The organism is Tepidisphaeraceae bacterium (assembly GCA_035998445.1).
Classification (GTDB): domain Bacteria; phylum Planctomycetota; class Phycisphaerae; order Tepidisphaerales; family Tepidisphaeraceae; genus DASYHQ01.
The window spans coordinates 1-230,686 of the sequence record DASYHQ010000026.1 but is presented as its reverse complement, the minus strand read 5'-3'; the positions used below and the strand labels follow the sequence as shown (position 1 = coordinate 230,686).

Below are 230,686 nucleotides of genomic sequence, written 5' to 3'. Positions count from 1 at the left end.
TCCCCGGCCTGCTGAACGGCACGTCGGTGTTGGGTGGCGTCGGCGGTGTGGGTGGGACGCAGCTGCTCGGTACGCCTGGCGCGGCCAACCCGATCACGGGCATCAGCGAGGCCGGCATCGACATCGTCGATCCGGGCGGCATCCTGGGTGGCCCGGCGACCGTGATCCTCTTCGACAACGAGGGCGTCGACAATATCAACTTCCAGGCGCTGGCCAGCACGCCCGCAGGACTGATGTACGGCATCAACGTCTTCGAGCAGTCCCTCGGTGGCGCCACCGTGCAGCGCGCAGCGCTGGTGCGCTTCGACAACCTGCCCGGCGATACGCGCCCGGGCCCCGAGAGCGTCGTCGGCACGGTTATCGCCGACCTGACGCCCTCGATCCTCTCGCCTGGTGGTGCCGCGACGTTCTTCAATGGCGGCACCATCAACGGTGTCACTGCTGCGTCGTTCGACCCGATCAGCGGCAACCTGTTCTTCGTGGTCCACGGTGATACGATCGTGACCTTCCCCGACGGTGAGACGGGCACCACGGCCCGTCCGCAGCTGTACTCGGTCAACGTTGCGCCGGCCGGCAACGCCGCGATCACCAACCCGGGCGCCGCGGCCACCGCCGCCGCCGCCATCAACGCAAGCGTCACCGCGTACAACCTCGACTTCGGCTTCATCCAGTTCGTGAACCAGACGCAGGACGGCAGCTACGAGTTGCAGACGAACGAGGCCATCGTCAACTCGATCACGTTCGACCAGCTTACGCCCACGACGGCGCGGCTGCTGGCATCCACGAACCTCACGCAGGTGGTCAGCGGTGGTCAGACGTCGGTCGTGCAGACGATCAACCGCCTGACGTCCATCAACATCGGCGCCGGCACGCAGCAGAACCTGGGGCGCATCACGTATCAGGGTGATAACCTTCTGGTGGTCACCGGCATTGAGGTCGGTGTCGATGATCCGAACGCCGCTGCGGAAACGTTGTTCCTGACCACTTCGGAAACCGCTACGGCTGAAGGTGTGGGTGGTGACGGTGGTGGCGGTGGGGGTGGCGATGGGGCAGACATTGATCCTTCGCTGCTTGAAATCGACCTGACTCAACCGGTGGGTGGTACCCTGCCGGGATTGGTTATCGGCTCGCTGCCCGATCCCAGCGATGCCAACGATCCGGTGCGCGGCTCGGACATCCAGGGCTTCTCGTACAACCCGACCGTGGTCGACCCGATCACCGGCGCCACCGGGGCGTTCGTCGGTGTCGATGCGACCAGCGACGAGTTGGTCATCATCAGCTCGGTCCGCCGGTTCGCCAACGCCGACGTTTTCCGCATCCACATCGTCTCGGCCGACCGGGACGCGACCTACAGCATGGTCGTCTCATCGATCAAGGGCGCCCGTCGCGTCTTCGACACGTTCACGGACACGTCGACGGTTCCGCTGCAGACGGCCGTTCAGGTCGCTCCGATTCCGTTCCCGGCTGACATCGGGCGGGTCTACATCGGTGGGCGGGTGCTCGCGGCCGAGCCGACTCGTTGGATTCCGTTCACCGAGGCCGAGTACGCGCCCGACGAGACCTACGGTCAACTGCCGCGCGAGCCAGTCATTACCTCAGGCCTCACCTCGGCGGTGGGCGTGAACATGGGGAAGGTGCTCATCGCGGGCACCATGACCGGTGCCGTAAATCTGGGCGGCTCGATCGACACCTACTACAACGGCCTGCTGTTGACCGGTGCCATCAACGGAGCGAACCTCGGCACCACGAGCCGCCAGGGGAACTTCTCGGTCAACGGCGACATCAACAGCCTGATCGTCAAGTCGCACATCGGCACCATCTCGGGGGTAACGCCCGGCGATGTTGAGCAGTACGCTTCTGGCTTCGACGGGATCATTCAAGGCGAGGTCGGTCACTTCCAGGCACACGCCTCGATCCTTGGGTCGCTCGTGGCCGAGAACATCGCCCCCGGCTACGACGCCGAGGACCAGCGCGAGTACGAGCACCACGCCAATACCACAACCAACGACGTACTTGACGTGTCGGGCCTCAACCTGCTCGAAGGGTTGTTGGGATCGAACGCGCCAGATTCCGCGTTCCTATGGAACGACACGCTGGAGAACCCGCAGTACCTGAACGCGATCGGCACCGACGACATCAACGGGTTCATCCGCATCAACGGAACGCGGGATAGCATCGCCGACGCGACGGACACGTATGCCGTCAGTCTGTTGGCGGGGCAGACGATCATCGTGCAGAACGTCGCTGGGCGGGTCGATGTCTACGACCCCGATGGCCGGCGCATCAGCAGCGACAGCGCTCACCTGAACGCGAACGCAGGCAAGGCGTTCCGCGTGACGGCCGATCGGCCAGGCATCTACAAGTTCGTCTGTTCCACGTCCTTGATTGGCGGGACATATCAGTTGAATGTTCGCCGGGTTGGCAACGTCGCGATGGGCGGCGTGTCGGCCGGGGCCGACATCTGGAACCTGCGCGAGGCCGAATCGTTCCGCGTCGGCTTTGGCGACCTTGGCTCCATGTTCGCCGGCGCCAGCGTCAGCTTCGGCGCTGCGGACGGCGCCATCTTCTCCTACGACCCGATCAACAACCTGGCCGAGGGACAGTTTGACTTCACGGGCCGCGACGACATCCGCACTCAGGCGGGCCACATCCGCGCGGTGGATGCGGCTGCGATCGGTCAGACCACGGAATTGCTGTTCGGCCACTTCAACATCCAGACCGACGCGGGCAACATCGGGCTGCTGCGCGCCCGGTCGAGTTTCCTCACCGTCAGCAGCGCGCACATCAACGGCAGCCTCCAGCTGTTCGACGCGTTCGCGACCGGCAGCATGTATCTCGCGGCCGTGCGCGGCATGGGCGCGTTCCGCGCTGGTGACACCGCCAGCCCCACGCCCAGCTTCTTCCGAGTGAACATCGACGAGCAGGGTGCCGACGGCATCATCGGCCTGATCGACGTCGCTGGTGACTTCGGCACCAACCCGTTTGACGTTTCACAGGGCCAGACGCCGGACAACTTCAACACCAACGGTGGCGATCCGGAACTCCCGGCAACCGGTGGTGCTGCGATCTATACGGGCCAGGGTGGCAACGTCCGCTACATGCACGTGGGTGGCGCCGTTTATCAAGACGAGTTCTTCGGCATTGGTGAGCCGGTCGGCGAACGCGGCAGCAACACGACCTTCGACGTCGGCGTCGCACGCGAGTTCACCGACGACGGCGGTGGCACGATCCGCGTGACGCCCGTCGGCACGACCACACCCAACCCGCTCTTTGACGGTACCGATCCGACGATTGATCCCCTGATCGGCCCATCGCTGACCATTATCACGTACGGTGTGCGCACCGGCGGTGTGGTGCTCGTGGACGCATCGGTCAGCGGACCGAACGTCCAAGGCGTCCTCATTGAGGGCGGCGCCGTCGGTGGCCAGGGTGTCGCCGTCGAGGTGGGCAACATCGCGATCCACGAAGTGACCGGAGCGGGCACTCCGATGACGCTGAACGCAGACGGTCTGCCCATCCTGCCTGGTGGTACGGTTCGTCGCAGGGAACGTGGACCGCTGGTGATCGACCCGATCACTGGGCTAGCCGTGCGAAACAATAGTGCGATCGGTACGCCGACCGTGCCGCTGACGGTCGATATCACCGGCTCGTCCCGTGTGGATGTGTTCTCGATCGAGGGACGCACGACGCCGCTCTTCTCGGGGCCCGATCTTACGACCAATCCCGGCGCGTCCGGCGGGGCCGTTACCACAGTTCAGCAGACGGTCACGATCGGTGGCAACTTCACCCGCATCCGCAATAACACCGGTGGTGAGCTCGTCACGATCAAGGTCGGCGACCTGGCCGAACTCGATTCGCGCGGTTCGATCGGCGTCGGCCAGATGTACGAGGGCGTGGCCCTCAACCCGTTGGCGGTCCTGGACAATTCCTACCCGTACGTACAGCAGCGCACCGGCGTCGTCGCCGACAACATCGGGTTCGTCACCAGCTCGCGCGGCATTGGCAACCTGATCGTGAGCGGGGCGATCAACACGGTGGGCGCCAATCACGACGGCACGGACGAAAGCGCCTACTTCGAAGGCGTGTTCGGCCCAATTGTCGCTACCGGTGGCAACATCGGCTACGTGCAGGTCGGCGAGGGCTTGTCCCCGTCGGGCAGCGGTAGCGTTGGCTTCTCAGGAATCTACGCGACGGGAATCATTCAGACCGTAACGAACCAAGGATTGGGTTCGGACATCCGCGGTGACATCATTTCGAATACCGAGATCCGGACGATCAGCCTGTCGAACGGCTCGATCATCAACTCCGACATCGAGGTCGCCGCGACGTTCGAGAACGGCATCGACTTCGGCTCGGCCGGTGGCACGTTCCCCGGTGGTCCCGGGACCACGCTGACGCGGCCGAACTACGTGATCGACAACATCAGCGTCCGTGGTCGGGGCGGCATCATCGGCAGCCAGATCATCGCGTCGAACATCGACACGATCAACGTGGAAGACGGATTCGGCATCTTCGCAACCGAGATCATCGGCATTGCCGGTGCCACCGTAAATCGCGTGACGACTGACGGATACGGGCTGCGGTACAACCTGATCCAGTCGGGCGCAAACCTGAACCTGCTCTCGGCACGTGGCAACGGGCAGTTGCTATCCACCGAGCGCTATAGCCCGACCGTCCGCTACAGCGAGACGCAACCGGTCGACGAGTACTTCTCGACGAACTTTGACCCGTTCTTCGAGTTCCCGCCCAACCTGTTGACCGACATCCACGCGGTCCTGGGCACGTCCGCATCTGTGCCGGTCATTCCCGGTGTGACGGACGCAGGCATCATCGAGAACACCGACTCCCGCGGTTTCCGCAACCTCGGCACCGCAAGCGCGTATCAGATTCGCACTCGGGACATCAACGCGCTGCCGGTTACCGGCATCGAGTTCCCAACCCAATTCAACTTCTCCAGGCAAATCGGGACGATCGTCACCCGCGATCGGATCGATGGCCTGCTCGTCACCACCGGCCGTATCGGGCGTTTCCTGCCCGCCAGCGACGTGTTCCGCATGGACATGAACGTCACCGGCAACATCCGGTCGATTCGCATCAACGGGTCGCTGGGTGATAACTCCGAGATCGTTGCCAGCGGTCCGTCGGGCACCTTGAGTTCGGTGTACATTGCCGGCGACCTCGATGGCGACATTCGTGCCAGCTCGCGCATCGGCAAGGTCTACGTCGGCGGGGTGACGACGGGCAACGTCCGGGTCGACAACCTGACCGGCGTTAACAACATCAACTCGCTGACCTCGGTCGGTGGCATTGGCGCCGAGAACCTCACGATCAACGGATCGATCGGCCGGATCACCATCGGTCGCGGTTCGTCGCTGCTGACGCCTGGCGGCACGTTGACCATCAACGGTAACCTTGCCGGCATCTCGGTGCGCGGCGGCGTGCTGGACACGAACGTCGTGGTGAACGGCAACATCGGTACGATCGACGTGCGCGGCACGCTCGCCGGTGACATCACCGCCACGGGTGACGTGAAGCGCATCTCGGTCGCCAACGCCGAGGGTGCCAACACCAATTCGGTGCGAGGCGACATCGACATCGCTGGCAACCTCGGGTCGTTCACGGTCCGCGGTGGCAACGTGATCAGCAACGTGAACATCGGTGGCGACCTGGGGTCGTTCTCGCAGACGAACGGCAGCGTGCTGCCGTTGCCCGGTGGCGTCACGCCCAACACCTTCGCGGTGGGGCAGCTGCTGCGGCGGTTCTCGACCACGGGCAACGTGGTGGCGAACCTGTCGGCCGGCACGTTCGGCAACGTGACGATCCGTGGCGACCTGGGCGACGGCGTGACGCCGATCACCTCGACCGCCAACGAGTGGAGCGTGTTGAGCGTGTTCGGTTCGATCCTCACGGGCTCGTCGACCAACGTCGCCGGCACGCTCGGGTCGCTGGTGGTCCGCGGCAACGTGGAGGCCGGCGCGATCGTGGCCGCCGGGGCCATCGGCCGCAAGAACATCGGTGGCGCCGTCACAGGCACCGTGACACCGTAACGCCACCGGACTGGCCGCTTCAGCGGCCGGTGCTTCTAAGGTGCGAGCGTTTCAACCGGCTCGCACCTTTGACAACGTCAATCCACAGCGGGCGATCCGGCAACGGGTCGCCCGCTGGCGTTTTGCCCGCTACACTTCCCGCATCACCTATGATGGACGCGATCACCCTCCTGAAGTCGGCGGCCGGTCGGATCGAAGCGGCGTTGCGCGCGCTGCCGGCGCGCTATCCCGCTGCGCCACCGCGCCTGATCGAGGCGATCACCTACAGCTTGACCGCCGGCGGCAAGCGCCTGCGCCCCGCGCTCGTGCTGGAGACCGCCCGCGCCTGCGGTGGCGACGCCGCCGCCGACGGCGCATCGGCGACGGCAGGGGCGCTGGCGATCGAGCTGGTGCACACGTTCTCGCTCGTCCACGACGACCTGCCCGCGATGGACGACGACGACCTGCGCCGTGGCCGGCCGACCAATCACAAGGTGTTCGGCGAGGCGATGGCGATCCTCGCCGGTGACGCGATGCTCGCGATGGCGTTCGAGGTGATCGCGACCGACGCCGCCCCCGCGGTCGCCGCGTCAATGGCGCGCGACCTGGCGACGGCGACCGGGCCGCTGGGCATGATCGGTGGCCAGGTCCTCGACATGGCCGGCGAGAACGAGTCACTGTCATTCGAGGCATTGAAGCAGATCCACGCGCTGAAGACCGGCGCGCTGCTGACGGCCGCCTGCCGCATGGGCGCGATCGCCGCCGGCGCCGACGCCGCCACCCTGACGGCCGTCACCACGTTTGGCCGGCACGTCGGCTTGGCGTTCCAGATCATCGACGACGTGCTCGACGTCACCGCCACGCCCGCCCAGCTCGGCAAGGCCACCGGCAAGGACAGCGACCGCGGTAAGAACACCTACCCCCAACTGCTTGGCTTGGACGCCAGCCGTTCCGAAGCCACCGAGCAACTTCGCCTCGGCCTGGCTGCGATCAAACCGCTCGGCGATCGTGCCGACGGCCTGCGCACCATCGCGCGATTCGTCGTCGAGCGATCCAACTGACCCAACGACTCCATCCGCCTTCCTCTGTAGGACAGGCATTCCTGCCCGTCTCTCAGGGCGTCTACCTCTCCCCCCGTATTCCATTAAGACCCGTTCGACGCGAAGCTCACCAAGGCGTCGTGAAGGTGCGAAAAAGAGGTTGAACCACAGAGGGCACCGAGCACACAGAGGCGGACACAGAGCAGGAAGTCCCGGTGGCCAAGACTTAATGCTTGGCCATTTGTTTGGCATTGGGATTCGGGATTGAGATTCCTTGGTCCCCTCCACCTTCATCCGCTAAAGTCTCCGCATGACCCAGCCCTTCGATCGCCTGGCGCCCAAGGCCACCCACACGTCGAAATTCTGGCAGAACGCGAACTTCTATTTCGACCGCGTCTATCAGACGATGCCGCTCGATCCCATGTGGCGGGCGGCGCTGTCGTCGCCGAAGCGGGTGCTCACGGTCTCGTGTCCCGTCAAGATGGACGATGGCCGCATTCAAGTCTTCACTGGATATCGCGCGCAGCACAACAACGCCCGCGGCCCGTTCAAGGGCGGGCTGCGGTTTGACACGTCGGTGAACATCGATGAGGTGATGGCGCTGGCCATGCTGCAGACGTGGAAGAACGCGCTGGTCGATTTGCCCTACGGCGGCGCCAAGGGCGGCATCGTCTGCGATCCGAAGAAGCTTTCGATGGGCGAGAAGGAACGGCTCACGCGGCGATACGTGACGGAAGTCTTGCCGATCATCGGCCCGCAGCACGACATCCCCGCGCCCGACGTCGGCACCGATGCGCAGATCATGGCGTGGTTCCTAGACACCTACAGCGCCATGGTCGGCTATCAGGCGCTCGGCGTCGTCACCGGCAAGCCCGTCGCCGTCGGCGGCAGCGTGGGACGCGAGGAGGCGACCGGGCGCGGACTGATGAACGTGCTGCGCAAATTCCTGGCGACGCGCAACAAGACGCTCGAGGGCATGCGCATCGCAGTGCAGGGCTTCGGCAACGTCGGCTACAACGCGGCTCGCCTGCTGGCGCAGCGCGGCGCGATCATCGTGGCGGTCAGCGACCGCGTGGGGGGCATCTGGGACGACGACGGCATCGACATCGAGGCCGCTGGCGCGTACTACCGCGAGAACGGCACGCTCGACGACTACCCGGACTCGGAGGTGCTGACGAACGAGGAACTGCTGACGTGCGAGTGCGACGTGCTGATCCCCGCCGCCATGGAGAACACGATCGACGCGAACGTGGCGCCTCACATCGTCGCCCAGACGATCGTGGAAGGCGCCAACGGCCCGACCACCCCCGAGGCCGACGAGATTTTGCGCGACAACGGCGTCACCGTCCTGCCCGACATCCTCGCCAACGCCGGTGGCGTAACCGTCAGTTACTTCGAATGGGTGCAGGGTTTGGACAACTACTTCTGGGATGCAAAACGAGTGCAGGACGAACTGCAGAAGATCATGGAGCGTGCCTTCGACGCCGTGAACGCGAAGGCCGACGAGGCCGACTGCGACTACCGGACTGCCGCGTATTCCATCGCGATCAGCCGTGTCGCGGAGGCAAGCCGGTTGAAGGGGCTGTTCCCGTAATCGTGCGGGAGCTCATGCAAACGCTGATTCGTCCACTACGGTACACCTTGGATTCGGCTGCCCACTGCAAGGCGCCCCACCTGGAGCAACGGGGACGCTTGACGTTGGTAATGACCGTGTGGCGCAGATGCCGCATTCGACGGCCGCTGCCGTGCTAGTTCCAAAGTCGGTGTGACGTTCGGAAGCGAGGAGATTTCATGGCGACGAGTGGATGGCTGATGGCGATGACGGCGGCGCTGGTATTGGGTCTGATGCTGGCGACGGCGGCGCCGGCGGAAGCGCAGGCCTCGACCCCGGTGCGGATCCTGCCCTTGGGCGACTCGATCACGCAAGGCGGACGCAACGACCGCGAGGAGTACACCTACCGCCAGCCGCTGTTCCGAATGCTCAAGGACGCGGGCGCCGACTTCGACTTCATCGGCTCGACCCGGACCGGGCTGCACGGTGATGCCAAGTGGCCGGACCACAACGGCGAACCGATGGACCTCGATCACGAGGGTCACTACGGATGGAAGACGGCGGCCGTGCGAGACAAGCTCGCGGAGTGGATGAAGCAGTACCCGGCCGCCCCGGACATCGTGCTGATCCACCTGGGCACGAACGATCAGGATGCCAAGGACCATCAGAAGGCGATCGTCGAACCGCTCACTGACATGATCCGAATGCTGCGGGAGGCGAACCCGAAGGTCGTCGTGCTGGTGGGCCATCTCAACTTCAATGGCGGCGCCGCGGCACAGATCCGGCCGTTGGTGGAAGCGATGGCGAAGGATCGGAACACGGAGGCGTCGCCGGTGCGGACGGTGCATCATTACCAGGGGTGGAACGAGGACCCGAACCACGCGCAGACCGATACGTTTGACTGGGCACACCCAAACCCGAGCGGGCAGGAGAAGATGGCCCGGAAGTGGTTCGAGGCGATGCAGCCGTTCCTGCAGTTGAAGCAGTAGGGCGCGGCGCTCGTGAAAGCCCTCACAAGCCGGAAAGCGAGCAAGGCCCTCGTCTGCACGAGGGCCTTGCGGTCAATGCTATAGAACTAGCAGGTCGGATGATCGATCGGCTTAGTAGCGATCTCGGCCACCGCCACCGCTACGTCCACCACCACCGCCACCGAAGCCACCACGGCCACCACCACCGCCGCCTCCACCACCAAATCCGCCGCGGCCACCACCGCCGCCACCACCACCGAAGCCGCCACGGCCACCGCCGCCGCCACCACCGAAGCCACCACCACGCTCTTCACGGGGACGGGCTTCGTTGACGGTCAGGGCGCGACCGTTGTGCTGCTGCCCGTTGAGGGCGGCAATCGCGGCCTGGGCTTCATCGTCGTTGCTCATCTCGACGAACCCGAAGCCCTTGCTGCGACCGGTGTCACGGTCGTTGATGATCTGGGCCGAGGTCACGGTCCCGTGCGCGCCGAAGATCTGCTCAAGCTCTGAGCTGTCAACGCCATAGGCCAAATTACCGACATACAACTTCTTACCCATAGGGATCTCCTAAAGCATGGGTAGACTGAGAGCCCGAGTGACTATTGGTTCTTTCCGGGCACGATCGAAAGAGGTTGACATGCCAACCGACGCGGGAGGGAGGGGACAAGAAGAAAGGGTTAACAAGAGACACTTTCCCGAGGCCGAGCGACTAACCCGCCACCTAAGCGATTTTATTTATACCTTTGGCTTTTCGTCCGTCAAAGTGAATTCCGGCAATTTTCATTGGCCCGTATCACCCCGTCACATTGACTCGATCGATCGCGCAGAACACAGCGCAGTCGCCTCCGGCATTGTCACTTCAGCGGCAACGTTTGCGTCGCATGATCGACGTTCGTCCATCTGTGCTCCTTGTCGATCTCCCGTCGCGCCGCGATGGCGTCGACCGGTTTCTGGTACCCTGTCGTCCGCTATGCTCACGCGATTCGTTCCACGCCTAGTGCTGCTCCTCACAACGCTGGCGACGGCGGCATCGGCGCTGGCGCAGGATCGCCTGACCGTGTCGGCGGCCATCAGCTTGAAGCCGGCGCTGGAGGCAATGCGCGGCGACTACGAGCGCGCGACGGGCGACCCCGTGTCGTTCAACTTCGCGGCGTCGGGGGCGCTACTGGCGCAGATCAAGGCGGGCGCGCCGGTCGACGTCTTCATCTCCGCGGCCGACCGGCAGGTGGACGAGATGCTGCGCGACGGCTTGGGCGATCCGGCGACGCGCGTCGTGGTGGCGCGCAACCAACTCGTGCTGATCGTGCCGGTCGACGGTGGGCCGGCGATTACGTCATTGGCTGATCTGGCGACCGATCGCGTTCGTCGGCTGGCAGCGGGACAACCGAAGACCGTGCCCGCAGGTGACTACGCGGCCCAGGCGTTGGCGGCGAGTGGCTTGACTGCCGCCGTGCGGGACAAGTTGGTCTACGGCAACAACGTGCGGCAAGTGCTCGACTACGTCGCGCGCGGTGAAGTGGACGCGGGTCTGGTCTACGCAATGGACGCCAACGATGCGCGTGAGCGGGTGCGTTCGATCGCGGCGGTTGACCCGTCGCTGCACGAGCCGATCGTATACCCCGCAGCCATCGTCACCGCCACACCTCGGCGTGCAGCGGCCGAGCGGTTCCTGGCTTACCTGACGGCCGAGCCCGGTCGGCGTGCGCTGCGCGATAAGGGCTTCGAGGTGCCCCCTGCGCCCGCCTCGCCGACCACGGCGAGCACCACGTCGCCGGCTCCCACAACGGTGCCCGCGCGATGAATACCCTCTGGGGCACGCTGCTGTACTCACTGTCGATCGCCATCCCGGCAACGTTGCTGGCGGCGCTGCTGGCGGTGCCGTTGGCGTACGCCGCCAGCCGTCGGCGGTTCACCGGGCGCAGCGTGGTGGATGCGCTGATCCTCATGCCCCTCGTGCTTCCACCAACTGTCGTGGGTTACCTGCTCATCGTACTGTTCGGCCGGCGTGGGTGGATCGGCCAGTGGCTGGCCGACGCGACGGACGGCTATTCACTGCTGTTCCGCGCGGAAGGGGGCATGGTTGCCGCCGCCGTCGTTGCGGCGCCGTTGCTCTACCTGCCGGCCAAGGCCGCGTTCGGTTCGATCGAGCGGGAGATGTTCGACATCGCGCGCGTCAACGGCGCCTCTCGCTGGCAGACCTTCTGGCAGGTGGCGGTGCCGATTGCATGGCGCGGGCTGGCAAGCGGGCTCGTCCTTGGATTTGCGCGGGCTCTCGGGGAGTTCGGCGCGACGGTGATGGTGATGGGCAACCTGCCCGGCCGACCGATGACGCTGCCGGTGCTCGTTTACAACCTGTGGGAGCAAGGCGAACCCCACGCCGCGGTGGGGCCGGTACTGCTGTTGTCGGCAATCGCGCTGGTGCTCGTGGTGCTCTTCAATCGCATCCCTAAAGCGTGAGATGGGCGCGGCCCAACCGCTCTCTCAAGCGACGCGCGAACCTTGCCGCTTCAGCGAAAACGCCCGTGGTGGTGATAGCAGGAGGCGCCACAGTCACGCCTGATAACAATGTGTTTTTAGTTCATTTTTACCGGACTCTTCTGTTTCCACGTCAGTTTTTATTGGCGTTCTGATGTGCGCGTATTTTCGCGCAATTCTTGCGGATGGGGGTTGTTGCGAGCCGATGAACGATTGGTATGAAAGTGGACTTTGCCACCGAACTTCACAAAGTTTACGTCGTTGTATTGTAAGATTATCGCACCGGATGTGCGATGGCCTGCGAAGGAGCAGAGAGAGGCGACGATGATCAAGATCAAGCATTTCCTTGAACCGATCGAAGACGACGACGGCCAGCGCATCTGGGTTGAGCCGCACGGGATGACGAAAGACCTGCGCGAGTGGTGCGCCGTCGATCACGTCCTGCCGCACCTCGGGCCCTCGCCGAAGCTGTGGGACTGGTTCGAAAAACACCCTGACGCCTACGATTACTTCGCTGAGAAGTATCATCAGGCGTTGGACAAGAGCGCCTATCGCGGTGCCCTGCGCGACCTCGCCCAGGCGGCGGCAGAGGAGAACTTCACCCTGCTGCACGAGGGTGACGATCCCGCCCACAACACCGCGACGGCGATGTACGAGTATCTCACGGAACTCCAGTTCAGCCCGCCCGAACCGTAAGGAACGGCCGCAGGGTTGAACTGACAGGCTTCCAAGACGAACGCCTAGCCACTGATGTGGCTGGGCGTTTTTGTTTGAATGCATTCCGCTCGGCGCTCGGCTTACCGCACCTCGTTCAACTTCTGCCAGCGATCGCTGCCATCACCCAGCGTCGAGAAGTCGGGCTCGCGATCGCTGTTCGATGTGGATGTGGCACCGGCGCTTGCGGTGAGGGCTCGCGTCATGGCGCGCACCTGCTTGGATAGCATGACGGCCGCCACTGCGCATGCGATCGCGAACAGCACGTAGCCGATCGGCTTCCATTCCCATCCCGCGCGACGCACGTGCTGATAGGTCATCCACACCAATTGGCCGGCCGCCACGGCGGAACCACCGAGCGCGACGATCACGTACGACCGCTGGCGGTACGCCGCCCGTCGTTCGGCGGCGAACTGGCGAATGCGGAGGCCGTCCAACTCCTCATCGGTCCGTCGCTCCAGCTCGGTCCGCTCGGCCTCACCGTCGTCGGTGGTGCCATCGTCGTCTCCACTACCGAGCGAGAAGGAGACGTTGCAATAGGGGCAGCGGAAGCTATCGCCGGCCGACCGGTCGATCTCGATCTCCTCGTCACAGCCGGGGCACGGGATCGTCTCGGTCGTGGCCGGCGCGTCGGTGGGTTCGTCCGCCTGCATGTTCTAACGGTAGCACCACCGATCGGTCGCGGCTACCGGGATTGGGGCGAGTGGGCAGTAAGAAAGAGCGGGACCGATGGGCCTAATGAATTTCGTCATCCTGAGGTACTCCGAAGGATCTCTTCCTTCCCGAAGCGAATACGGGGGGAGATCCTTCGGGGTACCTCAGGATGACGATTCGTGTGGGGCGCACCATTCCGATTGGGATTTGGTGACTGGTCGTTTGTCTGACATTGGGACTTAGGGTTTCTGATTTCATCCTGCCCCACAGTAGCCGTCACCCGATCGCCTTAGATCGTCTCGTAAACCATCCGTTGCGCCTGCCCCGTCTCAACGGCGCGCACGATGGCCTCGTACAGCATCAGGCTCTTGTAGCTCTCGTAGATGTTCGAGCGCGTCGTGCGCTTCTCGCCGATCGCCTTCACGAAGTCGACGATCTCGGCCAAATGGCCGGTGTCGTTGCCGCTGTCGCCGGCGCTGATGAAGGTGGGGGGCTCGCGCCACTCGGCGCCCTTGCCCTTTTCGGAGATGCGGTAGACCGACGAGTTGTGGATCGTCATGAAGTTGCCATCGGTCAGCGTGATCTCGACCTCCTCGGTGGGCAGGTTATAGGTGCGGAAGTCGTTGATCGTCAGCGTGCCCACGGCGCCGCTGGCGAAGCGGATCGCGATCGCGTAAGCGTCAAGGCCCTTGCTGAACGCGAAGACCTGCTCGATGTCGCCACCCAGGTAGGTGATGAGGTCCATCGAGTGAACGCCGAAGTCGAACAGGAAGCTCCCGCGCAGCGAGCCGTCGTTCTTGAACTTGGCCGAGCAGTTGTCGATCGAGATCGACGACAGATCGGTTGGGGGGAAGCCGGCCATCCACTGTTTGGCGCGATTGTAGGCGACGTTGTAGCGTTTCTTGAATGCGTTGGTGCAGAGCACGCCGGTCTGCTTCGACAGGCGCGCCAGCTCCAGCGCTTCGGCCGCGGTGGGGGCGGGGGGCTTTTCGGTGTAGACGGGCACGCCCATGTTCATCGCGACGCGCGACAGCGCCGCGTGCGCCTCGGGGCCGACGCAGATGATCACGCCATCGGGCTTAGTGGCCGTCAGCATCTTCGCCATGTCGCTGAAGACCTCGCCACCCCAGCGACGGGCGTTGCGCTGCGCCTTTTCGGCATCGAAGTCACACACGCCCACGAGCTGCGCGCCGGCGGTGCCGATGTAGGGGTAGATGCGGTTGGTCGACAGGTTGCCGGCGCCAACGATGCAAAGTCGGGGATCGCTCATGGGATGCTCACTCCACAGGTGTCTCGGAAGTAGTTGATGGAATCGGTCAGGTAACGCAGCGTGTTTTCCGGGTCGGGCCGCTTGTCCATCTCGATCACGATGCGCCCGCCGTAGTGCACGGCACGCAGGTGCTTAAGCAGGCCGGGCAAATCGACCTCACCGGTGCCGAACGGCACAGGCTGCGCGCCGACCATGTCCTTGATGTGTACGAGCGCGATGCTGTCACCCAGCAGGTCGTACCCCTGCTTCCACGAAGTGCCCACCGCGTGGAACATGCCCACCTCCAGCAGCGACTTCATGCGCGAATCGTTGATGCCCTTGATGACGGCGGCGTAGTCGTCGAGCGTGGTGATCGGCGTGCCGACGTGGTTCTGCAGCACGGGCGTCACGCCGAGGCTTTCGGTGGCGTCCAGGAATGGCTTGGCGCCGCGGATCATCAGGTCGCGGCTGTTACCCTTGTAGATCGCGACCTCGCAGCCAAGGGCCTTGGCGAACTTCATCGCGCTGATCGCGCGCTCGAGCGATGCATCAAAGTCGTCGGCGATCGCCGGCAGGTGGAACGACGTGAACCGCATGCCGTACTTTGCTGCCAGCTGCAGGTATTCGGCCGGGTCGCGGTTGATGTCGACCGCGCTCTTGGCCCAGGTGGTGAAGACCTCAAAGTTTTTGAAGCCGATCTTCGCGTACTCGGCCAGCACGGGTTCCAGCTCCATGTTCTGGTTGCAGCAGGGACTGATCGTGAGGTCGTGGATGGTGAAGCCACCACCGCTCTCGTGGACGGCGCTCGCCTTGTCTTCCAGCACGAACGACCGCCGACCGGTGGAGTAGGCGACGATCATGTCGGCGTCCTCGTCACCAATGCTGTACGCGTTGTGAAAGACGCCATCGGGAATCGCGACGGTGTCGCCGGGGTTCAGCATGACGGACTGATCGCCAATCGTGTGGCGGAGCTGTCCGCTGAGCAGGTACAGGACCTCTTCGGCGCCAGGGTGCGCGTGCCGTGGGTTGGACTTGCCCTTCTTGATGACGACCCGTCCGAGCGTCAGCCCCTGCACGTTGCCGACCGACCCGTTGGCCAGCCAGCGCAGGCTGCCCCAGTCCTCGACGACCTGCTTCGCTTCGACGTCCTGCCGGGCATACACTGGATTGGTCATCTGCCGATTTCCTTGGGGTGAAGTGAGACTCGATTGCTTACAAGGTCTACCAGCGTACCGGGAAACTGTTGCGTCTTCGAGCGGGCGGAAGCAATTGTGAAAAGGAATCGGCAATCGGAGCAACGCGCAGAATCGATGAGGAACAGGCTAGCAGAATGAAATCAACCCCTTACAGGCCCACCCGCGCCGACCTTGTTGCCGCCAACGGCAAGTCCATCGCGGACCTGATCGCGCCGAACCTGAAAATCCTGTTCTGCGGGATCAACCCCGGCCTGTACTCCGGCGCAACGGGGCATCACTTTGCAAAACCGGGCAACCGGTTCTGGCCAGCGCTGTACGCCGGTGGGTTTACCGAACGGTTGCTGTTGCCCGCGGAGAAGGCGGAGTTGCTGAAGATGGGGTACGGCATTACCAACGTCGTCATGCGCACCACCGCGACCGCGGATGAACTGTCGAAGGATGAGCTGATCGCCGGCGGGAAGGCGCTGGCGCGGAAGGTGAAGAAGTACAAGCCGCGCGTCGTGGCGTTCCTGGGCATCGGGGCCTATCGGTCTGCGTTCGATCGTCCGAAGGCGACGCTGGGCCGACAGGAGGAGCGCATCGGCGATGCTCTGATCTGGGTGTTGCCGAACCCCAGCGGGCTGAACGCACACTACACGCCGGCGAGCCTCGCGGTGGTCTTTCGCGAGCTAAGGGAAGCCGTGGTGGCCACGGCGTGACTCACTCCGGAACGACTGCTAAGGTTGAGGGGCCGCGCAATGCCTCGAAGGTGCCCTTGCCAAAGGACGGATTGACCAAGCATCTGGAAACCAGACTTGAGGAGATCGTCAACACCATCACGCATGGCATCGGCACGCTGCTGGCCATCGCGGGGCTGGTGGTGCTGGTGATGCTCGCCAAAGCCACCGGGGACACCGTGCGCGTGGTGACGCTGAGCGTGTTCGGCGGGTGTCTCGTGCTGACGTATCTGGCCAGCACGCTCTACCATGCGCTGCCGATCGGGCGGTGGAAGTATCGGGCGCTCATCTTGGACCACGCGTCGATTTACCTGCTCATCGCGGGCACGTACACGCCGGTGCTGTTGATCACGTTGTATGGCAGCTGGGGCTGGACGCTCTTTGCGATCATCTGGATCACTGCGGCCATCGGTGTGGTGCTGAAGCTGTTCTTCGTCGAACGGTTCCGCCTGCTGTCGACCATGATGTACCTGGCGATGGGCTGGATGCTCGTGGTGGCGGTGAAGCCGATGCTCGCGGTCATGCCGGCCGGTGGTTGGGCGTGGTTGCTGGCGGGGGGCTTGGCCTACAGTGGTGGGGTGATCTTCTTCCTGTGGGAGAGGTTACCGTTCAACCACGCGATCTGGCATCTGTTCGTGATCGCCGGCAGCGTCTGCCATTTTCTGATGATCCTGTGGTACGTGTTGCCACAGGCGGCGTAGGGATTGCTTTTGGGAACCCGGTCATGTCGTCGCTTACAGGCAAGCTGCTGATCGCCTCACCCCAGTTGCTGGACCCGAACTTCGCGCGGGCGGTGATCCTGATGGTGTCGCACGACGAGAACGGCGCCTTAGGGCTGATCGTCAACCGGCCACTGGAGGTTTCGCTGCAGCAGGTCGTGCGGCAGGCGATGGACGACGAGTCGATCGAGGTCACCGGCACGCTGCACGGCGGTGGGCCGTGCGAGGGACCGTTAGTGGTCGTCCACGACGACCCGAACCGCTCGCAGATCGAGATCGCCCCCGGCGTCCACTTCACCGCAGACCGGGACGATGTGGAGGCCCTGCTGCGCGACGAGGACCGGTCCGCCAGACGCTTCTTCGCCGGCTATGCGGGCTGGAGCTCGGAACAGCTCGAAGGGGAGATTGAGATCGGCTCTTGGCTGCAAGCGCCCGTGACGCCGAAGCAGGTGTTCGACCCGGGGCCGCGCCAGTGGCAGAAGTGGGTGACGATCCTGACGGCCGAACTGAAGGCCACACCGGAAGACCTGCCGGACGATCCGTCGTTGAATTGACGAGTCCTGCCGTTCTTCATCCTAAGGATGCGTTTAGAGTCGCGAGCACGCTCCTGCCCCTCTCCCGGTACTCCGGGGGAGGTTGGGAGGGGGCCCGTTCCCACTGCGAACACCTTTCGGCCACTCCAAACGCGTTCAGAACTGCCCGTCCATCGCCCTTAATATATTGCCTTTATAGAGACCGAGTCACAATTGCATGCCCGCTGAGACACAATCTCGTAAACCCATGTAAATCAAGTAGTTGAATCTGATTCTCATCCGGCTTTTTTCTTGCAGTGGTGGCCCATGAGTTGCGATAGTGGGGATACGAGAGTGGTTCAACAAAAGGAGATTATCATGCTCGCAATTCACGATGGTCAATGCGGTCTTTGCACTCACTTTGGCGAAGGTCATAACAACGAGCCCAATCTCGTGCAGATCCGCACGAAGCACCAGGCTCCGCCGGACATGGTTGAGGAGTGCGGTCATCCGCAGCACGTGTCGCTTCACCTGATGGTGACGCCCGTCAGCGGTTGCACCGGCTTCGAGCCCGCGAAGATGAACTAGTCGCTCGCATGGAGTCTTACAAGGGGCTTGCCACTTCAGTGGCACGCTCTGGCGCCCACGCTAGAGACCGAGAATAAGCGACGCCCGTGGAACTAAAGTTCCAGGGGCGTCGTTTGCGTTTGTGAGAAGGACAGGGGAGCGTGCCACTGAAGTGGCAAGCCCCTTAGGGTCTACATCGAGTCCCCTCAACAAGACTTACCACGCGTACGGCTTCGGCGCTTCTCCACCTGGACCTGGGAAGATCTTATCCAACGATGCCATCGTCTCTGGCGACAATTTGATCTCGGTCGCCCGTAGCGAACCCGTCAATTGTTCCATGGTTCGAGGTCCGATGATCGGAGCGGTCACGACAGGATTGCTGAGCAACCACGCCAAAGCGACGTCGGCTGGTGATTCACCGATTTCCTGACACAGCCCTTCGAACGCTTCCAGCTGCGTCCGCTTCGATTCGACGCGCTTCTCAAACCCTTCACCACTACGGCGACCGCTCTGCTGCTTCTTCAGCGCGCCGCCCAGCAAGCCACCCGCCAGCGGGCTCCACGGGATGATGCCCAAACCGTAGTGTCGGCAGGCGGGGACGACTTCCAGTTCCACCGTGCGGTTGTCCAGGTTGTAGACGCTTTGCTCAGCGACCAGCCCGATGAAGTTCTTCTCCTTCGCGCTCCACTGGGCAGTGGCGATGTCCCAGCCGGCGAAGTTGCTGCTGCCGACGTAGACGACCTTGCCCTGCTTCACCAGCACCTCGAAGGCCTGCCAGATTTCCTCGAATGGGGTCTGCCGATCGACGTGGTGCATCTGGTAGAGGTCGATCCAGTCCGTCTGCATGCGCTTCAGGCTGCGCTCGCACGCCATGATGATCTTGCGGGCACTCAGGCCGCGCGCGAAGTTGGGGTCGGGCGTGCCGGGCAGGTCCATGTCGCCGAACACCTTCGTCGCCAGCACCACGCGATCGCGCCGGCCCTCACCTTGGGCAAACCATCGGCCGAGGATGCTCTCGGTGACGCCTTCCCCTTTCTTCCAGCCGTACACGTCGGCGGTGTCGAAGAAGTTGATGCCGATCTCGAGCGACTTATCCATAATCGCGAAGCTGTCGGGCTCGCTGGTCTGCGGGCCGAAGTTCATGGTGCCAAGGCAAAGCGGGCTAACCTTCAGACCGCTGCGACCGAGTTGACGATAGTTGATGGACATGATCCTGCTCCTGTGGTTGAGGTGGAGCGGGGATGATAATGCGAAGGTTGACAGAGGGGAGCGGGCGAAGTGGGGGAATGTGAAGCAGTTTCCGACTGTCAGGTCCACCACGACTTCCAGGACTGGCATCCCAAGCGGAGCCTAAAGGTTAGCGCACAAAACCCTGTCGCCTCGCGCGCAGTTGTCATCCCGATGGGAGCCCTGGCGACCTGAGGGATCTCGAGCTACGGACGGTTCTCGGCCTTGGGAGATCCCTCAGGTCGGCAAGCCTCCCATCGGGATGACAGCTGGCGCGACTCGAGGAGTTTGGTGAATCAACCGTCCCTCAGCGCGCCTATACCTTCACCAGGATCTTCGCCGCCGCGCCGGTGCCGAGCGTGACGGCGGCCGTGCCTTTGGGCTTGACCACGATCGAATCCGACACGGCCTCCTTCCGCTCAACCACCACCGCGACGCCGGGCGTTAGGCCGCAACGGTGGACGAACTGCAGAAACGCGGGATCCTGATCAATGACCCGCGCGATGCGCAGCGGTTTGCCCACCGCGGCGTCGGCGAGGCTGGCGAGGGTGGGGGAGGCGACCTCACCACTGGCGGTGGGGATCGGGTCGCCGTGCGGGTCGGTCTGCGGGTGGCCGAGCAGGGCGTCGATGCGTTCCAGCACCCGGTCGCTGATCGCGTGTTCCAGCTCTTCCGCCTCGGCGTGGACGTGGCTCCAATCGAGCCCGAGCACCTTTACGAGGAAGAGTTCGACCAGCCGGTGCCGCCTTAGGACGTGCAGCGCCAACTGCTCGCCTGGATGGGTCAGCCGCACACCCTCGCGCGGCTCGTACTGCACCAGCCCGGAATCGGCCAGCGCCTTCACCATCGTGGTGGCGGTCCCCGGCACCACGCCCATCGCGGCCGCCAGCTTACCCATCGGCACGAGCGCACCTGCAACTGCGTGCTGCTGCTGCACGTAGAGGTGTTTCAGGTAATTTTCGACGGTAACACTGGCCATTTTTCCAATTTTCGCCTGTTTTCTCGCGGGGCTTCACCGTTGACTTAACCCACCCCGCGATTTCGCCACAGTTGACCTGCCATTGTAGTTCGCCTAGTATGAGCACGCTATTTTGATTAGTCAAAATTAAGAGGTTGAATTATGAAAATGTGGTCTCTGGTGTTTCTGGCTTTGCTGGTGGGCTGCGGGGCCGCGTCGACGTCTGACCGAACCGAGGCCCCCAAGGTGGTTGCGACGACCACGATGATCGGCGACCTCGTGCGCGCGATTGGGGGCGACGCCGTGCAACTGAAGGTGATGATCGGCCCTGGCCTTGATCCGCACACGTTCAAGCCTTCGCCGGTCGACGTGGCCGACCTGAAGCGGGCGGACCTCGTCTTCTACAACGGCCTGCACCTCGAAGGCACGATGGTCGAGATGCTCGAGCGTGGTGGTGAGCGGGCGGTCGCGGTGACGAAGGACATGCCGCACGAGCGGTTGATCGGCGACGCCGGCTCGCACGACCCGCACGTCTGGTTCGACCCGCAACTGTGGGAGCACGCCGCCCGCACCGTCGCCGCGTCGTTGGCGAGCAACTATCCCGACAAGGCCGCCGACTTCGCGGCGCGGGGCGATGCGGTGGTCGAATCGCTGCGCAAGCTGCACGCCGACAACCTCGCCACGTTCGCACCGTTGCCAAAAGAGCAGCGGGTACTGGTGACGAGCCACGATGCCTACAACTACTTCGGCCGCGCCTACGATGTGCAGGTCTTCGGCCTGCAGGGCATCAGCACCGAAACCGAGGCGGGCCTGGCGAACATCAACAACGCCGTCGACTTCATCATGAAGAAGAAGGTGCCGTCGATCTTCGTCGAGAGCAGCGTCAGCCCGAAGACGATCGAACGCGTGCGCGACGACTGCCGTGCGAAAGGTTGGAACGTCACGATTGGTGGAGAGCTGTATAGCGACGCCTTGGGCAGCCCGGGGCAACACGCGGGACATGCGGTGGATACGTACGAAGGCATGATGCGGTACAACGTTGAGACGATCGTGAAGGCGCTGACGCGGTGATTGCCGATTTGCATTTTGCGATTTGCGATTGAACAGAGAGATTCCAACATGGCTGACACTTTGCACACTGCGGCCCCGGCAATCGCAAATCGCAAATCGCAAATCGCAAATTCTGACACCCCTGCCCTTGAGGTACACGACCTCACGGTCAGCTATCACCGCCGGCCCGTGCTGTGGAACGTCGACCTGGCGGTGCCGCAGGGAAACCTGGTGGGCATCATCGGGCCCAACGGGGCGGGCAAGAGCACGTTGATCAAGGCGATCATGGGGCTGCTGCCGACGAGCAGCGGGTGGGTGCAGGTGATGGGCCAGCCGATCGGCGCGATGCGCCATCGCGTCGCGTACGTGCCGCAGCGGGAGAGCGTCGACTGGACGTTCCCGGTGACCGTGCTCGACGTGGTATTGATGGGCCGGTACGGCACGGTGCCCTGGTTCAGGCGCATCGGCAAGACCGACAAGGACCGCGCACGGCAGGCGCTGGACAAGGTCGGGATGCTGCCGTTCGCGACGCGGCAGATCAGCAACCTGTCCGGCGGGCAACAGCAGCGCGTCTTCCTCGCCCGCGCGCTCGTGCAGGACAGCGACATCTATTTGATGGACGAACCGTTCGCCGGCGTTGACGCCGCGACGGAGTCGGCGATCGTCAAACTGCTGCAGGACCTGCGCGCCGCGGGCAAGACCGTGTTGGTGGTTAACCACGATCTGCAGACCGCCCAGCAGTACTTCGACATGCTGATCTTGCTGAACATGCGCCTGGTCGCCTTCGGCCCGATCGCCGACGTCTTCACGCCCGAACTGCTGCAAAAAACCTTCGGCGGGCGCCTGACGATCCTCGCCGACGTCGCCGAGGCCGTCGCCAGAGCCGAGCGCGGCATCGGCCCACCGCGCCGGCCGCATAAAGAAGTGGAAGTGGGAGACGGGCCGACGGGGAAGTAGAACTCTGATTCCCTCTCCCGGTACTCCGGGAGAGGGTTAGGGTGAGGGTGATTTTGTTCTAACGAGAGTCGTCAGCGGTTCGAATCACCCTCACCCAGCCTCTCCCGGCGTACCGGGAGAGGGGTAAGACGCGAACGTACGGTTATGACCATCCTCGCCGCCCAATTCTCGACCGATTCGACTGCTCTGCGTCAGCTCGCGACGTTCTTCGCGGAACTCGTCGACAACCGCATCACCGGCACCGATTGCGTCGTCTGGGGCGCGCTGCTGCTCGGCGTCACCTGTGGCGTGCTGGGTACGTTCATCGTGCTGCGCCGCCAAAGTTTGCTCGGCGATGCAATCGGGCACGCGGTGTTGCCGGGCGTGCTGGTGGGGTTCTGGTTCTCGTGGATGGTCACCGGTCACGGCCGCAGCACGCCGGCGATGTTGCTTGGGGCGATGGTGGCGGGATTGCTGGCGGCGGCGTTGATCGGGTGGCTGCGGCAGACGACGGTGCTGAAGATCGCTGAGTGCATGGGCGTCGTCTTCACCGGGTTTTACGGCATCGGCATCGTGCTGATGAAGATGCTTCAAACGACGCCGGCGGGCGGACAGGCGGGCTTGGAGAAGTTCCTGTTCGGCCAGATCGCCGGCATCAGCCTCGCCGACGTGCAACTGATGGCGATCGTGGCGGCAATCGCGCTCGGGTGCGTCGTCGTCTTCTGGCGCAAGCTGGCCCTCAGCAGCTTCGACGAACAGTTCGCGCAAAGCGTCGGGGTGCGCGTGCGCCTCATCGAACACCTGCTGACGGCGCTGCTGACCGTCGCGATCGTCATCAGCATTCAAGCCGTCGGCGTGGTGCTGGTGAGCGCGATGCTGATCACGCCCGCGGCCACCGCGTACCTGCTGACCGATCGCCTGTACAAGATGGCGATCCTCGCCGGCCTGTTCGGCGCGGTTGCGGGGTTCGCCGGCGCCATCCTGAGTCTGCTCGGGCCGACGCTGCCGACGGGGTCGTTCATGGTGCTGGGCGCGTCGACATTGTTCGCCGGTGCGTTCCTGCTATCCCCCCGGCACGGCCTGCTGCCGCGCCTGCGGCGCGTGTGGCAGCAGCGGCGGCGCACCGGGGCCGAGAACCTGCTGCGCGCGATGTACCTGATCCTGGAACGCCGCCAGAACCAGGCCGACCTGCGCTTCGGCATCGACGACATCGTCGCGATTCGCCACGAGTCGCCGGCGCACGTCCGCCGAATGGCGAAGCTGGCGGCGAGCTTCGGTTGGATCGCCAAGAATAGTCCCGATCCGCTCGTGTTGACCGAATCCGGCCTGGCCACCGCACGGCAGGTCGTGCGGAACCATCGGTTGTGGGAACTGTTCTTGACGCAGGAGGCGAAACTGGCGGTCGATCATGTGCATGCCGACGCGGAATACATTGAACACGTGCTGCCGCGAGACGTGCTGGCGAAATTGGAAGAAATGCTCGACAACCCAGCGAAGGACCCGCATGGGAGTGTGATTCCGTAGTAGTGAACAGGAGCTTGGTCTGGTCCCTCTCCCGGTACTCCGGGAGAGGCTAGGTGAGGGTGATTCGTTCGTACGAGAGCCGTCAGCAGTTCGAAATCACCCTCACCCTAACCCTCTCCCGGGGTACCGGGAGAGGGAACCGGAGAACGATCTCCTCCGATTGAAAGTCACGATGTTCTCCATCCTTCACAGCCTCATCGACCCCTGGACCGCGACCGAACTGCGGATCTACTGGCCGATCATCGTGCAGGGCGCGATGGTGTCGGTGACGCTCGGCCTGATTGGGTGCTTTCTGGTCGTGCGCGGGATGTCGTTGCTCGGCGATGCGTTATCGCACGCGGTGTTGCCCGGCGTGGTGATCGGGTTTCTGCTGGGCGGGTCGTTGCACTCGCCGTGGATTTTGATCGGCGCCAGCGCCGTCGGCATGGTGGCGGCGGTGTTGGTGCAGGCGGTGCAGGAGCACAGCCGGGTGAAGGAGGACGCGTCGCTTGGCATCGTCTTCACCACGCTGTTTGCGATCGGTGTGGTGATGGTCAACCTGTACGGCGGCAGCGGTGACCTCGACGTCGGCTGCGTGCTGTACGGCAACCTCGAACACTTCATTTACCCGGACAACCCGCTCTCCATGATGCTGCCGATGATCGGACTGACGATCGCGGTGGTGGTGGGGCTGATCGTCTTCTTCCGCAGGCTGGTGCTCTGCACGTTCGACCCTGGGCTGGCAGTCAGCCTTGGCATCAACGCGGCGCTCGTGCACTACGCGCTCATGGGCGTGCTATCGGTCACGGTCGTCGCGAGCTTCGAATCGGTCGGCGCGATCCTGGCCGTTGCGCTGCTGGTGATGCCCGGCGCAACGGCGCGGTTATGGACCGACCGCATGTCGATCATGCTGCTGCTGGCCGCGGGGCAGGCGCTGCTGGCGACGGTGCTGGGATACTGGATCAGCAGCCCGCTGGGCCCGTTGCGCGCGTTCCAGGGTACGAGCGCCGCCGGCGCGATCTGCGCGATGGGGTTCGCAATCTTTATCCTCAGCTGGCTGCTGGGCCCGCGCGGCTTAGCCCAACGCGTGATCGCCCGTGTGCGGCTTCAGCGGACGATCGCGGTGGAGAACGTGCTGAAGACGATCGACGAGCTCGGCGCCCGCGCCGGCCTGTCGGGCGCGGTGCCGGTGCCACCGGAAACGGTCGCTGCGGAACTGCGGGTGTCGCCGCGCGCGTTCCAGCGGGCGCTGAAGCGGGGCATCGAGCGCGGCTGGGTGGCGATGAGCATGCGCAACGTCTTCCTGACCGACGCCGGCGCCGCCCGCAGCAGTCGGTTGCGCCGGGCGCACGATTTGTGGGAACAGTACCTGAAGGACCAGGTCGGCCTGCCCGCCGACCACGTCCACGATGCGGCGGAGTGGATCGAACACCACCTGCACGATGAGGACATCGACACGATCGATCGGACGCTGGCGACGCCGCGCCCGTGAATTTGGGGCCAAGGTCGCGAAGAAGGCGTGACGGAAGCGCGAAGGGGAACTCCTTCTGGTTCCCTCACCCTCCGGGAGAGGGTTAGGCACTTTCGGGGTCAGTACCGCAGGCGTGACGACGCTGGGTGCCACGGTTTGGTACTCCAAGCCGTGCCGGTACACGCAGACACGGCTTGGCGTACCAAACCGTGGCACCAAGCCAGTTTCTGAGCTGGAAAGTGCATAACACGCTCTAAGGCGACCTGAGGGATCTCGAATGACGAGCGATTCACGCCATCGGGAGATGGGTCGGGTCGCTACCGCTAGGGTCGGGATGACAATCTTCTCGCCCACGCGCGATCCGTCAGACAGTGCCTAGGGTGAGGGTACGTCATACGAGCGACTTGCGAATCGGCCACCCGTTCTCATCTCTCGCTTGCGGTTTCGCAGCCCGGAACGCGTCCGATTGTGAAATCGCCAGCCGCAAATTGCGTCGCAAGCCTAGGGGAAGCGTTACGCATCTTCGGGCCCTCACCCCTGCCCTCTCCCGGAGGGAGAGGGGGAGCATCGTCCGTTGATCAATACGTTCCGGACGAATACGGGGGAGATCCTTCGGAGTACCTCAGGATGACGAACTGCGCGGCCCTTTCGTGAAGTGCACAGGCCCCATGCGGTCTGTTCTTTCTCGCAGCCCTTCGCGTTTCCTTCGTTTCTTCGCGCCTTCGCGTACCTTCATCCGCTCCCTATCATGAGCGATATGCTCAACCTTGGCATCATCGGTTTCGGACGGATCGGCGCCGAACACGCGGGCTGGATCGGCGCGAGCAAGACCACCCGCGTTGCCGGCGTGGCCGACGCGACGCCGGCCCGGCGGGAACTGGCTGAATCGCGCGGCCTGCGCACGACCGCGGACGTGGACGAACTGTTGAACGACAGCACGGTACAAGCCGTGCTGATCGCGGTGCCGACTGCGATGCACTTCGATCTGGCGATGCGGGCGATCGCTGCGGGCAAGCACGTGATGATCGAGAAGCCGATGGCGGTCGATTTCGCGCAAAGCGAGCATCTGGCCGTCGAGGCGGACCGCCGGGGGCTGATGCTAAGCGTCTTCCACAATCGGCGGTGGGACATCGACTACCTGACGGTGAAGGATGCGATCAGCTCCGGCGTGCTGGGCAAGCTGATCAACATTGAAAGCCGCCTCGGTCAGTTCGCCTCGTGCGTGGGGCCGGCGGCGAAGGAGTATCGGCCCAACTGGCGAAACGAGGCGGCGTTCGGCGGTGGGGGGCTGTACGACTGGGGCTCGCACTTCGTCGACCAGCTCTGGCAACTGCTGCTGCCGGCCAGACCGGTGCGCGTGTTCGCGCAGCTGCGCGCCAACGTCTGGAGCCGTGACTGCGACGACTTCGCGCGCGTCGCGATCGACTTCGACAACGACGTGGCAGCTCTGGTCGAGATCAACACCACCACGGCTCGCCCACTGCCCCGCTGGCACCTCGACGGCGCGCTCGGCAGCGCCTCGGCGCCGCACAGTCCTGCGTTCGATACGAACGTCTGGGCGCAGCTGCAGTTCACGCCCGCGGAGGGCGGGCAAAGCCGCGCGCTGCCGACGGCGCGACCCGGGCTAACCGAGACGATGATCTGGGACCAGTTCGCCGCCGCCGTTGCGGGCGGTGGTCAACCGGCGGTGCTGGCGCAAAGCGTGCTGACGACCATGCAGTTGCTGGACGCCGCCCGCGCCAGCGCGCGGCTCGGGCAGGCGGTTGCCCTGTGATGTGCGTGGCGTGGAACGCGACGGAGTCAGCGGACTTTCCCTACGAAGACTTTCATTCATTGGCCTTGCTCCATAGGTGGCGTATAGTCCCATCGTCAGCCGATCGGGCTGGATAAAGAAAAAAGTGGATGACGATGGCTGTCATCCTGCAGAATGAGAGCGAAAGATCCCCGTCGCAGTCCCCCCCTCTGCGACCCCTTTCGCTCTCTTTTTTGCGCGCGCATTCAACCGGGTTTGCCGGCGATGCGTCTACGGTTGCGCCGGTGCGGTGGTGGGTTGCGTCGGCTCGGCGTCTGGCGAGGCGAACCAGTGAATGGGGATGATCGAGTCCGCGTGCCGTACCAGTTCGAACATCCCCCACGACATCACCAGCACACTCAGGATGAGCAGCATCGGGATGAAGCATCCGCGGTTGAACTTCGGCTCGCCCACCAGCGAACCACCACAGCGAGAGCAGTAACGCACGTTCGAGGGGTTCTTCTGGCTGCAATGGGGGCAGGTCATCGTTCGCGTCGCTCCGTGTTGTTCGTCTGACAGGTGATGGGGGAGGGTAGCATCGCTGGACGGCAGCGTCGATAGGGGGCCGCTCGCCGGCTTGGCGCATCAATATCGGACGAAATACTCCGCGCACGCTCCCGTTTGCCGACGGCCAACAGCACGAAAGAGGGCCAACGTGACCGCGACCGAGCAGGTTTAATCCCCACTTAGCGCCCAAAGCACCTGTTCGATATGACCGATACAGACGATAAGACTGTTCGTGGCGTGTGGGCCGCCGTATAATCTTGCCACTCGCGGTTGGGGCGGCACTCAGATCGTGTGTCACGTTGGGTTTACGGAGCGCGGATGCTGCCTTTGCTCGCACAATTCAGCCAGTTCTCCGCCGACACGGTGCTGTCGCCGTACATTTACGTTTTTTACATCTCGTTCCTCGTCGCGTTCCTATTCACGCCGATCATGCGCGTGGTCGCGGTGCATTACGACATCGTCGACCGCCCGGACCGTTTGCGCAAGATGCACAGCGAGCCGGTGGCGTACCTGGGCGGCGTAGCGGTGTTTCTCGGGTGGCTGGGTGGGCTGGCGATCAGCCAGTTCCTCACGCTGCACGCGGTGCCGACCGGCTGGCCGACGTCGCACCTGATCATCAAGTTCAGCATCGTCATCGGCGCCTGCCTGATCCTCATGCTGGGCCTGTGGGACGACATTCATGGTCTGCGACCGGTGGTGAAGATCGGTGGCCAATTGCTGGCGGCGCTGTTCCTCTGGGCCGAGCGCGTCGGGCACGAGGCGGCCAAGCCGATCATCGCGATGCTGCTGCCGTTCCTGAACAAGGTCATCCCCAGCATACCGGCCGGCATTGCGCACGACGGAAGCAACTTCGTGCTGGATTGGATCGTCTGGCTCACCAGTGGCATCTTCGTGATCGTGGTGGTCGTCGGTTGCTGTAACGCCACGAATCTCATGGACGGCCTCGACGGCCTCTGCGGTGGCGTGACGGCGATCATCGCGGCAGGCTTCCTGTTCGTCGCGGTTCACCTGGCGATGAACGGCGGGGGCATCAACACCAACTCCGACGCGCTGCGCATCGTGCTTGGCCTGGCGCTGCTGGGGGCGGTGCTGGGGTTCGTGCCGTACAACTTCAACCCTGCCAGCATCTTCATGGGCGATACCGGCAGCATGTTTCTGGGCTTCAGCTGCGCGGTGATGATCATCCTGATGGCCCAGGAACGGCCCAAGTGGTTCCTGGCAACCCTCGTGATGTTCGCATTGCCCGTGCTGGATACCGCGCTCGCCTTCATCCGCCGATGGGTGAACGGCCGACCGCTGTTCAGCGCCGACAAGCAGCACTTCCACCACCAACTCGTCAGCCGTGGCTTCAGCGTGAAGCAGACCGTGCTGATCGCGTACGGCCTGGCGATCATGTTCGCGCTGCTGGGCGGCGTGATGGTCTACGTTCGCACACGCTACGCGGTGGCGGTGTACCTGGTGGTGTTCGGGTCGATCATCGTGGCCGCGTACAAGGCGGGCATGGTGCACGAGAAGGTGCGCGTCGTCACCCGCACGCCGTTGGGCGACGGCGAGGCAATCGCGCCCACCGACATGCCCGCGATCGACGCCGGTACCGTGCTGGAAGTGAAGGACGACGATCCGCGCACGCAGCCCGTGCAGCGAACCATGCCGGGGTCGTGGAACGATCAGAACTAAGTGGCGGCCGGCGCTGTTCCCCCAAAGTTTCGTCATCCTGAGGTACGCCGAAGGATCTCATTCTTCTCGAAGCGAATACCGGGGGAGTTCCTTCGGAGTACCTCAGAGGGTCTTAAAGAACAGTGCCGCGTCCGCTCCGACCGTGGCATGGGCGTCTCGCCCATGCGTGTGGTGAGGCCGCAAGACAGCGTTGGTTGCAGCGGCTTGGTCGGCGCAGCGGCCAATAAATGAAGCTTCTCATTCCAGACCACAGGCATGGGCGAGACGCCCATGCCACGGCAAGGCAGCCGCGACCGTGTTCTCTAACACATTCTCAGGATGACGAGGTTTCCTCAAGTGCAAAGCCCTGTCCTGATCCGTTCGGCCCGTAGCATGGGCGTCTCGCCCATGTCTGTAATAAGGCCGGAAGGTTTCTCAATGGCTTGCCGCTTCGTCGGCGCTATTCGCCACTAATCGCGACGCTCGTCGTAGCCACAGTTATTGGCGGCACGCCCATGCTACGTGTAGAGCAAATCGCGGCCGCAGCGCCAGGGCTCGCGAAACGAATCGGCGACGGCGCGGTTTTCGCGCCGTCGCCGAACCCGCCCCGTTTACTTGCCCGTCATCGGTGCGCTGTCGACATCGGAGGCCAGGTCTGCCCGTTGCCAGACGCGTATGTAATCGACGACGAAGTCGGCCGGCAGTTGTGCGTCATCCAGACGGTTGTTGTCCCAGCCGCCGCTGACCATGTACAGGATGGGGTACGACTCCACGCTGCCGACGCGCTCGTCCTCCCACTTGCCGATGATCTGACCGTTGGCGTAGTAGGTCGTCGACCCGGGCAGCCACAGCACGGCCGCGTTCACGAAGCCGTCCTTGTCGGGCTGGAAGTAGGCCCACGAGGTGCCGTTGGACTTGTGCTTATCGCCGTACCCGTCCCAGTGATGGGCGACGTTGTAGCGATAGGGGCCCCAGCGGGTCAGGTGTTCCATGATGTCCAGTTCCATGCCACCCTTTTCGGTGCTGGCGCGCACCCATTGCGGGCCCTTGTCGGCACCGCGGTCGGGCATGGTCCAGAAGGCCGGCCACAGGCCCGGGGCGGTCGGCAGCTTCACGCGCGCCTCGAAGTAGCCGTAGCGCTGGGCCCACTTGCCGTAGGCGTCCAGGAAGCCGCAGACGTAGTCGCGCGTGTCACCGGTGCCGCTGTCGTTTTTGTGCACGGTGCGCTTCTCGTAACGCAGGTGCACCTGGCCGTCCTTCACGATCACGTTGTCACGGCTGAAGTAGGTGCGCTTGTCCCAGAAGTTCTCGGTGTGCAGGTTCCACTTGTTCGTGTCGATCTGCGTGCCGTCGAAGGTGTCCTCAAACGTCAGCTTCCAGTCGCCCTCGGTCGGCGGGCGATTGTTCACCCACGACGGCAGTTCCGGGGCGGGCGGCAGCACGGCCGACACCGACTTCACGACGAGCGATTGCGCGCCACCGTCCACCTGCGGCGCGAACGCGACGCCGCTGGTGGCGTCGCTGGCAAACTTGTTGCCGCTCTCCTTGCCGATGTTGCCGTCCCACACCTTGCCACCAAACGGCACGGCGACCTGCGCCGTGGCGCCGGGCGCGATCGGGTCAAGCTTCAACCAATCCGTCGCGCCGTTATTGCTTTCCAGCCGCACGCGCGGCGATACCGCCGATTGCCCGGCGTTCTGCAGTTCAACGTTTACCTGCAGGTAATCGGTCAGATCCCACCGGCCCACCACGGGTTTCACGCTTGCAACGGCGTCCTTCTTGCCCGCGGGGAACGTCACCCGAACCGCCGACCCATCAACGGCTTCGGCCGCGGCGCCACCTTTGACGGCCAACTGCTTAGACGCGTCGAGCGTAGCCCCGTTGCCCAGGATGTGACCGTCGGTCGGCTTCGTGCGCGTCGCGCTGGGGTCCTGGCCCTTCTCCGGCGGCTTCTCACCGGCGGGGCCGGTGGCCACGAGCGAGTCGATGCGGTACTCGATCGGTTCCTTCACCTTGCCCGTGAACAGCTGCACGCTGACGACCTTCGCCGCGTTGAGCTTGTGCGCCGGCTTGTACCCCCACGAGTGGCCGAAGATCACCTTCACGGTGCCCGATTCGCCTGGCTTCACGCTGACGTTCTCACCGTTCCACGGGTTCGTCTTCCAGTCGCCGTCGTCGTCAACGCGCAGCGTCACGTTGACCGTCTTGGTGCCGACGTTGGTGATCTTGGCTTCGACGCGCCCGAACTGCGACAAATCCCACGTCTTCCCCTCGGCCGGCGCCGCCTTCACGCCCGGGTAGCCTTCGTCGCCCGGGGCCACCGTCACCGCCACGCCACCGTCACGCTTCACCAGCGTCACCTGCGGCGTGGTCGTGAACCGCTCGACGGCGCCCAGGTCGGTCACCTCAACCAACGGCAGGACCTCGTCGGCCTGCACGGGAACGACATTCATCAGGCAGATCGACAATACGGCCAACGCCGTTCGGGCAAACAAGTTACGCATCAGGATTAACTCCGTCTCGCCAGGAAGGGCAGCCGCGACATAGCGCGGCCAATGACACACCCTTTGATATACCTGACAAACACAGACCCGTTACTCGCAGAATGCGATAAAATTCTGCCGGTTGCGACTTTTGGTGGCGTTGCTGTACGTAGGTCTGGAGAGAGGCGGACTTGGCGAGAGACCGGCAGCAATGCCTGCCCTGCAGAAGAGTGACGCCGGAAAGCAGAAGCGCAGGCAGCGGCGTTAATCGGGGGTGACGGTGGACATTTGCAGCTCGTGGTCGCCGACGGTGCGCTTGATCGCGTTCGGCGAGGTGTAGGTTGCGATCTGCAGCTGTTGGTTCCACAGCTTCGACTGCTGCGCCTCGATCTTGTCGTGCAGCGCGTTCGACTGGTAAGCGATCTCCCGGCGTTCCTGCCGCAACTGCAGCATGACGACGGCGATCGCAAACGTGGTGAAGGTGCAGATCAGAAGTTTGAGCATGGCTGGTAGGGGGAAGGTGGAACGGGGACGGCTGAAAAGCGGAAGGCTGAAGGCTTCTTCATCCTTCAGTCTTCCGCATTCATCCGTACTTTTAGTCTCGGATCGACGCCGTCGCGTTGTTCACGGGCTTGGCGGGGAGGCGGAGCCGCATGTTGGTGTGCAGCGTCTCGCCACCCTTGAGGATGTCCTTGTTCAGTTCCTTGATGGCCGTCCACGCGTTGCCGTTGCCCAGCTGGTCGGCGGCGATCTTCCAGAGGTTGTCGTTTTCCTTCACGTTGTACCAGTAGGTGCCACCGTCAGTGGTGGCCTTAGTCTTCTTCGTCACCTTCGTGGCAGTGGGCTCGATCGCGGTGGCGACGGTGGCAGTGGCTGTGGCGCCCGTCGGGATGAGGTAGACGCGGCCAACGATAATGCGGTCGGGGTCGCCCTTCATCGACGGGTTGGCGGCCATGATCGCGTCCTGATTGGCCTTCTTGCTGCTGCCCATCAACCGGCTGGCGATGCGGCCGAGGCTGTCGCCTTCCTTGACCGTGTATTCGATCACACCGGGCGTCGGTGCGGGGGGCACAACGACCGTCAGGGTCTGCGGAGCGACGGACTCGGTCACCAGCGCCGCGGGGGGCGTCACCAGTTCCAGGTCGCCCGGCAGCTTTTGGGCCAGCTGCGTCAGCACGTCGGTCTGTGCGGGTGGCGTGGCGCCGCCGTTGACGTTGATCGTGACGGCTCGCGAGTTGCCGGGGGCCACCGGGTTGGGGGCCAGGCGGATGACCGAGTCCATGGTCTCCGGGGCCTTCATCTCCTCGACGGTCACCACGCGGTTGCGCGGTTCGACGGCCGGTGGGGGCTCGATGGTCACGGGCACGCTCGGACGCCCGATGATCGTCAGACCTTCACGCCCGTTGGGGCCCACGAGGCTCAGCTGTGCCGAGGCGGGCTCGGTCGTGCTGGTGAGGTGGTCGGACAACAGGATGCCAATGACGATGATGAACGCCAGCCCAACCAACAGGCCGATCTTCGTTTCGCGGGTCATGTGAGCCTCGATCCTTCCGGTTCTGCGCGTCTGCCATGACGGAGATACGATTGAATCGCCTGAGGGGCCAATCGTGGGAGGAAGTAGTGGACGGTGTGCAGTGGTTATCGGGCGGCGAAGGAGAACGTGGCGTCTCGCTTCACTGCCCGATCATCACTGCCTACTGCCCACGCCTTCCGTTCACCGCGATCGGCGTCCGGGGCGGATCGTGTCGTTTCCATCACGGCACAGCGGTCAAACCTTGGCCGCTATGCGTAACTTCGCGGATCGGCTTCGAGGGTTGGCGGTCAGTTCGTCGTCGGATGGGGTGACGGGCTTCTTCGTGATGACCGAAAGCTCGCCGCGCTCGTCCGCCGACCGGAACGCCGTCTTCACAAATCGATCTTCGGTCGATTGGAAGCTGATGATCGCCAGTCGCCCGCGGGGCTTCAGGTGCTTCGGTGCGGTCGTCAGCAGGGTCTGCAGATTGTGCAGCTCGGCGTTGACGTGCATGCGAAGCGCCAGAAACGTGCGGGTGGCCGGGTCGATCCGTTCCGGAGGTCCACCTCGTTTGGGTATCGCGGACCGCACGAGGTCCGCTAACCGATCCGTAGTAGTGATCGGCGAAACCCGGCGGGCCTCCACAATCTTTCGGGCAATTCGGCGGGAATAGCGTTCGTCGGCCAAATTATATAGGACGTTGGCCAGATCGTCGGCCTTCATCGTGTTCACCACGTCGGCGGCGCTGGGGCGGGTGCGCGGGTCGATGCGCATGTCGAGCGGCATGGCCGCGGCGAACGACAAACCGTACTGCTCGTCGAAGAGCTGATTCGTGCTGATGCCCAAATCGGCGAGGATGCCGTCGACCAGCGGTACCTCGGCGGCAGTCAGCACGTCCGATAGCTCGGCAAAGTTGGCGTGGAACAGCCGTACATTGGCGGCGATGCCGGCGGCGTTCAGGCGGGATTGGGCAAACTCTAAGTTCCGTGGGTCGGCGTCGAGCGCGATCAGCGTGCCGGTGGGGCCAAGCGCCTTGGCGATCGCCAACGAGTGCCCGCCTCGCCCGAGCGTGCAGTCGACGATCGTCTTGCCTTCACCGACGGCTAGCCCTTCCAGGCATTCGCGCAGCAGGACCGGATCGTGACCAATGGCTTGCTCGTCGGACATGCACGTCAGCGTACGGGTGCAGTCGACGACAGGCAATCGCGGGGACGGCCATGCTACGGGAAGAGGCTGCAGGCTGACGGTGGGAGGGTCTGGTGTAACGCGGACCTTGGGTCGGGCAGGCAAAAACAGGCGCATTACGCGAGGGAGCCCCAGTGAAGCGGCTCTAAGCTAGCGGTCAGAAACTCTGCATTAATCCGGGAGATGTCACCCCGATGGGAGGCTTGCCGACCTGACCCATCTCCCAAGGCCGAGAAACGTCCGTCGTTCGAGATCCCTCAGGTCGCCTAAGGCTCCCATCGGGATGACAACGGGGCGCAGGGCAACAGGGCTGCGTCCGCCAGCCTTAAGGCAATTTTCCTTTGAACTGACTGAAAACCCTAAGCGGATTCAGCTTGCAATCGGATCCTGTTTTGTGAATAATCCTACAGTTCGGGCGATGTTCGCTGTAACGACAGCAGGGGCGTATCGTCTCTAGAAGCAGGGGTGGGATGCGACAGGAAGACCTGAGCCTTCGCAGTGGGTTTCGTCGATAGCAGTGATCGTGAGAACGCATCCGACGCGCAGCTGCGAGTCGGACCAGCCAGAACGATGGTGGCGCGAGCCGCGATCGTCATGCCTGTGGCGAGGCATCAACAAGTTAGAAAATTCCCGGTACGATACGGCAGAGTCGGGCGTCCAATCCCCCCCTTTAGCAAGAGGCAGGGGGCCCCATCCGTGAGACGACTCCACGTGTATCGCGACAGCACTGACTCACCGGCCGCCTCTATCCATGAGGTGATCGGCGATCTTTGATGCGATCCGACTCTGCCGTCGTTCCGGGAACCGTTCAAGCATCATCCTGACGCAAGAACGGTGCACGGCTCGTGCGGTAGATTCGGATGAAAGCGACCCGACAGGGCGACCGATACCACGCGCAGTCTTCGACACGGGGTACCGGGCGTCCAGATCAGGCTTTTGCGTAGCAGAGGGCACCACCCGCCGACCGCCCGAGTCCTTGGGGCGTAGCGGTCCGTCGCGACACCGATGATCCGTTTGGACGATCGGCGGGCGATGCCGTAATGCAGCGGGGCGGGTACACACCTGAACCCGACCCGGTCCACTACCACTTGCGCCTGTCACGGCCGCGAACCAGATTGCCACATCCTGTGGCGCGCGGGTTCGGATCGATCACTTCGTGCCCGGAAGCGTCCTTGCGGGGGCAAAGCGAAGTCGTGTTGATGCGCACCATCCCTGGCGCCACCGACACCTATCGGTCGTGACGGAAACAAGCGTCTGACAAACAAAACTCAACAGAGGGGGTCCCACTCTTCCCTGAGTAAGAACCACACCAGCACGTTCCGGCCCTTGCCCGGGCCGAGGACATGATTGAGATCCACCTACATCGCGTCCGTCGCCGCTTTTCCCCGGCTTCGGGACGATGCCCCCGTCGAGATCCTCGTGTTCCGGCACCTGATGCAGGCTAGCGAGCCTGAGGCGCCGGCGGGTTCAACCGACGGGATAAACTTTCCTTCGCCGTGATTTCAGCACGGCGTTGTTCCAGTGACGTACGGTACGCTTCCCATTCGTCGCGGTTCCACAATTCCAAGTGGTCGCGAACGCCGCACATCGTCAACTCTTTCCCGAGCCCGAGGCGCTTCAGCGTCTTCTCCGGGATCAGGATTCTGCCTTGCTTGTCGATCTCGAGCCGACTCGCCAAGGCGTAGTACATCTGCTCAAACGCGTTCTGATCTTCACCCGGTAGCAAATCACCGGGATCGCGGGAGGCCAGGTACTCGTAGTACCGTTCCGTGTACAGCCACGGCTTCCCGTTGATCGTGCCGCTGGTCAGGTAGAACGCCTCACCGTCGCGTTCCGTATCCAACCGCTTTCGGAACTCGGCCGGCACCAAGAGGCGACTCTTGTCGTCGACGGCCAGTTCATGAGAATCGACAAATAACGGGTGTCGCAAGGGGTTTCTCTCTTTGCTCCACTCGTGTTCGTCGATGCACCAAATCTATCCACTTTCGCCCACTTTGCAAACGAAAACGTGAAAGCTATAGAAATTACTCAAGTTTCCCGTCTTAACGTACGAAAACGGGCTCGTCGCGTGAAAATGGGGGTTCTGGTTGTGGATAACTTGTGTAGAACTTGTCGCAAGTTGCTTAATGATTACGCAGTCTAAACACGAGGCCTGCGAGGACGACTACAGTGGGGAGGAGGACGTTACCGGCGTTACCGGTGCCGTTCATCAGGTCGAGAATGTCGTAGATCGGCCCAATTTCGAAGGTTTTTCCGCTGCCGAACTCCTGTGAGAGGTAGTTCAACCCGGGCACGCCCAGCACGATCATCGCCAGCAAAGCGGGCACTGTGGTGGAAAGTGGAGCGGGTACGTGCCTCAGCAGCCCCAGGCTAAGCACCCAGACGGAAATGTAGGTCGCCGCCAAGGCGGTCCAGAAGAAGGGGGTGGCCGATAAGTACGCCGCCCCAATTGCGAAGGGCCAGACGGTGAACGCACACGCGATTGTCGCGATCGGATCCCGGCAGATGTACCGCGACAACAGCGCGGCCGCCGACACCTGCACGATCAGCATCAACCGCAACGATTCAAGATCACCCGGATCGGTGTAGTTGGCCGACCACCGCCATCCCATCGCCCCGGCCACCAAGGCGGCGAGCTGCACCGCGAGCCACAGCAGTAGGGGGAAGATGATCGGGCGATTTCGGTGAGGCTGCTTGGCGTGGTTGACGCCGGCCGGCGCGCTGCGCGGTGGTGGCTCAACGGATTGGGTGGGGTGAGGCGCCGTCACGGTGTCACGTTCGCCGAGGCGCCCGCCGGTGGCGTGGGTGCGGGCGTCGACACCGGGTGCGTGATCTTGTCGAACCGCACGTCGATCCACGGCTTGCCCGCGTCCACGCGCTTGTACTGGGCGTAAACGTCCTGAAGGCCCTGCAGTTTGCGGGCGACCGGCGCTTCAATGATGAAGTCCTTCGCGTTCACCGGGCGGCCCCAGCGCACCTGCGTGTCCCACTTGGTCACCAACACGACCTGGGCCTCGCGCCCATCCACCCGGCCGGCAATATTGGTGACGTCGACCTTCACGATGTCGTCGGCGAACGGTCGGCCGTACAACAGCTTGATCATGTCCAGCGCCGCGTGCAGATCGTCGCCGTGCCACGGGTTGCCGGTTTCGGGTGGGGGCAGCTTGACGCCTTCGATGATGCGGATCGCGGGGCGCTTGTTCTGGTCCAGCACGATTTTGGGCACCAGGTCGGCGGTGTACTGTTCGGGGAGCTTCACGCCGTTGCCATCGACCAGCCAGTAGTAGATGCCCCATTTCACCAGCGCGATCGGCGCGCGGAAGTCGCAGTCGATCTCGATCGTATCGCCCGGCTGCTCGCCATACACCCGGCGGACCTGGTGGACCTGGTGGACCCACGGGTTGCGCTGCAACGCGGCGTACGTGTCTTCCAGCACCTGCTTGTCGGCCGCCGAGTGCCCACCGGTGGGGCGGACCGACCGCACGATCTGCGTGGCCAGGTAATCGCCCATCCAGACGGGCCGATTCTTCAGTACGACCCGTGGTGGATCGATGACGTAGGTCAGATCACGGCTCACGTGCCGCTTCAACACGTACAACCCGCTACCGGCCGCCACGATGACGATGAACGCCGCCAGCGCATGAATCACGCGCCGCCGGGCCGCGGGTGAGAGCATCGGCTCCCGTGGCGGCTTAGGCGGGTTCTTGGTGGAGGTTGTCGTCTTGCTCTTGGCCATTTATTTCTAGTTCCCTCTCGCCCGGTGCGTCGGGAGAGGGTCATCGCGCACAAGTTGTCATCCCGAAGGGAGCCTAAGGCGACCTGAGGGATCTCGAGCCACGGGCGGTCGTCCGACTTGGGAGATCCCTCAGGTCGGCAAGCCTCCTATCGGGATGACAGGCCTATGTGTCCGTCGGCTCCTATTTCGATCCACGCTCCTTCGCCCGCTTCACCAGCCGGTCCACCAGCGGCCCAAACGCGGTCCCACCGTGTGCAGCGGCTTCCGGTAATAGGCTCTTCGGCGTAAAGCCCGGTAATGTGTTAATTTCTAAGATCCAGGGCTGGTATCCCTCGTCCACAATCACGTCCACCCGCGACAAATCGCGGCAACCGATCGTCTCGTGCGCCCGCTTGGCAATCTCCTGCACCTTGGCGATCACGTCGCCCGGCAAACCAAGGTCGAAGTGGTGCTGGGCGTCGTTCCCCTTGTACTTGGCGGTGAAGTCGAAGAACTCGTGGCTGGTCGTGATGCGAATCGGCGCCAGCGGCTTTTCTTCCAGGATGCCGACAGTCAGCTCGGTGCCTTTCACGAACTTTTCGACCATCGCCCGGCCATGCTTGGCCAGCAGTTCACCGAGCGCGGCCTTGGCGTGAGAGCTGGTCTTGCAGACGTAGACGTCGATGCTGCTGCCACTGTCGAGCGCCTTCACGACGCAGGGGGCCTCGATCGACAGCTCCGCGACCGCCTCCGGCCCACCATTAATCACCTGCCACGCCGCCGTCGGCAGGCCGGCGGCCTTCCAGCGGTCCTTCGACGCGGCCTTGTTCATGCCGGTGCGCGATGCCGCGCTGCCACTGCCCACGAAGGGCAGGCCGCGGCTTTCCAGGATCTCCTGCAGCTCGCCACTTTCACCGAACTGCCCATGCAGCACGGGGAAGACGACGTCCGCAGGATGATCGAGCCCCGCGAGGTCCGTCGGCGACACGTCGCTGGCGAACACCTCGTGGCCCATCGACTTCAGGCCTTCGATGACGGCTTTGCCGCTGATGAGCGAGATCTCGCGTTCCGCGCTGGGGCCGCCGTAGAGAACTGTGACTTTCATGGGTGTCTCGGTGTTCGTTGCAAAGGAGGCCGCTCTGGCCCCTCTCCCGGTACTCCGGGAGAGGCTGGGTGAGGGTGATTTCCAACTGCTGACGGTTCTCGTCACTCGAAATCACCCTCACCCTAACCCTCTCCCGGAGTACCGGGAGAGGGGATCGGCGTTCCGCTTTCCATCTATCCCCACACCTTCACTTCGCTCTCCAACTCAATCTCGTTCTTCTCCGCGACGCGTTCCTTGATGATCTTGACGATCTTCAGCACGTCGTCGGCCTTACAGCCGGGGTGGGCGATGATGAAGTTGGCGTGGACGGTGCTGACCTCGGCGCCGCCCACGCGGAAGCCCTTCAGACCGGCCTTGTCGATCAAGGCGCCGGCCGACAGGCCGCGGGGGTTCTTGAACATGCAGCCGGCGCTCTTGGTGTTCAGCGGTTGGCTGTTGCGCTTGAACATCCAGATTTCCTTCGTCCGCCGCATGAGTTCGTCGGGGTCTTCCTGCTCTAACTCGAGCGTTGCGCCCAAGATGAACGGCGCAACGATGTTCGTCCTGCGGTACTCGAAGATCAAATCATCCTTCAGGCGGTCGAAGACGGTACCGTCCTGGCTCATCACGGTGACCTTGGTCACGCGCGAGCCGATGTCGCCGTACTTGCCACCGGCGTTCATACGAATGCCACCCCCGATGGTGCCGGGGATGCCCGCGAGCGTCTCGATGCCTGCCAGGCCACTGCGCACGGTGCGGAGGATGAGCTTCTGAATGTCGACGCCCGCGCCGACCTCGAGCGTGGTCTTGTCGATCTTCGCCCGCCGCCAGTACTCGGCGTCCAGCTTGATCACGCAACCGTCCACGCCGGCATCGCCCACGAGCAGGTTGGCGCCCAAGCCAAGCACGAACGTCTTGATGTCCGCCTCGTTGCAGCGCCCCACGACGGTCTGCAACTCGTCCAGCGACCGCGGCCGCACGAGCCAGCGGGCCGGCCCACCAATGCGATACCACGTGAGCGGCGCCAGCGGCGCGTTCTCGGTCACGATCTCTTCCAGGTCGGCGAACGGATTGGCGGTGTGAAGTTTCATCAGCAAAAGGAGTCTAGGACATAAAACGAATGGATGACGCGCCCCTGTTTTACCGTGCCCCGGGCCGCTCGCCCATGCGTTTGCACCGGCAATTTCGATTCGTCATATTTTCAGGTCGCGGAGAAGAGATTGAACCGCCAAGAGCACCAAGGAATTTGAGGCCGGGCGCTCCGGTCCCTCTCCCGGTACGCCGGGAGAGGCTAGGTGAGGGTGATTCCGTTCTTGTGAGAGTCGCCAGCAGTTCAAAATCACCCTCACCCTAACCCTCTCCCGGAGTACCGGGAGAGGGGATAAGACCGGACTGCTCTCTTCCTTGGCGTCTTTTGACGGTTTAAACTCTCTTCTACCCCACCAGATCCCGCCCGATTTCCCACACGTTGCCGGCGCCCATCGTTACGACGAGGTCGCCATCACCGATCTTCGCCTTCAGGTGGTTAACGATGTCGCTGAAGATCGGCAGGTGAATGGCGGCCTGACCGTTGCCGGTGACGCGGGCGACGAGGTCGTTGCTGCTGACCATGGCACGTTCAGCCTCGCTGTCGCGCACGAAGTAGATATCGGGCACGATCGTCTCGTCGGCGGCAGTGAAGGCGGTGGCGAAGTCGTCCAGCAGGAACCGCGTGCGGCTGTGCTGGTGCGGCTGGAAGACGCAGAACAACCGTTTCGGCTGGTACCGCTCGCGAATGGCCGCGAGCGTGGCACGTATTTCGGTGGGGTGGTGGCCGTAGTCGTCGATGATCGTGGCGCCGTTGCAGTGGCCCATCTCGGTCATCCGGCGGTCGACCCCCTTAAAGCCCCCGATCGCGACCGCCGCCCGGGCGGGGTCGACGCCGCAGGTCGCGCAGGCCGCGATCGCCATGGTCGCGTTGATCAGGTTGTGTTCCCCCGCGACCGACAGCTGGATCGTGCCGACCCGCACCCCGTTGTGGTACAGCTCGCCGGTGTGGCAGCCGTTGACGATGCCGATCGGGCGGGTGCTCCAGGTGTAGTTCGGGGCACGAAGAACATGATCGATAAGCGCCACCGTCTCGATCGTTGCCCGCGTGCCGGCGATCGAGCGGGCGACGTTAACGTCCTTACCGTTCACGATCAGCGTGCCGTCGTCGGGGACCATGCCGATGAACGTGCGGAAGCTGTCGATGATGTCGTTCAAATCCTTGTAGCAGTCGAGGTGGTCTTCCTCGACGTTGGTCAGCACGACGACCGACGGGCGCAGGTTGTGGAACGAGCGGTCGAACTCGCAGGCCTCGGCGACGAACGCCGCCGCTGCGCCACTGCGGCTGCCACCACCGAGTTGCGGCACGGTGCCACCGACGACGAAGCTGGCGTCGACGTCGCACTGCAGCAGCGTGTACGCCGTCATGGCGGTGGTGGTGCTCTTACCGTGCGTGCCGGCGATCGCGATGCCGTGCCGCTCGGCCATCACTTCGCCCAGCAGCTTGGCGTACTTCACCACCGGAATGCCGTAGGCCTTGGCGGCCAGATATTCAGGATTGCCGTCCTTCACCGCCGCCGAGCGCACGACGAGGCCGACGCCGCGGTCGAGGTGTTCACCAAGCTGGTCGCGGGAGATCTTCACGCCGCTCATGCCCAGGGCGAACGTGACGTCGGACGGCTTGGGTTCGGAACCCGTGACGATCGCGCCACTGTCGAGCAGCATGCGGGCCAAGCCGCTCATGCCGCTACCGCCGATGCCGATGAAGTGGACGCGCTTGCCGGTAAACCGGCTCGCGGGGCGCGTGAGGGTTGATGAGGCCTGCGAATCCATTCGCGTCTGCTGTGCCAAGCGACTCCCTTGTGGTGTGCGGCGATGGTACTTGTTTGTATCTACGCGTTCAAATGGCGTTGGGTTTGCTCCGTTGTCATCGGCCGCCCAATTCCCACTTCTGTAGGACGGGCATTCCTGCCTGTCTCTCAGGGCGTCCGCCTCTCCCCCCGTATTCAGAAAAGATCTAGACGCGAAGGCCGCGAAGGCGTCGCGAAGGTGGCGCGAAGAAGAAGAGGTTGAACCACAGCGGACACAGAGAGCACAGAGGCAGACACGGAGAGGAGGAGCAAGCCTCTGATTGGGATTTGGTGCTTGGTCATTTGTTTGGCATTGGCGCTTGGGATTTTGATTTCGAGAATACGGGGGGAGAGACAGGCAGGAATGCCTGTCCTAAAGAAGAGGGTTCCGCTACCCGATCATCGCCAGCATCGCCGCGGCGACTTCATCCGACGCGTTGGGCTTGCCGATGCGTCTCGCGGCGTCGGACATGGCCTTGCGCTTGTTTCCGTCGAACAGGAGCGACTCCAACGCCGGCCGGAGCTTGTCGGCGTTCTTGCGGCGGTCCTTGTCGTCGTCGATCAAAATCGCGGCGCCGGCGTCGGCCAACACTTTGGCGTTGGCGCGCTGGTGCATGTCTTTGTGGTACGGGTAGGGCAGCAGGATGCTCGGCACGCCGCAGGCGGTCAATTCGGCGCAACTGCTGGCGCCGCTACGGCTGATGGCGATGTCCGCCACCGCCCACACGTCCGCCATCGCGGGGGTGAAGTCGAGGATGCGGGCCGGCTGTTCCAATTCGCGGTACCCCGCCCGCACGCTGTCGACGTGTTCGCGGCCACTCAGGTGCAAGATCTGCCAGCCGCGCAGCGTAACGTCCTTCAGCATCGTCAGGATGGCTTCGTTAACCGTCTTGGCACCCAGCGAGGCGCCGGTGACGACCAGCGTGCTCAGCCGGCGTTCGAGCCCCAGGCGGGCGATCGCCTCGTCGCGCGAGGGCATGGCAAGGATTTCGGTGCGAATCGGGCAACCGGTGACGCGGAGCTTGCCGTGATGCTTCGGTTCGACATGCTCGGCGGTTTCGGCGAACTGGCAGCAAACCGTGTCGACGTACTGCAGCAAATACTGGTTGGCCTTGCCGGGAATGACGTCCGGATTGATGACGGCCGCCTTTAGCCCGCGCTGGGCGCCTTCCTTCACTGCGACGCCCGCAGCGTACCCACCCAGCCCCAACACGGCGGCGGGGCGGCGGTCGTTGATCGTCTTGCGGACGATGTCCTTCGTGTCCCGCCAGCTCTTCCAGAATTTTAATAGCCCGCCCACCGTTTTCACCGGCGGTACGATCGGCTGGGGGATGAATTCAAAACCGGTCGGCTCGAGGATGACCTTGTCGATCTCCTTGTTCGTCGTCAAAAACAACGGTCTGATGTTCGGGTTCACCTTCAGCAACGCCTGCGCGACCGAGATGCCCGGATACAGGTGCCCCCCGGTGCCGCCGCCTGCGAAGAGAATGGTTGGACTGTCTGGCATGGTTCTTTGGAGAGCAAGAGACGCGAAGGCGCGAAGGAGGACGCGAAGGATCGCGAAGTTCAATTTAATGGATCAGTTCATCATTCGTCAGTGTAACGTCGGATAGGGGGCAAAACTTTCCACCCTGTTTTACCTTCGCGTTTCTTCGCGTCCTCCTTCGCGCCTTCGCGTCTCTTCCATTCTTCTACGCCGCCCGCTTCGATTCTTGCGGTTGTTCCATCTTGTACCCATCGTCCGCGAGTCGGGTGCGCTCCGGCGATTCGTCGGGGCTGGTGCGGGTGACGCTGTAGAGCAATCCGAGGGCCGCGCAGGTGATGACCAATCCGCTGCCACCGGCGCTGATGAGCGGCAGCGACAGCCCCTTCGTCGGCACGCTGACCGTGGCGACGGCGATGTTGATGACCGCCTGCAGCGTCAGCATCGTCGAAATCCCGAACGCCAGCATCCGGCCGAGGTCATCCCGCTTCTGCTTCACCGTCTGCCAGGCGACGTACACGATGCCCAGGTACAGTACGACCGTCAGCAGCGCGCCGAACAGGCCCAATTCTTCACATATCACGGCGAAGATGAAATCGGTGGTGTCCTCCGGCAGATAGCCGAGCTTTTGGATGCCGTTGCCAAGCCCCTTGCCGAGGATGCCGCCGGTGCTGAAGCTCAGCAGCGACTGGATCATGTGGTAGCCCTCGCCCTGCGGGCTGGCGTAGGGGTCGAGGAACGAGGTCATGCGCTTCCAGCGATATTCCTTGTGATACACGAACCAGAACGCCGCCCCCAGCACCGGTGGCATAACGATCGCCAAATGCCACCACTTCACCCGCCCGGCCAGCAGCATCGTGAGCGAACAGACCGCGATCAACGCCGCGGTGCCGAAGTCCTGAATGACGACCAGTAGGCACAGCGCCCCGATGGGCAGTAATGTGCAGAGGAAGCCGAAGAATCGTTCCGTGTTCACCGGCCGGTGTGTGAGCCAGTACGACAGCAGCAGCACCGTGGCCCACTTGGCCATTTCCGACGGTTGCACCTGCACCGGCCCCAGCGCCAGCCAGCGGCGGGCGCCGTTGACCTCTTTGCCGATCCCCGGCACCAGCACGAGCACGCACGCGATCGCCGCCAGCGCCGCCAGCCAGAGCACGGGGGCGCGGAAGACGCTGTCGCGCCTTCGCAACAAGCTGGCGTAATCCATGTGCCCGATGATGAAGAACGTCGCGATCGCGACGACGGCGTAAATGAGGTGCCGCGTGCCGCGCTGCGTCCACTCCCATCCCAGGTCCCCGGTGATGTTCGTGGCCGCCGACTGCACCATGATCACGCCGAACAACAGCAATGCGATCACGCAGATGGCGAGGATGTCGCGGAGGCGCAGGCGGTAGATGCAGGCATCCATACAAAAGCGTTATCGGACGATTACCCTCATCTTCTGTAGGACAGGCATTCCTGCCTGTCTCTCCCTCCGCTCTCCCCCGTCTTCCGTCCTGCGGAAGGAGGAAGTTTTTTGACGCGAAGGTCGCGAAGGTGAGGACGCGAAGAGGCGCGAAGGGCGTTGCGCCCCATCCACGTCAAACGCGCAGCGCGAGCGTAGAGTTGGACAGCATGCTCTTTGAGAACCGAGTAGGCGACTCGCGGGACCAGACCTGGCTCTTCCCCGCTCACCCAATGGTGCAGAATGGTGCAGAATGGTGCATGTTTTCGGGTTTCGGCTTACCCAGACCGCCGCGACGGGCCCGGTTGCCCTTCGCGTCCTGCTTCGCGATCTTCGCGCCTTCGTGTCTCTTCGATGACTCGTTGCGCAGCGAAGACGGGGGGAGAGACAGGCAGGAATGCCTGTCCTACAGAAGCGAGTAGCATCGGCGGTTTAGCGCAGCTTCACCGTCGCCAGCGACAGCATGGCCAGCATGGCGCCCACCAGCCAGAAGCGGGTGACAACCTGGGTTTCCGTCCAACCCTTGCGCTGGAAGTGGTGGTGCAGCGGGGACATCAGGAAGATGCGCCGGCCTTCACCGAAGCGCTTGCGGGTGTACTTGAAGTAGCTCACCTGCATCATCACCGACACCGCCTCGGCGACGAAGATGCCGCCGACGAGGAACAGGACCAATTCGTGGCGGACGACGATCGCGATGTAGCCCAGCAGGCCGCCCAGCGCCAGCGAGCCGGTGTCGCCCATGAAGACGCGGGCGGGGTTGCAGTTGAACCAGAGGAAGCCCAGGCACGCGCCGGCCATCGACCCCGCCAGCACCGCCATCTGGCCGGCGGGCATGATGTGGGGCATCTTCAGGAACGGCGCGAGGTAGTAGTCGCCGACGATCAGCGCCAGGACGAGGAACGTGAAGCTCGCGATCGCCACGCAGCCCGCGGCCAGGCCGTCGAGACCGTCGGTCAGGTTCACGGCGTTGCTTGTGCCGGTCATCACCAGCGTGCCCACGAGCACGAACATCGGCAGTGACATCTGCAGGATCGGGTCTTTGATGAACGGGATGTACAGCTTGCTGGTGTCGGGAAGTTGGTGGCCGTAGTAATAGGTGAAAACGGATAGAAGCACGCCCAAACCGACCTGAAACAGCAGTTTTTCCAAGCTGGTGAGCCCCACGCGGCTACCGGCGCGCCGGCCGGCGGTCAGCTTCAGCCAATCGTCGGCGGCGCCGACACCGCCGAGCCAGATCAGGCAGACGAGCGCCATACCAACGTAGAAGTTCGTCAAGTCGGCCAGCAGCAATGTGGTGCCGGCGATTGCCGTGACAATCAACAGGCCACCCATCGTGGGCGTGCCTTTCTTGCTCGCCATGAGCGCGTCGATCTCGGCCTGGTCGAACGTGGCGAGGTCGCCGATCTTCTGCCGACGCAGCCAACTGATGACGGTAGGGCCGGCGAAAATAACGATCAGAAAGCTCGTGATGACCGCGACGACGGATTGGAACGTGGGGAAGGTAAAGACGCGAAAGAACCCGAGGCCGTGGGCTTCCAGCCATAGTTCAAACCGTTCGGCGAGCCAGTAGAGCATGGGGGGAGAACCTAACAATTACGAAGAGCATCGTCGAACAGTTAACATGTGGCCGGCGCAATCCGGCCCCTCTCCCGGTACTCCGGGAGAGGCTGGGTGAGGGTGATGTCGAATGACAAGCGTCGCGGAGAGGAATGACCAATTCCCAAACCCGAATGACCAATGAAATCCCAATGACCAATGCCCAAAGACGCATCTTCATTGGGCATTAGTGCTTGGACATTCATTGGTCATTCGGGTTTGGGAATTGGTCATTGTCAATTCGCTTGCAAATCGAAATCACCCTCACCCTAACCCACTCCCGGAGTACCGGGAGAGGGAACCGGATTCCAACCTCATCCTGCCGCCATCCGCGTGCCGCGTTCTTCACCGTGCAGCAGGACCTTGGCGACCTCCTCCAACCGCACGCTGCGGGAGGCTTTCAGAAGTACGAGGTCGTTCTTGCGGATGTGCTGCGCCACGTCGCCGGCCAGTTGCTTGGCGTCGCCGTAGTGGTGGATCGATTGTTCCGGCATGCCGGCGGTGCGGGCGGCGTCGGCGTAGAGCTTGGCGTCGGCGCCGACGCACAGCAGCAGGTCGAACTTACACTCGGCCACGAATGCGCCAAGCTCGCGATGGTACCGCTCGGCGGCGTCGCCCAGCTCGCGCATGTCGCCAAGAATCGCCACCCGCCGCCCGCTGGCGGGCAGGCCGGCGACGGTTTCCAACGCGGCGCGCATGCTGTTGGGGTTGGCGTTGTAGGCGTCGTTGATGAGCGTCAGCGTGCCCAGCTCGTGCCGCTGCATGCGCATGTCCGGGCCGGAAGAGTGCGCCAGGTCCGCGATCGCCTCTTCCTCGCTCACGCCCACGCGCCGCGCGACGGCCAACGCTGCCAGCGCGTTGGCGGCGCTGTGACGGCCGATCATCGGCACCGTCACCGTGCGGCGGCTACCGTTCAGGTTGAAGCGCGTGCCGGCGTGGTCCCATTCGACGTCGGTCGCGAACAGGTCGTTGTGCTCGCCAAAGCCAAAGGTAACGATCGTCCCCTCGTAGTGCTGCACAGCGGCGACCAGTTCACGGTCGTCGCCGTTGACGATCAAACAGCCGCGCGGGTTTAAGCCCGACACGATGTTGGCGTTCTCTCGCCGCACGCCCATCAGATCGTCGAGGCCTTCCAGATGTTCGGCCCCCACGTTGGTGATGACGGCGATGTCGGGCAGGGCCATGTCCGACAGCACCTTGATCTCACCGTGATGGTTCGTGCCCATCTCCAGCACGAGGTAGTCCTGCGTCGGGTTGGCCGGCAATATCGTCAGTGGCACGCCGATGTCGTTGTTGTAGCTCTTGGGCGAGATCGACCCGTCCAACTTGCCCGACAGCGCCGCGTGAATCAGGTGCTTGGTCGACGTCTTCCCGTTGCTGCCGGCGACGGCGATCACCTTGCTCTTCAGGCCCTTGCGGACGTAGGTCGCCAGCTTACCGAGCGCCGTGCGCGTGTTGTCGACCTTGATCAAATGCACGTTCGGCAGCGAGACGTCGGGGATCTCCTCCACCAGCGCCGCGATCGCGCCACCGGCGGCCGCCTGGGGGATGAAGTTGTTGGCGTTGTAGTTGTCGCCGCGCAGCGCGATGAAGAGCGACGATGGCTCCATGCGGCGCGTGTCGGTGCAGACGGCGGTGATGGGAGGCGACTGCTTGGGCAGCGTCGACAAGGCACGGCCACCGACGGCCTGCCTGATCTGCTGTAATGTTAACGCCTTCACATCGCTCCCCGGCTGGCTTCCATGCCAGCCTTAGATTCTCTCTTCTGTGGCACAGACATTCTTGTCTGTGTCTCCCCCGGTCTCTCTGAAAACCAAAATCCCAAGCCCCAATGCCAAACAAAGCACCAATGACCAAATCCCAATCAGAGGCGTCTTCTCCGTGTCTGCCTCTGTGTGCTCTGTGTCCTCTGCGGTTCAACCGCTTCTTCTCCACCGAATACGGGGGGAGAGGAGGACGCCCTGAGAGACAGGCAGGAATGCCTGTCCTACAGAAGCGGGGCCTTACGCCGCCACCTTTCCCTTCAGGGCCCGCAGGGCTTCCTCGACATCATCGAAGTGGTGTTTTTCGGTTCCGACGATCTGGTAGTTCTCGTGCCCCTTGCCCGCCAGCAGGACCACGTCGCCGGCTTGCGCATCCGCCAGGATGCGCTCGATGGCCGCGCGGCGGTCGATCTCGACGATGGCCTTGGCCCGGTCGGTCAGCCCGCAGCAGATCTGATCCAGAATGCCCTGCGGTTGCTCGGTGCGCGGGTTGTCGCTGGTGATATAGACGGCGTCGGCCAACCGCTCGGCGGTGCGGGCCATGCGGGGGCGCTTGGTGGTGTCGCGGTCGCCGCCGCAGCCGAACAGGACGCGGAGTTTGCCGCGCGTTAAGGGGCGAAGGGCGGACAGGACGTTGTCGAGCGCGTCGTCCGTGTGGGCGTAGTCGACCAGCACCGCGAACGGTTGGCCCGTGCGGACGACCTGCAACCGGCCCGGCGCGCCGGCGGCGGTCTTCAAACCGTTGGCGAGCTGCTGGACGCTCAGGCCGTACACCTCGCCGCACAAGGCAGCGGCCAGCAGGACGTTTTCAATGTTGTGCTTGCCGATCAGGCCCATCGACACGTTGGCCTTGCCATCCGGCGTGCAGAGCGTGAAGTTGCTGCCGGTCGCGGTGATCTCGACGTCCTTGGCGCGGTAGTCGGCGTTCTTGCCGAAGCCGAAGCGGAAGATGCGGGCCGGGCAGTCCTGGATCATGCGGTCCGACCACTTGTCGTCCCCATTGATGACCGCGACGGCGTCGGGCTCCAGAGCCGCGAACAGCGTCGCCTTGGCGGCGGCGTAGTTCTCCATCGTGCCGTGGTAGTCGAGGTGGTCGCCGGTGAGATTGGTGAACCCCGCCCCGGCGTATCGGATGGCGGCGCCGCGACCCTGCACGAGGGCGTGACTGCTGGTCTCGATGGCCGCCGCCCGGCAACCCTTGTCGCGCATGGAGGCGAACAGGCCCGCCAGTTCGACCGCGCCGGGCGTGGTCATGGTGGCCTCGCGGCGGGCGCGGCCGTCGTCGATCTCGACGGTGCCGACCATCCCACACCGCGTCCGCACCGAGCTTAAAAGGTGGCGGATGATATACGTGGTCGTCGTCTTGCCGTTCGTCCCCGTCACGCCCACCACGCGCACGGCGTCGGTCGGGTGCTCGTAAAACGCGTGCGCCAGGTGCGACACCGCGGCGGCAGGGTCCTTCACGACGATCTGCGGCAGCGGGCAGTTGTCGATCTTTGCCGCCACCACGCAGGCCACGGCTCCCTTGGTCTGCGCGTCGCGCACGAAGGCGGCCCCGTCGGCCTTCACGCCGGTTCGCGCGACGAAGAGGTTGCCCGACGCAACCAGGCGGCTGTCGTCGGCAATGCCGGTGATGATCAGGTTGGGAACGCCCGCCACGGATGGGCGGGGGCGAAGCTGCGACAGCAGCGTGTGCAGGTGCATCGGGACGTCCTTTCCCAATGGACTACGAAAAGCGTTCGGGTCGGACATCCTTGTCCAGCCGGTTCGAAGCTATCACAGCACATCGGTCAGATCAAACGCGACAAGTTAGAAAATGTAGACGTTCGATAGGCCAGATGGGTTCGCGGGAAGGGGAAAACATGGAAGAAGTTAAACCGCCAAGGACGCCAAGGACGCCAAGTTGAAGCGGGGAAGGTGCTCCAACCGTGGCATGGCGCCAGAGCCCCTGCGTGTGGACTGGAAGGAGGAATCTCATTTGTTGGCTGCTGCGCCGACCAAGCCGCTGCAACCAATGCTGTCTTCCGGCCCCACCACGAGCATGGGCTCTGGCGCCATGCCACGGTCGGAGCGGACACGTCGCGTTGATTCGCCTCTTCTTCCCTTGGCGTCCTTGGCGTCCTTGGCGGTTTAATCCGCTGCCGTCCCTCCGTTCGTCGCCCCGCGCGTGCGCCGGGCGATGCCCATCGGGCCGTCGCGGAGGCCCTCGATGATCAACCGGCGGTCGGCGGGGTGGAGCGTCCAGACCAACTGCACCGCCACCGCGCCAAAGAACGGCAGGTGGACGATCCGGCAGCACTGCAGAGGGGCATTGCAGCCCTGCAGAGGGGCGTTGCAGCGCTGCAGAGGCGCGTTGCAGCGCTGCAGTGCGGCATTGCAGCACTGCAGAGGGGCGTTGCAGCGCTGCAGAGCGGCATTGCAGCACTGCAGAGGGACGCTGCAGCGCTGCACAGAGGCTCTGCAGCGCTGCAGGAAGCTGCTGGAGGAGGCCGGCGGCTTCCAGATCGACGAGGGCGCGATTCCGGTTTGCACAAGCGGGATAACGGAGCGATCGCGTAAGCCGCCGAAGCAGAGCGCAATCTCGGCGCAGTCCGGCATGGGAGCGATCGGCGACGGCGGCGGTGGTCGAGGCGCCTCCGTCGCGGCAAACGAGGGCGACGGCCGTTACGCCACCGCGGCGACGGGCTTGCCGTTGGATTGGATCCAGCGGCGGATGTTGCCGGTGGCGCCTTCCCAGCCGGTGTTGCAGCGGAGCTTGAGAAACGTCTCGTACAGCCCGTCGATCCCCTTGGCGAGGTCGCGGATCATGCCGATACGCTCCTCGAACACGCCGCGCTCGTCCTCGGCTTCCTCTACGTCCGGCAGCTTGGCACTACCGACGGCCAATCCCTCGGCCCCCAAGGTCAGGCTGTACGTGTGACCGGCGGCGTCCATCACCAAGCCGGCCTTGCGCGGGATCTTGCCACTGCGCAGGCCGTCGCGGGCCTCGGGCATGCGGGCGGGGCCGTCGCCGCGGAGGCCGTCGCGACCCGTCTGGCCGTAGGCGCAGTCGAGGTCGAGCGATTTGTCGATCATCACCGCCACCGGACCGGCCGGCGTCTGCAGCGTGCCGCTCTTCACGTCCAGCTCGTGCATCAGCCAGAGCATGAACTCGTTGCCCAGGAAATCCTTCGGCTCCGGCCCCTTGGCGGTCCAGGGGTACTCGGGGTGCTGGCTTTCCCCTTCGGGCCCGTAAACGAAGCGGGTGGGGCGGCTGTCCTCATAATCGCGCCGGCGGCCCTGCGGTTCCATCATCTTCAGCGCCAGCGATCCGCTGCTGAGCGGTTGCAGGGAGAGGCCGAACGTGCGCTCGAAGATCTCCAGCAGCATCTCCTGCGTCTTGCCCCCGACCGACGCGTAGAGCGTCTGGTTGGGCAAATCCCACAGCAGCGACACGATCTTGCTGCGCCGGAATCGCCCGCTGCGCAAATCTTCATCCAACCGCCGGCTGACCACGTCCTTCACGTCGCGCTTCTGATCCTTGCGGATAAAGCCCGACGGGTTGGTGCTGGCGACGGCCTCTTCCTCCATGATCGTGTAGGCCTTCTTGAGCGAGCCGGGCACCTTGCTGGTGTCGACGCGCAGCGCGAAGTGCAGGCAGTCGGCGAAGACGTTGCGCTCGAAGGTGAAGTTGGCATCCAGAATGTGCCGCCCACCCGACCAGCCGTATTCGACCTCTTCGGGGATGCCGATGTCGCCGGGACGAAGGGCCAGGGCGTCGAGCTTGTCGAGCAGATCCTGTTCGACCCGCGTGGGGCTGTCGCCCATGACGGCGAAACGGCGGAAACTGACGGAACCGGAAGAAAAGCCCATGGAGACAACCTTTTGCGTAAGTAAGCGAAAGAACTCGTTCTCATCATCCAGCAAGGCCGGGTGATGGCGGTGCGTCGGCGGCCTTTACCGTGGCATGGGCGTCTCGCCCATGCGTGTGATGAGGTCGGGCGACTCCATTTGTTGCCACTGTGCGGCCGGCGCAACGGCCAGCAATCACCCTTCTCATGCCAGTCCACCCGCATGGGCGAGACGCCCATGCCACGGTCGGACCGGACGAATGCCGATGTACGCCCGTGCGGACGGTGACGAGCAGCACACGTCACCATCGTGTTCCTCCGCTATCGGCAACCTTCGTCCGAGAACGCCTGACAGTTCGTTGCGGATATCCCAGGCGCGGGGCGGGATGGTAGCGGTGACGGCCCGATTCGCAAACGTTCCGTTGCGACGGCGACACCTATCGCGCATGTTATCCACATTGGCCTGTTGATTGTGGAGAATTGGGACGCTAAGGGCGCCAAGGCCGCCAAGGAAATACAGATGGGCCTCCTGTCCCTCTCCCGGTACTCCGGGAGAGGCTAGGTGAGGGTGATTTCGAACTGCTGGCGATTCTCGGCGATCGAGATCACCCTCGCCCCCTCTCCCGGCGTACCGGGAGAGGGGGCGAGAACCGTCGCCGCTTTACCTGCTTGGCGTCCTTGGCGTTCTTGGCGGTTCAATCCTCTTCAATGACTCGACCGCGCGACGATAAGGAGACAATGGCTGCTTCACGCTTTTCCCACCGCTTGGTTCTTTCCCCGATCCTCATTGCCGCCGTGACCGGTTGCGTGACGCCAGAGCTGCAGCGATCGCATCTGGATGCGCGAACGGAGAACTTTCAACAGGACCCGTTCCCCGCGGCCACCCCGTCGGCGGTCGTCGCGGTGACGGAGCGCATCTTCCCGGCGGTCGTGCGGCTCGACGTGGCGCAGGAGCGGTACAAGGAAGGCAAGCGGTCGCTGGAGCGCAGCATCGGGTCGGGCGTGATCATCGATGATGAGGGTCGCATCCTGACCAACTTCCACGTCGCCGGACGGGCGGCGGAGATCTTCGTGACGCTGTTCAACAAGGAACGCGTGCCCGCCAAAGTGGTGGGGGACGACCACTGGTCCGATCTGGCCGTCGTGCAGATGGACATGGAGACGGTGCGCAAGAAGGGCATCAAGTTCCGGTCGGCCGAGATGGGCGACAGCAGTGGCCTGTTGACCGGGCAGGACGTGATGGCGATCGGCACGCCGTTCGGCCTGGCGCGCACGACGACGCTGGGCATCGTCAGCAACACCGACCGCACGTTCTACCCCGGCCGGCAGATGATCGACGAGTACGAGACCGGCGACTTCTTCAACTGGGTGCAGATGGACACCCCCATCGCCCAGGGCAACAGCGGCGGCCCGCTGGTCGACATGAACGGGCGCGTCGTGGGCATCAACACGCGCGGCATCCCCGGGCAAAGCCTGAACTTCGCCATCCCCATCAACGTCGCCCGCGACGTCGCCAGGGCCATCATGGCCGACGCGGCGACCGACGACACCGGTAAGATGAAGGGACAGGTGCATCGCAGCGACCTTGGGCTGGTCTTCAAGCCGTTGAACGAGCTCGAATCGTTCTACGACATCGACATCAACCAGGGCGTGCTGATCAACAGCGTCGAACGCGGCAGCGCCGCGGCCAAGGCGGGCGTGCGCACGCAGGACATCTTGATGAAGCTGGACGGCCAGCCGATCAACGTCCGCTTCCCCGAAGAACTCGCCGCTGCGCGCAAGCGCATCGCCGATCTGCCCATCGGCAGCGACGTTACGCTGACTCTCAAACGCGGTAAGGAAACGCTCGACGTGAAGGTGCAGACGCAGGCATTGGAAGGGGCCGTCGGCGAAGAGCGCGAGCTGAAGGTCTGGGGCCTGAGCGTGCGCGATGTGACGCGCAGCTACGCCAACGACAATCAGCTGAACGACGACGAGGGGGCCGTCGTCACCACCACCACGCCCGGCTACCCCGCCGCCCGCGCCGAACTGCAGGAGGGCGACGTGATCCGCAGCATCAACGGCCAGCCGGTGACGGACCTGAACGCGTTGGGCGCGCTGTACGCAACGTCGGTTGAGAAGAAGGAGAACCGCGTGCTGATCGAGGTCACCCGCAACCGCGGCGCCCGCAGTGTGGTGCTAAGGGTGACGTATTAGTTTGCCTGGACAGAGAGCAAAAATCGAATGATCGAGGACGCCAGTCAAACGATGACGTCCGCTCCGACCGTGGCATGGGCGTCTCGCCCATGCGTGTGGACTGAAATACGAAATGCGATTGGTGGCTGTTGCTTCGGCCGGGCAACGATACCGAACCGGAACTTCTGGCCTTACCACACGCATGGGCGAGACGCCCATGCCACGGTAAAGGCAACGTTCCGCTTCGCCTGGCGTCCCCGGCGGCCATCGCGGCTATCATCCTTCCAGCGAACCACATTTAGGAAACCTATGAAACACTGGCTCATCCGCGCATCCCTATCGCTCGCCATCGCGAGCGTCAGCATCGGCCTTACGTCTCCCGCCACCGCCCAGGTTGCCCCCGATGTGGCGGCGAAGGTGTACGAGGAGGCATCGCCGTCGTTGGTGGTCGTGCAGTTCACGTGGACGTCGGAGATTCGCAAGCTCGAACTGTCGGCCGCGGGCGTGGTGGTGACGGAGGACGGTGTGGTGATGGCGTCGCTGGCGGCGTTCAACCCGCAGTTTCCGGACGAGCAGCTCGTCGACTTCAAGATCATCATCCCGCAGCAGGGCAAGGACAACGAGGAAGTGGAGGCCGAGTTCCTCGGTCGAGACGAACGCTACGGCGTGGCCTACGTGAAGGCCAAAACCAAGCGTGACTGGAAGCCCATGAAGTTCGAGGCGGCCGAGGTGGGCATTGGTGAACCGGTGGTATCCGTCGGCATGCTGCCCAAGGCCGGCGGGTACAAGTCGTACCTGACGACCGCGGTCGTGGGCGCTAAGATTCCCGAGGCCGTGCCGCAGGTGCTGGCGATGGGGTCGCTGGGGCCGATCCAGTCGCCGGTGTTCAACGGCAAGGGGGCCGCGGTGGGGCTGGTCAGCGCATCGCCCGGGCAGACGCCGTACCTGAGCACCGGGCAGCGCGAGCTGGATGAGCGCAGCCAGCTGCTCGCCCTGACCAACCCACCGCGTTTTTACGTGCCCGCCAGCGACTTCATCGCCGGCCTGTCGGACCTGCCGAAGGCCGGTGAGCCGTTGAAGCTGTCCTACCTGGGCGTGCGCGAGATGAAGGGCCTGGCGAAGGATGTGGCCGAGTATTACGGGCTCGTCGATCAACCCGCGATCCAGCTCGGCGACATCGTCCCCGGCACGCCCGCGGCCGAGGCGGGACTGAAGCGCGGCGCGATCATTACGCAGCTGAACGGCAAGCCGCTGGAACGCGGCAGCGACCCGGACGATCTGCCGGCCATCTTCGGTCGCACGCTGCTCCGCATGAAGGTGGGCGAAGAGGTCACGCTGTCGGTCCTGCCCGCCAAGGACCAGCCCACGCAGGACGTGAAGGTGACGCTCGGCGAGCGCCCGATGCGCGCCAACCTCGCCAAGCGTTACTACGCGGAAGACCTTGGCTTCGGCGTGCGCGAATTGGTCTTCGACGACATCTACGAACGCCGCCTGGCCGAGGGTGAGAAGGGCGTGGCGATGACGATCGTCCGCCCCCAAAGCGCCGCCGAGTCAGCACGGCTTCAGGGCAACGAGATGATCACGCAGTTGAACGGCAAGCCCGTGACCGATTTGCAGCAGTTCACGACCGACTACGAAACGTTCCGGAAAGCGTCGCCGAAGGAGGCCGTGGTGCTGGTCGTGAAGCGCGAGGGCCGCGAGGACACGGTGCGGATCGAACCACCGCAGTAATAGCAATGCCCGCTGGTGATGCGACAGGGCGGTCTTCGGTAGGACAGGCATTCCTGCCTGTCTCTTCCTGTGGCACAGACAAGAATGTCTGTGCCACAGGAGACAAAGACAGAAGACAGGGGGAGAGGAATACGGAGGGAGAGACAGGCAGGAATGCCTGTCCTACATTCTACAGACCAGCCCTTATTCCACCGTCACGCTCTTGGCCAGGTTGCGCGGCTTGTCGACGTTGCAGCCGCGCAGCACGGCGGCGTGGTAGGCCATCAACTGCAGCGGCACGACGCTCAGCAGCGGTTGCAGGCACTCCAGCGCGTCGGGGACGTAGACGACGTGGTCGCTGTGGCGGCTGATGTTCGTGTCCCCCTCGGTGGCAACGGCGATGATGTGACCGCCACGGGCGCGCACCTCCTCGATGTTGCTGATCACCTTGTCGTACTGCACGCCCTTGGTCGCGATGAACACGACCGGCATGCCCTCGGTGATCAGCGCGATCGGCCCGTGCTTCATCTCGGCGGCGGGCATGCCCTCGGCGTGGATGTAGCTGATCTCCTTCAGCTTCAACGCCCCCTCCATCGCCACCGGATAGTGATAGCCGCGGCCCAGGAACAGCCAGTTCTCGCGGTCGATGAACTTGGAGATCATGTCGCGAATCGCGTCGCTCTGGTCCAGCACGCGCTGCATCTTGTCCGGGATCGCCACCAGCCCCTCGATCGTCTCCTGGCACTGGCTCTGGCTCATGAACCGGCGGCGGCCGATGAACAGCGCCAGCATGGTCAGCGTGGCGCACATGCAGGTGAAGGCCTTGGTGCTGGCGACGCCGATCTCCGGGCCGGCGTGCAGGTAGACGCCGCCGTCGGTCTCGCGGGCGATCGTGCTGCCGACGACGTTCACCACGCCCAGGCCCAGCGCGCCCTTCTCCTTGCCCTCGCGCAGTGCCGCCAGCGTGTCGGCGGTCTCGCCGCTTTGGCTGATCGCGACGACGACCGTGCCTTCTTCCACCAGGGGGTTGCGGTAGCGGAACTCGCTGGCGAACGTGCATTCGGTGACGACCTTCGCCAGGTCTTCAAACAGGTAATCGCCCACGAGCCCCGCGTGGAACGCCGTGCCCTGACCCACCAGGATGTACCGGCGGGCCTTCACCAAGTCGCGCGCATGGTCGCCGATGCCACCCAGCACGATGCGCCCTTCCCGCGGCTCCGCGCGACCGCGGAGGCAGTTGCGGATGGCGCCGGGCTGCTCGAAGATTTCCTTCAGCATGTAGTGCGGGTAGCCGCCCAACTCGTACTCTTCGAGCTTGTGTTCCAACTGGCTGACGACCGGCGACACGTGCTGGTCGTCGATCGTCATCGTGCGGAAGCTGTCGGGCCGCAGGATGGCCATCTCGTTGTCGTTCAGGTAGATGACCTGCGTCGTGTGCTCGACGATCGCGCTGGCATCGGACGCCACCACGTACTCGTTGTCGCCAACGCCCACGATGAGCGGCGAACCCTTGCGGGCGACGATCAGCGTGTCCGGTTCATCGCGGCAGACGACGGCGATGCCGTACGTGCCTTCAACTTGGTCCAACGCCGCCTGCACCGCCAACTGCAGCACGCTGGTGCCCTTGGCGATGTGGTTCTTCAGCTTGATATCGGTGTACAAATCGCCCACGAGCACGGCCAGCACCTCGGTGTCGGTCTGGCTCTGGAACGTGTGACCCTTCTCAACCAGGAACTGCTTCAGGGCGGCGTAGTTCTCGATGATGCCGTTGTGGACGAGCGCGATCTTGCCGGCGTTGTCGCTGTGCGGGTGGGCGTTCACCTCAGTGGGGGCGCCGTGGGTCGCCCAGCGGGTGTGGGCCATGCCGATGAACGCATCGGGCAGCGGCGTCGCGTTGTTGATCGCGTTCTCCAGCACGCTGATCCGGCCCACCGCCCGGCGGACGTGCAGATCGCCCTTGCCGTCGATGACGGCGATGCCGGCGGAGTCGTAGCCGCGATACTCGAGGCGCTTCAGGCCCTCGATGAGCAGCGGCTGACACATCTTCCGACCGACATAGGCGACGATTCCGCACATGGGCAAGGCTCCTTCAAGTTTCGTTTCGGTAGGGCGATAGACCACGGGCTGCGCGCTGTGGATCCATCCTCAGGCGCACCGTTCATCGGCAAGCCGCGCAAGTCTATCCCGTATCAGAAGCACGTCCAAACGACTTCGGACGTGTTTTGGGTATTAACCCGTAATGCTCAGGCCGGTTCTACCAACAATTCCAAGAATTCTGGCTGAGATAGCGCAGCTTCAGCTCACGGGGCGGTCGCCATTCCACGTGGCCGTCGATCCACGCCAGGTTCGCCCCCGTTAACCGGCCGCGATGCAAGTGATGGCTGAGGTCGATCTGAAAATCGGACTGCGGCGCGGTCGCCAAATTATAGGACGTCGGATCCACGACGCGTTCCTTAATGACGAGTACGGAGTCGCTCAGGACGGGGTTCGTTTTCGCCAGTCGATCACCGAGCCGAACCGGACCTTGAATGGGATCGGAGCCGTTTACAAGGTAGGCGCCGACCGTTTCGGCTGGAGGGTACATCAGGTCGGCGTCGCGGCGGGGCACCCAGTGACTGTAACCGGCGATGATGTAGCTGAAGAGGTTGTACTTCCTCGACTTCAATTCGTCGGTCGCATCTGGACAAAACAGCAGGTCGTGCGGCTGCTTGTATCGCGTGAGCATCGCGTCGTACCACGCGTTGGCCAGATCGATCGAGTTGGCACCCGTGTCGGTCGACGTCGCCGCAGGGGGTAAAAGGAACGGATCGTACCGCGGCAGGAAGCCGCGGTGCTCGTTGGCGTAGACGTGCATCGTCATCACCTGCTGTCGCAGGTTCGAGGCGCACTGCACGCGAACGGCACTTCGGCGGGAACCGGCGATCGTCGGGAGCAGAATGCCCAACAACACCGCAATGATGCCGATGACGACCAGCAGTTCGACCAGCGTGAAGGCGCGGTGCCGCATGAGGTCAGCCGAGTATACCCTGCGGGGTCGCCATGCGGAAACCGAATCGCTCGACACGCGCCGGCGTCTCTCCTATCCTCCGAACGGTATGTCAACGCAGCCTACGCCTGAAAAATCGTTCCTCGTCCAGAAGTTCGCCAAGCTGAAGTTCGGGCAGTACCACGTCGTGGGCTACTCGGTGGCCGGCGAGGAGACGGTCGTCCAGATCCCCGAACAGAACGTCTGCTTCGACATCGGCCGCTGCCCCTACTTCGCGCTCACCAGCGACTATGTCTGCTTGAGCCACGCCCACATGGACCACCTGGCCGGCCTGGCGTACTACCTGAGCCAGCGGTACTTCCAGGGCATGAAGCCGGGCACGGTCCTCGTTCCGCGCGAACTGGAACGGCCAATCGAAGCCATGCTGCGCAGCTGGCGCGACGTCGAACGGCAGGGCACGCCGTTCAAGCTCATCCCCATGAGCCCCGGCCAAATGTACGAGGTGCGGCGCGATTTCGGCATTCGCTGCTTCGCCACGCACCACGGTGGCGCCAGCTTGGGCTACTCGCTCGTCAGCATTCGCGAGAAGCTGAAGCCGGAATACATGGAAAAGAGCGGCCCGGAATTGGCGGAGATGAAGAAGAGCGGTGTCGAGATCCAGTACCGCCTGGAGGTGCCGACCGTCGCGTTCCTTGGCGACACGACCGCCGGCCCCGTGTTCGATGAACCCGACGTGCAGAACGCCGAGACGCTGATCACCGAGTGCACGTTCTTCGATGTCGACCACAAGACCAAGGCCAAGGCCGGCCGTCACTTGCACGTGGATGAGTTCGCCAAGCTGCTGCCGAAGCTGAAGAACCAACAAATCGTGCTCGGCCACGTCAGCCGTCGCACCGGCGTCGGCCGGGCTCGCCGCATCCTGCGCAAGCTGGTGGGCGATGAGCAGATGGCCCGCATCCACTTCCTGATGGACTTCGAGGGTGCCACCGACGCCGGCGACGTCGAATCGGCGGGACCGAATCCGGTGGAGAGCCTTTAGGATTGCACGCAAAGAGGATAAACCGCCAAGGACGCCAAGAGTAAGAGAAGGATGGGTGCTCCGGTCCCTCTCCCGGTACGCCGGGAGAGGCTAGGTGAGGGTGCCTTTGGTTCTTTCCGAAGTCCTCAACAGTTCAAAATCACCCTCACCCTAACCCTCTCCCGGCGTACCGGGAGAGGGGATCAGAAGCATTCTCCTTCACCATCCTACAATCTCGCATATGCCGATCCACACGAAACGATGGAACGACCCGCGCGAGCCGGACGACGGCCATCGATTGCTAGTGACGCGTTACCGCCCGCGCGGCGTTGCCAAGGCCGACGAGACGTGGGACGCGTGGGACCCCAGCCTCGGCCCGACGAAGGACCTGCACGCGGCCGTCTACACGAGCAGCGCGTCGCCGGTGCCGTGGCCGATTTACCGGAAACAGTACATCGCCCAGCAGAAGGAGAACGCGGACAAGATTGCTGCGCTTGCCAAGCGTTCTCAGGCAGGCGAGACAATCACGCTGCTCTGTTCCAGCGCGTGCGAGCGCGAGTCGCGATGTCACCGGTCGATCCTGAAGGAACTCATCGACGCAACAGGGTAGTGCAGCCTCGCCGGGCTGGTCGGTTAGGCGATCGGGCCGGCTTGCTTGTCATTCCGGTTCGTCTCACATCACACACTTAACCGACCTTCCCATGAACTGGCACCTCGGCACGATGGGCTTCGGCTACGACGACTGGGCCGGCGTCTTTTATCCCCCGCGCACGCCATCCACCCAGTACCTGTCGTTCTTCGCGACGCAGTTCAACGCGGTCGAGCTGGACACGACGTTCTATGCGATTCCCCCGGTCGAGCGCGTGCAGAAGTGGCGCGACGCCACGCCGGCCGGCTTCACGTTCTGCGCCAAGGTTCCGAAGCGGGCCACGCACGAGATGCCGCCGGCGCAGGCTGTGGAGGAACTGAAGGTGTTCGTCGATTCCATGCGTGCGTTTGAGGACAAGCTCGGCGTGTTGCTGCTGCAATTCCCGCCGAGCTTTGCAATCGGGCAAGTTGCCAAGCTGGAGGCACTGCTGGCCACCGTGCCGACGGACGTGCGGTTCGCTGTCGAGCTGCGCGACCGTTCGTGGGGCACGCAGCAGACGCTCGATTTGCTGTCGCATCACGGCGTAGCGCTGGCGCACGCCGAGTACCGCCATCCGCCTCGCCTGCTGCCGCAGACGGCCAGTTTCCGCTACGTCCGCTGGATCGGCGAGCACGAGCGGTTTTCGACCTACACTCGCGAACAGATCGACCTCGGCGACCGACTAGCGTGGTGGAAGGAAAAGTTGCTGGAACCGACCCCCGAGCCGATCACCGATATCTTCGGCTTCTTCAACAACGACTACGCCGGGTATGCGATCGAGACGTGCGAGCGCTTCAAGCGAACGATCGGCCAACCGGTAGGCCACCGCCCGACGCCAGAGCCTGAGCGTGGTTTATTCGATTAGTGAGACCATCGCTTCACTTAGTAGTGGTGACGACTGCATCGCGCTGCGGCGCAGCCGCAAATTCGTACCATGGGCGGCTCGCCCATGTCTTCAGCTGGACGTAAGACACGGGCGGGCCGCCCGTGGTACGGGTCCATATCGATGCTGCGCATCGACCGCGACGCAGGCATCGCCACTACAGCATGCCGGAAACATCGCTTTTCAAATGACACCGCCGCGACCGAAGAGATCCTTCGGAGTACCTCAGGATGACGAGGATGCGCTTGAACCTGGATTCATTGCTTCCACCTTCCGACTTCCCACTTCCCCCCGCCCCCCGTATCTTTCCCGCGATGAATGCGAAGCATCGGGCGGCAGAGGCGGCGCTAACTTACGTGACGTCGGACAGCGTGATCGGCATCGGCACGGGGTCGACGGCCGACTACTTCATCCGCGCGCTCGGCGATGCGCTGCAGGCGGAGCGGCTGCGCAACGTGCGCGGCGTGCCGACGTCGTTGTCGTCGGAACGGCTCGCACGTCATCTGGGCATCGGCATCGTCTCGCTGAGCGAATACCCACAACTGGACATCGCGGTCGACGGGGCCGACGAGATCGACCCGCACCTGGACATGATCAAGGGCCTCGGCGGGGCGCTGCTGCGCGAGAAGATCGTCGCCCAAAGCGCCGCCCGCATGATTGTGATCGCCGACGAAGGCAAGCTCGTGCCGACGCTCGGCACGAAGTCGCCGTTACCGGTTGAGGTGGCGGCCTTCTCGCACGAGATCCACGTCGGGCACCTGCGCCAACTGGGCGGCGAACCCACGCTCCGCCGATCGGATGACGGGACGATCTTCACGACCGACAACGGCAACTACATCTACGACTGCAAGTTCCCCCGCATCGACCGGCCACGCGAGTTGGAACTGGCCATCCGCGCCCGCGCCGGCGTCATCGACACCGGCCTGTTCCTCGGAATCGCCACCGTCGCCATCATCGGCAGCGAGACTGGTGTGCGGCAGATCCAGCGGACGTGAGCTAGAAGATTGTTCGACGAAACGTTCGTAAAGCAGAGCACGTCATCATCCCGATCGGGAGCGGAAGCGACCTGAGGGATCGGTACTGGGGACGATCTCCGACCGTTCGAGATCCCTCAGGTCGCTACCGCTCCCGATCGGGATGACAAACTCGTTCACAGACGCTCGATTCGTCAGACCGTGCCTAACCGGCAACGTGCCGCGCAATTCGCAGCCGGTCCGGTTCTACCTTTCCCACAATATCGAACACGTCCAACCGGGCCGCGAATTCGATGTCGTCCTGCAAGCCATTGCGGATGATGTTCGTGCCGCCGCGGGTGCGGACTAGGGCAGCAGGGAGGTCAGGGCGGGCGTGATGGAACAAATCACCCGCGGCCAGCGCGACATCGCTGGCGAGCACGACGGGTTTTAGCGCCGATAGCGCCTTCAGTACGGCACCGGCGCCGATCAAGTCTTCGAGCGACACCAAGCCGTCGCTACCGGAGCAAAGCAGCGTGACGTCATTACCCACTGCGGCCACCGCCTGCGCGACGGCGGTAGCGTTCACGAGCGCGCCGACGAACAGGTGCTTGGCCCCGCGCGCCGCGACAATCGCCTTGGTGCCGTTCGTGGTCGCCATGAACGCGGTTCGTCCCACCATCGCTGGCGTAAAGCCTGCGGGGCTGTTGCCGAGCGTGAAGCCCGCCGGCGGCAGACAGTCGCGCTCGCCACAAGTGATGGCGTCCGGCCCAAACTGCTCGGCCGCGGTCAGGACGCTCGCGATGTCGGGTTGCACGAAGATCTCCCGCACGCCCGCGGCCAGGGCGGCGGTCATGGTCGTGGTGGCGCGTAACACGTCGAAGACGACGACGGTACGACCGTCCACGTGCGCGGCCGAGAGGTCCCGCGGAAGCTGTACGACGTCGATCAGCATCGGTATAGAGCGCTCGCCAGGCGCAACCTACTTCGCCGCGACCGCGGTCTCGACGGCGGCCACGAGCTTTTCGTCATCGGGCGAGGTCTTGCTGTCGAAGCGGGCCATGATCTGACCGTTGCGGTCGACCAGGAACTTCGTGAAGTTCCAGCCGATCTCACCGGCAAACTCGCCGGCGGTGGCCTGCTCGGTCAGGAACTGATAAAGGGGGTGCTTGTCGTCCCCCTTCACGCTGATCTTGCTCAGCATGGGGAACGTGACGTCGTACTTCGTCGAGCAGAACGTCTTGATCTCTTCGTCGCTGCCCGGCTCCTGGCCGCCAAAGTTGTTGGCGGGGGCGCCAACGATCACGAAGCCCTGATCCTTGTACTTGCGATAGAGCTCTTCGAGGCCTTTGTACTGCTTGGTCAGCCCGCACTTGCTGGCGACGTTGACGATCAGCACGGGCTGTCCCTTCAGCGTGGCCAGGTCCAGGTCGTTGCCGTTGATGTCCTTCATGACGAACGACAGTGGCCCCGCCGGCTGCGTTGCCGACGCGGCGGCCGAGGGTTCCTTCACTACGTCCTTCGCAGTGGCGCGCTTCACGCGAACGGCAAAGAACGTAACGGCAACGACGATAGCGATGATGGCAAGAAGACGAATCATAGTGCCCCTAGTGTAGAGCGGCCGTTTGCGACAGGCAAAAGCGGGCCCGAGTATTTCCTTCGCCTAAAGGTTGGCGGAGGAAATTCCAGCGTGGATCAGGGACGTTGTCATGCCGATGGAAGCCTCAGGCGACCTGAGGGATCTCGGACCACGGACGGTTCTCGGCCTTGGGAGATCCCTCAGGTCGCTACCGCTCCCTTCGGGATGACAAGTGCGCACAAGGCGACGAATTTATGTCCGCCAGCATTTAGGCTCCGCGACGCTCGCGTTGCACATCTTCCATACGGTGCGGGTACCATCCGTGCCGAATGGCTGAGTACGTCATCTTGGTTCTCATTCTGCTGCTTGCCGGCGCGTTTGCGTTCGTCGGAACGGCCGCGCTCATGGCGCGCCTGCTGCTGTGGCCACCCCGCATGACCGATGGCAAGGCGCTCTACCTGCTGAAGCGCTTGTCGCCGACCGATATTGGCATCGCGTACGAATCGATCACCTTCACCGTTCGCGACGACCGCAGCGGGCGGGATATGAAATTTGCCAGTTGGTGGATGCCGGCCAGCCAGCCGTCGACCACCACCGTGGTGCTGCTGCACGGCTACGCCGACGCGAAGGTCGGTGGTATCGCATGGGCGCCGACGCTGCTCGGCATGGGCCTCAACGTACTTGCGGTCGACCTTCGCGCCCACGGCGACAGCGACGGCACGCAGGTGACGGCCGGCTATTTCGAACGGCACGATCTGGACGCGATCGTCAGCCAGTTGAAGGGGATGCACGCGGCCGCGTCGCAGTCGATCGTGTTGTTCGGCGTCAGCCTCGGTAGCGCGGTCGCCATCGCGACGGCGGACCTGCGAGACGACGTGTCGGCCGTGGTGATGGACAGCCCGTTCGCCGATTATCGCGCTGCGATCGATGTTCACGCCCGCTTACTTGGCGCGCCGGGCGGCATTGTGGCGCGACTGGCGGCGACGATCGCCGAGTGGATGAGCGGGGCGAACTACGACAAGGTTCGGCCGGTGGATTTGGTCGCGCGGTCGAAGTGTCCGGTGCTGATCATCCAAGGCGCGCTCGACCCCTTCTGCGACGCCGAGTGCCGTGCGGCGCTCGCACAAGCATGTGCATCGGCCGCTGCGGGATCGACGCAGGTCGTGTTAGACGATGTCGGACACCTGGCGGGGCTGCGCGATGCGAGCGAGGCCTATGAGCGTGCGATCAGGACGTTCCTCAAGTCTTCAACGTGATTGAGAGGCGCGGTCATGGGCAGGACGCCCATGCTACGGCCGGAGCAGAGCCGATCACGTCACTTGTGCGCGTCGATCAGCATGCTCATGCGGACGAGGTCGGCGATGTTCATCGCGCGGGTCTTCTCCATCAGGTGCGTGCGATGGTTCTCGACGGTCTTGATCGAGATGCCGAGCGTGCTGGCGATCTGCTTGCTCGAAAGCCCGTCGACCAGCAGCTTCAACAGCTCTCGCTCGCGCGACGTGACGGCGGTGAACCGGTCGCGCAACTCTCGCAGTTCAGCATCGGCGGCGCGGTTCTGGGCGTCCAGTTCAAGCCCAGAGCGCACCTTGGCCAGCAGCGTCTGCGGGTCGACGGGCTTCTCGAGGAAGTCCAGCACGCCCAGCTTCATGCCCTGCACCGCCATGTGAATGGTGCCGGTGCCACTGACGATCAGGATCGGCAACGCGATGCCGCGCGTGCGCAGCTGTTCGACGAGATCGATGCCGCACATACCCGGCAGTTGCAGGTCGAGGATGAGGCAACCCGGGCACGTGGGCCGGCAGGCAGCCAGGAACTGCGCTGCCGACGCGTACGTGGCGCACGCTAAACCGGCCGACTGCAGCAGCAGGGCGGTCGACTGGCGCATGCCGGGGTCGTCGTCGACGACGTGGACGATCGGTTGTTCGTCGCTCATACAGCCTCCTGCTGAACGTCGGTCACCGGGCGCGTGGGTCGCAGGGTGAACGAGAAGGTCATGCCACGGTCGGGGTTGCGCTCGGCGGCGATCTCACCACCGTGCTCTTCGATGATGGTTCGGCACAGGGCCAGCCCGATGCCCATACCGTTGGACTTGGTCGTGTAAAACGCGTCGAAGATGCGTGGCAGTTGGTCGGCCGGCACCCCGCTGCCGTTGTCCGATATAGACACGCGCACCTTCCCTTGGCCGTTGCACGCCGTCCGGACGATCAGCCGTCGTTCCGGCGTCTCGTTGTCGCGCATCGCGTCGATCGCGTTGCGCATCAGGTTGATCAACACCTGCTCGATCTGCACGTGGTCGGCCAACACCGGACCGAGCGTGCAATCCAACTGCCACTGCGGTTGCACGCCTGCGGTACGCAGGTCGTAGGACATGATGCTGGCCGAATCGCGAACGGTCGCGTTGATGTCCACCGGTTGGCCGTGCGGCCGTTGCTTCTTCACGAAGCTGCGCAACCGGCGGATGATCTCGCCTGCCCGCGCGGTTTCCGACACCACGGCCGCCAGCGCGTCGGCCAGTTGTGGTGCACTGAGGTTGCCACGCTCAAGCAGTACGCGGCAGGCCTCGGTGTAGTTCGCAATTGCGCCCAGCGGCTGGTTCAGCTCGTGCGCGAGGCCCGACGCCATCTGGCCGACCGTGCGTACGCGTTCCAGATGGGCCAGCTGCGCCTGCTGCTCGTGCCATCGCTCTTCCGACTGTTTGTGAGCCGAGATGTCGCGCGAGATGCCGATCAACCCCACGACGCGCCCGCCGGCGTCGCGGTGGGGGGATTTCGTCTCCAGGAAGTGGAAGGTCCGGCCGTTCGTCGTGACCGTCTCCTCGTACGTCTGCGTGCCCTCCGACGCCAGCACGCGCCGGTCGCTGTTGCGCACGATCCCACCGACCTCCGGGCCGAGCAGCGTGATGTCGTCGTTGCCGACGATCTCCTCTGGCGTGCGGTTCATCGCGCTGGCCAGGGCGGCGTTCACCAGCAGGTACCGGCCGTCCACATCCTTGATGTAGACGGGATCGATAATGCCCTCGATCAGCGTGCGCAGCAGTGTCGAGCCGTTACGAATGGCATCGCCCGCGAGCTTCAGTTCGTGAATGTCGGTGCTGGTGCCGATCCAGCGGACGATGTTGCGCTCGTCGTCCGTCACTGGCACCGCACGGCCCAACCACCAGCGGAACTCACCGCTGCGAGCGTCCTGCAGGCGGTACTCGTGCTCGAACGCATTGCCCGTGCGCATCGACTCGCTCCAGATCGCATGCGTTGGCGCGACGTCGTCCGGGTGAAACAACGCGTCCCAGCGGCTACTGCTGGCGTTCGGCTCACCGATCAACTCGAGCCCGCGGCGGTTGTAGTAGTCGATCTGACCATCGCCGCCGGCCGTCCAGACGATCTGGGGCATCGCGTCGGCCAACTGCCGAAAGCGCTCCTCGCTCTCGCGAAGCGCCTTGGCGGCGCGGCGCGCCTCGGTGGTGTCCTGCAGCGTCAGCACGAGCAACTCGATCTCGCCCAATGGGCTGCGCACGATGGCGCCGGTGTAGTTGATGAACCATTCCTGTTGGGTGTCGGTGCGCCGCACCAGCAACTCGACGTTATCGACGTGCTCGCCTCGAATCATGCGAGGGATTGGCCATTCGGGGACGCTGAGGACCCGACCGCCCGGCTCGGCCAACACGAACGTGTCGACGAAGTGGGCCACGTGATGCCGCACCTCGTCGATCGACGCGTAGCCGTGCAACCGCAGCGCCGCGGGGTTCCAGTCGATCAGGTTCCCCTTGCTGTCGGCGACCACGACCCCGTTGGCGATGCCCGACATGGCGGCGCGCAGCCGTTCCAGCTCCCGGCCGGCGATCGATTCCGCCGGCGCCGGGGCCGAGGGTACGGTGGCCGATGGCGGCGTAACCGTCGCGCTGCGCCGGTGAGAACGTTCCTGCGCAACCCACCGGTCCCACCATCGAACCACCCCAAGGCATACGAGCACCGTGGCCAGCAGGACCGTCAGTTCAGACGGGCCCATCGAGAGCGCCAGTGGTGCGGTCAGCAGGCTGAGCATAGCGTTCACAACGTCGTCCATGAGAGAGGTGACGTCATTATACACGTAGATAGGCAGGCGCAGCTTCTCGCCAGGCAGTGTTGCGGGGAAATCCCCAAGGTTTCTACGCTGCCGTCGACAGCACGTCGGCGGCGGGGCGCAGGCCGACCTCGATCAGGAAGCGGCCGTTGGGGCAATCGAACGGAATGGCGATGAACGGCAGCGCCTGGGGGTAGACGACGTCGCCGGTGTTCAGCAGCGTGGGGACCGTCATGCTCAGCGGGCCACCGGCGCCGGTCGACAGCTTCTGCTTGGCGCTGCCGGCGATCATGTTGGCGATCTCGGCGATCGCATCGAGCGTGTCGGCATCGATCGCGGTCTGGGGGGTGCCACTGATGCCCGTCGCCAGTGCCAGCGCCACCGGCGCCGACAGGTTCAGCACGAACAACCCGCGGATCTTGCCCGACAGTTCGATGATTGCCGACACCTTGTACAGTTTATGCAGCCGGTCGTCGTCGCGGCGCAGGCGGGGCGTGCCCAGCGTGATCGGCACGTGCACCATCGTCTTGATGACGTGGCCGGTCGCCTCGATGAAGATGTTGATGTGTTCGGCCTTCAAGCGATCCCTTGACCCCTTCTGGCGTACCCTTGATCCCAACCCACGCGCTACGCGGCCTGCGGCGTCTGCACCACCGTGGCCTGATGCACGGCGTCCAACGCGTCGTTGACGACCGGCTGCGCTTCAAGCACCTGCACGATCTCTCCACCGGCGTCGAGCATCACCACCTGTTCCAGCCCATCGATCCGACGGGTCTCGATTCGAATCGGCCCCGGCCGCTCGCGCAGCACGCGGCACGAGACGCGCGGGAACAGCAGCGTCAACCGCCCATGCACCCGCTGGGTGACCTCGATCGCGTGTGCGGCCGAGTTCGTCATGCGTTCGTACGCGACGCGAAGCCATTCCATGCCTTCGGCGCTGCGGACGTCCAATTTCGCAGCTTGGTGCAGCAGGTCGGACATTTGCGTCTGCAGCGTGGGCGTCAGGTGCTTGCGAAACCGCAGCAACGGCTCGGCCGAGCGGCGCAATTCGGCCGCCTTGAAGCGTTGCTGTTGAATCTCACGGATCGTCTGCTGCGCCTGGGCCGCCAGTCGGTGGTCGTTGCCCACCTCGATCACCGTGTGCCCATCGGCCGGCGCGCCCAGCACGGAACATCGCAGTCCCCCCACCGCGGTCACGCGGCTGGAGACGACCGACCCGCGATTCACGATCAGTCGGCCGTCGCAGTCGACCTGGCTGCCCGACACCGTGCCGTCGACCGTCACGTCGCCACCGGCGCGCACGTTGCCGTGGCTGATGTGCTTGGCCGAGATGTTGCCACCGGCGCTGCAGCAGGCCTTGTTGTTGCCCGAGATGCCGTCGGCCACGCAGATGTCGCGCGCAACGTCCAGGTGCGCCGCCTCGATGCAGCCGGTTACCCAGAGCGTGCCACCGCAGCGAAGGTGCGCGTTGTCGCGCACGTCGCCGCGCACCAGCACGTCACCCTCGAAATCGACAGGGCCACTGGACGGCGTGACGTGACCGTCGACCTCGAGCATGGGCACGACGCTCAACCTGCCGTGCTGATCGACGCTTAACCGACCTGCACGCGACGCGCGCAGCGACAGGCCGTCATCGAACACCGTGACCCCCGATCCCGCCAGTGCCAGCATGTTGGCCGGGGATGCCGTTGCGCCGTCCAGTCGCACGCGCGCAACGTTCTGGTCGAGCGTCACGGGCACGACCTGTGCGTGGGCACCCACGCTCACGGGCGCCGGCAGCAGTTCCACCATCCGCGCCAGCCCTTGCAGGGCCGGGCAGGTGAAGATGGCGCCCGCCGATGGGTCGGTCGGACCGTGGTTGGGGTGCGTTGGGTACATCGTCATGCCTGCCTTGTGCCCACCGGTCGATGGGCGATCGTCGCACGCCGGTACATGGCCACCGGCAAGCCAGCGGCTATGTGGGGACGCACGCGCGAGACGTTCCCGCAGGCGCGTCGTTCGCCGCTTAGGCGGCGGCGGCGGCGGCGACGGCGAGCTTGCTGAGCGTCTGCTTGACCTTGTCCATCAGCGCGTCGGGCGTAAAGGGCTTGATCACGTAGTTGTTCACGCCGGCCTTGATCGCGTCGATCACGCGCTGCTTCTCGCTCTCGGTGGTCACCATGATGAGCGGGGTGGCCTTGTCGGTCTCGCGGATCTTTTTCACGAGCGTGTGACCGTCCATGTTCGGCATGTTCCAGTCGACCAGGATGAGGTCGAACTTTCCGGCCGCCGCGATGGCGGTCAGGGCTTCAAGGCCGTCGCCGGCCTCACCGAACTCGACGCCGCCAAGGGTGTCCAGGACCTTCTTCTGAATGTTGCGCATCGTGCGCGAGTCGTCGACCAGTAGGATCTTCATTGGGGTTCTCTCCGAAAAGGCTCACAGGCGCGCCGGCATCCGTCGCGACCACGGGTGTAAAGGTTAAGCAGGCTTGACCGTCTGCTTCACGTTGACCTCGACGGCGAAGTCGCCGACCGGGGTGGTGCAGGGGATGACGATGCACGGCACGTCGCTCAGGCGCGCCACCGTGTGGCCGGCGCCGATGATCACGTTGGGCACGCTGATGCTGGCGGCGGCGCCGAGGTCCTTCTTGGCGCTGCCGGCGATCATGTTGGCCAGCTCACCGATCGCGTCGGCAAAGTCGGGGCTGTCGACGGCGATCTCCATGCCGGCAAAGGCGGCGACGAGTTTGACGGCGGCCGACTTCTCGAAGCTGACGACCACCGAGCCGACCACGTCGCCCGAGAAGCCGATGATGCCCGACACGTCGTACGACGGGCCGGCGCTGCCCTTGAGGTGCGGGGGCTTCACGGTCGTGGGGACCGACACCATCGTGCTGAAGACCTGACGCACCGAGTTGACGAACGGGATGATCAACTTCGGGTTGAGGACCGGCGCCGCCGGCGTTGCAGTTGACATAGTTACTTCTCGCGTTTCGCGTGTTGCTATCGAATCGTCGCGCTAGCGACGTGTGCCCGCCTCATCGAAAAACCATTCGATCCGCGGGGCACGGGGGATCGAACGGCACGTTGTTCTAGTTGTCGTTCACCAGGCGAATCATCGTCCTTGCAATCTCGCCCAGCGGCAGCACCCGCTCGGGCGCGCCCAGCTTCACGGCCTCGCCGGGCATGCCGAAGACGACGCACGTCGCCTGGTCCTGCGCGATCGTTCGCGCCCCGGCGTTGCGCATGTTCAGCAGGCCCTGCGCACCGTCGGCACCCATGCCGGTCAGAATTGCTCCGATCGCGTTCGCGCCGGCCACCTTGGCGACCGAGTTGAACAGGATCTCGACGCTGGGCCGCTGGTGGTGCACGTCGGGCCCGTCCTTCACTTCCACGTAGTAGCGTGCGCCGGAGCGCCGCAGCAGCATGTGCAGCCCACCGGGCGCCAGCAGCACGCGGCCGGGCATCACGGTGTCACCGTCGGCGGCTTCCTTCACCTCGACGTTGCAGATGTCATTCAGGCGCTGCGCGAACGACGCGGTGAACTTGGCCGGCATGTGCTGCACGATCACCGTGCCCGGCGCCGATGGTGGAAACGCGGTCAGCACTTCCGTTAACGCCTGCACGCCACCGGTGGATGCGCCGATCGCGAACACCTTATCGGTCGTGCACGTCATGCTCGACGCGCCATGGGCCGCGCTTCGTGGCGGTGGGGCGACGACCTGTCGCACCTTCGCGACCGACGCGTGCTTGATCTTCTCGATCAGTATCGGCCCAAGATCGCCCACGGTGAATGAGCCGCCCGGTTTCCCGACGATATCAACCGCGCCGGCGGCCAAGGCCTCGATTGCGGTCTGGGTGCCTTGCTGCGTCAGCGAGCTAAGCACGATGACCGGCATCGGCCGCGATCGCATTAGCTTGCCGAGGAACGTGATGCCGTCCATACGCGGCATCTCGACGTCGAGCGTGAGCACGTCCGGGTTCAGCTCCACGATCTTATCGCGAGCGATGTAGGGGTCGGGCGCGGTGCCGACCACCTCGATGGACTTTTCGCGCGCCAGCTCGCGCGACAGCATCTGCCGCACGACGGCCGAGTCGTCGACGATCAGCACGCGGATCGGTCGCGCCGCGGTGGCGATGGGCGAGGTTGTGCGTGCGTCGGCGATCATGCTTACCATCCAAGTCCGGCGACCGCGATCCAAAACAGGTGCCCGTCACCGTCCAACACGTACGCGCCGGGCGGGGGGGCAACATCGGCATCGGGCGCATCGGCCGGCACATCGGTGCATTGCGGCAGGCGCATCTCGATGCCGGCCAAGCTGGCCGGGGGCAGACTCGCCAGCAGGCGGCCGCACATGACGTTCATCATCTCGGCGGCGCAGTCGGTGGCGCGCTCGGCGGCGTCGGGGGCATCGGGGTCGCAGCCAAGCAGGTTGGCAGCGAACACCTTCGCCAGCGCCAGTGGCAGCACCATCGTCACGCCACCCTCAGCATCGGAGCCACCAAAGCCGATCGTGCAGCGCATCAGCGGTTGCTCGCCGGCCGAGAAGGTGGGGACGCCGTCGGCCGGGAAGGGGGAGACGAACGTCATCGACTCCATCGCCTCCACGATCATTTCCAGTGCGCTGTCGGCGCTAATCGATTGCGTATCAAGCATGGTTCGTCGCTCCCTGAAGCACGTCGCGCACGGCGACGGCGATCTGTTCGGGCGTGAAGGGCTTGCGGACGTACCCGCGAATGCCCGCCTCGCTGGTCAGTCGTTCCAACCGTTCCACGTTCGGCTCGGCCGAGACGACGATCACCGGGATGCCGGTGGTCTCCGGGTTGGCGTGGATGGCGCTGGCCATCTCCACGCCGGTCATCTGCGGCATGTGCAGGTCGGCCAGCACGAGGTCGACCCGCACGCACGACAGCACCTCGAGCGCCGCCTTACCGTTGGGGGCCTCGTAGATCTGCTGAAGGGGCACCTCGGCCATCTGCAGCGTTCGCTTGATGACCGCCCGCGTGGTGGCCGAGTCATCGACGATGAGGATGTTGTGTCCGTTGCTGTTCATGAAAGGCACTCTCGCTCTCTCTCGTTCAATCGCTTTCGATCGTTCGTCGCTGCCCGCGTCCCGCTGACCCGTCCTACATCACCTTCGTCTCACCACCGCTCTTGATCGTCAGCGCGCCGTCGGCCACGGCCAGATAAACGGTGCGTGGGGCCTTGCCACCGATGTCCTCACCCTCGATCAGCATGCCGTGCTGCCAGAGGATCTTGCGGATTGCGGTGTGGTTGCGCTTGCCGATGTTGAAGACGCCCTTGTCGTCGAACATCTGCGCCGCGCCGGCCAGCTTCACCTTCATGCGCTTCTTGTTTGCGCCGTGTCGCTCCATCTCGCGCAACAGCACGGCAAAGCCGGTGTCGGCGAACATGGTGGGGCACTGTTTGGCCCGGTCGGCGTCCAGCGTCGAGGTGGGCAGCTGGTAGTGCAGCATGCCACCGACGCCCGCGACCGGGTCGTGCATCGAGACGCCGATGCACGAGCCTAACGAGTAGGTGACGATCGTCGCGCTCGCGTCGTTCGATGCCTTGGCATCCGAAATGTTGACGACAATGTTCACGTTGGTTCCCGTCTCTAACGCGTTCGGTCGTTTGGTAAAGACCTGCCCGCTGAAGTGGGCAGGGCATAACGGTCCTGGTTCGATCGATGCGTTTTACACTTTGCCGTAAATGGTCGGCTCGACGTACTTGAACTTGTGGTTGATGCCCGTCAGCGATTCCGAGTGCCCGGTAAACAGCAGGCCGCCGCTCTCCAGGCAGCCCCAATACCGGCCGACGAGCTTTTCCTGCGTCGGCTTGTCGAAGTAGATCATCACGTTGCGGCAGAAGATGAAGTCGAACGTGGCGTCGAACGGCCAGGGTTCCTGCATCAGGTTCAAGTGCCTGAAGCGCACGCTGGCACGCAGCGCGTCGGCCACGCGGAAGACGGCTTCACCGTCCTGCCGTTCCGGGCGGAAGTACTTGTTCTTGATTGCCGGTGGAACCGACTCGACGCGCGCCTTCTCGTAGACGCCCTCGCGGGCGATGCCCAGCACGCGGGTCGAGATGTCCGTCGCCAGCACCTTCACGTCCCACTCGGCCGGTGATTGCCCGGCGGCCTCGATGGCCTCCATCAGCGTGATGGCCAGCGTGTACGGTTCCTCGCCGCTCGAGCAACCCGCGCTCCAGCAGCGCAACCGGCGGTCGCCGCTCTTTCGCCGGCGCTCCAGCAGGCCGGGCAGCAGCACCTTTGACAAATGCTGGAAGTGCTTGTTCTCGCGAAAGAAGCTGGTGAGGTTCGTGCTGATCGCGTCGATCAGGGTCGTGAACTCGGCGCCGCTCTTGTCGGCCTCCACAAAGTCCAGGTACGCGCTGACACTATTCAGGTCCGTCGCCCGCAGCCGCTTGGCGATCCGCGCCTGAACGAGCGACATCTTGCCGTCGTGCAGGTTGATCTTGCAGTGCTGGTAGACCATGTCGCTGAGTCGGCGGAACTCGCGTTCGGTCAGGTTGCATTCGGCTTGTGCGAGCATGGTTCGTCATCTCCTGTCGTTCACCCGAGCACCGCCCGCCGCACAACGCCGTGTTCACGGCCAACGCGAGGCGGGAGAATTGTGCAGCACCGTCCTTCGATGCGGTGATGCCCTTTGGTTCGACTGGATAAGGCCGTGGGTTTATCTGGAATAACGCGGAATAGCGCGGATTCGGACAATTTTGCCTTCGATTGCAGTTATTGGAACCTGCGAACGCACCGGGAAGCACTACCGCCCTTATCGGACGGGGCTTTGAAAAACGGGGTGGGACATTTCGCTAAACGGTAGGGGTTACATGGCCGAAGTTGCATCGGTACAGCCGTCGTAAAGCGTACGAACTGCGCAACGGCATCAGCGTGATGCCGACCACAGTAGACGCCAGACGCCGAAAACGGATTCACGGGGCACATAGCCATGGATAAGCAGGACAACGTAACCTTGCCGTCGAACCAACAGGATGCCGGCGAACTGACGGCGCTCGTCGAGCGCATCGCCTCTGCCGTGGTGATGGCCGACGCCGAAGACGTCGTCGCGCTGGCGGCGCTGCACGGCGACCTGCAGAGCGCCGTGGCCAGTGGCAAGTCGAGCGCGGTCGTCGACCGTGCAACGACGGCCGAGAAGATCGTGGAAAGCCTGATCCTGCGCGAAGCCCAGGACACCGCTGCGGCGCTGAAGCAGTTGAGCGATACGGTGACCGACATGGTGCGCGCCATCTCGAGCATCGACAGCTCGCCGAGCCAGCGGCCCACGCCCGACGCCGCCGTTGCCAGCATCCCCGCGACCGCCGCAACGCCAACCGCCGCTGCCGTCCAACACACCGACTACGCCGCCGACGAGCGCCCGATCGCCGCCGACGACCTGCCGCTGGTGCAGGAGTTCGTCGCCGAGGCTCTGGGCCACCTGGAGGCCGCCGAGGCCGAGTTGCTGAAGCTCGAGGCGCATGCGGATGACGTCGAATGCCTGAACGCGATCTTCCGCGCGTTCCACACGATCAAGGGCGTCTCCGGCTTCCTTAACCTGCGCCAGATCGGCGCCCTCGCCCACTCGGCCGAGAATTTGCTGGACTTGGCGCGCAAGGGTGAGGTGCGGCTGGAGCATGGGTCGATCGACCTCGTGCTGGAATCGGTGGACGTCGCCAAGGCGCTGGTGCTGGCGACCGACGCCGCCGCCAAGGCCGGCGTCGCCACGCCACCGAACGATCGGTTGCTATCGCTGATCGATCGCCTGAAGGCCTGCGTGGATGCCAAGGGCGCCACTGCGCCCGTCGCCGCTGCCGCCGTCCCAGTGGCCGCCGTTGCGACCGACGCGAAGCCTTCATCCACAATCGCAAGCGCGCCGGTTGCCGCCGCTCCTCAAACTGAAACACCGCGTCCCGCGGCGCCGCAACCGCGAGCCGAAGCGCCGGCCGCAAACGCAGCCCCTGCCGGCAACAACTCCAACGCCACTGCTGGCGATGGCACCGTGAAGGTGGCGACCGATCGGCTCGATTCCCTCATCAACATGGTTGGCGAGCTCGTCATCGCCCAGTCGATGGTGGCCCAGGACGCCAAGTCCATCCTCGGCGCCACCGCCGGGCAGCGCATGACGCGCAACATCGGTCACCTCGGCAAGCTCACGCGTGAACTGCAGGACCTGTCGATGTCGATGCGCATGGTGCCGATCCACGGCGTCTTCCAGAAGATGGCCCGCCTCGTCCGCGATTTGACCCGAAAGAGTGGCAAGGAGATCGAACTGAACGTGATCGGTGGCGAGACCGAACTCGACCGCAACGTTGTGGAAGCGATCAGCGATCCGCTGATCCACATGGTGCGCAACGCCGCCGACCATGGTGTGGAGATGCCGGACGTGCGCTTTGCCGCCGGCAAGCCGCGCGTCGGGCGGATCGAACTGCGTGCCTATCAGCAGGCGGGCAAGATCTTCGTCGAGATCGCCGACAACGGCCGCGGGCTGAACAAGCAGCGCATCCTGAAGAAGGCGATCGCCGCCGGCATCGTCGCCGAGGGGGACGAACTGACGGATCAGCAGATCTTCCAGCTCATCTTCCACGCCGGCCTGTCCACCGCCGAGCAGATCACCGACGTGTCGGGCCGCGGCGTCGGCATGGATGTGGTGAAGCGCAATGTCGAGTCGCTGCGCGGCCGGATCGACATCACGTCGGTCGAAGGCAAGGGCGCCACGTTCACCATCCAACTGCCGCTCACGCTGGCCGTCATCGACGGGCTGATCGTGCGCGTCGGGTCTGAACAGTACATCGTGCCGATCACCAGCATCGAAAAGAGCCTGCGCCCCACGCCCGAGCAGCTGTCGAGCATTCAGGGTCGCGGCGAGATGTGCATGGTGCGCGACCGCTTGCTGCCGCTGTTCCGGCTATACAGCATGTTCAACGTCAACGGCGCCAAGGAAGACCCGACCGATGCGCTCGTCGTCGTCGTGCAGGACAACGACCGCTGCTGCTGTCTGCTGGTCGACGAACTGCTTGGCCAGCAGCAGGTGGTGATCAAGTCGCTGGGGGAGGGCGTCGGCACGGTGCCGGGCATCTCCGGTGGCGCGATCCTGGGCGACGGCAGCGTCAGCATGATCCTCGACGTGCCCGGCCTGATCGACCTGGCCGCCGCGGCTTAAGTTCCCATTCAATCAAGCACCACCCGCCACGGCGGAGACGTGTGTACGTATGTTCTAGTCTACACAGGTGACGATGATGAAGATGACGATCGGCAAACGAATTGCACTCGGTTTCACCGCGACCATTCTGCTCAGCGCCGGGCTCGGCGGGTTCAGCCTGATGAACCTGACCTCGGTTCAGCGGGACAGCAGGGCCGTTACGCAGGTCAGCCTGCCCGCGGTACAGCGGACGTTGCAGATGCAGAACTGCATCGCGACGAACAACGGTCGGATGTTCAAGCAGCTGTTCGCGCGAGATCCGAAGGACAAAGCCAGCGTGGACGCCGAGATGAAGACCACGACCGCGGCGCTCACCGCGCTGTACGCCGAGTACGAGAGCGCCATCACCGACCCCGCCGACCGCGCGCTGTTCGACGCGGTGGGGGCCGCCCGCAAGGAGTACATCGCGCAGCGCAACGTCGCGCTGAAGGCGACCACGCCCGAAGAGGTCTACGCCCAGCTGGAAGCGAAGGTTGTGCCGGCGTACGACAAGTACCAGGGAGCCATCGGACAGCTGACCGACTTCAACCGCAACAGTGCCGAAGCCGCGTCGACCCAGATCGATGCGACCGTGGCGCGGTCGGTGCGCCTGATCACCGCGGGCGTACTGCTGGCGGTGCTGGGTGGGGCGGCCATCGCGCTGCTGATCTCGCGCAGCACGGGTCGGCTGTTGAACCGCTTGGCCAACACGCTCGCTGAGGGCGCAAGCCAGGTGGCCGATGCCGCCGGGCAGGTGGCATCGTCCAGCCAAAGCCTCGCGCAGGGCGCCAGCGAACAGGCCGGCGCTCTGGAGGAAAGCACGAGCGCGCTGGTCGAGATGGCCGCGATGAGCCGCACCAGCGCCGAAAGCGCCGGCCGGGCCACGTCCATCTCCGCCGACGCACAACGCGCCGCCGCCAAGGGCAACGAGGTGATGTCCCGCATGGGCACCGCGATGGTGGACATCCAGCAGAGCGCCGCCAAGACGTCACAGATTCTCAAGTCGATCGACGAGATCGCGTTCCAGACCAACCTGCTCGCGTTGAACGCCGCCGTGGAGGCCGCCCGCGCCGGTGAGGCCGGCAAGGGCTTTGCGGTGGTTGCCGAGGAAGTGCGCAACCTCGCGATGCGCAGTGCAGAGGCGGCCCGCAACACGGCCGCGCTGATCGAGGCGTCGGTCCAATCCTCGCGCACTGGCGCCACCCTGGCCGACGAGGCCGCGGCCACGCTGGGCGAGATCAACGCGTCGGCGACGCAGTTGAACGGGCTGATCCTGGAGATCGCGGCAGCGGTGAAGGAACAGGCGAGCGGCACCGCACAGGTGAACGGGTCGATTGCGCAGATCGACAGCGTCACCCAGCAAACCGCCGCCGGCGCCGAGGAAGGCGCCGCCGCCGCCGAACAGCTGAGCAGCCAGGCCGAGCAGCTTCAGTGCGTGGTCCGCGAGCTGCTGGCGATGGTCGGTGGCCGCATGCCGAGCGTCACAGGATCAGGCCCGCGATTCGCCACTACCGCTGCGAACGCCTCAACCACTGAACGCTCCGCCCATACGTATCGCGCCGCGGCGTAAGCGTTCTGATTAGAAACCAAGAGTAGGGGCAGGCCTCCGTGCCTGCCCTTTTCTGTTCGCACCTATGCAACTGAAAAAGTAGCCCAATCGCCAAGCCGTCATCCTGAGGTACTCCGAAGGATCTCCCCCCGTATTCACTTTGGGGATGCAAAGATCTTTCGCGTCATTTCAGAGATGACGACCATTCATGCAGCGGCACGCGCGGAGGCCTGCTCCTGCATCTACCCTCCCTTTCATTGACGCCCCACAAATCATCACGACGATAACGCAACGGTTGCACGACGCGATCGCGTGTTCCGAGCGGCACGATCACGCTCGCATATCAGCGGTGAAAGCGACATCGTCATGGCACAGAAACCCGTCCTGCGTCTTGGGGCCGCGTGGTATCCGGAACAGTGGGGGCGCGACGTGCTCGAGCAGGACGTCCGCCTGATGGTGCAGCTCGGCATCAACGCCGTGCGTGTCGGCGAATTCGCGTGGGCGCGTTTCGAGCCAGCCGAGGGGCGGTTCGAAACGCAGTGGATGCGCGACGCGATGGACCTGGCGCATGCGCACGACATCGGCGTCGTCCTCTGCACGCCCACTGCTACGCCGCCGGCGTGGTTGCTGCACACGCGCCCCGAACTGGGTTACGTCGACCAGAGCGGCCGTCAGTATGGCCATGGTGGTCGGCAGCAGGCTGACTACAACAACCCGCTGTTCCGCGATTATTGTCGATGCGTGAACGAGGCGGTGGCACAGGGGCTCGGCGATCACCCGGCGCTCATCGCATGGCAGACGGACAACGAGCTGCGCGGCCACCAGAAGCTGTCGCTGTCAGAACCGGCCATCGCGGGTTGGCACGAGTGGTTGCGCGCGCGGTACGACGGTGACATCGAAGCATTGAACGCCTCGTGGGGCACCGAAGTCTGGAGCCAACGGTACGGCGCGTTCGAGCAGGTGCCCGCGCCGTGGCCACTTCCGACCTACTCGCACAGCATGTCGCTGTTGACGAACTATCGGCGGTACATGAACGACTCCGTAGTCGCGTTTCAGCGCGAGCAGATAGAGGTGATTCGAAAGTACAGCTATGCGCCGATCACGCACAACAGTGAGGACAGCGTCGACGAGTGGGACCTCACGCGCGAACTCGACTTCGCCGCGACCGACACCTATGTGGACGGCCACCATCCTGAGCACGTCCTGTACCGATTTGACTGCTTTCGCTGCCTGAAAGCGGGCACGCCGTTCTGGACGATGGAGACCGGCTCGGAGGGGTACCTGTATGGTGAGCTGGCGCCGGCAGGGTGGTTGCCATGCTTTGCGATGATGAACTTCGCCAGTGGGTCGCACGGGCTTAGCTACTGGCCCTGGCGGCAACAGAGGGCGGGCGCTGAGATCGACCACAACGCGATCGTCAGCGTGGCCGGTCGCCCGTCGAGCGGGTGGCACGAGATCGAGAAGATCAGCAAGTTACGGCAGCAACTGGAGCCACTGTTGCGCGAGTTTCGACCCGCACGCGCACCGGCTGCGTTCGTGAGATCGGAGACGAACGGACATTTCTTTTTCGTCGACCGGGTGGCCGGGCTAGAACCGAACTTCAACTTTCGCGCCCGTCTGGAAGAGGAGTACCAGACGCTGCGCCGACTTGGCCTGTGGCGCGACGTGATCTACGACCAGGCGCCGGTGACGGGGTATCGCATCGTCTTCTCGCCCTACCTGCCGCACGCGTCGAGCGACTTCCTGCAGCGCATGCGCGAGCATCTTGAGAATGGCGGCGCGTGGGTCGCGGGGCCGTACTGCGGGTACCGCGATCGCGATCACACCGTGCCGACCGAGGGTGAACTGGGCGCGGTCGAGGCGATGCTTGGATTCCGCACGAAGTTCACGCTGTCGCTCGGCAAAGGTACTGGCAACGGCATCACGCTCGCCAATGGCACGAGGGCGCACGCCAGCATGCGGTCGATCGTGTTCGACGCGTCGGTCGATGACGAGGTGCTGGGCACGTACGACCACCCACGGCTCGGTAAGGCGGCGTGGGGCATCAGCCGACCGTTTGGCAAGGGCCGCATCTACGTGCTGGGCAGCCGGATCGAGCCGGCCGAGCGGGCGGTGGTTTACGGCGACATCCTTCGGCGCGAAGGGATTGATCTCGTGCCGACACCGGAGCGCGTTTCCCTTTTCCCACACACCGCGGTTGATGGCCGCAAGGCCTGGGCGATCGTGAACTGGGATGCGGTGCCGCACGTGATCAACCTGCCGGCAACGGGGCGGGACATGCTGGACGATGGCCGCCGGGTAGGGACGGCGATCACCGTTGCGCCGTTCACGTCGGCTTTCGTCATCTTCGATGGCGCGTGATAACCGCGCGCGTGCGCCGGCAGCGCCACGAGCGCGCAACGCGCACGTATGAAGCGAGGAGCCTCCTCCCTGTGGGGAGGCGGTCGGACCAATCGAGATTGTCAGACCGAATTATCAGGATTGGGCAGGACCCGCGCGGGTGTTATGATGCCGCACAAGGAAACGGGCGCGGCGGTCTCGGTGATCGGGGACATTCCGGTCGTGCCGCTCGCCTTTAATCATCTCTGGAGCGGAAAATCCTATGCAGGTAGCAACCCTTTCCAGGCGGGCCGTACCGCTTGTCGTTGTTGCGTCGTCGCTGCTCGTTCCGTCCATCGCAGCTGCCAGTGAGGCAGACCTTCACATCCCAGCCGAATTAAGCGATGCCAACGCCGTGGATTTCTTCGGCCTTAGCGGTCACACACTGCTCCTGGCGGGCATGTTCATCCCGCTGCTTGGGCTGCTGTTTGGCTTGATGATCTGCGCGCAGCTGAAGCGCATGCCCGCGCACCGCACGATGCTGGAGGTGTCGGAGCTAATCTACGAGACGTGCAAAACGTACCTGTTCACCCAGGGCCGGTTCCTGATGGGGCTGTGGGCGCTGATGACGATCGCGGTGGTCGCTTACTTCGGTTTTCTCGCCGAGTACCCGACTGGCGTGATCCTGGATGGTGTGGCGCAGATGACCGCGGGCTACCCAATGGGCAGCGTGGCGATGATCGTCGCGTTCAGCCTGATCGGCATGGCCGGTTCGACCGCGGTCGCGTGGTTCGGCATTCGCGTTAATACGTTCGCCAACAGCCGCACCGCGCATGCGTCGCTCCGCGGGTACGGGTATCCGTGCTACGCGATCCCGCTGAAGGCCGGCATGTCGATCGGCATGGTGCTGATCAGCGTCGAGCTGTTCCTGATGCTCTGCATCCTGCTGTTCGTGCCACCGAACCTTGCCGGCGCCTGCTTCATCGGCTTTGCGATCGGTGAATCGCTCGGCGCCGCGGCGCTGCGCGTGGCCGGCGGCATCTTTACGAAGATCGCCGACATCGGCGCCGACCTGATGAAGATCGTCTTCAAGATCAAGGAGGACGACGCCCGCAACCCCGGCGTGATCGCCGACTGCGTGGGCGACAACGCGGGCGACTCGGTCGGCCCATCGGCCGACGGGTTCGAAACGTACGGTGTGACCGGCGTGGCGCTGATCGCATTCATCCTGCTGGCGATCGCCAGCCCGGTGGTTCAGGTGCAGTTGCTCGTCTGGATCTTCGCGATGCGCCTGCTGATGGTCATCACGTCGGGGCTGGCCTACTTCGTCAACGAGGCCATCGCCAAGTCGCGCTTCGCCAACGTGCGCAGTTTCAACTACGAGGTGCCGCTGACGACGCTGGTGTGGATCGCCTCGATCCTGTCGATCGCGGCGACGTACATCGCTTCGTACTTTTTGATCCACGAGATCACGATGCGCGATGGCACCGTCAATACCGACCTGTGGTGGCTGCTGGCGACGATCATCACCTGCGGCACGCTGGCCGGGGCGATTATCCCTGAGGTGACGAAGGTCTTCACGTCCGTCCACTCGCGGCACGTGCGGGAAGTGGTGACGGCATCGCGGGAGGGTGGGGCGTCGCTCAACATTCTGTCGGGGCTGTCATCGGGCAACTTCAGCGCGTTCTGGGTGGGGGGCATCACGATTGGCGGGTTGATGGCGATCGCGTACGGCATCAGCCAGATCGGTGGCAGAGACACAGGGTTGGCGTCGATCATGCCGGCCGAGGCGATCTTTGCGTTTGGCCTGGTGGCGTTTGGCTTCCTGGGCATGGGGCCGGTCACGATCGCGGTCGACAGTTACGGCCCGGTGACCGACAACGCCCAAAGCGTCTACGAACTTTCGCTGATTGAGGAACAGCCGAACATCCGGACCGACCTGCAGCAGAACTTCGGCATCGCCGATGCCGACTTCGTCGCCGCCAAGACGCTGCTGGAAGAGAACGACGGTGCCGGCAACACGTTCAAGGCCACCGCAAAACCCGTGCTCATCGGCACCGCCGTCGTGGGCGCCACGACGATGATCTTCTCGCTCATCATGATCCTGACCGACGGCCTGACGGTCACCGAGAACATCGCCAAGCTGTCGATCCTGCACGCGCCGTTCCTGCTGGGCATCATCATGGGGGCCGCGGTCGTGATGTGGTTCAGCGGCGCCAGCTGTCAGGCGGTCATCACCGGCGCGTACCGCGCCGTCGAGTACATCAAGCGCACGATGAAACTCGATGGCGAGACGAAGGCCAGCACCGAAGACTCCAAGAAGGTCGTTGAAATCTGTACTATTTATGCCCAAAAAGGGATGATTAACATCTTCGTTACCATATTTTTCATGACGCTGGCGACCGCGTTCATCGAGGAATACTTCTTCATCGGCTTCCTGATCGGACTGGCGATCGTCGGCCTGTTTCAGGCGATCTTCATGGCCAACGCCGGTGGCGCGTGGGACAACGCCAAGAAGATCGTCGAGACCGAACTGCGGGCCAAGGGCACGCCGTTGCATGATGCCTCGATCGTCGGCGACACGGTCGGCGACCCGTTCAAGGACACCAGCTCGGTCGCGCTCAACCCAATCATCAAGTTCAGCACGCTCTTCGGTTTGCTCGCGGTGGAACTGGCGCTGCAGCTCAGCAAAGATGGGCACGCTGACCTGCGGCACATCCTCGCGGTTGCGTTCTTCGCTGTGGCGTTGATCTTCGTCTACCGCTCGTTCTACGGGATGCGAATCCAGAGCGTCGCCGACGAGGTTGGCTGATTCATCAGGCGGCCGTGGCGATGCGCGATTGCCTGAGGTAGGCGGTCGCCTCGTCGGCCGACAGGGGCTTGGCGAAGAGGAAGCCCTGCCCCAGATCGCACCCGACCGCCTGCAGGAACGCGACCTGCTCGGCCTTCTCGATGCCCTCGGCGACCACGGTCATGCTGAGGTTGTGCGCCAGGTCCATCACCGCGTGCAGCACGGCGGCGTCGCGCCGGCGGTCGAGGTTGGCGATGAACGCGCGGTCGACCTTCAGCAGGTCGACCGGAAACTTATGCAGGCAGCTCAGGCTGGAATAGCCAGTGCCAAAGTCGTCCACCGCCACGCGCACGCCGATGGCGCGCAGCTGGTCGAGCATGTCCCGGGCGTTGATGCGGTCGTCCATGATCACGCTCTCGGTGATCTCCAGCATCAGGTCCGCCGGGTCCAGCGCATGGGTTTGCAGTTGCGCACGCACGTGCGCGACGAGCCCCGGGTCCTGCAGTTGCCGGCGCGACACGTTCACCGCGACGCGCAACGGGACCGAACTGGGCAGCTGCGCCCGCCAGACCGCCGCCTGGCGCACGGCCTCGCTGATCACCCAGCGTCCGATCGGCACGATCAGACCCGTATCCTCGGCGATCGGGATGAAGTCCAGCGGTTTGATCAGGGCGCCGTCCTTGGACCAGCGCAGCAACGCCTCGAAGCCGGCCAGTGCGCCGGTGCTCAGCGCGACGACGGGCTGATAGTGAAGCTGCATCTCGTTGCGCGACACCGCGTGGCGCAACTCGCTCTCGGCCCTTAGCCGCTGCATGGCCTGCGCGTGCATCGTCTCGTCGAAGATCGCGTAGCGGTTCTTCCCCTCGGCCTTGGCCTTATACATCGCGGCATCGGCGTCGCGCAGGAGGTCGCGCGGGTGCGGGTTCGCGCGGTCGGCCAGCACGATGCCAATGCTGGCGGTCGTCGTCATCTCCTGCCCCTGGTAGTCCACCGGATGCGCGACCGCGGCCAGCAATTGCTCGGCGATGCGGGCCGCGTCGCTCGCGCTGCGCAGGCCGGCCAGCAGCACCGTGAACTCGTCGCCGCCCAGCCGCGCGACCTCGAACGAGGCGTGCGGCTGGCTTTGGGTCGCTGCCTGCAGCACGCGTCGCAACCGCTCGGAGATCGTCACCAGCAACCGGTCGCCGGCGGCGTGTCCGAGGCTGTCGTTGATGACCTTGAACCGGTCCAGATCCAAGAAGAGCACGGCGAATCCCACGCCCGCGTCACCAGTGGCCTTGGCGGCCTCCTGCGCAATGCGCTCGTTGAACATCGCGCGGTTGGGCAGGCCGGTCAACGCGTCATGCAGCGAATCGTGGCGTAGTCGTTCCTCGGCGGTGCGGCGGTCGGTGACGTTGTCGTGCGCCACCACCACGCGAACCGGCCCATCGCCCGCGAAGCGCGAGGCGCGCATCGCGAACCACCGCCGTTCGTTCGGCGCGTGGCACGGGTACTCGATCGTGAACGTGCTCTGCTCGCCACTGATGATGGCGCGCAGGCCGCGGGCGACGCTGGCGGGAGTATCGTCTTCGCTTCGGCTGGATCGATCGCACGTGTCAAGGTAATTGGCACCCACGCCGGTCCTGCCATTGCCGCCGTCGCCTGCATCTTCGCCGAACTTCCGCCAGGCACTGTTCACCGCGATGATCGTGCCATGCTGGTCCAGAATCGCGATGTGCGACGTCAGCGCGTCCAACGCCGATCGCGCGAACCGTTCCGATTCGGCCAGCGCACGCTCGGCCTGCTTTTGCTCGCTCACGTCGCGGAAGTACCAGATGCGCCCGTAGCTCGTCCCGTCGCCATCGCAGAGCGGCGCGGTGTACCGGTCGAACGTGCGACCATCGCGCAGCTGGATCTCGTCGCGCCCGCGCTCGTCAAGGTTGCGCATGAGGTGCGCAACGCGCGCCGCGAACGCCGCGGGGTCCACCAGCTGGCCGCTTACGGCGCGAAGGGCGTCGTCGTCGGAGCGGCTGGCCAGCACTTCGCTTGATAGGTTCCACAGCTCGGCGAACCGTCGGTTGTACGAGACGATCGACCCGCCCGGCGAGGTGACGAGAATGCCCTCGATCGATACCTCGCTCTGCGCTTCGAGCAGCGCTTTCTGGAATCGCAGCGTGTCACCGGCGCGCCGCTGCGTCGAAACGTCGCGCGCGATCTTCGAGATGCCGGTGATGTTGCCGGCCGCATCGCGAATGGGCGAGATGGACACCGAGACGCAGATGCGCTCGTTGCCCTTCTTCAACCGGTCGATCTCATGATGCGCAACCCGCCGACCCTGTCGCACCAGCTCCAGCAGGCGGTCTGCGCCGGCCTTCAACTCGGGCGGGCAGATGATGTCCAGCGGGCGACCGACCGCCTCCTTAGCCGCGTAACCGAAGATCTGTTCGGCGCCGGCGTTCCAACTGTTAATCGTGCCGTCGAGCGTCGCGCTGATGATCGCATCGTCCGAGCTTTCGATGATCGCCGCCAAGCGCGCCCGCACGGCTTCCTCGGCCCGACGTTCGGTCACATCGCGGCCGACGCCGATCACTCCGGTGATGCGCCCCTGTTCGCGCGATGGCGCGATGCTGACCTGAAACGTGCGGTACGAGCCATCCTTGCAGAGGATGCCCGTCTCGAACGCTGGTGGCGACTCGCCGCCCATCGTGATGGCGAAGCGGCTGGCGACGAAGGGCAGGTCGGTCGGGTGAATCAGGTTGGCGAACGGTTGCCCGACCCATTCGCTGCACGTCCAGCCCGTGCTGGTCGCGAACGCATCGCTGAGCGAGGTGAAGCGGCCCTGGGCGTCGATGACGTAGATCACGTCCTGCACGGTCGCCAGCACGCGTTCGAATCGTTCGATGCTTTCAGTTAGCGCCTGCTGCGCGACCTTGTGTTCGGTGATGTCTGCGAACGTCACGGCAATGCCATCGCCGAACCGGGTGGCGGAAATGTCGGCGACGAAGTCCAGCCCGTCATGAGCGTACCGCCGTTGTACGCGGTAGGGCGTTCCGGTGTCGGCCACGTTGACGTATTTGTCGAACAGGCCCGAGTCCTTCAGGCCCGGGATGACCTCCAGCACGCAGCGACCGATAATGTGCTGGCCCGGCAGCCCCATGAGGCGCAGCGCCGCGTCGTTGGCCAATAGCCAGCGGAAGTCGATGATCGTCCCACCCGCATCGCGAATCGCCTCGGCGGCGCAGATGCCGGCGGTGGAGCGCGCGATGACGGAATCCAGCAGGCCCTGCAGATCGCTGACCATGCCGAGCTGGCCCGCACCTTGGGCGCTGGTCGCAATCGCTCCCCCGCCAACCTGGCCAGCCGTGGTCATTCCTACTTCTCCGCGGCGCGTTTCAAGAAGTGCCTTTGATATGCCGCAGCGTTACAAAACTGCTGTACGGCACTTTATTCATCGGGCAGATGCGCCGCCGGCTGAAGCGATCAGCGGATTGGTTCAGCGTCGCACTCGCGCATGAAAACGGGCGATGGTTGCGAGCCAATCGGCCTGCTTCCACCGCCCGTGTCACGTTGTCGTGCGGATCGCGTCGTCGATCAGCGATTACCGCTTCAGCCAAAGGTAGGTCGGCGATTCCGTCAATTTCAGCTGAACCGAACGATCGGCCGCCTGTTCGACCGCGGGGGTGGCGGCGGGTTGATCGGTCGTGGGCATCTGCTCGACCTTCACGAGCTGGCCGGGCAACGTCAGCGATTTATCGGTCGTCCGGTCACTTCCCGTGGCCGACCACGCGACCCACACGAGCTAATCCGGATCCTGCCCGTGGGCGTACTCGAACACGTACACATCGTCGTCCACCTTCTCGACAGCCTTTGCGAAGCGGTAGTCGCCGAGGCTTTGGTACAGGTGCCGCATGGCGTGGTAGCTGGGCTTGGGTTCCATGTTGCGCGTGACGCCCGACGCCGCGTGGAAGCTGGGGGCGTCGCTGTCGTTGAACCAGTAAAGGTAGGCGCGGTCGAGGTTCATTTCCGAGAACATCAGGAACGACCGCACGATCCACTGCGCCTGCTGCAGGTCGGTCGAGTCCTTCCACTTGCTGTTGTCGGCCGCCGGTTCCTTGGTGGACGCGTCGTAGCCGAACTCGGTGACCCACACTTCCTTGCCCGGCGCGTTCGCATCGCGCCAGTCGATCGACTTCTGCAGCTGCCCCCGATAGTTCACCGTCGCGTTCTCAGGATAGGTGCGCTCGAAGCTCGGCCAGCCTTCCATGAGCGCGTACTTGTGCAGGTTGATGACGTCGTACAGGTTGGACGAATCCTTGAACAGGTCCAGCGGCATCGACCAGCCGTCGGGCTCGCCCGCCTCAACGGTGCAGGTGAGGATCTGCAGCTTCGGGTCCCCGTCGCGCACGCCGCGCGCCATGTTTTCGAAGATGACCTTGTACTGCTCTGGGCTGAACCGCTTCTGCCCCGCCGGCTCGTTGCCGATCTCGACCGACGTCACCAGCTTGTTCGCCCCCGACGGTCCAAAGTACTCCGCGAACGCCTTCCCGTACCGATACGCGTCGGCTGGCATGTCCTTCCACTTGTCCGGCGTAAAGCCGTCGAACTGAATGCACGCATCGATCTCAAACCCCTGCTTCTGCCACGACGCGTACAACTCGTGCCAGTTCACCGGCGCATGCCAACTGCGGAACTTGCCGGAGGTGTCCTTCCAATCAATATGCTGCGCCACCGGGAAGCCCCGTAAATCAGCGCTGTTGCCGTCGCGCACGTCCCAGTCGAACGGGTGGTAATCGCGGACCAGCTTGCACAGCGGGGCGTAAAGCTCGGGATCGAACTGGACCGTGTGGGCGTTGATGCCGATGAAGTCGCGCAGTAGCGGTTTGGGATTGACCTGCGCCGAACTTGCTGTTGTGGAAAGCAGAACTGCAGCGGATAGAAGGTGCAGATGTTTCGATAAGGTCATAGCGTATCCTGATGGAGTACCCGCGTATTCGGGTGCTAAGATCGTCGGGACGATATCTGATGCGACGATCAGTCGTGTGGATATCTAAAGGGCTAATGTGAGCCTTATCGTGAAACAACTGCCTGTGGCGATCCAGAACTGCCCTCCGGGCATTTCACCTGCATGATCTGATTTATAGCCGGCAAGTTCGAACCTGAAGTCCAATCCTTCTCACCCGGCCGTTTTAGTTGCCGGCCTTCAGTCTGCGCGCGTGGCAGGGCGGCCGCAAATGCAGGTGGGGAACTGCCGTCGGCGGTAGTGGCATCGAAGTTGCGCGAAGCCACTACAACCTCCCGTGCTTGCGGCGTATAGCGTTCTAAATAGCCCACGAACTCAGTGCCACCGCAATCAAAAACATGCGCAAGGACTGCAGGCTTGCCTTCGTGATCGAATGGCGGAACGTTCTTAGCGTCGGCTGGAAACCAAGTTTTGCCATCGTCAACGCTGAAGAACATGTTTCCTTCGAACGCATCACTGGTCGTGCTGCCCCCTCTCAACTGATAGAGTGACGCACCTAGACCCAAGACGATCAAAAGAGAAGCCCCGATAACAGTGGCGTTACGATTCTTATCTAGAAATTCTCGGACGGCCATTGTTGCTCTCCTTGGCTCAAGTAGTGGGTGATGAACAACCCGGAATGTGAGCGTGGCAGGCTCCACACTCGGGAGACTGCCACGCCTATGGACACTGATGTATTCGCTTCGGCGTTTCGCACTAGCGCCACGGGAAGCAGAAATCCTTCACCTTCAGTTCGCCTACCTTACGGCCTTCGACGTGCCCATCTAGAAAGAGGACATTCGCGGTCGTGCCAGGTTTCCCACTTCCACGAATGTGTCGGAAGTCGGGGTGACCACGGTAGTACCCATATCCGGACGTTGAGAGCGGGTACCGCAGCTGCGGAATTACGCGGTTGTAATCGGGGTAATAGCTTGACGGAGATGAATCGAACAACCGAGTGCCGTACTTAATTGCACCGCCTCCGGTCGGCTGATCCCAAATGCCTTCGGAGGTGTTCATGTCGGCAACATAATCCCAGCCCGAGAAGCCCAACGCGTCCCACGCCGCTGCAACTTCCTGCGAGTTCCTTACGCGAGACATCGGTCGAGCACGAAACTTGGGCTTTGGGGTTGGACCGGGCAACCACGTATCTTCCATTTCCGTGTTGACGAAGAGTCCTTCATTGAAGCTGTAGTCGACTCGACCTTTCGGCCACCACGATGTCGGGACGTCAACATCTAGGTCTTTCATCACCGGACTAAAGTTATTGAAACCGGAATTCTTAGTGCCCAACTGATCGCTGATTTTCACCGCTGCCGAACCTGCTACGAATGAATCCGAATGTGCATTGGTCGGAGGTAGGTAACCCTTATGCTGCGAGGCATACAGGTGAATGGCCTGGCCCATCTGACGTAGACGCGCAGAGCAGTCGACAAGATTCGCCTGCTGCCTTGCCTTGTTCAGCGAGGGCAACAGGATGCTGATCAGCAGCGCGATGATGCCGATGACGACCAGCAGTTCCACGAGCGTAAAGGCCGAACGACGGCCACGATACTTGTTCGGCGAGCGAGCCTCGACCGACAGGGTTTGAGCGTGCGACATACGTGCTCCTATAGAGAGAGATGGCCTGAAATGGTTGACGGAAAACTCGGGACGATCGGGGCCCTCGCTGCATCGGCGGCGGGGCTTGTTTGTTCGGGCGTTGCGGACGGTAACGTAATGACCGATTCGCGTTCGATGATCTGATTGCGAAGGATGAGCCGCGACGGGGTGCGGTCGCCTTCTTCGATCTGCCGCAGCAGCAGGTCCAGCGACGCTTTCGCCAACTGATCCAGCGGCTGGGCGAGGGTCGTCATTGGGGGAGACAGGAACTGCGAGACCTGGCTAGATTCCATTCCTAGCAGTGAAACCCGATCGGGCACACGCACACCAAGGACGTCTCTTAAGATATACGAAGCCTCGAGGCCCAGGTTCTCGTTCGCAATGAAAATTGCGGTCGGTTCGCTGGCTAAAACGCGCTGCAGCAGGCCGTACATCGGCTGGTGCTCGGTAAACGCGATCAGGCTGCTGTCGAGATCGATTTCAGATCGCTGGGCCTGCTCGCGGAAGCCCTCGACACGCTCCAGCGAACCCCAGTTGTGCTGCTCTTCACAGATCAGCGCGATCCGGCGATGCCCGCGACCCACGAGGTATTCGACGGCCATCTGACCATCCATGCGGTGGTCGGTCGCGACGGCTGAAAACTCAGGGACGTCCACGCGGTTCAGCAGGACGACCGGCACATCACCTAGCTGATGCAAACGTTGTACCGTCACGTCGTCCCACGCCATGGCCAGCACACCGTCGATCAATCGATCATTCAGCCGACAGAGATTGTGTTCCGTGCAAAGTTCCACGGCCACGTCGTGGTGCGACAGTGCCTGGATGACGTGGCTGAGCAGGTTTGGCACAAACGCGCTGGCGGTTGCGTACTGGTGACGGTCGACGACGACGCCAATCGTTATCGGCCGAGACTTGCCACGCGGGCGCAGGCCTGCGTCACGGGCCTGGTCCAGCACCCGCCTGCGGGTGGCGAGCGCGATGCCGTTGTGGTTGTTCAACACCCGGCTGACCGTGCTGGCTGACACACCCGTTTTGGTGGCCAATTCGTAGATCGATTGGGTCCGTTTGTTTTGCATACAAAAGCTGCGCGTCCGGGCCAGAGAAGTGGTGGTGGCCCAACATGACGCAACTGTTGCAGATAATACCCCACGTTTTCCAATCAGGCCAATCGGCGGCCAAATTTTTTCTGCAACGGCTTAGCCGACGCGTGGTATGCACGGTACAAGCAGCTTCCTGTTTAGAATGTGACGAAACTGTTGCACTGCATCAGGGACTTCCCTTAGGATCGGCTGCAAACGTGTCCCCGGTACGTGGTAATGGGTGACGCTTTTATAGCCATCCGCGAGGCCGCGGGTTGCGGTCCACTTCGTGGGACAATTCGAGGTTTCTGCCAGCCGTTCACGGGCATGATCGGCACGGCTAACGTCGCTTGTCAGCAACGCGCTGCCCTACACTTCAATGAAAGGTCAACTTATGTCGAAACCGTACCTGCGTCTCCTGGCGGTCCTGGTCGTGGTCTCCACCGGTGGTGTCAGCCGCGCGCAACAGGCCGACGCCTCACGCGAGATGTTCGGCGAACTTCGTCTCATCGATGAGGTGGTCGTCGGGCAGGAACAGGACACGCACGCGTTCACCGAATCGAAGCAGGGCGTCAGCGAGGTGCGCGACGTGCTGGGCAAGCCCACGCGCGTCATCCCCAACACCAACGACGTCGGCGTCTACGTGACCTACCGCCTTGGCAAGGGCATGGGGCTGAAGGCCAACGGCGCGTACGTGCTGCAGGTCGAGTATCCGGAGGACGCGCCGCGCACGATGTTCGTCCACAACCGCGCCTCGGAGACCTCGCGCGGCCTGTACACCGGTTCCACCGTCGGCGACGTGTTGCGCGGGCGGTACGTGCACTCGAACCCCGAATCGCTCCAGTACCCGCTGTCGGGCAAGCACGAGCAGTTTCAAATGTTGTTCTACCTGCAGGACAAATCGTTCAGCCTGAAGGTCCCGCGCGACCAACCGATCAAGCGCGACGTGACGCCGGCCGACGGTGTGCCGGTGATCATCTCGCAATGGAAGGCAAAGAACGCGCCGATGTCGGAAGGGGCGGCGTTCTCGCGCATCGCGCTGTACGAGGTCGTCGACCCGAGCAAGCTGAAGCTGTCGATCAACTACCCGCCCGGCGATCTGCCCCGGCGGCACCTGTTCTGGCGGGAGGAGATGAGCGACGGCATCGTGAACGGTGACGATCCGGGCTTCAAGAACGACGTCGACTGGTACGCCGCCAAGGCCAACCTCATGCAGTTCCTCGGCATGAACACCTATACGATCGACATGCTCGAATTCGGGCACAACCAGGGCTGGGACACCACGCCCGGCGGGCCAAACTGGATGAACGCCAGCAAGACGCCCAAGCGCTGGGAGAACGTGCTGAAGATGCTGAAGGACGGCGGCTACGACTTCACCGTCCTGCCGTACTACGAGTACGCCGGCAGCGTCGGGGGCAACAGCCCGGGCACCAGGAAGTTCGCCCGCCCGCTGAGCGACGAGGAGGCCTACACGCACATCACCTGGAGCGAGAAGGCCTACGCCGACGTGACCGAGCCGGAAATTCTGGAAGATGCCAAGAAGGTGCTCGACCTCACGATCAACCGCTGGAAGGACGTCATGCCCTTCACCGGCGCGTGGATCCGCCCGCGGCCCAGCCACATGCCGGTCAGCTTCTCCGATTCGGCACTGAAGAAGTTCTCGACTGACGTGATGAACGGCAAGTCGGTGTCGCGCGAGCAACTGCGGCAGCGCGGCGAGATGTACGAGCAGTACATCGGCTGGTGGAACGACCAGCGGCAGAAGTTCCTCGTCGCGCTGCGCGACCATCTGCGCCAAGCTGGCAACGAGGATGCGATGATCCTGTTCACCGCTGACGCCAGCGAGCCCGGCGTTGGCATCGGTGGCAACACCGTCGTCACCGACGACGTGGCCGCGTGGCAACAGCTGGCCAGCGCGAAGAGCCTGGAGATCAACCCGGTCGCGTTCAACACGGTGCTGGAGGAGAACCGCTACCTGAAGGCGCTGCTGGCGCCGCACGGCACGTGGGGCAAGTGGGAGTGGGAACACTCGGTCCCCAGCGCCGATCCGGCCAACTACAAGGAGACCGAAGGCGTCGTCCTCAGCTACCCGTTCAACCGCATGTACACCGTGAGCTCGCCGGAGACGCTTGACGCGTACCGCTCGAAGGCGGGGCTGGGCATGGTGCGGCACTTCTGCCTGAACGAGAACGAGATGGAGGAATCGATCGGGTACTTCGTGATGGACGTCGAGCGCACCGGCGCCCACATGATGCACGCCGAGGTGACGGCCGTCGCCAACGGCGATCCGATTTACATCGGATACCTGGCTGGCCACCAGTTCAACCGTGGCTTCCCGCACTACGCCCGGCGGTTCAACCAGGCGTACCTCTCGCTGCCGGCACTGCCGAGCGAGGTGCTGAACGACGCGACGAGCGACGACGAGGTCGTCGTCCGTTCGATTCGCACGGAAGGGCAGGGCACTTGGCTGGCGATCGCTAACACGGGCATGGCCCCGAAGGCCGAGGTCGTGGTGAAGCTGCCCGCCGGTGGCAACGGTCAGGTGACCGATGCCGCGACGGGCAAGGCGTTGCAGGCCGAAGGCGGTCAACTGAAGCTGTCGATGGACGCCGCTGAACTGCGGTCGATCCACATTCGGTAACACCGGCTTTTCGGCCAACATCACCGATAGAAAAGACCTTGCCGCTTCAGCGGCAAGGTCTTTTCACATACGATCTTCTCGAAACCCACTAATCACCATCAACCGAGCCCACACGATGCAGAGAATGACGCTAATCGAAAATCGCGTAACGCGTGTGCTGATCCTGCTGATCGTTGCATTGCTCGGCATGCAACCGGTCGTCCGTGGCGCGACGACGCGCGTCGCCGAATTGATTGAGCACGAGGGCTCGCGCGGTTTCTGGATCAACGCTGAATCTACAGAAGCCTTCGTTGCCATTGAGCCGGAGTTTCGCGTCCTGTCATTCCGGAAGACCGGCGAGACATCCCTGATGGCCGACGCCAGCGTCGCGCAGAAGGGGGTGCGACTGGCGTTCATGGAGCCGGACCAGGTTCCGACATCGTTCGATGTCGGCATGCAGCCGGCCGAGGTGCTGAAGCGATCCGCCAGCGGTGCCACGGTTCGCCTCGCGCCCGCAGCCGGCCTGCGATACGAGGTGGCGGTTGAACTGGCGGGGGGCGAGCGGCCACAGCTGACGTTGGGTTACGCCTTGCAGAACGTCGGTGACGAGCCGCGCGTCGTGGCGCCCTGGAGCGTGGTCGCGTTTGCGCGTAATGGCACGATGGTCGTCCCCTTTGGAACAAAGCCGCGCGCCCGTCGGCGGCTCGTCTATTCGTGGTGGACGAAGCTGCCGCAACCCGGCCTGCAGTACGGTCGCGACGCTGTGACCGCCGACGCGGCCGCGCCGCTGGCGGGCACGGCGATGAAGGTGGGGGTGATCAACGACACGGGGTGGATCGCCTTCGCGCGTGGCGATCGGGCGCTTGTTAGCAAGGTCGACTTCGACGCCAACGCGGCCTATCCCGAAGACGGCGCCAACGTCACGTTCTTTCAATCGGGCGACGCCAAGGCGCCATGGGCCGAGACCGAGCAAATGGGCGCGCTGAAAAGCGTGCGGCCGGGCGAGTCGACGCAAATGCGTGAGACGCTCACGCTGCTGCAGTTGGGGCCCGCACCCGATGCACCGGCCGATCCCGACGCGTGGCGCAGCCGGATCGAGTCAGCCATGGGTGTTGCGCCGCCGATCAAGTGAAGATCGTCTGCAGCAGGTTCTGTTCCAAGTCTGCCCGCTTCACCTCGGCAGGGTTCACTGGCAGCAGCACTTCAAAGCCCGGCCCAAGCGGGGCGCTGCGGTGGACGAGGATATCGCCGCCATGTTGCTGGGCGATCGAGAAGGTGCTGAGCAGGCCAAGGCCGAGCTCCGAGGGGTCGTTCTTCGGGAACGCGAACGGCGTGAAGAACGTCGCCACATCCTGATCCGTCCAGGCCGGCCCGTCGCCGGTAATGCGAATCTGAACCGCCTGTGCGCCACGGTGGGGCGCCGCGGCGCTCAGCGTCACGTTGATCTTGCCCGCGGCGTTGCCGTGCTGCGCGACGTAGGTCACCAGGATCTTGAGCAGATCGGTGATGCGCGCCGCGTCGCCTTTCAGGGTCCCAAGTCCGGCCTCGGCCTTCACGACCAGGCGGTCGGGCGCGACGTTGGGTTGCGTGGAGGCAAGTGTTTCGGTCAGCAGCTTGTCGGGCTGCAGTTCATCGTTGAACGCGCAGGTGGGGTCGATCACGGCACGCTGGAACTGCTCGAGCATCTGAATCAACCGATCGCGCTCGTCGACGGCCAGCGCCCAGAGCTGTCGGGCACACTCGGCGCTCTCGGGTGTCGACATCGGCGCCGGACCCGTGTTGGCCGGGTCGAACTCTTCCAGGAAGCAGCCCATGGCCGTCACGGAATTGCGCAGGTGATGCGTGAGGCCGAACGTGAGGTTGTTCAGGCTGCGCACGCGGTCCTCGACGACCATACGGCGCAGGCTGCTCATCTTGATCTGCAGCAGCTGGTCGCGCTCGCCGCGCTCCAGGAAGACGTCGAGCGCGCTCTTGAGCACCTCGCGCATCTTCGCGAACTCGACCGGCTTGGTGAGGTACTTGTAGATCGCGCCACCGTTCACGGCCTCGATCGCGCTGTCGAGCTCGGAGTATGCGGTGACGAGGATGCGCATGATGTGCGGCCAGCGCGTGCAGACCTCCTTCAGCAGTTCGGTGCCGCACTGCCGGGGCATGCGCTGGTCGCTCAGCACGACGGCGATCTTGTGGTGGTCGCGCTCGAGGATCGCCAGCGCGGCTTCGACGCTGTTGGCGGTCAGCGCCTGGAAGTCGCGGCCGATGCCCTTCTGGAAGTACTTCAGGGCCTGCTCTTCGTCGTCGACGTAGAGCACGGCGAACTTGGCGTATTTGGATGTCTCGGTCATGCCGCTTCCTTCCGTGCAGCGGCCAGGCCGAGGTCGAACGTGACCTCGGTCCACTGGCCCACTTCGCTGGCGACGGATATCGATCCGCCGTGGTTCTCGATGATCGTCTGGCAGATGCTCAACCCGAGGCCGGTGCCCTCGCCGGGCTGCTTCGTCGTGAAGAACGGCTCGAACACGCGGGGCATGTCAGCCTTGGACACGCCCGTGCCGTTGTCGCGCACCGACACCGCCAGCCGCCCGTTGCGCGCAGTGGCGGTGATGGTGATCTGCGGGTTGTTCAGCGGGCCCTTGGCGCGAATAGCGTGGGCGGCGTTGATCAGCAGGTTCATGAAGACGTGCATGACCTGCGTCTTGGCGCCCAGCGCGTTTACGCCGACGACCGCCGAGCCGTCGATCGGGATGTCCTTTAGTTCCTGCGCGGTCAGCCGGCCGGCGGTCGTCAACGCCTCTTCCAGGCTGAACTCGTGCTCGTCGGTCAGCTTCGATGGGTAGGCGAACGCGCGCAGGTCGGCGATCACGCTGCGAATGCGGCCCATGCCCTGGCCGATGTCCGTCAGCGTCTCCTTCAGACTCTCGTTGTCGCCGACCTCTTGCTCGGCGCATTCCAAGGCCATGAAGGTGAAGTTCAGCGGGTTGTTGATCTCGTGCAGCAGGCCGGCCGACAGCTTGCCGAGCGCGTTCATCTTTTCGGACTGCACCAGCTGGACCTCGGTCTCCTTCAGCTTGCGCACGGTGGTCGCCAGTTCGACGTTGTTCTGGTCCAACTCGTAGCGCAGCCGGAACTCTTGGAACCGCCGGCGGGCGTTGAAGTGGTTGGAGGTCATCGCGATCATTGCCGTCATCACCAGGAAGTAGAAGTTGTTGACGACGATGCTGACGTTCAACGGCGGCGCCTCGACGCCCGCCGTCATCGGCACCACGTGGTGCAGCGTGCACGCGGCCACGTACGAGCTGACGACGAACCCGCAGATGCCCAATGCTTCGGCCAACGTGTACGGCACGAGCAGGATGGCCGCGGCCATCACGATGTTCAGGCCGGCGTAGTAGGGCGAGTGCGCGCCCTCGGTGGCGTAGATCATCCACGAGATCGAGAACGCCGACAGGATCAGCGGCATGCTGTCGATCCACCGGACGTTCCGCTGCCCCCAACTCTTGAACAACGAGATCAGGAACGGCAGCATCGCCAGCGAACAGAGCAGCCGCACCTTGAAGAACGGCCACGCCAGGTCCGGGTAGACGAAGTAGTCCAGCCCCACGCACGCCGGCACGAGAAACACCGCCAGCGGGAAGCAGATCTTCGCCTGCCGGATGCGCAGACCGACGTAGAACTCCTTGTACGCTTGGACGAGCGCGGTCGGCAGCGGTTGGCTCGGGGATGAATCGCTCATGCGTCCCGGATCGTTCCACGTTGACAGAAAATCTCCCCCTGTTGCGCGCACGCCGTCTCACAAACGCACCGCGACCGTTGCCGCGCATGCGTTGGCTACATCACCTATCGGCTAGTTCGGTCGGGATGTTTGGGAGGGGATTGCGCCCAAAAAGTGGCCGCGTGAACGACGACGGCCGCAGGCGCGCGTCAGCAATGCGAGCGGCCATCCTGCGCGTTACGAACGCCAACAACGAGGCGGAAGGTCCTGAGTTATCCGGACCTTCCGCCTGTCATCGACTGAATTGTGGCGCGTGTTGAGGCTACGCCTTGCAGATGTCCAGGAAGACGATGTTCTCGTTCTCTTCGATGTACGCCTTGCGGGCGAGCGTTTCCGCTTGGGGAATCGTCGCAGCCAGGGCCATCATCTGGTCGGCGTTGCGGTAGATCAGCTTCCAGTCGAGCAGGGCGTCCATGTAGGCGGCGCAGGTCGTTTCCGGCGCGAAGTTGGCCACGACGAGGCGGCCGCCGGGGTTCAGCATCTCGAACATGCGCTGGGTCAGCTTGCCGGCGATGCGGTCGTCGAGGTAGTCGTAGAGGCCGGTGCTGTAGATCAGGTCGAACTTCTCGCTGGCCAGCGGGCCACGGAACATGGCGCGGATGGAACTGCAGACCGTCGTGACACCGAGCCGGCCGACCTCGCGATCGACCAACTGCAGGCTTAGCTCGTCCTGGTCTAGCGCGACGAAGCGGCCGGTCTTGCCTGCCAGCACGGCGCTGGAGAGCGACGCCTCGCGCAGGTGACCGCAGGCCACCGACAGCACGTGCGGGCTGGCGGTGGTGGCACACAGGTCGTTCAGGATGGTCGCCATCAGATCGCGGCGCCGGCGAACGGCATGACCGGCGGAGATGTCGCGGGTGTACTCGAAGATGCGCTCGCCCAGGGGCGACACGTCGTCCGCCTCGGACATCCGGCAGCTGCGCGTGTACAGGAAATCGATAAGGACCGCGTCACCGGCATAACCGCGCGGCTTGTTAAAGCAGCGGGCGGCGAAGGGGTCCTGATGAATCAGCTGCCGCACGGGGTGGTCCAGGCACTGCTGGCAAATGCGTGCCCAGACGTCCGCATCGCTGGCGGATTTGACCGACCAGAGAACGGATAGTAAGTCTTGCATGGCGGGGCCGACCTCGTCGATCGAGCCCTGTAAACGAGCGTGCACGCGATCGAGCATGGTCGCGGTGACGACGCTGGCGACGTTCCACTGTGCGGGGCGCTCGATCAGCGCGCTCCACTCGGCCGTCCGTGCCTGACCCAGGCCGAGCGCCAGGGGCTCGCGCAGGAGCGTCGCCGCCGAAATCGCGTTGTAATCGTCTTTGGCCATGATAAGTACCTTCCCAATACAAATGGACGGCGACGGCGCCGCAGCCTCTGGGTGCGCATCGCAAGCGTTGCCCGCGACGCGCGAGTCGGACGGGGCCGCGGCCCATCCCGGTGGCGACGTCCGTTGCGCGCATCGCAGATCTAGACCACGTGGGGTCGAACATCGACCATAATGTGGCGCCTGCACGACTGGTTGTTTCAAACTTGCCCGTTGTCGGTCGAGGGACAATTTACGCTGCAAATGAAAGGTTTAGCACGGTCCGAGTAAACCCGCTTGCAACTGGTTTTATCCCTGCTCAGTACGCATCCTAATTGCTTCGCCACGCTCAAAAAAGAAAATTTTCTGCGCGCGGTCATGTTTTGTCCACGAACACATAAAACCGCAATCGTGTGACCGTTTCCGTCGACATTATCGGATCTGTCGGTACTTCCCACCTGTTGATAACTCTGTGCATAGCCGCGTCCGCGCGCGTACGTTGTGCGCTGTTCCCTCCATCCCGTTCACGTCCGGCAAGTGGAAATATCAGCGCAATCGGAAATGTCGTCCCGCTCAACTGCCGATGAAGCCGAGGTCGGCGGTTCCGAACACCCTGAAGGCAGGGCATCGTCCGCGGGCGAATGAAAAGCAATGGAGTGTGTGCGATGCGAGTTGATCGACGATTCATTCTCGGTGCGATTGGTTTCTCCCTGGTCGTGGTCCAAGCATCGCACGGCGGTGGCATCGAGGTGCCGATGCAAGGCGCCCGGGCCGCGGGCCAGGCGGATGCGTTCACCGCGCAGGCGGACGACGCGTCGGCGATCTACTACAACCCGGCGGGCCTCACGCAGTTGAAGGGCACGCAGATCGAGGCGGGCGCCTACCTGCTGAACGCCGAGTTCACGCTGACGCGCGATACGGGCCCCGAAGAGCAGATGCAGAAGAACACCGTCCTGCCGCACCTGTACATCGCCAGCGACTTCGGCACCGAGAAGTGGCGCTTCGGCCTTGGCGTGAACAACGTTTTCGGTCTCAACGAAGACTGGGACGACGACGGCTCGCTGCGCCTGATCGTCAACGAGGCGCAGCTGGCGCTGATCAACATTGCGCCCACCGTCGCCTACCAGTTCACCCCTCAGTTCTCCGCCGGCGTGGCGCTGAACATCTACTACGGTCGGTTGAACCTAACGCGCAACGCGATCGTCGCGGCGCCACCGGTGCCGGAAGGCCAGTTCGACTACGACGGTGAGGCGTTCGCGTTCGGCGTGACGCCGGGCATGCTGTGGAAGATCAACAAGCGCCACGCGATCGGCGCCTACTACCGCTCGCCGTTCAACATGGAATTCGAAGGCGACGCCTCGGTCGAAGTCGCGGGCAACGCCGTCGCGGGCCCGAGCGAAACGAAGGCGAAGCTGGACTTTCCGCAGAGCATCGGCGTTGGTTACGCCTTCCGGCCGGTCGAGCGGTTGAAGCTTGAGCTGGACGTGGTCTGGACGGATTGGGACACGGTCGACCAGCTGTCCTTCTCGTCGTCGAACGCGGCGTTCGACAACCAGGCGATGCCGGCCGACTGGGACAGTGGCTTCACGTACCGCTTTGGCACCGAATATCAGGTGAACACCAACTGGACGCTGCGCGCCGGCTACGCCTACAGCGAAAACGCCGTGCCGGACGCGACGTTCTCCCCGATCATCCCGGACTCGAACTATCACCTGTTCAGCCTTGGCGTCGGTTACGGCACGGAGCGCTGGGGCATCAACCTGGCCGGACAGTACATCCACCGCGAGAGCCACGAGGTCTCGGGCAGCGTGTACTCGCCACTGGTCGACGGGCGCTGGGAGAACGAGATGTTCGGCCTGATGGCGACGTTCTCGCTGAAGCTGTAGTTCGCTGACGGAGCAGGACGTACATGAAGACCACCAGCACCCCCGTGCCCTCAATCGATCGGACTTCCGCCAACGCTCCCGCTCGGCCGGTAACCAACCCCGGCGCTGTGCCGGCGGCGGCGGTCAGCGATCGACGCGCCGAGGCGCGTGCCGCGCGGAGGGCAGTGGTGGTGATGCCGTTCGGTCCTGGCCTGTATGACGGGTTCGAGCACGCCACCATGACCGACTGTTCGCTTCATGGCGTCGGGCTGTGGATGGATCATCCGTTGGCGCCGGGAACGCATTTCTTCCTGAAGCTGAAGCTCGCGACCGTCGCGCTGGCGGTGTACGCGGTGAAACACTGCGAGCCGTGCGACGGTGGCCATCACATTGGCGCCGCCTTCAGCCATGTGGTCGGCAACGAGGACCGCGACGGCGCGGCCGACCGGATCTACGAGGCACTTTTGGCTCTGCCGACGATCGAAGCGCTGCCCGAGTAAACTTTTAAACACGCGATCCGCTCGCCTTACCGCACGCCGCAAAATTATCGGTGCAGTTCATCCGCCAGTCATCGTCGGCGGTACTGGATTTGCACACCGTACCTGTAGCCCCGTGGCGCGATGTCGCGGTGGAACCAGGAGACGCATTATGGCAAAAGCAAAAGGAATGCACGGCGACAAGGATCGTAAACAGCGCGGCCGTAGTCAGATCTCGGATATCCCAGCCGCTTCGCCCACCAGTCCTATGGTCCCGCAAGTGGCCAGAACGGAAGCGAGCCGTCCCGGACCCGGTAAGACCATGACCAAGCACCGTGGCGATCGCCGCGACACGAACCCCACCTACACCACAAACGTGAAGCACTCGGCTCGTGGCAACACCCCGCGGCGCGACGTTTCCACGCGCGCCAGGTAGGCCGAACGGCCGATTCGGGTAACTGTGACAAGTACAACGTCGCCGTCGGGACGAACGTCCTGTCGGCGACGTTTTTTTGCGACCAACCTAAAACTCGTCCCGCGAAAACGTTCCGATCGCCGACACGTCGCCTTTGGTTTCTACGACGGTGGTGGCTGGTGGGCTGGTTTGCAGGTCGACCATCTCGCGGTAACGCCCGCTGGCCTGCATCAGCTCCTCGTGACGTCCCTGCTCGATGATCCGGCCGTTCTCCAGCACCAGGATGCGGTTCGCGTGCGCCACCGTGCTCAGCCGGTGTGCGATGACGAAGCTGGTCCGTCCCGCCATCAGGGCCTGCAGGCTGCCTTGGATCAATCGCTCCGATTCGGTGTCGAGGTTGCTCGTGGCCTCATCGAGGATGAGGATGCGCGGGTCGGCCAAGATGGCACGGGCGATGGTCAACCGCTGACGCTGGCCACCCGATAGTTTCACGCCGCGCTCACCGATGAGCGACTCGTACCCATCGGGCAGCTTCTCGATGAACTCGTGTGCGTTGGCCAGTCTCGCGGCCCGCTGGATCTCTTCGATCGTCGCCCCGCGCCGGCCGTAGGCGATGTTGGCGGCAATCGTGCCGTCGAACAGGAAGGTGTCCTGTTCCACGATGCCCAGCAGGCGCCGGTAGCTGTCGGCGCTGATGTCGCGCAAATCCACGCCGTCCAGCATTACTGAACCGCTCGTGGGGTCGTAGAAGCGGGCGACGAGGTTGCAGAGCGTGGTCTTGCCAGCGCCACTGGGACCGACCAGCGCGATCATCTCGCCCGGCCGCACGTCGAGATTGATGTCCTGCAGCACCGGCGCCTCGACGCCGGCGTACTTGAACGAGACGTTGCGCATCGCAAGGTGACCGGTCACCGTGTCGTGACTGACGACGCGCGCGCCGGGTTTGTCGGGCATCTCTAAAGGTTCACCGAGCAGGTCGAGCACGCGATCGAGGCCCGACAGGTTGTTCTGCAGCGCCGTCGCGCTGCCCGCCAGCGCAGCAATGGGCCCGAGCAGGGCGCCCAGGTAGGCCAGGAACATCACGAGGTCGCCGACGGTAAGCGCCTGTTGCGCGGTGATGGCGCCGGTGCGCAACTTCTCCATGTCGCCCAGCACCCGATTGCCACCCCAGAACAGCAGCAGCGCCGACGCGAACGGGATGAGGACCGACCAGGCGACGTCGACGCCGCGCATCCACCACCACGCGAAGATCTCCTGCCGCGCCATCAGGTGACCGTTGCGCGTGAAGGTCGCGGCCTCGGCCTGTTGGCGCGAGAAGGAGCGCACGACGCGCATGCCACCGAACGCCTCGGTGGCGTGGGAATCGATGCGCTGGCGCGTCGAGCGGATATCGCGGAAGATTGGTCGGATGCGCCCGATCCAAGTGCGGTGCGTCAGCCAGACGGTGGGCAATAGCAGCAGCGACCCCAGCAGCAACCGCCAATCGACGAACGCCAGGATCACGAGGCTGCCGATCAGTTGGATGATCGCCCGCCAGGGGTTGTAGAGCATCGAGAAGATCAGGTCGGCCACGCCGCCGGCGTCCTCGCGCAGGATCGAGGCGACGCCACCCGACTTCAGGTCGTACACGCGATGCAACGGCAGGCGCACCGCGTGGTCGAACACGCGCTTGCGCACCGACACCTGCACGCGCTTGGTCATGCGCGTGGTCTGCCAGCGGCTCCAGACGCCGCACAGCTCGGCCAACGCCGCGATCGTGACCATGCCCACCGCTACCACCGTCAGCAGCTGCCGGGGGTTGGTGGGCAGCGGCACCCAACTGGGCAGGCCGGTGGGCAGGGGGTCTTCGCGCAGCACGCTGTCGAAGACGATCTTCGTGCCGTACAGCGGCAGCAGCCCGAGCAGCGTCGAGATGGCGAGCAGTCCCAGCGCGAAGAACAGCGTGCCGTGGAACCCGTCCAGCAATCCCCAGAACTCGCGAAACAGCTTCACGAACGTGCGGGTGCGCGGCCCGCGGTATTTGGGGTCGACCTGCGGCCGCCCCAAGCCGTTGCCGTCGGTGCGCTGTCCGGTAGAACCGGGAGCCTCCTTACGGCGTTCCTTCAGCGTGGTGCGATACTCTCGGTAGCGTTGGCGGCTGGAACGGGAGGACAAATTCATAGGGCGTTACCATCTCGGCCGTAATGTGACGTACGACGTGCAGCGGGTGAATCTTAGGCACGCACGCCACGCGATGCACGAGGTGGGCCAAAGTTTGCTGTGTGCGTACGTTGCGCGACCTCGCCGCCGCCGCCAATCTTCATCCTGAGGTACTTCGAAGGATCTCCCCGTATCCCGGCAGGAAGAGATCCTTCGGAGTGCCTCAGAGGATGTTAAAGCGCAACGCCGCGTCCGCTCCGACCGTGGCATGGGCGTCCCGCCCATGCTTGTAGTGAGGCCGGAAGACAGGATTGGTTGCAGCGGCTCGGTCGGCGCAGCAGCCAACAAATGAAGCTTCTCATTCCAGTCCACAAGCATGGGCGAGACGCCCATGCCACGGCCAATGCAACCGCAGCCGTGTTTTTAACACCCTCTCACGATGATGGATCTGCATGAAGTACCTGTCTGGCGGTTATGATGCCGCGTCATGTCACCCACGCGCCGCCGACTTCTGCAGCAGGGACTGGGGCTCGCCACGCTCGCCTTGGCCGGTTCACCGGCGTACGCGGGGGTGGATGATCGGCGTCGGAAACTGCTCTTGAACCATGTCGGTTTCACACCCATCGGCGCAAAACACGTGCTGATGACCGGCGGTGCCGCGGTGCCGTTTACCGTGCGCCGTTCCGAGTTGCGCGACGTGGTACACAATGGCGAGATGATCCCGTTCAAGGGCGATCATGGCGATTACGTTGTCGGTGATTTCAGCGCAATCGCGCAACAGGGGACTTACGAGATCGAGGCCGGTGGTGTGACGTCGGGCGCGTTCGACGTTCGGCCGGACGTGTACCAGGATGCGATCAACAAGAGCATCGCCTACTTCGCCGTGCAGCGTTGTGGCGACAGTCGATCGGGCTACAACCAGCCATGCCATCTGGACGACGGGCGCCGCAGCGACAACGGCAAGCGGCAGGACGTCTCCGGTGGCTGGCACGACGCCTGCGACGTGCGCAAGTGGGTGACGGCGACGATCTACGGCATGACCGGCCTGTCGCGCGTGTTGGACACCCTCGGCCCCAAAGTTGTCGACCGAGCCGCCATCGTCGACGAGCTGCTCTGGGGCAACCAGTACTTCCGCAAGATGCAGGAGCCGGGGGGCTACGTGATGAACTACTGCGGTGGGGATGATGGCAACAACTTCACCGACAACCTTCAAGGCTCGGCCGACGACCGGGTTATTCACGTCGAACCGTGCGAGGTGCCGGCGCAGTTTCACTTCATCGCGGCGCAGGCGGCGATGGTGCGCCACCTGCGCGAGGCCGACATCGCCTACGCGCGTGCCGCAGAGGCCTCGGCCATGCGCTGCCTGGACTGGTGCGTCGAACGCCGCACGCCGCGCACTGCGGTATCGCTGGCGGCGGGGGTGATCGCCTGCGTCGAACTTCATCGCGCCATCAACATCGGCGGTGGCGACCGCAGTGCCCGCGCGCGACTGAAGACGCTGGCGGCGGGTTATACCCGGCAACTACTGGCGCTTCAGGTGAATGACGCCGCTGCGCCGGTGCGTGGGTTCTTCCGGCATCATCCGGACGAACCGGAGCCATCGCGCGAGATCATGCACGGCAACCTGCCGTTGCTGGCGATCTGTGAAGCGATCGGTGAATTTGCCGACCACCGCGACGCCGCGCTGTGGCGCGGCGCGCTCGAGCGGCACATCGAATACTTGCAAACGATGAGCGGCCGGTCGGCGTTTGGCACGATCCCGTTCGGGCTGTACAGCGGTAGCGATCCCGGTGGCGACCGGCGATTGGGCGCGTACTGGTACCGCTGGTTCATGCAGGACCACGATGAGCGCAACCCGGCGTCCGACTGGTGGGTGGGCATCAACGCGCATCTGGCTTCCAACGGCGTGGGCCTGTGCCGTGCCGGTCGGCTGATGCGAGAGCCGCGATTGATCGCGCTGGCGCAGCGGCAGCTCGACTGGATTATCGGAACCAACCCGTTCGGCGCCAGCACGATCAGCGGTGTGGGCAGGAGCCAGCCCGAACTGTTCGTCACCAGCGAGTTCAAACCGGTAACGCCGAACATCCCCGGTGGCGTGATGAACGGGCTGGCCGGCTCGAAACGGGACGAGGTCGTGCTGGAGTCGGGCAGCTACAACACGAGCGAGTACTGGACGCCGATGGTCGCCTACACGATGTGGCTGATGGCCGAGTTAGCGACTGCAAAGTCGTAGGCGGAGCGAACTGATCTACAGGCATATGCTCGCCAGCTTCGACCCGATAATAAGCCGCCTGCCGATGTTAAGATCGCGGACTTTTGCCGTCTGTGACCCCTAGGTCATTTGTTGTATACGCCATCCGCCTGGTTTGGTGCCGAATCGGCTTGCGCACGGCCAAATCTTGTTGACGATGCTGCCGTTACCTCACAGTATGAAGCTGTGGGCTAGGGGCCGGACGGGCATCGCCATCTTCACCGGTTGACGTCTTACGTTCTGGAGCCGAACGGCTTCGTGCGTGGGAGGTGCGCTTATAGGTGATGGCGGTTTCCGGGCACAGGGTGAGCGTCTACTTCAGGGGTGGGACGACCAACCGAGCACTACCCGCACGAGGATGGCCGCGCCATTTGGCGCGACCGGGCTTTAGGAGCGCAACGAAGATGCTTCAATCCATTCGCAGCGAGAACACGGATCTGGCCCGCGGCACCGCCGGTGGTGGCGGTGCAGCCGCGGACGCGGCCGCGACGTCGTCACCGTTGATCGACGTGCTGTGGCGCCGCCGCTGGGTGCTGGTGGTGACGACGGCGGCCTGCCTGGCGTTCGCGGCGATCTACCTGCTGATCGCCACGCCGGTCTACGTCGCCACGGCCCGCGTGCAGGTCGAGGAGAACGCGCCCCGCGTGCTCAACGAGAGCCGCGACCCGGCGTTGCGGTCGGAGAACTACCTGCAGACGCAGGTGAACGTGTTCCAGTCCATCCAGGTGCTGGCGCGGGCGCTGGAGAAGGTGCAGTATGCCGAGCTGAAGACCTTCGCGCACGTCACGGGCGACCCGGTCGATTGGCTGCGCTCGTCGGGCGCGATGTCGGTCGAGGTGGCGCGCAAGGCGGACGTGATCGCCGTCACCATGGAATCGGCCCACCCCGATGAGGCGGCGGCCATCGTCAACAGCATCGTCGAGACCTACATCGTCGAACAGGCCCTGCAGCGCCGCTCGACCGGAACCGAGATGGTGGGCGTGCTGCAGCGCGAGCGAGAGGACCTTCACCAGAAGCGCGACGCGATCCTGCAGCAGATGTTGACCAGCACCCGGCGCAACGGCGTGGTGTCGTTCCAGGCCGACCGGGGCAACACCGTCGTCGACCGCATCACGTCGCTCGCCCGCTCGCTGACCGAAGCCGAACTGGCCGCGATCGAGCTGCGCACGCAGCGCGAATCGATCGAGGCGATGATGGCGAGCCCGGCGTCGCTGTCGGGGCACGTGCAGGCGCAACAGTCAAAGGGCAACGACTCCGGCGACCGCGAGTACAACGAGCTGCGCTCGCAGCTGGTGCAGTACTCGCTGGCCCTGTCGAACGCGATGGCGCTGCAGGGGGAGAACAACAAGCGCGTGCAGGCGCTGCAGGTGACGGTCGACTCGCTGAAGCAGCTGGTGGCCGCCAAGGAGGTCTCGATTGCCAACGGTCACCTGGCGGTCGTCACCGCGCAGCTCGCGGCGGCCGAGCAGAAGGAACGCCAGATCCGCGCGGCGCTGAAGGCGCAGCAGGACCTGGCAATGGACCAGAGCCCCGAGGCGACCGAGCATCGTAACTTGGAGGCTACGGCCGACCGCATTCAGCGTCAGCTGGACCTACTGGACAGCCGCATCGCCGAGATCCGCGTGAATAACGTTGAGGTGGGCCCGCTGAGCGTGCAGGTGATCGAGCCTGCCCGCGCCGCGGCACGTCCGATCAAGCCGAAGAAGACGATGACGCTGATCGCCGCGCTACTGGCCGGCTGGGTGATCGGCATCGGCATCGCGCTGCTGCGTGAGTGGCAGGACGCCCGGTTGCGTACGCCCGAGGAAATCCGGGCCGTGCTCGGCACGCCGGTGATCGCGATGATCCCGCGCATCAACCCGCAGTTCTCGCCGGTCACGCGTGGCCAGCTCGTGCGGCTGGACATGCGGTCCCCCGCGGCCGAGGCGTACCGCGGCGTGCGGACGCTGCTGCAGCTGGGCAGCTCCAGCGGCGCCAAGACGATCCTGATGGCCTCGCCGGCGTCCGGTGACGGCAAGTCGACCACCGCCAGCAACCTCGCGATCGCGCTGGCGCAGGCCGGCGACCGCACGCTGATCGTCGACTGCGATTTGCGCCAGCCCGTGCAGCACATGATCTTCGAGATCAGCGGCGAGGTCGGCGTGTCGAGCGTGCTGGCGGGTGAGGCGAAGCTGCGCGACGCGATCAGCCCGACCGAGATCCCAGGGCTGTACGTGCTGCCCTGCGGCCCGGTGCCGGAGAACCCGTCGGAACTGCTGACGGGCAAGAAGTTTGCCCGGCTGATGCAGTCGCTGACGAAGTCGTTCGACCGCATCATCATCGATTCGCCCCCGCTGATGAACGTGACCGACGCCCGCATCCTGGCGGCGTCGGCCGACGCGACGATCGTCGTGCTGCGCATGAACCGTTCGATGCGCCGCTTGGGCGTGCTGGCGCTGGACGGCCTGGACAAGGTCGGCGCCAACGTGCTGGGCGCGATCGCCAACGACGTGCCGAGCGACCGCGACTCGCGCCAGTACTACGGCAGCGTGCTGCAGTACGAGCGCGACACGAAGCGCATGCTGACGCTGGCACAGGCCGGCGGCGGCGACCCGAACCGCCGGATGTCGCCGAACGTGACGCCACCGAACTTCGCGGTGCAGGCGCTGACGATCAACGAGCCCGACTGGTCGCGCGATTCGCAGCAGCAGTGACCCGCGCCCACGTGAATCGCCGGATGGCCGTGACCGATGTTGCCTTGAGACCCCGAGCCGAACATGACCACCGCATACGAAACCGCCAGCGAGCTTGAGCTCGACTTCGACGACCTGCTGGATGACGGCATCCTCGACAAGGACGACGTCGCACGCGCCCGCGAGAGCTCGGACGCGTCGCGCAACCCAACGGGCATCGCGCTGCAGAGCGAGGCCTGGAGCAGCACCGACGCGCAGGCGCTGCGGGTGACGTTCCGCCGGTGCCTTCGCACCACCGGGCCGTTCATCGGCGCCGACGCGCTGGCGCTGGCGACGTGCGGGTCGATCGCGCAGGCCATGATGTCATGGCTTGCGCCCGAGGCGGCAGCGTACGTGGGGCTGGCGGCGCCGCTGGCGCTGTTGCCGATGCTGGTGTCGTACTGGATCAGCGGGCTGTACTCGGAGATCTGGGTGCACCCGGTGATCGAGCTGCGTCAGCTGTCGTACGTGACCACGATGACCATGTTCGCCGGCGCAGCCGTCGGCCTGCTGATCTGGCCGTTCCCGCTATGGTGCGCCGTGGCTTGGGTCGCCGCGCTGGTGTTGGTGCCGCTGTTCCGCGTACTCGTCCGCCGGCTGCTGGGCAACGCGGGGTGGTGGGGCTTCCCGACGCTCATCATCGCCACGGGCGACAGCGTCGCCGCGATCACGAGCGCGCTGCTGCGGGCGAAGTATTCGGGCCTGCGTCCGGTGCTGTTGACCGACCCGAAGGGCAAGTGCCGCACGTCGATCATGCCCGTCGTGAACGACCCGGCCACGCTCGAGTCGATGCTTCGCGCCCAGGGCATTCGCCATGCGGTGGTGTCGCTGCCGGAGTTCTCTAACTCGCGCATGAGCAAGATGATCGACCGCTACGGCGACCAGATTCCGCACATGCTCGTGTGGTCCGACGCGTCCACGCTGCCCGCGCTCTGGGGCGCGTCGCGCAACAGTGGCCGGTTGAGCGGCCTGGAAGTGCGCAACTCGCTGCTGCTGGCGACGCTGCAGGGCGCCAAGCGCGTGCTGGACGTCGTGATCGCCTGGACCGCGCTGGTGATGGCGCTGCCGATCATGGTCTTCATCGCTATCGTCATGAAGTCGACCGACGCAGGCCCGCTGTTCTTCGGCCACACGCGCATCGGGCGCCACGGCAAGCCGTTCAAGGCCTGGAAGTTCCGCACGATGCAGGTCAACGGCGACCAGATCCTGCGCGACCACCTGGCGCGCAACCCGGCGGCCAAGGCGGAGTGGGAGCGCGATCACAAGCTCGTGAACGACCCCCGCGTTACCCGCATTGGCCGGTTCCTGCGCATCAGCAGCTTGGATGAACTCCCTCAGATCTGGAACGTGCTGAAGGGCGACATGAGCTTGGTCGGCCCGCGCCCGATCGTGACCGCCGAGGTGCATCGGTACGGCGACCTGTTCCGGCTTTACACGGCCGTGAAGCCGGGCATCACCGGTCTGTGGCAAGTGTCGGGCCGCACGGGCATTGGGTACGAGGACCGGGTGCGGCTGGACGAGTTCTACATCCGCCATTGGTCGCCCTGGCTGGACGTCTACATCATCGCCAAGACGTTTGTGGCGCTGGCCAAGCGTGATGGAGCTTGTTGATCGCAAGAGGTGGGGGGCGGGCAACCGGTCGTTAGCGCAATCGGTCCGGCGAATCGTTTGGACGAGTTCGGTTGGTCAACACTCCCATGCAGCAGCACAGTCGACATTTCCTCTCGCATACGGGCATCTACCTCATTGCACGCGGGCTGCCGGGCATCGTGGCGTTCGTCGCGATTCCCCTGTTCTCCCGCCTGCTCGAGCCCGCCGACTACGGGCGCTACGCGCTGGTCGTGGCGACGGTGGGGCTGCTGAACGCATTGTTGTTCCAGTGGCTGCGCCTGTCCCTCATGCGCTACATGCCGGCGTACAAGGGCGACCCGCATCGATTGAAGTCGACGCTGCTCTCGGTGGCGCTGCTGATGATCGCGGCGCTCGGTGTGCTTGCGGCCGGCATTTGCCTGCTGCCGATCGGCAGCGAATGGCGATCGCTGATCCTGCCGTGCTGGGTGGTGCTGGCGGTGCAGGCGATGTTCGAGCTGTTCAGCGAGTACTCGCGCGCCGTCATCCAGCCGTGGCGCAACATGGTGTTCCAGCTGATGCGGGTCGGTGCCTTTGTTCTCGTCGGCGCGGCGTTCGTGTGGGGCGGTTGGACCTGGTGGGGGCCATTGGCAGGCGCAACGGTCGGCATGCTGCTGGCGATCGTCTACGGCTTCAGGCAGGACTGGCGGGGCGTGCGGCTTTCCATCGACCCCGTCATGCTCAAACGGCTGGCGGTCTACGGCGTGCCCTTGTCGCTAACCGTCGCTCTGGCGGTGGTCATCAGCGTTTCCGACCGCTTCCTCATCAGCTGGTACCTCGGCGAGTCGGCCGCCGGGCTGTACGCGGTCGCGAACGATTTCACGGAGCAGTCGCTCACGATGCTCATGATGGTGGTGAACCTTGCGATGTATCCCCTGGCCGTGCGTGCCTGGGAAGAGCAGGGGCGCGACGCCGCGCAGGACCAGATGCGCAGCAACGCCTCGCTGCTGATGGCAGTGGGGCTGCCGGCCGTGGTGGGCATCGGCGTGCTGACGCCGGGCATTGCCACGTGCTTTTTCGGTGAACGCTTCCGCGAGTCGGCGGTTGGCGTTATGCCGCTGATCGCGATTGCGGCGTTCCTGGGCGGCCTGAAGGCGTACCACTTCGACGCTGCGTTTCAGTTCGCCCACCGCACGATCTATCAGGTATGGATCGTCCTTTTCGTTGCGATCGTCAACATCGTCTTAAACGTCATCGCGATCCCCACGTGGGGCATCAAAGGTGCCGCCGGCGCAACGCTGCTGGCCTACGTCGTGTCGATCGGGCTGACGGCGTACTTCGGCCGGCGGCATTTCGCATTGCCGTTCCCGCTGAAGGCGTGTGCGCAGGTCGTGCTGGCGTGCGGGGTTATGGCAATGGTGCTGTGGCCGTTCCGCGATGCGATCACCCCGGCCATGGTGGCCACCCAGATCGCGGTGGGCATTGGGGTGTACGGAGTGGTCTTGATCGGCAGCAACTTCCTCGGGCTTCGCGACGCGATCGCGCAAAAGTACCTGGGCGTTGAGGTCGATCTGAAGTCGAGCGGTCATTGCGATGGTGACGTTGCGGTGCATCTGGTCGAGACGAGGCAGGCGTAAGCGTTATGAAACAGTCGACCGAACCGCAAACGATCTGCATGTTTACCCCGTCGGCCAGCGGTGGGCACCCGTTGTACACCGCTGAGCTGATGACGGCGCTGGCTGCCCAGTCGCACGGTGGCTACCGCTACGAACTGCTGAGCAGCGTCGACCTGCAACCGCAGTTTCGCGACAAGCCCTACCCGGTCCACCCGATCTTGCCGGCGTTGCATCACAAGCGGTCGTACGCGAACCGGCTGGCCTGGGTGCTGAGCCGGGTGACGCACTACCCGCGCCGCGAGCGCGCGTTCCTGACGTGGCTGAAGACGCGCCCTGACATTGCAGGCGTCCACCTGCAGGAGTGGAAGTACTGGCTGGCGATGCCGCTTATCCGCGGCCTTCAGCGTCAGGGCAAGCGCGTCTACCACACCGTTCACAACGTCTACCCGCACCGGTATCCGACGTACCTGCCAAAGGCATTCGTCGATCGGCTGTGCCGTCGCGCGTTTATGCAGTGCGACGGCCTGTTCGTGCTGACCGATCGCTTGGCTGAAGAACTGAAGGCGTTCCTGGGCCCGGCGCACCCGCCGATCCACGTTACGCCGCACGGCGTGTGGACCGTGCCCGATGCGGAACCGTCCGCCAGCATCGATGAGCGCATGACCTGGAAGCGGCTGCTGTTCTTCGGCGCGATCCGCATGAACAAGGGCCTGCACCTGCTGCTGAAGGCCGCCGAATCGTTGCCGGGCTACAGCATCACCATTGCCGGCGACGTGTGGGACCGCGATTACTTCGCCGCGCAGATCGTGCCGCAGATCAAACGCCTGCGAGAGATGGGCGTTGAGGTGACGCTGGTCGACCGCTTCATCAAGGATGAGGAGGTCGGGCCGCTGTTTAAATCGCACAGCGCGATCGTGCTGCCGTACACGAAGCAGTTCGTCGCCCAGAGCGGCGTGGTCTACATGGCGCTGGCGTACGGCCTGCCCGTGGTGGCCAGCGAAGAGGGTGGGCTGCGCGATCTGCTGCGCGAGGCGCAGATCGGCGCGACGTTCAACGAGCCCACGCCCGAGGCGCTGGCGACGGCCGTTCGGTCTTTGGAATCGGCCGAGGCGCGGCAGGGGCTGCTGCAGGCGATGCAGGCGGCCAAGCAACGCTACTCGTGGAAGGCCGCCGCCCGCGCCACCGCGACGGCGTACGTCGCCATCTCCACCGAGGGACGAAGGGAGGAGGATGTTTGCACCATCCGCACATCTCCCGCGCACTGAACTGCCGCTCGAGTACCGCACGATCCCGTCATCGCTCGATGACAGTGGTCGCTTTGCGCTGCTGGTCGGCTCGCTCGGTTTCTTCAGCCTGATTCCCTACATGGGGATTCCGGTCGGCGATCAGACCGCGCTCCAGGTCGGCCACTTCCTGGCTGCGCTCATTTGCGCCGGGCTGCTGTTCGTCTCGTGGCGCAACCGGCCGTTCTGGATCTACCCGCTGATGATCGCGCCGCTGTGCCTGTCGGTGCTGCGCGTGTCGGTCGAGGGCAACGGCGACGCGTCGTTGGGGCTGAAATCCCTGCTGGTCTGGATGACGTCGCTCGTGCCGCTGCTGGCGGTGCAGCTGTGCGCGCCACGGTACCTGCTGGCGTTCCTGACTGGCGCTGCCTGCGCAACGCTATTGCACTTTGCGGTGGGGCTGTGGCAGCTGATGGTCTTCGCATCCGGCGAGTTCCCGCTGCTGTGGCTGTACTACAACCCGTCGTTCCTGAGCGTGCAGGACAACGCCGTCACCATCGCCCGCTACCAGCGCCGACCGTTCGGCATCTTCCCCGAGCCGTCGGCCATGTCGAGCTCCCTGGCACCTTGGGTGCTGCTGTGGATGGCGAACCTGCTGGGCCTCGTGCGATTCCGGCTAACACCGGAGCGCTGGCAGCGCATTCTGTTCGCGTGCGCCGCTGCGGGCGGGCTGTCGCTGATCATCTTCTCGCAATCGGGCCACGCCGCCATCACGCTGCTGGCCGCTGCGGTGTTCATCGCCACGTGGTTCGTGCGGTCCAAGGCCACCTCCGGCACGTACGCCACCATCCTGTTGATGTTCGGCGTGATCACGCCGTTCATGCTGTGGATGGCCATAACGTCACTGGCGAACCGCGTCGGCGGGTCGGAGATGGGCAACAGTTCGTGGGAGGACCGATCCCAGTCGCTATTGATCGGGTTGAACCTGTGGCTGGACACCGGAGTCGCCAACGCGATCTGTGGCTTCGGGCTGGGGCTGACATCGCCGGTCTTGAGCCGCGAGTATCAGCTGGAAGCCGTGTGGAGCGTGCTGTTGACGTACGTTTATGAGACAGGATTGATCGGCGTAGTCGCGGTGGGCTGCGTCGCGATGCACCTGGTGCGCTGCTGGAGGAAATCGGGCTACAGCGCCGCGTTCGCGGCCATCACCATGGTGTGGCTGGTTGGCGTCACCATCACTACCAGCTACCTGCAACTGCTATCGCTCTGGATGACGCTGGGCTGGCTGAGCATCTGGCCCGAGGTCTGCCGGGCCCCCGGCAGCCTGCCGGTGGCGGTCGCCGAGCGGGTAGTTGCGCATCAACCACGCGTGCGCCGTTCGGCGTGGCGCGCAGATGACGCGGCTCGACCCGCGCCAGCAACAACTGCAAACAGCGGCAACGCGCGACGCAGATGGTCGGAGGGCGAATGATCCACCAACCTTCCGACAACTTCGCACACTCGGTGACGGCCGGCGTCCTGCAGATGGGCGAGATGGGCGCCGCGATCGCGGCGGTCCTGAAGGCCCGCGGTTGCCGCGTCGTCACCACATCGGGTGGGCGTAGCCGTGAGACGACCGACCGCGCCAACGCCGCTGGCGTAGAGGTGCTCGACTCGCTCGCGGCGGTTGCCCACGAGGCGGACGTCGTCTTCTCGCTCGTCGTCCCCGCGGTGGCCGAACAGGCGGCGACCGACTACTGCGATGCCGCACGCGGCGTGCGCAGCCCCGCGCTCTACGTCGACCTCAACTCCGTCTCGCCCGAACTGGCCATTGCGATCGGCGATCGGTTGAAGCGGCAGCGCATTCAGTACGTCGACGGCGCGATCAACGGCTTGGCGAAGAACCTGACCAGCAGCGCGACGATGTTCCTCAGTGGGCTACACGCGCAGCGCGTTGCGGGGCTATTTGGTGACGCCGTGAAGACGCGCGTGCTCGGCCGCGAGGTCGGCGCGGCATCGTCGATGAAGATGCTGCTGAGCGGGCTGTCGAAAGGCGTGTGCGCACTTTACGCCGAGCTCGCCATGCTCGCCGATCAGCGTGGCATGCTCGACGCGATGTTGAGCGAGACGGCAACGATCTACCCGGGCATTCACGCGTTGGTCGAGCGCATGCTCCCAACGTATGCCACGCACGCGGCTCGTCGCACGACGGAAGTTGCCGAACTCGAATCGACCGCCGTAGCCGCAGGGCTTGAGCCCTGCGTCATCACGGCCGTCCGACAGATGCATCAGGACATCGCAAACGTGTCGTTCGATACGGCGCACGCCAAAGGCTGGACGGTCGAATCGTTCGTCCGACAGCTGAGTAGCGCCGCGCGTGACAACGCCACCGCAACCGCTGGCGGTCCGACCGTGACCGCGGGAGACAATTATGGCCAATAAACCACGATCGGCTCACCTGCACCCGGGCCCCGGCTTCCGCGTGAAGATGAACTTCGAGCGGCTGTCGGCCGACCTCATGCGCCAGTTCCGCGCGTTTGCCACGCCCGACATTTCCGACCTGCTGAACCGCCTGTACGCGGTGAACCCTGAGATCCGCTGCCTGACCAGCCCCAGCCACCAGATCTGCGGGCCCGCATGCACGGTTAAGGTGTTCCCCGGCGACAACCTCATGGTGCATAAGGCCCTCGACGTGCTGGAACCCGGCGACATCGTCATGGTGGATGCAGGCGGCTCGCGCATGAACGCCGTGCTCGGCGACCTGATCTCCACGAAGGCCAAGCACCGCGGCGCTGCGGGCTTCGTCATCGACGGGCTCGTGCGCGATCTGCCGAGCATTCAGGAACTGGACTTTCCGGTCTTCGCGCGTGGCACGACGCCGATTGGCCCGCTGCACCGCGGGCCGGGCGAGATCAACTACCCGATTACCTGTGGCGGCATCGTGGTGAACCCCGGCGACCTGATCGTCGGCGACGCCGCCGGAGTGGTGGTGGTGCCGCAGGGCATCGCCGAGGAGCTTCTGTTCCGCCTTCAGTCGCACGCCGCCACCAATGCGACGTACCTGGAATCGGTGAAGCAGGGCAACTTCTCCAATGCCTGGGTCGATCAACTCCTGACGACCATGGATTGCCCGGTCGAGCGCGGCGGGCCGGTCAGCGGGCAACCCCAACCCGTGTTGGAGAACGTGGCCCACTAGCCGCGCAGCGATCGCTACCGACGCGAGACGAACATGATTGACGTCTGGACACAACCCCTCACGCTCCGCGGCCTGTACGCGCTGGCCATGGGCCGCGCGTTCCTGCGATTTCGCGACCCGCGCCGCAGGACGTCGGGCCGATCTCACACGGCGTTCTACCAGCGCACCTGGCGCGAGGCGGCTAGCGAGATTGGCGCGACGTACACGGCGCTGGGATCGGGCATCGGCGAGATCGACCTCGACGGCCAACGCACGTACGTCACGGACAACGTGACGGCGATCGACGATCCGGTCACGCTGGCGGTGCTACACGACAAGGTGCTCACGCATCGCCTTCTGCGCGAGGAAGGGCTGAGCGTACCGCGCCACGCCGCGTTCTCGATCGGCGAGCTTGGGCCGGCCAAGGCGTTCATAAGCACGTGCCTTGGCGACTGCGTCGTGAAACCGGCCGGTGGCACCGGTGGGGGGCGCGGGGTGACGACCGGCATCCGCAGACCATCGCATCTGGCTCGCGCCGCGGCGTGGGCGGCGGTGTACAACGACGAGCTGATGATCGAAGAGCAGATCCATGGCGACAACTACCGCCTGCTGTACCTCGACGGCGTGCTGATCGACTCGTTCGTCCGCCGGCTGCCTTCGGTGGTGGGCGATGGGCGGACGAACGTCGCCGGCCTGGTTCGCCGGGCGAACGATGAACGACTGCGGAACGGTTCGGACATCTCGCAGGTGCTGTTGTCGGTCGACCTCGACATGCGCCGCACGCTGGCCAAGCAGGGCCTCTCGCTGCGATCGGTTCCGGCGGCGGGCACGCAGGTGACGCTGAAGACGGTCGTGAACGAGAACAGCGGCGCCGACAACACGACGGCGACGCCGTTGCTGTGCCAGTCGATCATCAACGACGGTGCGCGGGCCGCGCGATCGCTGCGCGTCCGCTTCGCCGGCATCGACATCGTTACCGCCGACCCGACCGTGCCGTTGGCGGATTCGGGCGGCGTGATTTTGGAGGTGAACGGCACGCCGAACCTCTACTACCACTACAAGAAGCGCGACGGATGCTTCCCGGTGGCGACGCATCTGCTTCGTCGAATGTTGTTCGAACGGTCGGCGTCGATGGCGAACGAGATGGCCGCTGCCGCGCAGGATGCATAAGGGCACACATGAAGATCGAGATTGTTCACAACTTCGACGCGCACCGGCTGATGGCCGACGAGGCGTTCCGCGGCGCCTGGGCCCAGCTGTGGGACCAGTGTCCGTGGGCCACCACGTGCCAGGCGCACGGCTTCGCCGACGCGTGGTACGGCGCATATCGCGAGCATTACGAGCCGCTGTTGGTGCTGGGCCGAAGCGATACTGGCGCGCTGCTCGCCGTGTTGCCCTTGGGCAAGGCCATTCGCGGTGGACGAGTGGTGGTGGCTGGCGCGCATCAGGCGGAGTATCAATCCTGCGTCTCCGCTCCCGAGCATGGCGACACGTTCATGAGGTTGGCGATGGTGGCGCTGCAGCCACTGCTGGCATCCAGCGGCCTTGCGCTGCGATACATGCAGCCGTCGTCGCCCACCGCTTGGCTTGATGATGCGTCGCTTCAATCTCGTGTCACCACCAAGTGGCACCGCCGGCCCCTGATGCGCTTCGACGACGGCAAGGAGGTCGAGGCCTCGCTGAAGAAGTCGGGCAACAAGAGTCGCATTCGGCGGATGAAGAAGTTCGGCAACGTTGCCCTCGTGCACATCACGGATCCGGCCGAGTTTGAACGGCTGCTCGGTACGATCATCGAATCGTACGACCTGCGCCGCCTGGCGATCGATGGCGTGGCGCCGTTTCAGCACGATCCGTGCAAGCGCCCGTTTCACCTGAGCCTGATGCGCACGCCCGGCCTGCTGCACGTCACCGTGTTGAAGGTCGGCGATCAGGTCGCGTCGGCCCATCTGAACGCGATGGGCAAGCGCGACGGCATCGTCAGCTTGATCTGTCACAACGCCGCCCTTGGGTCGCATTCGCCAGGCAAGATTCACGTGCTGATGCTGGCGCAACTGCTGATGAAGCAGGGTTACGGGCAGCTCGACCTTACGCCCGGCGGCGATGCGTACAAAGAGCGGTTCGCAACGGCCTGGGACGAGGTGCGCGAGGTTTCGATCTTCCCCACCTCCGCCGCTCGGCAACGCGCTGCCTTCATGCTGCGTGCGGACGGCGCGATTCGATCCGGTTTGACGAAGGTCGGCATTCAGCCTGCCAAGGCCAAGGCCGCCTCGCGCGAGGTGCGCTCGATGGGCCCGCTGAAGGCTGCCCAGGCCGTGACGCGCTGGGCCACCGACTGGAGCGCGTCGCGCCAGGTCACCAACGTATACCGGTGGTCACCGGCATCCCTGGCGAATCCGAATGAGTACCCCTTGGCCCGCCGCGATACGCTGAAGCAGTTGCTGGACTGCGACCTGAGCGAGTTGGGCATCTCGCAGCGGCAGTTCGTGTCGAGCGCGCTGCGGCGTATCGAGTCTGGCAACCATCTGTACAGCGTGATCGACGGCCAACGCCTGCTGCACTGCGGGTGGCTGGCGCACGGGCCCGATCCCGAGGGGCTCGCGGAAGTGATGCCAGGCCTAACGGTTCCTTCCACCAGCGTCGTCCTGTTCGACCTCTACAGCACCGCGACGTCGCCGCGCCGTGGACCGGCGAGCTTTATCGAACATATGTTGCGGCACGCGGTCACCATCGCCAACGGGGCGCCGGTGATCGTGGTTTCGCCAAGCCGCGGCCGTATTGCCGAGGCGGTCTGTCGTGTGCCCGGCATGATCCTCGAGCGGTCGATCACGCAAACGTGTCACACGGGCCGGCGGAGCATTATGTTGGCGCAGCACGCGGACAACTGTTTATCGACCCCGATCCCATCCAGCGTGCCGGCTGTGGAGCCGAGCGATGCACAAGAAGAACCGGCACCGGCGACACCGTCGCTCGCAACGTCGGTGGTACGACAACAAGGCAAGCGCCGGACGGCAACGGCCGCCGAGGTTGTTCACGGAGCGTAGATATGACTGCGACAACAGAGGCGACCGGCGAGCGCGTGGCTCGCAAGCGGCCGCCCGTCATCCTGCTGGGGGGCGAGGCCAACGCGCTATCGGTGGCGCGCGATCTCGGCCGCGCCGGCGTGAAGGTGTACGCGATCTGCGGCGCCGAATCGGTCGTGCGCCACTCGCGGTACTGCCGCTGGATCGACGTGCGTGTGAAAGGGCCGATCGAGGACGCGTGGGGCCAGTTCCTGCTGTCGCCGAAGGCCGATCATCTGCGCGGCGCGGTCCTGCTAACGTGCAGCGACACCGGCATTCAGGTGCTGATGCGCTATCGCCAGGAACTGTCGCTGCGCTTCAAGCTTGACCTGTGCAACCCGGCGGCGCAGGCGGACATGCTGGACAAGTTCACCACCTACCGCCACGCCAAGGCCGCCGGCGTGCCGACGCCGCGCTTCTGGGAAAGCGCCACGCGCGAGCAGATCCTGGAGCTGCGCGAGTCGCTCGCGTTTCCCGTGCTGGTCAAGCCTCGCCTGTCGCACCTGTTCGAGGCGCACTTCGGGCGCAAGCACGTGATCGTCGCAAATTTCGACGAGCTCATGGAGACGTTCGACAAGTCCACGGCGGCAAAGCTGGACGTGCTGATCATGGAATGGGTGCCGGGCCCCGATAGCCAGCTGTGCAGCTACTACACGTACCTGGACGAGGACGGCAAGCCACTGTTCGACTTCACGAAGCGCATCATCCGCCGGTACCCCAGCGGCATGGGCACCGCGTGCTATCACATTACCGACTGGGTGCCGGAGATCATCGATCACTCCAACCGCCTCTTCAAGCAGGCTGGCCTGCGCGGATTGGCCAACATCGAGTTCAAACGCGACCCACGTGATGGCGAATACAAGGTGATCGAGTGCAACGCGCGCTTCACCGCGTCTAACTGTCTGGTGTCGGCCAGCGGCTGCGGCATCGCGCTGTTCGTCTACAACCGCATCGTCGGTGAGCCGCTACCGACGATGGACTCGTACGCCCGCGGCATGCGCCTCTGGGACCCGTACCGCGACTTCGCGGCGTTCGGTGAACTGTGGGAACTGGGCCAGATCACGCTTGGCGCGTGGCTGCTCAGCATCATGTACCGCCAGACGTTCGCGTTCTTCAGCTGGTCGGACCCGATGCCGGCGGTCGTCCGCTCGATGAAGCCGGTCAAGAAGTTGTTCCTGTCGCTCGGCCGGTCGTTGCGGCGCGTCGAGATCAATGGGCCGCACGTGGCCGTTCTGGAGAAAAGCGTATGAACGGCCGCGAGCACAACGCGACAAAGATCCGGATCGTGCACGTCATCAACAGCTTCCAGTTTGGCGGCGCTGAAGCGATGCTGTGCAACCTGGTGCTGCGCACCGACCGCGACCGATTCGAACCGTCGGTCGTCGCGCTGATCGACGACATGACGGTCGCCGGCCCGCTCATCAAGGCGGGCATCCCGATCACCGTCATCGGCATGAAGCCCGGCCTGCCCGACCCGCGCGGCGTATGGCGGCTGGCCCGGCACCTGCGGGCCGCGCGGCCGGCGGTCGTGCAGACGTGGATGGACCACTCGAACCTTATCGGTGGCATCGCGTCGCGCATGGGGTGCGACGCCCACGTGGTGTGGGGCGTGCACCATTCCGAACACGTGCGCGGCGTGGCGAAGCGGTCGACGCTGCTCACGGTGTCCGCCTGCGCAAAGCTATCGCGACGCGTGCCATCGCAGATCGTGCTTTGTTCCAACTATTCCCGCACCCACTACGCCGAGCGCGGCTTCGCGGCCGAGAAATTGACCGTCATCCCCAACGGGTTCGACACGTCGCTGTTCCGGCCCGACGCCGATGCGCGGCGCAACGTTCGGCAGGAACTGGGCCTGCGTGACGACGAAGTCGTGTTCGGTCTGGCAGCGCGGTACGACCCAATGAAGGACCCCGGAAACTTCCTTCAGGCCGCGGCCCTGTTGGCGAAGCGGCATGCCAGCGCGCGGTTTGTCGTCTACGGCGCGAACATGAATCGGGATAACGCGGAACTGATGGAACAGATCGACGCGCTCGGCCTCGTGGACCGAATCGTGCTGCTTGGGCCGCGCCGCGACGTGGCGCGAGTTCATGCGGCGATGGACGTGGCGGTGCTGTCGTCGATCAGCGAGGCTTTCCCGCTGGTGCTCGGCGAGGCGATGTCGTGCGGCGTGCCGTGCGTGTCGACCGACGTCGGTGACGCGTCGCTGATCGTGGGTGACTTCGGCCGGATCGTGCCGCGCCGCGACCCCCAGGCGATGGCCGATGCCTGGGGCGACATGATCGCGATGGGCGCCACCGGCCGAGCACAACTCGGTCAGCAGGGCCGCCAGCGGGTGCGCGAACTGTTCGACTTGGACGCCGTCACCCGCCGCTACGAGGACCTTTATCTGAAGTTGGCCACCGGCGGCTCATCACCGAAGCCCGCAAGTGTCTCGGAATGGCGAACGACCGCAGCCGGTGGCGCCCCCGCGCCATTGACGGGCAATGCTTGAGCGGAAGTGGACGAGGAATAGGAACAGACACATGCCCATCGATCGTCTTACGAGTGAAACGTCGGCCGCGAGCATTGAAGTTGCGACGCCCGCGCCGCTGCGCGTGTTGCTGATCGTCGAATCGAGCGGCGGCGGCACCGGGCGGCACGTGTGCGACCTGGCCGACGGCCTGACCGCGCGTGGCTGCGAGGTGCATATGGTCTACTCGCCCACCCGCGCCGATCGCATGTTCATGCAGCGGCTCGGCGAGTTGCCCGACCTGCGTGCGGTGGCGATGCCGATGCGCACCGGCATTCACCCTAGTGATCTTCATGCCGTGCGCGCGATACGCCGGTACATGCGCCAGAACGGGCCATTCGACGTCGTGCATGGTCACAGTTCCAAGGGTGGCGCGCTGGCACGGCTGGCTGGCTTCTGCACCGGCGCGAAGGTCGTCTACACGCTGCACGGCCTCATCATGATGGACCCGGGCTTGGCGTGGTGGAAGCGCACGTTCTACCAGGCGATCGAGCGCGTCCTCAGCTGGGGCACATCGCTCATCGTCGCGGTATCGCCGGAGGAGGCCCGGGCGGCCATTCGCATTGGCCTGGGCCAGTCGCGCGTCATCACCGTGCCCAACGGCATCGGCCCGATGAAGCTAACCGATCGCACAGCGGCCAGGCAGGCGCTGGGCGTGGCGTCCGACGCGGTCGTGATCGGCTTCGTCGGTCGGCTGGTCGAACAGAAGGCGCCGGACGTGCTGCTGAAGGCGTTCGCTGCCACCGTGCGACAGGTGCCGCAATCGCGGCTGGCGATGGTGGGGGCCGGGCCGTTGGATGCATCACTGCGCGAACTGGCGGCCAAGTTGGGTGTAACCGACAAGGTCATCTGGCTCGGTGAGCGCGATGCGCGCGAGCTGCTGGCGGCGTTCGACATCTTTGCCCTGTCCAGCCGCAAGGAGGGCCTGCCCTACGTGATCATCGAAGCGATGGCGGCGGGCCACCCCATCGTCGCGACGCGCTCGGCAGGGGTTGAGATCCTCATTGAGCCCGGCCGTAACGGCGCCATGGTCGAAGCGGGCGATGTCGACGGCTTCGCCGCAGCGTTAACCGAACTGGCCGCCAATCCGGCTTCGCTGGCGCGCAGCGGGCGAGAGTCGCGCCGTATGGCGGCGCGGTTCACGACCGACGCGATGGTCAACGACACGCTCGGCGCGTTCCACGACGTGGTGGGAGACGCTCGCCGCAGCGCTGCGCGTGTGCAACAACCCAAGGCGCCCGTGCCGGTGGCGGCGGCGGCGCCGGAGATGAAGATCGACGTGCCACGACGAAAGCAGACCGCATGATCAACGTCGCTCAAACGCTCATCCGCAACACCGACTCGGTCTTCGCGCGTGCCTACCTCGGCGTTCGCCCGGAGCGGCCGGCGCTCATGTCGTTCCTGTTCCACTCGCTGTTCCGCGACGAACGCGAGATCGCGATGAACCATGTCGACCCGCTGCAGCGCACCACCGTTGCGCAGTTCCGGCAGTTCATCGAGTACTACCTGGAACACGGCTACACGTTCATCGACCCGCAGGACGTGCTGAACGGCCTGAAGGCCGACCGGAAGTACGCGCTGATCACGTTCGATGACGGTTACTTCAACAACGCACTGGCGCTGCCGATCCTGAACGAGTTCCGCGTGCCGGCGACGTTCTTCATCTCGGCCAACCACGTGCGCGACAACAAGTGCTTCTGGTGGGACGTGCTGCACCGCGAGCGCTGCCAGCGTGGCGCGTCGCCGCAGCAGATCTACCGCGAGGGCGCGGCGATGAAGTCGATGACGACCGAGGCGATGGAGGTCCAACTGACTCGTCACTTCGGCACCGACGCCTTCCGCCCGCGCAGCGATATAGATCGGCCGTTCACACCGAGCGAACTGCGCGACTTCGCGAGCAACCCGTACGTGCACATCGGCAACCACACCGCCAACCACGGCATTCTAACGAACTACCCGCCCGACCAGGTGCGCGAGCAGGTTGCCGGCGCACAGGCGATGCTGACCGAGATGACGGGAAAAACGCCGATCTCCATCGCTTATCCAAACGGTGGACATTCGCTGGAGGTAGTGCGGATTTGCAGGGAAGCGGGGCTGAAGGTCGGCTTCACGGTGCGCCCCGAGAAGAGCGCCTTGCCGCTTGGCGAGCCCGATTCCGACCTGCTGCGCTTGGGCCGATTCTGCCCGCACGGCGAGTCGTCGATCATCGGCCAATGCAGGACGTACCGGTCCGACGTGCTCGTCTACGGCCTGTTCCGCGACACGTACCTGCGGCTGGTTCGCGGCAAGGTGGCCCAGTAAATCGGTGGGGTGCCGTGGAGAGTGATTTCTGACGCAGCCCAGATCAGCGCATAAAAAAATCGGGAGTGCGAAAGGAGGGGGGGAACCTTCCGCGGGGGTCTCCCGACGCCGAAACTCTAACCTGTTCAGGTGAGGCAGGCAAGCCATTCCTTGTCTGAAAATGGCGGCTGTTCAAATTCTCGATGTGTTCCGTGGTTGCGACCTCGGCCGTGCGGCTAAGATGAAGTGCAGCCCGCGCATTGGAAAGGTGCCGACCGATATGCTTTATGTCGCCAGTCTTCTGCTGACCGGGCTGTACGTAGTGCTGCCCATCCTTGCCTTGGCCTGGCGATGTTTCGAGACGTGGCTTACCGGTAGTCGAAAGCCGCTCTGGTCGATGGGGGGCGTGGTGCTGTGGGGGCTGTTGATCGGCATCGGTTTGACGCTCGCCTTCGCGCACGCGGCGACCGCCCGTGCGCCGATCTCGCAGATGCTGCTGACCGCCTACTTCGCCATGGGCGCGCTGCTGATCCTGCGCGGCTTCAACGGCGTGCTGTCGCGGCTTTCGCGAAGCGTTCGCCCGCGATCGATGGTGAGCGCCTACCTGTTAGCCGTCGTGTTCTCGATGGGGCGCGTGTTGCTGCTGGCGGCGATCGGGTTGCCGTACGTCATGTCGACTTTGATGGTCTACCGCCCGAAGGTGACGCCGCTCGACAGCCCCACAGTTCAGATGGGCGTCGAGTACCGCCGGGTGATGTTCGAGGCGACGGACGGCACGCCGATCGTGGGGTGGTGGATCCCATCAACGGCCGACAACGATCGCGCGGCATCCACAGTGCTTGTCGCCCACGGATTGGGCGCCAACAAGTCCAACCACCTGTTGCTGGCGCGCGGCCCAATCGCAGCGGGTTACAACGTGCTGGCGATCGATTTGCGCGCCCACGGTGAGAGCGGTGGGCAGATGTCGACCTTCGGCGACCGCGAACGCCACGATGTGCTGGGCGCGGTGCAGTGGCTGATGGCGGCCCAGCCAGAGCGGTCGATGCAGATCTTCGGCCTTGGTGCCAGCATGGGCGCCGCCGCCATTGTCGCCGCGGCGGCCGACGATTCGGTCGAGGGGCAGCACATCGACGCCGTCGCGGTTTACGGCACGTTCGACGACCTCGGCAAGCTCGCCGACAGCGTGATGTACGACACGTTCCCCACGCCGCTAAACTGGCTGTTGCGCAACATCGGCGTGCCGATCGCATCGCTGCATACCGGCCGCGACCTCACCGACTTCGCGCCGGCCGAGCTTGCGCAGCAACTGTGGCCCAGGCCACTGCTGGTCATCCACGGCACCGACGACGAGATCATCCGCTTCGAGCACGGCCAAAGCCTCTACCTGCAAGCCCTGCAGCCCAAGCAGTTCCACTGGATCCAACGCGGCTCCCACAACAGCATCGCCGACGACGCCGGCGCAGCCCAGGCCGTGATCGATTTCTTCGATAACGCGAGGCGGATTCTATAAGGGCTGTCGCCACGACAAGTACGCTCGAGGCTTTGACGGCCACGGCTAAAAGTAATTCTTGAACTTCTCAAACCGCGCCTCAAGCCGTTGCTTGAGCATCGCGTGATCCGGCGAGAACGTGTGCCCGTTCCGGGCGATCGCAATGAACAGCTTGACCATGCTGTCCCAGTCATTCACATCAATGAACTCGGCCGCGATCTTGCCCTTGGCCTTATCCATGTTGTGGTAGTTGCCCAGCGGCACGCAGATCGAGCCGGCGGTGTAGCCGTAGACGTCGTAGACGGTGGCCTCGCAGGTGCCGCCGGGCATCAGGGCGCGCTGGTGCTTGAAGGTTCTGTCGGCCTTCGCGAGCGCTTCGGCCTGTTGGGTAATGAAGTAGCTGATGGCCGAGTTGAAGACGCTCGTGCGGTCGCCGATGCGCACGATGCAGCCACCGCCGATCGGCGCGTATGGCTGGGCGGCGGAGCACTCGATGGCGATCAGGCGGTCGGTCTTGCGCAGCAGTTTGGAATCGGTGGAGGCTGCGATGGCGCCGATGAAGCCTTCTTCCTCCGCCCGCGTCAGCAGGACCGCCACCGGCGACTTAGGCCGCTTACGGCTCAGCTGATCCAGCATGGCCAGCGCCGCCGCGGCGCCGGCCAGATCATCGCAAACGCGGCTGTGGAATCGCTTGCCACGGATGCGGCCCTCGCCCACGTCGAACATGCCTACGGAGCCCGCCATTACCGCTTGGGCAACGCGTACGGTCGCGGTGGCGGGGTAGCCACGGTCGCCGTCAACGACGTCGGTCACGGTGCCGCGAATCTCATCGCTGCCACTGAAAAACCGCACCCGCGAGCCGCGCACGTACGTGCTCAGCACGCCACCATGAAAGCGAGCATGCAGCGAGCGGTTGTCGATCATTCGCTCAGCGACGAACCCCGGGTGATCCATGTGGGCCGTAAACACCCACCGCGGCCCGCGCGAGCGGCCGGGCAACGAGATCAGCAGGTTGCCGAAGCGATCGCGCTGCAGCGACATCGACCGATGCGCCTTCACGAACCGTTCGACGAACGCTACGACCTGCGACTCGACGAAGGGCGCGGTGGGTAGGGAGCAGACTTGGGTGAGGAGGTCGTGGGACATGCGAGTCGTAATTACGGGTGATTGTTCCGGCTCCTCTCCCATGTACTCATGGGAGAGGCTGGGTGAGGGTGATTTGTTCTTTCGGGAACCGTCAGCAGTTCGAAATTACCCTCACCCAGCCTTTTCCGGAGTACCGAGAGCGGGGCCGGAGGGCAGGAGAAGCGCCTTAACTCCGATCCACCAAATCCCCCGCCTCATGGGTGACCGCATGTTCGCGCAGACGCGGTAGCAGGTCGCGGAGTTTGTCGGCCTGCGGCGAACCGGGGAAGCGCGCGATCAGCTCTTCCGACAGTTCGACGGCATCGGTAAAGCGCTTGCTGCGGATCAGCTCCTGGATGCGGGCCTCCAGTTCCTGGCGTTCCTGGATCTCCGCGTTGTCCTGAATGGTGCGCAGCGTGCTGCGCACCTTTTCGGCGCGCGGCAGGTCGCCAAACCTTTCCAGCAGCTTTTGCGTGCCGGCCAGGGCCTTGCGCCAGTCGCGGTGGTCGATGTCGGTGCGAATTTCGTCGAACAGTCGTTGGCAGGCGGCGTTGCGGAACAAGTCGCGCTCGCGGGCGATGCGGTCGCGCAGCGCCTGGGCTTCGTGGTTCGTGGGATAGTCGTTGATGAGCCCGTCGGCGATCGCGATCGCCTCGTCGAAGCGGGACAACGCCATCAGGTCTTCCGCCTTGTGCTGCGCGTTGTCGATCGCGGTGGTGGCCGCGGCGTCGCGGGCGTCGTTCAGCTGCTGGCGGACGAACTCGACGTCGTCGTCGCTCGAGTAGGCCGCGATGCATTGTTCGATCAGGCGCTCGGCCTCGCCGAACTGACCGGCGCCAAGGTGGTTGCGCGCCTGCCGTAGCATGAGGGACTTCTGGCGCTTCGCGTGGTTCAGGAAGCGCGACCGCTTCTGGGCCTCGCTCATCATCGACAGCTCGCGAATGTCGTCGAGCAGTTCGATCATTCGGGCGGATTGATCGGCGGACCCGATGGGGCGTGGCGGTACGGGTGGCACCGGCGCAGCGGGCGATGCGGTGGGTTCGACGGGTCGCTCGGCGATCCGGCGGTTCAGCGCGTCCACAGCTTCGATCAACTGTTCGAAGACCGGGTTGATCTGCGACCATGGATCGGCGGCGACCTCGTTCGGGTCGGCTGCGGGCGCCGCGGGTGGGGCAATGACGGTGGGGGTGGATGGTCGCTTTACCATCAGCACGGCCAGCGCGATGCCGGCCATCAGGTACATCAGGCCGGGCACCGCGGCTTCCATCTTCGCCTGCGTGCTGTCTGCAAGCTGGGCCACTTTCCCATAATGCACCGCGCCCGCCACGCCACAGGCGAGCACGAGCAGTGCGGAACAGACGATCCAGATGGGGGTAGATGTTCGCTGCGCCATGTGGGGGAGATCATAGCGTGCGGGAGAGGTTTGATGTAGGGATGGCTTCGCTATCGACGGGCGCTTCGACGCTTCACCCGCAAAGAAGAACTGGCCGCTGAAGCGGCCAGTCCGGCAGATGAATGACGCGAGTTGGTGTTGGGCGCTTGCTTAGAACGGGTCGGCCGCCGCCGACAGGTTCTCGAAGCGCGTCGTTTTGTTGATGAACGTCAGCTTCACGGTGCCCGTCGGGCCGTTACGCTGCTTGGCGATGATGACCTCGGCGATGTTGTCCGGCTGAAAGTCCGGCTCGGCCATGCGGTAGTAGTCCTCGCGGTGCAGCAGCGCGATCACGTCGGCGTCCTGTTCGATGCTGCCCGACTCGCGCAAGTCGCTCATGCGTGGGCGGTGACCGTCGCGGCCTTCGCTGCCGCGGTTCAGCTGCGACAGGCAGATGACGGGGACGGACAGCTCGCGGGCGACCGCCTTAATGCCGCGGCTGATCTCGCTGACCTGCTGCTGACGGCTTTCGACACCGGGGTTATCCATCAGCTGCATGTAGTCGATCATGATGCACTTGATGTCGTGCTGCATCTTCAGCCGACGGGCCTTGGCGCGCAGGTCCAGAATGGTCAGGCCCGGCGTGTCGTCGACCCAAATCGGCGCCTTTGCCAGTTCGCCGACCACGTTGGCCAGGTGAGCGTACTCGTGCGACTGAAGCATGCCCTTGCGCAGCTTGTGGGCGTCGATCTGCCCACGGCTGCAGAGCATGCGCTGGGCGAGCTGCTGCTTGCTCATTTCCAAGCTGAAGACGGCGGTCGGCAGGCGGTTGGTGGCGCTGATGTGCTCGATCATGTTCATCGCGAACGCCGTCTTACCCATCGACGGTCTGGCGGCGATGATGATCATCTCGCCCGGCTGCAGGCCGTTCATCATTTCGTCCAGCTCGAGGAAGCCCGTTTCGACGCCGCGCTGGCCGCGGGTCTCGATCATCTCGAAGACCTCGTGCAGCACTTCCTCCATCGCCACCATCTGCTTGCCGACCTTGTTCTGCGCGATTTCGAAGATGCGCTTCTCGGCCTTGTCCAAGACGATGTTGGCTTCCTCGTGCGGGGCGTAGGCGTCGCGCAGGATGTCGGTGCTGGCGCTGATGAGCTGGCGCAGCAGCGCCTTCTCGCGCACGATGCCGGCGTAGTGTGCGCCGTGGGCGGCCGAGGGCACACTGTTGAGGATGGCGGCCAGATACGCGATGCCGCCGACTTCGTCGAGCAACTGTCGCTTGATCAGCTCTTCGCGGACGATGACGGCGTCGATCGGGCGGTTCTGCTCGTACAGCTTCACCAGCACGTCGTAGATGATCTGGTGGTCGGCCTGATAGAAGGCCTCGCGGTCGACGATCTGCACGACCTCGCCGACCATCTCCTTGTCCAGCATCATCGACGCCAGCAGGCACATCTCCGACTCGATCGAGTGAGGCGGCAACCGATCGAACTGGCGTGCGATCGACGGGTCGACTAACTGGCTGGCTTGGCTCATCGGTACATCTCTCGCGTGTTGCACTAGCTTGCTAACGAAACCCGAACATACTCATCCATTCATCGGGCCGCAAGACAAATCGGCTTGAGGGATCTTGTAGGGTCAGAGCGGGGTTCCGCCTAACGCGCGGGGAGGTGGCGACGGGTTGTACACGGGCTACCCACAGGGGGTGTTGAATTCGCTCGGCGACAGGCGATGTGAGGGTGAATTCGAGCTGCCCCACGCGCCGTGAGCAAAGAGTTGCCCACGAATGGGCTCGAATCAATACGAATAAGAGCTGCGCCGTGTTGCGCCTTTTTTATTCGTGTTGATCCGTCCCCCATTCGTAGGCTGTCTGCAGTTCGAATTCACCCTCACCTAGCCTCTCCCGGCGTACCGGGAGAGGGACCAGAGAGAAATCGTTCCATTTTGACGAGGGACGGTTTTGCTTACTTTGCCAGCGCGGCTTTCACGTCCCTTTCCAGTTGCGCTTTGGTATCCGCGCCGACACCGATATGAACGGACTGGACGATGCCGTTCTTATCGATGATGAGCGTCTGCGGAATGGCCTCGGCGGCGTAGTCCATGCTGACCTTGCCGTTGGCGTCGAGGGCGACCTTCATGTCGAAGTTCTGCTTGGCCATAAAGGGCTTAATCTCTTCGGGGGTCTCGCCGACGTTCACCGCGTAGAAGACGACGTTCTGGTCGGCGTACTGGTCGGCGACCTGATCGACCAACGGCATGCCGACGATGCACGGGCCGCACCAGGTGGCCCAGAAGTCGAGGATGACGACGTCCTTGCCCTTGTGGTCGGCCAGGTTCAACGTGCCGCCATCGAGTAACGGGACATTGATGGCCGGGGCGGGCTTGCCTAGCAGAACGTGCGGCGCCTCGCCGTGCCCATTGCCGCCCGACCCGGATTGATCAGAGCAAGCGAGCGATGCGAACAGCGGCAGCACCAACATGCTGGTAAGTGCAAACGGGCGCCAGAAAGTCGAGCGTGTCATGTCGGTCCTTCGTCGGGAACTGCTGCAATGGCTGAGTTTGAGTAAGACGCGCCCGATCGTAGGTTTGTTGCAGTAGGGTTGTCGATTTGCAAATGAAACCGGGCTTATGACGTCACGACGCAACCGTCATCGTGAGTGCCTCTGAGTATGTTAAAAAACGCGGTCGCGGCTGCCTTTCCGTGGCATGGGCGTCTCGCCCATGCGTGTGGAGTGGAATGAGAGATTGATTTGATGGCTGCTGCGCCGACCGAGCCGCTGCAACCAATTCTGTCTTCCGACCCTCACACACGCATGGGCGAGACGCCCATGCCACGGTCGGAGCGGACGCGGCGTTGTTCTTTACACCGTCTCAAAATAACGGCTCGGCAACGGACTTCCTTTTCAGGTGCATATACTCCAATGAAACAGCCCGCACGGAGAACCGTGCGGGCCGTGTCAGTTTTCGATGATGCCAGAAGAACCAGCCACTGAAGTGGCGAAGTCCAAAGAAGCCTTATCCGTTGCGTTCAAAGTTGCTCGCGGGGGCCGGCTCGGCGGCGGCGGCCTTGCGGGCGGCTTCGATGGACTCGCGGCTGTCGGCGTCGGGGGCGACCCACACCTTCAGCTCGGTCTCGATGCCCTCGGCGAAGCGCACCGTGACCATGTAGGTCTCGATGCGGTCGAGCTTGCCCGGCAGGTAGACGTCGTCCGGCTCGACGTTGTAGCCCATGCCCTGCAGCGCACGGCTGATGTCGGTCGCGCTGACGGCGCCGTACAGGTTGCCCTGCTCGTTGGCGCGACGCTCGAGCGTCACCTCGACGCCGGCGAGCTTCTTGATCAGCGTCTGCTGCTGCTCGCGCTGCTCGCGCTCCTGCTTTTCGATCTCCTGCCGACGAACCTCGATCTTCTTGAGGTTATTCGGCGTCGGCTCGACGGCCAGGCGCTGGGGCAGCAGGTAGTTACGGGCATAGCCCGGCGACACCTCGACCACGTCGCCAACCTTGCCGACGTGCTTGACGCTTTCCTGAAGGAGAAGTTTTACGTTTGCCATTTGAATACCTCTGTGATTGATGAGTGGTGATTGACTGTTGCGCGAGTGATGTTGGCCCGTACGGGTCAGGCACCACTCATCACGGATCAGAACGGAATATCGTCGTCCTTAAATTGCTGTTCGTCGCCGTACGGTTGCTCGGCGGGCGCTGCCTGCCGTGGCGCGGGGCGCTGCGGCGGGCGATTGGGGGCCGGGCGCGATTGCGAGCGTTGCGGCGGGGCGCTGTCTTCAAAGTCGCCGGGACCGGCGCCTTGATCGTAGCTGCCACCACCACCACCACCACCGCCTCCACCGTCACGGCCACCCACGAATTGAAAGCCATCGAGGGTAACGGTGAGCTTGTGACGCTTACCGCCACCTTGCTTGTCGTCCCAGGTTTCATACTTCAAGCGGCCTTCGATGAAGATCGGCTTGCCCTTGGTGAAGTACTGGTTGATCAGCTCGGCCTGTTTGCCCCAGGCGGTGATATCGATGAACGCGACATCCTCGCGCTTCTCGCCGCTCTTGGTGGTGAACTTCTCGTTCACCGCAATGCCGAAGTCCGCCACCGCCATCTGCGACGGCGTGTAGCGCAGCTGCGGATCGCGGGTCAGGTTGCCCATGAGGAGGACTTTGTTGTAACTGGCCATGTTTTCGCCTCCGGCGGATTGCCGATTTTCGATTGCCCATTTGCGATTGGAAAGCGCCGCCTTTGGACGATCACCTCTTCAATCGGCAATCGCAGATCGCAAATCGGCAATAAGTCCTTACTCTTTCCCTTCGGCGCCAACGCCGGCTTCCTCACGGCGCGGGCCGCGATCGCCACGGGGCGGGCGGTCGTTGAAGCTGGGGCGGTCCCAGCTGGGGCGCTCTTCGCGGGGCTGGATCGGCTGGGGCTCGACGGCTTCCATTTCCTGCTGGTTCAGGTGGTCGGCGTCGGTCACCATCACGCGGAGGATGTCCTCGCTCAGCTTCACGTCGCGCTCGATGCCGGTGATGGCGCTGGGGGCGGCGGTGAAGTAGGCGATGATGTACGTGCCGCGCTTCTGGCGGTTGATCTCGTACATCAGCTTGCGCTCGTCCCACTTCTTCAGGACCATCGGGCTGGCCGCGTTGCGCTCCAGGACCGCGCGGACGAGCTTGATGCCGCCCTCGTTCTCGCTGTTGGCGGCGGGACCGACCAGGAACATACCTTCGTACTGACGGGGTGCATTGTTGGGCATAATTCTAACTCCCTAGCATGGGTTTTGGTCGGTTGGGGCCGACCGCTAGTAAACCGAAACGTGAAACATGAAGACATCAGACATGAAGGCCACGCGGCGCTTCATCGGTTCATGATTCATGTCGTCATGTTTCACTTGTCTTCACTGCCGGCGTTGAACCTGTTCATCGCCGGTTCAATTCCTTTTTCCATCCACACGATCGCGGCCTCGGCGGCGCGGTCGATCGTGGGGGTTAACGTCTTTCGCTGCTCGTCGGTGAACCGGCCGAGCACGTAATCCACCTGCGGGATCTGCGGCGGCCGGGGGTCGATCCCGATCCGCAGCCGGGCGTAGGCGTTCGTGCCCAGCGCCCGCTCGATGTCCTTCAGGCCGTTATGGCCACCCGAACTTCCAGACCCGCGAAGCCGCAAGCGACCGACGGGCAAGGCGATGTCGTCCAGCACCACCAGCACGTCGGCGGGCGTGCACTGGTAGAACGCCATGGCCGCCTGTACGGAGCGACCGCTGAGGTTCATGTACGTCGCCGGCTTCAGCAGCAGCGCCTTGCCACCGGCCGCCGGCCCGTCAATCGCCAGGCCCTCGAACTTCGACCGGGCCTGCCGATCGAAGTCGGCGTCCTTGCTCGTCCAGCCAAGGCTCGTCGCCAGCCGATCGATCAGTTCGAACCCGACGTTGTGCCGGGTGCCGACGTAATCGCGTCCGGGATTGCCTAGGCCGACGACTAGCTTCATGGGATTGCCGATTTTCGATTGCCAATTTGCGATTGGATGAGAAGCGATGGTTACCCAACCGCAAATCGGCAATCGAAAATCGGCAATCTACGATCCTTACTTGGCCTCTTCCGCATCGGCGTCGCCATCTTCCTTGGCCTTGCCGATGACTTCCGGCTCGGCGGCATCGGCCTCGGCGGCGTCCTCGGAGTCGGTGATCTCCTTCAGCTGCACGACGATCTGGTCCTCGTCGGCCAGGGCGACGACGCCCTGCGGAAGCTTCAGGTCCTTCACGTGGATCACGTCGTCGAGTTGCATGTCACCGACGCTGACCTTGATCACGTCGGGGATGTCGGTGACGAGGCACTCGATCTCGATCTCGTTCATGATCTGCTGGAGCACGCCGGTGTCGCTCTTGGGCTCGCCCTTGGTCTCGATGGAGACGGTCAGCGTGACCTTCTCGTCGAGCGAGACGCGGGCGAAGTCGACGTGGATCAGGTCGATGCCGAGGTGGTCGTACTGCACTTCCTTGATCAGGACCTTCTCGCTCTTGCCGTCGATCGCGATGTCGAACAGGTGCTGGCCGTGGTTGATGTGACCGGCGACCTCCTTCTTCGGCAGCGTGACGGGGAGGATCGCTTCCTTGTGCCCGTAGATGACGCCCGGCAGCTTGCCGGCGTCGCGCAGGCGCTTGTTCGCCCGCGAACCGAGGGCCGTGCGGGTTTCGGCCGATACTTGTGCGGTCTTGCTTGCCATGTCTTTACTCCAAGTTCCTTACGGTCCCTCTCCCGGTACTCCGGGAGAGGCTAGGTGAGGGTGATTTCGAACTGGCTGCTGACGCGTTGTGCCAGTTCTCGTCACCCTCACCCTAACCCTCTCCCGGGGTACCGGGAGAGGGGATAAAACATTACCTTGCCCCATCCTTGTGGGCGCCCTTGAACAGCGCGCTCACCGATTCGTTGTGGTGAATGCGGTGGATCGCCTCGCCGAGCAGGCCGGATACGTCCAGCACGTCCATGCGGTCCTTAATGCCGTCGCAGCGGTCGAGGATCGGGATCGTGTTGGTGACGGCGATCTTCGTGAAGTCGCACTTTTCCAAGCGTTCCAGCGCCGGCCCGGCGAACACGCCGTGCGTCGCGGCGATGTAGACGTCGAGCGCGCCGTTGTCCTTCAGGATCTCGACAGCCTTGGTCACCGTGCCGGCGGTGGTGATCATGTCGTCGACGATCAGGCAGTTCTTGCCGCGCACGTCACCGATGATGTGCTTGGCCTCGGTCTGCGTGCCGCTCTTGCGACGCTTGTCGATGATGCAGATCTCGCCACCCATCATGTTGGCGTAGACCTGCGCCCGCTTTACGTTGCCCACGTCCGGCGACACGAACACCCAATTGTCGAGCTTCAGGCTTTTGAACCACTTGCTCAGCACCGGCCCGGCGTTCAGGTGATCGACCGGGATGTCGAAGAACCCCTGCACCTGGGCGGCGTGCAAATCGATGCTGACCACGCGATCGGCGCCGGCCCGCTCGATCAGGTTTGCGACCAGCTTGGCGGTGATCGGCGTGCGGCCTTCGTCCTTGCGGTCTTGGCGGGCATACCCGAAGTAGGGCATGACGGCCGTCACACGGTGGGCGCTGGCGCGCTTCAGCGTGTCGATCCAGATGAACAGCTCCATCAGGTTGCCGTTCACCGGCTGACACGTCGGCTGGATGATGTAGCAATCGCGCCCGCGAACGTCCTCGTTCACCTTGACGATGCACTCACCGTCCGGGAACAACTCGGTCTGCCCGCGACCCACCGGCAGCGACAGGTACGCGCAGATCTTCTCCGCCAAATCGCGATTGGCGCGACCGGTGAAGATGCGAAGTTGGTCCGAGTCGATCTTTGGCATTTTCCATTGCGGATTACGGAGTTCGGATTGCGGATGGGAAGGAAACGCTTTCGGTTTTCCAATCCGCACTCCGAACTCCGCAATTCCTCTAGCTTCCCGCCACTCCCGTCCCGCTGCTCGACACGTTGCCTGCCACCGTCGTTCCCTCGCGCACCACGCTGCTGCGGGGCACGCAGGCGAACGGGCCGATGATGCAGTTGCGGCCAATGCTGGTGTCGGAGCCGATCACGGAGAACGGCTGAATGACCGTGTCCTGGCCGATGGTGACGTCGGCTTCAATGTACGTGTTGATCGGGCTGACGATCGTGACGCCCGCTTCGCGCAGGCCGCGCTGGATGCGCTCCTGCATGATCGCGTCGACCTCGGCCTGCTGCGACCGCGTGTTGACCGACAGCACGTCCTCGGCCGTCACCGCCTGCACCGCGGTCACGCGCTTGCCTTCGCTGCGCAGGATCGCGTAGATGTCGGTCAGGTAATACTCGCGCTTCGAGTTCTCGTTCTTCAGCAGCGACAGGGCGTGCATGAGTTCGGCCGTCTTCACGCAATAGTAACTCGGGAAGACCTCGCGAATCGCCAGCTGCTCGGGCGTGCCGTCACCTTGCTCGACGATCTCGACAAACTCGCCGTCGCCGTCGCGAATGATCCGGCCATAGCCGGTCGGGTCGTCCAACACCGCGGTCGCCATGCTGGCGGCGGCCTTTTCTTCCTGGTGGGCGTTCAGCAACGTCTGCAGCACCTGCCCGCGAATGAGCGGCCCATCACCGGCGAGGATGAAGACGTCGCCGGGGCTCTTTTCCAGTTCCCGGCTGCACATGCGGGCGGCGTGACCGGTGCCGAGCTGCTCGGTCTGTTCGACCCAGGTAATGCGCGAATCGTGCCCGAAGGCCGCCACGACTTCTTCTTTACCGTGGCCCACGACCACTACGACGCGCGTGCAACCGGCGTCGTAGCAGGCCTGCAGCACGTAGTGCAGCATCGGCTTGCCGCACACCTCGTGCAACGGCTTCGGCCGGGCCGACTTCATCCGTGTCGACTTGCCCGCGGCGAGGATGATGGCTGTGGTGCTCATGATTCAGTGGGCGGTGGTCAGTCGATAGCGGGCAGATCAGAAGGGGAGCGACGGCGTTTAACTGCCCACGACCCACTGACCACCTTATCCGGTACAGCTACCCCGCATGGATTCGAACCATGACAAAGTGGACCAAAACCACTTGTGCTACCGTTACACTACGGGGTAATCGCACGAGCAGCTCAAACGCTCGCGACACGAGGCGAAGGGATACGCAACTATAGGCGTGACCGTTCGCGGCGACGAACATTCCCGGAGGCACGAGTCGGTTTAAACCGCGTCGAAGCCAGCAGTTACGCTGGCTTCTTCCGACCCGGTATGTCTACCCACCCGGCCACGCGCCGGGTCTCTCGACAAACGCCCCATCAATGGGGAACGGGCTTATCGTACGAAATGAGGGAAAAGTGTCAACCGGGAAGGGGCCGGTGGCGCGTCCATCCCTCCAGTTTTCTCCATGTTTCATGTCGTCATGCTTCACTGAGACCCGTGAAACATGACGACATGAAACATGAAGAAGTGCTGATAAAACGTTACCGACTTCCAAAACCGCGCTCCCTCGCTACCATCCCCGCATCATGCCATTAACCGAACTTCCACATACGCCCGGATGTCTTGTGTGCGGGCCGGAAAACCCGCATGGGCTGCGGCTGCACCTGTACGTCGACGAGAACGCGGGCATCGTCCGCACCCGCTTTACACCGCAGAAGCACCACATCGGGTTCGACGGTGTCGTGCACGGCGGGGTGATCGCGACCGTCCTCGACGAAGCCATGGTCTGGGCCGCGACGTGGGAAGGCCGGCGGTTCTGCCTGTGCGGCGAGATGACAGTCCGCTTTCGGCGCAAGATCGCCATCGGTGAACACGTCGACGTCGAGGCCAGCGTCACCACCGGTCGAACCAAGCTGATCAAGACGATCGCGACGGTCTTCAGCTCCAGCGGTGAACTGCTCTGCGAGGCCACCGGCAAGTACGTGCCGCTCGAGGAAGTACGCCACCGCGCCGTCGTCGAAACCATGATCGCCGACCCCGCGACCGAGCGGGCGGCGCAGCGGTTGAAGGCGTAGCGGTCAATCCGCTCCGGTCCCTCTCCCGGTACCCCGGGAGAGGCTAGGTGAGGGTGATTTCGATCGTCCCGAATCGTTGGCAGTTCTATATCGCCTCTCCCATGCGTACATGGGAGAGGGGCCGGAGAAATCTCCTCGCCCCGCGCACACCTGCTCTACGGAGCCCCGCCATGCTCGACCGCGTCCTGGAAACGATCGAATCGCGCAAGCATCAAGCCGTGACGGCGTTGTCGGAGTTTCTGGCGATCCCGAGCGTCAGCGCGCAGCCGCAGCACAAGCCGGACATGGTGCGGTGCGCCACGTGGCTGGCCGACCAGTTGAAGTTTGCGGGCTTGGAAGTCTCGGTGATGGAGACCGGCGGGCACCCCGCAGTGGTCGCAAAAAACAAGCACATCCCCGGGCGGCCAACCGTGTTGCTATACGGGCACTACGACGTTCAACCGCCTGAGCCACTGAACCTGTGGACCACGCCGCCGTTCGAGCCGACCGTTCGCGACGGCGCGATCTACGCCCGCGGGAGCGCCGACGATAAGGGGCAGGTCTGGTGCCATGTGGAAGCGATCATGGCATGGCAGGCGCACGTGGGGCTGCCGGTGAACCTGACGGTGCTGATCGAGGGGGAAGAGGAGATCGGTTCCGATCACCTGGAGGCGTTCGTCAAGCACTACGCCGCCGACCTGAAGGCCGACGTCGTCGTCATCAGCGACACGAACCAGTTCGCCCGCGGCTTGCCGGCCATAACTTACGGGTTGCGCGGATTGGTGTACGAAGAAGTCTTCCTCACCGGTCCCAGTCACGACCTGCACAGCGGCCTGTACGGTGGGGCGGTGCCGAACCCCGCCAACGTGCTGGGCGAGCTGATCGCATCGCTCCACGACGCCGACGGGCGGGTGAACATCCCGGGCTTTTATGATGATGTGGTCGACCTGACGCCCGCCGAGCGCGCCGAGTGGGCATCACTGCCGTTCGACGAAAAGCGCTTCGCGGACGCGTTGGAATTGGAATCGCTCTATGGCGAAACCGGTTACACCACGCTTGAACGCAAGTGGGCCCGCCCGACGTGCGACGTGAACGGCATTACCGCCGGCTATCAGGGGGCCGGCGCCAAGACCGTCATCGGCGCCAAGGCATCCGCGAAGATATCGATGCGGCTCGTCCCCAACCAGGACCCGGCCAAGATCCGGGCCGCCTTCGAGCAGGCGATGCGCGACCGCTGTCCGAAGAACGTGAAGATCGAGTTCGCCAACTATGGCCTGGCTGGCCCGTTCCTCACCCCGCGCGAGGGTAAGGCGATGGCACTGGCCGCTGAGGCGGTCGAGGCCGGCTTCGGGGCTAAACCCGTCCTGATGCGCGAGGGCGGCAGCATCCCGGTCGTCGCGCTCTTCAAGCAGGTGCTCGGCATCGACACGCTGTTGATCGGCTTCGGCCTGGATGACGACCGCGTGCATTCCCCAAACGAGAAGTTCGATCTCGACGCCTTCCACAACGGCACCCGCACCGCAGCGGCGTTATACGAACGATTGGCCAATCTGTAGACAAGCACAAGGCACTTCACCGGACTGGCCGCTCTAGCGGCCAGTTTTCCCAAGTACTTCCCACAAATCCACACGCCCCACGCGTCCCCCAGCGCATAAAAAACACCCACCTGATTGCCCAGGTGGGTGTGCCGAGAGACTTGAGAGTCAGGTTGCGGGGATCAGCTCGCGACGGCGACGGCAATGCGGCGGACCTTCGTGGCCTTCATGCCCTTGGGGCCGGATTCGAATTCGTATTCGACCGATTCGTTTTCCGTGAGCGTGCGAAACCCTTCGCCCTCAATCACCGAATGGTGGACGAAGACGTCCTTGCCATCCTCGTTGGCGGCGATGAACCCGAAGCCCTTTTGATCGTTGAACCACTTGACCTTACCGGTGGCCATACAGCCACTCCTTTCGGACGATTGCGACGGAGTGAAACCCTCCGCGCGTGCTTTGCGGCGCGAACCGAGCGAGGGCACACCCTCGCACAACTGCCACCCGCGCCAGGGTCGACAGCTTACGTCGAGCTCAACCATACCACAGCTGAGGACAAAACCCCACAACTTCCTGCGCAAGTGTCAGGTCAGTAACAGCGGTTCTTTCCGCAGGTTATCCACATTAGGTGCCACCGTGGCCTTCATCTGTCCCTGCGAATCCGTGAAGGAGGCTTTATCACTACGACTTCTGCCACAAAACCACTTGACGCGGGAATGTCTGAAATTGATCTGTCGTAAGTGTATTTAAGGAAATGAATTATGGATCTGCCTAGAGTCGGTTTGGTGCCGTAGAGCTTTGGCGTCATATCCAGTGACCGCGTTTGCGGTCAAATAACCAATGTGACCTAAACAGGTTGATAACAATCAGGGCAGGTTCTCCACGAGTTATCCACATCGTTGGAGGTACTTGATTCTGACGGTCATCGGCCTGACGATGCCCGTTCTATTTGGGCGCAGAATGAACCTTCTTGAGACGACGAAACTTGTGAAGTCCTTCAACGGCCGGCGGGTCGTTGATGAGGTGAGCTTTGTCCTGCATCAACAAGAGATTGTGGGCATCTTGGGTCGCAATGGGGCCGGTAAGACCACCACATTCCGCATGATCCTCGGGATGGTCACCCCCGACAGTGGGGCGGTCGCGTTCGATGCCCACGACATAACGACGCTCCCCATGTACAAGCGGGCGCGGCAGGGGATCGGCTATCTGCCCCAAGAACGAAGCGATTTCCGCAGACTGACGGTTTGGCAAAACTTACAGGCGATCTTAGAGACGCTTCGCATTTCCAAAACGGAACGAAACAACCGGGCTGAGCAGTTGTTGTCACAGTACGGCTTGCTAAAACAACGGAACCAGGCGGCGTCTACGCTGAGCGGAGGTGAACGCCGCAAGATGGAGATCGCACGGGCGCTGGTCACCCAGCCCAAGCTCATCCTGCTCGATGAACCGTTCGCGGGCGTCGATCCGATCGCCGTCGAAGACCTTCAGCGGGAAGTGGTCCGCCTTAAGGTCGAGTTCGGGAAGAGCGTCCTCATCACCGACCACAACGTCGCGCAGACCCTGCGCGTTTGCGATCGGGCCCTCATCATCAATGACGGGCGCGTGTTTAAAGAAGGCACCCCGAAACAAATCATCAACGATCAAGACGTCCGAGCTGCCTACCTCGGGAACATCTTCCGGGGTGACGAGTTCGATTGAGCTTCATCAGCGCCGGCGTGCCCACTTCAAGTGGGCACGCCAATGGGTCTCGCACGTTCAATCCGATCGGTTCATCGTGCACTCGGACCAAGACGCGCCTAGGATCGATCATGTCTCGCTCTCCATACAACCGTCGTCGTATCGCACTGCTCGCGTTCGTCACCCTCATGACCGCAGGCCTTAGCACGTTGACCGTCGTTGCGCAGGACGACCACGCGGAGGCCAAGGAAGCCGCTCCCGCCTCGAGTTCGGCCACCGTCAGCCCTGAGGCTCAGAAGGTGTTGGACGCGATGGCGACCAGTTACGGGCAGCTTCAGGCGGCGCGGTTCAGCGGGACCGTATCCCTCGACGCCGACGTGAGCGGGCAGGTGCAGGCGCACTCGTCCGACTTCGAATCGAGCTTCGCCGCGCCCAGCCTGTTCCGCCATGAGGTGAAGGGGGAGGTTGTCGCGGGCAACACGGGGAAGGAGGCGTTCGTCTATCTGCCCAAGCGCAGCGTGTACGTCGCCAAACCGACCGAAGGCGGAAAGCAGTCGCGCGACGCGTTGCCCGAGGCCATGACCAACCTCCTGTCGCCGCAGAATCCCGCATTGCTGATGGCGGTCTCGAAGGAGCCCGTGACGGCGCTCGTGGAAGGGTACACCACCGTCGACACCGCCCCCGATGCCGACTTGGAGGGTCGGCCGTTCACTGTGCTATCGATGAAGAACGATACCGAGCATGCGTCGGTCTACGTGGATCCCGAGACGCACCAGATCCGTCGTGTGGTGACCGACCTTCGGCCGATGCTGGAGAAGCGCGGCGCCGATGCGGTGAAGAAGGCGCTTTACACCGTCGACTACAAGCAGGTGGCCGGGTCGCCCGATGACGCCAACCCTGAGCAGTTCGCCTGGACCGCCCCCGACGGCGCCCGCGACATCACCAATGCCATGCAGGAGCAGGGCGGCATGGGCGCCCCTGGCGCCGCTGCCCAGGCGATGGTCGGCAAGCCAGCGCCAGACTTCACGCTGCCCACCTTGGATGGTGGCACGGTGAAGATGAGCGAGTTGAAGGGCAACGTCGTCGTGCTCGACTTCTGGGCGACCTGGTGCGGCCCCTGTATCATCTCGCTGCCTCAGTTGAACGCGTACGCGGATGAATCGAACGGCAAGGCCGTGAAGGTGATCGCGCTGAACGTCGGTGAACCCAAGCAGCAGGTCGCGAAGGTCGTGGAGGACAAGAAGTGGAACGCGTTCACCGTCGCGTTGGACACGAACTCGACCGTGGCGGAGTCGTTCGGCGTGAACGCGTTCCCGACGCAGATGATCGTCGACAAAGAGGGGGTCGTGCGGAAGGTCCTGATCGGCGCGGGACAGGAGAACCATCACGCGCTGGAGCAGGCCGTCACGGAAATGCTGCGGTAGGGCATCGCAGTCGCGGTGCCGCATCGGTCTACCGGTCCTGTTTCACCCGGTCCACCGCGCGTAGCCACACCGCAGCCGATGGCACTTCGTTGAACAGCAGAACGCCGTCCGCCTCGGCGTCGAAGAGGCTTTGGTTAGCCGACTTCCGGCTGGGCTCGGATGACGACTGCACCCACGCAAAGTGCCGCAGGCCCGCGGCCCGCATGCGGGGCAGCCAGTCGGTGCCGACCCAGGTGGCGGCGCCCTGCCAAGTGCCGATGACGTGCGTGTTGTCGTTCAGCACCTTGCTAACCCCGGTCTGCTTCAACAGTTCCAGCATGCGCTCGCAACCGGCCTTTACCGATTCGGTCGTTTGCTGACCTTTCCAATCTACGTACAGCCAGCCACGCGAATCGTGACAGATGTCGATGTGATCGCTCTCGTATAATCTTTGGATCGTAGACACCGCGACACCCTCTAAGTCTGTGGGCGGCAGCTTATGCGCGTTTCCCCGTGCGCGCGAACGGTAAAATATGGCAGCGTGTCAGATTGAGCTTAAATAGCTGGGAGTGAAACTGAGGGTGTGGTCGAACCGAACAAGCGTGGGACCAGCGACCTAGCCAGCTAGAACAGCGGACGTATTCCTGTAACGGCTTGTCCTCCGGGTGCCACGGTTTGATACTCCAAGCCGTGCTGTAGTGTAGACGCAGCCAGCACGGCTTGGAGTACCAAACCGTGGCACCCAAACGCTACGGCAAGGTGCACCCTGCTCTAATGAGCACGTGACCGACAGCGACCGAACTCTCGTGGCAATCAGCAATTCCGGGCGGCGGGACTCGAACCCGCACGACCTTGCGATCAACGGATTTTCTTACGCACTTCGGCTTTCGCCGCCTCGCCCGAGGACGAGTTCGTGGTCTGGACTCTGCCTTCATCCGCGTGGGATGCGCCCCGTCGAGTCTCTACACGTTCCCCTTACGGGGCTTCGCTCGGCGTTGCCGCGTCGGCCAAAGCCGACAGGGGGTTCGCCGACTTTGAGGCGTTCTACTCCCGGCGTTGCCGCCGAGGCACTCAAATCCAATTAAGTCCGTAGCGTCTGCCATTCCGCCACGCCCGGTTGAACAGGGGCATCTTAGCGATTGGCGTGCTGTGCGGCCAGCGGGAAGGAAGATCGGAATAGCGTCCGACCGTGGCATAGGCGTCTCGCCCATGCACGTCATGATGCCAATCAACTGAATTAGTTGGTTGCAGTGCTGGCGAAGCGAATCTCCACCAAGTGAATCGTTTGTTCTCACTATATGCATGGGCGGGACGCCCATGCCACGGTAAAGCATCAACGATTCATTCGTCCATCAGCATCTCCGCGACCTTCAAATCCATCGCGGTGGTGATCTTCAGGTTTCGGTCTTCGCCGGGCACGAGGTAGACCGTCCCACCCGCCAGCTCGATCAACTGGACGTCATCGGTCACCTGCTCCAGCGGAATCGGACAGCGTTCGAACGCCGCCAGCAGGGCCGCCCGGCGGCAGATTTGCGGGGTTTGCATCGCCCACAACTGCTGCCGGGGCACCGTGCGTTCGACCCGCGCCGGCAACGGGCCGGTGGCCTGCTTGATCGTCAGATGCACCGGCAACGCCGGCGCCGCAGCCCCGTGCTCGCGGGCGGCGGTGAAGACGCGGTCGATCAAGTCAGCGCTTACCAACGGTCGGGCGGCGTCGTGAATCGCCACCCATTCCACGTCCGGCGGCACCAGGCGCAGCGCGCTCAGCACGCTGTGCGCCCGCGTCGCGCCGCCGGGCACCACCTGCACCTTCGCATGCACGGGTTCGAACGACCCATCCGGCAGCGACGCGAACGGCCCATCCACCCCTTGCGCCACGAGCACACTGCCCACGCTCGGGTGCCGCACGAACGACAGCACCGTGTGGATGATCACCGGCGTGCCGCGCAGTGTCGCCCGCAGCTTGTCGCTGCCGAACCGCGTCGATTTTCCCGCAGCGGGAAGGATGACGGTGAGGGAGGACATGCGAGTGGTCCCACAGAGTTCGGCGATCTGTTCAGACGCCCGCTACGCCGAAGGGAACGATTCCGACGCTACTTCGCCGCAGATGGCGCAGTCGTCGGCGCCGTCGCTGGCGTGAGCAGTTCGTCGATCTCCAGAATCTCCGTCACCGGCTTGCCAGACACGTTCGCGCCACTGGGGTCGATTCCTAGCAGCCAGCAGGCCGTCGCGAAGGTGTCCTCCGTGTCGATCTTGCGATCGCGGAAGTGCGTCAGGTCGATGTTCTTCGCGATGCCCGGCCCGACGGCGATCCACGGGATGTGCCGACTGCGCGCGTCGTTGGCGCCGTGACTGCGACCGGCGCCACCGTGGTCGGCCGACAGGATGAGCACGGTGCTGTCGGTCAGGCCCGCGTCCTCGATCGCCTTGATGACGAGCGCGAGCCGCGTGTCGGCGCGCTCGATCACCTCGACCTGCTTGGGCGTACCCCAGCCGTTCCCGTGACCGGCGCCATCCACCTCGCCGAAGTGAACAAACAGCACGCCGGGCTGCTTGGTGCGAATCAGCTCTGCAGCGGCCTCGGCCGATTCCTGATCGTTGTTCTTGTCATCGGTGGGGATCAGCGCCGAGTCGACCGCGCCAGCCTTGGCCAGCAGGCCAAACTTCACCTTGCTGGCGACCAGGGCGGTGCTGTACCCGGCTTCCTTGGCCTTCTCGAAGAGCGTCGGAACGGTCAATCCTTCCGGACCGGACCGGGCGTCATTCCACTTGACGCCGTGATGGTCGGGCGTGACGCCGGTGAGCATGCTGACGTGCGACGGCAGCGTGTTCGACATCTCGGTCGTGCGCGCCCAGAAGCTATAGCTGCCGCGCGCCAGCAACGACCGCAACGCCGGCATGTTAGCGCGCAGCGCGACGTCGGGCCGCAGGCCATCGATGCTGACGATGACCACATGCTCCACCGCCGGTACTGGCTTCTCGGCGGCGTAAACGGTAGGGACGAACAGGGCAATGGTCAGCAACAGCAGCGCAAGGAGGTTGGTTGGCATGTTACTATTTTACGTATTCTCCCCTATTTTCGGAAGCGCAAGGGCGTTTTATCCGATTGGAAGCCAGTGTTGCGCGTGGTGGGCCTGGCTGCGCAACGACCTGTCCCGCCATGTCTTTTCCGCAATTGTTGCGCCGCGGCTGCGCGGGTAGAATGAACGCATGCCGCCCGAAGAAGTGGGTCCCTCCAGAACGATCGCTGAAGTGGTGGAGGCCATCGGCCTTTATCCGGAGGACGCCTACCGCTTCGTGCAACTGGGTTTGGGCTTTACCGTCGATCGCATCCACGGGAAGGACCCCGACCCCAACACCTGCCGGCACATTAGCGGGCGCGAGCTGTCGGAAGGGCTGCGCGATTACGCGCTGGCGCAGTGGGGCATGCTGGCCCGCACGGTGCTGGTGCGATGGAACATCACCTCCACGCTCGACTTCGGCCGGATCGTATTCGCGCTGGTGGACAACGGCTTTATGCAGAAGACCGACGACGACACGATCGAGGACTTCCGCAACGTCTTCGACTTCCGCAGCGCCTTCGATGGTCACTACAAGATCGAGTGCAAGTAATGCCCGCCGCCGAACCCGCCCCGAATCCTGCCGCCGTTTACGGTCCACCGCTCAAGCCGCAGAAGGGCCTGGCGTTTGGTCTGCTTGGCGTCTTTGTCGTATGGGTGGCGGTGCTCTGGGTGGCCTACTTCACGACCGTTCGCTCGCATTCCCACGTCGAGCGCGCCGGGCCCGAAGGCGCCGTGCCTTCAACGGATTCGCTCATCGTGCCACGCTAGAACTCGTCTGGCCCGTCAGTCCTCTCATCGCATTTCATGTAGTCGCTGAAAGTCGCGCGGCGACAGCCCGTGCACCCGCCTGAAAGCGCGGGAAAAGTGAAATTGGTCCGCGAACCCCATGCGCTCGCCGATCTGCTTCACCAGCAGTGTTCGATCGCTCAGCAATTGGGCGGCGGCCGTCATCTTCAGCTGCATCAGGTAGTGGTAGGGCCCTTGGCGTTCGAATCGCTGAAACAGGCGGCACAGGTACGAGCCGTCCACATCACACGCTGCGGCCACCTGCCCCAGGTCAATAATGCTCAGGTAGTTCTCGTTGATGTACCGGCGGCACGCCTGGAACGTGCCGAACGCCTTGCTGCCGAGCGACCGCGCCGGAATGCGCGTCTCGAACGTGCGCAGCAGCAGTTGCTCCAGGATCAGTCCGCAGATCGCGGGGCTGCGCGGCCCGCGCCGCTGGGCGGTGGCAATCAGGTCGTCCAGCAAACGCATGATCGCCTCCGGCGCCGCGGTCTGAACCAGCGTGCCGGGCGACAGGCCGCACTCGTGCAGCAGCGCCGCGGCCCGCCGGCCGGTGAAGTCGACGAAGTATTTGACCAGTCGGTCCCGCGGATCGCTTGTGATCGTGTGCGGCACGTTCGGCCCGTACGTGAAGATGTCACCGGCGTTTAACGGATGCTCCGTGCCATCCAGCACGAGCGCGCCGCGGCCGCCGGCGACGAACTCGATGGAGTGGTAGCGGAAGGTGGCGCGCTCCACACGGTAGTCGGCCGCGCACCGCTCGTAACCGCCGCACACCACCGCCAACGCCTCGGTGCGCGACGGTTTGAGGTTGAGCGAGAACCGCCGGGCGTCGTCGATCTGCGACGAGAAGAACGCTGGCTCCGCATGCGTCACGATAGCTGGCGGAAAGTCAGTTTTGGGCATGAGTTGGCAACTTTAGCTATGGCTGGTGCGGGACGCAATCTGGGATAGTGTCGACCGTACAGACACAGCGAGAAAGAGGGTTTTGCCCATGAACACGTCCCAACTGCCGTCAACGCCACCCGACGCGATCGACCCCGCGCTCGTGCCGAGCCGAACGCTCTACACGGGCGCGAAGATTCCGGCAATTGGTTTAGGCACCTTTGGGTCTGACCACATCACCGCCGACACCGTCGCGGCCGCGGTGCTGGACGCGGCGATGCTGGGATACCGCCACTTCGACTGCGCGTCCGTCTACGGCAACGAACCGCAGATCGGTCAATCGATCCGCACGATGCTCGACCGCGGCATTCGGCGCGATGAACTATGGGTAACATCGAAGGTCTGGAACGACCGCCATCACGACGTGATCGGCTCGTGCCAGCAGTCGCTGCGCGACCTGCAGTTGGACTACCTCGATCTGTACCTCATCCACTGGCCGTTCCCCAACTTCCACCCGCCGCACTGCGACGTCACGGCCCGCAGCCCCGATGCCAAGCCGTACATCCACGATGCCTACATGAAGACCTGGCGGCAGATGGAACAACTCATCGACCGCGGCCTCGTGCGGCACATCGGCACGTCGAACATGACGATCCCGAAGCTAACCTTGCTGTTGCGCGATTGCCGCATCAAACCCGCCGCGAACGAGATGGAGCTGCACCCGCACTTCCAGCAGCCGGAACTGTTTGACTACGTGCAATCGAACGGCATCGTGCCGATCGGCTATTCCCCGATCGGTTCCCCCGCCCGGCCCGAGCGCGATCGCACGCCCGCCGATTCGGTGGACGTGGAAGACCCGACGATCGTCCGCATCGCGCAGCGTCTCGGTGTCCACCCCGCCGTGGTCTGCATCAAGTGGGCCGTGCAACGCGGGCAGGTGCCGATCCCGTTCTCCGTTACCCGCAGGAATTATCATGCGAACCTGCAGGCCACCGTGTCCGCGCCATTGACGGAACAGGACATGCAGGACCTCGCGAAGATTGACCGCAACTGCAGGTTGATCAAAGGCCAGGTCTTCCTGTGGAAGGAAGACCAGACGTGGGAAGACCTGTGGGACTTGAACGGCGTCATCACGCCGGCGTAGCGCGGGAACCCTGCCCCGCCCTCCGACGGCCGGTTCACTTTAGTGAGCCGGAGGGAAGACGCAGGGGGCCGACTGTGTGTCGATCAAAGTCAACCTCGGTAGAAGGCTTCGTTCAAAGGAATTTCCCATGCCAACCATGCAAGGCGTCATCCTCCCGGGCAACAGCACGGTGCGGTTCAAAGACTTCGACATCCCCGAGCCCGGTCACGGCCAAGTCCTGATTAAGACCAAGGCGAGCAGCATCTGTGGCAGCGACATCCGCGCCATCTACCGTGCCCACCTTGGCAAGGGCCCCGAAGGCTATCAGCCCGGCACCATCGCCGGCCATGAACCGTGCGGGCAGATCGAGAAGGTCGGACCCGGTTGCAAGCGATTCAAGCCCGGCGACCGCGTCGTGGTCTATCACATCAACGGTTGCGGCGTCTGCGAGGACTGCCGGCACGGGTACATGATCAGCTGTCACAGCGAACAACGCGCCGCCTACGGCTGGCAGCGCAACGGTGGACACGCGCCCTACCTGCTGGCCGAGGAAGTGGTCTGCGTGAAACTGCCCGACAGCCAGTCCTACGTTGACGGCGCCCTGTGCGCCTGCGGCACCGCCACGGCGTACGAAGCGTTAACCCGCATGAAGCTCGGTGGGAATGACCGCCTGCTCATCACCGGCCTTGGGCCCGTGGGACTGGCCGCGGCGCAGCTGGGAAAGGCGATGGGGGCCAGGCCGATCATCGGCATCGACATCTCACCCGCCAGGCGGAAGCTGGCCGAAGATTTGGGCCTGTGCGACTACACGTTCAACGCCGACGACGCGGCTTTGCGGCAGATCCTCGACGCCACCGCCGGCCGCGGGTGCGAGGTCAGCATCGATTGCAGCGGCGCGCCGTCGGCCCGCCTGCTGGCCTTGCAGGGCACGCGCCAGTGGGGCCGCTGCGGGTTTGTGGGCGAGGGAAACACGGTCACCTTCGACGTGTCGCAGCTGCTGATTCACCAGCAGATCACGCTGTACGGCTCGTGGGTGACGTCGCTGAAGCACATGGAGGACCTCGTCGAACACCTCGACCGCTGGGGCGTGCACCCCGAAGCCACCTGCACCGATCGCCTGCCGCTGACCGAGGCCGCCAAGGCGTACGATTTGGCGGACAAGGGACAGACGGGGAAGGTCTGCATTGTGTTCGATTGATGGGGCGAAGGGATTGGACCGCCACGGATGCAAGGAACGCCAGGCACGAAGGATGGACTCTTCGGTCCCTCTCCCGGTACTCCGGGAGAGGCCAGGTGAGGGTGATTTCGTTCTTACGAACAACGTCAGCAGGTCAAAATCACCCTCACCCTAACCCTCTCCCGGAGTACCGGGAGAGGGGATCAGAAGCATTCTGCTCTTCCTTGGCGGTTCATCCCATCTTTCCGCATAATGCCGCCACTCACTGAAAGCGAAATCACATGATCCAAGGCAAGCTTATTCATCCCCAGATCCTCGCGGCGCTCGCTCGGGCGGGGCATGGCAGCAAGGTGCTCATCAGCGATGGCAACTACCCGCACTGGACCGCGCGCGGGCCTAACGCCGACGTCGTCTACCTGAACCTCACGCCCGGCGTGCCGGGCGTGGGCGACGTGCTGAAGGTGCTGACGACCGCCATCCCCGTCGAACACGCCGCCGTCATGGCGACGTTGAAGAGCGGACCGTACGCGCAGGACAAGGACCCGGAAATCTGGGCCGATTTCCGGCAGATCCTGACGCCGACCGGTTGCAAGGGCGACCTGACCCAGATCGAGCGCTTCGCGTTCTACGAGGCCGCCGGCGGGCCGGACGTCTGCCTGACTATCGCCACGGGCGAGCAGCGCATCTACGCGAACCTCCTGCTGACGATCGGCGTGGTGCAGTAGCATCGGGCACAGGCCCGCCGCGCCGAGAGGGGGTTGCGGACGACTTACGCCGTACTACGCGATCCGGGTGCCACGGGTGGTACGCCACCCGTGTCCCTCCGATGGCAGGCACGGGTGGCGTACCACCCATGGCACCCAAACCTGCGGTAGACGACCTATAGTCCACAACGCTGTTTGAGTTGGAGCACTCCCATGGAAACGCCACGCGATCAGATACTGGCAATGCTGCTGCCCGGCGCGATCGCGCTGTTGCTGTTCGCGATCGCCTGGCGGCCGTGGCGACGCAACGACCCCGTGCAGCGTGGTCATTGGGCGGCGCCGATCGCGTTCGGCCTGAGTGCCGCAATCGTGATGGCGGGGCTTCAGCGCTACTGGCTGCTGCCGGGCGTGGACGCGGGCGACGCGATCGCGTTCCCACCCGTGCCGCCGGTGAACCGGATGCTGTGGCTGATGCTGCTGGCGCTGCCACTGGGATTGGTGGGGTTGATCGACGCGCTCGTTTGGCCCAGCCGTTGGTGGATGCGCGGGCCTCTGGCGCTGTTGGTGTTGGTGGGCTTTTTTCGGTTGCTGCTATCTCGGCTGGAGTGGGGCGACGCCGTGCTGTGTGCCGGCATCACGTGGGGCGTGTGGGCATTGCTGGAACCACTGGCGATGCGGCTGCGGAACGTCGTGGTGCCGGTGACGATTTGGGTGGCCGCGGTGGCGACGTCGATGATGTTGATTCATGGCACGTCCCCGGTGCTCGGCAAGACCGCCGGCGCGATCGCCTCGGTCGCCGGGGCGGCGGCGGTCTTCGCGATCATCGGGCGGGGCAATGTTTCGCTTGCGCGTGGCGGGGCATTCGTGGCACTGGCATTGCTGGGCGGCATTCTGGCATGGGGCCATTTCTATGCCGACGTCCGCGTGGTGACCGCCCCACGCGCCATCGCGGCCGTGGCACTGCCGCTGTTGGGCTGGACGTTCTACGCGCCGTTCATCCGCAAATGGCGACCGGCATGGCGCATTGGGGCCACGCTCGCGATCCTCTTCATCGCCGCCGGCATCGTCGCGGGCCCAGCGGTGATGGGGGTGGTCGAACTGGTGCGCAGCCAAGCGACGGGACCCACGCCAGGTGGCTATCCCGCGTACGGTTACTAGCCCAGGGGGCACCTTGCCGTAGCGTTTGGGTGCCACGGTTTGGTACTCCAAGCCGTGCTGGGTAGACGCAGCCGACACGGCTTGGAGTACCAAACCGTGGCACCCAGAGGACAAGCCGCTACGAGGAGTACGCCCGTTGCTCTAGGAACGTGTATCACCACTTCACACGCCGCGGCGCGACGGTCGTTGCGCGCTTTGCGCGTCAATCGCGCAGCGCGGGCGTAGAGATGGATAGCATGTTCTTTGACAACTGAACGCATGACGAACGGAGAACGGACCGGGCCGTACCCGTTAACACCGGATGGTGCAAAATGGTGCATAATGGTGCACGAAATCGTGTTTCGCCTTACCCAAACCGCCGCGGTAAACCTTCGCTGACTTTATCACGCTCCTTCGCGTTGCCGTTCGTGACCTTAGCGTTCTCTTCGTGTTGATCGCGTCGGCGCGGAACGTTGCGCGGAAAGTCCAACGCGCCTGGACTGCTCTAGCTCGTCATCCTGAGGTACTCCGATGGATCTCTTCGAGACGTAATAGGGGGGGAGATCCTTCGGGGTACCTCAGAGGGTGTTTATTACGCGCGGCGAGCTCGCTCCGGTCCCTCTCCTGGTACTCCGGGAGAGGCTAGGTGAGGGTGCTTTCGAACTGCTGACGATTTCCGTCGATCGAAATCACCCTCACCCTAACCCTCTCCCGGAGTACCGGAAGAGGGGACCAAACTTAATAAACACCCTCTCAGGATGACGTTGAGGCGCATGGAGGTCGTTCACGCCGGTGATCGTGCGTCCGTCACCGCGTCTGGCGCCAGGCCGAGGTCTTCGTAGATCGCGCCCATCGTCGCGCGGATGCGGGCGTTGTGGCGGGCGTCGCCGGGGGCGCCGTTGAAGATCAGGACGATCGCCAGGCCGTTGTCCGGGTCGGCCATGCCGACGCTGGTCTGGTGGCCACCGTGGCCGAACGCGCGGGCGCCGGCGTGGGGGCCATAACCGTAGGGCAGCGTCTCCCAGCCGTAGATGTTGTTGTTGGGGATGAAGCCCAGGCACCAGTCGATGTTGTGGCGGAACGTGTGGTCATACATGCCCGTGCGATGGCGGGCGATTAGCGCCTCGACCGTCTGAGGTTGCAGCAGGCGCGTGCCGTCGAGCGTGCCCTTGTTCAGCAGCGCTTGATAGAACCGCGCGAACTGCCTCGCCGGCCCGTACCCGTTGGCAGCCGGGCGGCACATCGTGGCGTTGTCCTTCAGGCTCCAGAGCGGGTGGGGCATCGGGTCGCTCGTGTCGGTCGTGTACATCAGCGCGATGCGGTCGCCGTAGGCGTCGTAGGTGTCCGGCGGCATGCCGATCCAGCAGTCGGGCATGTTCAAGGGACCGAAAATCTCGTCGCGCACGTATTGTTCGAACGGCCTGCCACTGATCCGCCTCACGATCTCGCCCAGCACGTACCAACTGCTGGCGACGTGATAACCGGCCTTCTTGCCCGGCGTCCAACCGGGTTCGAGCCGGGCGGCGTAGATGTCGGATAGGAACTGCTCGGCCGGCGCCGGCTTCCAACTGTTCGCCACCGCCCGAAAGCCACCGGTGTGCGTCAGCAGATGGCGAAGGGTGACCGTCTTCTTGCCCTTGTCGCCAAACTCAGGGATGTGGGCAGCCACCGTGTCGTCGAGACCAAGCTGGCCCCGTTCCCACAGCTGCCCAATCGCGACGGCGGCGACGGGCTTCGTGCAGCTCATCCAGATATGCAGATGGTCGGGCGTCATCGGCACGCCATCCCGCGCGATGCCGGTGGCGTGGTCGATCAGGGTTTCGTTGTCGCGCGAGATGAACAGCTGCCCGCCGACGTGCAGGCGGTCGGACAGGCCCTGTTCGATCAGGTTGATGGTCTTTGGGAAGTTCACGGGCGCATTCTATGGCCGACTCACCGTCCCCGGTACACCACAGGGAAGGGTTGGGCAAGGCGGGCGGGGCTGGCCGTCGAGTGGATGCGTGGAAACGCGGGACGAGCAAATCGACGGGGCGATCGCATGCATGCGATCGGAAAACGCATGCATCAAAGTCCGGATAACATGCATGCAATCGGGAGTCTGCTGCATGTGGCTCGAAAATGCATGCATGCGATTTGGAGTTGCATGCATGAAACGCCGATTGCATGCATGCATTTTGAAATTGCATGCATGTAAAGTGGAATCGCATGCATGAAACGGGGTTCAAATCGACCCGATTGGGGATCGCGGCGGGGCGGAACCGCGCTATCCGTTCGAGAACGGCGGTATTATCGGCAGGGCGCGCGAGCATAGGTTGAGGCGGCGCGAATCGGCGCGACAGAAGGAGTCGCGGGGGCGCGGGACAACGCTAAAAGCGTGTTATGCACGTTCCCGTTCAGAAACTGGCTTGGGTGCCACGGTTTGGTACGCCAAGCCGTGCTGGTAAACGCAAAACACGGCTTGGCGTACCAAACCGTGGCACCCAGCACCGTCACGCCTGCGTTTCTGACCCCGAAAGTGCATAACCCGCGCTAGAGGGTGTTTTAGACTTTTGGTCGTCCACCGGGGTTTGGGTGGCACGGTTGGAGTACCACCCGTGCCACCCAAATCGCCCACCGTGGCTTGGAACGTTCACAACACCCTGCTGGCGCACGACACATCAGCTCACCGCACCAGCGACACGCCCGCGCGGACGACGGTGTCGCTCTCGTCGTAATCGATCAGCGATTCACCGTAGCCGTTGAAGGCCTGCAGGTGCAGGTAGAGGTCGACGTTGCCGTACAGCAGCTTGCGCAGCGGATACGACAGGTCGAGCTGGATGCTGCCGTTCTCCCAGTCGTTGCCGAGCCGGCCGATGAGCGCGGCCTGAAGTCCACCGCTTTGGCCGACGATGAGGCGAAGGTCACCGTAGCCGCGGTACTTGCGGATGTCGGGGTTCTCGGAGAGGTCGCCGATGTAGATCTGGGCGCGCGGCGCGAGGGTGATGAAGAACCCGCCGTCCTCGCGGTCGCCGATCGTGAACATCGGGCGGATGTAGGCGTAGTTGACGCTGCGCGACTCGAGACCTTCCTGGCCGTTCGACTCGTGCTGAAGGCCGGCCTGCAGGCCGATGCGGGAGAAGAGCTTGAGCTTGTCGGGATCGACGATCTCGTCGTAGTGCAGCAGCACCTCCGGGCGGTAGCTGGTGTCGAGGAACGGGCTGCTTTCGCCTTGCAGGTCCCAGAACGACGTCTGCGAGTAGGCGAAGTTCAGGCCCTTGATGGGCGGGAACGCCTTGGCGAGCGGGCCGTCGTCGTTGATGACCTGGTAGCGCAGGCTGAACTGGAACTTGACGTTGGGGCGTTCGGGCCCACCGATGAAGTAGATCGGCTCGTACGCCGCCAGCCGGTTGGAGAGGAACTCGACGAAGCCGGTGTGCGTTGCCGGCGAGGTGGAGTCGGCCGCCATGGTCGAGGTGGGTGTGGTCGCCGCGGGTTGCGTCGTCGCCGGGGCCGGCTCGAAGGTGGGGCGGGTCATCGCGGCGGTCCCGACGTCCTGTGCCAGCGCCGGGGCGGTAATCAGCAGAATTGGAACGGCACAGAGGAAGTTCAACATCGTCGCCACGGTAACGATGAGCCCGCCTACGTGAAAGGGGAGCAAATGGGGTTCGGTGATCAGGGGGACACTTGTGTCGCCTCGTTCGCAGTTCGGGACGCGCAAAAAAGGGGCGACAGTTGATGTCGCCCCTGCTTGCCACGCTGGAAATATCGACGCTTAGAAGAGCGACGAACTGCCCTTATGCGGGCTGGATGAACGTCGTCGTGTTGAACGCGTTGGCGCTGGCCCGGCCGGTGAAGTCGAGGCTCGTGGTGCCGGCGCTGAAGACGCCGCGGCTGATGCGCGTCTTCTTCACCAGGCCCGAAACCTGACTGGTGCCCGAGTCTTCCACCAGCGAGACGGACTGTGCCTCGCCATCCCAGTCGCGCAGCAACTGGATGACGCCGCCGTTGCGCACCTGAACCGTCACTCGGTCGCCATCGCGATCGACGTAGCTGAGGCGCGTGCCGCGCCCGAAGAAGAAGTTGCTGTTGTCGCCACCGGTGCCGTCGGCGTTGCCGTCAAGCAGATTGCCGGTGGGGTCGGCCAGGAACGGCGAGTTGCTCGACAGCTGGTAAACCCGGTTGAACGCCAACGGCCTGGCAGGCACGATCGTGGCGGTGTTGGTGGCGGCGTCGTAGGTGACGGACTTGATCTTGAACGAGCCATCCGGGCCCCGGCCGTTCCGGCCGTCGATGCCACGGTACCAGATCGTGTACCCGCGCGGATCGATCTGGCTGGCGGCGGCCATCGTTTCACTGAAGGTGACCGTGAGCGAAGTAATGCGCCGCCGGCTGCTCTGCACGTCAACCGTGGCGGTCGGAGCGATCGTGTCGAGGTTCGTCAGGCTGACGGTGGCCACCATCGGGGTGCCGGGACGCGTGTTGGTGCCGGTGACGCCCGACAAGGTGAGCGTGAACGTCTCCGTATTCTCGAGCGGCAGCGTGTCGAGCGTCACCGGGATCGAGATCGTCTGGCTGGCCTCGCCGGCGGCGAACGTCAGCGTGCCGTTGGCGGCGGTGTAGTCGGCGCCGGCCGTGGCAGTGCCGTCAGCGGTCGCGTAGTTCACGGTGGCAGGGCCCGACGTGTCGCCGAGGCGCGTCACGATCACCGACACGGCCCCGCCGTCCTCGCGCAGCTCGTAGGTGGGCGCGGCCAGTTGCAGCGTCGCGTCGTTGTCGGTGATGAAGACGTTGGCGGTGCCGGCGGTCGGGCTGACCTGGGCGCCACCGGTCGCATTGCTCAGTACGATGCGGAAGTACTCGTTGGGGTCGACGATCGCGTCGTCGGTTATCGTGATGTTGAACGTACCGGTGCGCTCGAGGTCGGCGAAGTTCAGCGTGCCCGTGGCCACCGTGAAGTCGGTGCCAGCCGTTGCCGAGACGCCGGTCAACACGTAGTCCACCGTGACAGCGCCGGCCGCGCCACTCGTGCGGCTGATGTTGACGGCGAACGTGCCCACACCTTCGGCCACCGTGTAGGTCGGCTGCTCCACCGTGAAGATGCCGGGATTGACCAGGTCCGCCGGCGAGCCACTGCCGAAGGTGGTGACGGTGGTGTACGTCACCGTGGCATTGTTGGCGACGGTGAACAGGTCCTGCAGCGAGACCGTGATGTCGGAGCCCACGTCGGTGATCCGGTTGCCATCCGCATCGCTGAAGATGACGTTCAACTGGTCGGCCGGGATGCCGTTGGCCAGGTCGATATCGTCATAGTAGGGGAACGGCTGGATGGCGTACCCCACGTGTTGCCCGTCGCCCTCGGAGCTAATGCCGAAGTAGGCGCTGGCCTCGTTGGGGTTCGACGCGGTGTCGAACTCGTAGACGAAGCGCCCATCGACCGACACGCCGGCGAAGTCGTTGCCGAACGAGCCGACGTAGGTGAGGTCACCATCGACGTGGCGCGACATGCTGAACGTCTGGCCGGATCCGGTTCGGTTCGTGATCGCGTAGGTCTGCCTCAACGTCGTGCTGGCCGGCCCACGCGCGCTGACGGTCTGGGTGAGCGTGATGTCGTAGCTGGCGACGCTGAACGAGCTGACCGCGGTGGTCGCCGAGGTGCTGGTGAACGCGACGCCGGCCTCGTTGCCGAGGCCCGATTCACCGAGGTACTCGCCGAGCGGCGAGAAGTAGACGGCCGAGTGATAGGTCGTGCCGCGCGAGGAGGCGGCGCCGGGGGGATCGAAGTTGAGGTTGCCACCGACGCCGGACGCGCTGCCGTAGTGCCCGAACGAGTCGACGCGCACCGAGATGCCGCCATCGCCGGTGCCGTTGGTCAGCGTGGTGGCGGCGAGCAGTCGCCGCTCTTCCAACTGCTCGCACATCGGTCGCGTTGCGAGAGAACGGTTGCGCGTACGGCGCGGGTTACGGTACTTCATGTGGCACTACCCTCTTAAGCCCCCGAACAAATGGGGGGCGTCCCTTTTGACTTGACCGTCGGATCGCTGTGTGGGTCAGCGGTCCCGGCAACGGACCAATGTAAACAGCCGACCGTGGAACGCAAGAAGGCGCGCCGTTCGTCACAGTTGCGAAGCGTTCGCCTGCGTGTCCGATAACCGCAGCCTGTGCGGTGAGCCGGTGCCGCTGCGCACCGAGATGCGTGAACTGGTAAGATGCCGGCCCGATGAACGGTTACGATCTCGCTTACGCCTTGGGTCTGGCTGCGTCCTCACCGGTTTGGTTGTTGCGCGAGAAGTCGCGCCGAAAGGTGCTGGGCGCGCTGCGCCTGCGCGGCGGCCGCGTGCCGGAGACGCCGGAAGGGGGGCCGGTGGTGATGATCCACTCCGTCAGCGTCGGCGAGATCAACGCGACGCCGGCGCTCGTGCGGCTGCTGATCAACGCCCGGCCCGACCTGCAGGTCGTCGTCAGCGTCACCACCGAGACCGGCCGAGACCGCGGCTTTCAACTGTACGAGAGCGTGCCGAACGTCACCGTCGTGCGCTACCCGGTCGACTTCAGCGGCGCCGTCGAGCGGGCGCTGGACGCCATCCGGCCCGACGTGGTCGTGCTGATGGAACTGGAACTGTGGCCCAATTTCCTGCGCTCGTGCGAGCATCGCGGCATTCCCGTGGTGCTCGCCAATGGCCGGTTAACCACCAAGAGCTATCGCAACTACCGCAGGGGCGGCTTGGTCACACGGGCGATGTTCCAACGGTTGGCCGTCGCGTGCGCGCAGGATGAGGAGTACGCGCAACGCTTCCTTGATTGCGGCGTGCCCGCCGACCGGGTGAAAGTGCTGGGTACGATGAAGTTCGACACCGCCCAGATTGCTGACGTGCTCTCCGGCGCCCGGGAAATCGCCGAGTCGGTCGGCCTGTCGCCCGGGCGCGAGCCGATCTGGGTCTGCGGCAGCACGGGGCCGGGTGAGGAGGAGATGATCCTCAACGTCTACCGCGGCCTGCTGCGCAAGCTGCCGCGCCTGCGCCTGGTCATCGTCCCGCGTAAGCCCGAACGCTTCGACGAGGTCGCCGATTTGATCGAGGACATGAAGTTCACGCTAGTGATGCGCAGCGACCCAATCGTCCCGCGCGACCCCGTGATCCCACCCGTCGTCCTCGGCGACACGATGGGCGAACTGCGGCAGTTCTACAGCATCGCCGACGTCGTGTTCGTCGGTCGGTCGCTGGTGAACCTCGGCCCCAGCCAGCACGGCAGCGACATGATCGAACCCGCGGCGCTGGGCCGTCCGATCATCGTCGGCCCCTACACGCACAACTTCGCCGACGCCGTCCGCAAGTTCAAAGCCGCCGACGCGATCATGGAGGTTTCCGACGCAAACGCGCTGAGCGAAACCGTCGCCGTGCTGCTAGGCACCCCTGGCGAAGCGCAGAAGATGGGGCGGCGGGCGCAAACGGTGGTGTTGCGCGAACAGGGGGCCACCGTGCGACATGCTCAGGTGGTGTTTCAACAGTTGAACCGGAAGTTGAACGCCAGCCGGAACGGCGACCAGCACGACGCGTCTGGGCAGTAACCCATCCCGCGGGCCAAACCTTCGCAAGCACGGTTAGACGGAGGCGGTCGTGGATGACGGGGATCGCACGATCTCGATTCGCTGGTACGAACTTGTAGCCGTGAGCTTATCGGGCAGTCTGACTCTCGTGAGTATCTCCTCGTCGCCGATCTGGAGGCGAATGATCCCGGCGCTTGCGTCGAAGGAGATCGGATCGCGAAGCTTAATGCGTCCGCCGCCGACCTCGGCCGCCGGCAGCACAAGGTCACCGACCAGCAGATCGATCGCAGTATTCGGCGAGTACCCCGCCGACGACGGGCGTTCAAATTGACGGGGTTTCATGGCTTCCTCTAAATCATGGACACTGGCGTCTGCATACGTTGCCGAACGGGGCATGGACCTAAGTCCCCTGCTCGTCGGCGACGGCAAGGACGGCGACGTTTTTCTAACATCGAACCTGACTGCCGCCAAAGTTCATCATTTCTCGCACTCGTACGCTCGGGAACTGAGAGCCTACCTGCGGCTCGGATCGCTAGGCATTCACCAACTCGCGGGTTTCAGCATACCGAATCTGGAAGATTTTGACGACAGGAAACTGGTCCTCGAGATGACTTACGTGGCGCCGCCATTCATCGTCGACTTTGCCTCGGCGCACTTGGATGTGGATCCGGGGTGCGTTTTCGACGAGGGAAATTCGCTGGAGGATCTGGTTCGCGAGCGGTTCGGGGAGCGGACCGACGAGGTAATGGCGATCCACCACGATTTGATCGATTTAGCAGGCATCTATTTGTACGACCTGAACCCGTACAACATCAAGTTCTGTTGAACCCCGCGGGGGTTGGGGCGCGAGTCTACACCGTCTCCATCTTCCCCGACCGAATAGACCGTTCCACCGCCATCGTCACCCGATGCGTGACCAGCGAGGTCTCGTAGGTGGCGAGCAGGCCGGAGGGGTCGCCGGTGCGGACGGCTTGGATGAAGGCTTCGTTTTCGCGGAAGTAGGCGCTGCCCTCGTGGGGGATCTCGCTGCAGCCGGACTTTTCCCAGCACTTCATGGTCTTCAGGCCGATCTCGTAGCGGCGGTCGATGCCGTAGATCTCGAGGCTGATGCGGGCGGCGGGGCCGGTCATCACGTCGCTCGACCAGACGCTGATCGCGGCGCCGTTGGCGTAGTGCACCTGGGCGAGCGAAACGTCGTCGACCGTGTGCTTCGGATCGTCGGCGAACACGCCCAGCTGTCGGCCGGTGGCCAGAACGCAGACGGGGTCGGCGTCGATCAGGTAGTTGGCCAGGTCGAAGATGTGCGTGGTCTGTTCCGTCGGTTGCCCGCCACTGGTGGCCTTGTCGCGCCACCACCAGACGTCTGGTCGCCCGCCGCACCACCAGCCGGTGGCGCCCACCACCGGCACGCCGGCCATCCGGCGGCGCAGCTCGGCAGTGGTCGACTGGTAGCGCCAGTGGTACCCGACCGCCACGATCGCGCGGGCCTCTTCCACCTGCTGGCCGACCTCCAACGCCGTCTCGAGCTTCGTGCCGAGGGGCTTCTCGATGAACAGCGCTTTGCCGGCCCGGATTACCTTGGATTCGATCTCACCGTGGGCGTAGGGGGGCACCGACAGGTAGACGGCCTGCACTTTGGGGTCGTCCAGCAGGTCGTCGATCGTGTCGAACACGCGCCCGCCATACTCTTGGGCGGCTTGGGCGGCACGGCCGGACTTATTGTGGAGGTAGCCGACGAACGTCACGTCTGACATGGCGCTGAGGTGCTTCATGTGCTCGTTGAGCACGATGCCACCGACGCCGATGATCGCCACGCCCACACGGTCTGCCATGTCTGCCTCCAAAGGTGCTTAGGTTCGCGATCCTAATCGGGCCCGCGGGCACTGCAAGTCGACGGGTGCACGAATCATGCCACGCGCGGGCACCCTTTCGATCAACTCAGGTAAGCTGCCGTGCATGAATGTTGGAGCGGCCGAACAGGGCTTTGCGCGCGAGCATCCCCAGGGATGTCAGATCGCGTTGAAGGTGGTCCCCGGCGCGTCGCGGTCGCGCATCGTGGGTGCGATGGCCGACGGCTCGCTGAAGGTCGCGGTCGCTAAACCACCGAGCGGCGGGCAGGCCAACGCAGCGGTGCTGGCGCTTTTGGCCGAGACGCTGGACATGCCGGCGCGGTCGCTGGAGATCGTCAGTGGAAAGGCGTCGGCGCGAAAGCACGTGCTCGTTCGGGGCCTTTCAGCAACCGCGGCCCGGCAGCGATTGCTGAAAGGCAGTTGACGGCGGGGCGGGGGGCTAATCGGTGAGCGCTAGTTTGGTGGACTGCGATTTGAGGTAGTTCACCAACACCGAGATGAACAGGATGATGCCGAGCATCTCCATCGATTCCTCGATCGTCACCAGCATCATGTAGGCCAGGCTGGCAGTGCCGACCTCTGGATCGATGGCCAATCGCGCGCCGACCATTTCGGTGCCCAGTGCGCCACCCAGGAAGATGACGGCCGACATGACGAACCCGCGGCGCACGGCGGCGGGCAGGGCCCATAGAAATCGCGAGTAAGTCACCGCCAGCAGCAACGCGATCGCCATTCCCATCAGCACCCAGCCGAAGGCCAGGTAGCCACTGAAGCTGCCAAGCTTGGCCAGCGGCTTGTTGAACATTTCGTGCAGGACGGCCGATTCGTCGACCGACATCAACACGAACCCGACCGCCAGAATCTTCCAATGCATCGTCCAGCGGTCGCCGATCAACTTTTTCATGGACGCGATCAACGCCAGCAGCGCGCCGGCCATAAGCAGGATAACGCTGGAGAAGTACGTCGGAATGTTCGCTTCCTGGTCGAAGAAGAAGCGGCTGTACAGGCGAGGCAGCCGATCACTGTCGAGCCCCATCTGGTAGCAGACGACGACGATCAGGTGCAGCGCGAGCAGCGCCAGGTACGCCGACATCAACGTGAAAAGGAGGCTCCTGGCGGATATTGGGAAGGCGGTCGATCCCGCCGAAGCCACTCGAGGCGAAGCATGATGCGTCTGATCGAGGGGCGAGGTTACAGCTGTGGAGTTGATGTGTTGCACGTTGGCTTTCCGTTAAGATAGGGCAAAGATACTCCGCGGACTCAGCAGCACAACGTCGAAAATTCGTACGCGATGGAAATCACGGCACTTGTGACAGGTGCCGCGCTAGGCACGGCCCGCGTGATCACCATTATCCCACTAACTGCCAATACCCGTTACGGGGTTTTCGCTTCGCGCTCTCGGTTACCGGACCTGACCGCTCGCATCACGTCATTGTCAAGCGGATTCGGAGAGGACGGGGAAACGAAAACACGCCTGCTGAGCGGGGCGCTTTGCATCGATTTTTCATGGGCTTCGGCGTATAATTTGAAGGTCGTTCGACGGGCTGCTCCCCGTCCTGCAAGGGGATCATTCTCTGCAAAGTCAGACGTCCCGTAGAGCAAGTTAAAGATAAGATTGCTATGGCTGAAACCACTCCACCCGCCGACGTTCCGATGGACCGGATCGAAGACCTGCAGATCGAACAGGAACTGCAGGACAGCTACATGACGTACGCGATGAGCACGATCATGGATCGTGCGTTACCGGACGTCCGCGATGGCCTCAAGCCGTCGCAGCGGCGCATCCTCGTCGCGATGCGCGACCTGAACCTCGGGCCGCGCAGCAAGCACCTGAAGTGCGCGAAGATCGCGGGTAACACGTCCGGTGACTACCACCCGCACGGCGAGTCGATCGTCTACCCGACGCTGGTCCGCCTGGCGCAGAGCTGGTCGCTGCGCTACCCGCTGATCAACGGCCAAGGCAACTTCGGCAGCACCGACGGTGACCCACCGGCCGCCATGCGTTACACCGAGGCCCGACCGAGCCCCGTCGAGGCCGAACTGCTGGCCGACCTGGAATACGACACCGTCAGCTTCCAGCCCAACTACGACGAACGGTTGATGGAGCCGACCGTCCTGCCGAGCAAGTTCCCCAACCTACTGGTGAACGGCAGCACGGGCATCGCCGTCGGCATGGCGTGCAACCTTGTGCCGCACAATTTGCGCGAGATCTGCGACGCCATCGTGAAGGTGATCGACCAGCCCGACGTCGGCCTCGACGAACTGCTTCAGATCGTGCCCGGCCCGGACTTTCCCACGGGTGGCATCATCTGCGGCCGCGACGGCATCATCGACGGCTACACGAGTGGCCGCGGCAAGATGACGGTGCGGGCCAAGCTTGAGGTTGAGACGGACAAGAAGGGCCGCAGCAGCGTGATCGTCAGCGAACTGCCCTACGGCATCATCCGCAAGAGCATCGTCGAGAGCGTCGCCGAGAACGTGAAGAACGACCGGCTGCACGACATCAGCGCAATCAACGACGAGTCCGGCCGCCAGCACGCGGTCCGCATCGTGATCGACCTGAAGCGCGACGCCGACCCCGAAGTGGTGATGGCGCAGCTATACCAGTACACGCCGTGCCAGATCACGGTCAGCATGATCAACATCGCGCTGGTCAACCGCCAGCCGCGCACGATGGGGCTGAAGGAGCTGATCCAGCACTTCATCGCCCACCGCAAGGACGTCATCATCCGGCGCACGCGCTTCCTGTTGCGCAAGGCGCAGCAGCGGGCGCACATCCTGGAAGGGTTGATCTTTGCGATCTTCGATATCGACGAGGTCATCCGCCTGATCCGCAGCAGCAAGACGCGCGAGGAGGCGATCGAGAAGTTGATCGCGCAGGGCTTCCGCATCAGCCCCAACTCGCAGCTGGTCGAGAAGCTGCCCGAACGGCTGACGCTGATGCACCCGGAAATCTTCGCCGCCGAGCCGGGCGCCATTGTGCCGCCCATGCGGGCCAGCCGCGCGCAGGCCGAGGCGATCGGTCGCCTGCAGTTGATTCAGCTGGTCGGCTTGGAGATCGAGAAGCTCGTCAACGAGTACAAGGAAGTGGCCGAGGAGATCACCGAGTACGAACGCATCCTGGGCGACGAGGCCTACCTGATGGACCTCATTCGCGAGGACACCTTCGAGATGAAGGAAAAGTACGGCGACGACCGCCGTACGGAAATCACCGGCAGCGTGAGCGACTTCAACCGCGAATCGCTCATTGCCAAGGAAGAGGTGGTCGTCAGCGTCAGCCATGCCGGCTACGTGAAGCGCCAACCGATCGACGTCTACAGCGCCCAAGGGCGCGGCGGGCGCGGCATCAAGGGAACCGAAAGCAAGGAAGGGGACTTCGTCGAGCACCTGTTCGTCGCCAACACGCACGACTACCTGCTGTTCTTCACCAACCAGGGCCGCGTGTACGAGCGCCGCGTGTACGACATTCCGGAAATGTCGCGCACCAGCCAGGGGCGCAGCGTCGCCAACCTGTTGAGCTTCCAGCCCGGCGAGAAGATCGCCAGCGTGCTGGCGATCGAGGACTTCGACAAGACCGAGCAGTTCCTCATGTTCGCCACCGCCAAGGGTACCGTGAAGAAGACGGCCCTGAGCGCCTACTCGAACATCCGCACCAACGGCATCATCGCCATCGGCCTCGAGGAAGGCGACACGCTGATCGACGTGGCCTGCACGAGCGGCACCGACCACGTCATCCTCGGCACCAAGAGCGGCCTTGCGATCCGCTTCGAAGAGGCCGACGTTCGCGCCACCGGCCGCCCGGCAAGTGGTGTGACCGGCGCCCGCTTCAAGCGCGAGAACGACGAGGTCGTGGCGATGCTCGTCGTGCCCGAAGGGGACAACGGCTGCTGCCACGTGCTGACCGCCTGCCTGAACGGCTACGGCAAGCGCACGCCGTTGACCGACTACCCGGTGAAGGGTCGCGGCACGCGCGGCGTCATCAGCATCGACGCCAACGATCGCAACGGTGAAGTGGTCGGCATGAAGCTGGTGAACGACACCGACGAGGTGATGTTCATCACCGAGAAGGGCATCCTGATGCGAACGCGCATCAACGAGATCCGCGAGACCGGCCGCAACGCCGCCGGCGTGCGACTGATCCGTGTCGATGAAGGGGACACGCTGGTCGCGATGGCCAAGATCGACGCCGAGGACGTAGTCGCGCCACCGACGGAAGGCGTCGAAGGCGACGCCGTGCCACTGGCGATCGACGGCACCCCCACGCCCGGCGCGGACATCTCCCCCGAGGCCACCGACGTCACGCCCGAACCGCCCGCAGCGACCGATGGCGCCGCCGAGGACGAGGCGGAGTAGAATTGATCTCGAAGGCGCGAACGGCGGACGCGAAGGACCGCGAAGAAGAACAGACGCATGGTGCGCCCGGCGATGCCCTCCCTCTCCCACCGGGGGAGGGCAGGGGTGAGGGCCGGCGGACGCACGCCGCTTCCTCCGCCGTAGACGCGCAAGGCGCCCGCTGCGCTGCACCCGCACGTGTCCTATGTTCCCTCACACCCGCCCACAGGTGAAGGCGGGCAGTCGGCACGCCCGTCGTTCCCTTCACCTCCCATCCCGCTTTTGCTGTTTCCGTCGCCGCATCTCCGCCGTAGCATGTCCGCCGATCGGCAACACTTGAAAGGACGGCGACCCATGGCACTGATGGATTTCATCCGCGGCGAACTGATCGAGATCATCGAGTTCAACGACGACTCGCGCGACACCATCAGTTGGCGCTTTCCCGATTCCGACCGCGAGATCAAGCGCGGCGCGCAGCTGATCGTTCGCGAATCGCAGGTGGCCCAGTTCGTCTACCTCGGGCAGTTCGGCGACACGTTCGGGCCCGGCAAGCACGAGCTGATCACCGACAACATCCCCGTGCTGACCACCCTGAAGGGCTGGAAGTACGGCTTCGAGTCGCCGTTCAAGGCCGACGTCTACTTCGTCAACACGCGCTTGTTTACCGGCAACAAGTGGGGCACCAGCAACCCCGTGATGATGCGCGACGCCGACTTCGGCGTGGTGCGCCTGCGCGCGTTCGGCACCTACGACTTCCGCGTCGTCGAGCCGCGGCTGTTCCTGAAGGAGATCGTCGGCACCGACCACAACTTCCGCCTCGATGAGTTCGCCGACACGATGCGTTCGCGCCTCGTCAGCGTCTTCTCCGATGCGCTGGCTACGGCCAAGGTGCCGGCGCTCGACGTCGCATCACGCTACGGCGAACTGGGTGATGCTTTGGTGCCGCTGATCAACCCGATCATGACGAGCAAGTACGGCATCGCGATCGAGAGCTTCATCGTTGAGAACGTCTCGGTGCCGCCGGAGGTGGAAGAGGCGATCGACAAGCGGTCGAGCATGTCGGTGGTGGGCAACCTGAACGATTACGTGAAGTTTCAGATGGGCAAGGGCATGGCCACCGGCGGTGGTGCCGGCAGCGGTGGGGCGGCGGCGGAGATGGCGATCGGCTTCGGCATTGCCCAGGAGATGATGCGCGGCACAGGCGGCGCAGTGGGTGGCGTGGCCCCGGGTGGTGGCGCGTTCGCCGGCGCGACCTCGCAATCCACAACCGCCTCCGGTGGAACCGCGGCCGCTGCATCGGCGACGGCGGCGGGATTGATGGGCCTGCCGGAGGTTGCGCAGTACCTCGGTGTAACCGAGGCCGACGTGATGGCCGCCATCACCGCCGGTGATTTGAAGGCGAAGAAGATCGGCAGCCAGTACCGCATCACCAGAACGGCGATCGATGAGTTTTTGGCCAGCTGATGCAGCGGAGAACGCGAAGGCGCGAAGGAAGCCGCGAAGCATGGTCGGGTCCATCCGGTCCCTCTCCCGGTACGCCGGGAGAGGCTAGGTGAGGGTGATTTCGAACTGCTGGCGATGCTCGTAAGAACCAATCACCCTCACCCTGCCCCTCTCCCGGAGTACCGGAAGAGGGGACCAGACGTCGCAATGGTTTGAACGCCATCTGTCCCATGACCACCCCTCCCACCGAAATTAAAGCCCTTGGCAAACGCGCTTGCCCCGAATGTGGTGGCGAGATGGAGTGGAACGCCGGCAAGCAGGCGCTCGCCTGCCCCTACTGCGGCTTCATCCCCAAAGATCAACCCACCCGCGGCACCGGTGGCGGCACGATCGCCGAGCACGACCTCGAGCAGGCGCTCGCCAACGTCACCGACGATGGCCGCGGCTACCGCACCGCCACCGTCCAGGTGAAGTGCCAGAGCTGCCAGGCGATCAGCGTCTTCGAGCCCGGCCGGGTAGCACAGCGGTGCGACTTCTGTGGCTCGCCGTCCATCGCGCCTTACCAGGAGACGCGCGACGCGATCGCGCCCGAAAGCCTGTTGCCGGTGAAGCTCGATCAGGGTCAGGTGCGCGATTTGCTGAAGCGGTGGTACGCCTCACGATGGTTTGCCCCGAATCGCCTGAAGGGCGCCGCCCTCACCGACACGCTGCACGGCGTCTACCTGCCGTACTGGACCTTCGACGCCCGCGCCCACGCCCGCTGGACGGCCGAGTCCGGTGACTATTATTACGAGACCGTCACGCGTACGAATGCGCAGGGCCAGCGCGTGCGCTCGCAGGAACGCCGGGTGCGCTGGTACCCCAGCAGCGGCCAGCTGTCACACGTGTTCGACGACAACCTCGTCCCGGGTACGCAGGGCGTGCGCATCGACCTGCTGCGACAGGTCGAGCCGTTCCCGACCGATGACTTGGCCGCCTACGACCCCGCGTTCGTGCGTGGCTGGACGGTCGAGCGCTACCAGCTCGACCTACGCCGCGCCGCCGACGTCAGTCGCCAGCAGATGGATGCCGCCCTGCGGTCGCTCTGCGCGGCGCAGGTGCCTGGCGACACGCATCGCGGTCTGCAGGTGAACGCGACGTATGCCGGCCGCACGTTCAAGCATGTTCTGGTGCCGGTCTGGCTCGTCACCTACACGTTCGGCACGCGCAACTACCAGACGTTGGTAAACGGCTACACCGGCGCCGTCGCCGGCGATCGGCCGATCAGCTGGGTGAAGGTGTTCTTCTACATCATCCTGCCCGCAATGATCCTGCTGGCGCTGTACCTGCTGTCGCAAGCGGGGTAGTACAGGACCGGCATCCCACGCGACGCCACACGCGACACCCTCACGTCGCAGGGCCGACAACGTGTGCCGCGCACTTCATCGCCAGCTGTCGAACTGGACAACGCTGAGCCGTCATCAATGTCGTTCAACTCGCTTGCGTATCTAAGCTAAATCGTCTTTTCCCACATGTTGACCCCCTTGGAACGAACCTTGCGAGGTCGGCGGTCGCTGGCGTGCGTGAAATACCTCACCAAGTGGTGGGGCTAGCGGCTGGCGTACCCGTAGCACAGAGGAGCACCCATGCGTCTCGTAAAATCGTCCGCGTTCATCGTGGCGGCATCAATGGCCGTCGCCGCGATGGGTCAGCAGAACAACAACCAGGGGGGCGGCAGCAGCCCGATCGACCAGGTGAAGCAACAGGCCAAGCAGGAGATGCAGCAGCAGGGCAGCCGACAGTTCCAGGTGGATGAGAAGGTCGCCTGGGGCCTGAGCGGCCAGCCGCGCGAACTGCTGACCAAGGCCATGAAGAACATTGCCGACGAGCAGCACGACGCCAAGGAGGACATCATGGCCGCCGCCGCCGCCATGCGCCTGCAGGCCGCCGCCGCCACAGGGCCCCAGCAGCAGCAGCGCCAGCAGCTCGAGCAGTCTGCGCAGCAGCTTCAGGAACTGGCGATGAAGGTGAGCTACAAGCAGGTGTTGGACAAGGACCAGCTTAAGCAGCCATTCGGCACCGCGCTGCTGAGCCTCGCGCAGTTCTACCAAGCCGGCGCCAGCGAGGGCCTGAACCAGCAGCAGGACATGGAGGCCACCGGCTACACGCTCAAACACGCCAGCAAGGCCTTTCAGACCGCGCACGCCTTCCTCGACAAGAAGCCGACCGAACAGGTCAGCCAAGCGCTGTACGACGCCGAGAACGTCGCGATGAAGCTCATCAGCCAGAGCCGCAAGACGACCAACCAGGCGCAACAGGCCAACGGCCAAACCGCCAACAACGAAGGCACCGGCGACCTCGCCGACGCCCAGGCCGCCGGTGGCATCATCGGTGGCGATCGGGCCCAGCAACAGCTGCGCACCGAAGCGCAACGCGCCGTCGACCAACTCGGCCAGGCCATCTCATCGGCCAACCAAGGTGGTGGGCAGCAGCAGCAACAGCAGTGATGACAAGCAGCCGAATTCACCCACGACGGCCCCGCTTCAGTTGTCGGGGCCGTCGTGCGGCCGTACCACGGGCGGCCCGCCCGTGTCTTCGTCTCCTGATGAAACAGCTCATGGGCGGGCCGCCCATGGTACGAAAAGGAACCACCCCATGACTTCCAACGATCCCCAGGCCACGCTCACGCGTCGCGATGCCGTTCGTCTTGGCGCTGTTGGCCTGCTCGCAGTTCCCGCGGCCCTTTCCGGAGGACAACTCATGGCACAGAACACACCCGCGACCGCGCCCGGCCAGCAGAACGCCGGGGGCAACAAGGGTCTGACCAACCCGCTCACCGAATATCCGCAGCCACCGTTCCCGCGCCAGCCGCAGGAGTGGCCGGGCCTGACCTCGAAGATGGACCCGCGCCCCGACCACGGCGAACAGAGCTACAAGGGCTCCGGCAAGCTCACCGGTCGCAAGGCGCTGATCACCGGTGGCGATTCCGGCATCGGCCGCGCCGTCGCCATCGCGTTTGCGCGAGAAGGGGCCGACGTCGCGTTCGGCTATCTGCCGTTCGAGGAACCGGACGCGAAGGAGGTCGTTGCGCTCATACGCGACGCCGGGCGCAAGGCCGTCGCGCTACCGGGCGACATTCGCGACGAGAACTTCTGCAAACAGCTCGTGCAGAACGCCGTCGATCAACTCGGCGGCTTGGACATCCTCGTCAACAACGCCGGCCGCCAGACGTCGCAGCCGTCGATCGACGAGATCAGCACGCAGCAGTTCGACGACACGTTCAAGACGAACGTCTACGCGATGTTCTGGATCACCAAGGCCGCGCTCCCGCACCTGCCGCCCGGTGCCAGCATCATCAACACCGCCAGCATCCAGGCGTACGACCCGTCCGAGAACCTCGTTGACTATGCGCAGACGAAGGCGTGCAACGTGTCGTTCAGCAAGTCGATGGCCAAGCAGCTGGCCAAGAACGGCAAGGGCATCCGCGTGAACGCCGTCGCCCCGGGCCCCTTCTGGACCCCCCTGCAACCCAGCGGTGGGCAGCCGCAGGAAAAGGTCGAAACCTTCGGTAAGGAATCGCCCATGGGCCGCCCCGGCCAACCCGCCGAACTTGCCAGCACGTTCGTGCTGCTGGCCAGCGCCGATTCGAGCTACATCACGGGTGAGGTGTTCGGCAACGTCGGCGGTAGTTCGCCGTTCTAGATTCAATCATGCGCAGCAAGTTGCACCGCAGAACGAGCGTTTCATCCGTTGTGGCGCTTGTGAGGAAAGTCGTAAGGTGCATTCGCTATGAAACTCCCAATCTCAATCCTCGGGCTGCTCGTGGCGCTAATCGCTGGATGTGACGGCGGTGGCGGCAACGCTGCGCAGCAACCGCAAGGAACGTCATCGCAGTCCGCCGGCACGGGCACCACCGATAACGGGGCGATTGTTGAAGTGACGTCCAACGCTGAAATGTCTGCCCAAACCAGTACCGCTTCAACCGAACCCGCGGGCCAGCAGTCAACGCCACAGCCATCCGCAAGCGGTGGCGGTGGCGGCAACGACGACGACGCAGCGGCCCAACGCCTGTATGGCACGTGGGAAGCGGAGAACGTCGAGGCGCCTATCGGTGACGTAAGGGTCCGGTTGACGTTTAAGGAAGAAGGGCCCGTCCGCATCGCCGCTTGGTCCGAATTGCCGCTGGTCGGTCAGGTGCGCGACAAGAAGGGGCCCTACGAGGTGCAGGGCAACAAGATCACCTCCGAAGCCATTCGCGGCGGCACGACGGTGCAGTACCGCTTCGACGGTGATGACGTGCTGGTGATCGAGTACACCGAGGGCAAGAGCGTGCGGTTCCATCGCCAGAAGTAGATAGCGGCCTCAAAAGCCCTCCAATCCGTCTTGTGGCCTTTACGGAGACATCGCTATGTTCAAGAACTACATTCAAGCATCCGTGTTAGTTTCGGCCGCCGCATTAGTCGCAATGCCGATGGTGGGTTGCCAGACGTACGAACGGGACGATCAGGCGACTGTGTCTGGCGCTCCGATGTCGGTCGTTCCTGACGCCGCGAAGAACGCGTTCCGCAAGGACCATCCCAACGCGTCCCTTACCAATGTCGAGCAGCAGCCCGCTTCGACCGGGCAGATGCTCTACAAATTCGTGTACATCACCAACGGCGATGCGGGCCAGGCGATCTATCACGGCGACGGCCGGCGCGTCAGTCCGAATTGATGATCGCACGGAGAGGCGAAGTGATTGGCACGGCAGCGCGGCCGGGGCACCACCCGGCCGCGTCAGACGAGCGAGCGAGGTCATGCCCTCGCGGATCGCGTATCGCGTTAGCTCCGCGACGCTCGCTCACGCACTCCTTCGGCGCGGGCTGCTCCGCAAACGCGGCGGAGTTCGGCGCGTCCACCTCTCGTACTACGAGGACAATCATTGGCTCGACATAACCGAATGGTTCGACTGCAATAACTACAACCCGATCGACGAGTCTTGGTGGCGCTGGGACGACGAACCGTACTCCACCCCCTAGGATACGTCCGGCGACAGCGATAGCGACTCGTGGTACGGCTACAACACTGCCGATGACAGCGACAATTGGTACTACGACCGTTACGACACCGGCGCCTACAACTCATCCGCGGCGCGCAGCACCTGATCGCGATGGTCGACGCCCAGCGGCAGGGCAACGATAAGCGCAGCAAGGTCGCCGTCGACTTCGGCCAAGCCGACAAGCTGAAGATGGATATCAGCAAGGACAGCAGCATCACGTTCACCGCCGTGCCAGTGAAGGTGCAGGACAAGCGGCTGTTGTTCGCGCAATCGGTCACGATGAACGGCAGCACCGCCCAGATCGACGGCCGTGGCCAACAGGGCAACAACGCCCAGCCCGCCTCAGGGACCATGCAGCCGCAAACGAATACCGAGCAGGGCCAGAACATGCAGCAGGGCCAGAACCAAAACGCGCAGCAACCGCAGGATCAGCAACAGAACCAGCCCAAATTGCTGGGTCCTTCAACGGCTGACCGCTAGCACATGGCGTGTTTCGACGAAGAGGGCCTGGCGTCGCGTAGACTTCGGCCCTCTTCGTTTTGCTGTTCTGGACAGGATGAACCCTATTGCAACACCGGGGAACATTAGTCCCACCGTGAGACGCTGTCGCGCCGCCAAAAATTCCTTTGACGCCGTGGCCGTGGTTGCTAACTTATCCCTAACCGATTTATCCTTCGGAAGGGGATCAGCATGCCAGTCGACATCGACACACCAACCGCCAGCGACGTGCTGCGCGACGTCTTTGGGTTCAACACGTTTCGCGAGGGACAACAGGCGGTCGTCGATCGTCTGCTGGCGGGGCGATCGGTGCTGGCCATCTTCCCGACCGGGGCGGGCAAGAGCCTGTGTTATCAGCTGCCGGCCCTCATGCTCGATGGTGTCACGCTCGTCGTCTCGCCATTGATTGCGCTGATGAAGGATCAGATCGACTTCCTCGTCCGCAAGGGCGTGGCTGCGGCGCGGTCGGATTCATCCGTATCAACCGCAGAGGCGGGCGAGACGTTTCGCAGGCTGCGCGACGGGTCGCTGAAGTTGCTCTACATCGCGCCCGAACGGCTGGCCAACGAACGCTTCCTGAATACGCTGTCGCGACTGAACATCGCGCTGATGGCGGTCGATGAGGCCCACTGCATCAGCGAGTGGGGCCACAACTTCCGGCCCGACTACCTCAAGCTTGCACCGCTCGCTAAACGCCTCGGCATCCCGCGCGTGCTCGCCCTTACCGCCACCGCCACGCCACCGGTTGCTAAGCAGATCGCAGCGGCGTTCGGGATCGAACCCAGCGACGTTGTGCAGACCGGCTTCTATCGGCCCAACCTGTCGCTGGTCGTCTCGCCCAGCACCGATGGTGAACGGGCCCACACGCTGCTGAAGCGCCTGCGCACGCGCCCGCCCGGCCCCACGATCGTCTACGTCACGCTGCAGCGCACCGCCGAGACGCTGGCGACGTTTCTCGCCGAGAACGGCATCGATGCCGTCGCCTATCACGCGGGTCTGGATGCCGACGTTCGCCACGCCATTCAGGACACCTTCATGGCGTCGGCGGGGCAGGTGGTGGTGGCGACGATCGCCTTCGGCATGGGCATCGACAAGCGCGACATTCGCTACGTCTACCACTTCAACCTGCCCAAGAGTTTAGAAAACTACGCTCAGGAGATCGGCCGCGCCGGTCGCGATGGCAAGGAAAGCATCTGCGAGATGTTCGCCTGCATAAGCGACCGCGTGACGCTGGAAAACTTCACCTTCGGCGACACGCCCACCAGCGAGGCGATCGCCGGCATTCTGAAAACCGTGCTGACGGCCGGCGAGCAGTTCGACGTCTCCACGTACGAGCTGTCCAACGCCAACGACACGCGCCCGCTCGTCGTCGAAACGCTGCTGACCTACCTGCAACTCGACGGCTACATCGAGTCCACCGGCCCGTTCTACACCGAGTACAAGTTCCAGCACGCCTGGCCGCTCGCCGACATCTTCGCCGGCTACGATGCCGACCGCGCCGCCTTCCTGCGCGACATCTTCGGGCGCGCCAGGAAGCTCAAGACGTGGTCGGTGCTGGACGTTCACCAGATCGCGCTCGACCTCGGCCAGCCGCGCGAGCGCATCGTCGCCGCCATCACCTACCTCGAAGAGCGCGGCGACCTGGTCGTGCAGGTCGGCGGCATTCGCCAAGGCTACCGCCGACTGCAGACCATCACCGATGGCCGCCCGCTCACGAAGACCATGTCCGACCGCTTCCACACGCGCGAGGTGCGCGATGTCGAACGGTTAGACGAAGTCACGAAATTCGCCTCCCACCAGGGCTGCAAGACCCGCCGCCTACTGACCTACTTCGGCGAGCCCACCGAGGCCGACTGCGGCCACTGCGGCTGGTGCCGCGGCCACCGCCCCGGTGGGTTGCCTACGCCCGTCCCCACCGAGCCCACCACCGCCGAGCGCCAGTCCCTCCGCCAACTCCAATCCGAACGCCACTCCGCCCTGTCCACCCCGCGCCAACTCGCCCGCTTCCTCTGCGGCATCCCGTCGCCGGGCGCCAGCCGTGCCAAGCTGACGAAAGACCGCCGCTTCGGCAGCTGGTCCGGCGTGCCGTTCCGCGACGTGCTGGCGATGGTGACGGAGTGAGTCGGGAGCGGGACGTCGTGGACGCGTGAGCCGCGCTCGGCGTTCGTCTTCTGTAGGACAGGCATTCCTGCCTGTCTCTCTCCCCGTCCTACTCTCCCCCCTGTCTGCCTTGCGCAACCAAGAATAGAAGAGACGCGAAGGCGCGAAGGTCGCGAAGGCGGACGCGAAGGGGAACCCGGCCGATCGCGGCGGTCTGGGTAAGTCAAAACCCGAAAACGTGCACCATTCTGCACCATTTTGCACCATCGGGTGGACGGGCAGGAGCTTGACCTTGACCCGCGCATCGATCGTTTGGTTGTCAAAGAACACGCGGTCCATCTCTACGCTCGCGCTGCGCGAAGAACATCGATCTGGCGCAACGCCCTTCGCGCCTCTTCGCGTTTCCACCTTCGCGAGCTTCGCGTCAAAGTCTTTCTCCTCCTATCAGAGCAACTGGAAGAGACGGAGAGAAGACGGGGGATACACAGACGAGAATGTTTGTGCCACAGAAGAGGGAAGACAGAATACGAGGGGAGAGACAGGCAGGAATGCCTGTCCTACAGAAGCGGGTGATCCGGACCGGCACAAGTCACTTCGCGGCTGACGCCTTCCCCGCTTGCGCCGCCCAGTTCAACGCGGCGTAGACCTTCAGGTCGACAGTCTTTCCCTTGCGTTGCTGGCGCTTGATGAAGGCTTCGACCTTGGCGACGGGGACGAGGTGGGTGGTGATGTCTTCCGATTCATCACCGGCGGCGTCGGCGGTCTTCTTCAAACCGGTGGCGAGGAAGAGGGTGATGACTTCGTCGCAGATGCCGGCCGATGGGACGCCGACGGCGAGCTGTTTCCAGCGGCGGGCGGTGTAGCCGGTCTCTTCCAGCAGCTCGCGCCTGGCGGCGACGAGTAGGGCCTCGGTTTCGCTGCCAGCCGTATCACCGGCGAGGCCGGCGGGGATCTCGATCACGGTCTGGTTCACCGGCGGGCGGAACTGTTCGATGAGCAGCAGTTCGCCGGCATCGGTGACGGCCACGATACCGACGATGCCGGTCGCCTTCGTACGGCTGGCGTACTCCCAGCCATTCCGCGACTTCATCTGGATGAACTTGCCGTTGTAGACGGTGGTGGGGGTGGTCTTCTTGGCCATGCGGTTCCTTCGTTGCAGCTTAGGCTACAGGCAGATCTCCACGTCGAGGAAGTTCGACGGATCGGCGGTGTACGAGGCGGCGAGCTGCTTCAGCGTGTTGAAGCGGATCGCGTGGTGCGGGCGCTCCAGCCGTGGCGGGTCGGCGGGAAGGTTTAATAGCAGGTCCTTACGCACGATCATCGCACGAATCTTGCGGGTCTTCAGGTCACCGGCGTTTTCGTAGGTCAGGCAGATCAGATAGTTGGCCGTCCGCACGGGCAGGCCCATGTCGCGCTTCAGGAAGCCGGCGGAGTAGCGCTCGCTGATCTCGTTCAGCACGGCGTTCAGCATGTACCAACGCTCGTCGGACGGTAGCGGCAGGATGGCGTCGTCGGCGGACGTTTTCGCGGCGGCGGCGAGGATGCGCTCGACGGCGACCTCGTTCAGGAAGACCTGCTTGCAGTTCATCTCCGCCAGCGTGCGGATCTGCAGGGTGCCGTCGTGAATGAGGTTCAACGAGAAGTTAATGCGGTCCAGGAACCGCTTGCGCGACCACTCCGCCCGCGCCCGCCGTTTGCCCCACCACGTGCCGATCACCAGCGCGCCCAGCGACACGATGGCCTTGGGCCAGTGTTCGCGGAGCAATTGCCCGAGGTCGCTAAGGAGGGTGGGGAGGTCCATGGAGAAGTCGAACCACTTACCTTAGAAGCTGATCGCCTGCTTGAACGCATCGTAGCGATCGTCGATCGCATCGCGCGTCGTCGCTTGCAATCCTGCCAATGAGAAGTCCGCGATCGTGTGGCTGGCGATGACGGTGCCGAAGGCCATGGCGCGGCGGATGGTGCTGGGGCTGAGGGATTGCTGCGTCGCGAGGTAGCCCATCATGCCGCCGGCGAAGCTGTCGCCGGCGCCGGTGGGGTCGACGACCTTGTCGGCGGGGTAGGCGGGCAGGACGAAGACGTCGCGGTCGCCGACGAGCATCGAGCCGTGCTCGCCCTTTTTGATGACGACGAACTTCGGGCCCATCTTGAGCACGGCGCGGGCGGCGGTGATGAGGTTCTTCTCGCCGGTGAGCAGGCGGGCCTCGCCGTCGTTCAGGACCAGGCCGTGGATCTTGCCGAGCATTTTTACGAGTTCGGGACGCTCGGTTTGAATCCAGAGGTTCATCGTGTCGGCGACGATGAGCTTGGCGTCCTTCAGGTTAGTGGCCATCTCCTGCTGCAATACGGGGTGGGTGTTGGCGAGGAAGACGTAGCGGCTGGCGAGGAAGTTCTGCGGGATCTTCGGGGCGCGCTCGGCGAGCACGTTGAGGTCGACCTCGACGGTCTGGGCCTCGTTCATGTCCTTCACGTACGAGCCGTGCCAGCGGAAGGTCTTGCTGCCGGTGCGGACTTCGAGGCCACTGGCGTCGACGTCGCGATCTTTAAAGGTGTCGAAGACGCTCTGCGGGGCATCGTCACCCACCACGCCCACGAGGCGTACGGGCGCGAAGAACGAGGCCGCGTAACTGAAGTAGATCGCGCTACCGCCGAGCACGTTGTCGCGCTTGCCGAAGGGAGTTTCGACGGTATCGATGCCGATGGAGCCGGTGACGAGGAGGGACATAGGGATTGCCGATTTTCGATTTGCGATTGCCGATTGAGAAGAAATTACATGGAGCGCGGTGCCTAAGCGCCTGGGAGTTGGCGCACCTTCACGCGATTTTCGGTGACGGTGTAGAGGCGGTTGGGCGTTAGACGCTTGTAGCGGGTGAAGAGGCGGTCGATGGCGTCGTCCTGTTCGACGTCCTGACCTTCCAACTGCAGGTAAACGACGGAGCGCTTCAGCGGCTTTGCCTTGGTGGCGGCCAGGACGAGGGCGTCGTCGGTGGTGACGATGTCCAGCTGGCCCTTGCGGGCGGCGTCCAAGACGGTCATGGGATCGGCGGCGGGGGGCAGACCGGCGGTGACAAGATCGACGGCGGTGTGCTCGTGCCGCCGCAGGGCGTCGCCGACGGAGGCGGACATCGGACCATGTAATAACCAGCGCATAGGCCGCGGATGGTACCGGTGCGATGGCTGTCGGGCAACGAAAGGGATGGGAGTCCGTCAGAAGAGTTCGAGTCGACCCGCCGCGCCTCGTCATCCTGAAAGGGTGCTTATTAAGCCGGAGGGGCTCGCTCCGGCCCCTCTCCCGGTACTCCGGGGGAGGCTGGGAGGGGGTGATTCCGAACGGCTGACACTTGTCGTCGTTTCGAAATCACCCCCTCCCAGCCTCCCCCATGAGTACATGGGAGAGGGGCCAGACTTGATAAACACCCTCTGAGGTACTCCGAAGGATATCTGTTCTTCTTCACGGAATCACAGAGATCCTTCGGAGTACCTCAGGATGATGATTTTATAGCGTCGGGATCGTGTTGAACGGCGATCAGTCGTCGATCTTCTCACCTTCGGCGTTGAACTCGACGTCGTGTTCCTTGCCGTCGGCGTCCTTGAACTCGATCTCGTACTCGACCTTGCCGTCCTTCGTTTCCTTCTCAACCTCGGTGATCGTGGCGTTCGGATAGAGGTTCTTGAAGGCGGTCATCACCTTCGCGGGCAGGTCCTCGGCTTTGATCTTCTCGCTTTTGTCCTTCTTGTCGTGCTTGTGTTCGTGCTTGGTGTCATCCTTTGGCTTGTCCTCGGCCAGTACGGGGGCGGCGACGCACAGCGCGAGCGATAGGGCGAGCAGTTCACGTTTCACGGAGACCTCCGGTAAAGGGTTGGCCATCCCTTCTATCGCGCGGCGCTCGTGCTGCCAGCGCCTATATCAGCGCCAGGAGAGAAATACCGCGACAAGACCCGCGACGTTCTGCTGACCTACTGCGCCACGGGCTCTGCCAGCGTCGCCAGCGCGTCGCTGCGCACGAAGCGAAGGGATTCGCTGTTCACGCAATAGCGGAGGCCGGTGGGTCGTGGGCCGTCGTCGAAGACGTGACCGAGATGGCAGTCGCACCGGGCGCAGAGGATCTCGGTGCGGCGCATGCCGTGGGCAGTGTCGACGTCCTCGATCACGTTTTCCGCCGCCACGGGTGAGAAGAAGCTCGGCCAACCGGTGCCGCTGTTGAACTTCGAGTCGGACGAGAACAACGGCAGGCCGCAACAGATGCAGGCGTAGACGCCTTTCTCCTTGTTGTCGAGCAGCGTGCCGCAGAAGGGGCGCTCGGTGCCCTTGTTGCGGGCGACGAGGTACTGCTCGCGCGTCAGCTGCTTCTGCCATTCGGCGTCGCTCTTCTCGACGCGCGGCAGGTCAATGGGGCCGATCAACTGTCCCTTCTCGTCGAATACTTTCACGTTCATGGACGTTCCTTTCAGTTCAAACGCTTCGACCACAACGAATCGCGTGAAACATCGCGGTCGGCGCGTGCCAACGGCTGCAGTTGGCGTACGCTGATTGTATGGCTAGCACATTCACCAAGTCCGGAAAAGTCATCCTGGCGGGCGGTAGCGGGTTTCTGGGGCAATCGTTGCTGCCGACCCTGTGCCAGCGGTTCGAACAGGTCGTCGTACTGACGCGCGGACCGAGCAAGGTAGATGGCCAAGTGCGGTACGTGACGTGGGATGGCAAAACCGTCGGGCCGTGGGCGGCCGAGATTGAGGGAGCGGATGCGGTGGTGAACTACGTCGGGCGGACGGTGGATTGCCGCAAGACGCCGGCGAACAAGCGGGTGATTCTGGAGTCTCGCATCGACAGCGTGCGGGCGCTTGCGACGGCGTTGAAGCAGGTGGGGACGACGCCGCGCGTTTGGGTGCAGTCTGCCACGGCCCACATCTACGGCGACACAGGTGACGAGGTGCTGGATGAATCCGCCCCCATCGGTACCGGCTTCGCCCCGGAGGTCGGCACCGCGTGGGAAGCGGCGCTGGCGAGGGCAGCGACGGAATTGCAGGGGTGTCGGTTCGTCACGTTGCGCATCAGCTTCGTGTTAGGGCGTAACGCGGGGGCGCTGAAGACGCTGTCTCGGCTGGCACGGCTGTTCCTTGGTGGCACCGTCGGCACCGGCCGGCAGTACATCAGCTGGATTCACGTGGCCGACCTTATCGCGATCGTGATGCGGGCGATCGACGAACCCGCGATGCATGGCATGTACGTCACTACAGCGCCTGAGCCACAGCCCAACCGCGAGTTTATGCGATCACTCCGCCGTGCGGTCGGTCGGCCATGGTCACCGCCAGCGCCGGCTTCGATGGTGCGCGTGGGGTCGTGGTTCATGCGCACCGACCCGGAACTAGCCCTGCTTGGCCGTCGTTGTGTGCCGGCGCGGTTGATGCGGGAGGGGTTTGTGTTCGCGTATCCGGAATTGGATAAGGCGCTGGATGACCTGCTGGCGTGATGCGAAATGGCTAAGCGTGCGTCCGTATGTCATGCCGATCGGAGCCTAAACGCTAGCGGACAGACCCCTGCGCTTGGTCAGGGAAGTGTGGTCCCGATGAGAGGCTAGCCGACCTGAGGGATCTCGATCCACGGCCGAGAACCGTCCGTGGATCGAGATCCCTCAGGTCGCCTGAGGCTCCCATCGGGATGACATTCGTAGTGACCGCGATATTACTTCACGAACTTCGCTTCCAGAGTCATGGGCACGCTCGCAAGCGCCTTGCTGACCGGGCAGCCAGTCTTCGCGTTGTCGGCGTGCTTCTTGAAGGCGGCTTCGTCGATCCCGGGCACCTGACCTTCCGTCTTCAGCAGAATCTTCGTGATCGCGAAGCCGCCTTCGACCTTGTCGAACGACACCTCGGCGGTCGTGTTGATCTTCGTTGGCGGATGGCCAGCCTCGGCCAGCATGTGCGACAGCGCCATCGAGAAGCACCCGGCATGGGCGGCCGCGATCAGTTCTTCGGGGTTCGTGCCCGGGGCGTCGCCCGAGCGGGCCTGCCACGAATAGTCGACGTTGACGGCGCCGCTCTTGGTGGTCATGTGACCGTTGCCGTCGACGAGCGAACCGTTCCAAACGGCGTTGGCGGATTTGATGGGCATGTGCGTTCTCCTTCTCTAGGTATTGTTGCGCCCGCCTTGCACGGAAGGCGGCGTGTTCCCGGGAGTGTAGGCGAACCGAACTCCAATTGCAGCGCGTCGAGGCGGCGCAGTGGAATGTCTCCGTTGAGCCGGCGTCAGGTTCTTCCTGAGCGCAACCTCGGGGGTATGTCCATTGCACTGGCACGTTCAACACGTGGCCAGGGCGAGCGCGTTCGCGCGAACGGGCGTTGTGGCTGCTCCAATACAAGCCGCCCCTTTCGCGGCGAAACCGAGGTAAGCAATGTTCCTTCACGACAAGCGACTGCAGTATCACGCAAAGCCCGACCGTCCGGACCCGCTCTTCGCCAGCAAGCTGCAGGAGGTCATCGGCGGGCAGTGGGGCGAGATGTCGGTCATGAACCAGTACTTGTTCCAAGGTTGGAACTGTCGCGGCCCGGCCAAGTACCGCGACATGTTGCTGGACATTGCCACGGAAGAGATCGGTCACGTCGAGATGCTGGCGACGATGGTCGCGCGACTACTCGAAGGTGCCGATGCGGATACCACCGAAAGCGCCGCTAAGAAGAGTTCCGTCGTCAGCGCGGTCCTGGGCGGCACGAATCCGAAGGACACGATCGCCGCGGCCGCGATGAACCCGCAGTTGCTGATCGCGTCAGGTCAGGGCGCGATGCCGGCCGACAGCATGGGCAATCGATGGACGGCGGCCTACATCACTGCCAGTGGAAACATGCTGGCCGACTTCCGTCTGAACGTGACGGCCGAGAGCCAGGGCCGCCTGCAGGTCGCCCGCTTGTACAACATGACCGAGGACAAGGGCGTGCGCGACTTGCTTTCGTTCCTGCTCGCCCGCGACACGATGCACCAGAACCAATGGCTGGCCGCGATCGAAGAGCTGCGGGCCGACGGCTTGGAAGATACGCCCTGCCCGTCCAATTTCCCGCAGAGCCAGGAACACACGAAGTTCAGTTACCAGTTCTTGAACTTCAGCGCCGGCACGGAGAGCTCGCAGGGCCGTTGGGCCAGCGGGCCGGCGCCGGACGGCAAGGGCACGTTCACGTATGTCGAGCAACCCGAGGTGTACGCCGATGCGCCAGATCTGACCAAAGGCGCCGACCCGCGCTACTACGGCACACCGGCAGCGCCGGTGCCGCCAGCATCGAAGTAGTCGAATAATCTGACGTGCTTTTGCAGGGGCAGGCCACCGGGCCTGCCCCTCTTTTTTGATCAATCCTAATGTGACGGTGGGATCGGCTTAAAGTAGAACACGAACACCACCCCGATCAGCACGAACGCGAACCCCACGTATACGTTCCACGTCAAATGTTCTTTCAGCACGACGCGCGCGAAGATACAAAAGACCGCCAGCGTGATCGCCTCCTGGCCGATCTTAAGCTGGGCCACAGACAGTCCTGCGTTATTGCCGATGCGGTTGCCGGGCACTTGAAAGACGTACTCGAAGAACGCGATGCCCCAGCTGATGAGGATGACCGCGATCAGCGGGTAGGCCTTGAACTTGTGCAGGTGGTAGTACCAGGCATACGTCATGAAGACGTTGGAGATGACGAGCAACAGGAACGCGAGGGCCATCGACGCATTATCGACCGACCCGGCCTTGCCGCTTCAGCGGCAAGGTTTTCCTGGAACTGGATAGCGATCGTTCCGCGTACACTAAGTATCTATGACCGACTCCCAAACGACGATTTCGGACCTGAAGTCGATGATGGCGACGTTCGTCGCCGAGCGCAACTGGCACAAGTTCCACACGCCGCGCAACCTTGCCGCCAGCACGTGCGTGGAGGCGGGCGAGCTCTTGGAGCATTTCCAATGGCTGACGGCCGAGGAGGCGATCGACCGCAGCCGTAACGACGCCGACTTTCGCAAGGCGGTCGGTGAGGAACTAAGCGACGTGCTGATGTACCTGCTGTCGCTGGCCAACAGCATGGATCTCGACGTTGCTGCGGCCGCCGAGGCGAAGATGGTGAAAAACCGGGCGAAGTACCCGGCGGAGAAATTCAACGGCAACTACCAGCGGCCCGTGCCAAAGGATTGATCGCGATGCGCCTCTTCGTCGCCGTCCCGTTACCGTTGCCCACGCAGGCGCTCCTGCGGCGATTCACCACCGACATCGCCAGCCGGTATCCCGAGTTCCGCTGGACGAACCCGTCTCACCTGCACATCACGCTGAAGTTCCTCGGCGAGGTGGACGACGTCACCGCGGACGCCGCCCGTACGGCGCTGGGTAGCGTGTCGCCATGTCCACCGGTCGCGTTGCAGTTCGGCAAGCTGATTCGTTTGGGGTCGCCCGATCGGCAAGTGATGGCACTGGAACTGAAGGGGGACGTGGACCAACTGGCCGACTATCAGGCAAATCTGGATGCCGCGTTCGCACGGCTGGGCTTTGAGAAGGAGAACCGAAAATTCCTCCCGCACGTGACGATCGGCCGCTCGAAGCGCGACGCGCCTAAAGTTCCCGTTGCGCGCCAGACGGACCTTGGGCCCAAAGGCTGGTTTACGGTCTCCGCGATCCACCTTATGAAGAGCACGCTCGGCGAGCCGGAACCGGTGTACGAAACGCTGCTGCGAATCCCAATGCTGAACCGGGTGGACTTGTAAGCGAACGGCAACGACGCACAACACTACGCCGGTACGGTTTCCTTCGCGGTCGGGTCACGCTGAGGGGCGATCAGGCTGAACTGTGGGTCGGCGGCATCGAAGCCGTCGCCGTCGTTGATTTCCTCGGCAGTTGCAGGGGCGTGCTGGGATTTCCAAGTGACCGCAATCAGGATCACGAAGACCAGCCAGATCGCGACCGTGCTGATGACCACGTACATCAGGCGTGGGTCCTCGGGATTTGACGCGGTGATCGTGCCCTCAACGAACTTCGTCATCGTGACGACGGAATCGGCCTCGGCGACGGCCTCGACGGTCTTCTGCTGCAATTCCTGTCGCTGCGCCTTCAAGCTGGCGATCGAGCGTTCCAGTTCCTGCTGCTTCTCGTATGCGGACTGTGCCTCCATGCGGGCGACCAGCATCTTCCGAAGCTCGCGGTCGGCATTGGTGGCCGCATTACCGGCGGCGTCGGCGACGCGTTGGGCCTCTTCCAATTGCGCCTGCACGCTTGCTAGTCGATCAGGAGCCGCTGCGGGATTGGCCGACTTCAATTGATCCAACTCGGTTTGCAGGTCGGTCACCCTCAGGAACGCGTCGCTGCGTGCGGTCTCGAGCGTCTTCAGTTCGTTCTCCAGCGCGATCACATCCTCACCCGGCGGCCGATTATTGCCGGCCCGGCGAGCCTGCGCCAGTCGGATCTCCTGCTCCATCAGGTTACGCTCGTTCTCGGCCAGCTTGGCCTTCTGCGAGCGTTCCAGTTCCTTCAACTGATGGGCCCGATCGGTCATGGACGCGGTCGCGACCGAGACGTGCGTCAGCAACGCCTGCAGGCGCAGCGTATCGCGGGCGGGGTCGGTCGACTTGACGCGCACTACCATTCGTGTGCCGGGCGGCGGGAAGCTGATCGAGACGTTTCGGTCCCGCGCGATGGCGGCTTCCTGGGTGCTGGCGAGGAAGCCGGGATTCATGCCGCGCCGCATCGGCATCTTGTCGAGGATGTCCGCCGCCTGCTTGCGCGTCTCCTCGTGCGTCACCAGCGCCATCTGGCTTACCTGGATCTGCTCGCGCTTTGCCGGCGATACCTTGTCGAGGTTGTTGTAGTCAACGTAACCTTGAACGACCGTGACCACCGGCACCATTGCGTAGATCAGCCCGGCCACCAACGCCATGGCGAAGACCATCATGGGCAGCAGCCATTTCAGGCCGAACCACTTCTTGCGCTTGCCGCCGGGCGTTCGCTTGCCCTCGGGCGCGTTGCCGATCATGGTCGGCGGACGGAAGCCGGGCGCGGTCGGTCGCGCGGCCTTGGCGGGCACGTCGGCCGGTTCGCGCGAGGCGTACTCGATCGTCTCCGGCGTCAGGCCCAGCGTGCTGTCGGTCGGCGGAATCACCGGCGCCTTGGCGCTGCTGGTGGGAGCAGCGGGGCGTTGGCGGTTCTGACCGACGACGTGGCCGGGCACCTGATGCGAGAAGACGTCCGCCTCGCGCACCGGCGGCATGGCCAGCCCGTCGAACGCGGTCGTCACCTGCCCGAACGTGGCAGGGCCGGGCCCGGCGAACGGGGGGATGGCGTTGGGGTCGGAGTCGCCGTTCGGCTCGGGGATTTCGTCGAACGGTGTCTTGGCGAACGGCGTCGCACGGCGACCCATCTGCCGAGGACGCGGGGGCAAATGCTGCGGGGGAACGACCGTTGCTGATGCCGCCGCCGCCGCGGGCGAAGGCGGCTCGACGACCGCGGTCGGTGCCGGGGCTTCCGGCTCGTTTGTCTGACTGACCGGCTCGACCGACGATGGCGCGTCATCGCCGAAGTCGAGCATGTCGTCCGGCGTGGGCATGTCCACATCACCCGACGGCACGACAATCGAAGGCTCTGGCGACAGGTCCAGTTCGGGCAAGTCCAATTCGGGAACGGGCGCGCCTTCATCCGCAATGGCTGGGACGCTGGCTTCCGGCTGGCCAAGGGGGTTCAAGGGCAACGGCACCCCGCCGATGAAGCTTGCGGAATCACGACCGTCCGCGATGCCATCGGCGGGCTCGTCGTCGGGCACCAACAGGTCCGACTCATCCGGCATCCGCCATTCGTTCTGCGCGGCGGTTGCCGCTTCCTGCGACGTCGTTGGCGCGTCCACCTGCGCTACAAGTTCGGGCTCGGGCTCTGTGGGTGCTTCGACTTCAACATCAGCGACCAGTTCGGTGACCGGCGCAGGCGTCTCGTCGACAACCGGTTTCACCGCAGCGGCTTCTGGCGCGGCGGGTGGTTCCGGTGGGGCTTCCGGAACGAGCTCGGTGGCGAGCCCTGTGTCGGCCAAGGGGTCGACATCGGTCGGTGGCACTTCCGCAGTCGCGTCGGTTAAGTCCAACGGCTCGGCCAAGCCGGCATCCAGCTGTGCATCGGCTTCCAGCACGCCCATCGATGGGACCGGAGCGGTGGGTTCGTCGGCTTCGACCTCGTCCAGATCGGCCGCTGAGAACGATGCTGCGATCTGCTCCAGCGCGCTGCGCGGGCGGTCGGCATTGGCCGCGGGCTCGGTGGTGTCGGCTTCGGCCGGCGCAGGCGCGTCGGCGATCGGTTCGTCGAGCGTCGCCGGGTGGTAATCGGTCGCAGGCGACACGTCGGCCACGTATTCCGTCGCCTGCGGTTCGTCTGCCTCGGCCGTGACGATGGGTTCTGCGACCACCTCGGTGGAATCTGGTGCGGCCGTTGTCGGCGGTTCCAGTTCGGCGGATTCATCCAAGGGGGATTCAACGATGACCGGGTCGGGCGCGTCGCCGGCGAAGTCGTTAAGCTGACGGCCGAAGGTGGTGTCAGTGAGCGCATCGACATTGTCGCCGTCGGCCATTGGCGAGGGGTCGGTCTCGTCCATCTCAGCCAGGTCAAACGCCGACTCAGGCGTTGGCTCGCTCGTGTCGATCACCTCGGCCGACGCGGTCGTCGGTTCCAGTTCCGGCTCGGGCGTCGCGGGCGTCTCGGTGACATCGGCGGCGAGCGGCTCGACCGATTCGATGGCCTCTGGTGCCACCGCGGCGGCCGCGGCGGCGGCGAGCTCGGCCTTGGTCAGTCGACGCTTGCGCGTCGGCTTCGCAGCTGGCTTTGGCTGAGGCTGCGGGGGTGGCGCGGCCTTGGCCGGTGGCGCGGGTTTCACCGGCGCGGGCTTCTTCGCGGTCTTCCGCCCGCGACGCGGCTTGGCCGGTTCGGGCGCGGCGGGCAGTTCCAGCGCGTCGGCTGCGATCAACGGTTGAACGGGTGTGGAACCGGCCGGCGGCGTGGGCTCCGGGTCGGGCGGAACCATGCCCAGGTTCAGCTCCGGCGTCGCCTCGGATGGCGCTGCGGGCTCGCTGAGGTCGAGCGCGACGTCGTCGGACGACTTTGCGCCCGAATCCAGCGACAGCGCGGAGAAGTCCAGGCGCGACAGATCTTCAATCGGCTGCGGTTCGCCATCGTCGCTCGCGGCGATGGTCTCCGCTTCAGGTTCCGCTTCGGCCTCGGCGGTGGGCGCAGTTGACTCATCGACCGATACGTCTTCTTCAACCCCTTCGAGCGCTGCTGCCTCGGCGGCGGGTTCGAATTCGAACGGAGCTTCTGTATCAGGCTCAGGCTCGGGTGCCGCGGGGCGCGCCGGGGTTGGTTCGAAGGGTGATGGCGCAGCGGCCGCGGCCGCTTCCACGTCTTTAGCGGGTGCGGGTGTCGGGCGTTCAGCCGCCGCGGGCGCTTCCTGGTCCTTACCACTGCGACGGCGCCAGCCCCGGCGGGGCTCCAGTTCCACGTCCGACGGGGGTGGGGTCGCATCGTCAGCGGGGGCGTCGAGCGCGCTCAGGTCGCTCAGCGACAAGGCATCGTAGGAATCGGCCTCACCGGCCTCCACGTTGGCGGCGGCGACGGCTTCCTCGGCGGCGCTTTGCAGGTCGGCGGCGGTGGCGCTGGACGACAGCCGGTCGGCGGTAAGGTCGGCATCCACCAGCAGCCGTTGCGCCTCGCTGATCGTGTCGCTGTTGTCGGCCGGGTCGACGACCCGGTCGGACAGCGACGGCTTCCGCTGGGTGTCGTCGGGCGCCAGGCGCAGCGTGGCTGTCTCGCCCGGTCCGGAAACATCCGGATCGCTCGCGAGGTCGATCTCCTGTTCCTGATCGAGATCGACGAGGTCGTCGCCTTTGGCGGGCGGTTGCTTGGCCGGTGGAGCGTTGCGACGCTCGGCCTCGATCACGCCCATCGGCGCCGGCACACCCGATCCCACTGGCGCGGCCGGCGGTGGGGAGGCCGCGGGCGCCTCGGGCTCGTCCAGCATCATCTGCAGAAGGTCGTCTTCGTCGGCCGCGGGAGCGTCGGGCGCATCATCTGCGGCAGCGATCGCCGGGGCAGCGGGCTCATCAAGGTCGAAGCTGAGCGGTAGGGGTTCGTCGATCGGAAGAGCGTCTGGCTCATCCGCCGTCTCGACTGGGGCTTCGGCTGCGGGTACTTCGGGCACGGCCACGGGGCGGGCGACGCCAATTGGCGCATCGGGTGGCAGCAGCAGTTGCGGCAGGACGTCCGCTTCTTCCGGCTCCAGCAGTGGCGCGGTGCCGACCAGGTCTTCCAACTCGTCCACCTGCGGTCGCAAAGCGTCGGCGGTAGAGGGGACGAAACGCATCGAGGTCTCACCGATGCGGATCTCGTCGCCGAAACGGATTTCCTGCTGATGGATTTTCGTGCCGTTCAACCACGTGCCGGTGCGGCTCGATAGGTCGCGCAGGAACCAATGGCCATCCATGTCGAACAGCAGCGCGTGGGCGGTGGAGACGGACGACTCAATCAGCGACACGTCGCACTGCTGCCGGCGACCAATGAGCACCGAGCGGTCCTGGACGGCGAAGGGCATCGAACTGCCCTCCACCTCGAACGCGGCCTCGGCGGCACGGGTGGACGGGCGGCGATCGCTGGGGACGTTGCGCTCGGTGAAGCGGAAGACGAAGTTGCCGATCTTCAGCAGATCGCCATGGACAAGATCGGCTTCACGAACCTGCCGGCCGTTGACGTAAACGTGGGAGCGCGACGCGAGGTCGCGGACGTAGTAGCCGCCGTTGGTGCGGATGAGGATCGCGTGGGCCTTGCTGACCGATCGCGAGAGCAGATGCACGTGCGACCGATGGCGGGCACCGATGATGGTGGCGGGGCGGAGGAGCGGAATGGCCGTCTGTCCGGCGTGCTTGCCCTGCGGCACGAGCGCGGCGGAGGGGGCCGTATTGAGATCAGCGTCTAAGGTCATCCAACCAACCTGATGAACGTGCCATGGTGCAAAATCGACAACGGAACCGCTCACCGCGCGCCCGGCCTCAGGTGGGTGGGCGGCGATGGGGATCGTCCAGTGACCAATAGGACGAAGCGCGTGCCAAGTTAGTTCGGACTTGCCCGTCTCTTTTCCGCTGGCCAGGTCGCTCCGCGTCCCGGCGATTGTAACCTAGCATCATCGTCGACCGATAGCGAAAACGCGCGAATTCATCGGTAGACTCGCGATGGCAGGCGGTTGAGGTGTTAAGACCGTTATGGAGGGTTGGGGTGGGGAGGCGGGGGAGGCTTGTTATCTTCGGACTGCCCACTACCTACTGCCCACCATCCACTTCCTCTTGGATGACCGTTTCCCACCGCAAGCGGCGGGCTATGGGGTGGAATTCTCGCGTCCGGAATTTTTCGGTTCTACAATCGGCACGATGAGCACCACCTCACCCTCACTGGCGGACCTGCGGACGGACTACCGCCAGGCCGCGCTATTGGAGCAGGACGCCGACGCGGACCCGATCGTTCAGTTCCGCAGGTGGTTCGACCAGGCGCTGGCCGCCAAGGTGATCGAACCAAACGCGATGACGGTCGCGACCGTCGACGCGGCGACCCTGCAACCGTCGGCCCGCATCCTGCTGTTGAAGGGGGTGGACGAGCGGGGTTTCGTTTTTTTTACCAACTACGAAAGCCGTAAGGGCCACGAACTGGTCGCCAACCCGCGCGTGGCGCTGGTCTGCTTCTGGCCGGACTTGGAGCGGCAGGTGCGGATTGAGGGCACGGTCGAGAAGACCAGCCGCCAGGAGTCGGAAGGGTACTTCCACAGCCGCCCGCGCAAGTCGCAGATCGGCGCCCTGTCCAGCCAGCAAAGCGAGGTCATCGCATCGGCCGACGAACTGCAACGCCGGCAGACGGATAAGGAAAAGGAACTGGAAGGGAAGGACGTGCCACTGCCCGACTACTGGGGTGGCTATCGCGTCATTCCGAGCCGAATCGAGTTCTGGCAAGGTCGGCCGAGTCGGTTACATGATCGGCTGGTGTACGAAAGGACTGAAACGGGTTGGCAGCGATCGCGTTTGTCGCCGTAGTAGTTAGCAGTTGAATCGACTGCGAACCCGCGCCGAGTGTCATGCAGGATGGGAGCCTTGGCGACCTGAGGGTTTCCCAAGGCCGCGAACCGTCCGTGGTTCGAGATCCCTCAGGTCGCCTTACAGATCGCGCGAGGCGATCCGTTCGGGATGCCAAATGCGATTTTGTTGAACGTTTTGACGTCACCTCATTGTTGTTAAATGCCGTTCAGTACCTCGTTCTCGCAGCCAAAAAATTTTCCTAACTTTCCCCTTCCCAAACGACCGATCCCTTACTAAACTTCGACCTAACACGTGGCCGGGACGCTGGTGACTGGCGTCGAGCCGCGATTGCGGGTGTGCGAGCGGGTTGGATCCCGTTTGGCAAGGCCGCTGGAACCTGATCGGTTGGAACGATTTGTCGTGCTCGCAACGAGTGCGATCCGTTTCGGACGATTCTCCGGCAGCCCCGAGAAGCATAGCCCGTCTCTAGTCACGACAATGGTGCAGTTTGCCTCTCCCGTTTTACCGGTGGGATGGCGACCCGCACCCGCACGCCGGCTGACCAAGATACCCGGCGAGAAAGCTCCTCCCATGGCAAGGCCATCCGCTGCTCAATTAGCCGAAAAGAAGAACGAATCCGCCGCTGCCGCGCTGGGCACCGCCCCGCGCGATCCCGCTCGCGACTCGGCCCTTTCCCGGGCCGTCCAGCAGATCGAGAAGCAGTTCGGCAAAGGCTCGGTGATGAAGCTCGACGGCGATAACATCAAGCCGATCGACGGCATTCCCACCGGCTCGCTGTCGCTCGACATTGCCTTGGGGGGGTCGGGCATTCCCAAGGGTCGCGTGATCGAGATCTTCGGGCCGGAAAGCTCGGGCAAGACGACGCTCACGCTGCACATCATCGCCGCCTCGCAAAAGGCCGGTGGCGTCGCCGCCTTCATCGACGCCGAGCACGCGCTCGACCCGTCGTGGGCCAAGCGCCTCGGTGTTCAACTGGACGGCCTGATGGTCAGCCAGCCCGACACCGGCGAGCAGGCGCTGGAAATCTGCGAACTGCTCGTCCGCAGCAACGCGGTCGACGTGATTGTGATCGACTCGGTCGCCGCCCTCATCCCGCGGGCGGAAATCGAAGGTGAGATGGGCGACAGCCACGTCGGCTTGCAGGCCCGGTTGATGTCGCAGGCGCTGCGTAAGCTGACCGGCGCCATCAGCAAGAGCAAGAGCACCGTCATCTTCATCAACCAGATCCGCGAGAAGATCGGCGTGATGTTCGGCAACCCGGAGACGACCACCGGTGGTCGCGCGCTGAAGTTCTACAGCAGCATCCGCATCGACGTTCGTCGGACCGGTAGCATTAAGGAAGGCGAGATCGCCGTCGGGAACCGCACCCGCGCCCGCGTGGTGAAGAACAAGATCGCCCCCCCGTTCCGCGACGCCGAGTTCGACATCATGTTCGACCGCGGCATCAGCTACGAGGGCGATCTGCTCGACCTGGCGGCGTTGGGCAACATCGTCGAGAAGAGCGGCGCCTGGTACAACTACAAGACCACGCGTCTTGGCCAGGGCCGTGAGAACGCCAAGCAGTTTTTGTTCGAGAACAAGGACCTGGCCGAGGAGATCCGCAATGCGGTCCTTCAGAGCAAGGGCCTGTTAAAGGCCAAGAGTGCCGCCGACGCGCCGCTGACGCCTGAGGAAACCGAGGAGGATGCGGAGTAAGCCCCAGGATCCGGTTCCCTCTCCAGGTACGCCGGGAGAGGGCTAGGGTGAGGGTGATCTCAAATAACAAGGGCCGTCATTAGGTCGAAAATCACCCTCACCTCTCCTCTCCCATGAGTACTTGGGAGAGGGACCGGAAGAGACCCGATTGCCTAAACAAAGCGCACCGACCCCGCCAGTCGCCCGTGGCTGCTGAGATCCGTAACACGGTCTCAGAACGCCCCGGACAACGGCGGGGTCTTTCGTTACACCGAAGAGCCCGTCAACAGCCGAATAATCGCGATATTTTGTCCATTGACAGATAAGCGCACCGGCCCTCTTGCGTTCCGATAACTTGGCCCCAAAATTGCTTTAGTGGGATTGGGCGCTTTAGTCGGTCGTCTGGGCAGACGATACGACTAACACGGGATCTGTTGTACGAAGAATGGTGGGCTGTAACTCGTCGGGGTTGTTCAATGGAACGACGGGCAAGTGGTCGCCGCACGCGGGCAGCGTTGCGACGGTTATTATCGTTTGTGGGCGTCGCCGGCTGCATCGGTTACACGATGACGCTGACGGCATCGTCGGTTCACGGTGGTGACGCCCCGGCGGCAACGTCGGCGGTCGTCTCCGACATTGGGGATCTGGCGGCGATCGAACAGCAGTTCGAGCAGCTGTCGACGCGGTTGGCCCCTTCGGTCGTCGCGATCTCGGCGACGGCGAAGGCGGTTGAGTCAAACGCGCTCGTGCGGGCCGATGACCTGAACGCCGACCAGCTCGCCAGCGCCGTATTCGACAAGTCTGCCCGCCTCGTCGGCACCGGCTTTGTCATCGATTCCGATGGCTACCTCTTAACCAACGATCACGTCGTCGCTGAAGCCCAGCAACTCTGGGTGACGACCGATGACCGCAAGGTCTACCCCGCCATCGTGGTCGGCACCGATCCGCGCACCGATCTGGCCGTCCTGAAGATTCCCGCTCGTGGCCTGCCGCCCGTGCGCTTCGCCACCGGTGAAGCCCGCAGGGGGCAGTGGTCGATCGCGCTGGGCAACCCTTACGGGCTGTCGAGCGACGGCGAGATCTGCATGAGCGTCGGCATCGTCAGCGGCGTCAACCGTTCGCTGCCCAAGCTGGCGAGTAACGAAAATCGTCTCTACAGCAATTTGATTCAGACAACGGCGCAGATCAATCCGGGTAATTCAGGTGGGCCGTTGTTCAACCTCGCCGGCGAGGTGATCGGCATCAACACCGCCGTCGTGCTGCCGCACCGGCAGGCGAACGGGATCGGTTTTGCGATACCGGCCGACCGGGACATCCTGGAACTCGTGCGCGATCTGAAGGACGGGCGGGAGATCGTTCACGGCTTCCTGGGCATCGCGGTCAGCCGACCGACGCTCAGCGACCGCGCCGCCGTCGGCATGACGAGTGACGCCGGCGCCCGCGTAGACACGGTCGAAGCCGGTTCACCCGCCGCCTTAGCCGGGCTGATGCGAGGCGACGTCATCGAGTCAATCGATGGCCAAACACTCCGTGACGGTGATCACCTGATCCGCAGCGTCGCGCTGGCGGACATTGCCAAGCCATTGTCGATGAAGGTCCATCGCGGCCGCACGACGATGTCGATTTTCGTCCAACTGCGCCCCCGCACGCAGACGCAGGTCGCGGTCAACCGCACCAACCAGCGGCTGCGGTGGGGCGGCATGGTGCTCGGCCCGGTGCCCGGTCATTGGCAGTCGGCCGGCGTGATGGTGCTGGCGGTGAACAAGGCCGCCGGCTCGATCCCAGAAGGCGTGGCGACCGGGGCGATCATCACCTCCATCGCCGGCAAGCCGATCGGGTCAATCGCCGACCTGCAGGCGGTGCTGAACGACACGCCCGCCGAACACTGTAAGGTTGAACTCATGGAACCGAAGGACGCGGTTGTGAGCGTGGGGCGCGAGTAGCGGAACCGAACTCTACGGACGCGCGATAATCAAAATCCTCTTCGCAACTGGATGGAGATCGTGTTACCCGCGCGCTCGACCCCCGTTTTTTAGCCGCGAGCCTGCTCGCGAAGTTCTAACCCATCGCGAGCAGGCTCGCGGCTAAACACAGTTAAGGTCGGATTTGGTGCAGACAGCCGACTGTCCGTACGTCTACTTTCAATTTCCGTGAAATCTTGAGCTCTCCATTCCTGTAGCTATACTTTCAGTACTATCTGAAAGGACGTACGATGGCTCAGACGCTTACCAAGCCTGCCGTTGCCCCGGAAGTTCAGTTACGCACCGCCCAGGACCTGTTCATCCGCCGATTCGGCGAGATGGGGCAGACGTGGGGCATTAACCGCACGATGGCCGAGATTCACGCGTTTTTGTACATCACGGGGCAACCGATGTGTACGGACGACGTGATGGAACGGCTGAACATCAGCCGTGGCAACGCCAGCATGAGCCTGCGGGCGCTGTGCGACTGGGGCATCATCCGCCGGCTGCACAAGCGTGGCGAGCGGCGCGAGTACTTCGAGAGCCTCAGCGACGTCTGGGAGATGTTCTCGATCATCGCTGCCGAGCGCAAACGGCGGGAACTGGACCCGGTGATCGAGGCGCTGCACCAGTGCCGCCAGATGGTCGACGAGTCCACAATCGGCAAGGCCGCCCACGATCACCCGATCAGCATGACCCGCGCCCGCCTCGACGACATGGAGGAATTCATGGGCGTGACGAACAAGATCTTCACGCAGTTCATCGGCAACTCCAAGGCCGGGCTGACGCGCATCGTGCGCGTGCTGCTGAAGGCGCTGTAGGGAAGTGGGAATTGAAGCGACCCTTGCCCCGAGGCACAGGCGAGAACGGGCGTCAGCATAAACATACTTGGCGCATGGGGCCGGTCCCCTCTCCCGCCTACTCGCCCCTGAGGGCTATGGAGGGGGCGCGAGGGGCAAGACCTTTAGGGTTCTGTCTGAGAACGTCGTCTGAGTCCACCGCGTAGGGGCAGGCCTCCGTGCCTGCCCTCTTCGATTCCACCCGAAACGAAGAAGGGCAGGCACGGAGGCCAGCCCCTACGCGGGGGTTTCAGACAGGACCTAGGTGTAGCGTCGAGTGGCCCCCACCCTAACCCTCCCCCGGAGTACCGGGAGAGGGGACCAGACCGCGGGCGTGCGTCAGGGGTGGTCCGAAGCGCGTCATTTACCTCAGTTCCACGCGATCAAACCCGGTTCAAACGCATTGGCCATATCCGCTTCCCCCGGCACCACGCGGACGGCGTAGCCTTGGCGGCCGCTGGTCTCGCAGGTCAGGGTGCCGGCGAAGACGTAGCGATGGGGGGACATCGTCCGCGACATCGTCATCGAGATGACCGCGGGTTTCTCCACCTGGCCGGTGGCGCTGATCGGGCCGCAGTAGAGTTGGACGCTGATCTCGTTGGGGTCGATCTCGGGCAGGTCCACGAGCGCCTCGACGTGCATCGCCTGGCCGACCTTGAAGTGACCGTTGCCGCTGGAATGAACGCCGACGATCTTGATGCCGCCCCAGCGCTGTCGCAGGCGATCCTTGGCGTGGGCGAGCGCGACGCCGCGCTTGCCACCGTCGGCGCTGAGGATCAGACCGCGCTGGGCGGCGGGCACGTAAAACTCCTCGGCGTACTGCTTCACCATGCGGTTCGTGTTGAAGATCGGCGCAAGTTGGCCGATGCACGCCTTCATCCGCGCGATCCACTCGTGCGGCAGGTTGTCGATGCCGCGGTTGTAGAACTCGGGGACGATGCGCTTCTCCAGCAAGTCGTACAGCGCCTGGCTCTCCAGTTGGTCCTGCAGGTCGGGGTCGGCGTACGTCTCGCCGCGGCCGATCGCCCAACCGTTGTCGGGGGCGTAGCCCTCGACCCACCAGCCGTCCAAAATTGAACAGTTCGGCACGCCGTTCACAGCTGCCTTCATGCCGCTGGTGCCGCTGGCCTCCATGCCGCGCTTGGGGGTGTTCAGCCAGACGTCCACGCCCTGCACAAGGTAACGCGCGACGTTCATGTCGTAGTTTTCGATGAAGACCATCCGGCGGCGCAGCTGTGGGTTCTGGCGGGCGAAGTTGACGATCGCGCGGATCAGTTCCTTGCCCTCGTTGTCGGCCGGGTGGGCCTTGCCCGCGAAGACGAACTGGATCGGCCGCTTCGTGTCTTCCAGCAGACGCTTGAGGCGTTCGGGGTCGCGCATCAGCAGCGCGCCGCGCTTGTAGGTCGCGAAGCGGCGCGCGAAGCCGATCGTGAGCGCTTCGGGGTCCAGCACCTGGTCGGCGGCCTGCAGGTCGTCGTAGCCGGCGCCGCGGCTGGCGTACTGCTGATGCAGCCTTCGGCGCGTCCAGCTAACGAGCCGTTCACGGCAGCGCTCGTGGGCGCGCCACAGTTCGGCATCGGGGATCTGCGACACGCCGCTCCAGACCGAATGGTCGGTCGGGTCGCTCTTCCACTTGTCCGACAGGTAACGTTCGAGCACGAACTGGATGTCGGGCGCCAGCCACGAGCGCGTGTGGATGCCGTTGGTGACGTGGCGGATCGGCACCTCGTCGGGCGGCACCGCCGGCCAGATGTTGTGCCACATGTGCCGGCTGACATCGCCGTGTAGCCAGCTCACCCCGTTGGCGCTGTCGGCGAGCCGGATCGCCAGCACCGCCATCGAGAAACCCTGCTTGGCATTGGTCACATCCTCACGGCCCAATGCCAGGAAGCCCTCGTCGTTCAGCTTTAGCCCGGGGATGAAGTCGCGGAAGAACTTCAGCACCGTCTCGGGCGAGAACATGTCGATGCCCGCCGGCACGGGCGTGTGGGTCGTGAAGATGTTGGTCGCCATCACCTGCTGGCGGGCTTCGTCGAACGTCATCGGGCTGTTCGCCAGCAACGTGCGGATCCGCTCCAGCGCCAGGAACGCGGCGTGCCCCTCGTTCATGTGGAACACGCTGGCCGGCACCTTCATCGCCTCCAGAGCGCGCACGCCACCGATGCCCAGCACGATCTCCTGCTTGATGCGCAGGTCCGTCCCCGTGCCGTACAGCCGCGCGGTGATGTCGCGGTCGGCCGGGGCGTTCTCGGGCAAATTCGTGTCCAGCAGGTACAGCGGAATCCGGCCGACGCTGACCTTCCACACCTTGCAGTGGACCGGGTTGTCGGGCAGGTCCACGCGCACTTGAACGGCCGACCCGTCGGCGTGCGTGCAGGGCTGCACGGGCAGGTTGTAGAAGTCCAGCTCCGGGTACGACTCCTGCTGCCAACCGTCGGCCGACAGATATTGCTGGAAGTACCCGTTGCGATAGAGCAACCCCACGCCCACCAACGGCAGCGCGATCTCCGCGGCCGACTTCAGGTGATCGCCCGCCAGGATGCCCAAACCGCCGGAGTAGATCGGCAGCGATTCGTGCAAACCGAACTCGGCGCTGAAGTAGGCGACGAGCATCTTCGTGTCGCTGTGCGCTCTCGCGAACCAGCCCGGCTGGTCCAGGTGCGCGCGGAACGCCTCGTACACGCGCGCCAGGTGCGCGCGGTAGCCGTCGTCCGTGGCCGCCTCCGCTAACCGTTCCTGCGGCAGCATGCCGAGCAGCTTCACGGGGTTGTGATAGACCTCGCTCCACAGCTTGCGATCGAGCCGCCGAAACAGCTCGACGGCGTCGGGGTTCCAAACCCACCACAGGTTCTGCGCCATCTCCGCCAGCGGCAGCAATGCCTCCGGCACGTCCGGTGACACTTGAAACGTGCGGATGGTCGGGGAAAAGGTCGTGGTCATATGTTGATGTCCCTGCGCGCGGTGCCAGCTCGTCCTTGAACGGTTTGCGAGCAGGGTAACCGCGGAGCGGGTGGGGTGGAATGGCGAGGCGGTGATGGCGGATTCATACCTTCTTCAGCCGTGCGGACCCGATCACTTGCCCGTGCGCGTGCGGCCAACGCCCGAGGAGGCGCCGCATTCGCGCGGGAAAATGCGGCGGGCACACGTGCGAACGGGACGTTTGCTCGTGCGGATGACGCATTCCCTCGTGCGAGCGCGCCATTTCCTCGTGCGAACGCGACGTTCGCACGTGCAAATGCGACGTTTGCTCGTGCAAATGCGACGTTCGCACGTGCGAATGTGACGTTCGCACGAGCCGCTGCCCCGTTCGCACGAGATGATCGGACATTCGCACGAGCGGCCGGCAGCCGGCATGGGAAAAACGGTTGTCGGGTTCGAGGCGTAAAAACGCCGTTTCCAGTCAGTGGGGGCGGATCTGGCTGACATAAGCCATGGAAGGGCAACAACAGACCTGACGCACTCCGTGCCCGCGCGTCCCTCCGGTCCCCTCTCCCGGTACGCCGGGGGAAGGTTAGGGTGGGGGCGCGAGCGCTGACATGTCCCCGATCGTACGCGCAGCCCCCTCCCTGGCCCTCCCCCGCGAGTACGCGGGAGAGGGGACCGGAACCCATGCATCAAGTATGTTGATGGCCATGCAGGGCCTTAACCAGCGCCTTCCAGCCGCTTCACGTAAAACTGCGACTCCGTCGCGCGCTGGCCGATGTAGTGCAAACTTAACGGATACGACAGCTTCGCGGCGGCGTAGAAGGCCAAGACCTGTTCGCCGTGGCGGAACTGGCGTTCGAGGTTGGCGTCGATGTGGTCCTCCATTTCGGGCGCGATGAAGCGCTGGCGGTCGTAGTCCCAGTTGGGATCGATGCGGACGAGCAGGTGGGCCTCGTCCCAGTCGATCGGGTAGCCGTGCACGTACCCCTCGCCGGTGTTGGGGGTGTAGAACCAGAAGCAGAGGAAGCGGTCTTTCCACACGGTGCTGGTCGCGTTCTCGGCCCCGGTGATCAGCCGGGCGTGCGAGGTGCGAATGGCCTGGCCGTTGAGCGGCTTGGCGACCCATACCTTGCGCTCGCGACAGTCGTACAGGCCCACGTGCGGGTACTTGCCGGAAAACTTGTCGGTGCAGAGCCGCTTGCTGACCCCCGGTCCTTGCGGCGTCCCCTCGTCCTGCTTCTTCTTGCCAAAACCGAACATGGTGTTGTCAGTGGTCCGCTGTTCGCGGCGAGTGGTCACGACAGGCCTCGAACCACGGACGCGTACGCCAATCTACCCGCCACGCGGCTGCGCTCGCAAACACGCACTAAATTGATTCACCCGGCGGTGGCCCCTATCATGCCGCCCTCGCGAAACGGGCATAGTTCATCGTAGCGTTGGGAAGGAGTCCCTCGGGTGCATTGGCGGGCGTGGATCGCAGCAGCTTCAGTCGCGGTCTGCGTGACGTCGACGGCCAATGGACAGGCGACCGCGCCCACCACGACCACCGCGCCCACGTCCCCGCTGGGCTTCCACGTCGCCGGCGCCGCCGTCAGCACCTGGCAGGACCGCGACGGCGCCAGCGTGATGCAGATCGCGGGCCCGGTCGTCATCCGCACCGACGAGTCCACGCTGCGCGCCGACAACGCCGTCGTCTGGCTTCAGCCCGTCCCCGGCTCGCCCGACGCGCAGCAGGTCGGCATCGCCCTGATCGGCAACGCCGAGATTGAGGCCGCCGGCGCGACGCGCAGCGCGGCGAACCTGTACGCCACCACCGTCGCCCGCGGCGACCTGCGCTTCGAGGCATCCCGACGCATCGCGCGCGACGAGAGCGATTCGCCGCTGTTCCGCGCCGCGGTGGAACTACGGAACGACGAGCAGGTGGCCCGCGAAGAACTGGCCCCGCCCCCCGGCTCAACCCAGCCCAGCACTGCGCAGGCGCCCGCCGCCGCACCGCCACAGGCCGACCCACTGGCCGACGTGGCCCCCGGCACGGAGGTGCGCATCGCATTGAAGGGCGACCTGCAGCGCATCGAGCACGATGGGGAGGTGGCGTACCTGCTGCCCGGCCCGTCGATCTTCCACCGCTGGCCAGATGGTTCCTACGCCGAGTTTTACGCCGAGAATGCGGTCGTCTACACCGGCATCAAGACGTCGGATCCCAAGAGCGAAGGGCTGACCGGTCCCGGCGCATCGCTGGAGGCCATCTACCTCGAGGGCGACGTCCGCATCATCTACATGCCGGCCGCCACGGAGCGCATTGGTGAGCAGCGGTTAACCGGGCGCAGCGCCTACTTCCGAATCGACGATAAGTCGGCGGTGCTCACGCAGGCGGTGCTGCACACGACGGACATGAAGTCCGGCATCCCGTTCGTCATGCGGGCGCGTACGCTCAAGCAGCTATCCGAAGGCGAGTACGAAGGGCGCGGCGTGCAGTTGACGACGAGCCAGTTCGCCCGGCCGTCGTTTGCGCTGGAGGCCAGTCGGATCTACATCCATACGCCCGAAGGCTCGTCGCCGCGATTCAAGGCGAACAACGCGTTCTTCAAGTTCGTCGGCATCCCCGTCTTCTGGCTGCCCTACACCTCCGGCACCGCCACCGGTCGCGGGGCGGCGCTGCGTGATTTGGCGCTGGAACGCCGCGACAACTACGGCCTGGGCGTGCGCACAACCTGGGGCCTGTTTGAAACGCTGGGGCTCGAATCGCCCGACACGCTCGACGCCAGCTACCGGGTCGACTACTACAGTGACCGCGGCCCGGCGGGTGGCTTGAACGCCGAGTATCGCGGTGGGGTGGTCACGGAAAACACGCGGCAGCCGATCGACTTCTTCGGCGAGGTCGACTCGTACTTCGTCTACGAGCACGACATCGACCGCCTCGGCAGCGGCCGCACCGCCGTCGATCCCGGGTACAAGGAAATCCGCGGCGTCGCGGGCTTCAGGCATCAGCACTTCTTCCCCGACGGCTGGCAGTTGCAGACGCAGAGTTGGTACGTCTCCGACCCCACGTTCCTGGAGGAATGGGAGCCGTACGACGAGGAGTTCGACGAGGGCGTGACGCGCGAGTCGGCGCTTTACCTGAAGCGATCGGTCGACAACACCGCCTACACGTTCCTGCTCAGCGCGCAGCCGAACGACTACGTCACCAGCGCCGAATGGCAGCAGGAGCAGTTCGAGGTCGAGCGGCTGCCGGAGATCGGCTATCACCGCATCGGTGACGGCCTGGGGCCGCACGCGACGTTCTACAGCGACAACTTCGTGTCGGGCCTGAACCACAACGTCAGCGAGGCGTCGCTGATCGAGCAGGGGTTCAACCCACCGCAGTCGACGCCGGGCATTCCCTCCGTCGGCACGACGGGCATCGCCGACGACACGATCTACCGCGGCGACTTCCGGCAGGAAGTGCAATTTCCGTTCAGCGTCGGGCCGGTGAAGGCGATTCCGTACGTGGTGGGGCGGTACACGCCGTACTCGGAAGGCGTGGACGGCACGGTCACGCAGCGCGTGCTGGGCGGGGTGGGCGCGCGGTTCACGACCTCGTTCTGGCGCGTGGATGACAACGCGTACAGCCAACTGCTGGACATCCACCGCCTGCGGCATGTGGTGCAGCCGGAACTGCATCTGTTCGCCGGCGCGCAGAACGTCGACCGCAACGATGTTTACATCTTCGACGAGCCGATCGACGACATCACCGATCTGAGCGCGATGCAGATTGCACTGCGCCAGCGCTGGCAGACCAAGCGTGGTGGCCCCGGCCGGTGGCGCAGCAGCGACGTGTTCACGCTGAACGCCGAGGCCTCGTTCTTCCGCAATCGCCCACCGCAGGCAAGTGGCTTCGACGGCCTGCCGGTCGACCAAACGCCGCCGGACGACTTCCGCGGGGTGTTTTACTATTCGATGCCGGAAGCTTCGATCCCGCGCAACACGCTGATGGTCGACGGCACGTGGCGGTTGAGCGACAGCACCGTGGTGCTTGGCGACCTCACGTACAACCTCGATGAAAGCGTGCTCTCCAACGCCGCCATCGGGTTGAACGTGTCGCACGAGGACCGCGTGCGATATTACGCCGGCCTGCGCTACATCGAACCGTTCAGCTCGAACATCATGACGTTAGCGATGGACTATCAGGTGACGCCGAAATACCTGCTCAGCCTCAGCCAGCAGTACGACTTCGGCGACGGTGCGAACGTGCGGACGGCAGGCACCGTGACGCGCCGTTTCGACAAGTTCTGGCTACAGGTCTACGGCTCGGTCGACCGCCGAAATGAAGAGAATCGCATCGGCTTCAACTTCGTGCCCGAAGGCGTGCCGATCAGCAGCGCCACGGTGCAGAACTGGGTGCCGCAACAGCAACAGTGATGGGACGTCGGAAGAGGGAAGGGGAAGCAACAACCGATGACAGTCAGCCAGAAGCCGCTCCGGTAACCGCTGCGTACCTGAGAGGCCTGAGACTGTCATCCCGATGGGAGCCTTGGAGACCTGAGGGATCTCGACCTTCTAGCGACTACCGACAATCGAGATCCCTCCCGTCGCCTTAGGCTCCGCTCGGGATGACATCTGCGGCGTGTGGCTCGCCGATGGCAATACCAGTTCAGATAATCCGATCGCGCAGCGCACTGCTCGCCACGAACCGCTCCAGGTTCCCGAGGAAATGGGCCAACAGGCGTTCCATTTCATCGTGATGCCCGCCGGCCGTGTGCGGGGTGATGTAGCAGTTGGGGGCGCTCCACAGCGGATGATCTGCCGGCAACGGCTCGGGCGAGGTCACATCGAGGTAAGCCGCGGCGATGCGCTCGTTCTGCAGCGCGTCGATCAGCGCCGATTGGTCCACCGTGTCACCGCGCCCAATGTTGTACAGCACGGCGGACGGCTTCATGTTCGACAGGCGCACCGAATCGATGAACCCGGTCGTCTGCGTGCTGGCGGGCAGGATGTTCACGACATGGTCGGCGTCGGCGAGCAGGGCGTCGGTCTGGTCGACCGTGACGGTCGGCACGCCCTCGTTCCCCTTCACCGTCCGGCGGACGGCGATAATGTCCATTTCCAGTGGCCGCAGGTAGTCGACCAGCTTCTGGCCGATGGAGCCGTATCCCAGGATGAGCACGCGCTGCCCGTTCAGCAATCGCGACATTGGCCGCAGCTTCGGGGTCGGCCAGGCGCGCGAACCGCACTGGTCGGCCCACGAGGCCGGCAGGGCACGGGCTTGCGCGAGCATGAACGCCAGCACGTGCTGCGCGCACGGCTCAGCGAACACTTCTGAACTGTTCGTCATCGCGGCATCGCGCGCCTTGAACGCCGTGCGCAGGTCGTCACGGTCGTAGCGGGTGTAGCCGGCGCTGGTAAGGTGAACCCAACGGATGTTGGGCGACTCGATCACCTGCTCCGGGTTCGGCTGACCGAACGCGATGTGCGCGGTCGCCAACGCCGGGTCGTGCCCGGCCGCCACGAGGTTGGAGGCCTTCATGTCGGATGCCCAGACGAGCTGATGGCTGCCAATCGACCGCTCCAGCGTCGCAGCGAGGGTGGGCGAGAAGTTTTGGTTGCACCAGATGGTCAAAGGTTTGGGCATAGGCCAGAAGGTGTAACGGCTTTAAGCGAATATGCAAATGTAGAGTTTGAGAACGTTGCCAGATCCGCTTGCGGTTTCGCGGAACCACTGATCGAAGTCGCCGAGGGGAGGTCGCCCCGTCCTGCGAGACCGCAAGCGGTGGCCAAGCGACACGGGGCACTGAGGCGACCTACTATGGATGGGCCAGGTGATGAGCCGACGTTGAGCGAAACACCCGAATTGACATCGTTCGGCACGCGCTTATACTGTCCGCCCTTCTACGCTCCCGGTGCGCCCGGCGGGCTCGTCCGGCATTGCCGGTACGGTTGGAACGATTTGGTGCTGAACCGAATGGTCTCGACCGTGAAGCGAACCGGGGCCTCGTCGGTGGGTCACCCCGACATTGGTCGCAGTAAGCGGCGGGCGCGGAAGGCGCGTGCGAGAGACACGTGCTGGTATAGCTCAGTGGTAGAGCGCCACATTGGTAATGTGGAGGTCCTGGGTTCAACCCCCAGTACCAGCTTGACAAATAATGCCGAGTGCCGAATTTCGAATGCCGAATCGGCTTATCGGTTAAGTGAAGGCTGTCCTTCATTCGGCAATCGGCATTCAGGTAATCGGCATTCAAACGATCCGGAGGATCCACCATGGCCAAGGCCAATTTTGAACGTAAGAAGCCGCACGTGAACGTCGGCACCATCGGTCACATCGACCACGGCAAGACCACCCTGACCGCCGCCCTGTCGGCGCGCTCGCAGGCGAAGTTCGGCACCGCGGCCAAGAACTATAAGGACATCGCCAAGGGCGGTACCGAACGCGACGCCACCAAGACGGTGACGATCGCCGCCGCCCACGTGGAGTACGAGTCGCCCGAGCGCCACTACGCTCACGTCGACTGCCCCGGCCACGCCGACTACATCAAGAACATGATCACCGGCGCCGCCCAGATGGACGGCGCGATCCTGGTCGTGTCCGCCGCCGACGGCCCGATGCCCCAGACCCGCGAGCACATCCTGCTCGCCCGTCAGGTCGGCGTGCCGAAGATCGTGGTCTTCCTCAACAAGATCGACTTGGTCGACGACGCGGAACTGCTCGAGCTGGTCGAGATGGAAGTCCGCGAGCTGCTGACGAAGTACGGCTTCCCCGGCGATGACACGCCGATCATCCGTGGCTCGTCCAAGCCCGCGTTGGACGCCCCGGCCGACGACGCGGCCAACAAGCCGATCGACGAACTCGTGGCCGCCCTGGACAGCTTCGTGCCGATCCCGCAGCGCGAGGTCGACAAGCCGTTCCTGATGCCGATCGAAGACGTCTTCTCGATCAAGGGTCGCGGCACGGTCGGCACCGGCCGTATCGAGCGCGGCGTGATCAAGGTCGGCGACGCGATCGAGATCGTCGGCCTCAAGCCGAACCGTCCGTCGGTCGTCACCGGTATCGAGGCGTTCAACAAGACGCTCGACAACGGTCAGGCCGGTGAGAACGTCGGCGTGCTGTTGCGTGGCGTTGAAAAGGAAGACCTCGAGCGCGGCCAGGTGCTGTGTGCTCCCAAGAGCATCACCCCGCACACGAAGTTCACCGCCGAGGTCTACATCCTGACCAAGGAAGAAGGCGGCCGTCACACGCCGTTCTTCACCGGCTACCAGCCCCAGTTCTACTTCCGCACGACCGACGTGACGGGTGTGGCCAAGCTGCTGGGTGGCGCCGAGATGGTGATGCCGGGCGACAACGTCGGCATCGAGGTCGAGCTGAAGGCCCCGATCGCGATGGAAGAGAAGCTCCGCTTCGCCATCCGTGAAGGTGGCAAGACGGTCGGCTCGGGCGTCGTCACCAAGATCCTGGCCTAAGTTATTTGCAAGTGCTGAATGACGAGTGCAGGGTGCGAAGTGATTTTCACTTCGCATCCTGCACTCTGAATTCTGCACTTTCCTGAGGAGTCGTAGTCATGGCAAAAGATAATCGCGAGTACGTTTGGCTTCAGTGCACCGAGACCGGTGACCTGAATTACCGCACCGAGATCAAGGTCGCCGGTGGCGTGCAAAAGGTCGAACTGATGAAGTTCTGCAAGCGCCTGCGCCGCCACACGCTGCACAAGGTCAAGCGGAAGTAAGGCATTTCCGGTTGCCGATTTGCGATTGGAAGAGCGGGCGCTCGGATCCTGCTTTCGATCTCAAATCGGCAATCGCAAATCGTAAATTCCTCCTACGCCGGTAGCTCAATTGGCAGAGCGGCCGTCTCCAAAGCGGCAGGTTACAGGTTCGATTCCTGTCCGGCGTGTTGAAGTAGGGGTCGGTTGACGCGACCGTTCGGAGACCCATGCCGAGTTTGAAGGATGAGAAGGGCGATCGACCGATGGCCACAGATGTAGTCGTTCGCGATGAGGGGCCCGGCGATGAATCGCCCAAGGGCAGCCGTGCGGGCTCGCAGGGCGGGTTCTTCTCGATCTATAAAAAGGGCCAGGGCTACTGGACCCGCATGGGCACCGCCGGCGCTGCGGCGCTGATCGGCGCGCTCACGATCTACAACCTGTACGCGTACCTGCCGAGCCTGGGCGTCAGCGACCGTGACCACATCACGATCATCGCGCTGGTGTTCGCAGCGGTCTACGGGCTGGGCGTCTACTGGCTGATGAACAAGCCGACCAACGCCGAGTTCCTCATCGCGACCGACAGCGAGATGAAGAAGGTCAACTGGACCAGCCGTAGCCAGCTGATCGGTTCGACCAAGGTCGTCGTCGGGTTCATGTTCCTGATCGCGGCACTGTTGTGGGTGATCGATCTGGTGTTCCAGACGTTCTTCTACCTGATCGACGTGCTTCGCATCCCGCCGTTCTTCATTAACAAGTAAGGCTGAGTCCCCTCATGCAATTCTTCGTCCTGCGCGTCGCGAGCAACAAGGAAGACGCGGTCCGCGAAAAGCTGGCCCGCAAGGTGAAGATCGAAGGCGCCGAGGCGACCGTCGGCCGAATCCTGGTTCCCACCGAACGCGTCCGCAGCATGAAGGGCGGGGTGCGGAAGGAGAGCGATCGCAAGCTCTATCCCGGCTACGTCTTCATCGAACTGGAACTCGACAAGACCGGCACCATCCCCGAAAACGTCTGGTTCCTCATCAAGGAAACCGACGGCGTCGGTGACTTCATCGGCAGCAACGGCAAGCCGACCCCGATGAGCCCCAAGGATCAGGCCAAGATGCTTGAGGAAGCCGAGCGCCCCGATGATGCGCCGAACCTCAAGACCGAGTACAAGAAGGGCGACAAGGTCAAGGTCACCAACGGCCCGTTCGAAAACTTCGAAGGCGAGGTCGACGAGATCCTCGGCGACCAAGGCAAGGTCCGCATCATCACGACCATCTTCGGCCGCCCGACCCCGCTGGAACTGGAATACTGGCAGATCGAGAAGCTGTAAGATTGCCTAAGATCGTCGGCCTGCATTGATTCGTCATCCTGAGGTACTCCGAAGGTTCACTTCGGATCGTCCAGTTTCGAAGAGATCCTTCGGAGTACCTCAGGATGACGAGTAGAGTGACGACGATTCTCTAGGTGATTGTATGTCTCGCTTGTTTCAGTACTACGGACAATATCAGAACGTGAAGGGCGGCGTGACCGGCCTGCCCGGATGGGGCAGGGCACTGATCCTGATCGCGGCGGTGCCGGGAATTGTGCTGATCGCCTTGTCTCTTTTGGCGTTAGGCGTTAGTATCCTTGCCCTTTTAGTGCTCGCCGTGCCGGCCTATAAGCTGGTGCGAGCCCTGACGCCCGAGCCACGGGTAATCGTGGAAGGGGTGATGGTCGAGGAGCCAAGCGGTCCCGTTCGCGGGGCAACGACTTATGCTCCGGATGTCGTCGTTGGCGACATCGTCGAGGAAACCCAGTCGCCTCGCCCATCGACGGGCCGGCGGACGATAGACGTAACGATCGTTGACTAAATAGCCCCGGGCTAGCCCGGGGACCTTTGATAAGAATTCGAGCGCAACCATGGCCAAGAAAGAAATCACCAAGCAGTTCAAGCTCCAGGCTCCCGCAGGTGTCGCGACCCCCGCGCCCCCGATCGGGCCGGCCCTCGGTCAGCACGGTGTGAACCCGGGCCAGTTCATCCAGAAGTTCAACGCCGCCTCGATGCCCATGAAGGGCAAGGTCATCGGCTGCGTGGTCACGGTCTACAAGGACCGCACCTTCGACATCGAACTGAAGAGCCCCCCGGCCGCCGAACTGCTGAAGGAAGCCGCCAAGGCGACCAAGGGCAGCGGCGAGCCGAACAAGACCAAGATCGGCAAGATCACCATGGCCGACTGCAAGAAGATCGCGGCCGAGAAGAAGTCGGATCTGAACTGCTTCGATCTCGACCACGGCGCCCGCATCATCGCTGGCCAAGCCCGGTCGATGGGGATCACGGTCGAAGGGTAAATCACTTCGGTCGGTCGAGATTGATTCAAACAAACGAGCCCTCGGTCGCGCAATGCGCGACCGAGGGCTTTTTCGCTTGTTCACGGGAGATCGCGCTGGGGCGAACTCTATCGCCACCTGCAGAATGTCATCCCGATGGGAGCGGAAGCGACCTGAGGGATCTCGAATGAGGGACGGTGCGGGCCGTGGGCGATCCCTCGGGTCGCTACCGCTCCCCTCGGGATGACAGGTTTTGGCTTTACGCGGAGGTTTTGTCCGCTAGCCTTAAGGCGACTGCAAGAAACTCGAACTTACGAGTGTGGCTTGTAAAGTCGAGATCCCTAAGGTTGCCAAGGCACCATCGGGATGCCAATCGGCGCGACTCACCGGTCGCGCGGCGGCCGACGCCGGCCGTCCGGTGGCGGTGGGACGTCATTGTCCGTAATCCCACCGCTCGGCGGTCCGCCGACGGGCCGTCGGTTCTGTCCTCCGCCACCCGCCTGGCGATTGCCACCCGCTCCACCCTCGCGGCCACCGCGGCCGCGGAAGGCGTTGCGGGAGTCTTCCACGCCCCAGAAGCCGCCGATGAGGTAGGGGAATTGGCCTGGGGTTACCTGGTAGTGCCAGCCGCGCTCCTCGTCGTAGTGAACGTTGAACGCGTTGAGCGCCCCTTTGCCTTTCACATCCTTGGCCATCACGTTCGCCCGCTCAAACGGCCCGTAGACCGGGTAGCCGTCGAACGCGAAGCCGATCAGCGGCGAATGACCGGCGCCCTCGTCGGCCCAAGGCGTGTTCACGCAGATTGGGTACTTGTGATAGTGGTACTGGTTGTCGATGTTCGGGTGCCCGCAGCAGCGGTCCATCATGTCGACCGCGACGGTGTCGCCCATGTCGAACGGGTTGTAGAAGACGACGCCGTTGATCGCCAGGCCGATCGGCCCCATGTGCAGGGCGCCGTTGCTGTTATCTTGATTCGTCGCGACGGGTCGCTCGGCCTGCTTGGGCACCAGCGGGAAGTAGAACGTCTCGTCGCGCTCCTGCACGTAGCTGCGGTTACCGAAGCCCTGTTCGGGGAACTGACCGGTGGGGTGGTTCGGCACGTTGTGCGTGCGGACGATCATGCTGGCACGGTCAAACGTGATGACGACGTTGTCCTGCACCAGGCGCGACGCCGTCAGCACGTTGCCTGCCAAGTCCATGTGGCCCGGGCGCAACCACGCGCTGGTGTTGCCCGCGAACGGCGCGGAGTAGCCGCCGTCACGGTAGAGCAGTCGGTCGGCATTGGTCGAGTCGAAGCGTTGGGGCGGGCGCGTCTCACCCGCCTTGGCTGCGTAGAACCATCGCCCCCCCAGCGGCAGCAGTTTCTCTTTCTGTGGCTGCGCGGCCACTGGGCGCGTGGTCGGATGAACACCGGCCGGTTCGGGGATGCGCACGAGGCTCAGGTCGTCCACAAGGAACGCCGTATCGCGCCGCCGGCGACTGGCGCCGTGGTCGAAGCCGACGCTGAGCCGCAGTTGGTCGACCTGCGGGAAGGGCAGCGGAAATTCGAGCGTGTAGGTCTGCCACACCTCAGCGCCGGCCTCACCGTGTGGGCCGTTGACGGTGACGGCCTTGCGGGCGTGTTCGATGAGGTCGTAGATCTTGCGCGTCTTCGCGTCGTAGCTGACCTTTCCGCCGTCACCGAAGAACGCGACCTTCATGTACAGATCGTCGTTTCGCACCGCGAAGTTGCCCTGCGGCAGCCCGCGGAACGTGAAGCGGAACCAGTGGCCTTGCTTGGCGTCGATACCGTCGACGGTGCACGAGACGGCGCCTTCGGGTTTGTCCGACGGCAGCCCAATGCCCCAACTGCTGATGTCGCGACCGCGGTCACCCAAGTAGCGATAATCGGCGGCACCCTCCAGCACAAATCCCGCCGGTGGCCGATCACTGTCCCGCTTCTCAAGGTCACCGTTCGAGATCAAATTCCACTCGCCAGCGGCCGCGACCGCTTGAGAGCACGCCAGAAGCAACAAGGCTAAACGCAGCATCGGAAGGTCCTCCATCCAGCCCTATCCCACAGCTCGCTTGAGCAATGCTCTACAATCGCTCAATGAGATGGTTTATTGCGGCGGCCCATTCCGTCAGCGATTTTCCGTCTACGGCGCGTTGAATCTGACGCACGGTTCCAGTAAATTGTTCGACCCTCGCTTTCGGCGAGGAATTCTGATGGCCGAACCACGGGCCGTAACAGTGGGAGCTTTTCGCCGGGCATTTATCGGCGATAGGAGCGATAGCAGATGGCTATTGTCGTACAGCAACGTTCAAAGCGTTATAAGAAAGCCGCCGAGAAGGCCGTGCAGGAAAGCCTGCCCCTCGAGGCCGCACTCGATAAGCTCAAAAGCTTCGAGCCCACCAAGTTCGACCAGTCGGTCGAGTTGATCTTCTCCCTCGGAATTGATGCAAAGCAAGCGGATCAGATGATCCGCGGCTCGCTCTCGCTGCCGCACGGCGTGGGCAAGACGAAGCGCGTCGTCGCGTTCTGCCCCGACCACCTCGCGCCGCTGGCACTCGAGGCGGGCGCGGTTCGCGCCGGTGGGCAGGAACTGGTGGCCGCGATCGAGAAGGAGAACTTCACCGATTTCGACGTTGCCGTCGCAAGCCCGGACATGATGCGATTCGTCGGTCGCCTCGGTAAGGTTCTGGGTCCGAAGGGCCTGATGCCCTCGCCCAAGGCCGGCACCGTGACGCCGAACGTCGCCGACGCCGTCCGCGAGTACGCCGCCGGTAAGGTCGAGTTCCGCAACGACAGCGGTGGCAACGTCCACAGCGTGGTCGGGAAGCTGAGCTTCGACAATGCGAAGCTGGCCGACAACGTGAACGCGATGATCGCCCAGATCCGCCGGATGAAGCCGCAGACGAGCAAGGGCGCGTACTTCAAGAAGGTCGTGCTGAAGGGCTCGATGACGCCCGCGGTGTACCTGACGGTGTAGTCCGTGGTCCGTCGTCCTTCGGTCCGTTGTAAGGATCAGAGGACGACGCCGGATTGCGAACCACTACTGACAACCGACAACTGACTACGGACAAACAATCATGAGCAAGAAAGTTAAGAGCCTCATTGAGAAGGACCTTGCCGGCCGGTTTTCACCGCTGGAAGGCATCGCGGTCGTGAACCCGCGCGGCATCGGCGCCATCAAGAACAACGCGATGCGTCGTCGCCTGCGTGAGAAGGGCCTGCGCATGGCCGTCGTGAAGAACACGATGGCCCGCCGCGCCAGCGACAACACGAAGATCAAGGGTTTCGACACCTTGCTGGACGGTCCCAGCGCCGTGATCTACGGCGAGGGCAGCGTCTCGGCGATCGCGCGTATCCTGCTGGACGAGAAGAAGGCCGACGACACGCTCGAGTTGCGCGGCATCTTCTTCGACGGTGAAGTCTACGCCGGCCAGGAAGGCGTCGAGCAGGCCAGCAAGCTGCCGACCCGCGAAGAGGCGATCGGCCAGGTCGTGGCCCTCATCCTCGCTCCGGGCGCCAAGCTCGGTGGCATCTTCAAGGGTCAGGCCGGCAAGGTTGCCGCCCTCATCAAGGCCGTCGAAGAGAAGGCCGAAAAGGCCGGTGGTGCCGCAGCTCCTGAGGCCGCCGCCCCTGAGGCCGCAGCGAGCGCGTAAGTTAAACACGTGCCCACGAATTGGCACGAACGAACACGAATAAGAGCTAATATTGCTCCCTTTCGTGCTAATTCGTGGGCAATCCAAAATCTGAACCAGTCCGGCGGTCCGACTGTCCCCTTCATTGGGGTTAAACCGATTCGATGTGAATCGGGCTCTCGGGCGGGACACATTGTTTCGACACGATTGGCCCACGATACGGGTCGGAGAAGAAGTCATGGCAGAAGTAGCAGAAAAGATCTCGAGCCTTGGTGACCAGATCGTCGGCCTCACCCTCAAGGAAGCCGTCGACCTCGCCGCCTACCTGAAGGACACCCACGGCATCGAACCCGCCGCCGGCGGTATGATGATGGCCGCTGGTCCCGGCGCTGGCGCGGCCGCCCCGGCCGAAGCCGCCGAAGAGAAGACGACCTTCGACGTCGTCCTCAAGAACGCCGGCGACAAGAAGATCCAGGTCATCAAGGAAGTCCGCACGGCCACCGGCCTGGGCCTCAAGGAAGCCAAGGACCTCGTCGAAGGCGCCCCCAAGACCATCAAGGAAGCCCTCACGAAGGACGAAGCTGAGAAGCTCAAGAAGGCTCTGGAAGACCAGGGCGCGACCGTCGAGCTCAAGTAAGTTATTCGATCCAATCGAATGCAAACGGACCCGTCGAAAGACGGGTCCGTTTTTTGCGCGGATCGATATCGAGTGTGCGATGGCGCATGTTTCAAGGGATCACACTACAAAGGCAAGTGATCCATCAGTCCTTTCAGATTTCGATAAGCACCCTGCGCTACATGCGGATCACAAACCCCGAGATGCCCAAACTGGAGAACTGTCATCCCGAGCGGCACCTAAAGGCTAGCGGAAAAACCTCCGCGGGATGCCTTGCCCGTCATCCCGATGGGAGCCTTGGCGACCTGAGGGATCTCGAACCACGGACAGTTCTCAGCTTTGAGAGATCCCTCAGGTCGACAAGCCTCCCATCGGGATGACATGGGATGCTTTTTCGGCATACTTGAACTGATCGGGGCATACATCAACCTTGCCTAGCCTCTCCCAGAGGATGCGGAAGAGGGACCAGTAGAGATTCTACTTCTTCGCCCCCGCGACGCCGCAGCGGTTGCGGGTCAGGTCCATCATGATCTGGTGCGTGCCGGGCGCGTCGGGCGTGGCGGGCTTGCGTTGGACGTAGCGGCCGTCGGGTTGCATGTCCCAGACTTGCCGCTGGTCGTTCAGGCAGATCTGCAGCAGTTCCCACATCTGCTCGCGCAGCGGCCGCGAACTGACCGGCACGACCACTTCAACGCGGTTGTTCAGGTTGCGGCTCATCCAGTCCGTCGACCCCATGTAGAAGTCGCCGGCCAGCGGGTCGGTTTGCCCGTTTTGGAAGTAGAAGATGCGCGAATGTTCAAGGAACCGGCCGATCACGGAGATGACGCGAATGCGGTCGGTCAGCCCCGGCACGCCCGGCGCCAGACAACAGAGCCCGCGGATGATCAGGTCGATGTCGACGCCCGCCTGCGACGCGGCGATCAGCCGCGCGATGATCTTGCGATCCTCCAGGCTGTTCATCTTCGCGATTACCCGCGCCGGTCGCCCCGCGGCGGCGTGGGCGATCTCTCGGTCGATGAGTTCCAGGAACTGACGCCGCATGTTGGTGGGGGCGATCAGCAGCTTCTTGTAGTCGCGCTTCACCGATCGGCCAGTCAGGAAGTTGAACAGCTCGATCAGGTCGCCGGTGACCTCGGGGGATGCGGTGAACAGGCCCAGATCGGTGTACAGTCGGGCCGTCTGCGCGTGATAGTTGCCGGTGGCGATGTGGGCGTACGACCGCAGGCCGTCGGGCTCGTTGCGGACGATCAGCGTCACCTTCGAGTGGGTCTTCAGGCCGACCACACCGTACACGACGTGCACGCCGGCCTTTTCCAGCGCGCGCGTAAGCATGATGTTGCGCTGCTCGTCGAAGCGGGCCTTCAGTTCGACCAGGCAAACGACCTGCTTGCCCGATTCGGCCGCCCGAATCAGCGTGCGGATGAACGGGCTCTCGTCGCCGGTGCGGTAGAGCGTCATCTTGATCGCCAGCACCTTCGGATCGTCGGCGGCATCGCTGACGAAGCGTTCGACGCTGGCGCTGAAGCTCTCGTACGGGTGATGCACCAGCATGTCGCCCTTGCGCATCAGGCTGAAGAAGTCGGCATCGTTGTCGGTCAACGCCGACGGCAAGCAGGGCGACCACGGCGCGAACGTCAGCTTCGCCAGCTTCAGGTCCACCACCGGCGACAAATCGACGAACCGCAGCGCCAGCGGCACCGCGTAGACGTCGCTCGCCTGCAGGTCCAGTTCGCTCATGAGTAACGCGAGCACCTCGGTGTTCACGTCCGCATCGTGCTCCATGCGCACCACGGGCGCGAACCGGCGCAAGTGCAGTTCCTGCTGAACCGACTCCCGCAGATCTTCCGGATCCTCATCTTCCAAATTCTCGGCTGCCGCGCTGCGGGTGATGCGGAAGAGCGTGGCGTCCACGATCACCATGTCGCGGAACAGGTGGTTGAGGTTGTTGCGAATCAAATCGTACAGGCTGAAGAACCGGAACTGCCCACCGCTGCTGCTGCCGGCGTTGCGCAGGCGAATCCAGTTCGGCAGCATCTCGGGGATCTTCACGCGCGCAAAGACGTGCTCCGGCCGATCGGGGTGCTGCAGCACCACCGCCAGCGAGACGGACAAATTCGAGATGAACGGGAACGGGTGTCCGGGGTCGACCGCCAACGGCGTAAGGATCGGGAAGACGTTCGAGCGGAAATAAGTGTCGGCCTCCTCGCGATCCTCCGGCGACAAATCGTCCCAGCCCAACAGGTGAATGTTGTTCTCTGCCAGTGCGGGGCGCAGCAGGTTTTCGAAGCAGTCGCGCTGTTGCAGCAGCAGCTTTTCGATCTCCTCGCGCACCAGCCGCAACTGCCGCTCGGGCATCAGGCCTTCGAACGTGGGCGACAGCGGAGTCGACTCGCGCAGGCGCAACAGCAGGCCGACGCGCTTCATGAAGAACTCATCGAGATTTGTCCCGAAGATGCCGAGAAACCGCACGCGTTCCAGCAGTGGGTTGCGCGCGTCGACCGCTTCCTGCAACACGCGATAGTTGAACGCGAGCCAGCTTAAGTCGCGGTTCAGGTACGAGTTGGGCGGCAGGTCAGCGCTTGGCTCGGCCACCGCGGGGTCGGGCTGTTCGTAGGACGACATATCGCGTGCCAGACTAACCCCATCTGGCTGGTTTAACAGCCCCTCGTAAATTCTTAACATGATTCAAGCTGAACTCTGACGGGAACAATCGTTAAACTGCCGACCCAGATGACCGACCTTCCCCCACGCCCGTCCACCGTCCCGGCCAAGCGCGGTTCCCGCGAGACACCCCTGGCGCCCGACGACGTCCGGCTGGCGGCGATCGACGTGGGATCGAACAGCCTGCACATGATCGTCTGCCGCATCGACGCCAGTGGCGGCATGACGCTGCTGTCGCGCTCGCGCGAGCTGGTGGGGCTGGGGCGCATGTCGTTCCCGTCCAAGCGCCTGTCGAAGGTGGCGATGGACCGCGCCAAAATCACGCTGGCGCGATTCGTTAGCGAGGCCAAGCGCCTCCAATGCGAGAAGATCATCGCCGTCGCCACCAGCGCCGTGCGCGAGGCAACCAACGGCGGCGAGTTCATCGAGCAGGTCCGCCGGGAACTGAAACTGCACGTGCGCGTGGTCTCGGCGCGCGAGGAAGCCCGGCTGATCTTCCTGGGCGTGCGGCACGGGCTCGACCTCAGCGGTGGCCCGCACATGATCCTGGACATCGGCGGTGGCAGCGTCGAGTTCATCGTGGCGTCCGGCGACAAGGCGCTGCTGCTGGAAAGCCGCAAGCTGGGCGCCGCCCGCATGACGGCCAAGTTCGTGAAGTCCGACCCGGTCGATCCGAAGGAACTCGCTGCGCTCTTGGCCCATTACGACCGCGAGCTGACCCCGTTGGCCGCCGAGATCGCGCGGCACAAGCCGGTGAGCTTCATCGCCACCAGTGGCGCGGTCGAAAATCTGTCCACGATGTGCGCCGCGCTCGCGCCGAAGGACCCGGCTGGGGTGTTGCGCTGCGCGACGCTGGGAGCGCTCGTCGACGAGTTAATCAAGAGCAAGTCCGAAGACCGCGCCACGATGCAGGGCCTGGACGACAAGCGGCGCGACCAGATCCTGGCGGCGGCGGTGCTGGTGCGCGAGGTGTGCAAGCGGTTGAACGTCGAGCAGTTCACCACATGCAAGTCGGCGCTGCGCGAGGGCATCCTGGTCGATTACCTGGCCAAGCATCGTCCGGAGTTCGAGGTGCGCCGGAAGGTGCCCAACCCGCGCCGCCGGGCCGTGCTGGATCTGGCGATTCGGTGCCACTGGCACCGCGAGCACGCCGATCAGGTGGCACGGCTGACGTGCAGCCTGTTCGACCAGCTACGCCCGCTGCACGGCATGGGCAACGAGGAGCGTGAGTTGATCGCCTACGGCGCCACGCTGCACGACATCGGTGCGCTCATCAGCCGCAAGGCCCACCACAAGCACAGCATGTACCTCATCATGAACGGCGACCTCGACCCGTTCGAGGAGAACGAGGTGCGGACGATCGCGAACATCGCGCGCTACCACCGCAAGTCGCCCCCCAGCCGCGACGACGCCGAGTTCATGGCATTGCCGAAGCGCTACCAGCAGACGGTGCGTGTGGGCGCGGCGCTGCTGCGCATCGCCGATGGGTTGGATCGCACGAACTGCTCGGTGGTGAACGAGGTCGTCTGCCGCACGCGCCCGGACCGGGTTGATATCCTGGTCGAAAGCCGCAGCGACGCCGAGATGGAAATCTGGTCGGCCTCGTCGCGCGCCGAAATGTTCGAAGAGGTTTTCGGTCGGCCCGCGGTCATCCGGCAGGCGTAGTCGCAGGGGCCGTGAAGGGCGACGTCAACTCATCCTTCTACAACGCAGCCGGTTCCGGGCGGTACTGTCTTGGGGTAGACTACCGACGTCTGCCTTGGCGAGACTTTAGCCGGACGCACTCCTGCTCGATCGAGCACGAAGCAACCGGCGCAGGCACGGATGCCCGGAGACGCACCGCAGCCATATCAACTCACTTCGACGCGGAGACCTACAGCGTGACACATCGTTGGCCAGCGTATCTCGTCTTACCCTTTCTTCTCACGGCCTGTAACGGCCCAGCCGACAATGGCGTTCGACAAGCGGTCGCCCAGGTCGAGGCGCCGGCGCAGCCCGGCGCGCCTGTGGCAGTGACGCCCGCCACCGGCCCGGTAGCGGCGAAAGTCGCGCCGGCCCCGACGACCCGGCCGCGCGACCCGTGGGTGTTCCGCTCCGTGCTGAACAAGAAGCCGCGCATGTTGACGGTCGCACTGGCCGATCCGCTTTGGCTCGCTTACGACACGCAGACCTGCACGCTGGTGAAGGCGTGGTCGGGCGGTGTGAAGTTCACCGGCGGCGTGTACGACACGCGCCACGGTCCTCAACCGCAATCGCAGGGCGAGACGTACTTCGATCAAGCCGCGCAAGGCTGGTCGATCGTGCGCGATGGAAGACCGCAACCGATCCGCCCAGCCTATCGTGGCTATACGCAACGCGACGGTGGCGTCACCCTCAATTACACGGTCGACCTCGGCGACGCCGGGAAGGTTGAAGTGCAGGAGCAGCCCGAGATCGCAACGTCGGATGGACCCGCGACTCGCTTGCAGCGAGCGTTCACCATCAAGGGACTGCCGCAGGGCGCGCGCCTGCTGCTACAACTGCCGCAGGCGGGTGACGTCACGATCCCGGAGGCCGCCGCAGGTGATTCCGGCAATCCCGCTCAGGCCGAACTGGAAACGGCCGGCGAACAGCGCATGCTCGCGTTCGACCGCGACGGCACGACCACCCTGGTTACCGAACTGAAGGCAGCCAAGTAATGAACATGAACCACCAGAGCATCACGAAGATCACAATCGCGGCCGCGTTGGCGTTGACGAGCGCTGCGGCATCGACTCGACTCGCGTTGGCGCAAGACGCATCTGCTCCCTCGGCGGCGCCGAACGAGGCGTCGATGGTGCGCGAGCCGGGCGTCTCCATGCGCGTCTACCAGTTCGAGGGACGCAGCGGTGAGATTCCGCTGCTCGTGCCGAACCAGACCGCCAACGTCAACGTGAAGCGGCCGAACATCAACTTCAATAACGTCGACGACTTCGGCGGGCTTTCCGAGCGGTTCATCACTGAGGTGAGTGGGTTTATCAACATCACCGAGCCGGGCGAGTACACGTTTCGCCTGAACAGTGACGACGGTTCGACGCTGGCCATTAACGGCAAGGTCGTCGTCAACCACGACGGTTTGCACAGCAGCGCCGACCCGAAGACCGCCACGACCAAGCTGACCAAGGGCGAGCATCCGTTCGTCGTGCGTCACTTCGAAATGGATGGCGGCGAGGCGCTCGTGTTGCGGTGGAAGCCGCCGGGCGCGAAGGAGTTTGAGATCGTCCCACCGGCCGTGTTCACCTGTCCTGCGGGCGAGGTGCGGGTGACCAGCCCGGGGCCGAAGAAGGTCGTGACGAAGCAGACGCGCGAGACGCGCCCGGGTGACGCTAGGCCACTGGATGCCGTGCATCCGTCGCTCAACCTGTCGCAGGCCCGGCCGGACGGGTTTGAGCCCAAGGTGGGTGGCATCGACTTCCTGCCCGATGGCCGGATGGTCATCTGCACGTGGGACCCGACGGGCGGCGTGTACATCCTGGACAATGTCGACCAACCGGATGCGTCGAAGATCACCGTGAAACGGTTCGCGGCGGGCCTGGCGGAGCCGCTCGGGCTGCGCGTGGTAGACGGGCGCGTGTTCGTGCTGCAGAAGCAAGAGCTGACCGAGCTGATCGACCACAACAAGGACGACGTCGCCGACGAGTACCGCAGCGTGGCGAACAACTGGAACGTGACCGACAACTTCCACGAGTTCGCGTTCGGGCTGGCCTATAAGGACGGCTACTTCTACGCGAACCTCGCCGTCGCGATTAATCCCGGCGGCGCGACGACCGCGAATCAGGTGAAGGGCCGTGGCACGGCGATCAAGATCGGCATGGACGGCAGCGTGGAAATGTTCGCGACCGGTCTGCGCACGCCGAACGGCATCGGCCTTGGACCGGACGGCGCAGTTCTGGTGGCCGACAATCAAGGCGACTGGTTGCCGTCGTCGAAGCTGGTGCACGTGCAGGAAGGGCATTTCTACAACTCGCACATCAACCCGGATCACGACAACGCCGATCGCCCACCGACGCCACCCATCGCGTGGCTGCCGCAGAACGAGATCGGCAATTCACCGAGCGAGCCGGTCTACGTGGAGCAGGGCCCGTACGCCGGGCAGGTGCTGTTGGGTGACGTAACGCATGGCGGCATCAACCGCGTCTTCATCGAGAAGATTGACGGCCAGTGGCAGGGGGCGGCGCTGCAGTTCACCCAGGGGCTGGAAGGAGGCGTAAATCGGCTGCATATCGGGCCGAAGGGTGACCTGTACGTAGGTCAGATCGGCTCGAGCGGTAACTGGGGCCAGCAGGGGAAGAAGAGCTTCGGCCTGCAACGGCTGGCGTGGAACGACAAGACCGCCTTTGAACCCTTGGCGGTGCGGGCGAAGACGAACGGCCTGCAGATCGACCTGACCGAACCCGTCGCCGACGATGTCATGCTTGAGCCTGATGCGTTCATCGTCCAGCAATGGCGCTACGTGCCTAACGAACAGTACGGCGGACCAAAGGTGGGCTTGGACGACATCGCCCTGGCCTCGATAGGCCTCTCCGCCGACCGCAAGACGCTGTTCCTGCCCATCCCCGAGATGAAGCCGGGGCATGTGGTCTACGTACGGCTCGACCCACAGTTGAAGTCGGCATCCGGCAAGACGCTGTGGGTGACCGAGGCGTGGTACACGCTGAACGCGATCCCCAAGAACGCCACGATGGAGGTGCCACCGGCGCCGCCCGCCAATCAGCTCACCGACGCCGAAAAGTCCGCGGGCTGGCGGTTGCTGTTCGATGGTCAGTCGACCGACGCGTGGCGCGGCTACCGAAAGGAAGCGATGCCCTCGGGGTGGACGGTCGAGGACGGTGCCTTGGCTCGTGTAGGCGGTGGGGGGGATATCATTACGAAAGAATCGTTCAAGGACTTCGAGCTTTCGCTGGACTGGAAGGTCAGCCAAGGTGGTAACAGCGGCATCTTTTACCGGGTGAGCGAAGACCTGCCGATCGGGTACCTGACCGGTCCCGAGATGCAGGTGCTGGACAACGAGCGCCACCCCGATGGCCGCAACGCGCTCACCTCCGCGGGCTCCGCGTACGCGATGTTCGCCCCAACCACCGACGTCACCCGGCCCGCCGGTCGCTGGAACCGGGCTCGGCTGGTGGTGAAGGGGAACCACGTCGAACATTGGCTAAATGGCGAGAAAATAGTCGAATACGAGCTAAACAGCCCGGATTGGGAGGCTGCTTGGGCCGGCAGCAAGTTCAAGGACCAAAAACGCTACGGCCGCGAGAAGGAGGGGCATCTGGTCCTCCAAGATCACGGCGACTGGGTAGCGTATCGCAATATCAAGATAAGGGCGTTGAAGTAGAGGCTCGCGATAAGAGTTAGCAGGTGCCGTCATCCTGAGGTACTTCGAAGGATCTCCTCCCCCGTGACGTGGGGTGGAAGAGATTCTTCTGAGTGCCTCAGGATGATGAGGCCTGACGCTGCTTCAGGAATCTGCCACCGTGGGATGCCGTCCACCGATCACGAAGCGATCTGACTTACATCCCTCCTGTTATTCAATCATCATTAACTTGACGACTGACATTTTATGGTTTATGTTGGCGCGGTCAGTTGACTAGCCTAGAATAACCATCCACGCAATTGAACCAAGTCCCGCAGCGGATGCTGTCGGGTCTTGGTTATTTCGTTGCGCTTGATTGGTGTTTTCCAGGCCCCTAACGTACTGCACGCGATATTTAACTTTGAGAGTGGTGGGCGGGTGTCCAGGTAACGTGACGCCCACCGCCAAGACATGAGCCGCTTTTCGTGACCGAAGCGGCTTTCTTTGTCGACTCATCCGGGTCGATGATTCGGCTCGTCGCCGGCGGTGGCGAGGCAAACTAACGCAACGTTCCCTCAGACTTTAAGGACGAACGATGAAAGTCAGCGAAGTTCGCGATTTTTCCAAGCGGGGCGACGCGCTCCCCATCCCTAATCTCATCGACGTTCAGATCGAAAGCTATCAAAGATTTCTTCAGAAAGAATCTGCGTCCGATAAGCGCAAGAACGAGGGGCTGGAGAGCCTGCTGCGCGAGGTGTTCCCCATCGAGAGCTACGATGGGAACCTGAAGCTGGACTACATCAGCTACGACCTGTCGGAACCCCGCTACACCACCGACGAGTGCCGCGCCCTGCGCCTTACCTACGGCATGCCGTTCCGCATCCAGGTGCGCTTCACCCGTAAGGACAAGGACGAGGTGATGGAAGATTCCATCTACCTCGGCGAGATCCCGATCATGATCGGTGGTGGTGAGTTCATCATCAACGGCGCCGAGCGCGTGATCGTCAACCAGCTGCACCGCTCGCCCGGCGTCGACTTCCTCGTCGAACACCAGGAAGGCGACCGCCCGCTGCATGGGTGCCGCGTCATCCCCGAGCGCGGCTCGTGGATCGAATGCTCGGTCACCAAGAAGGACGCCCTGGCCGTCCGCATCGACCAGAGCAGCAAGATCCCCGCCACCACATTCCTGCGGGCGCTGGACCAGAAGTACAGCAGCACCGAAGCCATCATCCGCGAGTTCTACACGGTCGAGACCGTCAAGGTGCAGAACCTGACGGCCGAGGCGTACGCGGTCGGCGCGATCATCGACACCGAATCTGGTGAAGAGATCACCAAGCCCGGCGCGCAGGTCGGCGAGCAGCTCGGCAAGATTCAGGCGTCGTCGCTGAAGACGGTCGACGTGGTCATGAAGGTCAGCGACCCGCTGATCCTGAACACGATCGCCGAAGACACCAGCACGAGCCACGAAGACGCGCTGATGCGCATCTACGCCCGCCTGCGTCCCGGCAACCCGCCGCAGTTGGAGAAGGCCAAGACGCTGTTCAACGAGAAGTTCTACGACGAGAACCGCTACCGCCTGGGTCGCGTCGGTCGCTTCCGCATTAACCGCAAGTTCGACCAGAACGTGCCGGAAACGGAAATGACGCTTCGCGCCGAAGACCTCGTCAACAGCCTGAAGTACATGTTCAAGCTTCGTAGCGGCGAGGGCTACATCGACGATATCGACCACCTCGGCAATCGCCGGCTGCGCACGATCGACGAGTTGGCCGCCGAGGAAATGCGCAAGGGCTTCCTCAAGCTGAAGCGCACCGTCCAAGAGCGAATGAGCCTGAAGGACCCGAACGAGCTCGGCCGCATTGCCGAACTGGTCAACAGCAAGAGCATCAGCAGCTCGATCGACTTCTTCTTCGGTCGTGGCGAACTGTCGCAGGTCGTCGACCAGACGAACCCGCTCAGCCAGCTCACGCACGAACGCCGCCTGTCGGCCCTTGGGCCTGGTGGTTTGAACCGCAAGCGTGCGGGCTTCGAAGTGCGCGACGTGCACATTTCGCACTACGGCCGCATCTGCCCGATCGAGACGCCGGAAGGCACCAACATCGGTCTGATCGCCTCACTGTCGATCTACGCCGACCTGGACGAGTACGGCTTCCTCATCACGCCGTACCGCGTCGTGGAGAACGGCCACGTCAACGGCAAGCACAAGTACCTGCGTGCCGACGAGGAAATGAAGGGCATCCTGGCCCCGCCCGACGCCGTCGAGAAGGACGGCGCGATCAAGAAGGGCCTCGTGCTCGCCCGCGTGCAGGGCGACCTGGCGACCGTCGCCAGCAAGGAAATTCAGTACGTCGACATCAGCCCGCGCCAGACGGTCTCCGTCTCGGCGGCACTCATTCCGTTTCTGGAACACGACGACGCCAACCGTGCGTTGATGGGTTCGAACATGCAGCGCCAGGCGGTGCCGCTCCTGCGGACCGATCCGCCGGTCGTGGGCACGGGCCTGGAGCGTCCGGTGGCGCAGAACAGCGGCATGGTGGTTCGCGCTGAGCGCGCCGGCACGGTGACGTACGTCGACGCCACCCGCATCCTGGTCGACAACGCCGACGAGTACGTGCTGCGTAAGTTCGTCGGTCTGAACGAGCGCACGTGCCAGAACCAGAAGCCGATCATCAAGAAGGGCCAGCGCGTGAAGCGTGGCCAGATCATCGCCGACGGCGCTGCCGTGCATCAGGGTGAACTGGCCCTGGGCCGCAACGTGCTCGTCGCGTTCATGACGTTCGACGGCTACAACTTCGAAGACGCCATCGTCATCAACCAGCGCCTCGTGAAGGAGGACATCTTCACCTCGATCCACATCGAGGAGTACGACGTCGAAATTCGCGAGACCAAGCTGGGCCGTGAAGAGTTCACCCGCGACATTCCGAACGTCAGCGAGCGGGCCTTGGCCAACCTGGACGAGTTGGGCATCGTGCGCGTGGGAACGCGCGTCGGGCCGGGCGCGATCCTGGTCGGCAAGATTGCCCCCAAGAGCAAGAGCGAGCTGACGCCCGAAGAGAAGCTGCTGCATGCGATCTTCGGCCGGGCCGGTGAGGACGTGAAGAACGACTCGCTGGAAATGCCCGCCGGTGAGGAAGGCGTCGTCATCGGCACGCAGCGGTTCAGCCGCCGCATGCACATGACCGACGACCAGAAGAAGCAGCTGAAGAAGGAAATCGACCGGTACGAGAAGGAGATGGACGCCCGCGCCATCGAGATCTTCAAGCAGATGGTCAGCGAGATCAACGAGGTCACCGGCCAGCAGATCATCGACCCGAACACCCGCCAGAAGGTGGGCGCGTCGGAAAATGCCGAGGTCGTGCTGGAACAGATCGAGACCTTCGCGACCGACTGGATCAAGGGCACGAAGGAAGCGAAGGAGCAGGCCGTCAACACCTACGGTCGGTTCTGGCCCCGCGTCGAGGCCGTCCGCAAGGAAAAGGTCCGCCGCATGGAGCACATGAAGCGCGGCGACGAACTGCCGTCGGGCGTGCTCGAAATGGTGAAGGTCTACGTCGCCACCAAGCGCGCCCTGAGCGTCGGTGACAAGATGGCCGGCCGCCACGGGAACAAGGGCGTTATCGCCCGCATCGTGCCTGAGGAAGACATGCCGTTCATGGAGGACGGCACGCCGGTCGACATCCTGCTGAACCCGCTGGGCGTGCCGTCGCGCATGAACGTCGGTCAGATCCTCGAAACCCACCTCGGTTGGGCGGCGGCGGTCCTGGGCTTCCAGGCCATCACCCCCGTCTTCGATGGTGGCACCGAGGACGAGATCCACGCAGCGGTCGAAGAGGCCAACAAGACCGTCAAGGAACGCCGCGAGAACCGCAAGAAGAACCGCGAGGTCATGCCCAATCGCGAGCTGGACGTCATCATGCCCTACGGCGGCAAGGCGCAGCTCCGCGACGGTCGCACCGGCGAGCCGTTCGAGCAGCGGACCACGGTTGGCTACATCTATATGATGAAGCTCCACCACTTGGTCGACGACAAGATCCACGCCCGCGCCACGGGCCCGTACAGCCTCATCACCCAGCAGCCGCTGGGCGGCAAGGCCCGCACGGGTGGCCAGCGCTTCGGTGAGATGGAAGTCTGGGGTCTGGAAGCCTACGGCGCGTCGTACGTGCTGCAGGAACTGCTGACCGTGAAGTCGGACGACGTCGAGGGCCGCACGAAGATCTACGAGAGCATGGTTAAGGGCGTCAACACGCTCGAGGCCGGAACCCCCGTTTCCTTCGACGTGCTCTGTAACGAAATCCGCGGCCTTGGCCTGAACATCCAGCTCGAGAAGAAGAAGGGCGCGATGGAAGGCCAGGATGAGGATCTGATGTGACCGAGGCGGAGTATCACCGGAACGAACTATTCGTTTGGAGCTTGTTCTTCATAGGCCTAGTTATAGTTCCCTCGCTGCTGGTGTTACTCGCTATTGATGCGGTTCGAAAATTTCGGACCCGATCACGCCGCGGCTTTGAAGTAAAACCAATCACCGACTCCAAGTCGGTGCCTGAAACGAAAGAGGAGCAGGCTTGAAAGGCCTGAAGTTCGAGTGGGGACGACGACAAGGCAGCCGCGAACCTGCGGAAGCATCGCGTGTCGTTCGCCGAAGCCGAGAGTGCGTTCGATGACTTGCATCGCAAGGTGGAGTACGACGCGGCGCACTCAAGGCATGAAGATCGTTGGTTGTTGATCGGAATCTCAAGCAAATGGCGACTGATTTCTGTCGCCTACACGGAACGCAATGAAACGATCCGCATCATCACTGCTCGCAGAGCGAATCGCGCAGAGGAAGGCCGTTACACCGGTGAAGCATAGCGTGCGCAAGGTGACGTTCACGCCCGAGGAAATGGCGTACGACCTGCCTGACGATACGTCACACTTCGTGCCGGTGAAACGTGCGGGTGGCAACCTGTTTGCCAAACCGACGAAAGAAGAAATCCGATCGCACCAACGAAAGATCGCGGCGTCGAAGAACGCCAAGTTGGAGCCGGAAGTCCGAAAGGCCTTTCCGGACGACCAAGCCCTGAATGACCTGCTAAAGGCGTTCCTGCGAATTGCTAAGAGCGCTACCGGGAGCAAACGCAAACGGTCCGCGTAAGCTCTCGGTGACGAACGTAAATTTGACCCCGTCGGAAACCCGCAATTGGGTTGCCGGCCTGACCAGAGAAAAGAGAACGATCATGGCTGAATCCGTATACGATCGTGTCAACGACTACGGTTCCGTTCGCATTCAACTCGCGAGCCCGAACGATATTCGTTCGTGGTCCTTTGGCGAGGTGAAGAAGCCCGAGACCATCAACTACCGCACGTACCGCGCCGAGAAAGACGGCTTGTTCTGCGAGCGCATCTTCGGGCCCGAGCGGGACTGGGAATGCTCGTGCGGCAAGTACAAGGGCACCAAGTACAAGGGCATCATCTGCGACCGTTGCGGCGTGAAGGTGACCCACAGCCGCGTGCGCCGCAAGCGCATGGGGCACATCAACCTGGCCGCCCCCATCGTCCACATCTGGTTCTTCAAGGCCCTTCCCAGCCGCCTCGGCGCGCTGCTGGACATGAAGACCAGCGACATCGAGAAGATCGTCTACTTCCAGGACTACGTCGTCACCGATCCCGGCAAGAGCCCGCTGAAGAAGAAGCAGCTGCTGACCGAGGACGAGTATCGCGGCGCGTACGAGAAGTACGGCGACAACTTCGGCGCCGACATGGGCGCTGAAGCGATCAAGAAGCTTCTGGGCATGATCGACCTGAACACCGAAGCGGTGAAGGTGCGCGGCGAGATCGAGAAGACCAACAGCAAGCAGAAGATCAAGGACCTCACCAAGCGCCTGAAGATGATCGAGGCCATCCGTGGCTCCGAGAACAAGAGCGAGTGGATGGTCATGGACGTGATCCCCGTGATCCCGCCCGACCTGCGCCCGCTGGTGCTGCTGGAAAGCGGCAACTTCGCCACGAGCGATCTGAACGATTTGTACCGCCGCATCATCAACCGCAACAACCGGTTGAAGAAGCTGGTCGACCTGAACGCGCCCGAAGTCATCATTCGCAACGAAAAGCGCATGCTGCAGCAGGCGGTCGATGCGCTGTTCGACAACGGCCGCTGCCGTCGTCCAGTGCTCGGTTCGTCCAACCGTCCGCTGAAGTCGCTGACGGACATGATCAAGGGCAAGCAGGGTCGCTTCCGCGAGAACCTGCTCGGCAAGCGCGTCGACTACTCGGCCCGTTCGGTCATCGTGGTCGGCCCGGAACTGAAGCTGCACCAGTGCGGCCTGCCCAAGAAGATCGCGCTGGAACTCTACCAGCCGTTCATCATCCGCCGGCTGAAGGAGCACGGCCTGGCCGACACGATCAAGTCGGCCAAGAAGATGCTCGAGCGCCGCGATCCCGAGGTCTGGGACATCCTGGAAGAGTGCATCTACCAGCACCCGGTCATGCTCAACCGCGCCCCGACGCTGCACAGAATGGGCATTCAGGCGTTCGAGCCGGTGCTGGTCGAAGGCAACGCCATCAAGATTCACCCCTTGGTGTGTAAGGGATTCAACGCCGACTTCGACGGTGACCAGATGGCCGTCCACCTGCCGCTCTCGATCGAGGCGCAGACGGAAACGCACGTGCTGATGTTGGCCCCGAACAACATCTTCTCGCCCGCCAACGGCAGCCCGATCATCTCGCCGTCGCAGGACATCGTGCTCGGCATCTACTACATGACCGTGGCCCGCGATGGCGACCGCGGTGAGTACATGATGTTCCAGAGCGAGCAGGAAGCGCTGCTGGCCTACGACCTGAAGAAGATCGCGATGCACACGAACATTTTCGTGCGCCTCACCGGTCGCACCCAGGTCGTGCCGACCGAGAAGAGCGGCGGTCCGGTCTCGCTCGCCAGCGAGTCGTGGAAGGCGCTGGAGATCCAGCGCAAGCGTAAGAACCCCGACTACGTTGCCCGCGAGATGCCCGCGAACTTCGACGGCAAGGTCATCATGACCACCGTCGGCCGCGTGATGTTCAACGACATCCTGCCGCTGGAAATGCCGTACTACAACTTCGCGCTGCCCAGCGGTGGCCAGAGCCGCGTGATCGCCGACACCTACGAGGTGCTCGGTCGTCCCGCGACCATCAAGCTGCTGGACGACATGAAGTCGCTCGGCTTCAAGCGTTCGACGCTGGCTGCCCTGTCGTTCGGCATCACCGACATCCGCACGCCCGACAGCAAGGCGACGATCCTGGAAGAGGGCCAGAAGAAGGCCGACAAGATCGAGAAGAACTACCGCATGGGCGCCATCACCGATCAGGAGCGTTACGCGCAACTGATCGACCTGTGGGGCCACGCCCGCAAGCAGGTCACCGACGACCTGATGAAGGCCCTCGAGAACGATTACCGCGATGCCAACGGCAAGCCGATCTCGTTCGAGGATGCGCAGAAGATCAAGATGCCCAAGTACCTGAACCCGATCAACATGATGGCCACCTCCAAGGCCCGTGGTTCGGTCGACCAGATGCGGCAGTTGGGTGGCATGCGCGGTCTGATGGCCAAGCCCTCGGGCGAGATCATCGAGACGCCCATCAAGGCCAACTTCCGCGAAGGCCTGAGCGTGCTGGAATACTTCAGCTCTACCCACGGTGCCCGTAAGGGTCTGGCCGACACCGCCTTGAAGACGGCCGATTCGGGTTACCTGACCCGCAAGCTGGCCGACGTGGCGCAGAACGTGATCGTCAACGAGGTGGACTGCAACACGCTCAACGGCGTGACGAAGAGCACCATCTATAAGGGCGAGACCGTCGAGGTGGAGTTGAAGGACATGATCGTCGGCCGCACGGCCCGCGACACCATCCGCAACCCGATCTCCGACGACACGATCGTCCACGAGAACGAGATCATCACCAACGAGATCGCCGACCAGCTGAAGGAGCTGAAGCTGGAGACGATCCGCGTGCGCAGCCCGCTCACGTGCGAGAGCCCGCGCGGCATCTGCGCCCGGTGCTACGGCATCGACATGTCGACGAACCGTTCGGTCGAGGAAGGCCTCGCCGTCGGCATCATCGCCGCCCAGTCGATCGGTGAGCCCGGCACCCAGCTGACCATGCGTACGTTCCACACCGGTGGCGTCGCGACCGGTTCGCTGATCGAGAACGACATCAAGACGATCGCCGGCGGTACGGTTCAGCATCGCGACATCAACGCGGTGCCGATCAACGACGCCGAAGGTCACAAGAAGATGGTCGCGCTGAAGCGCAACGGTGAAATCGCGATCCTGGACGCCAAGGGGCGCGAGATCGAGAAGTTCAAGGTGCCGTACGGTGCCACCGTCATGGCCGCCGATGGCGAGAAGGTGAAGGCCCGCCAGCAGCTGGTGGTCTGGGATCCGCACATCACGCCGATTCTGGCCGAGAAGGCCGGTATCGTCCGCTACGAGGACATCGAGGAAGGCGAGACCGCCCGCCTCGAGGAAGAGCGCAAGGGCGCCGGTAGCGAGGGTGGCGGCGGGGCCAAGCTGGTCGTGATCGAACACAAGGGTGAACGCCACCCGCGCATCACGATCGAGGGCAACGACGGCAAGATCCTCGACTTCCACTACCTGCCCGCCAAGGCACGTATCGAAGTGGGCAACGGCCAGCGCATCGAGGCCGGTCAGCTCCTGGCCCGTCAGCCGAAGGAATCGGCCGGCACGATGGACATCACCGGCGGTCTGCCCCGCGTCACGGAGATCTTCGAGGCCCGCAAGCCGAAGGATCCCGCCGTGCTCGCCGAGATCAGCGGTCTGGTCGAACTGCGTTCGGATCGCCGTCGCGGCAAGATGACCGTCATGATCCGCAACGAGACGGGCATGGAAAAGGAACACCACGTCCCGCAGGACCGCGAACTTCAGGTTCACGCCGGCGACTACGTGGAGGCCGGCGACCCGCTCATCCGCGGGCCGATCATCCCGCACGACATCCTCCGCATTAAGGGCGAGGAGGCGCTGTACCAGTACCTGCTCACCGAGGTGCAGAACGTCTATCGCAGCCAGGGCGTGAAGATCAATGACAAGCACATTGAGACCATCCTGAACCAGATGCTGCGCAAGACGAAGGTCGAGGATCCGGGCGACACCAAGTTCCTCCCCGGCGAGGTCGTGGACAAGTTCCGCTTCCGCACCGCCAACGAGGCCGTCGCCCAGAGCCTGAAGGTCGTCGAGAAAGGCGACAGCGACTACAACGAGCACGACGTCATCCTGAAGGCCGAGCTGAAGGACGCCAACGAAGGCCTTGAGGCCGCCGGCAAGGAACCGGCCAAGACCAAGCGTCCGCGTCCTGCCCGCGGCAAGACGCTGCTGCTGGGCATCACCAAGGCCTCGCTGCAGAGCGAGTCGTTCATCAGCGCCGCCAGCTTCCAGGAAACGACGAAGGTGCTGACGGAGGCCGCCCTGGCCGGCGCCGTCGACACGCTGGTCGGTTTGAAGGAGAACGTCATCCTGGGTCACCTGATCCCGGCCGGCACCGCCTTCCAGCCGCACCTGAACCTGCAGATCAAGCACCTGGCCGAGCCGCCGGCCTTGATCGAACAGGAACCTGTCGCCCGCGGCCCCCGCGAGGAAGACATCATGAACCTCGACCTCAGCCCCCAGGCGGGCAGCTAACCTCGCCCCGGTTATTCGGGACGATGCAGTGAGATCGAGTTAACGTGAGCGAAAGACGAGACCCCGGTGGCGTAAGTTACCGGGGTCTTTTCGTGGGCACTGGAAGCTCGCACGACAGGCAATGGGGCGACGGGAGGGGCCATCGCGGTTAAGATGCCGTAGGCCATGCTCATCTATCTGGACATGTGTTGCCTCAAGCGGCCGTTCGACGATCAGTCTCAGCCGCGCATCCGGCTGGAGACCGAGGCCGTCCTCGGCCTGCTCGCGATGGAAGGCGATGACGTGCAGTTCGTGCGGTCGACGGCGCTCGCATTGGAGAACCGGCTCAACCCGGTGCGCGAGCGAGCCGTGCGCGTCGAGCAATGGTTGACGGCCGTCCCCCTCTGGCGGCCCAATGAACCGCAGACGTTCCAAGACCGGATCGGCGAACTGATGGCCTTGGGCTGGAAGAGCTTCGATGCCCTTCACGTTGCCGGAGCCGAAGCGGCCGGAGCGAACGTCTTCGCCTCGACCGACGATCGGTTGATCGCCATCGCGACGCGTCATGGCGATAAGATTCGAACGCGCGTGCTTCCCATCCTGGCGTGCGCCGGAGAGCTATCGATATGACGCAACTACTCGAACCCGTCGAACTCCGTTCCCGCGGCTTTGAAGCGTTAGTGCGCTCGCTCGGCTGGGTCAACGCGGTGCGTTTCATCCACCAGTTCGAGCGAAGCGCCCTCAATTACACCGCCGAGCGCGACACGCTGCTGCCCGAGTGGAGCGCTGAGGAACTCGTGAAGCAGATGGACATAGAAGCACGCGGAGTGTGAAGCGCGGGGCGTTCGAGGAAGGCCGAGAACATGTAACTATCCCCTTTTCCGTGTCCGCCTTAATTCGGAGATGATGAAAGTGCGTTACGTCCAACTCTTCGTAGTGTTGCTCGTCCCAATAGAGACGACCCTAGCCGCCGCGGAGTTGCCGCAGGCGCTTGTCAAGGCGACGCAGGCTCGAGATCAGGAGTTAGAATCGGCGCGCGTGGATTATGTGAAGCGTCAACTGGCTGCACATGACGTCTTCATCATGGCGGCTGCCGAGGTTCGACGACAGATGATCGTCGCCGGAAATCTTGAAGGGGCGAACGCTGCCGACCAGGCGGCGAAGGTCGCGAAGGAGCAAACGGACGCATTGCGGAAGTCGCTTCAAAAATCCGTGATAGAAAGCGTCGCAGCAATTGCAGTCGAGGGCGCGGGCTTCAAACTAGCACCGTTCACCAATAATTCGAAGGCGTTCTCGAATCGTAACTATGTATGGAGCGACATCCCCGCAGCCTTTGAGGGCTGGTCTTATACGCAGACGGCAGGAGGTCAGCCGGCCAGCATAAAAATTACCGTGAAGCAGGCGGGCGATGTGTATATTGCGATTGGGTCCGGCGCGAAAATACCTGAACTAAAGGGCTGGAAGCCGATCAGGGGGGGCCGGTTCGGCTACAATGACGGAAAGGGTTCGACGCTTTCAATTTTCAGCCGTGAGGCCAAGGCCGAGGACGTCCTTGAGATCCCCCAAACTGCCGTCGCTGGCTGGGCCGGCTGTGCGGTCCTTGTACCGCCACCAGCTCAAGACGCCGGCAAGTGAGGGGGCGGAGAAGGGGGAATAGATCAGGGGACCTCACTCAAATGGGAATTTGAGAGATGTCCGGCTCCGTAGAAAAGCTCTCTGAGTAAGCGCATCAGCAAGGCCAGATTGTGGGTCAGCACGCGGAGCATTACGTCGGCCGAGCGGGTGCGGTCGGTTCGGGCGGCGACGAATGGGCCCAGGTTCCGCTTGAGCATGCTCAC

General features: G+C 63.9%; 183 protein-coding genes, 2 tRNA genes and 1 pseudogene (1 of these 186 cut by a window edge). 100 read left to right on the top strand and 86 right to left on the bottom strand.

Annotated elements, in window-relative coordinates:
• From VGN72_11870 to VGN72_11855, 4 genes are all read left to right on the top strand, one after another.
• Window positions 1-6,047, top strand: the 3' portion of a protein-coding gene (locus VGN72_11870; protein HEV7300055.1) for a hypothetical protein. Its footprint begins 235 nt before the window's first position; the window shows 6,047 of its 6,282 coding nt (coding positions 236-6,282); its start codon lies beyond the left edge, outside the window; it ends in the stop codon at window positions 6,045-6,047.
• A 149-nt stretch (window positions 6,048-6,196) separates the two neighbouring features.
• On the top strand, window positions 6,197-7,087 hold the full coding sequence (locus VGN72_11865) for a farnesyl diphosphate synthase (protein HEV7300054.1): 891 nt from the start codon (window positions 6,197-6,199) through the stop codon (window positions 7,085-7,087).
• Window positions 7,088-7,376: 289 nt separating this feature from the next.
• The gene (locus VGN72_11860) at window positions 7,377-8,660 is read left to right on the top strand and encodes a Glu/Leu/Phe/Val dehydrogenase (protein ID HEV7300053.1); all 1,284 of its coding nucleotides are present in this window, start codon (window positions 7,377-7,379) and stop codon (window positions 8,658-8,660) included.
• Between the two features lie 197 nt (window positions 8,661-8,857).
• A complete protein-coding gene (locus VGN72_11855) occupies window positions 8,858-9,607 on the top strand; it encodes a GDSL-type esterase/lipase family protein (GenBank protein ID HEV7300052.1) in 750 nt (249 codons plus the stop codon).
• A 111-nt stretch (window positions 9,608-9,718) separates the two neighbouring features.
• Here the strand turns inward: VGN72_11855 and VGN72_11850 are convergent, their stop codons facing one another.
• The gene (locus VGN72_11850; GenBank protein ID HEV7300051.1) at window positions 9,719-10,144 is read right to left on the bottom strand and encodes an RNA-binding protein; all 426 of its coding nucleotides are present in this window, start codon (window positions 10,142-10,144) and stop codon (window positions 9,719-9,721) included.
• Between the two features lie 439 nt (window positions 10,145-10,583).
• Here VGN72_11850 and modA point away from each other — a divergent pair, with 439 nt between their 5' ends.
• The 3 genes from modA (at window position 10,584) to VGN72_11835 (ending at window position 12,757) form a co-directional block, all read left to right on the top strand.
• Window positions 10,584-11,387 carry a molybdate ABC transporter substrate-binding protein gene (gene modA, locus VGN72_11845; GenBank protein HEV7300050.1) on the top strand — a complete coding sequence of 268 codons (804 nt, stop codon included), beginning with the start codon at window positions 10,584-10,586 and terminating at the stop codon, window positions 11,385-11,387.
• A complete protein-coding gene (gene modB / locus VGN72_11840; GenBank protein ID HEV7300049.1) occupies window positions 11,384-12,043 on the top strand; it encodes a molybdate ABC transporter permease subunit in 660 nt (219 codons plus the stop codon). The genes modA and modB overlap by 4 nt, the downstream gene beginning before the upstream one ends.
• A 342-nt stretch (window positions 12,044-12,385) precedes the next feature.
• Window positions 12,386-12,757: a DUF488 family protein gene (locus tag VGN72_11835; protein ID HEV7300048.1), complete on the top strand. Its 372-nt coding sequence runs from the start codon at window positions 12,386-12,388 to the stop codon at window positions 12,755-12,757.
• Between the two features lie 101 nt (window positions 12,758-12,858).
• Here VGN72_11835 and VGN72_11830 read toward each other — a convergent pair whose 3' ends face one another.
• The 3 genes from VGN72_11830 to VGN72_11820 all read right to left on the bottom strand — a co-directional run bounded on the left by VGN72_11830 (window position 12,859) and on the right by VGN72_11820 (window position 15,853).
• Window positions 12,859-13,428 carry a hypothetical protein gene (locus VGN72_11830; GenBank protein ID HEV7300047.1) on the bottom strand — a complete coding sequence of 190 codons (570 nt, stop codon included), beginning with the start codon at window positions 13,426-13,428 and terminating at the stop codon, window positions 12,859-12,861.
• A 290-nt stretch (window positions 13,429-13,718) separates the two neighbouring features.
• Entirely contained in the window at window positions 13,719-14,699 is a 981-nt protein-coding gene (locus VGN72_11825; protein ID HEV7300046.1) for a Gfo/Idh/MocA family oxidoreductase, read from the bottom strand.
• Entirely contained in the window at window positions 14,696-15,853 is a 1,158-nt protein-coding gene (locus tag VGN72_11820) for a TIM barrel protein (protein HEV7300045.1), read from the bottom strand. The genes VGN72_11825 and VGN72_11820 overlap by 4 nt, the downstream gene beginning before the upstream one ends.
• A 155-nt stretch (window positions 15,854-16,008) precedes the next feature.
• Here VGN72_11820 and mug point away from each other — a divergent pair, with 155 nt between their 5' ends.
• The 4 genes from mug (at window position 16,009) to VGN72_11800 (ending at window position 18,409) form a co-directional block, all read left to right on the top strand.
• A complete protein-coding gene (mug, locus tag VGN72_11815; GenBank protein HEV7300044.1) occupies window positions 16,009-16,572 on the top strand; it encodes a G/U mismatch-specific DNA glycosylase in 564 nt (187 codons plus the stop codon).
• A 56-nt stretch (window positions 16,573-16,628) separates the two neighbouring features.
• Window positions 16,629-17,291 (top strand): hemolysin III family protein, encoded by a 663-nt coding sequence (locus VGN72_11810; GenBank protein HEV7300043.1) that lies wholly within the window; start codon window positions 16,629-16,631, stop codon window positions 17,289-17,291.
• A gap of 23 nt (window positions 17,292-17,314) precedes the next feature.
• Entirely contained in the window at window positions 17,315-17,863 is a 549-nt protein-coding gene (locus VGN72_11805; protein ID HEV7300042.1) for a YqgE/AlgH family protein, read from the top strand.
• Between the two features lie 336 nt (window positions 17,864-18,199).
• Window positions 18,200-18,409, top strand: a complete 210-nt coding sequence (locus VGN72_11800; GenBank protein HEV7300041.1) for a hypothetical protein — start codon at window positions 18,200-18,202, stop codon at window positions 18,407-18,409.
• A gap of 195 nt (window positions 18,410-18,604) precedes the next feature.
• Here VGN72_11800 and VGN72_11795 read toward each other — a convergent pair whose 3' ends face one another.
• Together VGN72_11795 and VGN72_11790 are read right to left on the bottom strand one after the other, a co-directional pair.
• On the bottom strand, window positions 18,605-19,597 hold the full coding sequence (locus tag VGN72_11795; protein ID HEV7300040.1) for an aldo/keto reductase: 993 nt from the start codon (window positions 19,595-19,597) through the stop codon (window positions 18,605-18,607).
• A 334-nt stretch (window positions 19,598-19,931) separates the two neighbouring features.
• On the bottom strand, window positions 19,932-20,594 hold the full coding sequence (locus tag VGN72_11790) for a metal-dependent transcriptional regulator (GenBank protein ID HEV7300039.1): 663 nt from the start codon (window positions 20,592-20,594) through the stop codon (window positions 19,932-19,934).
• Between the two features lie 141 nt (window positions 20,595-20,735).
• On the opposite strand from VGN72_11790, the gene VGN72_11785 reads away from it, so the two are divergent.
• The 5 genes from VGN72_11785 to VGN72_11765 all read left to right on the top strand — a co-directional run bounded on the left by VGN72_11785 (window position 20,736) and on the right by VGN72_11765 (window position 27,307).
• Window positions 20,736-21,644 (top strand): zinc ABC transporter substrate-binding protein, encoded by a 909-nt coding sequence (locus VGN72_11785; protein ID HEV7300038.1) that lies wholly within the window; start codon window positions 20,736-20,738, stop codon window positions 21,642-21,644.
• Between the two features lie 48 nt (window positions 21,645-21,692).
• Window positions 21,693-22,580, top strand: a complete 888-nt coding sequence (locus VGN72_11780) for a metal ABC transporter ATP-binding protein (GenBank protein ID HEV7300037.1) — start codon at window positions 21,693-21,695, stop codon at window positions 22,578-22,580.
• Between the two features lie 144 nt (window positions 22,581-22,724).
• On the top strand, window positions 22,725-24,083 hold the full coding sequence (locus tag VGN72_11775; GenBank protein HEV7300036.1) for an iron chelate uptake ABC transporter family permease subunit: 1,359 nt from the start codon (window positions 22,725-22,727) through the stop codon (window positions 24,081-24,083).
• A 172-nt stretch (window positions 24,084-24,255) separates the two neighbouring features.
• Window positions 24,256-25,554: a metal ABC transporter permease gene (locus VGN72_11770; protein HEV7300035.1), complete on the top strand. Its 1,299-nt coding sequence runs from the start codon at window positions 24,256-24,258 to the stop codon at window positions 25,552-25,554.
• A 727-nt stretch (window positions 25,555-26,281) separates the two neighbouring features.
• Complete coding sequence (locus VGN72_11765) at window positions 26,282-27,307, top strand: Gfo/Idh/MocA family oxidoreductase (GenBank protein ID HEV7300034.1); 1,026 nt, start codon at window positions 26,282-26,284, stop codon at window positions 27,305-27,307.
• A gap of 249 nt (window positions 27,308-27,556) precedes the next feature.
• Here VGN72_11765 and VGN72_11760 read toward each other — a convergent pair whose 3' ends face one another.
• Window positions 27,557-27,811 (bottom strand): hypothetical protein, encoded by a 255-nt coding sequence (locus VGN72_11760; GenBank protein HEV7300033.1) that lies wholly within the window; start codon window positions 27,809-27,811, stop codon window positions 27,557-27,559.
• A 339-nt stretch (window positions 27,812-28,150) separates the two neighbouring features.
• Between VGN72_11760 and VGN72_11755 the strand changes: the two genes are divergently transcribed.
• Window positions 28,151-29,509, top strand: coding sequence for an MraY family glycosyltransferase (locus VGN72_11755; GenBank protein ID HEV7300032.1), 1,359 nt, complete (start codon window positions 28,151-28,153; stop codon window positions 29,507-29,509).
• Window positions 29,510-30,099: 590 nt separating this feature from the next.
• Here the strand turns inward: VGN72_11755 and VGN72_11750 are convergent.
• The 17 genes from VGN72_11750 to VGN72_11670 all read right to left on the bottom strand — a co-directional run bounded on the left by VGN72_11750 (window position 30,100) and on the right by VGN72_11670 (window position 52,482).
• Window positions 30,100-31,992, bottom strand: coding sequence for a glycoside hydrolase family 16 protein (locus VGN72_11750; protein ID HEV7300031.1), 1,893 nt, complete (start codon window positions 31,990-31,992; stop codon window positions 30,100-30,102).
• A gap of 243 nt (window positions 31,993-32,235) precedes the next feature.
• On the bottom strand, window positions 32,236-32,475 hold the full coding sequence (locus VGN72_11745; GenBank protein HEV7300030.1) for a hypothetical protein: 240 nt from the start codon (window positions 32,473-32,475) through the stop codon (window positions 32,236-32,238).
• A gap of 91 nt (window positions 32,476-32,566) precedes the next feature.
• Complete coding sequence (locus VGN72_11740; protein HEV7300029.1) at window positions 32,567-33,505, bottom strand: LysM peptidoglycan-binding domain-containing protein; 939 nt, start codon at window positions 33,503-33,505, stop codon at window positions 32,567-32,569.
• A gap of 234 nt (window positions 33,506-33,739) precedes the next feature.
• Window positions 33,740-34,651 (bottom strand): 16S rRNA (cytosine(1402)-N(4))-methyltransferase RsmH, encoded by a 912-nt coding sequence (gene rsmH, locus VGN72_11735; protein HEV7300028.1) that lies wholly within the window; start codon window positions 34,649-34,651, stop codon window positions 33,740-33,742.
• Window positions 34,652-36,110: 1,459 nt separating this feature from the next.
• Window positions 36,111-36,599 carry a hypothetical protein gene (locus VGN72_11730; protein ID HEV7300027.1) on the bottom strand — a complete coding sequence of 163 codons (489 nt, stop codon included), beginning with the start codon at window positions 36,597-36,599 and terminating at the stop codon, window positions 36,111-36,113.
• A 193-nt stretch (window positions 36,600-36,792) separates the two neighbouring features.
• Window positions 36,793-37,437, bottom strand: coding sequence for a hypothetical protein (locus tag VGN72_11725; GenBank protein HEV7300026.1), 645 nt, complete (start codon window positions 37,435-37,437; stop codon window positions 36,793-36,795).
• On the bottom strand, window positions 37,434-38,405 hold the full coding sequence (locus VGN72_11720) for a hypothetical protein (GenBank protein ID HEV7300025.1): 972 nt from the start codon (window positions 38,403-38,405) through the stop codon (window positions 37,434-37,436). Before VGN72_11720 ends, VGN72_11725 begins: the two co-directional genes overlap by 4 nt.
• Before the next feature lie 181 nt (window positions 38,406-38,586).
• Window positions 38,587-39,489, bottom strand: a complete 903-nt coding sequence (locus VGN72_11715; GenBank protein HEV7300024.1) for a D-alanine--D-alanine ligase — start codon at window positions 39,487-39,489, stop codon at window positions 38,587-38,589.
• A 173-nt stretch (window positions 39,490-39,662) separates the two neighbouring features.
• The gene (murB, locus tag VGN72_11710) at window positions 39,663-40,559 is read right to left on the bottom strand and encodes a UDP-N-acetylmuramate dehydrogenase (protein HEV7300023.1); all 897 of its coding nucleotides are present in this window, start codon (window positions 40,557-40,559) and stop codon (window positions 39,663-39,665) included.
• 343 nt (window positions 40,560-40,902) lie between these two features.
• Window positions 40,903-42,345 (bottom strand): UDP-N-acetylmuramate--L-alanine ligase, encoded by a 1,443-nt coding sequence (gene murC / locus VGN72_11705; protein HEV7300022.1) that lies wholly within the window; start codon window positions 42,343-42,345, stop codon window positions 40,903-40,905.
• A 390-nt stretch (window positions 42,346-42,735) separates the two neighbouring features.
• Window positions 42,736-43,851 (bottom strand): UDP-N-acetylglucosamine--N-acetylmuramyl-(pentapeptide) pyrophosphoryl-undecaprenol N-acetylglucosamine transferase, encoded by a 1,116-nt coding sequence (locus tag VGN72_11700; GenBank protein ID HEV7300021.1) that lies wholly within the window; start codon window positions 43,849-43,851, stop codon window positions 42,736-42,738.
• A gap of 184 nt (window positions 43,852-44,035) precedes the next feature.
• A complete protein-coding gene (locus VGN72_11695) occupies window positions 44,036-45,235 on the bottom strand; it encodes a putative peptidoglycan glycosyltransferase FtsW (protein HEV7300020.1) in 1,200 nt (399 codons plus the stop codon).
• Between the two features lie 468 nt (window positions 45,236-45,703).
• Window positions 45,704-46,846: a phospho-N-acetylmuramoyl-pentapeptide-transferase gene (gene mraY, locus VGN72_11690; GenBank protein ID HEV7300019.1), complete on the bottom strand. Its 1,143-nt coding sequence runs from the start codon at window positions 46,844-46,846 to the stop codon at window positions 45,704-45,706.
• 335 nt (window positions 46,847-47,181) lie between these two features.
• The gene (gene murF / locus VGN72_11685; protein ID HEV7300018.1) at window positions 47,182-48,588 is read right to left on the bottom strand and encodes a UDP-N-acetylmuramoyl-tripeptide--D-alanyl-D-alanine ligase; all 1,407 of its coding nucleotides are present in this window, start codon (window positions 48,586-48,588) and stop codon (window positions 47,182-47,184) included.
• A 282-nt stretch (window positions 48,589-48,870) separates the two neighbouring features.
• The gene (locus tag VGN72_11680; protein ID HEV7300017.1) at window positions 48,871-50,334 is read right to left on the bottom strand and encodes a UDP-N-acetylmuramoyl-L-alanyl-D-glutamate--2,6-diaminopimelate ligase; all 1,464 of its coding nucleotides are present in this window, start codon (window positions 50,332-50,334) and stop codon (window positions 48,871-48,873) included.
• A gap of 426 nt (window positions 50,335-50,760) precedes the next feature.
• Complete coding sequence (locus VGN72_11675; protein ID HEV7300016.1) at window positions 50,761-51,228, bottom strand: hypothetical protein; 468 nt, start codon at window positions 51,226-51,228, stop codon at window positions 50,761-50,763.
• Window positions 51,229-51,294: 66 nt separating this feature from the next.
• The gene (locus tag VGN72_11670; GenBank protein ID HEV7300015.1) at window positions 51,295-52,482 is read right to left on the bottom strand and encodes a hypothetical protein; all 1,188 of its coding nucleotides are present in this window, start codon (window positions 52,480-52,482) and stop codon (window positions 51,295-51,297) included.
• Between the two features lie 716 nt (window positions 52,483-53,198).
• Between VGN72_11670 and VGN72_11665 the strand changes: the two genes are divergently transcribed.
• Together VGN72_11665 and VGN72_11660 are read left to right on the top strand one after the other, a co-directional pair.
• Window positions 53,199-54,656 (top strand): trypsin-like peptidase domain-containing protein, encoded by a 1,458-nt coding sequence (locus VGN72_11665; GenBank protein HEV7300014.1) that lies wholly within the window; start codon window positions 53,199-53,201, stop codon window positions 54,654-54,656.
• Between the two features lie 288 nt (window positions 54,657-54,944).
• Window positions 54,945-56,366: a PDZ domain-containing protein gene (locus tag VGN72_11660; protein HEV7300013.1), complete on the top strand. Its 1,422-nt coding sequence runs from the start codon at window positions 54,945-54,947 to the stop codon at window positions 56,364-56,366.
• 183 nt (window positions 56,367-56,549) lie between these two features.
• Here the strand turns inward: VGN72_11660 and glmS are convergent, their stop codons facing one another.
• Window positions 56,550-58,421 (bottom strand): glutamine--fructose-6-phosphate transaminase (isomerizing), encoded by a 1,872-nt coding sequence (glmS, locus tag VGN72_11655; GenBank protein HEV7300012.1) that lies wholly within the window; start codon window positions 58,419-58,421, stop codon window positions 56,550-56,552.
• A gap of 178 nt (window positions 58,422-58,599) precedes the next feature.
• Entirely contained in the window at window positions 58,600-59,352 is a 753-nt protein-coding gene (locus VGN72_11650; GenBank protein ID HEV7300011.1) for a type II secretion system protein, read from the bottom strand.
• Window positions 59,353-59,440: 88 nt separating this feature from the next.
• Here VGN72_11650 and VGN72_11645 point away from each other — a divergent pair, with 88 nt between their 5' ends.
• The 4 genes from VGN72_11645 to rpiA all read left to right on the top strand — a co-directional run bounded on the left by VGN72_11645 (window position 59,441) and on the right by rpiA (window position 62,855).
• The gene (locus VGN72_11645) at window positions 59,441-60,370 is read left to right on the top strand and encodes an MBL fold metallo-hydrolase (GenBank protein HEV7300010.1); all 930 of its coding nucleotides are present in this window, start codon (window positions 59,441-59,443) and stop codon (window positions 60,368-60,370) included.
• Window positions 60,371-60,590: 220 nt separating this feature from the next.
• On the top strand, window positions 60,591-60,959 hold the full coding sequence (locus VGN72_11640) for a DUF488 family protein (protein ID HEV7300009.1): 369 nt from the start codon (window positions 60,591-60,593) through the stop codon (window positions 60,957-60,959).
• 91 nt (window positions 60,960-61,050) lie between these two features.
• On the top strand, window positions 61,051-61,842 hold the full coding sequence (locus tag VGN72_11635; GenBank protein ID HEV7300008.1) for a DUF72 domain-containing protein: 792 nt from the start codon (window positions 61,051-61,053) through the stop codon (window positions 61,840-61,842).
• A 332-nt stretch (window positions 61,843-62,174) separates the two neighbouring features.
• Window positions 62,175-62,855 (top strand): ribose-5-phosphate isomerase RpiA, encoded by a 681-nt coding sequence (gene rpiA / locus VGN72_11630; GenBank protein HEV7300007.1) that lies wholly within the window; start codon window positions 62,175-62,177, stop codon window positions 62,853-62,855.
• A 184-nt stretch (window positions 62,856-63,039) separates the two neighbouring features.
• Here the strand turns inward: rpiA and VGN72_11625 are convergent, their stop codons facing one another.
• Window positions 63,040-63,768: a 2-phosphosulfolactate phosphatase gene (locus tag VGN72_11625; protein ID HEV7300006.1), complete on the bottom strand. Its 729-nt coding sequence runs from the start codon at window positions 63,766-63,768 to the stop codon at window positions 63,040-63,042.
• 27 nt (window positions 63,769-63,795) lie between these two features.
• Window positions 63,796-64,413 (bottom strand): glutathione peroxidase, encoded by a 618-nt coding sequence (locus VGN72_11620; GenBank protein ID HEV7300005.1) that lies wholly within the window; start codon window positions 64,411-64,413, stop codon window positions 63,796-63,798.
• Window positions 64,414-64,721: 308 nt separating this feature from the next.
• Here VGN72_11620 and VGN72_11615 point away from each other — a divergent pair, with 308 nt between their 5' ends.
• A complete protein-coding gene (locus VGN72_11615; protein ID HEV7300004.1) occupies window positions 64,722-65,648 on the top strand; it encodes an alpha/beta fold hydrolase in 927 nt (308 codons plus the stop codon).
• 59 nt (window positions 65,649-65,707) lie between these two features.
• Here the strand turns inward: VGN72_11615 and VGN72_11610 are convergent, their stop codons facing one another.
• From VGN72_11610 to VGN72_11560, 11 genes are all read right to left on the bottom strand, one after another.
• Window positions 65,708-66,325: a response regulator gene (locus tag VGN72_11610; GenBank protein HEV7300003.1), complete on the bottom strand. Its 618-nt coding sequence runs from the start codon at window positions 66,323-66,325 to the stop codon at window positions 65,708-65,710.
• Complete coding sequence (locus VGN72_11605; protein ID HEV7300002.1) at window positions 66,322-68,430, bottom strand: PAS domain-containing protein; 2,109 nt, start codon at window positions 68,428-68,430, stop codon at window positions 66,322-66,324. The genes VGN72_11610 and VGN72_11605 overlap by 4 nt, the downstream gene beginning before the upstream one ends.
• Before the next feature lie 103 nt (window positions 68,431-68,533).
• Complete coding sequence (locus VGN72_11600) at window positions 68,534-69,028, bottom strand: chemotaxis protein CheX (GenBank protein HEV7300001.1); 495 nt, start codon at window positions 69,026-69,028, stop codon at window positions 68,534-68,536.
• Between the two features lie 47 nt (window positions 69,029-69,075).
• Window positions 69,076-70,332, bottom strand: a complete 1,257-nt coding sequence (locus tag VGN72_11595; GenBank protein ID HEV7300000.1) for a FapA family protein — start codon at window positions 70,330-70,332, stop codon at window positions 69,076-69,078.
• Window positions 70,333-70,453: 121 nt separating this feature from the next.
• The gene (locus tag VGN72_11590; protein ID HEV7299999.1) at window positions 70,454-70,843 is read right to left on the bottom strand and encodes a response regulator; all 390 of its coding nucleotides are present in this window, start codon (window positions 70,841-70,843) and stop codon (window positions 70,454-70,456) included.
• 63 nt (window positions 70,844-70,906) lie between these two features.
• Window positions 70,907-71,404, bottom strand: coding sequence for a chemotaxis protein CheX (locus tag VGN72_11585; protein ID HEV7299998.1), 498 nt, complete (start codon window positions 71,402-71,404; stop codon window positions 70,907-70,909).
• A 115-nt stretch (window positions 71,405-71,519) separates the two neighbouring features.
• Window positions 71,520-72,596 carry a chemotaxis response regulator protein-glutamate methylesterase gene (locus tag VGN72_11580; protein ID HEV7299997.1) on the bottom strand — a complete coding sequence of 359 codons (1,077 nt, stop codon included), beginning with the start codon at window positions 72,594-72,596 and terminating at the stop codon, window positions 71,520-71,522.
• Window positions 72,597-72,598: 2 nt separating this feature from the next.
• Window positions 72,599-73,084 (bottom strand): hypothetical protein, encoded by a 486-nt coding sequence (locus VGN72_11575; protein ID HEV7299996.1) that lies wholly within the window; start codon window positions 73,082-73,084, stop codon window positions 72,599-72,601.
• Window positions 73,077-73,481, bottom strand: a complete 405-nt coding sequence (locus VGN72_11570; GenBank protein HEV7299995.1) for a response regulator — start codon at window positions 73,479-73,481, stop codon at window positions 73,077-73,079. The genes VGN72_11575 and VGN72_11570 overlap by 8 nt, the downstream gene beginning before the upstream one ends.
• 73 nt (window positions 73,482-73,554) lie before the next feature.
• Window positions 73,555-74,031: a chemotaxis protein CheD gene (locus tag VGN72_11565; GenBank protein HEV7299994.1), complete on the bottom strand. Its 477-nt coding sequence runs from the start codon at window positions 74,029-74,031 to the stop codon at window positions 73,555-73,557.
• A gap of 93 nt (window positions 74,032-74,124) precedes the next feature.
• Window positions 74,125-74,982, bottom strand: coding sequence for a protein-glutamate O-methyltransferase (locus VGN72_11560; GenBank protein ID HEV7299993.1), 858 nt, complete (start codon window positions 74,980-74,982; stop codon window positions 74,125-74,127).
• Between the two features lie 438 nt (window positions 74,983-75,420).
• On the opposite strand from VGN72_11560, the gene VGN72_11555 reads away from it, so the two are divergent.
• The 4 genes from VGN72_11555 to VGN72_11540 all read left to right on the top strand — a co-directional run bounded on the left by VGN72_11555 (window position 75,421) and on the right by VGN72_11540 (window position 84,302).
• Window positions 75,421-77,604 (top strand): chemotaxis protein CheA, encoded by a 2,184-nt coding sequence (locus VGN72_11555; protein ID HEV7299992.1) that lies wholly within the window; start codon window positions 75,421-75,423, stop codon window positions 77,602-77,604.
• Between the two features lie 73 nt (window positions 77,605-77,677).
• On the top strand, window positions 77,678-79,192 hold the full coding sequence (locus VGN72_11550; GenBank protein ID HEV7299991.1) for a methyl-accepting chemotaxis protein: 1,515 nt from the start codon (window positions 77,678-77,680) through the stop codon (window positions 79,190-79,192).
• Window positions 79,193-79,537: 345 nt separating this feature from the next.
• A complete protein-coding gene (locus VGN72_11545) occupies window positions 79,538-81,532 on the top strand; it encodes a beta-galactosidase (protein ID HEV7299990.1) in 1,995 nt (664 codons plus the stop codon).
• 241 nt (window positions 81,533-81,773) lie between these two features.
• Window positions 81,774-84,302, top strand: coding sequence for a sodium-translocating pyrophosphatase (locus tag VGN72_11540; protein ID HEV7299989.1), 2,529 nt, complete (start codon window positions 81,774-81,776; stop codon window positions 84,300-84,302).
• 4 nt (window positions 84,303-84,306) lie between these two features.
• Here the strand turns inward: VGN72_11540 and VGN72_11535 are convergent, their stop codons facing one another.
• From VGN72_11535 to VGN72_11510, 6 genes are all read right to left on the bottom strand, one after another.
• Window positions 84,307-87,630 (bottom strand): EAL domain-containing protein, encoded by a 3,324-nt coding sequence (locus VGN72_11535; protein ID HEV7299988.1) that lies wholly within the window; start codon window positions 87,628-87,630, stop codon window positions 84,307-84,309.
• A gap of 228 nt (window positions 87,631-87,858) precedes the next feature.
• Window positions 87,859-88,056 carry a hypothetical protein gene (locus tag VGN72_11530; protein ID HEV7299987.1) on the bottom strand — a complete coding sequence of 66 codons (198 nt, stop codon included), beginning with the start codon at window positions 88,054-88,056 and terminating at the stop codon, window positions 87,859-87,861.
• Between the two features lie 3 nt (window positions 88,057-88,059).
• Window positions 88,060-89,223, bottom strand: a complete 1,164-nt coding sequence (locus VGN72_11525) for a hypothetical protein (GenBank protein ID HEV7299986.1) — start codon at window positions 89,221-89,223, stop codon at window positions 88,060-88,062.
• 104 nt (window positions 89,224-89,327) lie between these two features.
• Window positions 89,328-89,855 (bottom strand): hypothetical protein, encoded by a 528-nt coding sequence (locus VGN72_11520; GenBank protein ID HEV7299985.1) that lies wholly within the window; start codon window positions 89,853-89,855, stop codon window positions 89,328-89,330.
• A 121-nt stretch (window positions 89,856-89,976) separates the two neighbouring features.
• Window positions 89,977-90,861, bottom strand: coding sequence for a prepilin-type N-terminal cleavage/methylation domain-containing protein (locus VGN72_11515; protein ID HEV7299984.1), 885 nt, complete (start codon window positions 90,859-90,861; stop codon window positions 89,977-89,979).
• Window positions 90,862-90,869: 8 nt separating this feature from the next.
• Window positions 90,870-91,904, bottom strand: coding sequence for a LacI family DNA-binding transcriptional regulator (locus VGN72_11510; protein ID HEV7299983.1), 1,035 nt, complete (start codon window positions 91,902-91,904; stop codon window positions 90,870-90,872).
• Between the two features lie 430 nt (window positions 91,905-92,334).
• Here VGN72_11510 and VGN72_11505 point away from each other — a divergent pair, with 430 nt between their 5' ends.
• A complete protein-coding gene (locus VGN72_11505; protein ID HEV7299982.1) occupies window positions 92,335-94,581 on the top strand; it encodes a hypothetical protein in 2,247 nt (748 codons plus the stop codon).
• 124 nt (window positions 94,582-94,705) lie between these two features.
• Window positions 94,706-95,692 (top strand): hypothetical protein, encoded by a 987-nt coding sequence (locus VGN72_11500; GenBank protein ID HEV7299981.1) that lies wholly within the window; start codon window positions 94,706-94,708, stop codon window positions 95,690-95,692.
• Here the strand turns inward: VGN72_11500 and VGN72_11495 are convergent.
• The 3 genes from VGN72_11495 to VGN72_11485 form a co-directional block, all read right to left on the bottom strand.
• Window positions 95,685-96,902, bottom strand: coding sequence for a hybrid sensor histidine kinase/response regulator (locus VGN72_11495; protein ID HEV7299980.1), 1,218 nt, complete (start codon window positions 96,900-96,902; stop codon window positions 95,685-95,687). The genes VGN72_11500 and VGN72_11495 overlap by 8 nt on opposite strands.
• On the bottom strand, window positions 96,899-98,290 hold the full coding sequence (locus tag VGN72_11490) for an ATP-binding protein (GenBank protein ID HEV7299979.1): 1,392 nt from the start codon (window positions 98,288-98,290) through the stop codon (window positions 96,899-96,901). Before VGN72_11490 ends, VGN72_11495 begins: the two co-directional genes overlap by 4 nt.
• A gap of 301 nt (window positions 98,291-98,591) precedes the next feature.
• Entirely contained in the window at window positions 98,592-99,650 is a 1,059-nt protein-coding gene (locus VGN72_11485) for a class I SAM-dependent methyltransferase (GenBank protein HEV7299978.1), read from the bottom strand.
• Window positions 99,651-100,291: 641 nt separating this feature from the next.
• On the opposite strand from VGN72_11485, the gene VGN72_11480 reads away from it, so the two are divergent.
• Window positions 100,292-101,512 (top strand): TonB-dependent receptor, encoded by a 1,221-nt coding sequence (locus tag VGN72_11480; GenBank protein ID HEV7299977.1) that lies wholly within the window; start codon window positions 100,292-100,294, stop codon window positions 101,510-101,512.
• Window positions 101,513-101,535: 23 nt separating this feature from the next.
• Window positions 101,536-101,991 (top strand): PilZ domain-containing protein, encoded by a 456-nt coding sequence (locus tag VGN72_11475; protein HEV7299976.1) that lies wholly within the window; start codon window positions 101,536-101,538, stop codon window positions 101,989-101,991.
• Between the two features lie 499 nt (window positions 101,992-102,490).
• Here VGN72_11475 and VGN72_11470 read toward each other — a convergent pair whose 3' ends face one another.
• Complete coding sequence (locus VGN72_11470; GenBank protein HEV7299975.1) at window positions 102,491-104,542, bottom strand: ABC transporter ATP-binding protein; 2,052 nt, start codon at window positions 104,540-104,542, stop codon at window positions 102,491-102,493.
• Window positions 104,543-105,008: 466 nt separating this feature from the next.
• Here VGN72_11470 and VGN72_11465 point away from each other — a divergent pair, with 466 nt between their 5' ends.
• The 15 genes from VGN72_11465 (at window position 105,009) to VGN72_11395 (ending at window position 126,403) form a co-directional block, all read left to right on the top strand.
• Window positions 105,009-106,754: a glycoside hydrolase family 9 protein gene (locus VGN72_11465; protein HEV7299974.1), complete on the top strand. Its 1,746-nt coding sequence runs from the start codon at window positions 105,009-105,011 to the stop codon at window positions 106,752-106,754.
• 422 nt (window positions 106,755-107,176) lie between these two features.
• On the top strand, window positions 107,177-109,465 hold the full coding sequence (locus VGN72_11460) for a polysaccharide biosynthesis tyrosine autokinase (GenBank protein ID HEV7299973.1): 2,289 nt from the start codon (window positions 107,177-107,179) through the stop codon (window positions 109,463-109,465).
• A gap of 63 nt (window positions 109,466-109,528) precedes the next feature.
• Window positions 109,529-111,094, top strand: coding sequence for an undecaprenyl-phosphate galactose phosphotransferase WbaP (gene wbaP / locus VGN72_11455; protein HEV7299972.1), 1,566 nt, complete (start codon window positions 109,529-109,531; stop codon window positions 111,092-111,094).
• An 86-nt stretch (window positions 111,095-111,180) separates the two neighbouring features.
• Complete coding sequence (locus tag VGN72_11450; protein ID HEV7299971.1) at window positions 111,181-112,689, top strand: oligosaccharide flippase family protein; 1,509 nt, start codon at window positions 111,181-111,183, stop codon at window positions 112,687-112,689.
• A gap of 5 nt (window positions 112,690-112,694) precedes the next feature.
• The gene (locus VGN72_11445) at window positions 112,695-113,933 is read left to right on the top strand and encodes a glycosyltransferase family 4 protein (GenBank protein ID HEV7299970.1); all 1,239 of its coding nucleotides are present in this window, start codon (window positions 112,695-112,697) and stop codon (window positions 113,931-113,933) included.
• Entirely contained in the window at window positions 113,899-115,362 is a 1,464-nt protein-coding gene (locus VGN72_11440; GenBank protein HEV7299969.1) for a hypothetical protein, read from the top strand. The genes VGN72_11445 and VGN72_11440 overlap by 35 nt, the downstream gene beginning before the upstream one ends.
• Window positions 115,359-116,312, top strand: a complete 954-nt coding sequence (locus VGN72_11435; GenBank protein ID HEV7299968.1) for an NAD(P)-binding domain-containing protein — start codon at window positions 115,359-115,361, stop codon at window positions 116,310-116,312. The genes VGN72_11440 and VGN72_11435 overlap by 4 nt, the downstream gene beginning before the upstream one ends.
• On the top strand, window positions 116,302-117,066 hold the full coding sequence (locus VGN72_11430) for a hypothetical protein (GenBank protein HEV7299967.1): 765 nt from the start codon (window positions 116,302-116,304) through the stop codon (window positions 117,064-117,066). Before VGN72_11435 ends, VGN72_11430 begins: the two co-directional genes overlap by 11 nt.
• 33 nt (window positions 117,067-117,099) lie before the next feature.
• Window positions 117,100-118,215 carry a hypothetical protein gene (locus VGN72_11425; GenBank protein ID HEV7299966.1) on the top strand — a complete coding sequence of 372 codons (1,116 nt, stop codon included), beginning with the start codon at window positions 117,100-117,102 and terminating at the stop codon, window positions 118,213-118,215.
• Between the two features lie 8 nt (window positions 118,216-118,223).
• A complete protein-coding gene (locus VGN72_11420) occupies window positions 118,224-120,086 on the top strand; it encodes a GNAT family N-acetyltransferase (GenBank protein HEV7299965.1) in 1,863 nt (620 codons plus the stop codon).
• A gap of 2 nt (window positions 120,087-120,088) precedes the next feature.
• Window positions 120,089-121,354: a hypothetical protein gene (locus tag VGN72_11415; protein ID HEV7299964.1), complete on the top strand. Its 1,266-nt coding sequence runs from the start codon at window positions 120,089-120,091 to the stop codon at window positions 121,352-121,354.
• Window positions 121,351-122,595, top strand: a complete 1,245-nt coding sequence (locus VGN72_11410; protein HEV7299963.1) for a glycosyltransferase — start codon at window positions 121,351-121,353, stop codon at window positions 122,593-122,595. The genes VGN72_11415 and VGN72_11410 overlap by 4 nt, the downstream gene beginning before the upstream one ends.
• A gap of 31 nt (window positions 122,596-122,626) precedes the next feature.
• Complete coding sequence (locus VGN72_11405) at window positions 122,627-123,919, top strand: glycosyltransferase family 4 protein (GenBank protein ID HEV7299962.1); 1,293 nt, start codon at window positions 122,627-122,629, stop codon at window positions 123,917-123,919.
• A complete protein-coding gene (locus VGN72_11400; protein ID HEV7299961.1) occupies window positions 123,916-124,914 on the top strand; it encodes a polysaccharide deacetylase family protein in 999 nt (332 codons plus the stop codon). Before VGN72_11405 ends, VGN72_11400 begins: the two co-directional genes overlap by 4 nt.
• Window positions 124,915-125,173: 259 nt before the next feature.
• Window positions 125,174-126,403 carry an alpha/beta hydrolase gene (locus VGN72_11395; protein ID HEV7299960.1) on the top strand — a complete coding sequence of 410 codons (1,230 nt, stop codon included), beginning with the start codon at window positions 125,174-125,176 and terminating at the stop codon, window positions 126,401-126,403.
• A 45-nt stretch (window positions 126,404-126,448) separates the two neighbouring features.
• Here the strand turns inward: VGN72_11395 and VGN72_11390 are convergent, their stop codons facing one another.
• The 11 genes from VGN72_11390 to VGN72_11340 all read right to left on the bottom strand — a co-directional run bounded on the left by VGN72_11390 (window position 126,449) and on the right by VGN72_11340 (window position 137,300).
• Window positions 126,449-127,528, bottom strand: coding sequence for a M20/M25/M40 family metallo-hydrolase (locus VGN72_11390; protein HEV7299959.1), 1,080 nt, complete (start codon window positions 127,526-127,528; stop codon window positions 126,449-126,451).
• Between the two features lie 166 nt (window positions 127,529-127,694).
• On the bottom strand, window positions 127,695-128,900 hold the full coding sequence (locus tag VGN72_11385; protein HEV7299958.1) for a hypothetical protein: 1,206 nt from the start codon (window positions 128,898-128,900) through the stop codon (window positions 127,695-127,697).
• A 150-nt stretch (window positions 128,901-129,050) separates the two neighbouring features.
• Window positions 129,051-130,415, bottom strand: coding sequence for a replicative DNA helicase (gene dnaB / locus VGN72_11380; GenBank protein ID HEV7299957.1), 1,365 nt, complete (start codon window positions 130,413-130,415; stop codon window positions 129,051-129,053).
• 428 nt (window positions 130,416-130,843) lie between these two features.
• Window positions 130,844-131,401 carry a TlpA disulfide reductase family protein gene (locus VGN72_11375; GenBank protein HEV7299956.1) on the bottom strand — a complete coding sequence of 186 codons (558 nt, stop codon included), beginning with the start codon at window positions 131,399-131,401 and terminating at the stop codon, window positions 130,844-130,846.
• 493 nt (window positions 131,402-131,894) lie between these two features.
• Window positions 131,895-132,431, bottom strand: coding sequence for a 50S ribosomal protein L9 (gene rplI / locus VGN72_11370; protein HEV7299955.1), 537 nt, complete (start codon window positions 132,429-132,431; stop codon window positions 131,895-131,897).
• An 86-nt stretch (window positions 132,432-132,517) separates the two neighbouring features.
• Window positions 132,518-133,060: a single-stranded DNA-binding protein gene (gene ssb, locus VGN72_11365; protein HEV7299954.1), complete on the bottom strand. Its 543-nt coding sequence runs from the start codon at window positions 133,058-133,060 to the stop codon at window positions 132,518-132,520.
• 117 nt (window positions 133,061-133,177) lie between these two features.
• Window positions 133,178-133,633: a 30S ribosomal protein S6 gene (gene rpsF, locus VGN72_11360; protein ID HEV7299953.1), complete on the bottom strand. Its 456-nt coding sequence runs from the start codon at window positions 133,631-133,633 to the stop codon at window positions 133,178-133,180.
• A 131-nt stretch (window positions 133,634-133,764) separates the two neighbouring features.
• Window positions 133,765-134,364, bottom strand: a complete 600-nt coding sequence (pth, locus tag VGN72_11355) for an aminoacyl-tRNA hydrolase (protein HEV7299952.1) — start codon at window positions 134,362-134,364, stop codon at window positions 133,765-133,767.
• A 96-nt stretch (window positions 134,365-134,460) separates the two neighbouring features.
• Window positions 134,461-135,099: a 50S ribosomal protein L25 gene (locus tag VGN72_11350; protein HEV7299951.1), complete on the bottom strand. Its 639-nt coding sequence runs from the start codon at window positions 135,097-135,099 to the stop codon at window positions 134,461-134,463.
• A 151-nt stretch (window positions 135,100-135,250) separates the two neighbouring features.
• Window positions 135,251-136,231, bottom strand: coding sequence for a ribose-phosphate pyrophosphokinase (locus VGN72_11345; protein HEV7299950.1), 981 nt, complete (start codon window positions 136,229-136,231; stop codon window positions 135,251-135,253).
• An 88-nt stretch (window positions 136,232-136,319) separates the two neighbouring features.
• On the bottom strand, window positions 136,320-137,300 hold the full coding sequence (locus VGN72_11340) for an NTP transferase domain-containing protein (GenBank protein ID HEV7299949.1): 981 nt from the start codon (window positions 137,298-137,300) through the stop codon (window positions 136,320-136,322).
• Window positions 137,301-137,875: 575 nt separating this feature from the next.
• On the opposite strand from VGN72_11340, the gene VGN72_11335 reads away from it, so the two are divergent.
• Both VGN72_11335 and VGN72_11330 read left to right on the top strand, forming a co-directional pair.
• On the top strand, window positions 137,876-138,364 hold the full coding sequence (locus VGN72_11335; GenBank protein HEV7299948.1) for a PaaI family thioesterase: 489 nt from the start codon (window positions 137,876-137,878) through the stop codon (window positions 138,362-138,364).
• Between the two features lie 170 nt (window positions 138,365-138,534).
• The gene (locus VGN72_11330) at window positions 138,535-139,899 is read left to right on the top strand and encodes a dipeptidase (protein HEV7299947.1); all 1,365 of its coding nucleotides are present in this window, start codon (window positions 138,535-138,537) and stop codon (window positions 139,897-139,899) included.
• A 161-nt stretch (window positions 139,900-140,060) separates the two neighbouring features.
• Here the strand turns inward: VGN72_11330 and VGN72_11325 are convergent, their stop codons facing one another.
• Entirely contained in the window at window positions 140,061-140,282 is a 222-nt protein-coding gene (locus tag VGN72_11325) for a cold-shock protein (protein ID HEV7299946.1), read from the bottom strand.
• A gap of 502 nt (window positions 140,283-140,784) precedes the next feature.
• On the opposite strand from VGN72_11325, the gene lptB reads away from it, so the two are divergent.
• Together lptB and VGN72_11315 are read left to right on the top strand one after the other, a co-directional pair.
• Window positions 140,785-141,573 (top strand): LPS export ABC transporter ATP-binding protein, encoded by a 789-nt coding sequence (lptB, locus tag VGN72_11320; protein HEV7299945.1) that lies wholly within the window; start codon window positions 140,785-140,787, stop codon window positions 141,571-141,573.
• A 110-nt stretch (window positions 141,574-141,683) separates the two neighbouring features.
• The gene (locus VGN72_11315) at window positions 141,684-142,976 is read left to right on the top strand and encodes a TlpA disulfide reductase family protein (protein ID HEV7299944.1); all 1,293 of its coding nucleotides are present in this window, start codon (window positions 141,684-141,686) and stop codon (window positions 142,974-142,976) included.
• Between the two features lie 28 nt (window positions 142,977-143,004).
• Here the strand turns inward: VGN72_11315 and VGN72_11310 are convergent, their stop codons facing one another.
• From VGN72_11310 to VGN72_11300, 3 genes are all read right to left on the bottom strand, one after another.
• The gene (locus tag VGN72_11310) at window positions 143,005-143,421 is read right to left on the bottom strand and encodes a hypothetical protein (protein HEV7299943.1); all 417 of its coding nucleotides are present in this window, start codon (window positions 143,419-143,421) and stop codon (window positions 143,005-143,007) included.
• Between the two features lie 875 nt (window positions 143,422-144,296).
• Window positions 144,297-144,980, bottom strand: coding sequence for a 2-C-methyl-D-erythritol 4-phosphate cytidylyltransferase (ispD, locus tag VGN72_11305; protein HEV7299942.1), 684 nt, complete (start codon window positions 144,978-144,980; stop codon window positions 144,297-144,299).
• Window positions 144,981-145,048: 68 nt separating this feature from the next.
• The gene (locus VGN72_11300) at window positions 145,049-146,005 is read right to left on the bottom strand and encodes an ectonucleotide pyrophosphatase/phosphodiesterase (GenBank protein ID HEV7299941.1); all 957 of its coding nucleotides are present in this window, start codon (window positions 146,003-146,005) and stop codon (window positions 145,049-145,051) included.
• A gap of 160 nt (window positions 146,006-146,165) precedes the next feature.
• Here VGN72_11300 and VGN72_11295 point away from each other — a divergent pair, with 160 nt between their 5' ends.
• A complete protein-coding gene (locus VGN72_11295; GenBank protein HEV7299940.1) occupies window positions 146,166-146,567 on the top strand; it encodes a Minf_1886 family protein in 402 nt (133 codons plus the stop codon).
• Window positions 146,567-146,785 (top strand): hypothetical protein, encoded by a 219-nt coding sequence (locus VGN72_11290; protein HEV7299939.1) that lies wholly within the window; start codon window positions 146,567-146,569, stop codon window positions 146,783-146,785. The genes VGN72_11295 and VGN72_11290 overlap by 1 nt, the downstream gene beginning before the upstream one ends.
• Before the next feature lie 24 nt (window positions 146,786-146,809).
• Here the strand turns inward: VGN72_11290 and VGN72_11285 are convergent, their stop codons facing one another.
• A complete protein-coding gene (locus VGN72_11285) occupies window positions 146,810-147,709 on the bottom strand; it encodes an AraC family transcriptional regulator (GenBank protein ID HEV7299938.1) in 900 nt (299 codons plus the stop codon).
• Between the two features lie 88 nt (window positions 147,710-147,797).
• On the opposite strand from VGN72_11285, the gene VGN72_11280 reads away from it, so the two are divergent.
• The 4 genes from VGN72_11280 to VGN72_11265 all read left to right on the top strand — a co-directional run bounded on the left by VGN72_11280 (window position 147,798) and on the right by VGN72_11265 (window position 151,850).
• Window positions 147,798-148,832 carry an aldo/keto reductase gene (locus tag VGN72_11280; protein ID HEV7299937.1) on the top strand — a complete coding sequence of 345 codons (1,035 nt, stop codon included), beginning with the start codon at window positions 147,798-147,800 and terminating at the stop codon, window positions 148,830-148,832.
• Between the two features lie 127 nt (window positions 148,833-148,959).
• Window positions 148,960-150,009 carry a zinc-binding dehydrogenase gene (locus VGN72_11275; GenBank protein ID HEV7299936.1) on the top strand — a complete coding sequence of 350 codons (1,050 nt, stop codon included), beginning with the start codon at window positions 148,960-148,962 and terminating at the stop codon, window positions 150,007-150,009.
• A 260-nt stretch (window positions 150,010-150,269) separates the two neighbouring features.
• Window positions 150,270-150,713 (top strand): RbsD/FucU family protein, encoded by a 444-nt coding sequence (locus VGN72_11270; GenBank protein ID HEV7299935.1) that lies wholly within the window; start codon window positions 150,270-150,272, stop codon window positions 150,711-150,713.
• Window positions 150,714-150,905: 192 nt separating this feature from the next.
• A complete protein-coding gene (locus VGN72_11265) occupies window positions 150,906-151,850 on the top strand; it encodes a hypothetical protein (protein ID HEV7299934.1) in 945 nt (314 codons plus the stop codon).
• 763 nt (window positions 151,851-152,613) lie between these two features.
• Here the strand turns inward: VGN72_11265 and VGN72_11260 are convergent.
• From VGN72_11260 to VGN72_11250, 3 genes are all read right to left on the bottom strand, one after another.
• Complete coding sequence (locus tag VGN72_11260; protein ID HEV7299933.1) at window positions 152,614-153,741, bottom strand: serine hydrolase domain-containing protein; 1,128 nt, start codon at window positions 153,739-153,741, stop codon at window positions 152,614-152,616.
• A 750-nt stretch (window positions 153,742-154,491) separates the two neighbouring features.
• A complete protein-coding gene (locus VGN72_11255; GenBank protein ID HEV7299932.1) occupies window positions 154,492-155,421 on the bottom strand; it encodes a phospholipase A in 930 nt (309 codons plus the stop codon).
• Window positions 155,422-155,602: 181 nt separating this feature from the next.
• Window positions 155,603-157,780 (bottom strand): Calx-beta domain-containing protein, encoded by a 2,178-nt coding sequence (locus tag VGN72_11250; GenBank protein HEV7299931.1) that lies wholly within the window; start codon window positions 157,778-157,780, stop codon window positions 155,603-155,605.
• Window positions 157,781-158,025: 245 nt separating this feature from the next.
• Between VGN72_11250 and VGN72_11245 the strand changes: the two genes are divergently transcribed.
• On the top strand, window positions 158,026-159,372 hold the full coding sequence (locus VGN72_11245; GenBank protein ID HEV7299930.1) for a 3-deoxy-D-manno-octulosonic acid transferase: 1,347 nt from the start codon (window positions 158,026-158,028) through the stop codon (window positions 159,370-159,372).
• A 33-nt stretch (window positions 159,373-159,405) separates the two neighbouring features.
• On the opposite strand, the gene VGN72_11240 is transcribed toward VGN72_11245, so the two are convergent.
• Window positions 159,406-159,693, bottom strand: a complete 288-nt coding sequence (locus VGN72_11240) for a hypothetical protein (protein ID HEV7299929.1) — start codon at window positions 159,691-159,693, stop codon at window positions 159,406-159,408.
• Between VGN72_11240 and VGN72_11235 the strand changes: the two genes are divergently transcribed.
• The gene (locus VGN72_11235; GenBank protein ID HEV7299928.1) at window positions 159,692-160,177 is read left to right on the top strand and encodes a hypothetical protein; all 486 of its coding nucleotides are present in this window, start codon (window positions 159,692-159,694) and stop codon (window positions 160,175-160,177) included. The two genes, VGN72_11240 and VGN72_11235, sit on opposite strands and share 2 nt — an antisense overlap.
• 25 nt (window positions 160,178-160,202) lie before the next feature.
• Here the strand turns inward: VGN72_11235 and VGN72_11230 are convergent, their stop codons facing one another.
• The gene (locus tag VGN72_11230; protein ID HEV7299927.1) at window positions 160,203-161,183 is read right to left on the bottom strand and encodes a Gfo/Idh/MocA family oxidoreductase; all 981 of its coding nucleotides are present in this window, start codon (window positions 161,181-161,183) and stop codon (window positions 160,203-160,205) included.
• Window positions 161,184-161,307: 124 nt separating this feature from the next.
• On the opposite strand from VGN72_11230, the gene VGN72_11225 reads away from it, so the two are divergent.
• Window positions 161,308-161,625 (top strand): DUF167 domain-containing protein, encoded by a 318-nt coding sequence (locus VGN72_11225; protein HEV7299926.1) that lies wholly within the window; start codon window positions 161,308-161,310, stop codon window positions 161,623-161,625.
• Between the two features lie 15 nt (window positions 161,626-161,640).
• On the opposite strand, the gene VGN72_11220 is transcribed toward VGN72_11225, so the two are convergent.
• Window positions 161,641-162,297: a hypothetical protein gene (locus VGN72_11220; GenBank protein HEV7299925.1), complete on the bottom strand. Its 657-nt coding sequence runs from the start codon at window positions 162,295-162,297 to the stop codon at window positions 161,641-161,643.
• 524 nt (window positions 162,298-162,821) lie between these two features.
• On the opposite strand from VGN72_11220, the gene gyrA reads away from it, so the two are divergent.
• The 10 genes from gyrA to VGN72_11170 all read left to right on the top strand — a co-directional run bounded on the left by gyrA (window position 162,822) and on the right by VGN72_11170 (window position 174,612).
• On the top strand, window positions 162,822-165,554 hold the full coding sequence (gyrA, locus tag VGN72_11215) for a DNA gyrase subunit A (GenBank protein HEV7299924.1): 2,733 nt from the start codon (window positions 162,822-162,824) through the stop codon (window positions 165,552-165,554).
• A gap of 333 nt (window positions 165,555-165,887) precedes the next feature.
• The gene (locus VGN72_11210; protein ID HEV7299923.1) at window positions 165,888-166,997 is read left to right on the top strand and encodes an SPFH and helix-turn-helix domain-containing protein; all 1,110 of its coding nucleotides are present in this window, start codon (window positions 165,888-165,890) and stop codon (window positions 166,995-166,997) included.
• A gap of 209 nt (window positions 166,998-167,206) precedes the next feature.
• Window positions 167,207-168,322: a hypothetical protein gene (locus tag VGN72_11205; GenBank protein ID HEV7299922.1), complete on the top strand. Its 1,116-nt coding sequence runs from the start codon at window positions 167,207-167,209 to the stop codon at window positions 168,320-168,322.
• Between the two features lie 279 nt (window positions 168,323-168,601).
• On the top strand, window positions 168,602-169,462 hold the full coding sequence (locus VGN72_11200) for a hypothetical protein (GenBank protein ID HEV7299921.1): 861 nt from the start codon (window positions 168,602-168,604) through the stop codon (window positions 169,460-169,462).
• 253 nt (window positions 169,463-169,715) lie between these two features.
• Window positions 169,716-170,657 (top strand): SDR family oxidoreductase, encoded by a 942-nt coding sequence (locus VGN72_11195; protein HEV7299920.1) that lies wholly within the window; start codon window positions 169,716-169,718, stop codon window positions 170,655-170,657.
• A gap of 87 nt (window positions 170,658-170,744) precedes the next feature.
• Window positions 170,745-171,308, top strand: coding sequence for a hypothetical protein (locus tag VGN72_11190; protein HEV7299919.1), 564 nt, complete (start codon window positions 170,745-170,747; stop codon window positions 171,306-171,308).
• 55 nt (window positions 171,309-171,363) lie between these two features.
• Entirely contained in the window at window positions 171,364-171,669 is a 306-nt protein-coding gene (locus VGN72_11185) for a hypothetical protein (GenBank protein ID HEV7299918.1), read from the top strand.
• Window positions 171,670-171,751: 82 nt separating this feature from the next.
• Window positions 171,752-171,973, top strand: a complete 222-nt coding sequence (locus tag VGN72_11180; GenBank protein HEV7299917.1) for a hypothetical protein — start codon at window positions 171,752-171,754, stop codon at window positions 171,971-171,973.
• Between the two features lie 65 nt (window positions 171,974-172,038).
• Window positions 172,039-172,473: a hypothetical protein gene (locus VGN72_11175; GenBank protein ID HEV7299916.1), complete on the top strand. Its 435-nt coding sequence runs from the start codon at window positions 172,039-172,041 to the stop codon at window positions 172,471-172,473.
• A 210-nt stretch (window positions 172,474-172,683) separates the two neighbouring features.
• Entirely contained in the window at window positions 172,684-174,612 is a 1,929-nt protein-coding gene (locus tag VGN72_11170; GenBank protein ID HEV7299915.1) for an ATP-dependent DNA helicase RecQ, read from the top strand.
• Window positions 174,613-175,180: 568 nt separating this feature from the next.
• Here the strand turns inward: VGN72_11170 and VGN72_11165 are convergent.
• The 6 genes from VGN72_11165 to msrB form a co-directional block, all read right to left on the bottom strand.
• A complete protein-coding gene (locus VGN72_11165; protein HEV7299914.1) occupies window positions 175,181-175,732 on the bottom strand; it encodes an NUDIX hydrolase in 552 nt (183 codons plus the stop codon).
• 24 nt (window positions 175,733-175,756) lie between these two features.
• Window positions 175,757-176,392: a hypothetical protein gene (locus VGN72_11160; protein HEV7299913.1), complete on the bottom strand. Its 636-nt coding sequence runs from the start codon at window positions 176,390-176,392 to the stop codon at window positions 175,757-175,759.
• Window positions 176,393-176,413: 21 nt separating this feature from the next.
• Entirely contained in the window at window positions 176,414-177,316 is a 903-nt protein-coding gene (locus VGN72_11155; GenBank protein ID HEV7299912.1) for a PfkB family carbohydrate kinase, read from the bottom strand.
• Between the two features lie 62 nt (window positions 177,317-177,378).
• The gene (locus VGN72_11150) at window positions 177,379-177,717 is read right to left on the bottom strand and encodes a hypothetical protein (GenBank protein ID HEV7299911.1); all 339 of its coding nucleotides are present in this window, start codon (window positions 177,715-177,717) and stop codon (window positions 177,379-177,381) included.
• A 400-nt stretch (window positions 177,718-178,117) separates the two neighbouring features.
• On the bottom strand, window positions 178,118-178,432 hold the full coding sequence (locus VGN72_11145) for a PepSY-like domain-containing protein (protein HEV7299910.1): 315 nt from the start codon (window positions 178,430-178,432) through the stop codon (window positions 178,118-178,120).
• A 116-nt stretch (window positions 178,433-178,548) separates the two neighbouring features.
• Window positions 178,549-179,028, bottom strand: coding sequence for a peptide-methionine (R)-S-oxide reductase MsrB (gene msrB, locus VGN72_11140; protein HEV7299909.1), 480 nt, complete (start codon window positions 179,026-179,028; stop codon window positions 178,549-178,551).
• Window positions 179,029-179,126: 98 nt separating this feature from the next.
• On the opposite strand from msrB, the gene VGN72_11135 reads away from it, so the two are divergent.
• Window positions 179,127-180,062, top strand: a complete 936-nt coding sequence (locus VGN72_11135; GenBank protein HEV7299908.1) for a TIGR01777 family oxidoreductase — start codon at window positions 179,127-179,129, stop codon at window positions 180,060-180,062.
• A gap of 212 nt (window positions 180,063-180,274) precedes the next feature.
• Here the strand turns inward: VGN72_11135 and VGN72_11130 are convergent, their stop codons facing one another.
• Entirely contained in the window at window positions 180,275-180,703 is a 429-nt protein-coding gene (locus tag VGN72_11130) for an OsmC family protein (GenBank protein ID HEV7299907.1), read from the bottom strand.
• A gap of 280 nt (window positions 180,704-180,983) precedes the next feature.
• On the opposite strand from VGN72_11130, the gene VGN72_11125 reads away from it, so the two are divergent.
• Entirely contained in the window at window positions 180,984-181,868 is an 885-nt protein-coding gene (locus VGN72_11125) for a manganese catalase family protein (protein HEV7299906.1), read from the top strand.
• A gap of 65 nt (window positions 181,869-181,933) precedes the next feature.
• On the opposite strand, the gene VGN72_11120 is transcribed toward VGN72_11125, so the two are convergent.
• Complete coding sequence (locus VGN72_11120) at window positions 181,934-182,290, bottom strand: DMT family protein (GenBank protein ID HEV7299905.1); 357 nt, start codon at window positions 182,288-182,290, stop codon at window positions 181,934-181,936.
• 91 nt (window positions 182,291-182,381) lie between these two features.
• On the opposite strand from VGN72_11120, the gene VGN72_11115 reads away from it, so the two are divergent.
• Together VGN72_11115 and thpR are read left to right on the top strand one after the other, a co-directional pair.
• Entirely contained in the window at window positions 182,382-182,753 is a 372-nt protein-coding gene (locus tag VGN72_11115; protein ID HEV7299904.1) for a nucleotide pyrophosphohydrolase, read from the top strand.
• 5 nt (window positions 182,754-182,758) lie between these two features.
• Window positions 182,759-183,316, top strand: a complete 558-nt coding sequence (thpR, locus tag VGN72_11110; GenBank protein ID HEV7299903.1) for an RNA 2',3'-cyclic phosphodiesterase — start codon at window positions 182,759-182,761, stop codon at window positions 183,314-183,316.
• A gap of 23 nt (window positions 183,317-183,339) precedes the next feature.
• Here the strand turns inward: thpR and VGN72_11105 are convergent, their stop codons facing one another.
• Complete coding sequence (locus tag VGN72_11105; protein HEV7299902.1) at window positions 183,340-188,553, bottom strand: FHA domain-containing protein; 5,214 nt, start codon at window positions 188,551-188,553, stop codon at window positions 183,340-183,342.
• A 442-nt stretch (window positions 188,554-188,995) separates the two neighbouring features.
• On the opposite strand from VGN72_11105, the gene pdxH reads away from it, so the two are divergent.
• The 4 genes from pdxH (at window position 188,996) to VGN72_11085 (ending at window position 194,108) form a co-directional block, all read left to right on the top strand.
• A complete protein-coding gene (gene pdxH, locus VGN72_11100) occupies window positions 188,996-189,649 on the top strand; it encodes a pyridoxamine 5'-phosphate oxidase (protein ID HEV7299901.1) in 654 nt (217 codons plus the stop codon).
• Between the two features lie 573 nt (window positions 189,650-190,222).
• On the top strand, window positions 190,223-191,347 hold the full coding sequence (recA, locus tag VGN72_11095; protein ID HEV7299900.1) for a recombinase RecA: 1,125 nt from the start codon (window positions 190,223-190,225) through the stop codon (window positions 191,345-191,347).
• 455 nt (window positions 191,348-191,802) lie between these two features.
• On the top strand, window positions 191,803-193,269 hold the full coding sequence (locus VGN72_11090) for a trypsin-like peptidase domain-containing protein (GenBank protein HEV7299899.1): 1,467 nt from the start codon (window positions 191,803-191,805) through the stop codon (window positions 193,267-193,269).
• Between the two features lie 269 nt (window positions 193,270-193,538).
• Window positions 193,539-194,108 (top strand): hypothetical protein, encoded by a 570-nt coding sequence (locus tag VGN72_11085; protein HEV7299898.1) that lies wholly within the window; start codon window positions 193,539-193,541, stop codon window positions 194,106-194,108.
• Between the two features lie 387 nt (window positions 194,109-194,495).
• Here the strand turns inward: VGN72_11085 and glgP are convergent, their stop codons facing one another.
• Together glgP and VGN72_11075 are read right to left on the bottom strand one after the other, a co-directional pair.
• Complete coding sequence (glgP, locus tag VGN72_11080; protein HEV7299897.1) at window positions 194,496-197,066, bottom strand: alpha-glucan family phosphorylase; 2,571 nt, start codon at window positions 197,064-197,066, stop codon at window positions 194,496-194,498.
• A gap of 702 nt (window positions 197,067-197,768) precedes the next feature.
• Window positions 197,769-198,350: a hypothetical protein gene (locus VGN72_11075; GenBank protein ID HEV7299896.1), complete on the bottom strand. Its 582-nt coding sequence runs from the start codon at window positions 198,348-198,350 to the stop codon at window positions 197,769-197,771.
• Between the two features lie 156 nt (window positions 198,351-198,506).
• Between VGN72_11075 and lptD the strand changes: the two genes are divergently transcribed.
• Entirely contained in the window at window positions 198,507-201,449 is a 2,943-nt protein-coding gene (lptD, locus tag VGN72_11070; GenBank protein ID HEV7299895.1) for an LPS assembly protein LptD, read from the top strand.
• Between the two features lie 232 nt (window positions 201,450-201,681).
• On the opposite strand, the gene VGN72_11065 is transcribed toward lptD, so the two are convergent.
• Window positions 201,682-202,659 (bottom strand): D-2-hydroxyacid dehydrogenase, encoded by a 978-nt coding sequence (locus tag VGN72_11065; protein HEV7299894.1) that lies wholly within the window; start codon window positions 202,657-202,659, stop codon window positions 201,682-201,684.
• Between the two features lie 430 nt (window positions 202,660-203,089).
• Here VGN72_11065 and VGN72_11060 point away from each other — a divergent pair.
• From VGN72_11060 to rplK, 8 genes are all read left to right on the top strand, one after another.
• Window positions 203,090-203,161, top strand: a tRNA-Thr gene (locus tag VGN72_11060).
• A 124-nt stretch (window positions 203,162-203,285) separates the two neighbouring features.
• Window positions 203,286-204,482, top strand: coding sequence for an elongation factor Tu (gene tuf, locus VGN72_11055; GenBank protein ID HEV7299893.1), 1,197 nt, complete (start codon window positions 203,286-203,288; stop codon window positions 204,480-204,482).
• 98 nt (window positions 204,483-204,580) lie between these two features.
• The gene (rpmG, locus tag VGN72_11050) at window positions 204,581-204,745 is read left to right on the top strand and encodes a 50S ribosomal protein L33 (protein HEV7299892.1); all 165 of its coding nucleotides are present in this window, start codon (window positions 204,581-204,583) and stop codon (window positions 204,743-204,745) included.
• Between the two features lie 94 nt (window positions 204,746-204,839).
• Window positions 204,840-204,912 (top strand) — tRNA-Trp (locus VGN72_11045).
• 39 nt (window positions 204,913-204,951) lie between these two features.
• Window positions 204,952-205,482: a preprotein translocase subunit SecE gene (secE, locus tag VGN72_11040; protein HEV7299891.1), complete on the top strand. Its 531-nt coding sequence runs from the start codon at window positions 204,952-204,954 to the stop codon at window positions 205,480-205,482.
• A 14-nt stretch (window positions 205,483-205,496) separates the two neighbouring features.
• A complete protein-coding gene (gene nusG / locus VGN72_11035) occupies window positions 205,497-206,039 on the top strand; it encodes a transcription termination/antitermination protein NusG (GenBank protein ID HEV7299890.1) in 543 nt (180 codons plus the stop codon).
• Between the two features lie 142 nt (window positions 206,040-206,181).
• Complete coding sequence (locus tag VGN72_11030) at window positions 206,182-206,559, top strand: hypothetical protein (GenBank protein ID HEV7299889.1); 378 nt, start codon at window positions 206,182-206,184, stop codon at window positions 206,557-206,559.
• A gap of 49 nt (window positions 206,560-206,608) precedes the next feature.
• Window positions 206,609-207,037 (top strand): 50S ribosomal protein L11, encoded by a 429-nt coding sequence (gene rplK / locus VGN72_11025; GenBank protein HEV7299888.1) that lies wholly within the window; start codon window positions 206,609-206,611, stop codon window positions 207,035-207,037.
• Window positions 207,038-207,399: 362 nt separating this feature from the next.
• Here the strand turns inward: rplK and VGN72_11020 are convergent, their stop codons facing one another.
• Complete coding sequence (locus VGN72_11020) at window positions 207,400-209,046, bottom strand: YHYH protein (protein HEV7299887.1); 1,647 nt, start codon at window positions 209,044-209,046, stop codon at window positions 207,400-207,402.
• A gap of 249 nt (window positions 209,047-209,295) precedes the next feature.
• On the opposite strand from VGN72_11020, the gene rplA reads away from it, so the two are divergent.
• The 3 genes from rplA to rplL all read left to right on the top strand — a co-directional run bounded on the left by rplA (window position 209,296) and on the right by rplL (window position 211,280).
• The gene (gene rplA, locus VGN72_11015) at window positions 209,296-209,988 is read left to right on the top strand and encodes a 50S ribosomal protein L1 (protein HEV7299886.1); all 693 of its coding nucleotides are present in this window, start codon (window positions 209,296-209,298) and stop codon (window positions 209,986-209,988) included.
• A gap of 100 nt (window positions 209,989-210,088) precedes the next feature.
• A complete protein-coding gene (gene rplJ / locus VGN72_11010; GenBank protein ID HEV7299885.1) occupies window positions 210,089-210,664 on the top strand; it encodes a 50S ribosomal protein L10 in 576 nt (191 codons plus the stop codon).
• Between the two features lie 217 nt (window positions 210,665-210,881).
• Window positions 210,882-211,280 carry a 50S ribosomal protein L7/L12 gene (gene rplL / locus VGN72_11005; protein ID HEV7299884.1) on the top strand — a complete coding sequence of 133 codons (399 nt, stop codon included), beginning with the start codon at window positions 210,882-210,884 and terminating at the stop codon, window positions 211,278-211,280.
• Window positions 211,281-211,736: 456 nt separating this feature from the next.
• On the opposite strand, the gene ppk1 is transcribed toward rplL, so the two are convergent.
• Window positions 211,737-213,881: a polyphosphate kinase 1 gene (gene ppk1 / locus VGN72_11000; protein HEV7299883.1), complete on the bottom strand. Its 2,145-nt coding sequence runs from the start codon at window positions 213,879-213,881 to the stop codon at window positions 211,737-211,739.
• Window positions 213,882-213,989: 108 nt separating this feature from the next.
• Here ppk1 and VGN72_10995 point away from each other — a divergent pair, with 108 nt between their 5' ends.
• The 10 genes and pseudogenes from VGN72_10995 to VGN72_10950 all read left to right on the top strand — a co-directional run bounded on the left by VGN72_10995 (window position 213,990) and on the right by VGN72_10950 (window position 230,483).
• Window positions 213,990-215,585, top strand: coding sequence for a Ppx/GppA phosphatase family protein (locus VGN72_10995; GenBank protein ID HEV7299882.1), 1,596 nt, complete (start codon window positions 213,990-213,992; stop codon window positions 215,583-215,585).
• A 341-nt stretch (window positions 215,586-215,926) separates the two neighbouring features.
• Complete coding sequence (locus tag VGN72_10990; GenBank protein HEV7299881.1) at window positions 215,927-216,598, top strand: DUF6797 domain-containing protein; 672 nt, start codon at window positions 215,927-215,929, stop codon at window positions 216,596-216,598.
• Window positions 216,598-219,270, top strand: coding sequence for a family 16 glycoside hydrolase (locus VGN72_10985; protein ID HEV7299880.1), 2,673 nt, complete (start codon window positions 216,598-216,600; stop codon window positions 219,268-219,270). Before VGN72_10990 ends, VGN72_10985 begins: the two co-directional genes overlap by 1 nt.
• Window positions 219,271-219,823: 553 nt before the next feature.
• Window positions 219,824-223,594 (top strand): DNA-directed RNA polymerase subunit beta, encoded by a 3,771-nt coding sequence (gene rpoB / locus VGN72_10980; GenBank protein HEV7299879.1) that lies wholly within the window; start codon window positions 219,824-219,826, stop codon window positions 223,592-223,594.
• A gap of 230 nt (window positions 223,595-223,824) precedes the next feature.
• A pseudogene (locus VGN72_10975) lies at window positions 223,825-224,073 on the top strand (BrnT family toxin).
• Window positions 224,063-224,356 (top strand): hypothetical protein, encoded by a 294-nt coding sequence (locus VGN72_10970; GenBank protein HEV7299878.1) that lies wholly within the window; start codon window positions 224,063-224,065, stop codon window positions 224,354-224,356. The pseudogene VGN72_10975 and the gene VGN72_10970 overlap by 11 nt, the downstream one beginning before the upstream one ends.
• Before the next feature lie 82 nt (window positions 224,357-224,438).
• Window positions 224,439-228,869 (top strand): DNA-directed RNA polymerase subunit beta', encoded by a 4,431-nt coding sequence (locus tag VGN72_10965; GenBank protein ID HEV7299877.1) that lies wholly within the window; start codon window positions 224,439-224,441, stop codon window positions 228,867-228,869.
• Between the two features lie 165 nt (window positions 228,870-229,034).
• On the top strand, window positions 229,035-229,478 hold the full coding sequence (locus VGN72_10960) for a hypothetical protein (GenBank protein ID HEV7299876.1): 444 nt from the start codon (window positions 229,035-229,037) through the stop codon (window positions 229,476-229,478).
• A complete protein-coding gene (locus VGN72_10955) occupies window positions 229,475-229,681 on the top strand; it encodes a hypothetical protein (protein HEV7299875.1) in 207 nt (68 codons plus the stop codon). Before VGN72_10960 ends, VGN72_10955 begins: the two co-directional genes overlap by 4 nt.
• A gap of 79 nt (window positions 229,682-229,760) precedes the next feature.
• Window positions 229,761-230,483: a hypothetical protein gene (locus VGN72_10950; GenBank protein HEV7299874.1), complete on the top strand. Its 723-nt coding sequence runs from the start codon at window positions 229,761-229,763 to the stop codon at window positions 230,481-230,483.
• 23 nt (window positions 230,484-230,506) lie between these two features.
• On the opposite strand, the gene VGN72_10945 is transcribed toward VGN72_10950, so the two are convergent.
• Window positions 230,507-230,686 (bottom strand): hypothetical protein (locus tag VGN72_10945; protein ID HEV7299873.1); only part of this gene is annotated, 180 nt, incomplete at its 5' end.

What these genes read in the sequence shown, in the direction of transcription:
- VGN72_11865 (HEV7300054.1), top strand. Translation starts at nt 6,197, where the DNA reads ATGATGGACGCGATCACCCTCCTGAAGTCGGCGGCCGGTCGGATCGAA.
- VGN72_11860 (HEV7300053.1), top strand. Translation starts at nt 7,377, where the DNA reads ATGACCCAGCCCTTCGATCGCCTGGCGCCCAAGGCCACCCACACGTCG.
- VGN72_11855 (HEV7300052.1), top strand. Translation starts at nt 8,858, where the DNA reads ATGGCGACGAGTGGATGGCTGATGGCGATGACGGCGGCGCTGGTATTG.
- VGN72_11850 (HEV7300051.1), bottom strand. Translation starts at nt 10,144, where the DNA reads ATGGGTAAGAAGTTGTATGTCGGTAATTTGGCCTATGGCGTTGACAGC.
- modB (HEV7300049.1), top strand. Translation starts at nt 11,384, where the DNA reads ATGAATACCCTCTGGGGCACGCTGCTGTACTCACTGTCGATCGCCATC.
- VGN72_11835 (HEV7300048.1), top strand. Translation starts at nt 12,386, where the DNA reads ATGATCAAGATCAAGCATTTCCTTGAACCGATCGAAGACGACGACGGC.
- VGN72_11830 (HEV7300047.1), bottom strand. Translation starts at nt 13,428, where the DNA reads ATGCAGGCGGACGAACCCACCGACGCGCCGGCCACGACCGAGACGATC.
- VGN72_11825 (HEV7300046.1), bottom strand. Translation starts at nt 14,699, where the DNA reads ATGAGCGATCCCCGACTTTGCATCGTTGGCGCCGGCAACCTGTCGACC.
- VGN72_11820 (HEV7300045.1), bottom strand. Translation starts at nt 15,853, where the DNA reads ATGACCAATCCAGTGTATGCCCGGCAGGACGTCGAAGCGAAGCAGGTC.
- mug (HEV7300044.1), top strand. Translation starts at nt 16,009, where the DNA reads ATGAAATCAACCCCTTACAGGCCCACCCGCGCCGACCTTGTTGCCGCC.
- VGN72_11805 (HEV7300042.1), top strand. Translation starts at nt 17,315, where the DNA reads ATGTCGTCGCTTACAGGCAAGCTGCTGATCGCCTCACCCCAGTTGCTG.
- VGN72_11800 (HEV7300041.1), top strand. Translation starts at nt 18,200, where the DNA reads ATGCTCGCAATTCACGATGGTCAATGCGGTCTTTGCACTCACTTTGGC.
- VGN72_11795 (HEV7300040.1), bottom strand. Translation starts at nt 19,597, where the DNA reads ATGTCCATCAACTATCGTCAACTCGGTCGCAGCGGTCTGAAGGTTAGC.
- VGN72_11790 (HEV7300039.1), bottom strand. Translation starts at nt 20,594, where the DNA reads ATGGCCAGTGTTACCGTCGAAAATTACCTGAAACACCTCTACGTGCAG.
- VGN72_11785 (HEV7300038.1), top strand. Translation starts at nt 20,736, where the DNA reads ATGAAAATGTGGTCTCTGGTGTTTCTGGCTTTGCTGGTGGGCTGCGGG.
- VGN72_11780 (HEV7300037.1), top strand. Translation starts at nt 21,693, where the DNA reads ATGGCTGACACTTTGCACACTGCGGCCCCGGCAATCGCAAATCGCAAA.
- VGN72_11775 (HEV7300036.1), top strand. Translation starts at nt 22,725, where the DNA reads ATGACCATCCTCGCCGCCCAATTCTCGACCGATTCGACTGCTCTGCGT.
- VGN72_11770 (HEV7300035.1), top strand. Translation starts at nt 24,256, where the DNA reads ATGTTCTCCATCCTTCACAGCCTCATCGACCCCTGGACCGCGACCGAA.
- VGN72_11765 (HEV7300034.1), top strand. Translation starts at nt 26,282, where the DNA reads ATGAGCGATATGCTCAACCTTGGCATCATCGGTTTCGGACGGATCGGC.
- VGN72_11760 (HEV7300033.1), bottom strand. Translation starts at nt 27,811, where the DNA reads ATGACCTGCCCCCATTGCAGCCAGAAGAACCCCTCGAACGTGCGTTAC.
- VGN72_11755 (HEV7300032.1), top strand. Translation starts at nt 28,151, where the DNA reads ATGCTGCCTTTGCTCGCACAATTCAGCCAGTTCTCCGCCGACACGGTG.
- VGN72_11750 (HEV7300031.1), bottom strand. Translation starts at nt 31,992, where the DNA reads ATGCGTAACTTGTTTGCCCGAACGGCGTTGGCCGTATTGTCGATCTGC.
- VGN72_11745 (HEV7300030.1), bottom strand. Translation starts at nt 32,475, where the DNA reads ATGCTCAAACTTCTGATCTGCACCTTCACCACGTTTGCGATCGCCGTC.
- VGN72_11740 (HEV7300029.1), bottom strand. Translation starts at nt 33,505, where the DNA reads ATGACCCGCGAAACGAAGATCGGCCTGTTGGTTGGGCTGGCGTTCATC.
- rsmH (HEV7300028.1), bottom strand. Translation starts at nt 34,651, where the DNA reads ATGTCCGACGAGCAAGCCATTGGTCACGATCCGGTCCTGCTGCGCGAA.
- VGN72_11720 (HEV7300025.1), bottom strand. Translation starts at nt 38,405, where the DNA reads ATGGCCAAGAGCAAGACGACAACCTCCACCAAGAACCCGCCTAAGCCG.
- VGN72_11715 (HEV7300024.1), bottom strand. Translation starts at nt 39,489, where the DNA reads ATGAAAGTCACAGTTCTCTACGGCGGCCCCAGCGCGGAACGCGAGATC.
- murB (HEV7300023.1), bottom strand. Translation starts at nt 40,559, where the DNA reads ATGAAACTTCACACCGCCAATCCGTTCGCCGACCTGGAAGAGATCGTG.
- VGN72_11700 (HEV7300021.1), bottom strand. Translation starts at nt 43,851, where the DNA reads ATGCCAGACAGTCCAACCATTCTCTTCGCAGGCGGCGGCACCGGGGGG.
- VGN72_11695 (HEV7300020.1), bottom strand. Translation starts at nt 45,235, where the DNA reads ATGGATGCCTGCATCTACCGCCTGCGCCTCCGCGACATCCTCGCCATC.
- mraY (HEV7300019.1), bottom strand. Translation starts at nt 46,846, where the DNA reads ATGCTCTACTGGCTCGCCGAACGGTTTGAACTATGGCTGGAAGCCCAC.
- VGN72_11680 (HEV7300017.1), bottom strand. Translation starts at nt 50,334, where the DNA reads ATGCACCTGCACACGCTGCTGTCGCAGCTTCGCCCCCGCCCATCCGTG.
- VGN72_11675 (HEV7300016.1), bottom strand. Translation starts at nt 51,228, where the DNA reads ATGCCGGACTGCGCCGAGATTGCGCTCTGCTTCGGCGGCTTACGCGAT.
- VGN72_11670 (HEV7300015.1), bottom strand. Translation starts at nt 52,482, where the DNA reads ATGGGCTTTTCTTCCGGTTCCGTCAGTTTCCGCCGTTTCGCCGTCATG.
- VGN72_11665 (HEV7300014.1), top strand. Translation starts at nt 53,199, where the DNA reads ATGGCTGCTTCACGCTTTTCCCACCGCTTGGTTCTTTCCCCGATCCTC.
- VGN72_11660 (HEV7300013.1), top strand. Translation starts at nt 54,945, where the DNA reads ATGAAACACTGGCTCATCCGCGCATCCCTATCGCTCGCCATCGCGAGC.
- glmS (HEV7300012.1), bottom strand. Translation starts at nt 58,421, where the DNA reads ATGTGCGGAATCGTCGCCTATGTCGGTCGGAAGATGTGTCAGCCGCTG.
- VGN72_11650 (HEV7300011.1), bottom strand. Translation starts at nt 59,352, where the DNA reads ATGCGGCACCGCGCCTTCACGCTGGTCGAACTGCTGGTCGTCATCGGC.
- VGN72_11645 (HEV7300010.1), top strand. Translation starts at nt 59,441, where the DNA reads ATGTCAACGCAGCCTACGCCTGAAAAATCGTTCCTCGTCCAGAAGTTC.
- VGN72_11640 (HEV7300009.1), top strand. Translation starts at nt 60,591, where the DNA reads ATGCCGATCCACACGAAACGATGGAACGACCCGCGCGAGCCGGACGAC.
- VGN72_11635 (HEV7300008.1), top strand. Translation starts at nt 61,051, where the DNA reads ATGAACTGGCACCTCGGCACGATGGGCTTCGGCTACGACGACTGGGCC.
- rpiA (HEV7300007.1), top strand. Translation starts at nt 62,175, where the DNA reads ATGAATGCGAAGCATCGGGCGGCAGAGGCGGCGCTAACTTACGTGACG.
- VGN72_11625 (HEV7300006.1), bottom strand. Translation starts at nt 63,768, where the DNA reads ATGCTGATCGACGTCGTACAGCTTCCGCGGGACCTCTCGGCCGCGCAC.
- VGN72_11620 (HEV7300005.1), bottom strand. Translation starts at nt 64,413, where the DNA reads ATGATTCGTCTTCTTGCCATCATCGCTATCGTCGTTGCCGTTACGTTC.
- VGN72_11615 (HEV7300004.1), top strand. Translation starts at nt 64,722, where the DNA reads ATGGCTGAGTACGTCATCTTGGTTCTCATTCTGCTGCTTGCCGGCGCG.
- VGN72_11610 (HEV7300003.1), bottom strand. Translation starts at nt 66,325, where the DNA reads ATGAGCGACGAACAACCGATCGTCCACGTCGTCGACGACGACCCCGGC.
- VGN72_11605 (HEV7300002.1), bottom strand. Translation starts at nt 68,430, where the DNA reads ATGCTCAGCCTGCTGACCGCACCACTGGCGCTCTCGATGGGCCCGTCT.
- VGN72_11595 (HEV7300000.1), bottom strand. Translation starts at nt 70,332, where the DNA reads ATGACGATGTACCCAACGCACCCCAACCACGGTCCGACCGACCCATCG.
- VGN72_11590 (HEV7299999.1), bottom strand. Translation starts at nt 70,843, where the DNA reads ATGAAGATCCTACTGGTCGACGACTCGCGCACGATGCGCAACATTCAG.
- VGN72_11585 (HEV7299998.1), bottom strand. Translation starts at nt 71,404, where the DNA reads ATGTCAACTGCAACGCCGGCGGCGCCGGTCCTCAACCCGAAGTTGATC.
- VGN72_11580 (HEV7299997.1), bottom strand. Translation starts at nt 72,596, where the DNA reads ATGATCGCCGACGCACGCACAACCTCGCCCATCGCCACCGCGGCGCGA.
- VGN72_11575 (HEV7299996.1), bottom strand. Translation starts at nt 73,084, where the DNA reads ATGCTTGATACGCAATCGATTAGCGCCGACAGCGCACTGGAAATGATC.
- VGN72_11570 (HEV7299995.1), bottom strand. Translation starts at nt 73,481, where the DNA reads ATGAACAGCAACGGACACAACATCCTCATCGTCGATGACTCGGCCACC.
- VGN72_11560 (HEV7299993.1), bottom strand. Translation starts at nt 74,982, where the DNA reads ATGCTCGCACAAGCCGAATGCAACCTGACCGAACGCGAGTTCCGCCGA.
- VGN72_11550 (HEV7299991.1), top strand. Translation starts at nt 77,678, where the DNA reads ATGATGAAGATGACGATCGGCAAACGAATTGCACTCGGTTTCACCGCG.
- VGN72_11545 (HEV7299990.1), top strand. Translation starts at nt 79,538, where the DNA reads ATGGCACAGAAACCCGTCCTGCGTCTTGGGGCCGCGTGGTATCCGGAA.
- VGN72_11540 (HEV7299989.1), top strand. Translation starts at nt 81,774, where the DNA reads ATGCAGGTAGCAACCCTTTCCAGGCGGGCCGTACCGCTTGTCGTTGTT.
- VGN72_11535 (HEV7299988.1), bottom strand. Translation starts at nt 87,630, where the DNA reads ATGACCACGGCTGGCCAGGTTGGCGGGGGAGCGATTGCGACCAGCGCC.
- VGN72_11525 (HEV7299986.1), bottom strand. Translation starts at nt 89,223, where the DNA reads ATGACCTTATCGAAACATCTGCACCTTCTATCCGCTGCAGTTCTGCTT.
- VGN72_11520 (HEV7299985.1), bottom strand. Translation starts at nt 89,855, where the DNA reads ATGGCCGTCCGAGAATTTCTAGATAAGAATCGTAACGCCACTGTTATC.
- VGN72_11515 (HEV7299984.1), bottom strand. Translation starts at nt 90,861, where the DNA reads ATGTCGCACGCTCAAACCCTGTCGGTCGAGGCTCGCTCGCCGAACAAG.
- VGN72_11505 (HEV7299982.1), top strand. Translation starts at nt 92,335, where the DNA reads ATGTCGAAACCGTACCTGCGTCTCCTGGCGGTCCTGGTCGTGGTCTCC.
- VGN72_11500 (HEV7299981.1), top strand. Translation starts at nt 94,706, where the DNA reads ATGACGCTAATCGAAAATCGCGTAACGCGTGTGCTGATCCTGCTGATC.
- VGN72_11495 (HEV7299980.1), bottom strand. Translation starts at nt 96,902, where the DNA reads ATGACCGAGACATCCAAATACGCCAAGTTCGCCGTGCTCTACGTCGAC.
- VGN72_11490 (HEV7299979.1), bottom strand. Translation starts at nt 98,290, where the DNA reads ATGAGCGATTCATCCCCGAGCCAACCGCTGCCGACCGCGCTCGTCCAA.
- VGN72_11485 (HEV7299978.1), bottom strand. Translation starts at nt 99,650, where the DNA reads ATGGCCAAAGACGATTACAACGCGATTTCGGCGGCGACGCTCCTGCGC.
- VGN72_11480 (HEV7299977.1), top strand. Translation starts at nt 100,292, where the DNA reads ATGCGAGTTGATCGACGATTCATTCTCGGTGCGATTGGTTTCTCCCTG.
- VGN72_11475 (HEV7299976.1), top strand. Translation starts at nt 101,536, where the DNA reads ATGAAGACCACCAGCACCCCCGTGCCCTCAATCGATCGGACTTCCGCC.
- VGN72_11470 (HEV7299975.1), bottom strand. Translation starts at nt 104,542, where the DNA reads ATGAATTTGTCCTCCCGTTCCAGCCGCCAACGCTACCGAGAGTATCGC.
- VGN72_11465 (HEV7299974.1), top strand. Translation starts at nt 105,009, where the DNA reads ATGTCACCCACGCGCCGCCGACTTCTGCAGCAGGGACTGGGGCTCGCC.
- VGN72_11460 (HEV7299973.1), top strand. Translation starts at nt 107,177, where the DNA reads ATGCTTCAATCCATTCGCAGCGAGAACACGGATCTGGCCCGCGGCACC.
- wbaP (HEV7299972.1), top strand. Translation starts at nt 109,529, where the DNA reads ATGACCACCGCATACGAAACCGCCAGCGAGCTTGAGCTCGACTTCGAC.
- VGN72_11450 (HEV7299971.1), top strand. Translation starts at nt 111,181, where the DNA reads ATGCAGCAGCACAGTCGACATTTCCTCTCGCATACGGGCATCTACCTC.
- VGN72_11445 (HEV7299970.1), top strand. Translation starts at nt 112,695, where the DNA reads ATGAAACAGTCGACCGAACCGCAAACGATCTGCATGTTTACCCCGTCG.
- VGN72_11440 (HEV7299969.1), top strand. Translation starts at nt 113,899, where the DNA reads ATGTTTGCACCATCCGCACATCTCCCGCGCACTGAACTGCCGCTCGAG.
- VGN72_11435 (HEV7299968.1), top strand. Translation starts at nt 115,359, where the DNA reads ATGATCCACCAACCTTCCGACAACTTCGCACACTCGGTGACGGCCGGC.
- VGN72_11430 (HEV7299967.1), top strand. Translation starts at nt 116,302, where the DNA reads ATGGCCAATAAACCACGATCGGCTCACCTGCACCCGGGCCCCGGCTTC.
- VGN72_11425 (HEV7299966.1), top strand. Translation starts at nt 117,100, where the DNA reads ATGATTGACGTCTGGACACAACCCCTCACGCTCCGCGGCCTGTACGCG.
- VGN72_11420 (HEV7299965.1), top strand. Translation starts at nt 118,224, where the DNA reads ATGAAGATCGAGATTGTTCACAACTTCGACGCGCACCGGCTGATGGCC.
- VGN72_11415 (HEV7299964.1), top strand. Translation starts at nt 120,089, where the DNA reads ATGACTGCGACAACAGAGGCGACCGGCGAGCGCGTGGCTCGCAAGCGG.
- VGN72_11410 (HEV7299963.1), top strand. Translation starts at nt 121,351, where the DNA reads ATGAACGGCCGCGAGCACAACGCGACAAAGATCCGGATCGTGCACGTC.
- VGN72_11405 (HEV7299962.1), top strand. Translation starts at nt 122,627, where the DNA reads ATGCCCATCGATCGTCTTACGAGTGAAACGTCGGCCGCGAGCATTGAA.
- VGN72_11400 (HEV7299961.1), top strand. Translation starts at nt 123,916, where the DNA reads ATGATCAACGTCGCTCAAACGCTCATCCGCAACACCGACTCGGTCTTC.
- VGN72_11395 (HEV7299960.1), top strand. Translation starts at nt 125,174, where the DNA reads ATGCTTTATGTCGCCAGTCTTCTGCTGACCGGGCTGTACGTAGTGCTG.
- VGN72_11390 (HEV7299959.1), bottom strand. Translation starts at nt 127,528, where the DNA reads ATGTCCCACGACCTCCTCACCCAAGTCTGCTCCCTACCCACCGCGCCC.
- VGN72_11385 (HEV7299958.1), bottom strand. Translation starts at nt 128,900, where the DNA reads ATGGCGCAGCGAACATCTACCCCCATCTGGATCGTCTGTTCCGCACTG.
- dnaB (HEV7299957.1), bottom strand. Translation starts at nt 130,415, where the DNA reads ATGAGCCAAGCCAGCCAGTTAGTCGACCCGTCGATCGCACGCCAGTTC.
- VGN72_11375 (HEV7299956.1), bottom strand. Translation starts at nt 131,401, where the DNA reads ATGACACGCTCGACTTTCTGGCGCCCGTTTGCACTTACCAGCATGTTG.
- rplI (HEV7299955.1), bottom strand. Translation starts at nt 132,431, where the DNA reads ATGGCAAACGTAAAACTTCTCCTTCAGGAAAGCGTCAAGCACGTCGGC.
- ssb (HEV7299954.1), bottom strand. Translation starts at nt 133,060, where the DNA reads ATGGCCAGTTACAACAAAGTCCTCCTCATGGGCAACCTGACCCGCGAT.
- rpsF (HEV7299953.1), bottom strand. Translation starts at nt 133,633, where the DNA reads ATGCCCAACAATGCACCCCGTCAGTACGAAGGTATGTTCCTGGTCGGT.
- pth (HEV7299952.1), bottom strand. Translation starts at nt 134,364, where the DNA reads ATGAAGCTAGTCGTCGGCCTAGGCAATCCCGGACGCGATTACGTCGGC.
- VGN72_11350 (HEV7299951.1), bottom strand. Translation starts at nt 135,099, where the DNA reads ATGGCAAGCAAGACCGCACAAGTATCGGCCGAAACCCGCACGGCCCTC.
- VGN72_11345 (HEV7299950.1), bottom strand. Translation starts at nt 136,231, where the DNA reads ATGCCAAAGATCGACTCGGACCAACTTCGCATCTTCACCGGTCGCGCC.
- VGN72_11340 (HEV7299949.1), bottom strand. Translation starts at nt 137,300, where the DNA reads ATGAGCACCACAGCCATCATCCTCGCCGCGGGCAAGTCGACACGGATG.
- VGN72_11335 (HEV7299948.1), top strand. Translation starts at nt 137,876, where the DNA reads ATGCCATTAACCGAACTTCCACATACGCCCGGATGTCTTGTGTGCGGG.
- VGN72_11330 (HEV7299947.1), top strand. Translation starts at nt 138,535, where the DNA reads ATGCTCGACCGCGTCCTGGAAACGATCGAATCGCGCAAGCATCAAGCC.
- VGN72_11325 (HEV7299946.1), bottom strand. Translation starts at nt 140,282, where the DNA reads ATGGCCACCGGTAAGGTCAAGTGGTTCAACGATCAAAAGGGCTTCGGG.
- VGN72_11315 (HEV7299944.1), top strand. Translation starts at nt 141,684, where the DNA reads ATGTCTCGCTCTCCATACAACCGTCGTCGTATCGCACTGCTCGCGTTC.
- ispD (HEV7299942.1), bottom strand. Translation starts at nt 144,980, where the DNA reads ATGTCCTCCCTCACCGTCATCCTTCCCGCTGCGGGAAAATCGACGCGG.
- VGN72_11300 (HEV7299941.1), bottom strand. Translation starts at nt 146,005, where the DNA reads ATGCCAACCAACCTCCTTGCGCTGCTGTTGCTGACCATTGCCCTGTTC.
- VGN72_11295 (HEV7299940.1), top strand. Translation starts at nt 146,166, where the DNA reads ATGCCGCCCGAAGAAGTGGGTCCCTCCAGAACGATCGCTGAAGTGGTG.
- VGN72_11290 (HEV7299939.1), top strand. Translation starts at nt 146,567, where the DNA reads ATGCCCGCCGCCGAACCCGCCCCGAATCCTGCCGCCGTTTACGGTCCA.
- VGN72_11285 (HEV7299938.1), bottom strand. Translation starts at nt 147,709, where the DNA reads ATGCCCAAAACTGACTTTCCGCCAGCTATCGTGACGCATGCGGAGCCA.
- VGN72_11280 (HEV7299937.1), top strand. Translation starts at nt 147,798, where the DNA reads ATGAACACGTCCCAACTGCCGTCAACGCCACCCGACGCGATCGACCCC.
- VGN72_11275 (HEV7299936.1), top strand. Translation starts at nt 148,960, where the DNA reads ATGCCAACCATGCAAGGCGTCATCCTCCCGGGCAACAGCACGGTGCGG.
- VGN72_11270 (HEV7299935.1), top strand. Translation starts at nt 150,270, where the DNA reads ATGATCCAAGGCAAGCTTATTCATCCCCAGATCCTCGCGGCGCTCGCT.
- VGN72_11265 (HEV7299934.1), top strand. Translation starts at nt 150,906, where the DNA reads ATGGAAACGCCACGCGATCAGATACTGGCAATGCTGCTGCCCGGCGCG.
- VGN72_11255 (HEV7299932.1), bottom strand. Translation starts at nt 155,421, where the DNA reads ATGTTGAACTTCCTCTGTGCCGTTCCAATTCTGCTGATTACCGCCCCG.
- VGN72_11250 (HEV7299931.1), bottom strand. Translation starts at nt 157,780, where the DNA reads ATGAAGTACCGTAACCCGCGCCGTACGCGCAACCGTTCTCTCGCAACG.
- VGN72_11245 (HEV7299930.1), top strand. Translation starts at nt 158,026, where the DNA reads ATGAACGGTTACGATCTCGCTTACGCCTTGGGTCTGGCTGCGTCCTCA.
- VGN72_11235 (HEV7299928.1), top strand. Translation starts at nt 159,692, where the DNA reads ATGGCTTCCTCTAAATCATGGACACTGGCGTCTGCATACGTTGCCGAA.
- VGN72_11240 (HEV7299929.1), bottom strand. Translation starts at nt 159,693, where the DNA reads ATGAAACCCCGTCAATTTGAACGCCCGTCGTCGGCGGGGTACTCGCCG.
- VGN72_11230 (HEV7299927.1), bottom strand. Translation starts at nt 161,183, where the DNA reads ATGGCAGACCGTGTGGGCGTGGCGATCATCGGCGTCGGTGGCATCGTG.
- VGN72_11225 (HEV7299926.1), top strand. Translation starts at nt 161,308, where the DNA reads ATGAATGTTGGAGCGGCCGAACAGGGCTTTGCGCGCGAGCATCCCCAG.
- gyrA (HEV7299924.1), top strand. Translation starts at nt 162,822, where the DNA reads ATGGCTGAAACCACTCCACCCGCCGACGTTCCGATGGACCGGATCGAA.
- VGN72_11210 (HEV7299923.1), top strand. Translation starts at nt 165,888, where the DNA reads ATGGCACTGATGGATTTCATCCGCGGCGAACTGATCGAGATCATCGAG.
- VGN72_11205 (HEV7299922.1), top strand. Translation starts at nt 167,207, where the DNA reads ATGACCACCCCTCCCACCGAAATTAAAGCCCTTGGCAAACGCGCTTGC.
- VGN72_11200 (HEV7299921.1), top strand. Translation starts at nt 168,602, where the DNA reads ATGCGTCTCGTAAAATCGTCCGCGTTCATCGTGGCGGCATCAATGGCC.
- VGN72_11195 (HEV7299920.1), top strand. Translation starts at nt 169,716, where the DNA reads ATGGCACAGAACACACCCGCGACCGCGCCCGGCCAGCAGAACGCCGGG.
- VGN72_11190 (HEV7299919.1), top strand. Translation starts at nt 170,745, where the DNA reads ATGAAACTCCCAATCTCAATCCTCGGGCTGCTCGTGGCGCTAATCGCT.
- VGN72_11185 (HEV7299918.1), top strand. Translation starts at nt 171,364, where the DNA reads ATGTTCAAGAACTACATTCAAGCATCCGTGTTAGTTTCGGCCGCCGCA.
- VGN72_11180 (HEV7299917.1), top strand. Translation starts at nt 171,752, where the DNA reads ATGCCCTCGCGGATCGCGTATCGCGTTAGCTCCGCGACGCTCGCTCAC.
- VGN72_11170 (HEV7299915.1), top strand. Translation starts at nt 172,684, where the DNA reads ATGCCAGTCGACATCGACACACCAACCGCCAGCGACGTGCTGCGCGAC.
- VGN72_11165 (HEV7299914.1), bottom strand. Translation starts at nt 175,732, where the DNA reads ATGGCCAAGAAGACCACCCCCACCACCGTCTACAACGGCAAGTTCATC.
- VGN72_11160 (HEV7299913.1), bottom strand. Translation starts at nt 176,392, where the DNA reads ATGGACCTCCCCACCCTCCTTAGCGACCTCGGGCAATTGCTCCGCGAA.
- VGN72_11155 (HEV7299912.1), bottom strand. Translation starts at nt 177,316, where the DNA reads ATGTCCCTCCTCGTCACCGGCTCCATCGGCATCGATACCGTCGAAACT.
- VGN72_11150 (HEV7299911.1), bottom strand. Translation starts at nt 177,717, where the DNA reads ATGTCCGCCTCCGTCGGCGACGCCCTGCGGCGGCACGAGCACACCGCC.
- msrB (HEV7299909.1), bottom strand. Translation starts at nt 179,028, where the DNA reads ATGAACGTGAAAGTATTCGACGAGAAGGGACAGTTGATCGGCCCCATT.
- VGN72_11135 (HEV7299908.1), top strand. Translation starts at nt 179,127, where the DNA reads ATGGCTAGCACATTCACCAAGTCCGGAAAAGTCATCCTGGCGGGCGGT.
- VGN72_11130 (HEV7299907.1), bottom strand. Translation starts at nt 180,703, where the DNA reads ATGCCCATCAAATCCGCCAACGCCGTTTGGAACGGTTCGCTCGTCGAC.
- VGN72_11125 (HEV7299906.1), top strand. Translation starts at nt 180,984, where the DNA reads ATGTTCCTTCACGACAAGCGACTGCAGTATCACGCAAAGCCCGACCGT.
- VGN72_11120 (HEV7299905.1), bottom strand. Translation starts at nt 182,290, where the DNA reads ATGGCCCTCGCGTTCCTGTTGCTCGTCATCTCCAACGTCTTCATGACG.
- VGN72_11115 (HEV7299904.1), top strand. Translation starts at nt 182,382, where the DNA reads ATGACCGACTCCCAAACGACGATTTCGGACCTGAAGTCGATGATGGCG.
- thpR (HEV7299903.1), top strand. Translation starts at nt 182,759, where the DNA reads ATGCGCCTCTTCGTCGCCGTCCCGTTACCGTTGCCCACGCAGGCGCTC.
- VGN72_11105 (HEV7299902.1), bottom strand. Translation starts at nt 188,553, where the DNA reads ATGACCTTAGACGCTGATCTCAATACGGCCCCCTCCGCCGCGCTCGTG.
- pdxH (HEV7299901.1), top strand. Translation starts at nt 188,996, where the DNA reads ATGAGCACCACCTCACCCTCACTGGCGGACCTGCGGACGGACTACCGC.
- recA (HEV7299900.1), top strand. Translation starts at nt 190,223, where the DNA reads ATGGCAAGGCCATCCGCTGCTCAATTAGCCGAAAAGAAGAACGAATCC.
- VGN72_11090 (HEV7299899.1), top strand. Translation starts at nt 191,803, where the DNA reads ATGGAACGACGGGCAAGTGGTCGCCGCACGCGGGCAGCGTTGCGACGG.
- VGN72_11085 (HEV7299898.1), top strand. Translation starts at nt 193,539, where the DNA reads ATGGCTCAGACGCTTACCAAGCCTGCCGTTGCCCCGGAAGTTCAGTTA.
- glgP (HEV7299897.1), bottom strand. Translation starts at nt 197,066, where the DNA reads ATGACCACGACCTTTTCCCCGACCATCCGCACGTTTCAAGTGTCACCG.
- VGN72_11065 (HEV7299894.1), bottom strand. Translation starts at nt 202,659, where the DNA reads ATGCCCAAACCTTTGACCATCTGGTGCAACCAAAACTTCTCGCCCACC.
- tuf (HEV7299893.1), top strand. Translation starts at nt 203,286, where the DNA reads ATGGCCAAGGCCAATTTTGAACGTAAGAAGCCGCACGTGAACGTCGGC.
- rpmG (HEV7299892.1), top strand. Translation starts at nt 204,581, where the DNA reads ATGGCAAAAGATAATCGCGAGTACGTTTGGCTTCAGTGCACCGAGACC.
- secE (HEV7299891.1), top strand. Translation starts at nt 204,952, where the DNA reads ATGCCGAGTTTGAAGGATGAGAAGGGCGATCGACCGATGGCCACAGAT.
- nusG (HEV7299890.1), top strand. Translation starts at nt 205,497, where the DNA reads ATGCAATTCTTCGTCCTGCGCGTCGCGAGCAACAAGGAAGACGCGGTC.
- VGN72_11030 (HEV7299889.1), top strand. Translation starts at nt 206,182, where the DNA reads ATGTCTCGCTTGTTTCAGTACTACGGACAATATCAGAACGTGAAGGGC.
- rplK (HEV7299888.1), top strand. Translation starts at nt 206,609, where the DNA reads ATGGCCAAGAAAGAAATCACCAAGCAGTTCAAGCTCCAGGCTCCCGCA.
- VGN72_11020 (HEV7299887.1), bottom strand. Translation starts at nt 209,046, where the DNA reads ATGCTGCGTTTAGCCTTGTTGCTTCTGGCGTGCTCTCAAGCGGTCGCG.
- rplA (HEV7299886.1), top strand. Translation starts at nt 209,296, where the DNA reads ATGGCTATTGTCGTACAGCAACGTTCAAAGCGTTATAAGAAAGCCGCC.
- rplJ (HEV7299885.1), top strand. Translation starts at nt 210,089, where the DNA reads ATGAGCAAGAAAGTTAAGAGCCTCATTGAGAAGGACCTTGCCGGCCGG.
- rplL (HEV7299884.1), top strand. Translation starts at nt 210,882, where the DNA reads ATGGCAGAAGTAGCAGAAAAGATCTCGAGCCTTGGTGACCAGATCGTC.
- ppk1 (HEV7299883.1), bottom strand. Translation starts at nt 213,881, where the DNA reads ATGTCGTCCTACGAACAGCCCGACCCCGCGGTGGCCGAGCCAAGCGCT.
- VGN72_10995 (HEV7299882.1), top strand. Translation starts at nt 213,990, where the DNA reads ATGACCGACCTTCCCCCACGCCCGTCCACCGTCCCGGCCAAGCGCGGT.
- VGN72_10985 (HEV7299880.1), top strand. Translation starts at nt 216,598, where the DNA reads ATGAACATGAACCACCAGAGCATCACGAAGATCACAATCGCGGCCGCG.
- rpoB (HEV7299879.1), top strand. Translation starts at nt 219,824, where the DNA reads ATGAAAGTCAGCGAAGTTCGCGATTTTTCCAAGCGGGGCGACGCGCTC.
- VGN72_10965 (HEV7299877.1), top strand. Translation starts at nt 224,439, where the DNA reads ATGGCTGAATCCGTATACGATCGTGTCAACGACTACGGTTCCGTTCGC.
- VGN72_10960 (HEV7299876.1), top strand. Translation starts at nt 229,035, where the DNA reads ATGCTCATCTATCTGGACATGTGTTGCCTCAAGCGGCCGTTCGACGAT.
- VGN72_10955 (HEV7299875.1), top strand. Translation starts at nt 229,475, where the DNA reads ATGACGCAACTACTCGAACCCGTCGAACTCCGTTCCCGCGGCTTTGAA.